The 230,374-nt window shown below is 61.6% G+C and carries 178 protein-coding genes, 2 tRNA genes, 3 pseudogenes and 1 riboswitch (1 of these 184 running past the window's edge); of the genes and pseudogenes, 107 read left to right on the top strand and 76 right to left on the bottom strand.

The features are described from left to right. Positions 1 to 45: 45 nt before the first annotated feature. The 5 genes from hslU to HX792_RS17375 form a co-directional block, all read right to left on the bottom strand. Positions 46 to 1,383, bottom strand: a complete 1,338-nt coding sequence (gene hslU / locus HX792_RS17395; protein ID WP_176997236.1) for an ATP-dependent protease ATPase subunit HslU — start codon at positions 1,381 to 1,383, stop codon at positions 46 to 48. A gap of 36 nt (positions 1,384 to 1,419) precedes the next feature. Next, entirely contained in the window at positions 1,420 to 1,950 is a 531-nt protein-coding gene (hslV, locus tag HX792_RS17390; protein WP_176997235.1) for an ATP-dependent protease subunit HslV, read from the bottom strand. Between the two features lie 257 nt (positions 1,951 to 2,207). Beyond that, complete coding sequence (locus tag HX792_RS17385) at positions 2,208 to 2,909, bottom strand: SPOR domain-containing protein (protein ID WP_016972721.1); 702 nt, start codon at positions 2,907 to 2,909, stop codon at positions 2,208 to 2,210. 1 nt (position 2,910) lies between these two features. Then, a complete protein-coding gene (argS, locus tag HX792_RS17380; protein ID WP_176997234.1) occupies positions 2,911 to 4,647 on the bottom strand; it encodes an arginine--tRNA ligase in 1,737 nt (578 codons plus the stop codon). Positions 4,648 to 4,851: 204 nt separating this feature from the next. Continuing rightward, positions 4,852 to 7,071: a primosomal protein N' gene (locus HX792_RS17375; protein ID WP_176997233.1), complete on the bottom strand. Its 2,220-nt coding sequence runs from the start codon at positions 7,069 to 7,071 to the stop codon at positions 4,852 to 4,854. A gap of 360 nt (positions 7,072 to 7,431) precedes the next feature. Here HX792_RS17375 and rpmE point away from each other — a divergent pair, with 360 nt between their 5' ends. Next, entirely contained in the window at positions 7,432 to 7,650 is a 219-nt protein-coding gene (rpmE, locus tag HX792_RS17370; RefSeq protein ID WP_010213765.1) for a 50S ribosomal protein L31, read from the top strand. Between the two features lie 293 nt (positions 7,651 to 7,943). Further along, positions 7,944 to 9,212, top strand: a complete 1,269-nt coding sequence (locus HX792_RS17365) for a malic enzyme-like NAD(P)-binding protein (protein ID WP_176997232.1) — start codon at positions 7,944 to 7,946, stop codon at positions 9,210 to 9,212. Positions 9,213 to 9,407: 195 nt separating this feature from the next. Here the strand turns inward: HX792_RS17365 and HX792_RS17360 are convergent, their stop codons facing one another. Beyond that, positions 9,408 to 11,870, bottom strand: a complete 2,463-nt coding sequence (locus tag HX792_RS17360; protein ID WP_371319365.1) for a penicillin-binding protein 1A — start codon at positions 11,868 to 11,870, stop codon at positions 9,408 to 9,410. Positions 11,871 to 12,092: 222 nt separating this feature from the next. Between HX792_RS17360 and pilM the strand changes: the two genes are divergently transcribed. From pilM to HX792_RS17300, 12 genes are all read left to right on the top strand, one after another. Next, positions 12,093 to 12,746 (top strand): type IV pilus assembly protein PilM, encoded by a 654-nt coding sequence (gene pilM, locus HX792_RS17355; protein ID WP_176997473.1) that lies wholly within the window; start codon positions 12,093 to 12,095, stop codon positions 12,744 to 12,746. Further along, positions 12,746 to 13,297, top strand: a complete 552-nt coding sequence (locus tag HX792_RS17350) for a PilN domain-containing protein (RefSeq protein ID WP_176997230.1) — start codon at positions 12,746 to 12,748, stop codon at positions 13,295 to 13,297. The genes pilM and HX792_RS17350 overlap by 1 nt, the downstream gene beginning before the upstream one ends. Continuing rightward, a complete protein-coding gene (locus HX792_RS17345; protein WP_176997229.1) occupies positions 13,294 to 14,265 on the top strand; it encodes a pilus assembly protein PilP in 972 nt (323 codons plus the stop codon). Before HX792_RS17350 ends, HX792_RS17345 begins: the two co-directional genes overlap by 4 nt. 69 nt (positions 14,266 to 14,334) lie before the next feature. Further along, positions 14,335 to 15,660 carry a type IV pilus secretin PilQ gene (locus HX792_RS17340; RefSeq protein ID WP_176997472.1) on the top strand — a complete coding sequence of 442 codons (1,326 nt, stop codon included), beginning with the start codon at positions 14,335 to 14,337 and terminating at the stop codon, positions 15,658 to 15,660. Positions 15,661 to 15,664: 4 nt separating this feature from the next. Beyond that, positions 15,665 to 16,183, top strand: coding sequence for a shikimate kinase AroK (gene aroK, locus HX792_RS17335; protein WP_017138567.1), 519 nt, complete (start codon positions 15,665 to 15,667; stop codon positions 16,181 to 16,183). Positions 16,184 to 16,307: 124 nt separating this feature from the next. Next, positions 16,308 to 17,408, top strand: a complete 1,101-nt coding sequence (aroB, locus tag HX792_RS17330) for a 3-dehydroquinate synthase (protein ID WP_176997228.1) — start codon at positions 16,308 to 16,310, stop codon at positions 17,406 to 17,408. A 10-nt stretch (positions 17,409 to 17,418) separates the two neighbouring features. After that, entirely contained in the window at positions 17,419 to 18,978 is a 1,560-nt protein-coding gene (locus tag HX792_RS17325) for an SPOR domain-containing protein (RefSeq protein WP_176997227.1), read from the top strand. Positions 18,979 to 19,327: 349 nt separating this feature from the next. Beyond that, positions 19,328 to 23,773 (top strand): glutamate synthase large subunit, encoded by a 4,446-nt coding sequence (gene gltB / locus HX792_RS17320; protein WP_176997226.1) that lies wholly within the window; start codon positions 19,328 to 19,330, stop codon positions 23,771 to 23,773. Positions 23,774 to 23,805: 32 nt separating this feature from the next. After that, complete coding sequence (locus HX792_RS17315; RefSeq protein ID WP_010213750.1) at positions 23,806 to 25,224, top strand: FAD-dependent oxidoreductase; 1,419 nt, start codon at positions 23,806 to 23,808, stop codon at positions 25,222 to 25,224. Between the two features lie 244 nt (positions 25,225 to 25,468). Further along, positions 25,469 to 26,536, top strand: coding sequence for a uroporphyrinogen decarboxylase (gene hemE, locus HX792_RS17310; RefSeq protein ID WP_176997225.1), 1,068 nt, complete (start codon positions 25,469 to 25,471; stop codon positions 26,534 to 26,536). Between the two features lie 134 nt (positions 26,537 to 26,670). Beyond that, positions 26,671 to 26,922 carry a helix-turn-helix transcriptional regulator gene (locus HX792_RS17305; protein ID WP_176997224.1) on the top strand — a complete coding sequence of 84 codons (252 nt, stop codon included), beginning with the start codon at positions 26,671 to 26,673 and terminating at the stop codon, positions 26,920 to 26,922. Further along, positions 26,915 to 28,186 (top strand): type II toxin-antitoxin system HipA family toxin, encoded by a 1,272-nt coding sequence (locus HX792_RS17300; protein WP_176997223.1) that lies wholly within the window; start codon positions 26,915 to 26,917, stop codon positions 28,184 to 28,186. Before HX792_RS17305 ends, HX792_RS17300 begins: the two co-directional genes overlap by 8 nt. Positions 28,187 to 28,210: 24 nt before the next feature. Here the strand turns inward: HX792_RS17300 and HX792_RS17295 are convergent, their stop codons facing one another. Then, positions 28,211 to 29,485 carry an MFS transporter gene (locus HX792_RS17295; protein WP_176997222.1) on the bottom strand — a complete coding sequence of 425 codons (1,275 nt, stop codon included), beginning with the start codon at positions 29,483 to 29,485 and terminating at the stop codon, positions 28,211 to 28,213. Between the two features lie 124 nt (positions 29,486 to 29,609). Between HX792_RS17295 and HX792_RS17290 the strand changes: the two genes are divergently transcribed. Further along, a complete protein-coding gene (locus HX792_RS17290; RefSeq protein WP_176997221.1) occupies positions 29,610 to 30,503 on the top strand; it encodes a LysR family transcriptional regulator in 894 nt (297 codons plus the stop codon). A 321-nt stretch (positions 30,504 to 30,824) separates the two neighbouring features. On the opposite strand, the gene HX792_RS17285 is transcribed toward HX792_RS17290, so the two are convergent. From HX792_RS17285 to HX792_RS17190, 20 genes are read right to left on the bottom strand one after another with little or no spacing between them, the layout of a single operon-like run. Further along, on the bottom strand, positions 30,825 to 31,268 hold the full coding sequence (locus HX792_RS17285; RefSeq protein WP_176997220.1) for a hypothetical protein: 444 nt from the start codon (positions 31,266 to 31,268) through the stop codon (positions 30,825 to 30,827). A 26-nt stretch (positions 31,269 to 31,294) separates the two neighbouring features. After that, positions 31,295 to 32,521 (bottom strand): beta-ketoacyl-ACP synthase, encoded by a 1,227-nt coding sequence (locus HX792_RS17280; protein ID WP_176997219.1) that lies wholly within the window; start codon positions 32,519 to 32,521, stop codon positions 31,295 to 31,297. Continuing rightward, positions 32,521 to 33,249, bottom strand: a complete 729-nt coding sequence (gene fabG / locus HX792_RS17275; RefSeq protein WP_176997218.1) for a 3-oxoacyl-ACP reductase FabG — start codon at positions 33,247 to 33,249, stop codon at positions 32,521 to 32,523. Before fabG ends, HX792_RS17280 begins: the two co-directional genes overlap by 1 nt. Further along, positions 33,246 to 33,707 carry a hotdog family protein gene (locus tag HX792_RS17270; RefSeq protein WP_176997217.1) on the bottom strand — a complete coding sequence of 154 codons (462 nt, stop codon included), beginning with the start codon at positions 33,705 to 33,707 and terminating at the stop codon, positions 33,246 to 33,248. Before HX792_RS17270 ends, fabG begins: the two co-directional genes overlap by 4 nt. After that, a complete protein-coding gene (locus HX792_RS17265) occupies positions 33,704 to 34,870 on the bottom strand; it encodes a beta-ketoacyl-[acyl-carrier-protein] synthase family protein (RefSeq protein WP_176997216.1) in 1,167 nt (388 codons plus the stop codon). Before HX792_RS17265 ends, HX792_RS17270 begins: the two co-directional genes overlap by 4 nt. Continuing rightward, a complete protein-coding gene (locus HX792_RS17260; protein WP_176997471.1) occupies positions 34,867 to 35,349 on the bottom strand; it encodes a hypothetical protein in 483 nt (160 codons plus the stop codon). The genes HX792_RS17265 and HX792_RS17260 overlap by 4 nt, the downstream gene beginning before the upstream one ends. Continuing rightward, a complete protein-coding gene (locus HX792_RS17255; protein ID WP_176997215.1) occupies positions 35,349 to 36,080 on the bottom strand; it encodes a class I SAM-dependent methyltransferase in 732 nt (243 codons plus the stop codon). Before HX792_RS17255 ends, HX792_RS17260 begins: the two co-directional genes overlap by 1 nt. Further along, positions 36,077 to 37,324 carry a tryptophan 7-halogenase gene (locus HX792_RS17250; protein ID WP_176997214.1) on the bottom strand — a complete coding sequence of 416 codons (1,248 nt, stop codon included), beginning with the start codon at positions 37,322 to 37,324 and terminating at the stop codon, positions 36,077 to 36,079. The genes HX792_RS17255 and HX792_RS17250 overlap by 4 nt, the downstream gene beginning before the upstream one ends. A gap of 33 nt (positions 37,325 to 37,357) precedes the next feature. Continuing rightward, positions 37,358 to 39,670, bottom strand: a complete 2,313-nt coding sequence (locus HX792_RS17245) for an MMPL family transporter (RefSeq protein ID WP_176997213.1) — start codon at positions 39,668 to 39,670, stop codon at positions 37,358 to 37,360. Continuing rightward, a complete protein-coding gene (locus HX792_RS17240) occupies positions 39,660 to 40,355 on the bottom strand; it encodes an outer membrane lipoprotein carrier protein LolA (protein ID WP_176997212.1) in 696 nt (231 codons plus the stop codon). Before HX792_RS17240 ends, HX792_RS17245 begins: the two co-directional genes overlap by 11 nt. After that, positions 40,352 to 40,777, bottom strand: coding sequence for a thioesterase family protein (locus HX792_RS17235; protein ID WP_176997211.1), 426 nt, complete (start codon positions 40,775 to 40,777; stop codon positions 40,352 to 40,354). The genes HX792_RS17240 and HX792_RS17235 overlap by 4 nt, the downstream gene beginning before the upstream one ends. Further along, positions 40,770 to 42,311 (bottom strand): histidine ammonia-lyase, encoded by a 1,542-nt coding sequence (gene hutH / locus HX792_RS17230; RefSeq protein WP_176997210.1) that lies wholly within the window; start codon positions 42,309 to 42,311, stop codon positions 40,770 to 40,772. Before hutH ends, HX792_RS17235 begins: the two co-directional genes overlap by 8 nt. Further along, the gene (locus tag HX792_RS17225; RefSeq protein WP_176997209.1) at positions 42,295 to 43,230 is read right to left on the bottom strand and encodes a glycosyl transferase; all 936 of its coding nucleotides are present in this window, start codon (positions 43,228 to 43,230) and stop codon (positions 42,295 to 42,297) included. The genes hutH and HX792_RS17225 overlap by 17 nt, the downstream gene beginning before the upstream one ends. Beyond that, the gene (locus HX792_RS17220; RefSeq protein ID WP_176997470.1) at positions 43,227 to 43,961 is read right to left on the bottom strand and encodes a glycosyltransferase family 2 protein; all 735 of its coding nucleotides are present in this window, start codon (positions 43,959 to 43,961) and stop codon (positions 43,227 to 43,229) included. The genes HX792_RS17225 and HX792_RS17220 overlap by 4 nt, the downstream gene beginning before the upstream one ends. Positions 43,962 to 43,980: 19 nt before the next feature. Continuing rightward, complete coding sequence (locus HX792_RS17215) at positions 43,981 to 45,651, bottom strand: acyl-CoA synthetase family protein (RefSeq protein WP_176997208.1); 1,671 nt, start codon at positions 45,649 to 45,651, stop codon at positions 43,981 to 43,983. Beyond that, on the bottom strand, positions 45,648 to 46,193 hold the full coding sequence (locus HX792_RS17210; protein ID WP_176997207.1) for a hypothetical protein: 546 nt from the start codon (positions 46,191 to 46,193) through the stop codon (positions 45,648 to 45,650). The genes HX792_RS17215 and HX792_RS17210 overlap by 4 nt, the downstream gene beginning before the upstream one ends. Further along, the gene (locus HX792_RS17205) at positions 46,190 to 46,444 is read right to left on the bottom strand and encodes an acyl carrier protein (RefSeq protein WP_003187949.1); all 255 of its coding nucleotides are present in this window, start codon (positions 46,442 to 46,444) and stop codon (positions 46,190 to 46,192) included. The genes HX792_RS17210 and HX792_RS17205 overlap by 4 nt, the downstream gene beginning before the upstream one ends. Positions 46,445 to 46,453: 9 nt before the next feature. After that, positions 46,454 to 46,723 carry a phosphopantetheine-binding protein gene (locus HX792_RS17200; protein WP_176997206.1) on the bottom strand — a complete coding sequence of 90 codons (270 nt, stop codon included), beginning with the start codon at positions 46,721 to 46,723 and terminating at the stop codon, positions 46,454 to 46,456. After that, positions 46,701 to 47,513 carry a 1-acyl-sn-glycerol-3-phosphate acyltransferase gene (locus tag HX792_RS17195; protein ID WP_176997205.1) on the bottom strand — a complete coding sequence of 271 codons (813 nt, stop codon included), beginning with the start codon at positions 47,511 to 47,513 and terminating at the stop codon, positions 46,701 to 46,703. The genes HX792_RS17200 and HX792_RS17195 overlap by 23 nt, the downstream gene beginning before the upstream one ends. Further along, on the bottom strand, positions 47,489 to 48,208 hold the full coding sequence (locus HX792_RS17190; RefSeq protein WP_176997204.1) for a beta-ketoacyl synthase chain length factor: 720 nt from the start codon (positions 48,206 to 48,208) through the stop codon (positions 47,489 to 47,491). Before HX792_RS17190 ends, HX792_RS17195 begins: the two co-directional genes overlap by 25 nt. Before the next feature lie 348 nt (positions 48,209 to 48,556). Here HX792_RS17190 and HX792_RS17185 point away from each other — a divergent pair, with 348 nt between their 5' ends. After that, complete coding sequence (locus HX792_RS17185; protein WP_028615448.1) at positions 48,557 to 49,327, top strand: ParA family protein; 771 nt, start codon at positions 48,557 to 48,559, stop codon at positions 49,325 to 49,327. Positions 49,328 to 49,425: 98 nt separating this feature from the next. Here the strand turns inward: HX792_RS17185 and trxC are convergent, their stop codons facing one another. After that, a complete protein-coding gene (gene trxC / locus HX792_RS17180) occupies positions 49,426 to 49,860 on the bottom strand; it encodes a thioredoxin TrxC (RefSeq protein WP_012721842.1) in 435 nt (144 codons plus the stop codon). 234 nt (positions 49,861 to 50,094) lie between these two features. On the opposite strand from trxC, the pseudogene HX792_RS17175 reads away from it, so the two are divergent. Together HX792_RS17175 and HX792_RS17170 are read left to right on the top strand one after the other, a co-directional pair. Continuing rightward, a pseudogene (locus tag HX792_RS17175) lies at positions 50,095 to 50,382 on the top strand (type II toxin-antitoxin system HigB family toxin). 5 nt (positions 50,383 to 50,387) lie between these two features. Further along, a complete protein-coding gene (locus HX792_RS17170) occupies positions 50,388 to 50,789 on the top strand; it encodes a transcriptional regulator (RefSeq protein WP_176997203.1) in 402 nt (133 codons plus the stop codon). A gap of 30 nt (positions 50,790 to 50,819) precedes the next feature. Here the strand turns inward: HX792_RS17170 and selO are convergent, their stop codons facing one another. The 5 genes and pseudogenes from selO to HX792_RS30650 form a co-directional block, all read right to left on the bottom strand. After that, positions 50,820 to 52,283, bottom strand: a complete 1,464-nt coding sequence (gene selO, locus HX792_RS17165; protein ID WP_176997202.1) for a protein adenylyltransferase SelO — start codon at positions 52,281 to 52,283, stop codon at positions 50,820 to 50,822. 48 nt (positions 52,284 to 52,331) lie between these two features. Continuing rightward, positions 52,332 to 55,670 carry a mechanosensitive channel MscK gene (mscK, locus tag HX792_RS17160; RefSeq protein ID WP_176997201.1) on the bottom strand — a complete coding sequence of 1,113 codons (3,339 nt, stop codon included), beginning with the start codon at positions 55,668 to 55,670 and terminating at the stop codon, positions 52,332 to 52,334. Between the two features lie 52 nt (positions 55,671 to 55,722). Further along, positions 55,723 to 57,465: a potassium/proton antiporter gene (locus HX792_RS17155; RefSeq protein ID WP_176997200.1), complete on the bottom strand. Its 1,743-nt coding sequence runs from the start codon at positions 57,463 to 57,465 to the stop codon at positions 55,723 to 55,725. Positions 57,466 to 57,709: 244 nt separating this feature from the next. Next, positions 57,710 to 58,309: pseudogene (locus HX792_RS30655) on the bottom strand (methyl-accepting chemotaxis protein); the annotation flags it as partial. 303 nt (positions 58,310 to 58,612) lie between these two features. Then, a pseudogene (locus HX792_RS30650) lies at positions 58,613 to 59,269 on the bottom strand (MCP four helix bundle domain-containing protein); the annotation flags it as partial. A gap of 343 nt (positions 59,270 to 59,612) precedes the next feature. Here HX792_RS30650 and HX792_RS17145 point away from each other — a divergent pair. Continuing rightward, entirely contained in the window at positions 59,613 to 59,843 is a 231-nt protein-coding gene (locus HX792_RS17145; RefSeq protein ID WP_176997198.1) for a hypothetical protein, read from the top strand. Next, on the top strand, positions 59,840 to 60,133 hold the full coding sequence (locus HX792_RS17140; protein WP_176997197.1) for a cell division protein ZapA: 294 nt from the start codon (positions 59,840 to 59,842) through the stop codon (positions 60,131 to 60,133). Before HX792_RS17145 ends, HX792_RS17140 begins: the two co-directional genes overlap by 4 nt. Here HX792_RS17140 and HX792_RS17135 read toward each other — a convergent pair. Next, a complete protein-coding gene (locus HX792_RS17135; RefSeq protein WP_176997196.1) occupies positions 60,130 to 61,932 on the bottom strand; it encodes an acyl-CoA dehydrogenase in 1,803 nt (600 codons plus the stop codon). The genes HX792_RS17140 and HX792_RS17135 overlap by 4 nt on opposite strands. A 227-nt stretch (positions 61,933 to 62,159) precedes the next feature. Further along, positions 62,160 to 66,113 carry a trifunctional transcriptional regulator/proline dehydrogenase/L-glutamate gamma-semialdehyde dehydrogenase gene (gene putA / locus HX792_RS17130; RefSeq protein WP_176997195.1) on the bottom strand — a complete coding sequence of 1,318 codons (3,954 nt, stop codon included), beginning with the start codon at positions 66,111 to 66,113 and terminating at the stop codon, positions 62,160 to 62,162. Between the two features lie 81 nt (positions 66,114 to 66,194). Between putA and HX792_RS17125 the strand changes: the two genes are divergently transcribed. Both HX792_RS17125 and putP read left to right on the top strand, forming a co-directional pair. Next, positions 66,195 to 66,452 carry a hypothetical protein gene (locus HX792_RS17125; protein WP_176997194.1) on the top strand — a complete coding sequence of 86 codons (258 nt, stop codon included), beginning with the start codon at positions 66,195 to 66,197 and terminating at the stop codon, positions 66,450 to 66,452. 122 nt (positions 66,453 to 66,574) lie between these two features. Further along, positions 66,575 to 68,059: a sodium/proline symporter PutP gene (gene putP, locus HX792_RS17120; protein ID WP_176997193.1), complete on the top strand. Its 1,485-nt coding sequence runs from the start codon at positions 66,575 to 66,577 to the stop codon at positions 68,057 to 68,059. Between the two features lie 77 nt (positions 68,060 to 68,136). Here the strand turns inward: putP and HX792_RS17115 are convergent, their stop codons facing one another. Beyond that, positions 68,137 to 68,625 carry a DUF2165 family protein gene (locus HX792_RS17115; protein WP_176997192.1) on the bottom strand — a complete coding sequence of 163 codons (489 nt, stop codon included), beginning with the start codon at positions 68,623 to 68,625 and terminating at the stop codon, positions 68,137 to 68,139. A gap of 187 nt (positions 68,626 to 68,812) precedes the next feature. Between HX792_RS17115 and HX792_RS17110 the strand changes: the two genes are divergently transcribed. Together HX792_RS17110 and HX792_RS17105 are read left to right on the top strand one after the other, a co-directional pair. Next, a complete protein-coding gene (locus HX792_RS17110; protein ID WP_176997191.1) occupies positions 68,813 to 70,813 on the top strand; it encodes a type VI secretion system tip protein VgrG in 2,001 nt (666 codons plus the stop codon). 38 nt (positions 70,814 to 70,851) lie between these two features. After that, the gene (locus HX792_RS17105) at positions 70,852 to 71,568 is read left to right on the top strand and encodes a DUF4123 domain-containing protein (protein ID WP_176997190.1); all 717 of its coding nucleotides are present in this window, start codon (positions 70,852 to 70,854) and stop codon (positions 71,566 to 71,568) included. Here HX792_RS17105 and HX792_RS17100 read toward each other — a convergent pair. Beyond that, on the bottom strand, positions 71,554 to 72,831 hold the full coding sequence (locus tag HX792_RS17100; RefSeq protein WP_176997189.1) for an O-acetylhomoserine aminocarboxypropyltransferase/cysteine synthase family protein: 1,278 nt from the start codon (positions 72,829 to 72,831) through the stop codon (positions 71,554 to 71,556). The two genes, HX792_RS17105 and HX792_RS17100, sit on opposite strands and share 15 nt — an antisense overlap. Before the next feature lie 249 nt (positions 72,832 to 73,080). Here HX792_RS17100 and HX792_RS17095 point away from each other — a divergent pair, with 249 nt between their 5' ends. Then, positions 73,081 to 73,917, top strand: a complete 837-nt coding sequence (locus HX792_RS17095; RefSeq protein WP_060755160.1) for a 23S rRNA (adenine(2030)-N(6))-methyltransferase RlmJ — start codon at positions 73,081 to 73,083, stop codon at positions 73,915 to 73,917. A gap of 97 nt (positions 73,918 to 74,014) precedes the next feature. On the opposite strand, the gene msrA is transcribed toward HX792_RS17095, so the two are convergent. The 4 genes from msrA to aceE all read right to left on the bottom strand — a co-directional run bounded on the left by msrA (position 74,015) and on the right by aceE (position 82,032). Beyond that, positions 74,015 to 74,662 (bottom strand): peptide-methionine (S)-S-oxide reductase MsrA, encoded by a 648-nt coding sequence (gene msrA / locus HX792_RS17090; RefSeq protein WP_176997188.1) that lies wholly within the window; start codon positions 74,660 to 74,662, stop codon positions 74,015 to 74,017. Between the two features lie 73 nt (positions 74,663 to 74,735). Next, positions 74,736 to 77,429 (bottom strand): bifunctional diguanylate cyclase/phosphodiesterase, encoded by a 2,694-nt coding sequence (locus HX792_RS17085; protein WP_176997187.1) that lies wholly within the window; start codon positions 77,427 to 77,429, stop codon positions 74,736 to 74,738. A 305-nt stretch (positions 77,430 to 77,734) separates the two neighbouring features. Continuing rightward, complete coding sequence (aceF, locus tag HX792_RS17080) at positions 77,735 to 79,375, bottom strand: dihydrolipoyllysine-residue acetyltransferase (protein WP_176997186.1); 1,641 nt, start codon at positions 79,373 to 79,375, stop codon at positions 77,735 to 77,737. 11 nt (positions 79,376 to 79,386) lie between these two features. Beyond that, a complete protein-coding gene (gene aceE / locus HX792_RS17075; protein WP_176997185.1) occupies positions 79,387 to 82,032 on the bottom strand; it encodes a pyruvate dehydrogenase (acetyl-transferring), homodimeric type in 2,646 nt (881 codons plus the stop codon). Positions 82,033 to 82,414: 382 nt separating this feature from the next. Here aceE and glnE point away from each other — a divergent pair, with 382 nt between their 5' ends. The 8 genes from glnE to HX792_RS17035 all read left to right on the top strand — a co-directional run bounded on the left by glnE (position 82,415) and on the right by HX792_RS17035 (position 92,457). Beyond that, positions 82,415 to 85,354: a bifunctional [glutamate--ammonia ligase]-adenylyl-L-tyrosine phosphorylase/[glutamate--ammonia-ligase] adenylyltransferase gene (gene glnE / locus HX792_RS17070; RefSeq protein ID WP_176997184.1), complete on the top strand. Its 2,940-nt coding sequence runs from the start codon at positions 82,415 to 82,417 to the stop codon at positions 85,352 to 85,354. 162 nt (positions 85,355 to 85,516) lie between these two features. Next, complete coding sequence (gene waaF, locus HX792_RS17065; RefSeq protein ID WP_176997183.1) at positions 85,517 to 86,551, top strand: lipopolysaccharide heptosyltransferase II; 1,035 nt, start codon at positions 85,517 to 85,519, stop codon at positions 86,549 to 86,551. A 1-nt stretch (position 86,552) separates the two neighbouring features. Continuing rightward, positions 86,553 to 87,614: a lipopolysaccharide heptosyltransferase I gene (waaC, locus tag HX792_RS17060; RefSeq protein WP_176997182.1), complete on the top strand. Its 1,062-nt coding sequence runs from the start codon at positions 86,553 to 86,555 to the stop codon at positions 87,612 to 87,614. Beyond that, the gene (locus tag HX792_RS17055) at positions 87,614 to 88,738 is read left to right on the top strand and encodes a glycosyltransferase family 4 protein (protein ID WP_176997181.1); all 1,125 of its coding nucleotides are present in this window, start codon (positions 87,614 to 87,616) and stop codon (positions 88,736 to 88,738) included. Before waaC ends, HX792_RS17055 begins: the two co-directional genes overlap by 1 nt. Beyond that, positions 88,735 to 89,541 (top strand): lipopolysaccharide core heptose(I) kinase RfaP, encoded by an 807-nt coding sequence (gene rfaP / locus HX792_RS17050; protein WP_176997180.1) that lies wholly within the window; start codon positions 88,735 to 88,737, stop codon positions 89,539 to 89,541. The genes HX792_RS17055 and rfaP overlap by 4 nt, the downstream gene beginning before the upstream one ends. Next, on the top strand, positions 89,541 to 90,275 hold the full coding sequence (locus HX792_RS17045; RefSeq protein ID WP_176997179.1) for a lipopolysaccharide kinase InaA family protein: 735 nt from the start codon (positions 89,541 to 89,543) through the stop codon (positions 90,273 to 90,275). The genes rfaP and HX792_RS17045 overlap by 1 nt, the downstream gene beginning before the upstream one ends. Further along, the gene (locus HX792_RS17040; protein WP_176997178.1) at positions 90,272 to 91,024 is read left to right on the top strand and encodes a lipopolysaccharide kinase InaA family protein; all 753 of its coding nucleotides are present in this window, start codon (positions 90,272 to 90,274) and stop codon (positions 91,022 to 91,024) included. Before HX792_RS17045 ends, HX792_RS17040 begins: the two co-directional genes overlap by 4 nt. Beyond that, positions 91,024 to 92,457, top strand: coding sequence for a lipopolysaccharide kinase InaA family protein (locus HX792_RS17035; protein WP_176997177.1), 1,434 nt, complete (start codon positions 91,024 to 91,026; stop codon positions 92,455 to 92,457). Before HX792_RS17040 ends, HX792_RS17035 begins: the two co-directional genes overlap by 1 nt. 310 nt (positions 92,458 to 92,767) lie before the next feature. Here the strand turns inward: HX792_RS17035 and HX792_RS17030 are convergent, their stop codons facing one another. Further along, complete coding sequence (locus tag HX792_RS17030; protein WP_176997176.1) at positions 92,768 to 94,852, bottom strand: TonB-dependent receptor; 2,085 nt, start codon at positions 94,850 to 94,852, stop codon at positions 92,768 to 92,770. 196 nt (positions 94,853 to 95,048) lie between these two features. Here HX792_RS17030 and HX792_RS17025 point away from each other — a divergent pair, with 196 nt between their 5' ends. The 6 genes from HX792_RS17025 to HX792_RS17000 all read left to right on the top strand — a co-directional run bounded on the left by HX792_RS17025 (position 95,049) and on the right by HX792_RS17000 (position 101,693). After that, positions 95,049 to 95,405 (top strand): YceK/YidQ family lipoprotein, encoded by a 357-nt coding sequence (locus tag HX792_RS17025; RefSeq protein WP_176997175.1) that lies wholly within the window; start codon positions 95,049 to 95,051, stop codon positions 95,403 to 95,405. 153 nt (positions 95,406 to 95,558) lie between these two features. Further along, positions 95,559 to 97,316 carry a carbamoyltransferase gene (locus tag HX792_RS17020; protein ID WP_176997174.1) on the top strand — a complete coding sequence of 586 codons (1,758 nt, stop codon included), beginning with the start codon at positions 95,559 to 95,561 and terminating at the stop codon, positions 97,314 to 97,316. Then, positions 97,317 to 98,213 carry an antimicrobial resistance protein Mig-14 gene (locus tag HX792_RS17015; RefSeq protein WP_176997173.1) on the top strand — a complete coding sequence of 299 codons (897 nt, stop codon included), beginning with the start codon at positions 97,317 to 97,319 and terminating at the stop codon, positions 98,211 to 98,213. Next, positions 98,210 to 99,610 (top strand): PIG-L deacetylase family protein, encoded by a 1,401-nt coding sequence (locus HX792_RS17010; protein WP_176997172.1) that lies wholly within the window; start codon positions 98,210 to 98,212, stop codon positions 99,608 to 99,610. The genes HX792_RS17015 and HX792_RS17010 overlap by 4 nt, the downstream gene beginning before the upstream one ends. A 56-nt stretch (positions 99,611 to 99,666) precedes the next feature. Further along, on the top strand, positions 99,667 to 100,815 hold the full coding sequence (locus HX792_RS17005; protein WP_176997171.1) for a glycosyltransferase: 1,149 nt from the start codon (positions 99,667 to 99,669) through the stop codon (positions 100,813 to 100,815). Beyond that, positions 100,812 to 101,693: a glycosyltransferase gene (locus HX792_RS17000; protein WP_176997170.1), complete on the top strand. Its 882-nt coding sequence runs from the start codon at positions 100,812 to 100,814 to the stop codon at positions 101,691 to 101,693. Before HX792_RS17005 ends, HX792_RS17000 begins: the two co-directional genes overlap by 4 nt. A gap of 56 nt (positions 101,694 to 101,749) precedes the next feature. Here the strand turns inward: HX792_RS17000 and HX792_RS16995 are convergent, their stop codons facing one another. Beyond that, on the bottom strand, positions 101,750 to 103,606 hold the full coding sequence (locus HX792_RS16995; RefSeq protein WP_176997169.1) for a bifunctional O-antigen ligase/aminoglycoside phosphotransferase family protein: 1,857 nt from the start codon (positions 103,604 to 103,606) through the stop codon (positions 101,750 to 101,752). A 158-nt stretch (positions 103,607 to 103,764) separates the two neighbouring features. On the opposite strand from HX792_RS16995, the gene msbA reads away from it, so the two are divergent. The 3 genes from msbA to HX792_RS16980 all read left to right on the top strand — a co-directional run bounded on the left by msbA (position 103,765) and on the right by HX792_RS16980 (position 108,125). Continuing rightward, positions 103,765 to 105,570, top strand: a complete 1,806-nt coding sequence (gene msbA, locus HX792_RS16990; RefSeq protein ID WP_176997168.1) for a lipid A export permease/ATP-binding protein MsbA — start codon at positions 103,765 to 103,767, stop codon at positions 105,568 to 105,570. Between the two features lie 202 nt (positions 105,571 to 105,772). Continuing rightward, on the top strand, positions 105,773 to 107,197 hold the full coding sequence (gene hldE, locus HX792_RS16985; RefSeq protein ID WP_176997167.1) for a bifunctional D-glycero-beta-D-manno-heptose-7-phosphate kinase/D-glycero-beta-D-manno-heptose 1-phosphate adenylyltransferase HldE: 1,425 nt from the start codon (positions 105,773 to 105,775) through the stop codon (positions 107,195 to 107,197). Then, entirely contained in the window at positions 107,190 to 108,125 is a 936-nt protein-coding gene (locus HX792_RS16980; RefSeq protein ID WP_176997166.1) for an NAD-dependent epimerase/dehydratase family protein, read from the top strand. The genes hldE and HX792_RS16980 overlap by 8 nt, the downstream gene beginning before the upstream one ends. Before the next feature lie 97 nt (positions 108,126 to 108,222). On the opposite strand, the gene HX792_RS16975 is transcribed toward HX792_RS16980, so the two are convergent. The 4 genes from HX792_RS16975 to HX792_RS16960 all read right to left on the bottom strand — a co-directional run bounded on the left by HX792_RS16975 (position 108,223) and on the right by HX792_RS16960 (position 111,614). Further along, on the bottom strand, positions 108,223 to 109,182 hold the full coding sequence (locus HX792_RS16975; protein ID WP_176997165.1) for a metal ABC transporter ATPase: 960 nt from the start codon (positions 109,180 to 109,182) through the stop codon (positions 108,223 to 108,225). 41 nt (positions 109,183 to 109,223) lie between these two features. Further along, the gene (locus HX792_RS16970) at positions 109,224 to 110,036 is read right to left on the bottom strand and encodes an aldo/keto reductase (protein ID WP_176997164.1); all 813 of its coding nucleotides are present in this window, start codon (positions 110,034 to 110,036) and stop codon (positions 109,224 to 109,226) included. Continuing rightward, on the bottom strand, positions 110,033 to 111,208 hold the full coding sequence (locus tag HX792_RS16965; protein WP_176997163.1) for an FAD-binding oxidoreductase: 1,176 nt from the start codon (positions 111,206 to 111,208) through the stop codon (positions 110,033 to 110,035). Before HX792_RS16965 ends, HX792_RS16970 begins: the two co-directional genes overlap by 4 nt. A 70-nt stretch (positions 111,209 to 111,278) precedes the next feature. Further along, complete coding sequence (locus HX792_RS16960) at positions 111,279 to 111,614, bottom strand: multidrug efflux SMR transporter (protein ID WP_176997162.1); 336 nt, start codon at positions 111,612 to 111,614, stop codon at positions 111,279 to 111,281. A gap of 100 nt (positions 111,615 to 111,714) precedes the next feature. Between HX792_RS16960 and HX792_RS16955 the strand changes: the two genes are divergently transcribed. Together HX792_RS16955 and waaA are read left to right on the top strand one after the other, a co-directional pair. After that, a complete protein-coding gene (locus HX792_RS16955; protein ID WP_176997161.1) occupies positions 111,715 to 112,605 on the top strand; it encodes a LysR family transcriptional regulator in 891 nt (296 codons plus the stop codon). 23 nt (positions 112,606 to 112,628) lie between these two features. Next, the gene (gene waaA, locus HX792_RS16950) at positions 112,629 to 113,906 is read left to right on the top strand and encodes a lipid IV(A) 3-deoxy-D-manno-octulosonic acid transferase (protein WP_176997160.1); all 1,278 of its coding nucleotides are present in this window, start codon (positions 112,629 to 112,631) and stop codon (positions 113,904 to 113,906) included. Between the two features lie 121 nt (positions 113,907 to 114,027). On the opposite strand, the gene HX792_RS16945 is transcribed toward waaA, so the two are convergent. Beyond that, positions 114,028 to 115,467: a TolC family outer membrane protein gene (locus tag HX792_RS16945; RefSeq protein ID WP_176997159.1), complete on the bottom strand. Its 1,440-nt coding sequence runs from the start codon at positions 115,465 to 115,467 to the stop codon at positions 114,028 to 114,030. A gap of 196 nt (positions 115,468 to 115,663) precedes the next feature. Next, positions 115,664 to 115,769: riboswitch (TPP riboswitch) on the top strand. 148 nt (positions 115,770 to 115,917) lie between these two features. On the opposite strand from HX792_RS16945, the gene thiC reads away from it, so the two are divergent. Together thiC and cytX are read left to right on the top strand one after the other, a co-directional pair. Next, entirely contained in the window at positions 115,918 to 117,807 is a 1,890-nt protein-coding gene (gene thiC / locus HX792_RS16940) for a phosphomethylpyrimidine synthase ThiC (RefSeq protein WP_176997158.1), read from the top strand. A 116-nt stretch (positions 117,808 to 117,923) separates the two neighbouring features. Beyond that, positions 117,924 to 119,213, top strand: a complete 1,290-nt coding sequence (gene cytX, locus HX792_RS16935; RefSeq protein WP_176997157.1) for a putative hydroxymethylpyrimidine transporter CytX — start codon at positions 117,924 to 117,926, stop codon at positions 119,211 to 119,213. Here cytX and HX792_RS16930 read toward each other — a convergent pair. Then, positions 119,182 to 119,928: an RsiV family protein gene (locus tag HX792_RS16930; RefSeq protein WP_176997156.1), complete on the bottom strand. Its 747-nt coding sequence runs from the start codon at positions 119,926 to 119,928 to the stop codon at positions 119,182 to 119,184. The genes cytX and HX792_RS16930 overlap by 32 nt on opposite strands. Positions 119,929 to 120,120: 192 nt before the next feature. Here HX792_RS16930 and HX792_RS16925 point away from each other — a divergent pair, with 192 nt between their 5' ends. From HX792_RS16925 to HX792_RS16890, 8 genes are all read left to right on the top strand, one after another. Further along, positions 120,121 to 120,738 (top strand): NUDIX domain-containing protein, encoded by a 618-nt coding sequence (locus HX792_RS16925; protein ID WP_176997155.1) that lies wholly within the window; start codon positions 120,121 to 120,123, stop codon positions 120,736 to 120,738. After that, positions 120,729 to 121,178, top strand: a complete 450-nt coding sequence (locus HX792_RS16920; protein WP_176997154.1) for a DUF1249 domain-containing protein — start codon at positions 120,729 to 120,731, stop codon at positions 121,176 to 121,178. The genes HX792_RS16925 and HX792_RS16920 overlap by 10 nt, the downstream gene beginning before the upstream one ends. Before the next feature lie 98 nt (positions 121,179 to 121,276). After that, positions 121,277 to 122,092 carry a 3',5'-cyclic-AMP phosphodiesterase gene (gene cpdA / locus HX792_RS16915; RefSeq protein WP_176997153.1) on the top strand — a complete coding sequence of 272 codons (816 nt, stop codon included), beginning with the start codon at positions 121,277 to 121,279 and terminating at the stop codon, positions 122,090 to 122,092. Positions 122,093 to 122,287: 195 nt separating this feature from the next. Further along, positions 122,288 to 122,896 (top strand): YqiA/YcfP family alpha/beta fold hydrolase, encoded by a 609-nt coding sequence (locus HX792_RS16910; protein WP_176997152.1) that lies wholly within the window; start codon positions 122,288 to 122,290, stop codon positions 122,894 to 122,896. Between the two features lie 45 nt (positions 122,897 to 122,941). Further along, complete coding sequence (gene parE, locus HX792_RS16905; RefSeq protein ID WP_176997151.1) at positions 122,942 to 124,849, top strand: DNA topoisomerase IV subunit B; 1,908 nt, start codon at positions 122,942 to 122,944, stop codon at positions 124,847 to 124,849. Next, positions 124,849 to 125,844: an esterase-like activity of phytase family protein gene (locus HX792_RS16900; RefSeq protein WP_176997150.1), complete on the top strand. Its 996-nt coding sequence runs from the start codon at positions 124,849 to 124,851 to the stop codon at positions 125,842 to 125,844. The genes parE and HX792_RS16900 overlap by 1 nt, the downstream gene beginning before the upstream one ends. A 70-nt stretch (positions 125,845 to 125,914) precedes the next feature. Further along, a complete protein-coding gene (parC, locus tag HX792_RS16895; RefSeq protein WP_176997149.1) occupies positions 125,915 to 128,179 on the top strand; it encodes a DNA topoisomerase IV subunit A in 2,265 nt (754 codons plus the stop codon). Between the two features lie 176 nt (positions 128,180 to 128,355). Further along, the gene (locus tag HX792_RS16890) at positions 128,356 to 129,063 is read left to right on the top strand and encodes a membrane integrity-associated transporter subunit PqiC (RefSeq protein ID WP_176997148.1); all 708 of its coding nucleotides are present in this window, start codon (positions 128,356 to 128,358) and stop codon (positions 129,061 to 129,063) included. Positions 129,064 to 129,244: 181 nt separating this feature from the next. On the opposite strand, the gene HX792_RS16885 is transcribed toward HX792_RS16890, so the two are convergent. Next, positions 129,245 to 130,774, bottom strand: a complete 1,530-nt coding sequence (locus HX792_RS16885; RefSeq protein WP_176997147.1) for an AhpA/YtjB family protein — start codon at positions 130,772 to 130,774, stop codon at positions 129,245 to 129,247. A 133-nt stretch (positions 130,775 to 130,907) separates the two neighbouring features. Between HX792_RS16885 and serB the strand changes: the two genes are divergently transcribed. Then, positions 130,908 to 132,122, top strand: coding sequence for a phosphoserine phosphatase SerB (serB, locus tag HX792_RS16880; RefSeq protein ID WP_038850738.1), 1,215 nt, complete (start codon positions 130,908 to 130,910; stop codon positions 132,120 to 132,122). 138 nt (positions 132,123 to 132,260) lie between these two features. Here the strand turns inward: serB and asd are convergent, their stop codons facing one another. The 3 genes from asd to HX792_RS16865 are packed head-to-tail and all read right to left on the bottom strand — an operon-like array spanning position 132,261 to position 135,545. Next, positions 132,261 to 133,121 carry an archaetidylserine decarboxylase gene (asd, locus tag HX792_RS16875; protein WP_176997146.1) on the bottom strand — a complete coding sequence of 287 codons (861 nt, stop codon included), beginning with the start codon at positions 133,119 to 133,121 and terminating at the stop codon, positions 132,261 to 132,263. A gap of 15 nt (positions 133,122 to 133,136) precedes the next feature. After that, positions 133,137 to 133,952, bottom strand: a complete 816-nt coding sequence (locus HX792_RS16870; protein ID WP_176997145.1) for a rhodanese-like domain-containing protein — start codon at positions 133,950 to 133,952, stop codon at positions 133,137 to 133,139. A gap of 57 nt (positions 133,953 to 134,009) precedes the next feature. Continuing rightward, positions 134,010 to 135,545 carry an HDOD domain-containing protein gene (locus tag HX792_RS16865; RefSeq protein ID WP_176997144.1) on the bottom strand — a complete coding sequence of 512 codons (1,536 nt, stop codon included), beginning with the start codon at positions 135,543 to 135,545 and terminating at the stop codon, positions 134,010 to 134,012. 166 nt (positions 135,546 to 135,711) lie between these two features. On the opposite strand from HX792_RS16865, the gene motA reads away from it, so the two are divergent. After that, positions 135,712 to 136,563: a flagellar motor stator protein MotA gene (gene motA, locus HX792_RS16860; RefSeq protein WP_176997143.1), complete on the top strand. Its 852-nt coding sequence runs from the start codon at positions 135,712 to 135,714 to the stop codon at positions 136,561 to 136,563. 3 nt (positions 136,564 to 136,566) lie between these two features. After that, entirely contained in the window at positions 136,567 to 137,583 is a 1,017-nt protein-coding gene (gene motB / locus HX792_RS16855) for a flagellar motor protein MotB (protein WP_176997142.1), read from the top strand. Between the two features lie 64 nt (positions 137,584 to 137,647). On the opposite strand, the gene rsgA is transcribed toward motB, so the two are convergent. Next, on the bottom strand, positions 137,648 to 138,679 hold the full coding sequence (rsgA, locus tag HX792_RS16850; RefSeq protein ID WP_176997141.1) for a small ribosomal subunit biogenesis GTPase RsgA: 1,032 nt from the start codon (positions 138,677 to 138,679) through the stop codon (positions 137,648 to 137,650). Between the two features lie 108 nt (positions 138,680 to 138,787). Between rsgA and orn the strand changes: the two genes are divergently transcribed. Beyond that, on the top strand, positions 138,788 to 139,330 hold the full coding sequence (gene orn / locus HX792_RS16845; RefSeq protein ID WP_010213620.1) for an oligoribonuclease: 543 nt from the start codon (positions 138,788 to 138,790) through the stop codon (positions 139,328 to 139,330). 181 nt (positions 139,331 to 139,511) lie between these two features. Next, entirely contained in the window at positions 139,512 to 140,129 is a 618-nt protein-coding gene (locus HX792_RS16840; protein WP_176997469.1) for a trimeric intracellular cation channel family protein, read from the top strand. Here HX792_RS16840 and queG read toward each other — a convergent pair. Then, positions 140,126 to 141,190: a tRNA epoxyqueuosine(34) reductase QueG gene (gene queG / locus HX792_RS16835; protein ID WP_176997140.1), complete on the bottom strand. Its 1,065-nt coding sequence runs from the start codon at positions 141,188 to 141,190 to the stop codon at positions 140,126 to 140,128. The two genes, HX792_RS16840 and queG, sit on opposite strands and share 4 nt — an antisense overlap. A gap of 63 nt (positions 141,191 to 141,253) precedes the next feature. Here queG and HX792_RS16830 point away from each other — a divergent pair, with 63 nt between their 5' ends. From HX792_RS16830 to HX792_RS16775, 12 genes are all read left to right on the top strand, one after another. Beyond that, positions 141,254 to 142,114: an NAD(P)H-hydrate dehydratase gene (locus tag HX792_RS16830; RefSeq protein ID WP_176997139.1), complete on the top strand. Its 861-nt coding sequence runs from the start codon at positions 141,254 to 141,256 to the stop codon at positions 142,112 to 142,114. Next, positions 142,102 to 142,572 carry a tRNA (adenosine(37)-N6)-threonylcarbamoyltransferase complex ATPase subunit type 1 TsaE gene (gene tsaE, locus HX792_RS16825; RefSeq protein ID WP_176997138.1) on the top strand — a complete coding sequence of 157 codons (471 nt, stop codon included), beginning with the start codon at positions 142,102 to 142,104 and terminating at the stop codon, positions 142,570 to 142,572. The genes HX792_RS16830 and tsaE overlap by 13 nt, the downstream gene beginning before the upstream one ends. Positions 142,573 to 142,587: 15 nt before the next feature. Next, positions 142,588 to 144,009, top strand: a complete 1,422-nt coding sequence (locus HX792_RS16820) for an N-acetylmuramoyl-L-alanine amidase (RefSeq protein WP_176997137.1) — start codon at positions 142,588 to 142,590, stop codon at positions 144,007 to 144,009. Further along, entirely contained in the window at positions 144,009 to 145,925 is a 1,917-nt protein-coding gene (gene mutL, locus HX792_RS16815) for a DNA mismatch repair endonuclease MutL (protein ID WP_371319361.1), read from the top strand. Before HX792_RS16820 ends, mutL begins: the two co-directional genes overlap by 1 nt. Next, positions 145,925 to 146,896 (top strand): tRNA (adenosine(37)-N6)-dimethylallyltransferase MiaA, encoded by a 972-nt coding sequence (gene miaA, locus HX792_RS16810; protein WP_176997136.1) that lies wholly within the window; start codon positions 145,925 to 145,927, stop codon positions 146,894 to 146,896. Before mutL ends, miaA begins: the two co-directional genes overlap by 1 nt. A 94-nt stretch (positions 146,897 to 146,990) precedes the next feature. After that, positions 146,991 to 147,251 (top strand): RNA chaperone Hfq, encoded by a 261-nt coding sequence (gene hfq, locus HX792_RS16805; protein WP_176997135.1) that lies wholly within the window; start codon positions 146,991 to 146,993, stop codon positions 147,249 to 147,251. A 12-nt stretch (positions 147,252 to 147,263) separates the two neighbouring features. After that, a complete protein-coding gene (gene hflX / locus HX792_RS16800) occupies positions 147,264 to 148,565 on the top strand; it encodes a ribosome rescue GTPase HflX (protein WP_176997134.1) in 1,302 nt (433 codons plus the stop codon). A 96-nt stretch (positions 148,566 to 148,661) separates the two neighbouring features. Further along, positions 148,662 to 149,837, top strand: coding sequence for an FtsH protease activity modulator HflK (gene hflK / locus HX792_RS16795; RefSeq protein ID WP_176997133.1), 1,176 nt, complete (start codon positions 148,662 to 148,664; stop codon positions 149,835 to 149,837). Further along, the gene (gene hflC, locus HX792_RS16790) at positions 149,837 to 150,703 is read left to right on the top strand and encodes a protease modulator HflC (RefSeq protein ID WP_105695167.1); all 867 of its coding nucleotides are present in this window, start codon (positions 149,837 to 149,839) and stop codon (positions 150,701 to 150,703) included. The genes hflK and hflC overlap by 1 nt, the downstream gene beginning before the upstream one ends. Before the next feature lie 304 nt (positions 150,704 to 151,007). After that, positions 151,008 to 152,195: an ATP phosphoribosyltransferase regulatory subunit gene (locus HX792_RS16785; protein ID WP_176997132.1), complete on the top strand. Its 1,188-nt coding sequence runs from the start codon at positions 151,008 to 151,010 to the stop codon at positions 152,193 to 152,195. A 54-nt stretch (positions 152,196 to 152,249) separates the two neighbouring features. Further along, positions 152,250 to 153,539, top strand: coding sequence for an adenylosuccinate synthase (locus HX792_RS16780; RefSeq protein ID WP_176997131.1), 1,290 nt, complete (start codon positions 152,250 to 152,252; stop codon positions 153,537 to 153,539). Positions 153,540 to 153,678: 139 nt separating this feature from the next. Next, positions 153,679 to 155,613 carry a methyl-accepting chemotaxis protein gene (locus HX792_RS16775; protein ID WP_176997130.1) on the top strand — a complete coding sequence of 645 codons (1,935 nt, stop codon included), beginning with the start codon at positions 153,679 to 153,681 and terminating at the stop codon, positions 155,611 to 155,613. Positions 155,614 to 155,703: 90 nt separating this feature from the next. Here the strand turns inward: HX792_RS16775 and HX792_RS16770 are convergent, their stop codons facing one another. From HX792_RS16770 to HX792_RS16755, 4 genes are all read right to left on the bottom strand, one after another. Next, positions 155,704 to 157,269, bottom strand: a complete 1,566-nt coding sequence (locus tag HX792_RS16770; protein WP_176997129.1) for an iron ABC transporter permease — start codon at positions 157,267 to 157,269, stop codon at positions 155,704 to 155,706. Next, positions 157,269 to 158,294 (bottom strand): iron ABC transporter substrate-binding protein, encoded by a 1,026-nt coding sequence (locus HX792_RS16765; RefSeq protein WP_176997128.1) that lies wholly within the window; start codon positions 158,292 to 158,294, stop codon positions 157,269 to 157,271. The genes HX792_RS16770 and HX792_RS16765 overlap by 1 nt, the downstream gene beginning before the upstream one ends. Before the next feature lie 145 nt (positions 158,295 to 158,439). Beyond that, a tRNA-Leu gene (locus HX792_RS16760) sits at positions 158,440 to 158,526 on the bottom strand. 175 nt (positions 158,527 to 158,701) lie between these two features. Continuing rightward, positions 158,702 to 158,788: transfer RNA gene (locus HX792_RS16755), tRNA-Leu, on the bottom strand. Positions 158,789 to 159,012: 224 nt separating this feature from the next. On the opposite strand from HX792_RS16755, the gene rnr reads away from it, so the two are divergent. From rnr to dnaB, 7 genes are all read left to right on the top strand, one after another. Then, positions 159,013 to 161,649: a ribonuclease R gene (gene rnr, locus HX792_RS16750; protein ID WP_176997127.1), complete on the top strand. Its 2,637-nt coding sequence runs from the start codon at positions 159,013 to 159,015 to the stop codon at positions 161,647 to 161,649. Beyond that, positions 161,646 to 162,401 (top strand): 23S rRNA (guanosine(2251)-2'-O)-methyltransferase RlmB, encoded by a 756-nt coding sequence (gene rlmB / locus HX792_RS16745; protein WP_038851248.1) that lies wholly within the window; start codon positions 161,646 to 161,648, stop codon positions 162,399 to 162,401. Before rnr ends, rlmB begins: the two co-directional genes overlap by 4 nt. A gap of 325 nt (positions 162,402 to 162,726) precedes the next feature. Beyond that, positions 162,727 to 163,149 (top strand): 30S ribosomal protein S6, encoded by a 423-nt coding sequence (gene rpsF, locus HX792_RS16740; RefSeq protein WP_008035342.1) that lies wholly within the window; start codon positions 162,727 to 162,729, stop codon positions 163,147 to 163,149. A gap of 28 nt (positions 163,150 to 163,177) precedes the next feature. Continuing rightward, on the top strand, positions 163,178 to 163,408 hold the full coding sequence (gene rpsR / locus HX792_RS16735; protein ID WP_002551829.1) for a 30S ribosomal protein S18: 231 nt from the start codon (positions 163,178 to 163,180) through the stop codon (positions 163,406 to 163,408). Positions 163,409 to 163,444: 36 nt separating this feature from the next. Further along, a complete protein-coding gene (locus HX792_RS16730; protein WP_176997126.1) occupies positions 163,445 to 164,338 on the top strand; it encodes a hypothetical protein in 894 nt (297 codons plus the stop codon). Positions 164,339 to 164,356: 18 nt separating this feature from the next. Further along, positions 164,357 to 164,803: a 50S ribosomal protein L9 gene (rplI, locus tag HX792_RS16725; protein WP_003171376.1), complete on the top strand. Its 447-nt coding sequence runs from the start codon at positions 164,357 to 164,359 to the stop codon at positions 164,801 to 164,803. Positions 164,804 to 164,913: 110 nt separating this feature from the next. Then, complete coding sequence (dnaB, locus tag HX792_RS16720) at positions 164,914 to 166,311, top strand: replicative DNA helicase (protein ID WP_016972593.1); 1,398 nt, start codon at positions 164,914 to 164,916, stop codon at positions 166,309 to 166,311. On the opposite strand, the gene HX792_RS16715 is transcribed toward dnaB, so the two are convergent. After that, entirely contained in the window at positions 166,244 to 171,490 is a 5,247-nt protein-coding gene (locus HX792_RS16715; protein ID WP_176997125.1) for a DUF6543 domain-containing protein, read from the bottom strand. The genes dnaB and HX792_RS16715 overlap by 68 nt on opposite strands. 162 nt (positions 171,491 to 171,652) lie before the next feature. Here HX792_RS16715 and HX792_RS16710 point away from each other — a divergent pair, with 162 nt between their 5' ends. The 8 genes from HX792_RS16710 to HX792_RS16675 all read left to right on the top strand — a co-directional run bounded on the left by HX792_RS16710 (position 171,653) and on the right by HX792_RS16675 (position 184,113). After that, positions 171,653 to 173,956 (top strand): YgiQ family radical SAM protein, encoded by a 2,304-nt coding sequence (locus HX792_RS16710; protein ID WP_176997124.1) that lies wholly within the window; start codon positions 171,653 to 171,655, stop codon positions 173,954 to 173,956. Positions 173,957 to 174,160: 204 nt separating this feature from the next. Then, complete coding sequence (locus tag HX792_RS16705) at positions 174,161 to 175,081, top strand: NAD synthetase (protein ID WP_176997123.1); 921 nt, start codon at positions 174,161 to 174,163, stop codon at positions 175,079 to 175,081. Beyond that, positions 175,078 to 175,527 carry a hypothetical protein gene (locus tag HX792_RS16700; RefSeq protein ID WP_176997122.1) on the top strand — a complete coding sequence of 150 codons (450 nt, stop codon included), beginning with the start codon at positions 175,078 to 175,080 and terminating at the stop codon, positions 175,525 to 175,527. The genes HX792_RS16705 and HX792_RS16700 overlap by 4 nt, the downstream gene beginning before the upstream one ends. Before the next feature lie 206 nt (positions 175,528 to 175,733). After that, on the top strand, positions 175,734 to 176,654 hold the full coding sequence (locus HX792_RS16695) for an NAD synthetase (RefSeq protein ID WP_176997121.1): 921 nt from the start codon (positions 175,734 to 175,736) through the stop codon (positions 176,652 to 176,654). Further along, positions 176,651 to 177,100, top strand: a complete 450-nt coding sequence (locus HX792_RS16690) for a hypothetical protein (protein ID WP_176997120.1) — start codon at positions 176,651 to 176,653, stop codon at positions 177,098 to 177,100. Before HX792_RS16695 ends, HX792_RS16690 begins: the two co-directional genes overlap by 4 nt. A 187-nt stretch (positions 177,101 to 177,287) precedes the next feature. Further along, positions 177,288 to 180,578 carry a transglutaminase family protein gene (locus HX792_RS16685; protein WP_176997119.1) on the top strand — a complete coding sequence of 1,097 codons (3,291 nt, stop codon included), beginning with the start codon at positions 177,288 to 177,290 and terminating at the stop codon, positions 180,576 to 180,578. Positions 180,579 to 180,736: 158 nt separating this feature from the next. Continuing rightward, positions 180,737 to 183,223, top strand: coding sequence for a circularly permuted type 2 ATP-grasp protein (locus HX792_RS16680; protein ID WP_176997118.1), 2,487 nt, complete (start codon positions 180,737 to 180,739; stop codon positions 183,221 to 183,223). After that, the gene (locus tag HX792_RS16675) at positions 183,223 to 184,113 is read left to right on the top strand and encodes a transglutaminase family protein (protein ID WP_176997117.1); all 891 of its coding nucleotides are present in this window, start codon (positions 183,223 to 183,225) and stop codon (positions 184,111 to 184,113) included. The genes HX792_RS16680 and HX792_RS16675 overlap by 1 nt, the downstream gene beginning before the upstream one ends. Positions 184,114 to 184,267: 154 nt before the next feature. Here HX792_RS16675 and HX792_RS16670 read toward each other — a convergent pair whose 3' ends face one another. Then, the gene (locus HX792_RS16670; RefSeq protein WP_176997116.1) at positions 184,268 to 184,450 is read right to left on the bottom strand and encodes a hypothetical protein; all 183 of its coding nucleotides are present in this window, start codon (positions 184,448 to 184,450) and stop codon (positions 184,268 to 184,270) included. A 332-nt stretch (positions 184,451 to 184,782) separates the two neighbouring features. Here HX792_RS16670 and azu point away from each other — a divergent pair, with 332 nt between their 5' ends. After that, positions 184,783 to 185,229: an azurin gene (gene azu, locus HX792_RS16665; protein ID WP_176997115.1), complete on the top strand. Its 447-nt coding sequence runs from the start codon at positions 184,783 to 184,785 to the stop codon at positions 185,227 to 185,229. 109 nt (positions 185,230 to 185,338) lie between these two features. Here the strand turns inward: azu and nadE are convergent, their stop codons facing one another. The 3 genes from nadE to HX792_RS16650 all read right to left on the bottom strand — a co-directional run bounded on the left by nadE (position 185,339) and on the right by HX792_RS16650 (position 188,481). Beyond that, positions 185,339 to 186,166 carry an ammonia-dependent NAD(+) synthetase gene (gene nadE / locus HX792_RS16660; protein WP_176997114.1) on the bottom strand — a complete coding sequence of 276 codons (828 nt, stop codon included), beginning with the start codon at positions 186,164 to 186,166 and terminating at the stop codon, positions 185,339 to 185,341. Positions 186,167 to 186,169: 3 nt separating this feature from the next. Continuing rightward, positions 186,170 to 187,384 carry a nicotinate phosphoribosyltransferase gene (gene pncB, locus HX792_RS16655; RefSeq protein WP_176997113.1) on the bottom strand — a complete coding sequence of 405 codons (1,215 nt, stop codon included), beginning with the start codon at positions 187,382 to 187,384 and terminating at the stop codon, positions 186,170 to 186,172. A gap of 206 nt (positions 187,385 to 187,590) precedes the next feature. Then, on the bottom strand, positions 187,591 to 188,481 hold the full coding sequence (locus tag HX792_RS16650; protein ID WP_176997112.1) for a LysR family transcriptional regulator: 891 nt from the start codon (positions 188,479 to 188,481) through the stop codon (positions 187,591 to 187,593). 153 nt (positions 188,482 to 188,634) lie between these two features. Between HX792_RS16650 and HX792_RS16645 the strand changes: the two genes are divergently transcribed. From HX792_RS16645 to HX792_RS16605, 9 genes are all read left to right on the top strand, one after another. Continuing rightward, positions 188,635 to 190,125 carry an aldehyde dehydrogenase family protein gene (locus HX792_RS16645; protein ID WP_176997111.1) on the top strand — a complete coding sequence of 497 codons (1,491 nt, stop codon included), beginning with the start codon at positions 188,635 to 188,637 and terminating at the stop codon, positions 190,123 to 190,125. Between the two features lie 154 nt (positions 190,126 to 190,279). Further along, positions 190,280 to 191,563 (top strand): FAD-binding oxidoreductase, encoded by a 1,284-nt coding sequence (locus HX792_RS16640; RefSeq protein ID WP_176997110.1) that lies wholly within the window; start codon positions 190,280 to 190,282, stop codon positions 191,561 to 191,563. A 374-nt stretch (positions 191,564 to 191,937) separates the two neighbouring features. Next, positions 191,938 to 193,074, top strand: coding sequence for a branched-chain amino acid ABC transporter substrate-binding protein (locus HX792_RS16635; RefSeq protein WP_176997109.1), 1,137 nt, complete (start codon positions 191,938 to 191,940; stop codon positions 193,072 to 193,074). A 217-nt stretch (positions 193,075 to 193,291) separates the two neighbouring features. Further along, complete coding sequence (locus tag HX792_RS16630; protein WP_016972578.1) at positions 193,292 to 194,206, top strand: branched-chain amino acid ABC transporter permease; 915 nt, start codon at positions 193,292 to 193,294, stop codon at positions 194,204 to 194,206. Between the two features lie 2 nt (positions 194,207 to 194,208). Next, the gene (gene livM / locus HX792_RS16625; protein WP_176997108.1) at positions 194,209 to 195,486 is read left to right on the top strand and encodes a high-affinity branched-chain amino acid ABC transporter permease LivM; all 1,278 of its coding nucleotides are present in this window, start codon (positions 194,209 to 194,211) and stop codon (positions 195,484 to 195,486) included. Beyond that, positions 195,483 to 196,358 (top strand): ABC transporter ATP-binding protein, encoded by an 876-nt coding sequence (locus HX792_RS16620; protein WP_176997107.1) that lies wholly within the window; start codon positions 195,483 to 195,485, stop codon positions 196,356 to 196,358. Before livM ends, HX792_RS16620 begins: the two co-directional genes overlap by 4 nt. Next, positions 196,355 to 197,071 (top strand): ABC transporter ATP-binding protein, encoded by a 717-nt coding sequence (locus tag HX792_RS16615; protein ID WP_176997106.1) that lies wholly within the window; start codon positions 196,355 to 196,357, stop codon positions 197,069 to 197,071. The genes HX792_RS16620 and HX792_RS16615 overlap by 4 nt, the downstream gene beginning before the upstream one ends. An 817-nt stretch (positions 197,072 to 197,888) precedes the next feature. Next, complete coding sequence (locus HX792_RS16610; RefSeq protein WP_176997105.1) at positions 197,889 to 198,653, top strand: SDR family oxidoreductase; 765 nt, start codon at positions 197,889 to 197,891, stop codon at positions 198,651 to 198,653. A gap of 188 nt (positions 198,654 to 198,841) precedes the next feature. Continuing rightward, on the top strand, positions 198,842 to 199,747 hold the full coding sequence (locus tag HX792_RS16605; RefSeq protein ID WP_176997104.1) for a cation diffusion facilitator family transporter: 906 nt from the start codon (positions 198,842 to 198,844) through the stop codon (positions 199,745 to 199,747). A gap of 103 nt (positions 199,748 to 199,850) precedes the next feature. On the opposite strand, the gene HX792_RS16600 is transcribed toward HX792_RS16605, so the two are convergent. The 5 genes from HX792_RS16600 to ureE form a co-directional block, all read right to left on the bottom strand. Further along, positions 199,851 to 200,960 carry an AGE family epimerase/isomerase gene (locus HX792_RS16600; protein WP_176997103.1) on the bottom strand — a complete coding sequence of 370 codons (1,110 nt, stop codon included), beginning with the start codon at positions 200,958 to 200,960 and terminating at the stop codon, positions 199,851 to 199,853. 171 nt (positions 200,961 to 201,131) lie between these two features. Next, positions 201,132 to 201,704, bottom strand: a complete 573-nt coding sequence (locus HX792_RS16595; protein WP_176997102.1) for a HupE/UreJ family protein — start codon at positions 201,702 to 201,704, stop codon at positions 201,132 to 201,134. A 24-nt stretch (positions 201,705 to 201,728) separates the two neighbouring features. Continuing rightward, positions 201,729 to 202,343, bottom strand: coding sequence for an urease accessory protein UreG (gene ureG / locus HX792_RS16590; protein WP_016972570.1), 615 nt, complete (start codon positions 202,341 to 202,343; stop codon positions 201,729 to 201,731). Between the two features lie 24 nt (positions 202,344 to 202,367). Then, positions 202,368 to 203,042 carry an urease accessory protein UreF gene (locus tag HX792_RS16585; protein WP_176997101.1) on the bottom strand — a complete coding sequence of 225 codons (675 nt, stop codon included), beginning with the start codon at positions 203,040 to 203,042 and terminating at the stop codon, positions 202,368 to 202,370. Beyond that, positions 203,039 to 203,539 carry an urease accessory protein UreE gene (ureE, locus tag HX792_RS16580; protein WP_176997100.1) on the bottom strand — a complete coding sequence of 167 codons (501 nt, stop codon included), beginning with the start codon at positions 203,537 to 203,539 and terminating at the stop codon, positions 203,039 to 203,041. The genes HX792_RS16585 and ureE overlap by 4 nt, the downstream gene beginning before the upstream one ends. Before the next feature lie 339 nt (positions 203,540 to 203,878). On the opposite strand from ureE, the gene HX792_RS16575 reads away from it, so the two are divergent. Beyond that, on the top strand, positions 203,879 to 204,385 hold the full coding sequence (locus tag HX792_RS16575; RefSeq protein ID WP_176997099.1) for a C40 family peptidase: 507 nt from the start codon (positions 203,879 to 203,881) through the stop codon (positions 204,383 to 204,385). A 5-nt stretch (positions 204,386 to 204,390) separates the two neighbouring features. On the opposite strand, the gene HX792_RS16570 is transcribed toward HX792_RS16575, so the two are convergent. After that, positions 204,391 to 205,023: a TetR family transcriptional regulator gene (locus tag HX792_RS16570; protein WP_110623849.1), complete on the bottom strand. Its 633-nt coding sequence runs from the start codon at positions 205,021 to 205,023 to the stop codon at positions 204,391 to 204,393. A gap of 150 nt (positions 205,024 to 205,173) precedes the next feature. Further along, positions 205,174 to 205,542, bottom strand: a complete 369-nt coding sequence (locus tag HX792_RS16565) for a hypothetical protein (RefSeq protein WP_176997098.1) — start codon at positions 205,540 to 205,542, stop codon at positions 205,174 to 205,176. 345 nt (positions 205,543 to 205,887) lie between these two features. Between HX792_RS16565 and HX792_RS16560 the strand changes: the two genes are divergently transcribed. After that, on the top strand, positions 205,888 to 207,957 hold the full coding sequence (locus HX792_RS16560) for an AsmA family protein (RefSeq protein WP_176997097.1): 2,070 nt from the start codon (positions 205,888 to 205,890) through the stop codon (positions 207,955 to 207,957). A gap of 134 nt (positions 207,958 to 208,091) precedes the next feature. On the opposite strand, the gene HX792_RS16555 is transcribed toward HX792_RS16560, so the two are convergent. Then, positions 208,092 to 208,622, bottom strand: a complete 531-nt coding sequence (locus HX792_RS16555; protein ID WP_176997096.1) for a bacterioferritin — start codon at positions 208,620 to 208,622, stop codon at positions 208,092 to 208,094. A gap of 98 nt (positions 208,623 to 208,720) precedes the next feature. Then, on the bottom strand, positions 208,721 to 209,620 hold the full coding sequence (locus HX792_RS16550) for a LysR substrate-binding domain-containing protein (RefSeq protein ID WP_176997095.1): 900 nt from the start codon (positions 209,618 to 209,620) through the stop codon (positions 208,721 to 208,723). A 136-nt stretch (positions 209,621 to 209,756) separates the two neighbouring features. On the opposite strand from HX792_RS16550, the gene HX792_RS16545 reads away from it, so the two are divergent. Both HX792_RS16545 and HX792_RS16540 read left to right on the top strand, forming a co-directional pair. Further along, entirely contained in the window at positions 209,757 to 210,398 is a 642-nt protein-coding gene (locus HX792_RS16545; protein ID WP_176997094.1) for an FMN-dependent NADH-azoreductase, read from the top strand. A 93-nt stretch (positions 210,399 to 210,491) separates the two neighbouring features. Then, positions 210,492 to 211,382, top strand: coding sequence for a triacylglycerol lipase (locus HX792_RS16540; protein WP_176997093.1), 891 nt, complete (start codon positions 210,492 to 210,494; stop codon positions 211,380 to 211,382). Positions 211,383 to 211,413: 31 nt separating this feature from the next. Here HX792_RS16540 and HX792_RS16535 read toward each other — a convergent pair whose 3' ends face one another. Next, positions 211,414 to 212,301 carry a DMT family transporter gene (locus tag HX792_RS16535; RefSeq protein ID WP_176997092.1) on the bottom strand — a complete coding sequence of 296 codons (888 nt, stop codon included), beginning with the start codon at positions 212,299 to 212,301 and terminating at the stop codon, positions 211,414 to 211,416. A gap of 97 nt (positions 212,302 to 212,398) precedes the next feature. Between HX792_RS16535 and HX792_RS16530 the strand changes: the two genes are divergently transcribed. The 4 genes from HX792_RS16530 (at position 212,399) to HX792_RS16515 (ending at position 215,428) form a co-directional block, all read left to right on the top strand. After that, on the top strand, positions 212,399 to 213,187 hold the full coding sequence (locus HX792_RS16530) for a helix-turn-helix transcriptional regulator (RefSeq protein ID WP_176997091.1): 789 nt from the start codon (positions 212,399 to 212,401) through the stop codon (positions 213,185 to 213,187). 72 nt (positions 213,188 to 213,259) lie between these two features. Next, positions 213,260 to 213,562, top strand: a complete 303-nt coding sequence (locus tag HX792_RS16525) for a PsiF family protein (protein WP_176997090.1) — start codon at positions 213,260 to 213,262, stop codon at positions 213,560 to 213,562. Between the two features lie 204 nt (positions 213,563 to 213,766). Beyond that, complete coding sequence (locus tag HX792_RS16520; protein WP_176997089.1) at positions 213,767 to 214,780, top strand: AI-2E family transporter; 1,014 nt, start codon at positions 213,767 to 213,769, stop codon at positions 214,778 to 214,780. Positions 214,781 to 214,840: 60 nt separating this feature from the next. Further along, positions 214,841 to 215,428 carry a hypothetical protein gene (locus HX792_RS16515; protein ID WP_176997088.1) on the top strand — a complete coding sequence of 196 codons (588 nt, stop codon included), beginning with the start codon at positions 214,841 to 214,843 and terminating at the stop codon, positions 215,426 to 215,428. A 102-nt stretch (positions 215,429 to 215,530) separates the two neighbouring features. Here the strand turns inward: HX792_RS16515 and HX792_RS16510 are convergent, their stop codons facing one another. Continuing rightward, positions 215,531 to 216,799 carry an Hsp70 family protein gene (locus HX792_RS16510; RefSeq protein ID WP_176997087.1) on the bottom strand — a complete coding sequence of 423 codons (1,269 nt, stop codon included), beginning with the start codon at positions 216,797 to 216,799 and terminating at the stop codon, positions 215,531 to 215,533. 238 nt (positions 216,800 to 217,037) lie between these two features. Here HX792_RS16510 and HX792_RS16505 point away from each other — a divergent pair, with 238 nt between their 5' ends. From HX792_RS16505 to HX792_RS16495, 3 genes are all read left to right on the top strand, one after another. Next, positions 217,038 to 217,976, top strand: a complete 939-nt coding sequence (locus tag HX792_RS16505) for a DnaJ C-terminal domain-containing protein (RefSeq protein ID WP_176997086.1) — start codon at positions 217,038 to 217,040, stop codon at positions 217,974 to 217,976. A gap of 81 nt (positions 217,977 to 218,057) precedes the next feature. Next, complete coding sequence (locus HX792_RS16500) at positions 218,058 to 224,999, top strand: NEL-type E3 ubiquitin ligase domain-containing protein (protein ID WP_176997085.1); 6,942 nt, start codon at positions 218,058 to 218,060, stop codon at positions 224,997 to 224,999. A gap of 78 nt (positions 225,000 to 225,077) precedes the next feature. Further along, positions 225,078 to 230,126 (top strand): dermonecrotic toxin domain-containing protein, encoded by a 5,049-nt coding sequence (locus tag HX792_RS16495; RefSeq protein WP_176997084.1) that lies wholly within the window; start codon positions 225,078 to 225,080, stop codon positions 230,124 to 230,126. Here the strand turns inward: HX792_RS16495 and ureC are convergent. Next, positions 230,123 to 230,374 carry the end of an urease subunit alpha gene (gene ureC, locus HX792_RS16490; RefSeq protein ID WP_176997083.1) on the bottom strand. 1,449 nt of this gene lie beyond the right edge of the window, so 252 of the gene's 1,701 nt are visible here — the last part of the coding sequence; its start codon lies off the right edge, out of view — the gene reads right to left on this strand; its stop codon occupies positions 230,123 to 230,125. The genes HX792_RS16495 and ureC overlap by 4 nt on opposite strands.

Raw genomic sequence — 230,374 nt, 5'->3', positions numbered from 1 at the left:
GGCAAGCCAGCTCCCACATTAAAGCAAAGCGGCTCTACGTGTGGCTTACAGAATGTAGCGCGACAGATCTTCGTTCTGCGCCAATTCGCCCAAGTGGCTGTTGACGTACTCAGCGTCGATCTTGATCACCTCGCCATTCTGCGCCCCAGCCAGGTCGCCGGCGCTGAAGGACACTTCCTCCAACAGACGCTCCAGCAGGGTGTGCAGGCGACGGGCCCCGATGTTCTCGGTCTTCTCGTTGACCTGCCAGGCGATCTCCGCCAGGCGCTTGATACCGTCTGCTTGGAACTCAATGCCCAGGCCTTCGGTTTTCAGCAGCTCACGGTATTGCTCGGTGAGCGACGCGTGCGGCTCGCTGAGGATGCGTTCGAAATCGCCCGGGGTCAGCGCCTTGAGTTCCACGCGGATCGGCAGGCGGCCTTGCAGCTCCGGCACCAGGTCGCTTGGCTTGCTCAGGTGGAAGGCACCCGAAGCAATAAACAGGATGTGGTCAGTCTTGACCATGCCCAGCTTGGTGTTCACGGTGCAGCCTTCGATCAGCGGCAGCAAGTCGCGCTGTACGCCTTCGCGGGACACATCGACACCACCGGAGTTGCCGCGCTTAGCCACCTTGTCGATCTCGTCGATAAACACGATGCCGTGCTGCTCGACGGCTTCCAGGGCCTTGGCCTTGAGTTCTTCCTCATTGACCAGGCGCCCAGCTTCTTCGTCGCGCACCAGTTTCAGCGCGTCCTTCACCTTGAGCTTGCGGCTTTTCTTCTTGCCCTTGCCCATGTTGCTGAACAAATTTTGCAGCTGGCTGGTCATTTCTTCCATGCCAGGCGGTGCAGAAATATCGACGCTGGAGGCTTCGGAGACTTCGATCTCGATCTCTTTGTCGTCCAACTGGCCTTCACGCAGGCGCTTGCGGAACAGCTGACGGGTGTTGGAGTCCGAGGCCGGTGCGGCGTCTTCGTTGAAGCCCATGCGTGCCGGGGGCAGTAGGGCGTCGAGGATGCGCTCCTCGGCGGCGTCTTCGGCGCGGTGGCTGACCTTGGTCACTTCCTGTTCGCGCAGCATTTTCAAGGCGGCGTCGGCCAGATCACGAATGATCGACTCGACGTCACGGCCCACGTAGCCCACTTCGGTGAACTTGGTGGCTTCGACCTTGATGAACGGCGCGTTGGCCAGCTTGGCCAGGCGACGGGCAATCTCGGTTTTACCGACGCCGGTCGGGCCGATCATCAGGATGTTCTTGGGCGTCACTTCAACGCGCAGTTCTTCGGGCAATTGCATCCGGCGCCAGCGGTTACGCAGCGCAATGGCTACGGCGCGCTTGGCATCGTCCTGGCCGATGATATGGCGATTGAGTTCATGGACGATTTCGCGGGGAGTCATGGACATAGTAGTTGGCGGCCTCAAGCCGAATAAGCCTGGGGCTTACTCAGCGAGGTCCTGCTCCTCAATGGTCAGGTTGTGGTTGGTGAACACGCAGATATCGCCAGCGATGCCCAAGGCGGTCTCGGCGATTTCACGGGCCGACAGGTCGGTTTTCTTCAGCAGCGCGCTGGCGGCTGCCTGGGCGTAGCCACCGCCGGAACCCATGGCGATCAGGCCGTGTTCGGGTTCCACCACATCGCCGTTGCCGGTGATGATCAGGGATGCGTCTTTGTTGGCGACGGCCAACATGGCTTCCAGGCGGCTGAGGGAGCGGTCGGTGCGCCATTCTTTGGCGAGTTCGACCGCGGCGCGAACGAGGTGGCCCTGGTGTTTTTCCAGCTGGCCTTCGAAACGCTCGAACAGGGTGAAGGCGTCGGCGGTGGCGCCGGCAAAGCCTGCGAGCACCTGGCCGTGGTACAGGCGACGCACTTTCTTGGCGTTGCCTTTCATCACGGTATTACCCAGGGAAACCTGGCCGTCGCCGCCCATGACGACTTTGCCGTGGCGACGTACTGAAACGATGGTGGTCAAGGGGAGAGTCTCCACGCAGCGGGGCGAAAATGCCCTGATGAAAACTCATATGGGGGTGGCGGGGGGGATTTCAACTGTAGGACATGTGTGCGGACGAGCGGTGTTTACAGGTCTTACACACTTTTGAGAACGCCCTAAACCAAATGTGGGAGCTGGCTTGCCTGCGATTACGGTGTGTCAGTCACTGAAAATATTGACTGTTACACCGTAATCGCAGGCAAGCCAGCTCCCACATTTTGTCCCGCGTTGAGCTTGTGTCAGCGGCTCTGGCGTTGTTGTAACAACAGGTTGCTAAAGCCGGCGCCTGCCAGTTGCTTCTGTGCCACGGTCAGCTGTTCACGGTTGCTGAACGGCCCTACCAGCACGCGATACCAGGTCGCATCCTTCACCGTGCCGGACTCGACCGTCACGGCCTGGCCCAACAGAATGATCTGCGCACGTACGCGGTCCGCGTCCGCCTGTTTCGGGAACGAGCCCGCCTGCAGGAAGAACTTGGTCACCGGCGCAGCCTTGGTGGTCGCCACCGGTGGCGGTGGCGGCGGGGTAATCCCGGCCAGCGCTGCCTGGGCGCGTGCGGTATCGATCTTCGCGGCTTCCGCTGGTGTTACCGGCGTGGTCGGCACTTGTGGCGTCGGCAGGGTTTTCTCCGGCACGGCGTCAGGCGGCACGATCACTTCCGATTCCGGCAGCAGCGTGTAGAAGTCGTACTTCGGCTTCACCGGTGCGGTCGGGCTTGGCGCGGTCTTGTTGGCTTCGGCGATCTTCGTGGCCTTCTGCTGCTCTTGCTTGACCCGTTTGACGTCATCGCCCTTGCCCGGCTCCAGCTTCATCAGGATCACGACAAACGCACCGACCGCCAGGCCGATGGCCATCCACAGCCAGCCTGGAATAGGCTTCTTCGCCGGGGCCTGGTAGCGGCTGGCGCCGCGCTTGGGTGCAGGTTTTTTCTTGGCAGCCAACTTACATACGCTCCAGAGTTTCCAGGCCCAACAGCTCCAGGCCTTGCTTGAGGGTCCGTCCAGCCAGTGCGGCGAGGCGCAGGCGACTTTGCTTCTGGGCTTCGTCGTCTGCGGTGAGGATCGGGCAGTTCTCGTAGAAACTGGAGAACAGGCCGGCGACTTCGTACAGGTAGGTGCACAGGATATGCGGCGTGCCTTTTTCGCCGACGCTGTTCAGCACTTCGCCGAATTGCGCCAGCTTGGCGGCCAGTTCCTGTTCGTGCGGGGCGTCCAGCACGATGTGGCCTTCCACTTCGCTGAAGTCCTTGCCCAGCTTGCGGAACACGCCGGCTACGCGGGTGTAGGCGTACAGCAGGTACGGCGCGGTGTTGCCTTCGAAGTTCAGCATCAGCTCGAAGTTGAAGCTGTAGTCGCTGGTGCGGTGCTTGGACAGGTCGGCGTATTTCACCGCGCCAATGCCCACCACGCGGGCGATGTTGCGCAGGTCGGCCTCGGCCAGCTCCGGGTTCTTTTCCTTCACCAGGTTGTAGGCGCGCTCCTGGGCTTCGGTCAGCAGGTCGATCAGCTTCACGGTGCCGCCGTCGCGGGTCTTGAACGGACGGCCGTCGGCGCCGTTCATGGTGCCGAAGCCCATGTGCTCCATGTGCATCGGGTGGGTGATGAAGCCCGCGCGACGCGCCACTTCGAACACCTGCTGGAAGTGCAGGGCCTGGCGCTGGTCGACGAAGTACAGGGCGCGGTCGGCTTTGAGTACGCCGCTGCGGTAGCGCACGGCCGCCAGGTCGGTGGTGGCGTAGAGGTAGCCGCCATCGGCCTTGACGATGATCACCGGCAGCGGCTCGCCGTCGGCGGTCTTGAATTCTTCGAGGAACACGCACTGCGCGCCGTTGCTCTCGACCAGCAGGCCCTTGGCCTTGAGGTCGTTGACCACATTGATCAGGTCATCGTTGTAGGCGCTTTCGCCCATCACGTCGGTCATGGTCAGCTTGACGTTGAGCAACTCGTAGATTTCCTGGCAGTGGGACAGGGAGATCTCACGGAAGCGGTTCCACAGTGCCAGGCACTCTTCGTCACCGGCTTGCAGCTTGACCACCAGGCCACGGGCGCGGTCGGCGAATTCTTCGGATTCGTCAAAACGCTTCTTGGCGGCGCGGTAGAAGTTCTCCAGGTCCGACAGCTCGTTGCTGGTGATCGGGTTTTCCTGCAGGTACGCCATCAGCATGCCGAACTGGGTGCCCCAGTCGCCCACGTGGTTCTGGCGGATCACGGTGTCGCCGAGAAACTCGAGCACACGGGCCACGCCGTCGCCAATGATGGTGGAGCGCAGGTGGCCCACGTGCATCTCTTTGGCCAGGTTCGGTGCCGACAGGTCAATGGCCACACGTTCCAGCGGGCCAGCCTTGCGCACGCCGATCTTGGCATCGGCCAGGGCCGCGTCCAGGCGCGAAGCCAGGGCCTGGGTGTTCTGGAAGAAGTTGATGAAGCCTGGGCCTGCGATTTCGGCCTTGGTGACGCTCTCGTCAGCCGGCAGGGCGGCGATGAGTTTTTCCGCCAGGTCACGCGGCTTCATGCCAGCCGGTTTGGCCAGCATCATCGCGATGTTGCTGGCGAAGTCACCGTGGGTCTTGTCGCGGGTGTTCTCCACCTGGATCGCCGGCGTCAGGCCTTCAGGCAACACACCTTCGTTGACGAGTTGGGTGAGGGCTTGTTGGATCAGCTGGCGAATGGTGTCTTTCATGGTGTTCTCTTTCGACCGCAAGCGGCGGCGCGCGATGCGCAGGTGGAAAAACTGGGCATTATCCGTGGCGAGGGCGGGCTTGCCAACCGTTCAGACGGGTTGACGGACCTGCGGGCCTCATCGCGGGCAAGCCCGCTCCCACATTTAACGGTGCACACATTTCAAAATGTGGGAGCTGGCTTGCCTGCGATAACGGAATTTCTATCAATACAAATCTACGGGATCGACATCCAACGACCATCGCACTTGCCGGCCGCTGGGCATTTGCTCCAGGGCAAGCAACCAGCTACTTAATAGCCGATGCAATGGCGCGCGGGACGTTGCCTGCAAGAGTAGCTGAGCACGATAGCGCCCGGCGCGGCGTTCCATGGGGGCGGGCACGGGGCCGAGCAGTTCGATGCCCGTCAGGCCTAGGTCGGCCAGCAAACCCTCGGCAGCGCTGCACGCTTCATCGAGGAAACCTTCAGCCTGCCCGGGCTTGTGCGCTTCGGCCCGCAACAGCGCCAGATGGGAAAACGGTGGCAGGCCCGCCGCACGGCGCTCACTCAACGCCTGTTCGGCGAAGGCAAAGTAGCCTTGTTCTGTCAGCTGGATCAGCAGCGGGTGGTCGGCCAGGTGCGTCTGGATAATCACCTTGCCCGGCTCTTCGGCGCGCCCGGCCCGGCCTGCGACTTGCACAATCAACTGCGCCATGCGCTCGCTGGCGCGGAAGTCGCCTGAGAACAAACCGCCATCAGCGTCCAGGATCGACACCAGGGTCACCCGTGGGAAGTGATGCCCTTTGGCAAGCATCTGCGTGCCGATCAGGATGCACGGCTGGCCTTTCTGGATGGTGGCGAACAGCTGGTTCATCGCATCTTTGCGCGAAGTGCTGTCACGGTCGACCCGCAGCACGGGATAGTCCGGGAACAGAATGCCCAGGCGCTCTTCGGCCCGCTCAGTGCCCGCGCCGACGGGTCGCAAGTCCACTTTGCCGCACTGAGGGCAGTGACGCGGCACCCGCTCCACGTGGCCGCAGTGATGGCAGCGCAACTCGCCATAACGCTGGTGCACGGTCATGCGTGCGTCACAGCGCTCACACTCGGACATCCAGCCACAGTCATGGCACAGCAGAGTCGGCGCGAAGCCGCGGCGGTTAAGGAACACCAGCACTTGCTGGCCAGCCGCGAGGGTTTGGCCGATGGCCTGTTGCATCGGCCCCGAAATGCCGCTGTCCAGCGGGCGGCTTTTGACATCCAGGCGCAGGAAGCGCGGTTGCTTGGCGCCACCGGCCCGCTCGTTGAGGCGTAGGAGCCCATAACGGCCGGTGTAGGCGTTGTGCAAACTTTCAAGGGACGGCGTGGCCGAGCCCAGCACAATCGGGATGTCTTCCTGGCGTGCGCGCACCAGGGCCAGGTCGCGGGCGTGGTAGCGCAGGCCTTCCTGCTGTTTATAGGAGCCGTCGTGCTCCTCGTCGATGATGATCAGCCCGGGGTTTTTCATCGGGGTGAACAGCGCCGAACGGGTGCCGATAATGATGTCGGCCTCGCCGTCTCGGGCCGCCAGCCACGACTCCAGGCGCTCACGGTCGTTGACCGCCGAGTGCACCAGGGCGATACGCGCATTGAAGCGCTGCTCGAAGCGCGCCAGGGTTTGCGGGCCCAGGTTGATCTCGGGGATCAGTACCAGCGCCTGCTTGCCGGCCTGCAAGGTTTCGCGGATCAGCTGCAAATACACTTCGGTCTTGCCGCTGCCGGTGACGCCGGCCAGCAGGAACGCATGGAAGCTGTCGAAGCCGGCACGAATCGCTTCATAGGCGGCGCGTTGCTCGGGGTTGAGCGGCAATTCCGGTTGAGCCAGCCAGTGATCGTGGCGCGGGTCGGGGGCGTGCTTGCGGATTTCCACCTGCACCAGGCCCTTGGCCAGCAGCAGGTCGAGGCTGTCTTTGCTCAGCATCAGCTTGCTTAGCAGTTGATGCGCCACGCCGTGCGGGTGCTGGGCCAGGGTGGCCAGGGCTTCGCGCTGGCGCGGGGCGCGGGCGATACGCGGGTCGTCGAGACGGGCGCCGGGCGCCATCGACCAGAAGCGTTCCTGGCGTGCTTCAGCCAACTCGCCCTGGCGCAGCAGCACCGGCAGCGCCCAGCTCAGGGTGTCGCCCAGGCTGTGCTGATAGTACTGGGCCGTCCACAGGCATAGCTTGAACAGGGCGGGCGGCAGCGGCGGGGTGGCATCGAGCATGGCCAGCGCGGGCTTGAGTTTCTCGGCGGGCACTTCACTGTGATCGGCGACTTCCACCAGGATGCCGATCATTTCCCGGCGCCCGAACGGCACGCGCACACGCATGCCCGGCTGCAACTGCGCCCGCGACACGCCGGCCGGAGCCCGGTAGTCAAACAGGCGGCGCAGGGGCGAGGGCAGGGCTAGGCGCAAAATGGCGTCGGGCACGCGGGGGTCTCATCTATAAAGGCAGGCAGTGGCGCAGGGGCGGGAGCCTAGCAGACCTGCGGTGGGGGTGTCCTGTCTCCGGTGCAGGAGACAGCACTTCTGTGGGAGCCGGGCTTGCCCGCGATGGCGGCGTATCAGTCGCACGATTGGCTGCCTGACGCACCGTCATCGCGGGCAAGCCCGGCTCCCACATGGAGTGTGGTGAACCGGTAGTTTTTCTGATGAAAGGGGCTTATATGTGCGGAATCGGCCGGCACCGCCGCTTGCGCGTTTAAAAAGGTCTGGTAGAATCCGCGGCCTAATTACGTGCGGTATTCGACAATAGTGTCGAGTGGCGGCACGCTAGCCCGAGGAAGTGCCATGAAAGCCGATATCCATCCAGCGTACGAAACCATCGAAGTCACCTGCAGCTGCGGCAACAAGTTCGAAACCCGTTCGAACCTGTGCAAGCCACTGGGTACTGACGTATGCAACGAGTGCCACCCGTTCTACACCGGTAAGCAGAAGACTCTGGACACCGGCGGCCGTGTACAGCGCTTTGCTGACCGTTTCGGTGCTTTCGGTGCCAAAAAGGCCTAAGGCCGATCAACCTGGAAAGCTGCGGTTTTCCATGCTGATGAAAGAGGCGCCCCTTGTGGGCGCCTTTTTTGTGCCTGTGATTTGGCGGGAAGCTCGATAAATCGGTCTTGAAGAAAAAATTGTAGACATTTTTTAAGTCGATTGTGAACAGTTGAGCCCTTGTATCCCGTGGGTCTTGGCCGAAAGTCGTAGCGCAGGGCCCTTGACACCTGTGACTGCCCAGTCTTGTGGGGACTTTGCGACACGCGTATCCTCGGCGGTCCGTCGACCAACAGTAAAAGCGGAATGCCGATATGTCTGATTTGAAAACTGCCGCTCTCGAATATCATGCCCATCCTCGTCCAGGAAAGCTGAGTGTAGAGCTCACCAAAGCCACTGCCACCGCTCGCGACCTGTCGCTGGCCTACAGCCCTGGTGTTGCCGAGCCCGTACGTGAAATCGCCCGCGACCCTGAACTGGCGTACAAGTACACCGGCAAAGGCAACCTGGTTGCAGTGATTTCCGATGGCACCGCGATTCTGGGCCTGGGCAACCTCGGCCCATTGGCTTCCAAGCCAGTCATGGAAGGTAAAGGCGTGCTGTTCAAGCGCTTTGCCGGCATCGACGTTTTCGACATCGAAGTCGACTCCGAAAGCCCGCAGGCTTTCATCGACACCGTCAAGCGCATTTCCATCACCTTCGGTGGCATCAACCTGGAAGACATCAAGGCACCTGAGTGCTTCGAGATCGAAAAGGCCCTGATCGAACAGTGCGACATCCCGGTATTCCACGATGACCAGCACGGCACCGCGATCGTCACCGCGGCCGGCATGATCAACGCCCTGGAAATCGCTGGCAAAACCCTGTCTGACGCCAAGATCGTCTGCCTGGGCGCTGGCGCTGCGGCCATCTCCTGCATGAAGTTGCTGGTGAGCATGGGTGCCAAGCTGGAAAACATCTTCATGGTCGACAGCAAGGGCGTGGTCCAGTCCGAGCGTACCGACCTGAACCAGTACAAGGCGATGTTCGCCCACGCCACCGAGAAGCGCACCCTGGCTGACGCCCTTGACGGTGCAGACGTGTTCGTTGGCCTGTCCGGCCCGAACCTGTTGAGCGCTGAAGGCCTGAAGTCCATGGCGGCCAACCCGATCGTGTTCGCCTGCTCCAACCCTGATCCAGAAATCTCTCCGGAACTGGCTCACGCCACCCGTAGCGACGTGATCATGGCAACCGGCCGTTCGGACTACCCGAACCAGGTCAACAACGTGCTGGGCTTCCCGTTCATCTTCCGTGGTGCCCTGGACGTTCGCGCCAAGCGCATCAACGAAGAAATGAAAGTAGCGGCTGCCAATGCCCTGCGTGAACTGGCCAAGCTGCCGGTTCCTCAGGAAGTGTGCGATGCCTACGGTGGTATCAAATTGGAATTCGGTCGTGAGTACATCATCCCGAAACCAATGGATAAGCGCCTGATCACCCTGATCTCCGATGCCGTGGCCAAAGCTGCCATCGAGACCGGCGTGGCTACCCTGCCGTATCCGAAGCACTACCCGCTGAAAAGCGTGGATGATGTGTTCAACGGCTAAGCCGTTGTAGCGCACCAACAAAAAGCCCCGGCTCTTGCGAGTCGGGGCTTTTTTTGTACCTGAATTTTGTTGCCTGACACGGTCCTTGTAGGAGCCGGCTTGCCGGCGATGGCGACCCCAAGGTCACCGCAGGGCTTGAAGGCCCCATCGCCGGCAAGCCGGCTCCTACAAGGTTGATCGTGCCCGCGACGGCCGTCAGAACAGGTCGATCGGCGCCGCCTCATCCGCTGGCAGCGGGCTGCCCGGTGCAACGCCATTGCCCAGCTCGTTGACCGACGGCGGCGTGTCTTCGCTCTTGAACAGTTCGAAGTACGCATTCGGCGTGCTTGGCGAGGCCGCACGGCCGCTGACCGGGTCGATCCGCAGGCTGAGAATGCCTTCCGGCTCTGGCTGGGTGTGCAGTGGCTTGTCCTTGAGGGCTGCACCCATGTAGCTCATCCAGATCGGCAGCGCCACGGTGCCACCGAACTCACGGCGGCCCAGGCTTTCCGGCTGGTCGTAGCCGGTCCAGACGGTGGTCACGTAGTCGGCGTTGTAGCCGGAGAACCAGGCATCCTTGGAATCGTTGGTCGTACCGGTCTTGCCCGCGATGTCCGCACGGCCCAAGGCCAGGGCGCGGCGGCCGGTGCCTTTCTTGATCACGTCCTCAAGGATGCTGTTGAGGATGTAGGTGGTGCGGCCATCCACCACGCGCTCGGCAACTGCGGGTGCCTGTGGGTCTGCCGGTGCAGTCGTGCCTGCGGCTGGCGCTGTGCCCGGCGTCGGTTCGATGGTGATACCGCCGTGGCTCGGCGCTGCCAGGCCATCGGTAGCGGCTACGCCGTTGACCACATCGCCTGGCACCCGTGGCGGGTTGGCGGTGAACAGGGTGTCGCCATTGCGGCTTTCGATCTTGTCGATCAGGTACGGCGAAATTTTGTAGCCACCGTTGGCAAAGGTGCTCCAGCCCGTGGCAATTTCCATGGGCGTGAGGGTCGCGGTGCCCAACGCCAGGGACAGGTTTGGCGGCAAGTCCGACTTGTTGAAGCCAAAGCGCGTGATGTAGTCGATGGTTTTGCCGACGCCCATCGCTTGCAGCAAGCGGATCGACACAAGGTTACGCGACTTGTACAGCGCCTCACGCACGCGGATCGGGCCGAGGAAGGTGTTGGTGTCGTTCTTCGGGCGCCAGACCTTGTCCAGGTACTCGTCGACGAACACGATCGGTGCATCGTTGACCAGGCTCGCGGCAGTGTAGCCGTTGTCCAGGGCGGCGCTGTAGATGAACGGCTTGAAGCTCGAACCCGGCTGGCGCTTGGCCTGGGTGGCGCGGTTGTAGTTGCTCTGCTCGAAGGCAAAACCACCGACCAGCGCGCGAATCGCACCGTTCTGCGGGTCCAGGGACACCAGCGCACCTTGGGCGAGCGGTACCTGGCTGAATTTCAGGCTGTCATCCTTCTGGCGCTGCACGCGGATCAGATCACCCACTTGCGCAACGTCAGACGGCTGCTTGGGCATCGGGCCCATGCTGTTGGTGTTCAGGAATGGGCGTGCCCACTTCATGCTGTCCCAGCTCACATGGGCTTCGCCGGTGCGGGTCAGCACTTGCACGCCATCTTTCTTCACCTGGGTGACGATGGCCGGTTCCAGCCCGCTGATCGGGCGCTGTTTGCCCAGTTCGGTGGTCCAGGCGCTCAGGGTCTTGCCCGGCAGGCGCGACTCGGGGCCACGGTAGCCGTGACGCTGGTCATAGGTGATCAACCCGGAGTGCACCGAGTTGTTGGCGATTTCCTGCAGGTCGCTCGGCACGGTCGTGGTCACGCGGAAACCTTCGGTGTAGGCGTCGCTACCATAGCGGCCGACCAATTCGGCGCGGGCCATTTCAGCGATGTACGGCGCGTTCACTTCCGGCGTCGGCACGTGGTAACTGGCGTTCAGCGGTTCGGCTACCGCGCTTTCATAGGCGGCCTGGTCGATTTTGCCCAGCTTGTACATGCGCCCCAGGATCCAGTCGCGACGCTCTTTGCTGCGCGCCGGGTTGGCCAGGGGGTTGAAGCGTGAAGGGGCTTTCGGCAGGCCGGCAATCATGGCCATCTGCGCCAGGCTGGCGTCACGTATGGACTTGCCGTAATACACCTGGGACGCGGCTTCGATCCCGTAGGCGCGGTTACCCAGGTAGATCTTGTTCACATACAGCTCAAGGATCTCGTCCTTGGTCAGCTGACGCTCGATTTGCAGGGCCAGCAGGATCTCGGTGGCCTTGCGCGAGAAGCTGCGCTCGCTGGTGAGAAAGAAGTTCTTCGCCACCTGCATGGTGATGGTGCTGCCACCGGATTGAATGTGTCCGCTTTTTACCAACTGCGTGGCTGCACGCACCAGGCTGCTGGGGTCGACGCCGTAGTGGTTGGCGAAATTATCGTCCTCGGCCGACAGCAAGGCGCTGATGAAATTAGGCGGAATATCGGCGAAACGGATCGGTGTGCGGCGCATTTCGCCGAACTCCGCGATGAGCTTTTCATCGCTGCTGTAGACCCGCAAAGGAATCTGCAACTGGATACTTCTGAGGGCCTCTACGGAGGGCAAACCCGGACTAAGGTAGAGGTAGGCACCGCTGAGCACGAGCAGCAGCCCGCAGACAATCGCGACAATGGAGTACCCGAAAAACTTCAGCAGACGAATCAAGGCTTTTGGATTTCCAGAGAAAAGAAAGAGTTACGCGTCGGGGCATGCATGGCAAACGATGGATCGACCCGAGCTGCAGATAAAAAGCGGGAAAAAACGCTGGGCATTAAAGCATTTTTCGGCTTGGGGCGTCATTCGCACCACTTAAACAAGCCGACCGAATGCAGGGCGCCCAGCGGCAATCAGGCTGGTATGACAGGCAAAGTTTTAGGGAGTTTTATGAGAAAGGGATTTTTCAGGCGAAAAAACGACAGCATCCTGGGTATCGATATCAACGATGCCGGGATCAAGCTGATTGAGCTGGGTCGTTCAGGCAGTGGGTTTACGGTGCGGGGCTATGCCACGCAGGCGTTGGCGGCCCATGCCGTGGTTGATGGCACATTGCTGGATCTTGAGGCGGTCGGGCACGCCTTGCACGAGGCTGTGTCCCGGTCGCTGGCCTCCACACGGCTGGCGGCGGTTGCCGTTGCCGGGCCTTCAGTCATTACGCGAGTGATCGAGCTGGAGGCAGGGCTCAGCGACGAAGAAATGGTCTGGCGGATCCAGATGGAAGCCGACCAGTACATTCCCTACCCGCTGGATGAGGTGGCCATCGACTTTCAGGTCAAGGGACCTTCACCCCAGGACCCTGCCCGGGTAGAGGTGCTGCTGGCTGCCTGCCTCAGGGAGCAAGTCGAAGCGCGCGCATCGGTTTTGACCCGCGCCGGCCTCGTGGCGCAGGTGGTGGACGTCGAAGGGTTTGCATTGGAGCGCGCTTGCAGTCAGGATTTCGCCAGCTTCACGCCGGGCCATCGAGTCGATGGCGCACAATGGGCCGTGGATGCCCAAGGGATGGGAATTGCTTGCGGGTTGGCCCTGAGGAGTTTTGCTTGATGACACGCATCAACCTTTTGCCTTGGCGCCAGGCGCTGGAGCAGCGCAAGCGCAAATACTTTCTGATGTTTTTGCTGGCGTTCGGCTGTGCCGCACTCGCAGCGGTGTGGCTGGCAGACCAGGTGATCGATCAGGCCATCGACCGACAAGTGGCGCGCAACAGCCATTTGAACAAGGAAGTGGCGGTTGTCGACGCGCGTATCAAGACCATCGACAGCCTGCAGGAGCAGAGCCAGCAATTGGCTGAGCGGATGAAAGTCGTGCAGGACCTGCATGATGCCCGCTCCTCCAGCACCCAGATGTTTGATCAACTGGCCCGGGCGGTGCCCGAGGGCGTGCACCTGCACGAAGTGGTGGCCAACGGCGACACGATCAGCGTCAGCGGCAGTGCCGAATCCAGCCAGGATATCGCCCAACTGATGCGGCGCCTGGAGGCTTCGCAAGGTACCCATGCCACGCAGTTGCAGCATGTGCGTGCAGAGGGCGGGCACGGAAACAACGAGTTTCAATTGATGGTGCGCCAGGGTGAGTCCACCGAGGCTCAGCCTTGAGCCTGCCCAGGCTCGACTTATCCACACTCTCTCACAACGCTACCAAATGGCCCCTGCCGGGTAAGGCCCTGTTGGGCTGCGCGCTCGCAGGCGTGGTGTTGTGGGTGGGTGATGGGTTGGTCATGGGCCCATCCCGTGAGCAGTTGAAGGCGGCTGAGGCGCGTGAAGTCGTCTTGCAGCATGAGCTTGAGCAAAAAAACGCTGTTGCTTCCAGTCTCGACAGTCGCACGCGTCAGGTTCAGGTGATGCAGGACAACGTGTCGGGGCTTTTACGGCAACTGCCCGGTGTGTCCGACATGCCTGGCTTGTTGGATGACATCACGCGACTGGCCGCGGCCAACGGTTTGGTGGTCGAGGATGTCACCGTGCTGGATGAACAGTCTGGTGCGCTTTACATCGAGGAGCCCGTGCAGCTCAGTGTGTTCGGCGGCTATCACGACTTGGCGGCTTTCGTCAGCGCCCTGGGTGGCTTGCCGCAAATCGTCACAGTGCATGATTTGGCGCTTCGCCGGGACGGCCCGATGCTGCGTCTCGATCTACTGGCAAAGGCCTATCGCAGCGCATCACCGCACGGCAAGCCTGGCTTGCCAGTCGAACCGGGGAAGCGTTTTGTCTACGCGGCGTCTTCCCTGCGTGACCCCTTTCAGTCGGCGGTGGCGCCAATCGATTATCTGCCTGGCCGGCCTGCGCACGCGCCGGATCTGACCCGGGCCCGTGGGGTGCTAGAAAGTGTGTCGGTCGACCGGTTTGAAATGGTCGGCACGCTGTCACGTGGCGGGCAAACCTTTGTCCTGCTGCGTGCTGGGGCAAAAGTGCACCGGCTCGCGGTGGGTGACTACCTGGGGCCGAACCATGGTCGGGTGACTGCCATTCAGGCCGGTCATGTGGAGCTGGCCGAGTTGTTTCCCGATGAGCGGGGTGCCTGGCTGGAGCGCTCGCGAATTCTCTTGTTAAACGTCAACTCATAACGGAATCAAACAATGAAAAGGACTTTTTCGTCCTTCGGTGTGGCGCTATGGATAGCGTTTACAGCACCGATGGCCTTCGCTGTGCCCAATCGCGTGGATCTGATCCAACTGCCACCACCTGTCAGTGCGCCTGTGAGCACCTATAGCGGCGACAAGTTGAGTCTCAACTTTCAAAACATCGAGCTGCGCACCGTGTTGCAGCAAATTGCCGACGTGGCCGGCTTGAACCTGGTGGCCAGCGATGAGGTGCAAGGCTCGATCACGTTGAGGCTCAAGGACGTGCCGTGGGATCAGGCGCTGGACCTGGTGTTGCAAAGCAAGGGTTTGGACAAACGAGTGCAAGCGGGGGTGTTGCTGGTGGCGCCTGCCGAAGAGCTCGCTGCCCGCGAACTGCTGGTGCTGGAGTCGCGCAAGCAGATAGCCGAACTGGCGCCCTTGCGTCGCGAGCTGTTGCAGGTCAACTACGCCAAGGCGGCTGACCTGGCCAAGTTGTTCCAGTCGGTGAGTGGCCTGGAAGGTGTCGCGGATGAGCGGGGCTCAGTGGCAGTCGATGATCGCACCAATAACATCATTGCCTACCAGACCGGCGAGCGACTCGACGAGTTGCGACGCATCGTGGCGCAGTTGGATGTGCCAGTGCGCCAGGTGATGATTGAGGCGCGGATTGTCGAAGCCAACGTCGATTACGACAAAAGCCTGGGCGTACGCTGGGGTGGTCGGCTAAACCGGGGCAATTGGAATGCGGGGGGGATAAACAAGCCGCTCGCCGAAGGCGCCGAATTGCCGGAAAACCCACCCAGTTCGCCGTTTGTCGACATGGGTTCGCTGGCGGGGACTTCCGGCCTCGGCCTCGCCTTTATCACCGACAACCTGTTACTGGACCTTGAGCTGACCGCCATGGAGAAAACCGGCAACGGTGAAATCGTCTCGCAGCCCAAGGTGGTCACGTCAGACAAGGAAACCGCGCGCATCCTCAAGGGCACCGAAATTCCCTACCAGGAATCCAGCTCCAGCGGCGCCACGTCGGTGTCCTTCAAGGAGGCCTCGCTGTCGCTGGAAGTAACCCCGCAGATCACCCCCGATGGCCACGTGTTCATGGAGGTCAAGGTCACCAAGGACGAGCCCGACTACCTGAACAAGCTCAACGACGTACCGCCGATCAAGAAAAACGAGGTCAACGCCAAGGTGCTGGTCAAGGATGGCGAGACCATCGTCATCGGTGGGGTTTTCTCCAATACCCAAAGCAAAGTGGTAGATAAGGTGCCATTTTTGGGCGATGTGCCGTATCTTGGCCGCCTTTTCCGGCGCGATGTGCTGGCGGAGAAAAAATCCGAGCTGCTGGTATTCCTGACTCCGCGTATTATGAATAACCAGGCGATTGCTGTGAGTCGTTGATTCTGTGCGAAATTTGATTCTTGTAGGACCGATGGGGGCTGGAAAAAGCACCATCGGCCGTTTGCTGGCCAAAGAGCTGCGCCTGCCGTTCAAAGATTCCGACAAGGAAATTGAATTGCGCACGGGTGCCAATATCCCATGGATCTTCGATAAGGAAGGCGAACTGGGCTTTCGCGACCGCGAGCAGGCGATGATTGCCGAACTGTGCGGCTGCGATGGCGTGGTATTGGCGACCGGTGGTGGCGCAGTGATGCGCGATGAAAACCGTCGCGCGCTGCATGCCGGTGGTCGGGTGGTCTATCTGCATGCGTCGGTCGAGCAGCAGGTGGGCCGCACTGCCCGCGATCGCAATCGCCCGTTGCTGCGCACGGCTGATCCTGCAAAAACCTTGCGGGATTTGCTGACGCTGCGCGACCCGCTCTATCGGGAAATCGCCGATCTGGTGGTGGAAACCGATGAGCGGCCACCCCGAATGGTCGTCCTCGACATTCTGGAGCGCTTGCAGCAGCTGCCACCCCGTTAAAGCCAGGCCCGAAATGCGCTATTCTCGGCGGCGCGCCATTGCCCTTCGGAGTGTGGCGTAGAGCCATCAGGCAACGTCAGATCCGAGCGTTGCCGATCGTAAATATATCTTCACGCGGGGACACATGCAGACACTTAAGGTCGATCTAGGCGAGCGCAGCTACCCAATCCATATTGGCGAAGGTTTGTTGGACAACCCCGACTTGCTGGCACCGCATATCGCGGGGCGGCAAGTGGCGATCATCTCCAACGAAACGGTCGCGCCGCTGTATCTTGAGCGTCTGAGCCGCAGCCTGGCGGCGTACTCGGTGATCTCGGTGATCCTGCCCGATGGCGAAGCCCACAAGAACTGGGAAACCCTGCAACTGATTTTTGATGGCCTGCTGACCGCACGCCATGATCGCCGCACCACCGTAATTGCCCTGGGCGGCGGTGTGATCGGCGACATGGCCGGCTTCGCGGCCGCCTGCTACCAGCGCGGTGTGGACTTTATCCAGGTGCCGACCACGCTGTTGTCCCAGGTCGATTCGTCGGTGGGCGGCAAGACCGGTATCAACCACCCGCTGGGCAAGAACATGGTGGGCGCGTTCTACCAGCCCAATGCCGTGCTGATCGACACTGCCACCCTCAACACCTTGCCGCCCCGCGAGCTGTCGGCGGGCCTGGCGGAAGTCATCAAGTACGGGCTGATCTGCGACGAACCGTTCCTGACCTGGCTTGAAGAGCACGTCGACGCCCTGCGCAACCTGGACCAGGTTGCACTCACCGAAGCCATTTCCCGCTCCTGCGCCGCCAAGGCGTTGGTGGTGAATGCCGATGAACGAGAGTCTGGCGTGCGGGCCACCTTGAACCTGGGCCACACCTTCGGCCATGCGATCGAAACGCACATGGGCTATGGTGTGTGGTTGCATGGAGAGGCCGTGGCGGCTGGCACAGTGATGGCGCTGGAGATGTCGCAGCGCCTGGGCTGGATCACCGCCCAGGAGCGTGATCGCGGCATTCGCCTGTTCCAGCGCGCCGGGTTGCCGGTTATCCCGCCGCAGGAGATGACCGAGGCGGATTTCCTCGAACACATGGCAATAGACAAGAAAGTGATCGACGGTCGACTGCGACTGGTGCTGCTGCGCCACATGGGTGAAGCGGTGGTGACCGACGATTATCCGAAAGAGATTTTACAGGCCACGCTGGGAGCGGATTACCGCGCCCTGGCCCAGCTTAAAGGTTAATAAGATCCCGATGACTAGTTTGCATGCCGACGAGGCGTTCCTCGGCCATTACCAGTTAAGCCACGACCCTTTTGCTCCACGGGTGCCGGGCTTCAAATTTTTCCCGGCCCAGCGCAAGCCAGTGCTCGGCCAGTTGCACCATCTGGCGCGTTACAGCCAGCTGTTGTTGGTGGTAACCGGGCCTTTGGGCAGCGGCAAGACCCTGCTGCGCCAGGCGCTGGTGGCCAGCACCAACAAGCAATCGGTACAGAGTGTGGTGGTATCGGCCCGTGGTGCCGGTGATGCGGCGGGCGTGCTGCGCCAGGTCGCCCAGGCACTGGATGTGGCCACTGCCGAGCCGAACGCGATCCTCAAGCAGGTTGTTCAGCTGGGCCTCACCGGTCAAGAAGTCTACCTGCTGGTAGATGACGCCGAGCAGCTCGACGAATCCGCCCTGGAAGCGCTGCTGGCGCTGGCAGCGGGCACGCCGGAAGGTCGTCCCCATGTATTCCTGTTCGGTGAGTCGTCGTTGATCGCCGATCTGGAGCAGATCAGTGGTGATCAAGAGCTGTTTCACGTCATCGAGCTGCAACCGTACGAAGAGGAAGAAACCCGCGAATACCTGGCTCAGCGCCTGGAAGGTGCGGGGGCGGGTATCGAACTTTTCTCCGCCCAGCAGATCTCTGATATTCACGAAAGCTCCGACGGCTGGCCTGGCACCATCAACCAGGTTGCCCGCGATGCAATGATCGAAGCCATGATTGCCAGCCGCTCTGCGGTGAAGCGTCCAAAGATGGGGTTCACTATGCCTAAGAAGCACGTATTGGCTATTTCCGCGGTTGTCGTGGTTGCTGTAGCCGCCGCCTGGTTGATCCCGGGCCGCAGCAAGGCACCGACGACTGCCGGCGCGCCAACCGAACAGGCGCAGTTGCCTCTGGGCAAACCCACGCCAAATGTCGAATTTGCCAACTCCGGCCAGCCGACCAACCTGCCGATGGTCGGCCAACCGGTCATGCGCGGCCCGTTGGCTGAAGAAGCCGGTGGTATCTCCGAAGGTGACAACGGTGTGCCGGTGGAAGGTTCCAGCGCGACGCCGCCAACCGTGACCACCACTGCACCGCCTGCAGGCGTGCCAGCGGGCCAGCCAGCGGCGGTTGCCAAGCCGACCCCTGCGCCGACCGTTGCCACCGCCAAGCCGGCGCCTGTGACCAAGCCGGTTGCCCCTGCGCCAGTCGCCAAGCCAGCTCCAGCGGCCAAGCCTGTTGAAAAACCGGCCGCCACCGTTGCCAAGGCCGGTGCCGCGGGCAGCAGCTGGTACGCCAGCCAGCCGACCGGCAACTTCGTGGTGCAGATCCTTGGCACCAGCTCCGAAGCCAACGCCCAGGCGTTCGTGAAAGAGCAGGGCGGCGAGTACCGTTATTTCAAGAAAGTGCTCAACGGCAAGCCTCTCTACGTGATCACCTACGGCAACTTCTCCAGCCGTGCAGCAGCCGATTCTGCTATCAAGGCCTTGCCAGCGAAGGTTCAGGCTGGTAAACCTTGGCCACGCACTGTTGCCAGCGTTCAACAAGAACTCGCAACAACTCGCTGAAGATCCGGCGGCCTTACCCAGGCTGCCCTCCCGGCACCTCAAAAAAACTACAACAGCGTGCAGCCCTGAAGGCCGCGCGCTTTGTGGTGTCTGCGTCACGTAGCTTTTGAGTCGTAGCGGTCCGAACTAAAAAAGTTTTGACTAGCACAGCATATCGCTTTAAACCTTTCATAAATGCGACATAGATTTGCGACATTTCGTCGCTAAATTTGTGAGCGTTCGTGTCGGTGTGTACAATGACCTCCCTTTTGCCCCCGCTAAGCCGGCGTACGTTCGGCGTGGAAGGTAACCGGTTGAATTGAAAAGAAATTTGCCTCGATATAAGAGGCAGCCTGGTGAGAAAGTGTCTATGAAAGCAGGTCTGTACCAACCCGATGAATTCAAGGATAACTGCGGTTTCGGCCTGATAGCCCACATGCAGGGCGAGCCCAGTCATACCCTTTTGCAAACGGCCATCGAGGCCCTGACCTGCATGACCCACCGCGGTGGGATCAACGCCGACGGCAAGACCGGTGACGGTTGTGGCTTGCTGATTCAAAAGCCCGACCTGTTCCTGCGTGCTGTCGCAAAAGAGCAATTTGCAGTCGACCTGCCCAAGCAATACGCCGTGGGCATGGTGTTCTTCAACCAGGACCCGGTCAAAGCCGAAGCTGCTCGCGAGAACATGAACCGCGAGATCCTGGCTGCCGGCCTGCAACTCGTCGGCTGGCGCAAAGTGCCCATCGACACCAGCGTACTCGGCCGCCTGGCCCTGGAACGCCTGCCGCAGATCGAACAAGTGTTCATCGCGGGCGACGGCCTCAGCGACCAGGACATGGCGATCAAGCTGTTCAGCTCCCGTCGCCGCTCGTCCGTGGCCAACGCCGCCGACACCGACCACTACATCTGCAGCTTTTCCCACAAGACCATCATTTATAAAGGCCTGATGATGCCGGCGGACCTCACCGCCTTCTATCCAGACCTGAGCGATGAGCGCCTGCAAACCGCGATCTGCGTGTTCCACCAGCGCTTCTCCACCAACACCCTGCCGAAATGGCCGCTGGCCCAGCCGTTCCGCTTCCTCGCCCACAACGGCGAGATCAACACCATCACCGGTAACCGCAACTGGGCCGTGGCCCGTCGCACCAAGTTCACCAACGACTTGATGGACCTGGAAGAACTCGGCCCGCTGGTCAACCGCGTGGGTTCCGACTCCTCCAGCATGGACAACATGCTCGAGCTGATGGTCACCGGCGGCATCGACCTGTTCCGTGGCGTGCGCATGATCATTCCGCCAGCGTGGCAGAACGTCGAAACCATGGACCCGGACCTGCGTGCGTTCTACGAGTACAACTCGATGCACATGGAGCCGTGGGACGGCCCGGCCGGCGTGGTCATGACCGACGGTCGCTACGCAGTGTGCCTGCTCGACCGTAACGGTCTGCGCCCGGCGCGCTGGGTCACCACCACCAACGGTTTCATCACCCTGGCGTCGGAAATCGGCGTGTGGGACTACAAGCCCGAAGACGTGATCGCCAAAGGCCGCGTAGGCCCTGGCCAGATCCTGGCCGTGGACACCGAAACCGGGCAGATCCTCGACACCGACGCCATCGACAACCGCTTGAAGTCGCGTCACCCGTACAAGCAATGGCTGCGCAAGAACGCCCTGCGCATCCAGGCAACCATGGAAGACAACGACCACGGTTCGGCTTTCTACGATGTCGACCAGCTCAAGCAGTACATGAAGATGTACCAGGTCACGTTCGAAGAGCGCGACCAGGTGCTGCGTCCGCTCGGCGAGCAAGGCTACGAAGCCGTCGGTTCCATGGGCGATGACACGCCGATGGCCGTGCTGTCGCAGCGCGTGCGCACGCCGTACGACTACTTCCGCCAGCAGTTCGCTCAGGTGACCAACCCGCCGATCGACCCGCTGCGCGAAGCCATCGTGATGTCGTTGGAAGTGTGCCTCGGTGCCGAGCGCAACATCTTCCAGGAATCCCCTGAGCATGCGTCCCGCGTGATCCTCAGCTCGCCTGTGGTGTCCCCGGCCAAATGGCGCTCGTTGATGACCCTGGATCGCCCGGGCTTCGACCGTCAGATCATCGACCTGAACTACGACGAGAGCCTCGGCCTTGAAGCCGCTGTGCGCAACGTCGCCGACCAGGCCGAAGAAGCCGTGCGCGCCGGCCGTACCCAGATCGTGTTGACCGACCGTCACATTGCCCCGGGCAAGCTGCCGATCCACGCCTCCCTGGCCACCGGCGCGGTGCACCACCGCCTGACCGAGAAAGGCCTGCGCTGCGACTCCAACATCCTCGTCGAAACTGCCACCGCCCGTGACCCGCACCACTTTGCGGTGTTGATCGGCTTTGGCGCCTCGGCGGTGTACCCGTTCCTGGCCTACGAAGTGCTGGGCGACCTGATCCGTACCGGTGAAGTACTGGGCGACCTCTACGAGGTGTTCAAGAACTACCGTAAAGGCATCACCAAGGGCCTGCTGAAGATCCTGTCGAAGATGGGCATTTCCACCGTCACGTCCTACCGTGGTGCTCAATTGTTCGAAGCCATCGGCCTGTCCGAAGAGGTCTGCGAACTGAGCTTCCGTGGCGTGCCAAGCCGCATCAAGGGCGCGCGTTTCGTCGACATCGAAGCCGAGCAGAAAGCCCTGGCAGCCGAAGCCTGGAGCGCGCGCAAGCCGATCCAGCAAGGCGGCCTGCTGAAGTTCGTGCACGGTGGCGAATACCACGCGTACAACCCGGACGTGGTCAACACCCTGCAAGCCGCTGTGCAGCAGGGCGACTATGCCAAGTTCAAGGAATACACCTCGCTGGTGGATAACCGCCCGGTGTCGATGATCCGTGACCTGTTCAAGGTGAAGACCCTGGACACAGCCATGGACATCAACGAAGTCGAGCCGCTGGAATCGATCCTCAAGCGCTTTGACTCCGCCGGTATTTCCCTGGGTGCCTTGTCGCCTGAGGCTCACGAAGCCCTGGCCGAAGCCATGAACCGCCTGGGTGCGCGTTCCAACTCCGGCGAAGGCGGTGAAGACCCGGCGCGCTACGGCACCATCAAGAGCTCGAAAATCAAGCAGGTCGCGACCGGCCGCTTTGGTGTCACCCCGGAATACCTGGTCAACGCCGAAGTGCTGCAGATCAAGGTGGCCCAGGGCGCCAAGCCCGGTGAAGGCGGCCAGCTGCCAGGCGGCAAGGTCAACGGCCTGATCGCCAAGCTGCGTTATGCCGTGCCGGGCGTGACCCTGATCTCGCCTCCACCGCACCACGACATCTACTCGATTGAAGACTTGTCGCAGCTGATTTTCGACCTGAAACAAGTCAACCCGCAGGCGCTGGTCTCGGTGAAACTGGTAGCCGAAGCCGGCGTGGGCACCATCGCTGCTGGCGTGGCCAAGGCCTATGCCGACCTGATCACCATCTCCGGCTACGACGGCGGTACCGGCGCTTCGCCGCTGACCTCCATCAAGTACGCCGGCGCACCGTGGGAACTCGGCCTGGCCGAAACCCACCAGACCCTGCGCGGCAACGACCTGCGCGGCAAGGTGCGTGTACAGACCGACGGCGGCCTGAAAACCGGCCTCGACGTGATCAAGGCTGCGATCCTCGGCGCCGAAAGCTTCGGCTTCGGGACTGCGCCAATGATCGCTCTGGGCTGCAAATACCTGCGCATCTGCCACCTGAACAACTGCGCCACCGGCGTTGCCACCCAGAACGAGAAGCTGCGCAAGGATCACTACATCGGCACCGTCGACATGGTGGTGAATTTCTTCACCTACGTCGCCGAAGAGACCCGTGAGTGGTTGGCCAAGCTGGGCGTGCGTTCCCTCGAAGAGCTGATCGGCCGTACCGATCTGCTGGAAATCCTCGAAGGCCAGACCGCCAAGCAGCACCACCTGGACCTCACGCCGTTGCTCGGCAGCGATCACATCCCGGCTGACAAACCGCAGTTCTGTGGTGTGGACCGCAACCCACCGTTCGACAAAGGCCTGCTGGCCGAGAAGATGGTGGACATCGCCGGTCGCGCAATCAGCGAAGCCAGCGGTGGCGAGTTCGAACTGGATATCTGCAACTGCGACCGTTCCATCGGCGCGCGCATCTCCGGTGAAATCGCACGCAAGCACGGCAACCAGGGCATGGCCAAGGCGCCGATCACCTTCCGCTTCAAGGGCACTGCGGGCCAAAGCTTTGGCGTGTGGAACGCCGGTGGCCTGCACATGTACCTGGAAGGCGACGCCAACGACTACGTGGGCAAGGGCATGACCGGCGGCAAGCTGGTGATCGTTCCGCCTAAAGGCAGCGTCTACAAGACCCAGGACAGTGCCATCATCGGCAACACCTGCTTGTACGGCGCCACCGGTGGCAAGCTGTTCGCAGCCGGTACTGCCGGTGAGCGTTTCGCCGTGCGCAACTCCGGTGCCCACACCGTGGTGGAAGGCACGGGCGATCACTGCTGTGAGTACATGACCGGGGGCTTTGTCGCGGTACTGGGCAAGACCGGTTACAACTTCGGTTCGGGCATGACCGGCGGTTTCGCCTACGTGCTCGACCAGGACAACACCTTCGTTGACAAGGTCAACCACGAGTTGGTCGAGATCCAGCGGATCAGCGGCGAAGCCATGGAATCCTACCGGAACCACTTGCAGCACGTGCTGGACGAGTACGTCGAGGAAACCGGCAGCGAATGGGGCCGCAACCTCGCCGAGAACCTCGATGATTACCTGCGTCGTTTCTGGCTGGTCAAGCCCAAGGCTGCCAACCTGAAGTCGTTGCTTTCCAGCATCCGTGCCAACCCGCAGTGATATGCGCCTGAAGAGTTTGATGAGGTTTTAACATGGCTGAACGTCTGAATAACGACTTCCAGTTCATCGATGTCGGGCGCAAAGATCCGAAGAAGAAACTGTTGCGTCAACGCAAGAAAGAGTTCGTGGAAATCTACGAACCCTTCAAACCCCAGCACTCGGCCGACCAGGCCCACCGCTGCCTGGGGTGCGGTAACCCGTATTGCGAATGGAAGTGCCCGGTGCACAACTTCATTCCCAACTGGCTCAAATTGGTGGCCGAGGGCAACATCCTCGCTGCCGCCGAGCTGTCGCACCAGACCAACACCCTGCCGGAAGTCTGCGGCCGGGTGTGCCCGCAAGACCGTCTGTGTGAAGGTGCCTGCACCCTCAACGACGGCTTCGGCGCGGTGACCATCGGTTCGGTGGAGAAGTACATCACCGACACCGCGTTTGCCATGGGCTGGCGCCCGGACATGTCCAAGGTCAAGCCAACCGGCAAGCGCGTCGCCATCATCGGTGCCGGTCCTGCTGGCCTGGGTTGTGCGGACGTGTTGGTACGCGGCGGCGTGACCCCGGTGGTGTTCGACAAGAACCCGGAAATCGGTGGCCTGCTGACCTTCGGCATCCCCGAGTTCAAGCTGGAAAAAACCGTACTGAGCAACCGTCGCGAAGTGTTCACCGGCATGGGCATCGAGTTCCGCCTGAACACCGAGATCGGCAAAGACGTGACCATGGAGCAACTGCTCGAAGAATACGATGCCGTGTTCATGGGCATGGGCACCTACACCTACATGAAGGGCGGCTTTGCCGGTGAGGACCTGCCAGGCGTCTACGACGCGCTGGACTTCCTGATCGCCAACGTCAACCGCAACCTGGGCTTTGAAAAGTCGCCGGAAGACTTCGTCGACATGAAGGGCAAGAAGGTTGTAGTGCTGGGCGGTGGTGACACCGCGATGGACTGCAACCGTACCTCGATCCGCCAGGGCGCCAAGTCGGTGACCTGTGCCTATCGTCGTGACGAAGCCAACATGCCGGGATCGCGCAAAGAGGTGAAGAACGCCAAGGAAGAAGGCGTGAAATTCCTCTACAACCGTCAGCCGATTGCCATTGTCGGTGAAGACCGTGTCGAAGGCGTGAAGGTGGTCGAGACCCGTCTCGGCGAGCCGGACGCCCGTGGCCGTCGCAGCCCCGAGCCGATCCCGGGCTCCGAAGAGATCATCCCGGCCGACGCCGTGGTCATCGCTTTCGGTTTCCGCCCAAGCCCGGCGCCGTGGTTCGAGCAGTTCCAGATCCAGACCGACAGCCAGGGCCGCGTCGTAGCCCCGGAACAAGGCCAGTACAAGCACCAGACCAGCAACCCGAAGATCTTTGCGGGTGGCGACATGGTGCGTGGTTCTGACCTGGTGGTGACCGCGATCTTCGAAGGCCGCAACGCCGCCGAAGGGATCCTGGATTACCTGCAAGTCTGACCCCGATCCCGAGCTGAAATGGGATCAAAAATGTGGGAGCTGGCTTGCCTGCGATAGCGATGTAACAGTCACCGGATGTATCGACTGAACCACCGCAATCGCAGGCAAGCCAGCTCCCACATTTGTTTTGCGCAGGTTCAAGTTATTGTCGTAAATCAACCCGATAGACAAAAGGCACGGCTCACTCCGTGCCTTTTGCGTCTGGCTCTGAGAAAATGCCCGCACTTTTTTTGCGGATGCCGACATGACTGCCCTCAAGAACGACCGTTTCCTTCGTGCCCTGCTCAAGCAACCCGTGGACGTCACCCCTGTGTGGATGATGCGCCAAGCCGGTCGCTACCTGCCGGAATACCGCGCCAGCCGCGCCAACGCCGGTGATTTCATGAGCCTGTGCATGAACCCGGAGTTCGCCTGCGAAGTCACGATGCAGCCTTTGGACCGCTACCCGCAACTGGACGCGGCCATCCTCTTTTCCGACATTCTCACCATCCCTGACGCCATGGGCCAAGGCCTGTACTTCGAAACCGGCGAAGGCCCGCGTTTCAAGAAAGTCGTGAGCACCCTGGCTGACATCGAAGCCCTGCCGATCCCTGATCCGCACAAAGACCTCGGTTACGTGATGGACGCCGTCAGCACCATCCGCCGCGAGCTCAACGGCCGCGTGCCGCTGATCGGCTTCTCCGGCAGTCCATGGACCCTGGCCACTTACATGGTCGAAGGCGGCTCGTCGAAAGACTTCCGCAAGACCAAGGCCATGCTCTACGACAACCCGCAAGCCATGCACCTGCTGCTGGACAAGCTGGCGCAGTCGGTCACCTCCTACCTCAACGGCCAGATCATGGCCGGCGCGCAAGCGGTGCAGATCTTCGACACGTGGGGCGGCAACCTGTCGGCGGCGGCGTATCAGGAGTTCTCCCTGGCCTACATGCGCAAGATCGTCAGCGGCCTGATCCGTGAACACGAAGGCCGCAAAGTGCCGGTCATCCTGTTCACCAAGAACGGCGGCCTGTGGCTGGAAAGCATCGCCGACGCTGGTGCCGACGCACTGGGCCTGGACTGGACCTGCGACTTGGGCGAAGCCCGCCAGCGCGTGGGCAACCGCGTCGCGCTGCAAGGCAACATGGACCCGACCGTGCTCTACGCCAAGCCGGAAGCGATCCGCACCGAAGTCGGCCGCATCCTGGCCAGCTACGGCAAAGGCACCGGGCACGTGTTCAACCTGGGCCACGGCATCACACCGGAAGTGAACCCGGAGCATGCGGGCGCGTTCCTGCGTGCGGTGCATGAGCTGTCGGCGCAGTATCACGAGTGATTACTGCCCGATGAAAACGCCCGGCTTTTGCCGGGCGTTTTTGTTTGAGGGCAACGGACGTAAGGTGCTTGTAATGTCCGCTATCTCGGACATAATTCTGATATTCGTATTGAATGTCCGTTATGGGTAACATTATGTTGCTAGTCAATCCACCAGATCTGGGTGACAGGATACGACAACTGCGTCGCGCCAAAGGCTACAGCCAGGCGCAACTGGCGGACCGGGCCAAGTGCAATCGCAAGACCATCATGGATCTGGAGGCGGGTGAAAACGTCGCGATGTACACGGTGTTCCGAGTGGTCTCTGCACTGGGGATGGCCCTGGAAGTCGTCGATAAACGTATCGATCTCAAGTCCCTGGCCGATCTGGTGGAGCACGATGAGTAGAGTCAAGCTGCTCAACGTCGTCACGCCTCAGGGGCTTTCAGGTGTGTTGTCCAAAGGCTCGCAGTTCTCGTTCGCCTATTCATCCGCTGATGCGGGGCGCGAAGCATCGTTGGTCATGCCCTACGATCCGACGCCCTCTATCAGCAACGTGCTGCATCCGATTTTCGATATGAACGTACCAGAAGGTTTTCTGGCCGATCAGATCAAACGACGGATGGCCAAGCACATGCAGGTAGACGAGATGCGCCTGCTATCAGTGATCGGCGGTAACCAGATTGGGCGGCTTACCTATGCGAATCCTGTCGAGGCGTCAGTTCCCGTGAGGGCTCAGGTAGGGCTCCAGCAAATACTGTCAGCCGATAACGCTCAAGGCGTATTCGAGTTTCTGGTGGAGACGTATTTCGAGTCGGGTATTTCTGGTGTGCAGCCCAAGGTGCTGGTGCCTGATCTGGACAAGCTGGGTGGCAATCGTAAAACCATGCTCAGTTCTGACCTGATCGTGAAGTCGGGTGCCGATGAGTACGCTTACCTGGCCCAGAACGAGTTCCTTTGTATGGAAGCTGCTCGCATCGCGGGCATGGAAACTCCGCCTTTCTGGTTGTCCGAAGGTGGAGATCTATTTGTCATGGAGCGCTTCGATTTAACCCCGGCCGGACGACTTGGCTTCGAAGACATGGCTGTTTTGTTGGGACTCCATAAAGACCCTCATGACAATTACAAATATTCCCAGAGTTACGAAACCCTGGCTGCCGTCATCAATCATGTTTGTGCAGAGTGTGAGCCGATACGTGAACTTGAACGTTTTTTCTCTTCGGTTTGCCTGTCGGTCATGGTGCGTAATGGCGATGCTCACCTGAAGAACTTTGGTGTGATCTACACCCATCCAGGCGCGCGCGAAACGGTGCAACTGGCCCCTGTGTTCGATGTCACCACCACCACGGTGTATGAGAACTACAACCCAAAGTCGGGTCGATCATTGGTTGATCGCACCCTGGCAATTAAAATGAACAAGGTGAAGGCTTACCCGGACCGTCAGCAACTGATGGAGTTTGGCCGCAAATACTGTGCAGTCGAGAAGCCTGGGATGATCATCGAGCGAGTTGCAGAGGCGATGTCCGAGGCGCTCATCGAGCATCGAGCTCGCATCGATGGCGAGCTGTTTTCGGCGATGCAAGCCGAGTGGGACGGAGGGCGTGCCATGGCGCTCCATGATTCGGTGTCCACCGGAATGAAACGAAAGCCTGTTGTGAAAAAACCGCTATGAAGCGGTTTTTTGTTCAATACGACTTCATGCCGCCGTTTGCCCCAACGGCGGCAATTTCGCCAGCTTCAACGCCACCAGCAACGCGCCAATCAACAGCGCCACGATAAACGCCCCAATCCCGTTCCATCCGGCAAAGTGCCAGAAGAACCCGCCCGCCGTCCCCGCAATACTCGACCCCACGTAGTAGCAGAACAGGTACAGCGACGACGCCTGCCCCTTGGCCTTTACTGCGCGGCGGCCGATCCAGCTACTGGCCACGGAGTGGGCGCCGAAGAAGCCGAAGGTGAAGATCAGCATGCCTGGCACCACCAGCCACAGTGGGGTGAACAGGGTGAGCGCCATGCCGGCCAGCATCAACACGATGGTGCCCCACAGCACGCGACGGCGGCCGAGGCGGTCGGCCAGGGAGCCGATTTTGGCCGAGCTGTAGATGCCCGAGAGGTACACCAGCGACAGCAGGCCCACCACGGCCTGGCTCAGGTCATAGGGATCGGCCAGCAGGCGATAGCCGATGTAGTTGAACATCGTCACGAACGCGCCCATCAGCAGGAAGGCTTCTAGAAACAGCCACGGCAGGCCGGCGTCCTTGAAGTGCATGACAAAACCATCGAGCAAGGTGCGCGGCTTGAGGCTGCTGGCGCGGAAGTTGCGCGATTCGGGGAGGATTTTCCAGAACACCGTGGCGGCGATCAGGGCCAGGGCGCCGATGATCAGCATTGCGGTGTGCCAGCTTACAAAATCGATCAGCACGCCGATGATTAGCCGCCCGCTCATGCCGCCAATGGCGTTGCCGCCGATGTAGAGCCCCATCGCCAGGCCGATGTGCTGGGGGTGGATCTCTTCGCTCAGGTAGGTCATCGCAACGGCGGCCAGGCCGCTCAGCGACAGGCCCACCAATGCGCGCATAAACAGAATGCCCTCCCAGGTCGGCATCAGGCCGCTGGCGATCGTCGCGAGTCCGGCGCAGAACAACGCAGAAACCATCACCCGTTTACGCCCCAGGGTGTCGGAGATCGGCCCGGTAATCAGCAGGCCCAGCGCCAGCATCGCGGTCGCCACCGACAGGATCAGGCTGCTTTGCGCCGCATTGATGGAAAATTCGTGGGACAGCGCCGGCATCATCGGTTGTACGCAGTACAGCAGGGCAAAAGTGGCGAAACCACCGGAGAACAGCGCCAGCACCGTGCGCATGAACATCGGCGTGCCTTTTTCGATGTACTGCTCGTTGAGCTGGGCGACGACTTCGTCCAGGGCAGTGGGTGGGGCTTCTTGAGCAAGTGGAGCGACAGCAGCTTTCACGGGGACCTCGGGGAGGAAGAGCAGGCCAGGACTGGCACTGCAAAAAAGAATATAGCTGGCTAATGATTCTTTCCAATATATTGTTCGACCTGTTTGAGAGCTTTTACGACCTAATGAGGTTTGCATGGAATTGCGTCACTTGCGGTACTTCATCGCCGTCGCCGAAGAGCTGCATTTCGGCCGCGCCGCGCAGGTGCTGGGCATCTCGCAACCGCCCCTGAGCCAGCAGATCCAGGCGCTGGAGCAGGAAGTGGGGGCGCGGTTGTTCGAGCGTACCAACCGTCGGGTCGAGCTGAGCGAGGCGGGGCGACTGTTCCTGCACGAGGCGCGATTGGTGCTGGCCCAGGTCGACAAGGCTTCCGATGTGGCGCGGCGTGCACAACTGGGGGAATTGGGTGAGCTGAAGATCGGTTTCACCTCCTCGGCACCGTTCAACGCCAGCATCCCCAAGGCGATCTTTGCGTTTCGCCAGGCGTTCCCGGCGGTGCATTTGAACCTGCAGGAAATGAGCAGCACCGAAGTGGCTGACTCGCTGGTGGATGAGTCGATTCAGGTGGGGTTGATGCGCCCGCTGCCGCTGCCGGATTCCCTGAGTGTGGTCGAACTGATGCGCGAGCCACTGGTGGCCGTATTGAGCGCCGGCCACCCACTGGTGCAAGGTAGCGAACGAGGCCTGCACCTGGCGCAGTTGGCGCAGGAGCCGTTCGTGTTTTTCCCGCGCAGTTATGGCAGTGGCCTCTACGCCCAACTGATCAACCTGGCGCGAGATGCCGGTTTCAGCCCGCACTTCGCCCAGGAAGCCGGGGAGGCCATGACCATCATCGGCCTGGTAGCGGCGGGGTTAGGCGTATCGGTGCTGCCAGCGTCTTACCAGCGCATCCGGATCGACGGGGTGGTCTATCGCACGCTGCTGGATGAGGAGGCGATGACGGCGGTGTGGCTAGTGCAGCGCAAAGGCGTGCAAACGCCGATGGCAGAGGCGTTTGTGGAGTTGTTGACGCGCAAGGCCATTCAATAAAAAACGGACTTTAAAACGAAGCAGCTCTTTGTGGGAGCTGGCTTGCCTGCGAATGTGGTGGGCCAGTTGGCAGGTGTGTCGACTGACACTCCGCATTCGCGGGCAAGCCCGCTCCCACATTTGATCGTCGGTATTTTCCAGCTGTCTTTGCTTCAGGCATACTGCCCGTGTTCCCGCAAAGGGGCTTGTGAGACTCTGAGGATCCTGGGTAACCAGCCATCGTAGAGCCAGACAGGACGCGGCGATGACAAGCCAACCTGTTTGTGAAGAGGGCGCCGAAAGGCGCCCTTTGTCGTTTCTGGAGAAACCACAACCTCAGCTTTACTGGGTGGTGCCCGTCTGCCCAAACGACTGCGCCGCCGAGCCCGCTTCATTCATGCCATTGCTACGCAGCGCCGCCATGATGTCGCGGTCGAGCATGCTCACCCAGCGGTTGTAGTTGCGATGGATCGTGCCGTCCTTGTAGCCCAAATCGCGGCTGTCGCGGTAGGTGATGGCGTAGCTGTTGCGGGTGTAGCGGATGTCGATGGCGGCATAAAACTGGTTACGCACATTGATTTCGGCCTGCACCAGCTGCGGGCTCAGGCGCTGGACCGTCCATTCGCGCTTTTGCAGGGCGTTGACGATGATCACCTTCATTTTCTCTTCACTGACCTGGGCGTTGGCCGGCAGGTCGTGCTGGGTGTTGAGGATCGGCTTGTTGGTGCAGCCGGCGGTGACCAGCAGGGCCAGGGTGATCAGGGTGGCGCGTAGCAAGGAAGACATTCCGTATTCTCCAATCGATTTAACAGTCAGGACCAGCGGCGAAAGATCAGCGACGTGTTGACGCCGCCAAAGGCAAAGTTGTTGTTCATCACGTAGTCGTGGTGCATCTCGCGAAATTCACCCTGCAGGTAATCCAGCTCGCCGCATTGCGGGTCCACCGAATCCAGGTTGAAGGTGTGCACGTACTGGTTGCGGTTCATCATCTCGATGCTGAACCACGACTCCAACGCTCCGCATGCGCCCAGGGTGTGGCCGAGAAAGCTCTTCTGCGAGCTGATGGGCATGCGGCTACCGAACAGGCTGCTGGTGGCCAGGGTCTCGGCGATGTCGCCCTGGTCGGTAGCGGTGCCGTGACCGTTGACGTAGCCGATGGCAGACGGCTCCAGCCCGGCGTCTTCCAGCGCCAGTTCCATCGCGCGGCGCATGGTTTTCTGCTCGGGGCGAGTGGTGTGCTGGCCGTCGGCGTTGCTGCCGAAACCGACCAGTTCAGCATGGATATGCGCCCCACGGGCCAACGCATGCTCCAGCTCTTCGAGGACCAGCATGCCGCCGCCTTCGCCGATCACCAGGCCATCGCGGCCGCTGTCGTAGGGGCGCGGGCTGGTTTGCGGTGCATCGTTTTTCAGGCTGGTGGCGTACAGCGCGTCGAACACCATGGCTTCGGTCGGGCACAGCTCTTCGGCGCCCCCGGCGAGCATCAACGGCAAGCGCCCGAACTTGATCGCCTCGTAGGCATACCCGATGCCTTGGCTGCCGCTGGTGCAGGCGCTGGAGGTGGGGATCAGCCGCCCGGTGAGGCCAAAGAAGATGCTGATATTCGCTGCCGTGGTGTGCGGCATCATGCGCACGTAGGAGTTGGCATTCAGCCCCTCGGCCACCGAGTTCAGCAGCATATTGCCGAACGCCTTGATCTCATCGGTGCTGCCGGTGGACGAGCCACAGGCCACGCCCATGCGCCCGTCCTTGATCGACTCGTCGCCGAGCAAACCCGCGTCCTGCAACGCCTGCTCAGCGGCCCACACGGCCAGGCGCGAAACACGGCCCATGCTACGCAGCTGCTTGCGCGTCCAGTGGGCGGGCACGACGAAGTCGTCGATCGGCCCGGCCAAGCGCGTGTTCAATTCGGTAAACCGGTCCCACTCGTCCATGCGCCGGATGCCGCTGCGGTTGGCACGAAAGTTGGCGGCGATGGTCTCCCAGTCGCCACCCAGGGAGGTCATACCGGCCATGCCGGTCACTACAACGCGCTTCATCAGCACAGGCCTCCGTTCACGGCCAGCACCTGGCGCGTGATGTAGCCGGCCTCGGCCGACATCAGGAAATTCACCGCGCCGGCCACCTCTTCCGGGGTGCCCATGCGCTGCGCGGGGATCATCTTCATCAGCTCTTCCACCGGCACGTTCTCATCGAGCATGGCGGTGTCGATCAGGCCAGGTGCCACGCAGTTGACCGTGATCTTGCGCTTGCCCAGCTCGATGGCCAGGGCCTTGGCGGCGCCGATCAAGCCGGCCTTGGACGCGCTGTAGTTGACCTGGCCACGGTTGCCGATCAAGCCGGACACCGACGTGATGCACACGATACGCCCGGCCGCGCGACGTCGGATCATCGGCATCATCACCGGGTGCAGCACGTTGTAGAAACCGTCGAGGTTGGTGCGCATCACCACGTCCCAGTCGTCTTCCGACAGGGCCGGGAACGCGCCGTCGCGGGTCAGGCCGGCGTTGAGCACCACGCCGTAGTAGGCGCCATGCTGCTCCACATCGGCTTCGAGGATTGCCTTGCACGCGGCACGGTCCGCCACATCGAACTGCAGCACCCGTGCCTTGCGGCCCAGGGCTTCGATTTCGACTTGCACCGCGTCGGCTTGGGCGCGGCCACTGCGGCAATGCAGCACGATGTCATGGCCGGCCTGGGCCAGGCGCAGGGCGATGGCGCGGCCAATGCCACGGCTGGAGCCGGTGACCAGTACGGATTCAGTCATGGCGTTACGTCCTTCGATTCATCTAAATAGTTGGCCGCCTGGGGCGGTCGGAATACGTTCAAGCGGGCGCTAGCCAAAATGCCATCACCGGTCAGGTGGCATTCGAACACACCCATGCCATTGTCGTCTTCCAGGGAACGCAGGCCGTGGATGGTCAGCTCGGCGCCGGCCGGGAAGTGTTCCACGTTGCACTCGTACTTGCGTGTGCCCAGCAAGAAGCCCAGTTCCACGGCCTCGCCTTTCTGACGCGCACGGCAACCGGCGTAAGCCGCGACGCTTTGCGCCATCAGCTCGATGCCGACCCACGCCGGCAGGCTGCCGTCGTCGCGGTTGAACAGGCCGCCAGGCTTGACGGTGACGCGGGTGTGAACCTGCTCTTCATCGAACGACAGCACCTGGTCGATCAGGATCATGTCGCCCGCGTGGGGCAGCAGTTCAGCGAGTGGCCAATCGATCATGGGGCCTCTGCGATTATCAGGCTGACGTTGTTGCCGCCGAAGGCAAACGAATTGCTCATCAGGCAGCGTTTTTTCAAGGTGTCACCGGCTTGCGCCCAGTGCAGGGCCGGCAGTGCCGGGTCGGCCTGGCCGTCCCACACATGGGGCGGCACCACACCGTGGGCCAGGCTCAACCAGCAGAACGCGGCCTCCAGTGCACCGGCGGCACCCAGGGTGTGGCCGCTCATGGGCTTGGTCGACGAACAGGCCACGCCTTGGGGGAACAGTTGGGCAACCGCCAGGCTTTCCATGGCGTCGTTGTGTTGGGTGGCTGTGCCGTGCAGGTTCAGGTAACCGATCTGCTCGGGCGCAAGTTTGGCGCTGGCCAACGCCTTGCGCATTGCTTGCAGCGCGCCCTTGCCGGTGGGCTCCGGCGCGGAAATATGGTGCGCGTCGCAGCTGGCGCCGCTGCCCAGCAGCGCGATGGGCGCAGTCTCGCGGCTCATCAGGAACAGCACCGCGGCTTCGCCGATGTTGATGCCGTTGCGGTTCACCGAGAACGGGTTGCAACGCTCGCTCGACACCGCTTCCAGCGAGGTAAAGCCGTTAAGCGTCAGCTTGCACAGGCTGTCGACGCCGCCGCAGATCACCGCATCGCACACGCCCAAGTCCAGCAGGCGCTGGGCACTCATCAACGCGCGGGCGCTGGAGGTGCAGGCGGTGGAGATCACATAGGCCGGTCCGCTCAGTTGCAACCAGTCGGCGAGGAAGTTGGCCGGAGCGCTGAGTTCCTGTTGCTGGTAGTCGTAATCACCGGGGAACTGGTTGTCGCGCAGGTAATGCGCAATGCCACGGCTCGCCTCATCGATACCCGACGTGCTGGTACCGAGCACAATGCCGACCCGCGAGGCGCCATAGGTGTCGATGGCCTGGCGGATCTGTGCCTCAATCTGCAGCGCCGCTTCCAGCAACAGCTGGTTATTCCGGCTGCTTTGCTGGTTCAGCTCCGTTGGGATGGTCGCCAGTTCACCCGGCACGCCGGCCACCGGCAGCACACGGTCCGGTACCCAGCCGCTTTCGGCGCGCATGCCCGAGCAGTCACCGGCAAACAGGCTGCGGCTGACTTCGTCCTGGCCACGGCCGAGGGCGCAGATTACGCCGAGGGCGTTGAGGTAGGCGGTCATCGTGCGGCCCCCAGCGGGCTGATGCGGTAGCTCAACGGTTGCCCGCTCATGTTCACACTGAAGACCTCAGACGACTGGTACACGATCTGCCAGTGGCCGGGCAGCGTGCGGGTAAGGTCCATGGCCTGCGCGGTGGGGTACAGCTTTCGCACATCGTCCGCCGACGTCAGGGCGAATAACAGTGCGGCGAACAAGTCCCGTGCCTGGGGGTTGGGCGGCAGCAAGCCGTCGGCTTGCCACTGACCGTCGACCAGCTTCTGCCGGGCCTGGGGAATGCCCAGCGGGTCCATCATCGACCAGCGAATCGCCGCGCCTTCGCGCTGGATCACCAGCAACCAGTCCTGGCTTTGACCGTCTGCCTGGCGCTGCACATGCAGCTGCATGGGCAGCGCCAGGGCCGGGATTTTTTCGGGCAGCGGTGGCTGGCTGGCGCAGGCGCTCAGCAGTAACAGGCAGCCCATCAACAACAGACGGATCATCATTCAGGGCTCGCCAAGGGTTTGCGCGCCACGCAGTTGACCAGGGTTTCCTCACGCTGGCCCACCGGTGGCGGGTTGCGCAGGCCCCAGCGTTCCAGCAGGCCGAAATCGCTGGAGCGGCTCCACCACAGGTACGGGTAGGAGACGTTCTGCGGGCCAAATTCGAAGCCCTGATCGCGCAGCATCTCCAGGTATTCCTCGGCGCTTTTTTGCACGTGCATGGGGTGGCGGAACAGCCAGCGAATTACCCAGGTGTCGATGTACGCCTCGGTGGATTCGGCAAACAGCAAATAACCGCCCGGCTTGAGCACGCGGTAGAACTCTTTCAGTGCGCGATGCTGCTCGACCAGGTGGTGGAAGGTCTGGTGGCAAAACAGGATGTCGACGCTTGCGTCCGGCACATCAAGGGTGGCGCAGTCGCTGCCGATCAGCTGCACATCCAGGCCCTGGCGCGCGGCTTCGGCCTTGCTCAGTTCCAGACTGTGGGGGTCGGCGTCCAGGCCGATCAGGTGGGCAGGGGCGAACACCTGCTGCAACAGCTTGAAGGATTTGCCCTGACCGCAGCCGGCGTCCAGTAGCACCGGCGCCACCGGCAGCGGCTCGCTGAACAGGCTGCGCAAGTCGTTGATCGCCACACGCAGCACATGGTGTTGCCAAGTGTGGCTGCGCAGGAACCAGAACCCGAACCTGGTTTCTTCGACGTAGTTTTTACTGAGGTATTGAGTGCTCACGCGGCATCCCCTGCACAAATCTGCGACAACATCCGTAGCCGTCGCTTGGGTTCACTGACAAACGGATTGCGCTCGTCCCACGCATAGCCGGCGAGGATCGAGCTGATCATCCGGCGAATCTCGGGCGAGCTGCCCGGGTGGAAAATCACATCCTGGAAGGTGCCGGCATACCAGCCTTCGACGTAGCAACGGAAGGTGTCGACACCGCGCTTCAATGGCTCGGCAAACTCGGTTTGCCAGTCCACCGTCTCGCCGTTCAGTTGGCGATGCAGCAGCCCTGCGGCCATGCTCGCCGAGCGCATGGCGATGGTCACGCCGGAAGAGAATACCGGGTCGAGGAACTCCGCCGCGTTGCCCAACAGGGCAAAGCCCGGGCCGTGCAGGCTTTTGACGTTGGCCGCATAACCGCCGATGGTGCGCGCCGGGGTGTCCCACACGGCGTTTTTCAGCACGCCGGACAGGCTAGGGGTTTCGTCGATGAAACCGCGCAGGCAGGCATCGAGGTCACTGTCGCGGCCGTCGAAATGCTCCTTGGCTGCGACCACCCCCACCGAGCAACGGCCGTTGCTGAACGGGATGGTCCAGAACCAGATATCGCGTTGGGTCGGGTGTGTGGTGACGAGGATCTTGGTGCGGTCGAAGCCTGGGTGTTCGATGCGGTCTTCGACGTGGGTGAACACCGCCTGGCGCACCGGGAAATCCGACGGTACATCCAGGTCCAGCAGGCGCGGCAGCACGCGGCCGTAACCGCTGGCATCCAACACGAACTTGGCCTTGAGGTGGTACTCGCTGCCGTTCTCGCGGCGCACGTGCAGGTAGCGGCAATCGCCGTTGAAGTCCACGCCGACGATGGTTTCGCCGTAGCGGATTTCCACCCCCTGCAGCGCGGCCTGGTCAGCCAGCAACTTGTCGAAGTCGCCGCGCTGCACCTGGAAGGTGGTGGGCTTGCCGTTGCTGAAGGTGTCGCTGAAATCAAACGCACTGTAGCGCTCGCCCCAGGCGAACGCGGCGCCGGTTTTCAACTGGAACCCCGCGGCCTGCACGGCGTCGAGCATGCCGGCTTCTTCGATGAAGTCGATGCAGTGGGACAGCAGGCTTTCGCCAATGGAGAAGCGTGGAAAGTGCTGGCGCTCGATGACCAGCACGTCATGCCCTTTGCGCTTGAGCAGGGCTGCCGCGATGGCGCCGGACGGCCCGGCGCCGATCACCACGACCTGGCGACGTTCCATTTCAACTGTGGGCACGAGGGCTCCTTGCCGCGTTGGCGATAATCGGGTTCATGAGGCGTGCTTCTGATGGCCGGCCCAGGGCGCCAGCATAAAGCTGAATGCCAAGCCCAGGCTGACCGACAGGCCGAAATTGCTCACCGCGGGCGTGCTGGAAATCGCCAGCAGGCCGAATGATAGCCAGGTGGTCAGCGCGGCCAGCAGCGTCCCCAGCAGGCTGACTGCTGCGCCGCCGATCTGTTCGCGCATCAGGATCGCGTAATCCACGCTGATGGCGGTGACCAGCAGCAGGCCGAACAGGCTGAACAGGGTCAGTGGCTGGCCCAGCCAGCCGAGGCTGGCCAGGCTGCACAGCGCGGCCAGCAAGGGCAGCGCGACGATGCGCAAGGCGCCGCCGAAACCGAAGGGCAGTATCAGCAGCAACACGATCAGCACGCACGACATCAACTTCAATTCGGCGGCGCTGATCTGCGTGTCGGCAAATACCCGGTTCAAGTCACCGAGGCGATCCACCAATTGCACCCCGGGCAGGTCCACCGCCTGCACCCGCAGCAGCGCCGGGTTGCTCAAGCCTTGCAGGCTGACCATGGCGGCGACACCGCCATCCACCGGCCCCAGCCACAGCGTGCGCCAGGGTTCGGCGAGCGGGCCGACCAGTGCGGCGTCGATGTCTTGGGTGGGCAGTGCTTGCAGTTGTGCGACCTCGGCTTGCAAGGCCGCAGCGGGCACGCCGAGGTCGAGCAGCGGCTGCCAGTGTTGTGGCAACGCGTTCAGCGCATCCTGCAGGCGTTGTTGTTCGGCGGGCAGGCTGACCAGTTGGTTGAGCGCCAGGTAACCCTGGAGCTTGTCCATGTTCACCAACTGATCCAGGCGCTGGCCCAGTGCGGCCTGGCGCTCCAGCAACTGCTGCTGGTTGTCGGCCCGCACCAGGAAAAACTGGCTGGTGGGCTGGAACCCGGTGATGCGCGCCACGGCCTGCGCTTCTTGCAGCAACTGCGGCGGTGCACCGATCCACTGGCGGATATCGTTCTTGCTGTTCAAGTGCCACAGGCCGCCGGCGCAAAACAGCAGCACCAGTACCAGCAACACCGGGCTTGGCACGCGCTTGAGCAACGAGGCGCGCATCAGCCACAGGCATTCGGCGATGCGCAGCGGCCATTGCGCCGGGCGCAGCTCGACGCCCTTGAGCAGGGCCGGCAACAGGCACACCGCCGACAAGTATGCGCCCACCAAGCCGGCAGCGGAGAATACGGCGATCTGGGTCAGCGCCGGGAACGGCGTCCAGGCCAGTGCCAGGTAGCCGATGCAACTGGTGGCCAGGCTCAGGCTCAGCCCCGGCAGCGTGATGCGCAGTGCCGGCCAGCTGCGCCAGGGTTGCATACTCCAGCTCTTGGACAGGTAGTGCAGCGGGTAATCCACGGCCACACCAATCAGGCTCGATCCCAGCACCAAGGTCATCACATGCATGTGGCCAAACAGCGCCACACAGGCCACCGCGCCAAACAGCATGCCCACCAGCACCGGCACAAACGCCAGCAGTACACGCCAGCGACGGAACGCCAGCAGCAGCAATAACAGAATGCCCAGGGTGGCGCCGCCGCCGACCCAGGTGATTTCCCGCGTGGCCTGCTGTTGCCCATTGGCGGCATACAACAGGCCGCTGGCAGCGAGCAGTTGCGCACCTTGCCCGCTGGCCTGTTCACGGCTGGCCTTGAGCAGGTCGGCCACCTGTATCGGCAGTTGCATGTCGAAGGCATTGCCCGTGGTGCGTGCGCGCAGCAGCACCCAGCTTTTGCCGTCGGCATCGGCAATCAGGGCACCGCTGCCGATGTCCAACTGCACCGAACCGTGCTGCGGCTGGCTGTTCTGGATGCGTCCGGTCAGGCCCAACCAGTCGTCCTGGCTCGGCACCAGGCTGAACCCGGTGAAGGGGTCGAACAGCGCTTGCACGCGCTGCTGGATAAACGCGTCGGGGTGTTCGATCAGCTGTTCGCGGTCCTTGGCCGAGAGCATCGCCAGGCGCCCGCGCAGCAATTGCTCACGCAGCGCCGGCAGGTCGGATTGCAGGTTCCACTGCACCTTTTCAAACAGCCCGCTGGCCTGCCAGCGTTCGCCCAACTGCTGCGCCACGGTCACGGCTTGTTGGCGGTCGGCGTGCCCGACCAGCACCAGCATTTCGCGGTTCAGGGGCTCCTGCATGCGCTGTTCGGCTTGCTGTTCCAAGGCGTCCGGCGTGTTGCCCGGCACCAATTCCATCAAGTTGGCCGACAACGGCGCGCCATGGCGCCACTGCCAGCCGGCCAGGGCCAGCACAGCCACCAGCAGGATCAGGAACAGGCGCGGTAGCAGGCGCTCACTGGGCAAAGTCGTGTTGCTCCGCATCGCTCAGAGGTTGGTCGGCACGGCTGTCCTGCATGCGCAGCACGGTGCTGTCGCCTTGGGTTTCCAGCAGCTCGATCTTCTGCACCAGCTCGCCACCGTCGATATTGATCTGTGTGAAGACCTGTTTTAACAGCAGCGAGCGCGGGATCAGCGTGAGTTTCCACCCGTTGGCTTCGCCTTGCAGCTGCAATTCGAAGTCGCGCTGCAAGCCACTGCTGTCACCCTGGAGCACGGCGAGGAACAGGCGGTTCTGCTCGGCGCCGGCGCTCTTGTTTGGCAGCAATTGCCAGCCATTGGCGTCACGGCGGGCAATGCCTTGGGCGCTGATGCGGTAGTCCTGTTGCAGCGGGGTCTTGAGCAGCCAGAGCAGGCCGTGGTCCTTGGCCAGCACGAAGGTGCCTTTGCTGACCAGCGGCTGGGGCAGGGCACGCAGGTGCTTTTCCTGGGTGAAGGCGCCGTGGATCACGGAGGGTTTGGCGAGTTGATCGCTGAGCTGTTGCAAGTCGAAAGCATGAGCCAGGCCTGGAATGCTCAACAACAAGATGAGCGCTATCCCTGTGGGAGCGGGCTTGCCCGCGATGAACCCGAGGACGCCGCGGAGTATCAGGCGGATTGCGTTATCGTTAACGACCTTCGCGGGCAAGCCCGCTCCCACAGGGGATCTCATTTCAGGGCTCTCTCGACGGCGTCTGTAAATATCTTGGGGGAGGCCAGCTGCATTTCACGGTTGGCGATTTCCACCGCCACCTGCACCGTGGTTGCACGGGTCAAACGCTCGCCGCTGGCCAGGTCGGTGATCAGGTAATTGACCTTCAAGCGGTTCTCCCATTCCACCAGGCTGGCGCGTACGTTGATCGTCTGGCCGAACACGGCGCCGCGCACGTAGCGCAGCTGCATGTCGATCACCGGCCACGCGTAGCCGGATTCCAGCATAGCCGTGTAGTTATGGCCGATCTTGTCCAGCAACGCGCAGCGCGCCACTTCCAGGTACTTTACGTAGTGCCCGTGCCAGACCACGTTCATGGTATCGACGTCAAAAAACGGCACGAGGATTTCAGTGTCGCAGTGCAGCACGCCCTGGCTACGCATGCAGCCTCCAATGTTGCTCGGCGATGCGTTGCAGGCACAGGCGCAGTTCGCCTTCCAGGGCGCGGTCTTCGATCACCGGCGGGAAGTCTTTGGCGAGTTCTTCATGCATGGCGGCCAGGGCCGGTGGCAATGGGCGGGCGTCTTCGGCCTGGGCGCGCAGCCACACCCCTTGGTTGGCGGCGAGCAAGGTAGCGGCGGCAACCTGTTCGGTCAGCTCCAGCACACGGATCGCATCGCGGGCGGCGATGGTGCCCATGCTCACTTTGTCCTGGTTATGGCATTCGGTGGAGCGCGAGAACACGCTGGCCGGCATGGTGTTTTTCAGGGCTTCGGCGGTCCAGGCGCTGGTGCCGATCTGCACGGCTTTGAAGCCGTGGTTGATCATCGCGCGGTCGGCTGGCGCGCCGGACAGGTTGCTCGGCAGGCCGTGGTTATAACGCACGTCCACCAGCAGCGCGAGCTGGCGGTCGAGCAGGTCGGCCACGTTGGCCACCAGGGTCTTGAGGCTGTCCATGGCGAAGGCGATGTGGCCTCCGTAGAAGTGACCGCCGTGCAGCACGCGCTCTTCTTCGGCATCGATGATCGGGTTGTCGTTGGCGCTGTTCAGTTCGGTTTCGATGAACGAACGCAGCCAGCCCAGGCTGTCGGCCAACACACCCAGCACGTGCGGTGCGCAGCGCAGCGAGTAGCGGTCTTGCAGGCGATGCAGTGGCGCGGTCGGCGCGTCGATGGCCAGGTCCTTGCGCAGCCAGGCAGCCACTTGCATCTGCCCAGGGTGCGGCTTGGCGGCGAACAGGCGCTCGTCAAAGTGTTCCGGGTTGCCTTGCAGCGCCACCACGTTCAGCGCGGTGATGCGCGTGGCTAGTTGCAGCAGGTAGTCGGCGCGGGCGAAGGCCAGGCAGGCCAGGCCAGTCATCACGGCGGTGCCGTTCATCAAGGCCAGGGCTTCCTTGGGGCGCAACACCAGCGGGTCCCAACCCAGTTCGCGGTGCACGTCGGCCGCCTGACGGCGTTCGCCACGGAACATCACTTCGCGTTCGCCGGACAAGGTCGCAGCCACGTAGGACAGTGGTGTCAGGTCACCGCTGGCGCCCACCGAGCCCTCTTCCGGGATCAGCGGCAGCACGTCGTGTTCGAGGAACGCATGCAGACGCTCCAGCAACTCCACGCGCACCCCGGACACGCCATGGCACAGTGACTGCAACCGCGCCGCCAGCACCGCACGGGTGGCTTGGGCGTCGAGCAACTTGCCCAGGCCGCAACCGTGGAAGGTGTACAGGTGACGCGGCAGCGCTTCGACGTGCTGCAACGGCACGGCCACCACGCAGGAGTCGCCGTAGCCGGTGGTCACGCCGTAGATCACGCCTTCCTTGTCCAGCAGCGAGTCGAGGAACTGCGCACCCTTGGCGATGCGCTGGCGATACGCCGCGTCGCCCTGCAATCGGGTAGGCGCCTGACGGTTGGCCAGGGCCAGCACGTCTTCAATGCGCAGGGGGCGTTCGCCAAAGGTTACCGGCTCAAGATGCGTCGTCATCGGTCTTCCAGAAAGGGTAAAAGTTGAACCATTGTTGGGGCGCTTCCAGGCAAAACTGGCCCAGGCGGGCGGCGTAGCGCTCGGTCCACTGGGCGATGACCTGCTCGCGGGTGGTGCGCTTCCATTCGATCAATTCGGCGAACGGCTCGATGGTCAGGCGATAGCGGTTGTTGTGCTTGAGGCACATCAGCAGGTTCACCGGGCATTTGAGCAACCCGGCCAGCAACCACGGGCCTTGTGGGAAGGCGGCGCTGTGACCGAGGAAATCCACGCGGACCGTGCGCCCGCCATGCAGGGGCACTCGATCGCCCGCAATGGCCAGCCATTCGCCTTCGTCCAGGCGCTGGCTGAGCAGCAGCATGGTGGCCGGGTCCAGCTCGCTGACCTGGATCAGGCGCAAATGCGTGGCCCCGGCTTCGCCCAGCAAACGGTTGAATTGTTCGGCGTGCTTGGTGTGCACCAGCACGTTCATGGTGACCTGCTCGCCAAGCTCTGCGAGGGCGCGACACACTTCGAGGTTGCCCAGGTGGGCGCCCACCAACATCTGCCCGCGTTCACCGCGCAGTTGGTTGCGCAATTGCGCCGGGTCGTTGATTTCGATCTGTTCGATGCGCAGCTTGCCGTTCCACACGTCGAGTTTGTCGAGCAAGGAATCGGCGAAGGCCATGAACTGGCCAAAGACGCTTGTGTGGGTGGGGTGCAGCGCGTCTTGCCCGCTCCAGTCGGCCAGGCGCTGCTGGTACTGCCAGGCGCTCTGGCGTGCGGTGCGACCGAACACGAAGAAGTACAGCACGATGCCGTAGAGCACCGGGCTCAGCAGGCGCCGGCCAAGCACTTTGGCGGCGAAGGCGGTGAGTTTCATCAACAGGAAACTGCCGCGCTCCTCGCGGTCAGCCCAGTGCTTGGTGCTATCGCTCATGCTTGCCACCGTCGCCACAGGATCATCGGCGCACGCACCAGCATGCCGAAGAACAGCCGGGTGTGCATGGCCGAGATGCGCACGTTGTCGCGGAACAAGCGAAAGTGCGACAAACCGTCGGCGGGGTAATGCACCCGGGTCGGCAGCCAGCGCATCGGCTGATTGCGCCAGGCCAGGCGCACCAGGATGTCCGAGTCAAAATCCATGCGCGTGCCGATGTACGCCGAGTCCATCAACGCCAGCATCGGTGCCAGCGGGTACACGCGAAAGCCGCACATCGAATCGCGGATCTGCAGCGACAGTGTGTTGATCCACACCCACACGTGGGTCAGGTAGCGCGCATACAGGCGGCCCTTGGGCACGCTGTCGTCGTATTCGGGGTAGCCGCAGATAATGGCGTCGGGGTGACGGCGCGAGGTGTCGAGGAAAGTCTCGACTTCGCGCAGATCGTGCTGGCCGTCGGCGTCCACTTGCAAGGCGTGGCTGTAGCCCAGGCGCGCGGCTTCGCGGAACCCGGCCATGACGGCGCCGCCTTTGCCCTGGTTGCTGGGCAGGGTCAGCAGGGTGACGTTATCCAGGCTTGCAAGTTGTGCCAAGACCGCCGCGCAGGCCGGGCTGCTGCCGTCGTCTACCAGCAGGCATGGCAGGCCGCTGTCCAACAGGCTGTGGACCACGGCCGGCACGGCGGCTTCGTGGTTGTAGACCGGGATCAGGGCGCAGGGATTATGCAAGCCCGCTCGCCACAGAGGCCTATTCACTTGGCATCTCCAGCACGATGCGCCCGCTGGAGCAGGCCGCAATGCCATTGCGATAGGCGAAGTACAACTTGCCGCGTTCCGGGTCGAAGCGCAGGTGCAGTTCGATCACATCGCCCGGGCGCACCAGTTGCTGGAACTTGAGCACTTCCATCCCGGCAAAGGTCGGCGGCAGACCGAGCAATTGCTGGCCCAGATTGAACGCCCATTCCACCTGCACCACGCCCGGCAACACCGGGGTGACCGGGAAGTGCCCGCTGAAATAGGCCAGGTCCGGCGGAACGCTCAGTTGCAAGGTCCATTCGCCATCGGTTTCCACCTGTTCCAGCACTTCCGGGGCTTTCGGGCGTGGCGCCAGCAACAGCGCCTCGACCTGCGCCTGGGGCAATTTGCCTTGGCTGTTCAGGGGTAACTGGCGCAGCAGACGCCAGCGACGGGGCAAGGCCAGCGCCTCGCAATGCTGGCTCAAGTGCTGGCGCAGGGTTTGAGTCAGGGCGCGACGGCCCTGATTGCGCAAGGCGTGCAGGCCATCGGCGCTGAGCACCACCAGTGCGCCGAGGGATGCGCGGTTTTCCTGGACCACACCCAAGCGGGTGTCGGCGACCCACGGGTGGGCCATCAACGCCTGCTCCAGCATGGGCAGGGAGATGCGTTTTTCTTCCAGCTTGACGATGCGGTCCAGGCGCCCGAGCAGCTCGAAACGGCCATCGGCATGAATGCGCGCCGCGTCGGCGGTCTGTTCGATATGGCCGGCAGGCAGATAAGGCGATGCGATGCGCAGGGCGCCGTCGGCATCCTGGCTCAGCACCACGTCGGCGAAGGGCTGCCAGGGCTGTGCACCCTGGCGCCAGGCGATGCCGCCGGTCTCGGAGCTGCCGAGGATTTCCGTCGGCCATTGCTGCAAGCGGTCGTAAAGCTCGCCAGCGGCCTCGACGGGCAAGGCGCCGCCCGACGAAAACACCCGGGACACCTGGCTCAGCGCCGGCCAGTCGAGGTTGTCGCCCATGCGCTTGAGCAGGGCGGGGCTGGCAACCCAGGCGAACTGCGCGTGTTCGCGGCTGGCGCGCTGCAAGTCTTCGGGGAAGGCCAGTTGCTTGCGTACAAAGGTGCGGCCGGCGCACAGCGGCCACAACACGCGAAACAGCAAGCCGTAGATGTGCTGCGTGGCGACGCTGCCGATGATGCAGGCGCGCTTGAGGTCCGGGCCCCACAGGGCTTCCAGCGCCTCGACTTCGTTGGCCAGTTGGCGCAGGGTCTTGTCGATGCGCTTGGGCTCGCCACTGGAGCCAGAGGTGCACAGGCTCAGTTGGCAGGTGTCGAGGTCGAGGGCGGCGGCGCTTAAGGGGGCCTGGTATAGCGCGTCCAGGTCGGCGGCTTCGGTCAGCCAGCTGTCGACGGCCTCGTCCCAGCGTTGGCGGGTCTGCGGTTGCAGGTCGGCAGGCAGCAGCACGCTGACCCCGGCCCGCCAGGCGCCGAGCAGGGCAATCGCCAACTGGCCGGCGTCTTCCAGGTACACGGCCAGGCGTTGGATACCGCGCGCTTGCAGGCCTGCGGCCAGGCTCAGGGCGTGCGCCCACAGCTGGGCATGATTCATGTCAGGTTCGGTGGTGACCGGACGCTGTTCCAGCGGCTCAAGCAGCAAGTGCTCAAGTTTCAATCCATTCATACGCGGCCTCGAACCCTTTGTCGTATCAGCCATTCCACGGCAAACAACAGCCCCATCAACCCGTAGGCGATCAGGCCGTTGTACAACGTCCACCAGCTCAGCGGCGCCCACAGGGTGAGGGCGGCGGCGAGCAGGCCATTACACAGAAAGAACACACTCCACACCACCGTAACCTGGCGGGTGTACACGATGGCATGGGGTGGCAGCACCGGGTCGGTCATGCGTGCCAGGCGCTCCACCATCGGCGGGCCGTATTTGAGGCTCAAGCCGAACAGCGACAACATGAACGCGCTGACCAGGCTCGGGTACCAGCGCAGCAGGTGCGGATTGTCGAACCAGGCCAGCAGCAGGCAGAACACGATGATCGCCACGGCCATCCAGCGGCCGCCGGGGCGGCGTGCGCCGGTGATCGCGCGCAACAGCCACAGGCTGCCCAGCAGCAGGCCGAATTGCCACGGCGCGAAGTGTTCGGTGCCGTAATACACCGCAAAAGGGTACAGCAGGCCCGCCAGCAGCAGGCCCAGGCCGATCAGCCGGCTCATGCGGCAGGCTGGACCAGACGGTACACCGCCTCAACCACATCGTTCACGGTGCGCACGGCCTTGAATTCTTCGGCGGCGATCTTCTTGCCGGTCTGGCGCTTGATATGGTCGATCAAGTCCACGGCATCAATGCTGTCGATTTCCAGGTCCTGGTACAGGTTGGCGTCAAGGGTGACGCGTTCCGGAGGCAGTTCAAACAGTTCCACCAAGGCATCGCGCAGGGTGTTGAAAATATCGTCACGAGTTTGCATGGTCCGGTCTCAAGCTGCCTGTCTGGCCGTGACGAATGCCGCGAGGCTGGCCACGTTGGTGAAGTGATTGCGAGTGTCCTTGGCGTCGGCATCGATCTTGATGCCGTACTTTTTCTGGATCGCCAGGCCCAACTCCAGGGCATCTACCGAATCCAGGCCCAGGCCTTCGCCGAACAGGGTCTGCTCGCTGCCGATGTCGTCGGCGCTGATGTCTTCCAGGCCCAGGGCCTCGATGATCAGCGTCTTTATGTCGTGCTCAAGGCGGTGTCTGTCGCTCATCTTCGGCGAGCTCCTTAATAAAATAGTGATGCAGGTAATCGTTGAGCTTGCGTGAAGCCTGGGGCGCGGGGCCCATTGCGGCGAACGCCTGTGGTTCTATATCGGCACCCACCCGCAAACTGAAGTGCACGCGGCATTTTGGGATGCGATACCAGGGTTCGGCCTTGGTCAGCGTGGTCGGGCTGACCTTGATCACCACGGGGGTGATGATTGTCGCACCCCGCAGCGCGATGGCGGCGCCGCCACGATGAAAGGCAGGCGCCGCGCCGGGTGTGGTGCGGGTGCCTTCGGGAAAGATGATCAGGGTCTGGCCCGTACGCAGGGCGTCGGCGGCGGCGTCAAGCATCTCGGCGCTGCCGTCGTTGCTGATGTAACCGGCTTCGCGCACGGGGCCGCGGGTAAAGGGGTTCTGCCACAGGCTCTGCTTGACCACGCAGTTGGCCTGGCGCACCAGGCCGATCAGGAACACCACATCGATCAGCGACGGGTGGTTGGCAATGATCATCTGGCCCGGACGGCCGAGGTTTTCCGCGCCTTCGACGCTGTAGGTCAACACGCCGGCGCGCTGCATCAGGCGGATGAACAGCCAGAACAGCCAACTGATCGTGTGGCGGGCGCGGCGGCGATGTTTTGCAGCGTCCCCCGGCAGGCAACTGAGCAGCGGGAACACCAGCAAACGCAGGCACAGCCCGCCGAAGCCGAACAGGAAGAAACTGGCGGCGGTGGCGAACAGGCGCCAGTAGTAGGCGTCCCGGGGTTTATCGGTCAGGGCTTGCGTTGCCAGTTCCATACGCGGTTCTTCCAGGCATGTTGGCAGGCGACCTGTTCGGTGAGCAGGGTGCGCAGCAGGTTCAGGGCGTGGGGCCACTGGGTTTGAGTGGGTTGGACAGTGCCGGTGCCGAGTTCCAGCTGCCACTCGTCGCCCGGTGTGAGCAGCAGGCCGAGGGCGTAGGGGAACGGCACGTCGTGGATCCAGCTGGCATAGGCCTTGGGCGGCTGTTCTTCGGTGATCACCAGCAAGACGGCCGGGGCGCCGTCGTTGAGCAGGGCGGCGGCCTCGAGCATGCCGTGTTCCAGGCCGTCGCCTGCGGCGGCGAGGGCGGTCATCTCGCTGGTTTCGTTGCGCAGGATCGACCACAGGCCAATCACCGCATTGTGCACCGACAGGCTGAACTGGGTCGGCGACAGCGGCTGGTCGTTGGCCAGGTCCGTGAGGATGTCGAGGGTGCGCGGGGTTTCGCCGTGACGGGAAATGAACACCAGCGGCAGGTCCTGCAGGCCGTCGGCCAGTGGCCAGCCCACGCTGAACGCCATGCGGGCCAGGCGGCTCAGGCGACGGCGCTGCATGGCCGGCAGGAATGACACGTCGGGGCAGGCTTGGTTGTCGTGCAGCAACACCGGGTTCCGGCACCAGGCATGCCAGTCGTCCGCGCTTTCGAGCCCAGGGGCCCAGGCGCGCCATTGGGCGATGTTGAAAGTGATCACTGAGAAGTTATCCCGCCCCTGCGGGCTTCCATGTGCGGCTGTTGGCCCCGAATACCGGGACAGGGAGCAATGGCCGAATGGCGCGCATTATCCCGGTGCCGTGGGGTTCTAGCAAACTTTGGTAAAGATTTGTTCACGGCTGATTACAATTTGCTTGGAAAGATTTACAGATTGTCCTTTACCAAGGGCCTGACTGGATTGTCGGACCGTTCCTTTTAATCTGTCGGTGACGTATGACAGTGGAAGCATAAAGGACCGCTGATGCAGCAGTGCATGGATGAACGAGGTAGCTAACAGGCGCTTTTGCCCTCTACACTCGGACATTCATTGATACACGGAGGTTTTTCCATGCGGCGTGTGGTGTTCAATCAGAAAGGCGGCGTTGGCAAGTCCAGCATTGCCTGCAACCTGGCGGCTGTCAGCGCCAGCGAAGGTTATCGAACCCTGTTGGTGGACCTCGATGCACAAGCCAACTCGACCCAGTACCTCACTGGCTTGACTGGCGACGATATCCCCATGGGGATTGCGGATTTTTTCAAGCAAACCCTGTCTTCCGGGCCGTTTTCCAAGAAGAACAAGGTCGACATCTACGAAACCCCGTTCGACAACCTGCACGTCATCACCGCGACCCCGGAGTTGGCAGACCTGCAGCCCAAGCTCGAGGCCAAGCACAAGATCAACAAGCTGCGAAAGCTGCTGGATGATCTGAGCGAGGATTACGACCGGATCTACCTCGACACCCCGCCGGCGCTGAACTTTTATGCGGTTTCCGCGTTAATTGCCGCTGATCGTGTGCTGATCCCCTTCGATTGCGACAGCTTCTCGCGCCAGGCGCTCTATGGCCTGCTGGCAGAAATCGAAGAATTGAAGGAAGACCACAACGAAGGCCTCGAAGTGGAAGGCATTGTGGTCAACCAGTTCCAGGCCCGGGCGAGTTTGCCGCAGCAGATGCTCGATGAGCTGATTGCAGAGGGGTTGCCGGTGCTGCCGGTGTACCTGGCCAGCTCCGTGCGCATGCGTGAGTCGCACCAGGAGAGCAAGCCGCTGATCCACCTGGACCCACGGCACAAGCTGACGCAGCAGTTTGTGGAGTTGCATAACCTGCTGGAAAACGCCTGACCTCAAAGGCAGCCCATTCCCCTGTAGGAGCCGGCTTGCCGGCGATGGCGGCCTCGAGATCGCTATCGCCGGCAAGCCGGCTCCTACAATTGATCTGTTTACACGCCTTGGCTACGCAGCCAGCTCATCAGTTGTGGCAACGGAAATGCCCCACTCTGGCGCGCCACTTCGCGGCCGTTCTTGAACAGAATCAAACTAGGGATCGAGCGAATCCCCAACTGCGCGGACAACTGCTGATTCGCCTCGCTGTCGAGCTTGGCCAGCCTGCACTTGCCCGCCAACTGGCCAGCGGCCTGCTCAAACACCGGCGCAAACGATTTACACGGCCCACACCAATCAGCCCATACATCCACCAGCAACGGCAGATCGCCCTTGATCTGGCTGGCGTAGTCGCCCTGTTTCAGCTCAAACGGCTTGTTCAATAACACCGGCTGCTTGCAGCGTCCGCACTTGGGCGCATCACCCAGGCGTTCGCCGGGGATGCGGTTGAGGCCGTTGCAATGGGGGCAGGGGATGACAAGAGGTTCGGACATGGAGGCTCCAACAAAACAGACCAGGAAGGTCTTATTTGGAGTCGTTTCCGAGCATTATCAAGTTCAGGTTGGCGTTGCATATGCTCACAGATTTTTCGGTGGCGATTGCGTCTGTCTATCTAGGCTCTGAAGGCGTGTTCGACAAAGCACCATTGGTCCGTTCGAGGCTATAGCAAATTGCGATAGTTGGCGTTCGGGATTAACCTTCATAGCAAGATGCGATAGGGATGTTGCATGCGAGTGATCAGTGCAAAGCAAATTCGAAATGCCAAGGAAAAATGGCCCTATTCGGCCAGTGCATTGGATGAGTGGTATCGGAAGGTCAAAGTCATCAGCCCTGAAGATTTTGCAGCGTTGAGATCGGTTTTCCCCGCAGTGGACAAGGTAGGCGCGTTGCACGTCTTCAATATCGGTGGCAACAAGTGACGGCTCATTGCGGTTGTGCGCTATCGAATGCAACGCCTCTATATCCGGCATGTGCTGGACCACCGGGAGTACGACAAGGGTAAATGGAAGGAGTAAGTGCAGTGACAGCATTGATCGAGCAAGTAGCTGAGCATTGGCAATATGTGGCGCCTCTGCTGCGCAAGCCTAAAACCGAGGCTGACTACGATGTTCTGGTGGCAGCGCTGGATGAGTTGTTGGATATCGTTGGCGAGGATGAAGCCCATCCGCTGATGGGGCTGGTCGATATCATCGGTGATTGGGTTGAGGCCTATGACGTGGAGCATTGGCCAATGCCCGAAGCGAGCGGTGTCGACGTATTACGGTCAATGATGCAGGAGCATGGTTTGACACAAAGTGACTTGCCTGGAGTCGGCGCTCAATCGGTTGTCTCGGAAATACTGAGTGGAAAACGCCAGCTCAACGTTCGGCAGATTCGTTGGCTGGCGGAGTTCTTCAAGGTGCCGGTGGATATGTTCATCTGACGGTGATCGAAGCGCTGGGTGAACGTCTGCTTAGGACGAACAGCTGATTTCCAGGTGTTTGCCCCAATCCGGTGGCCGTTGTGCGTATTGCTCCATCCCCGCTTGCTCCTCGAATGGCTTGGAAAGCACCTCATGCAGTCGCCGCACCTCGCTGTAATCCCCGGACTCGGCAGCCGCGATAGCGTTCTGCGCCAGGTAGTTGCGCAAGATATACAGCGGGTTCACCCCATGCATTCGCGCACGGCGCTGTTCCTCGCTGTAGTCACCATCCCGTGCAACGCGTGCCTTGTACTGCTCGGCCCAGGCGTCAAACCCGGCCAGGTCGACAAAGTCATCGCGCAATCGCGCCACGGCCAGCGCCGCCGATTCATCCCCCAGGCGCCGGAAGAACAGGGTGTAGTCCACGCCGCTGTTCTGCATCAGCTTCAATAAGCGCTCTACCAACTGCTGGTCATCCTCTTCGGCGGTGGTCAGCCCCAGCCGGCGCCGCATCAAGTCCAGGTAGTTGGCCTGGTACAGCGGCAGGTACAGCCCCAGCGCTTCTTTCAACGCATCGACGTTGATGAACGGCGTCAATGCCTGTGCGAGTGCGCTGAGGTTCCACTGCCCGATCGGCACCTGATTGCTGAAGGAATAACGCCCTTCGTGGTCCGAATGGTTACAAATGAAGTGCGCGTCGAAGTCATCCAGAAACGCAAACGGCCCGAAGTCGAAGGTGATGCCGAGGATCGACATGTTGTCGGTGTTCATCACGCCGTGGCAAAAGCCGTATGCCTGCCACTTGGCGATCAGCTCGGCATTGCGTTCGACGATTTCGCGGAACATCGCCAGGTACGGCTCGGGCTGTTCGCGGCACTCAGGGTAGTGCAAGTTCAATACGTGCTCGGCCAGACGCGCCTGCTGTTCGGGTTTCTTGGTGTAGTAGAAATATTCGAAGTGCCCGAAGCGGATATGGCTGGGCGCCATGCGCAACACCATCGCGCCGCGTTCCTGTTTTTCGCGCCATACCGGGGTGTCGGAGCCGATCACGCACAGCGCACGGCTGCTGGGGATGCCCAGCGCGTGCAGCGCTTCGGAGGCGAGGAACTCGCGGATCGAGGAGCGCAACACGGCGCGGCCATCGCCCATGCGTGAGTAAGGCGTCATGCCAGCGCCCTTGAGGTGCAGGTCCCAGTGCTCGCCGGCCGCGTTGTACACCTCGCCCAGCAACAGGCCACGGCCGTCGCCCAATTGCGGGGTGTAGCCACCGAACTGGTGCCCGGAATAGACCATCGCCCGCGGTTCCGCCTCGGCCCACAGTTTGTGGCCGCCAAACAGCTCGGCAAATACCGGTGTTTCGGCAATAGCGGGGTCAAGGTCGAGCAGGCCCATGGCAGCCTCGCTTGCCACGACCAGGCGTGGGTTATCGAGGGGTTCAGGCAATACGTGGGTCGAGAACGCATCGCCCAGGCGTGCGAAGCGGTTGTCGAAGGTCAGTTCGTCGAGGGCTTTCACCGGCCATCTCCAGCAGAATGTCCGAGCATTCTGCTGGGGATAGCGCGGTTAGTCGAGTTTGCTCGGCGGTGGTTCCTGCACGCCGCCGTCGTTGGCGGGCTTGGCCGGGGTGTCGACTTCCACCAGTTTGTATTCCTGGCCATGGAGGTTCTTGAGGTAGACCTCCATCTGGCGGAACGAAATGTTGATGTGCTCTTTCTTGAACTCGCGGTTGATAAAGCGGTTCACTTCGTCGATCACCGGGTTGCGGTCGCCCAGGTCGCGCACGTGCATGCGCAGTTCGTGGTCGAGGGTGCTTTCGCCGAAGTTGAGGAAGTACACGTGGGGTTCCGGCTCCTTGAGTACCCGTGGGTTATCGCGGGCGGCCTTGAGCAGCAGTTCCTTCACGCGGTCCAGGTCGGAGCCGTAGTCCACGCCAAGTTTCAGGGTGACGCGGGTGATGGTGTCGGTCAGCGACCAGTTGATCAGCTGCCCGGTGATGAAGGTCTTGTTCGGGACAATGATGTCCTTGCGGTCGAAGTCGGTGATGGTGGTGGCGCGGATGCGGATCTTGCTCACCGTGCCCGACAGGTTGCCGATGGTGATGGTGTCGCCAATCCGCACCGGGCGCTCGAACAGGATCATGATGCCGGAGATGAAGTTGGCGAAGATCTCCTGCATCCCGAAGCCCAACCCCACCGACAGCGCCGCCACCAGCCATTGCAACTTGTCCCAACTCACGCCGAGGGTGGACAGGGTGGACACGAAGCCCACGCCGGCAATCACATAGGACAGCAGCGTGGTGGTCGCATAGGCACTGCCCTGGGCCAGGTCCAGCTTGGACAGCACCAACACTTCCAGCAAACCGGGCAAGTTGCGCGCCAGGGCAAAGGTGATGCCGACGATGATCGACGCACCGAGCAAGTCGCCGATGCTGATCGGCACCATGCTGATGTTGGCGCCGGTGCCGCTGGTGTATTCGTAGAGGGTCACGTTGTCCAGGTAGGAGAACACGGTGATCAAGTCTTTCCACACCCAGTACAGCGCCGCGATAAAGCCGCCGAGCAAGGCCAGGCGGATCAGGCGCATGGACTGTTCGTTGACCTGCTCGATGTCCAGGGTCGGTTCTTCGATCACCGCTTCACCGTCGCCGGCTTCCTTGGCCGCCTGGCGCTTGGCCAGGGCGCGGGCATAAGCCAGGCGCCGTGCCGCAACGCCCAGGCCACGCACGAAAGTGGCTTCGATCACCAGCCAGAACATCAGCAGGTAAAGGGTGTTGATCAAGCGGTCGCTGAGCTTGAGCGCGGTGTAGTAGTAGCCGAAGCACACGGCGACAAACAGCGCGATGGGCAGGGCGGTAAACAGCAGGCCCACGGCCTTGCGGAACAACGAGGCTTTTTCGTGGGTCGGGCTGTTCAGCAGCAAGCGGCCCAGCAGCCAGGCCATCAGTGCGTAGCAGGTCAGCACCACGCCGATGCCCAGCACGTCGTCGGCCAGCGCGGCCGGTTGGTGCTCGGCGATGGCCACCACGGCCACCAGGGCCAGTACCACCAGGCCGAGCTTGCGCACCCAGCCTTGCAGGAATTCGACCTGGGGTTTTTCCCAACGGAAGTGCAGTTCGGCCACGCCGCCCGGCGCGAGGATGCGGTAGGCGGTGTAGAACACCATCCACGCCTGGGCAATCTGCAGCAGTGCCGCGCCCAGGTTGGCGTTTTGCCCACGGGCGTCGATCTGCAGCGCGTAGCCGCACAGTGCCAGGCCCAGGGCCACCGGCATGGCCAGCAAGATGTTGATCAGGATGGCCTGGGGCGTGTGCCACTGGCTGTCGCGCTTGAAGTGGCCGATGTCCTGGTGGACTTTGTTCAGGCGTTGATACAGGTTCTTGCGCCGCCACAACAATGCGCCAATCAACAGCAGCAGTGGCAGGAACAGCAGCGGGCGCTGGGTCAGGCCGTCGTACAGTTCGCTGACGCTGGAGGCCCAGGGCAGGGTGGTGACTTGTTTGCTCAGGTGCGCCGGCACGGTTTCCAGCCACTCGGTGTCCAGCGGCTTGTTGCTGGGGATCCAGAACATCTGCTCATCCAGCGTCGCCCGCAGGGTCGTGGCGGTGCTGAGCAATTGTTTCTGGTTGAGCTGCAAGGTGATGGATTCATTGAGCAGTGCGCTCAGTTCACGGCTCAGGCGCTCCAGCAGGTCGCTGCGGGTGATCGCCAGTTCCAGCAGGGTGCGGCGCAATTGCGGGGTCACGTCATCCGGTGGCTGGTTGGCCAGCAGGTTATCCACATAGGTGCTGGGCGAACTGATCAGCTCGCGTTGCTGGTTAACCTCGAACTGGTACAGGCGAATGTTGGCGATATCGTCCGCCAGGTCGCGGTCCACGGTGAGGCGCGGCAGGGCCTGCTTCTGCTTGTAGAGGATCTTGGACAGCAGCAGGCTGCCCTTGAGTACGTTGATCTGCTCGTCCAGGGCGGAATCGCTCTGGGTCACCGTGTCCAGTTGCTGCTTGGTCTGCAGGTTCTTCTGGGTCAGGTCGTTGAGGCGGTCGGTGCTTTTGAGCAGGTAGTCGGAGAGCTTCAGGTTGGCCGCGCTTTCGGTGGCCAACAAGCTGCTGCCCCCGGCCTTTTGCGCCTCGATGGACTGCTGGGTCACGGTCTGTTGGGACTGAGCCAGGCGTTTCTGGTTGATCAGGGTCTGCAGGTCCTGGATCTCTTGTTCCAGGCGTGCAGTCTTTTCCACCACCAGGTCATGCTGGCTGTTGCCCAGGTCTTGCAGTTGGCTGTTGCCGGCCAGTTCCTGGCGGCGCAGCGGGATCAGGGCGTTGAGCGCGGCGAGTTCGGCGTTGAGCTGGTTGCGCTGGTCGCCGCTGAGGGTTTTGCCGTTGTCCTTGCCAACCTTGAGGATCGAATTGATCTGCAGGATGCGGGTCTGGCTGCTGCTGATTTCGGTCTGGGCGCGTTCCGGGCGGGTCTGCGCGGCGATGGTCAGGCTGTTGGCGTCGGCCAGGTCTTTTTGCAGGTCACCTTGCTGGGTGGTGCGCTGCACCAGCAATTGCTCAAGCTGTGGCACCGGCAAGGTGGCGTAACGCTGGGCAACGGGAATGACTTTGGTGGCCTTGAGCCTTACCAGTTCCCGCTGGTTCTCGGTGGTCTGGCGCGGCGCGTCTTCCAGCTGGCGCTTGAGGTCGACCAGGCGCTGCTCGTAATCCTGCTTGTTGCCCAGGTACGTCAGGGTCTGCTGCAGGATGGTCTGCAGTGCCTTCATGTCGGCGTCGGGCAGCTTGCGGTCGGGCAGCTTGTCCAGGGTTTGCTGGATAGCGTCGGCGCTGGGCGGGTCGGCCGCGTGAACGGTGCCGACACAAAGGGTCAGGCCCAGCAGGGCAGTGGCGAGAAACGTGCGCAGGGTTGGCATAGAGACCGGTCGAGCAAAATGAAGAAAAGGGAGCGAATTGTCGCTCCGCAGTTTAGAGGAAGAGTCCGGGGCCCGGGCGACTTCCTTCGGGGAATCTGACGCCGACTTTGCCGATCTTGTTCCCGTCCATGACCGCGACGGTCCAGATGGTGTTGTTCCATTCCACCTGGTCGCCGACGATGGGCGCGCCGCCGACTTTCTGGGTAATGAAACTGCTCAATGGCATGTCCGGGTCGATGCCCTCCAGCTTCAGGCCGTACAAGGCGGAAACCGCGCCCAGCTGGGCGTCGCCTTCGAGTACGAAGTCGCCGAAGAAGCGCAGATCGAGGCCGCGTTGCGGGGCCTGGCTGAACAGTTTGCCCAGGGCCGGCAGGTTATGTTCGTGGCCGATCACGCAGAGCAGATCGCCGACTTCCAGCACGGTACTACCCGACGGGTGGAGCAGTTGCTGGCCACGGAACAGTGCCGCGATCCGCGTGCCTTCGGGCATTTTCAGCTCGCGCAGGGCTGCGCCGATGCACCATTTTTCCGCACCCAGGCGGTAGACGAACAGCTCCCACTCGCTGGTGACGTGCACTTCCAGGGCGGCGCGGGAGATCGGCGCCGGGTCTGGCGGTACGGTCACTTTCAGCAGCTTGGCCACCCACGGCAGGCTGGTGCCTTGCACCAATAGGGAGACCAGCACGATAAAGAACGCCAGGTTGAAGTACAGCTGTGCGTGGGGCAGGCCGGCCATCAGCGGGAACACCGCCAAAATGATCGGGACCGCGCCACGCAGACCGACCCAGGCGATAAAGGCTTTTTCGCGACCATGGAACGCCTTGAACGGCAGCAGGCCGACCATCACCGACAGCGGCCGCGCAAACAGAATCATCCACAGCGCCAGGCCCAGGGCCGGCAGGGCAATCGGCAGCAGGTCATGGGGCGTGACCAACAGGCCCAGCACCAAAAACATGCCGATCTGTGCCAGCCAGGCCATGCCGTCGAGCATATGCAGAATGCCGTGGCGGCTGCGCACCGGGCGGTTGCCGATCACCAGGCCGCACAGGTACACGGCGAGGAAGCCGCTGCCGTGCAGGGCGTTGGTCAGGGCGAACACCACCAGGCCGCCGGCGATCACCAGGATCGGGTACAGGCCGGTGGCCAGGTTGATCCGGTTGACCATCTGCAGCATCAGCCAGCCGCCGCCCAGGCCGACGATGCCACCGATGCCGAACTCGCGCACCAGGTGGGTCAGCAGGCTCCAGTGCAGGCCGGTCTGGCCGCTGGCGAGCATGTCGATAAGGGTGACGGTGAGGAACACCGCCATCGGGTCGTTGCTGCCGGACTCGATTTCCAGGCTGGCGGTGACCCGTTCGTTCAGGCCCTTGCCGCCGAGCAGCGAGAACACCGCCGCGGCGTCCGTGGAGCCGACGATGGCGCCGATCAGCAAGCCCTGGATGATATTGAGGTTGAACAACCAGGCGGCGGCCATGCCGGTGAGGCCGGTGGTAATCAACACCCCCACCGTGGCCAGCGACAGCGCCGGCCAGAGTGCCACGCGGAAACTCGCCACCCGGGTACGCAGGCCGCCGTCGAGCAGGATCACGGCCAGTGCGAGGTTGCCCACCAGATAGGCGGTCGGGTAGTTGTCGAAGATGATGCCGCCGCCGTCGACACCGGCGACCATGCCCACGGCCAGGATGATCACCAGGATGGGGATCCCCAGGCGGGACGAAAGAGAACTCACCAGAATGCTCGCACCCACCAGCAACGCGCCGATCAAGAACAGGCTGTTGATGGTCGTCGCATTCAAAGGCAGTACTCCATGAGCAATAAGGACGAGACGCAAACTGACCATGCAGTCTGCGTGCCAGCGATTCTAACCTGTTGAATTGCTGCGCTGTCAAAAAGCTTTTAAGGGCATACGTCGATCTAATGTGGGAGTGATCCATGTGGGAGCTGGCTTGCCTGCGATAGCGGTCTGCCAGTTAAAGAGATGCAGGCTGGCCCACCGCCATCGCAGGCAAGCCAGCTCCCACAGGGGATCGGCGTCGGTTTCAGAGGCGGAAGCGTCCGACCATCCCGTTCAGGTCCACAGCCAGGCGCGACAGCTCGCTGCTGGCTGCACTGGTCTGGCTGGCGCCGGTCGCCGACTGCACTGACAGGTCGCGGATGTTCACCAGGTTGCGGTCCACTTCCCGCGCCACTTGGGCCTGCTCTTCGGCCGCGCTGGCGATGACCAGGTTGCGTTCGTTGATCTCGACGATGGCCGTGTTGATCGTGTCCAGCGACATCCCTGCGCCTTTAGCGATATTCAACGTCGATTCCGCACGCTCGGTGCTGTTGCGCATCGAGTCCACCGCGTGTTCGGTGCCGGCCTGGATGCTGCCGATCATCCGCTCGATTTCGCTGGTGGACTGCTGGGTGCGATGGGCCAGCGCACGGACCTCGTCGGCCACTACGGCAAACCCTCGGCCGGCTTCACCGGCGCGGGCGGCTTCAATGGCGGCGTTCAGGGCCAGCAGGTTGGTCTGGTCGGCCAGGCCGCGAATCACATCCAGCACCTTGCCGATATCCCGGGACTCGTTGGCCAGGTCGCCAATCAAGGTCGCCGTGGCTTGCACGTCGCCGCTCATGCGCTCGATCGCGCTGACGGTTTCCTGCACCAGGTCGCGGCCATCACCGGCGGAGGTGGTGGCGTTGCGCGAGGCTTCGGAGGTGCTCACCGCGTTGCGTGCGACTTCTTCCACCGCGCTGGTCATCTCGTTGACAGCGGTGGCGGCTTGTTCAATTTCATTGTTCTGCTGGGTCAGGCCGCGGGCGCTTTCGTCGGTGACGGCGTTCAGTTCCTCGGCAGCAGACGCCAACTGGGTGGCGGACCCGGCGATGCGTTGCAGGGTGTCGCGCAGCTTGTCCTGCATCTTGGCCATGGCGGCCAGCAGGCGGCCGGCTTCGTCGTTGCCGTCGACCTTGATCGGGCGCGTCAGGTTGCCTTCGGCGACTTCTTCCGCCGCTTCAAGCGCCTGGGAGATGGGCTGGGTAATGCTACGGGTCAGCAGCCAGGCGAACAGCAGTGTCAGCACGGTGGCGACAACCAGCAGGCCCACGACCAGGTCAAAGGCCATGTTGTACTGGTCTTCGGCTTGCTGGTTGGTGGCGTTGGCCATCTTGTTATTGATGTCCACCAGGCGCGTCAGCACGGCGTTGACCTGTTCGGAGTTGGCCAGCAGTTCGGTGTTGAGCAAGGCGCGCAGCTCTTCAACTTGATTGGCCTGGGACAGGCTCTTCATGCGCGCTTCGATCTGATGGTACTGGCCGAGCAGGCGTACATACTCATCGTAGGTCGCGCGCTCTTCGCTGCTGTCGATCAGCTTCTCGTAGATGCCCTGGGCCGTGCGGATCTGCTGGTTGCGCACATCGAAGGCTTCGAGGGTCTTTTGCTGAACATCCGGTTCGCGGTTGGTCAGCAAGCGGTACGACAGCACCCGCAGGCGCAGGGTCAGTTGGGTGAACTCGTCGAGGGCGCGAATGCTCGGCACGCTGGTCAGGGTGATGTCTTCGGTGGCGGCGCGGATCTTGCTCATCTGGTTCAGGGCGAAAACACCGAGAAACAACATCAACGCACCAATAAACGCGAAGCCGAGGAAGGCCCTCGGGGCGATATTCATATTACGAAGTGACATGCGGGAGTCCTGGGGAGAAGCGCGATCCGTGCGGCCATGAGACGGGGTGTGCATCTCCTATCGGCCATGCGACTAAAGTCTTAAGGGGGCGCGCGCTTTTGTCGCATCTGACGAGGGGTTGGGCGGATTCAGGAACCAGATCCGGGAAATGCAGTCACTAAGGCTCGAAAGTACGGCCCGGCCCTTAAAAAACGGGCTGTGCGCCGGGGATATCCCTGGCATCCGAGGTGAATTTTCTTTATCGTCACCGCCCTTTGAAAAAGCCCGAGAAATCAAAATGTTAGAAGCATCCCTCAGCCAATTGGAACAACTGGTCAGCGACCTGGTACAGCAGAATCAGGACCTGCTGGGCAGCAACGAATCCCTCAAGGCCGAACTGGCCCGCGCCAAGGATGAAAACGACAGCCTGCAACTGAACCTGATGGAACAGGAAGAAAAACACAGCGCCACCGCCGCGCGTATCCAAGCGCTGGTTGAGCGTGTGAGTGCAGGGCCTGTCAGCGCATGAACGAAGGGATAAAGGTCGTTTCGATTCTCGGAGAGGATTACTCGATCAAGGCGCCAGCCGGGGAAGAACTGACCCTGATGCACGCCGTGACCATGCTCAAGGCCTCCCTGGCCACCACCAAGAAAAAGTACCCGACGCTGATCGGTGACAAATTACTGGTACTGGCCGCGCTGAACCTGTGCGCCGAGCAAATCGAAATGCAACAGGCTCACCAACAGGAACTCGACCGTTACCAAGAGCAAGTCAGCGCCACGGTCGATGTGATTTCCAAGGCGATCGGACAGCCTTAGAACCACTCATCCTGCATCCCCAGGCACGTATCGTCGCGTGCCTCCAGAATCGCCAGTTCATGATGGCAGCCCGGTACTTCCCAGGTCAGGAAGTACCGGGCGGCCTGGAGCTTGCCTTTATAGAAGGCCATGTCGGCCGCATTCCCTTTGGCCAGCCCTTCTTCGGCGCGGATCGCTTGCTCCAGCCAACGCCAGCCGATCACCGTGTGCCCGAATACTTTCAAGTACAACGCCGAGTTCGCCAGGCTGCTGTTGACCTTGCCTTGGGCGAGGTCCGTCAGCAGGCCGAGGGTCACGCTTTGCAGGCGGTTGACCAATTGTTCCAGTGGTTCCCTCAGCGCGGTCAGGCTCGGGTATTCCTGGGCGCGGGCGCCGGTTTCGGCGATCAGCCTGATCAGTTGTTTCAAGCCCGCGCCGCCGTTTTGCGCCAGTTTGCGCCCGAGCAAGTCCAGGGATTGAATGCCATGGGTGCCTTCATGAATCGGGTTCAGGCGGTTGTCGCGGTAGTACTGTTCCACCGGGTATTCGCGGGTGTACCCGTGGCCGCCGAGAATCTGGATCGCCAGCTCGTTGGCCTTGAGGCAGAACTCTGACGGCCAGGATTTGACGATGGGCGTGAGCAAATCCAGTAGTTCGTGGGCTTGCTTGCGTTCGGCTTCGGTCGCCAGGGTGGTGGTGTCGTCGAACAGGCGCGCGGCGTAAAGGCCTAGGTCGAACGCACCTTCGACATAGGCTTTTTGGGTCAGCAGCATGCGTTTGATGTCGGCGTGCTGAATGATCGAGACCGGCGCCGTTGTAGGGTCTTTGCTGTCAGGCAGGCGGCCTTGCGGACGTTCGCGGGCGTATTTCAGCGAATAGAGGTAGCCGGCGTAACCGAGCATCACCGCGCCCATGCCCACGCCGATGCGCGCCTCGTTCATCATCTGGAACATACAGCTCAAGCCTTGGTGCGGTTTGCCCACCAAGTAGCCAACACAGTTGCCGTTATCGCCGAAGTTCAGCGCAGTGGACGTGGTGCCGCGCCAGCCCATCTTGTGGAACAGGCCCGCCAGCAACACATCGTTGCGTGCGCCCAGGCTGCCGTCGTCGTTGACCAGGAACTTGGGCACGATAAACAGTGAGATGCCTTTTACCCCTGGCGGTGCGTCCGGCAGCTTGGCCAGCACCATGTGCACGATGTTTTCCGACAGCGGGTGGTCGCCACCCGAGATGAAGATCTTGTTGCCCTTGAGCCGGTAAGTGCCGTCGGCCGCGGGTTCTGCGCGTGTACGAATATCCGACAGTGACGAGCCCGCATGGGGTTCGGTGAGCGCCATGGTGCCGAAGAAACGGCCGTCGATCATCGGTTGCAGGAAGCGTTGTTTCTGATCGTCGGTGCCGAAGCTTTCAATCAGGTTGGCAGCGCCCATGGTCAGGAAGGGGTAGGAGGTGGACGCGGCGTTCGCTGACTGGAAATGCGCGAAGCAGGCCTGGGACAACAGCGTTGGCAACTGCATGCCACCGGCCTCGAAACTGCGGGCAGCGTTGAGGAAACCGGCTTCGAGGAAGGCATCCACGGCGGGTTTTACTTCAGGGATGAGGATTGCTTTGCCGTCCTCAAAGCGCGGTTCGTTTTCGTCATTTTTGCGGTTATGCGGCGCGAAATACTTTTCCGCAATGCTGCGCGCGGTGCTGATGGCGGCATCGAAGGTCTCGCGATTGTGCTCGGCAAACCGCTCGCGCTGGGTCAGGCCTTCGGCATCAAGGACTTCGTACAGCTCGAAAGCCAGATTGCGGGAACTGAGCAGCGTCTCGGACATGGCGGCTTACCTATGTGGGAATAGGGCCGAGTCTAAGTGCGCGAATAGAGGCTGGATAGCAAGATTGATCTGGGTGATGGAGGGGCAAAACGCGGATGGGAGGCAGGGAGCCGTAAATGTGGGAGCTCGCTTGCCTGCGATGAGGCCGCGCCAGTCGACATCTCTGTCGCTGACCCGTCGCCATCGCCGGCAAGCCGGCTCCTACAGGGTTAATCACATTCTGGCAGTTAGCCGATGGTCATCAGGCTGGCGTTACCGCCCGCTGCAGCGGTGTTGACGCTCAACGCACGCTCGATCACCAAACGCTCCAGTGCAATCGCTGTCTCGCCTTGCGACAAACCATGCACTCCGACAATCGCGCCACCACGCTGTGCCACTTGCTGGCACACCGCACGCAACTGGTCGGAATCGCCGTGGTGCAGAACCGCATCAAACACCACGTCGTCCTTGGTCCAGTCGGCCACGCGCTTGATCTTCGCCTGAATCTCTTTCGGCAGGCGTGGGAACAAGGCCTTGGTCAGGTCAGTCTCTGGCCATACCGCCGAACCACCCACGGCCAATACCGCGGCCAGTTGCGTCAGCAGATCGCCTTCCACTTCCGCCAGGCACAGCACGTGCTCGCGGGGCAGGATGGCGTAGCTGTTGCGTTCGCCGGTCGGGCCGGCCAGTTGGCGGGTGATACCGCTTTGCGACTGTGCGGCGAACTGGCTACACAGGGCGCTCAGGTCGCTGAACTTATTGCTGTCGGCCCAGGTTTTGAGCGCGGTCAGCGGTTGGCTCATGGCATCACGCAGGCGCACGTCCGGCGCGGCCAGTGCGTCGCCGCGAACGAAGGATTGCTCGATCGCATCGGTAGGACGCGTCGACAGCAGGCGGTACAGGTACAGCGGGCCACCGGCTTTCGGGCCGGTGCCCGACAGGCCTTCGCCGCCGAACGGTTGCACGCCCACCACGGCACCCACGATGTTGCGGTTCACATAGACGTTACCGGCATTGACGTTGTCGATCACCTTGGCGATGGTCTCGTCGATGCGGGTGTGCACGCCCAATGTCAGGCCGTAGCCCGACGCATTGATCTGGCCGATGAGCTGGTCGATCTCTTTGCGCTTGTAGCGCACCACGTGCAGCACCGGGCCGAAGATCTCCCGTTGCAGTTCATCGAAGCTTTCCAGTTCGATCAGGGTAGGCATCACGAAGGTGCCGCGCTTGATCTCTTCGCCGTCGGCAATCGCCACCTGATACACATTGCGGCCTTTGTCGCGCATGGCCTGGATGTGTTTCTCGATGCCGGCCTTGGCTTCGGCGTCGATCACCGGGCCGATGTCTACCGACAGGCGCTCCGGGTTGCCCAAGCGGCATTCCGCCATGGCGCCCTTGAGCATTTCGATGACACGGTCTGCCGAATCTTCCTGCAGGCACAGTACGCGCAGGGCCGAGCAACGTTGGCCGGCGCTGTCGAAGGCCGAGGACACCACGTCGATGACCACTTGTTCGGTCAGCGCGGAGGAGTCGACGATCATGGCGTTCTGGCCACCGGTCTCGGCGATCAGCGGGATCGGACGGCCCTGGGCGTCCAGGCGACCGGCGACATTGCGTTGCAGCAGGCGCGCCACTTCGGTGGAACCGGTGAACATCACGCCTTTGACGCGATCATCGCCGACCAGGCGGGCACCGACGGTTTCGCCTTGGCCCGGCAGCAGTTGCAGCACGCCTTCCGGAATGCCGGCTTCCAGCAGGATGCGCACGGCTTGTGCGGCGACCAGCGGAGTCTGTTCGGCAGGCTTGGCCAGTACCGGGTTGCCGGCGGCCAGTGCGGCCGCCACTTGACCGCTGAAAATCGCCAGCGGGAAGTTCCACGGGCTGATGCAGACCACCGGGCCCAGTGGGCGGTGGGCATCGTTGGTGAAATCGTTGCGTGCCTGTACCGCGTAGTAGCGCAGGAAGTCCACGGCTTCACGCACTTCGGCGATGGCGTTGGCGAAGGTCTTGCCAGCTTCGCGAGCCAGCAGGCCCATCAGTGGCTGGATCTCACCTTCCATCAGGTCGGCGGCGCGTTCCAGGATCGCAGCGCGCTCGGCGGGCGGGGTGGCCTGCCAGATCGGGCCGGCGCTGATGGCGCACTGGATGGCGTTGTCGACGTCTTGAACGGTGGCTTCTTGCACGTGGCCGACTACATCACGCAGGTCGGACGGGTTCAGTACCGGTGCCGCCGGTTGCTCGCTGGAGGCGCAACCGAGCATCGGCGTGGCTTTCCAGTTGTTGTGAGCGGTGGCCAGCAAGGCGCAGGACAGCGACGCCAGGCGGTGTTCGTTGGCCAGGTCGATACCGGCCGAGTTGGCGCGGTCGCTGCCATAGAGGTCACGCGGCAGTGGGATACGTGGGTGCGGCAGGCCGAAGCCGCCTTCCAGCGTAGCCATTTGCTCGATGCTGGCTACCGGGTCGGCCACCAGCTCTTGAATCGAGATGGACTGGTCGGCGATGCGGTTGACGAACGAGGTGTTCGCGCCGTTTTCCAGCAGTCGACGTACCAGGTAGGCCAGCAATGTTTCGTGGGTGCCGACCGGTGCGTACACCCGGCATGGACGGTTCAGCTTGCCGTCGGAAACCTTGCCTACCACCTGCTCGTACAGCGGTTCACCCATGCCGTGCAGGCATTGGAACTCGTACTGGCCGGGGTAATAGTTCTGACCGGCAATATGGTAGATGGCCGACAATGTATGGGCGTTATGCGTGGCGAACTGCGGGTAGATGACTTCCGGCACCGACAGCAGTTTGCGTGCGCAGGCAATGTAGGACACGTCGGTGTACACCTTGCGGGTGTACACCGGGTAGCCTTCCAGGCCTTCGACCTGGGCGCGTTTGATTTCGCTGTCCCAGTACGCGCCTTTTACCAGGCGGATCATCAGGCGGTGGCGGCTGCGGCGCGCCAGGTCGATGACGTAGTCGATCACGTATGGGCAGCGCTTCTGATAAGCCTGAATCACGAAGCCGATGCCGTTCCAACCGGTCAGTTGCGGCTCGAAGCACAGGCGCTCCAGCAGGTCCAGGGACAGCTCCAGGCGGTCGGCTTCTTCGGCATCGATGTTCAAACCTATGTCGTATTGCTTGGCCAGCAGGGTCAGGGACAGCAGGCGCGGGTACAACTCGTCCATCACGCGCTCGTACTGCGCACGGCTGTAGCGTGGGTGCAGGGCGGACAGCTTGATGGATATGCCTGGGCCTTCATAAATCCCACGGCCGTGGGAGGCTTTGCCGATGGAATGGATGGCTTGTTCGTACGAGGCCAGGTATTTCTGGGCATCGTGTTCGGTGAGGGCGGCTTCACCGAGCATGTCGTAGGAATAGCGGAAACCCTTGGCTTCGAACTTGCTCGCGTTAGCCAAGGCTTCGGCGATGGTTTCACCGGTGACGAACTGCTCGCCCATCAGGCGCATGGCCATGTCGACGCCCTTGCGGATCATCGGCTCGCCGCTCTTGCCAATGATGCGGCTCAGGGACGATGTCAGGCCGGCTTCATTGTGGGTGGCGACCAGTTTGCCGGTCAGCAGCAGGCCCCAGGTGGCGGCGTTGACGAACAGCGACGGGCTGTTGCCCAGGTGCGGCTGCCAGTTGCCGGTGCTGATCTTGTCGCGGATCAGCGCGTCGCGGGTGCCCTTGTCCGGGATGCGCAGCAGCGCCTCGGCCAGGCACATCAGCGCCACGCCTTCCTGGGACGACAGGGAAAATTCTTGCAGCAGGCCCTGAACAATACCGGCACGGCCGCCGGCACTTTTCTGGTTACGCAGTTTTTCGGCGATCGAGGCGGCCAGCTTGTTGGTGGCTTCGGCCATCGGTGCCGGCAGACGGGCCTGTTCGATCAGCATCGGCACCACTTCCGGCTCGGGGCGACGGTAAGCGGCGGTGATCGAGGCGCGCAGCACGGATTGCGGCAGGATGCTCTCGGCGAACTCAAGGAAGCACTGGTGGGCGTGGTCGGTCTGGACTTCGCCTGCGTCGTCAGCGTCCTTGGTGCTCAAGCCGTTGAGCTCGGTCAGGGTTGCACCACCCTCGAGTTTCTCCAGGTAATTGAAAATCGCCTGCTTGATCAGCCAGTGGGGCGTGCGATCAATGGAGGCCGCGGCAGCCTTCAAGCGCTCGCGGGTCGGGTCGTCGAGTTTGACCCCAAGGGTGGTTGTCGCCATTTTCTTATCCTCATGGGTGCCACTACCGAGTGGCATCTGCTGGCGGCAAGATTAGCTTTGCCCATGAAGAGGTGCAACCGGGTGCAACCCTTTTTGTTCATGAATTTTTTGATCGTGATCGGGAAAAAAATACACGGTCGACGGATTCCGCTGCCCCTTGGTGCGTTTGCTTCTGAGATCGGCTGTTCTTGCTCCGAAAAGGAGCAAAAACGCGGTGTTTTCCGTAAAACACCTTTAGGTGCAACTAATTCTCAAGAAACAGGTTGCACCTTATTTGCTTTGTTGAATAGCATTCGCGCCCTAGGTGCAACCGGCTCAACGAGCCGGTGCATCGGCTGACGGCTTTCCTGGGGAAACGTCAGTCATAAATGCGCGGCACGCCGTTTCGTCTACCCGGTTATCAACGGGTGGCCGTCTCACAGACCGCTGCTACATAAAAACAAAGCCAGGGCGTCACTCTTATGAGCGTTAGTAATCCAACCCTGATCACGTTCGTGATCTACATCGCAGCAATGGTGCTGATCGGCTTCATGGCCTATCGCTCCACCAACAACCTTTCCGATTACATCCTGGGCGGCCGCAGCCTAGGCAGCGTAGTGACAGCCTTGTCCGCCGGCGCTTCCGACATGAGCGGCTGGTTGTTGATGGGCCTGCCGGGCGCGATCTACATGTCCGGCCTGTCGGAAAGCTGGATCGCCATCGGCCTGATCGTCGGTGCCTACCTCAACTGGCTGTTTGTCGCCGGTCGCCTGCGGGTACAGACCGAGCACAACGGCGACGCCCTGACCCTGCCGGATTACTTCTCCAGCCGTTTCGAAGATAAAAGCGGCCTGCTGCGGATCATCTCCGCGGTGGTGATCCTGGTGTTCTTCACCATTTACTGCGCCTCGGGCATCGTGGCCGGTGCCCGTCTGTTCGAAAGCACCTTCGGCATGTCCTACGAAACGGCGCTGTGGGCCGGCGCTGCAGCGACAATTGCCTACACCTTCGTCGGTGGTTTCCTGGCTGTTAGCTGGACCGACACCGTACAAGCCACGCTGATGATCTTCGCGCTGATCCTCACGCCGATTATCGTGCTGCTGGCCACCGGTGGCGTCGACACCACCTTCCTGGCCATCGAAGCCAAGAACCCCGACAACTTCAACATGCTGAAGAACACCACCTTCATCGGCATCATCTCGCTGATGGGTTGGGGCCTGGGTTACTTCGGCCAGCCGCACATCCTGGCGCGTTTCATGGCGGCGGATTCGGTCAAGTCGATCGCCAATGCACGTCGCATCTCCATGACCTGGATGATCCTGTGCCTGGGCGGCACCGTGGCGGTGGGCTTCTTCGGTATCGCCTACTTCTCGGCCCATCCGGAAGTGGCGGGCCCGGTCACCGAAAACCACGAACGTGTGTTCATCGAGTTGGCCAAGCTGCTGTTCAACCCATGGATCGCCGGCGTGCTGCTGTCGGCCATCCTGGCTGCCGTGATGAGCACCTTGAGCTGCCAGCTGCTGGTGTGCTCCAGCGCCCTGACCGAAGACTTCTACAAAACCTTCCTGCGCAAGAATGCCTCCCAGCTTGAGCTGGTATGGGTTGGCCGCGCGATGGTGCTGGTGGTTGCCCTGATCGCCATCGCCATGGCTGCCAACCCGGACAACCGCGTCCTGGGCCTGGTGAGCTACGCCTGGGCCGGTTTCGGCGCGGCCTTCGGCCCTGTGGTGCTGATCTCGGTGATCTGGAAAGGCATGACCCGCAACGGCGCATTGGCCGGCATCCTGGTCGGCGCGATCACCGTGATCGTGTGGAAACACTTCAGCCTGCTGGGTCTGTACGAAATCATCCCGGGCTTCATCCTTGCCAGCCTGGCGATCTACTTCGTAAGCAAGCTGGGCGCGCCGACGGCAGGTATGGTCGAGCGTTTTGATGCTGCGGAAAAAGACTACAACCTCAACAAATGATTCGTCGGGCGCTGAGCGTCCGTTGAGTTGAAAAAAGGCCCGCATCCTACGGATGGCGGGCCTTTTTTATGGTGGGTTCAATCTGTGTCCGGCTGGTTGAGAAAGATCAACACGCCCACAATCGCCATGTAGAACTTGAAGGCCGCTTCCTGGCCATTCCATTGGTGGGACTGCCACATCAGGAACCATTCACCGCCCACCACCATGAAACCGAAAAACCACACCACAAAGCCGAGGGCGAGGCCGGTGGTGGCGCGTACCTTGGCGCGATTGAATTCAGCAGCACTGCCTTGGCGGGTGCGCCACAACGCCAGCGTGCCCCAGGCTAGCAGCAGTGCTGTGAGGGCTTCGCCGAGGATGATCAGGCCGTAGGCGCCGTGCCACAGCCAGGGCGCGTTGATAGCGCGGTACATGGCGGCGTTGCCGGGAAACGTGGTGTCCATGCTCAACACATGTTTGACGAAGGCAAAGTTGGAGCCGTAGTCGGTGATGTTGTTGAACGCCACCAGGCTGGCGAAGGCGGCAAGGGCGAGGACCAGAGTGATTTTTGCGTAGCGTGTACCCATGTTCTTTACCGGCAATTGTGCGAAGAGGGGCGGTTACGCTAGCACGGCGTCGAGGTGTCTACGACGCCTCGCACATGAAGAATCAGGCACTTCAAACGTAGGACGCGACTGATTTTCCAGCGGCCCGCCCAGGCCCGGGCAAAGCTGGTGCAGAATCGGTCGCCCACCCTTCGCAGAGAAACACCGGATGTTCGCTCCTGCCAATCAAAGTGCGTTTACCCTGACCCTCGATGGAGAGCCCAGTGAGCTCAAGGTGTTCGGTTTCACCGGCACCGAAGCCATCAGCCAGCCCTACTGTTTCGACCTGGAACTGGTCGGCGAACAGCCCGATCTTGAGCTGGAAAGCCTGCTGCATCGACAGGTGTACCTGGGTTTTGACGATAAAGGTCACGGCGTCCACGGCCAGGTCTACCGGGTGGCCCAGGGCGACTCCGGGCGTCGCCTTACGCGTTACCAGATCAGTCTTGTGCCGCAACTGGCGTATTTGGCCCACAGCAGCCACCAGCGTATTTTCCAGCACAAGACCGTGCCGCAGGTTATTGCGCAGGTATTGGCGGGGCAGGGCATTCAGAGCGACCGCTTCGAGTTCCGCTTGAGTGGCACCTACCCGGAACGTGAATATTGCGTGCAGTTCGGTGAGACCGACCTGGCGTTCATCCAACGGCTGTGCGCCGAGCAGGGCATTCACTATCACTTCCAGCATTCAGCCGAACGGCACCTGCTGGTGTTCGGTGATGACCAAACCGTTTTTGCCCAGGCCGATCACGCCACGCCCTACATGCCCGGGTCAGGGATGGTGGCCGATACACCGGCGATCAAGCGTTTTGCGGTGCAACTGCAAACCCGCACCACGGCGTTGAACCTGCGTGATTATGATTTCCGCAAGCCGCGCCTGGCGCTCGAAAGCGTCCAGGCTGGCGAGCAGCTTCCCAGCCTCGAAGCGCAAGACTATCCCGGTTATTTCAGCGATCGCGCCCATGGCAAGTACCTCGCGCAACGGGGCCTTGAGCGTCATCGCCGTGACTATCAAGTGGCCCACGGCGAGGGTGATGAACCGGCCTTGCTGTGCGGGCGTTTTCTGAAACTCACGGGTCACCCGCGTGAGACGTGGAATGACTTGTGGCTGGCGACGCAAGTCACTCACGAAGGCAAGCAGCCTCAGGTGCTGGAAGAAGCGGTGACTGAAGTAGCGGGCAGTGATTTTCGCCAGGGTTATCGCAATGAATTTGTTGTCGCGCCTTGGGATGTGATCTTTCGTCCTCCGATGCCCGAGCAACGGCGACAGGCTGTTTCCGGTTATCAAAATGCCGTGGTCACGGGCCCTGGCGACAGCGAAATCCACTGCGATGAGTTCGGCCGGGTCAAAGTGCAAATGGCTTGGGATCGCGCGGGGGAACACAACGAGCATTCCAGTTGTTGGCTGAGAGTGGCTACCGGTTGGGCGCATGACCGCTACGGCTCGGTGCTTATCCCTTGGGTCGGGATGGAAGTGCTGGTGGGCTTCGTCAATGGCGACCTGGACATGCCGGTGGTGATGGGCTGCCTGCCGAATGCGGCGACCCCGGTGCCTCTCGACCTGCCTGCGGAAAAGACCCGCAGTATCTGGCGTAGCCACAGCAGCCCCGGCGGTGGTGGCTACAACGAACTGCGCATTGAAGACCGCAAAGGCGCCGAGGAAATCTACCTGCGTGCCCAGCGGGATTGGACCCAGCATGTGCTGAATGACCAGCAGGTGCAGGTGGATAACCGGCGCCAGGTGAAGGTGGGCGGTGAGTCGCACCATGAATTGCAAGGTGAGGAACAACGCATCACCCACGGCAATCGCCTGACTGAGCTCAAGCAGGATGACCACCTGGTGGTCGGCGGTTCGCAGCAGATGCGTGCAGGGCGAACCATCCAGATCGGTGCAGGGCAAAGCGTCGTGATTGATGCGGGGGCCATCGTGACGATTCAGGCCGGTGGGCAGTCGATCACGTTGTCGGCGGCAGGGATTTTCAGCAGTGTGCCGATCATGCTGGGTGGGGTGCCTGCCGTGGGCGCTTCGCCTTTGAAGCCGGGACTCACGGAGAAATTGCTGGCGGTGATACCTGCACCGCTCAGCGCGGTACAAGTGGCCAGTCTCAAGCGCAGTGCGCCGTTTTGCGAGGAGTGCGAGCGTTGTAAGAACGGGCAGTGCGATATCCCATGACACAGCAAGCAATCCAACTCGAAAAGGAATTTACCCACATGGATCAACCGTTGGCTCCCCGCGCTTGGCTGGCACAACATCCTCTGCAGCCTGAGGAACAGCTCTTTGCAGTGCTGGGCAATGCCAGCGACGCCAAGCCTCTGGAGGCTTGGCGAACAGTGTCAGGGGGGATGGCACCAGAGTCGATCTGGGCGGGCACGGCCTATGCCGAGTGGCGTGAGGTGATGCCTTATGTCGGTATCATCGAGCCCAACAGCCCCTTCTTCGATTGGCTAGCAGCCACCGAATCAACCGACTGGGGTTGGCTGGCGGTATCGTCCTGCTCGTTGGAAACCGTGGCTGCGAATTTGCAAAGCCTTACGAAGGTCTACCTGCCCGACGGCCAAGAGGTGTTTTTGCGTTTCTGGGATGGCGCTCAGGTTCTGCCGATCCTTCAGCAGTGTGGGGCTGAAATATTGCCGGTTTTCCAGCGCTACTTGATCAATGGCCAGTCGCTGACCACTGCGGCTGGCCCGGCCACAGCTGCTAAAGCCAGCCCTTGGTGGAAAGTACCTGCACCGTTATTGGCGCACCTGGCCGAGCAATCACCGCACACCCTGATCGGAAACCTGCTGCAATGGCTCGAAGAGCAGCGCCCCGACCTCTACAGCGCCTTCACGCCGACGACCCAGCAGCACAAGGTCGCCTATTTCACGCGCACGCCGGGAATCAGCCATGAAGCGCTGGCCGACTACCTGGCTTCAGAGCTGAGTTGAAGCCAGTGCCTGTTGCAGGTCTTCGATCAAGTCTTCGATGGCTTCGATGCCCACTGACAGGCGGATCATCTCTGGCTTTACGCCGGCCTTGGCCTGCTCTTGTTCGTTCATCTGCCGATGGGTGGTGGAGGCGGGGTGGCAGGCCAGGGACTTGGCATCACCAATGTTCACCAGGCGCTTGAAGATTTGCAGTGCGTCGTAGAAGCGCACGCCGGCCTGGTAGCCTCCTCTGAGGCCGAACGAGAGGATCGCCGACGGTTTGCCTTGCAGGTATTTCTGCGCCAGTTCGTGGTGCGGGTGGTCCGGTAGGCCGGCATAGCTGACCCACTCCACGGCGGCATGGCCTTGCAGGAACTGCGCGACTTTCAGGGCGTTTTCAGTGTGGCGCTCCATGCGCAGGGCCAGGGTTTCCAGGCCTTGCAGCAACAGGAAAGCGTTCATCGGGGCCAGGGCTGCGCCGGTATTGCGCAGTGGCACGGTGCGGGCGCGGGCGATGAAGGCGGCGGGGCCGAATTTTTCGGTGTAGACCACGCCGTGATAGGCCGGCTCGGGGTTGTTGAGGCCGGGGAATTTCTCCGGGTAGTCGGTCCAGGGGAAGGTGCCGCTGTCGACGATTACACCGCCCAGGGAGTTGCCGTGGCCGCCAATGTATTTGGTGACCGAGTGCACTACGATATCGGCGCCGAACTGAATGGGCTTGCACAGGATCGGCGTGGCCACGGTGTTGTCCACGACCAAAGGCACGCCACGGGCGTGAGCCACCGTTGCCAGGGCTTCGAGGTCGATGATATTGCCAGCGGGGTTGCCGATACTTTCGCAGTACACCAGCTTGGTGTTGTCGTCGATCAACTCGGCGATGGCTTCGGCAGAATCATCGCGGGCGAAGCGCACGTCGACGCCGAAGCTGGGCAGCAAATGGGCAAACAGCGTGTAGGTGCCGCCGTACAACTGTGGCGTGGTGACAATGTTGTCGCCGGCGCGGGTGAGGGTCTGGATGGCGTAGTGGATCGCGGCACTGCCGGCTGACACCGCTAACGCTGCGATACCGCCTTCGAGGGCGGCGAGGCGCTGCTCCAGCACGTCGTTGGTGGGGTTCATGATGCGCGTGTAGATATTGCCGGGCACGTCGAGGTTGAACAGGTCGGCACCGTGCTGGGCGTTATCGAACTCGAAGGCCACGTTCTGGTAGATCGGTACGGCGACGGCCTTGGTGGTCGGGTCCGATTTGAAGCCGTGGTGCAGGGCGATGGTTGCGTCTTTCATGATGGTGACTGACCTCCTTGGATTCCATGGGCGCCGCGACACTGTAGGCGCCGGCTTGCCGGCGATAGCATCAACGCGGTGCGTTGGTAATACCCTGCCGCCCGCATCTCGGGCAAGCCCGCTCCCCCATAACCGATTAGACCGTTTTAAGCATTCCTCCTCCGTTTACGGCATATGCCCCGCCCGACACGCAGCCCTGCACCTTTGCCCCTGTAGAAGGTAAACTTCGCCCCCTGCGCAGGAGCAACCATGAATTATCGTCACGCCTTTCACGCCGGCAATCACGCCGATGTCTTCAAACACCTGACCTTGACCCGCCTCATCGCCCTGATGTCGCGCAAGGAGCAGCCGTTCGCCTACCTCGACACCCACGCTGGCATCGGCCTGTACGACCTGCAGGGTGACCAGGCCAACCGCACCGGTGAGTACCTGGAAGGCATTGCGCGCCTGTGGGGCGAAAGCGACCTGCCGCCCCTGACCGCCGACTACATGCGCGTGCTGCACGAAATGAACCCGGATGGCCAGTTACGCTACTACCCCGGTTCGCCGGAGCTTGCTCGCCGCCTGACGCGCCCCCAGGACCGCGTGCTGCTCAATGAGAAACATCCGGACGACGGCGTGTTGCTCAAGGACAACATGAAGGGTGACCGTCGCGTCAAAGTGCACCTGGGCGAAGGCTGGCATGTGCCGCGTGCCTTGCTGCCGGTGCCGGAAAAACGCGCGTTGATGCTGATCGACCCACCGTTCGAGAAACTCGACGAGATGCAGCGGTGTGCGGCATCGCTCAAGGAGGCGGTCGGTCGCATGCGCCAGACCGTCGCGGCGATCTGGTACCCGGTGAAGGACCAGCGCATGTTGCGTCGCTTCTACCAGGACCTGGCCGGCACCGGCGCGCCAAAGTTGTTGCGTGTGGAGTTGCTGGTGCATCCGCTGGACACGCCCAACACCCTGACCGGCTCGGGCCTGGCGATTGCCAACCCGCCATGGGGCCTGGAAGAGGAACTGCGCGAGCTACTGCCGTGGCTGTCCAAGAAGCTTGGCCAGACCCAGGGTGGGTGGCAGATGGATTGGCTGATCGCCGAGTAAACAGTTACCCGTCAGAAGCGCTATCGCGGGCAAGCCCGCTCCCACATTTGGAATGCATTCCAAGGTGGGAGCGGGCTTGCCCGCGATGCTTTTGGCTTCAGATCGGGCAAGTCACGCCCGTGCCGCCAATCCCGCAATAGCCCTGTGGGTTCTTCGCCAGGTACTGCTGGTGATACGCCTCGGCGAAGTACACCGTCGGCGCTTCTTCGATTTCCGTAGTGATCACACCCAAACCGGCCTTGGTCAGTTCACCCTGATACGCCTCGGCACTGACCTGCGCTGCCGCCAATTGCTCCGGCGTTGTCGCGTAGATCACCGAGCGGTACTGGCTGCCGATGTCGTTGCCCTGGCGCATGCCCTGGGTGGGGTTGTGCAGTTCCCAGAACATCTTCAGCAGGTCTTCGTATTTCACCTTGGCCTGGTCGTACACCACCAGCACCACTTCGCTGTGGCCGGTCAGGCCTGAGCAGACTTCTTCATAGGTCGGGTTCGGCGTGTAGCCACCGGCATAACCCACCACCGTGCTGACCACGCCGTCGCGCTGCCAGAACCGCCGTTCGGCGCCCCAGAAGCAGCCCAGGCCGAAGATGGCAAAGCCGACGTCATCGAGGAACGGACCGAGCAGTGGGTTGCCGTTGACGAAATGTGTCTCTGGCAGTGCCATCGGCGTTTCACGGCCAGGCAAAGCTTGTTCTTGAGTAGGCAGCACGTTTTTGTTCACCAGAATTTCCGAGCGCAAGACCATGATCAGTCCTCTCGTCAGGTTGAGTTAGCGGTAAATATTCAGACAGGCAGTGTGCCCGAGTGTTACAGCGCTGTCAGGCGATTGGCCCGCGTGGGTAGCGTTTAAGCTTCTCCAGCAGCTCCCCACCGGGGATAGGCCGGTCGAACAGGTAGCCCTGGCCCACGTCGCAACGGTGCCGGCGCAGGAACGCCAGTTGCTCGGAGGTTTCGACACCTTCGGCCACCACCTTGAGCTTGAGGTTGTGGGCCATGGCGATCACCGCTGAGGTGATTTCCATGTCGTCCTGGTTGTCCGGGATCTCGTGGATAAAGCTGCGATCGATCTTGATGATGTCGATGGGGAATTTTTTCAGGTAGCTCAGCGACGAGTAACCCGTGCCGAAGTCGTCCATGGCCAGGGTCAGGCCAAAGCTCTTCAATTGATCAAGCTGCAAGCGCGTGTCTTCGGTGGCTTCCAGCAGCAGGCCTTCGGTCAGCTCCAGCTCCAGCAGGCTGGCCGGCAGTTGTTCTTCCTTGAGGATCGTGGCGATCGAGGCCACCAGGTCAGGGTCGGAGAACTGCTTGGGCGACAGGTTGATCGCCACCTGCAGATTGCCCATGCCACCGGCGCTCAGTTGCTTGCTCATGCGGCAGGCCTGGCGCGCGATCCATTTGCCGATCGGGATAATCAACCCGGTCTCTTCAGCCACGCTGATGAACTGGTCGGGGCGGATCATGCCCTTTTCCGGATGGTTCCAGCGCAGCAGCGCTTCCATGCCCAGCAGGCGACCGCTGCGCAGGCACAGCTTGGGCTGGTAGAACACGTCCAGTTCGTTTTGCGTCAGGGCGCGTCGCAGGTTGTTTTCCACGAACAGCTTGTAGCTGGCCTCGGCGTTCAGCGCTTCGGTAAACACCTGCACTTGATGTTTGCCGTTGGCCTTGGCCTTGTGCAGGGCCAGGCCCGCGTTACGCATCAGGGTCTGCGGGTCGCGGCCATGCAGCGGTGCACAGGCCAGGCCCACGGAACCGGTGACGCTGATCAATTGATTGTCGACGAACATCGGCTTGTCGAGGGTCGTCAGCAGCTGGCTGGCGACCTGCTGGCCGCTCTCAAGGTCGGTGTCGTCCAGCAGCACGGCAAATTCATTACTGGCGAAACGCGCCAGGCTGCCGCCCGCGCTCAAGCTGTTGCGCAAGCGACGTGCCAGGCTGATCAGCAGCTTGTCGCCGGTCTGGTGGCCGAGGCTGTCGTTGATCCGCTTGAAGTTGTCGATGTCCACCAGCAGCAGGCTGATCGGGCTGTCGCTGTCGCGGGCAAAGCGTTCATCCAGGTTGCGGATGAACGCCGGGCGATTGCCCAGGTTGGTCAGGTTGTCGGTGTAGGCCAGGCGTTCGATGCGCTGTTGCGCCAGCTTGGTCTGGGTGATGTCTTCGTAGATACCGATGTAGTGGGTCAACTCGCGGTTGTCGCCATACACCTTGGAAATCGACAACTGGCCCCAGTAGGGTTCCAGGTTCTTGCGCCGGCTCTTGAACTCGCCCTGCCAGCTGTTGCTCTTGGCCAGGCTCGACGGCGCATCGAACAGCAACTCGCTAAGGTTCTCCAGCGCCGGCAGTTGCGCCAGGCGGTGGCCGTGGACTTCTTCGGCGCTGTACTGGGTGATCGCGGTAAAGCTGGGGTTGACGTACTCCACCACGCCGTCGCAGTTGACCAGCAGAAAGGCGTTGGCGCTTTGCTCCACGGCACGCTGGAACAGGTGCAGGGCGCTGGTGGCAGTGCGGCGGTTGTGGTTGTTGATCACCAGCGCAAACTGGTCGGCCAGCTCGCCGGCAAACGCGATTTCGTCCGCCTGCCAGGCGCGCGGGCTGCCGGCCTGTTCCAGGCACAACACACCGACGACTTGGCCGTCGACGCGGATACTGGCGTCGAGCATCGCGTGGATGTCGTTGTCGCGCAGGCTCTCGGCCATTTCCCGGGTGCGTGGGTCACGCAGGGCATTGGTGGCGTCGATGGCGCGGCTGGTCTGCAGGGCCTCGAGGTAATCCGGGAAGCCGCTGGCGTCGATCGCTTCGGGCAAGTGGTACTGCTGGTCGGCACGGCGATAGGCCGAGATCGGCACCAGGCGCTGGCCTTCGAGGTTCCAGATGCTGGCGCAATCGATCTCATAGATATCGCAAGCGCTGCGGGTGATCAGCTCGGCGGCTTCCTGCAGCGAATTGTTGGTGGTGTAGCGCTGGCGGGCCAGCAGCAGGATCAGCTCTTGCTGGGCGCGCACCCGCTCCAGGTGCTGCAGTTGTTCCTGTTGGGCGCGCTGGTTGAGCTCCAGGGCGATCTGCAGGCGGCTGTTCTGGTTTTCCAGGTCGGCGCTCGGGGCCACGTAGGGCATTTCGCTGAACAGGCCGTCGACCACCATCAGGTAGCCGCGCAACAGGTGACGATTGTGTTGTTTGTAGGCTTCGCCCATTTCCAGCAGGCTCAGGGGGCCGTCGCTGGTGTGCAGGGTGTAGCGCACCAGGTAATGGGGGCTCTGGGTCAGTTGTTGCTGAATGGTGTCGTGCAACTGATACCGCGCCTGAGGTTCCATCAGGCTGGCGTAAGGGGTGCCGATCAGGGCACAGAGTTCGACCGCCGGCAGGCCGAATTGGCGCTCGCAATTGGGGTCGAGGTACAGCAGGGCCCAACTCGCCTCATTAAGCCGCTCGAAACGCAGCATACCGAGGCGCGAAGGCACCGGTAACTGCGTCACGACCTCGGCCGCCATACGGGCGACATCGGGTTGGCTTTTCATGGGGGGAACTCACTTGAAATTACGCGCACGGCGCCGGGCTCACGCCCTCTTTTCTGTTGCCTGCGGCAAGGTTGCATCATGCGGCGCGGGCTGACAAGAGAGGATGAAGGCTAAGTGCTATAAGGGGGTTATCGGCTGCTCGGGGGATTTCTGCAATCGGGGTGATGGAAGGTGTACAAGCCCGGTTTTCTTGTCTAACAAACAGGCAAAAAAAGCCCCGCCAAGTGGCGGGGTTGAGGTACGAGCGTGGCGCTCGGAAATCGGTGTAACAGGGCCTCCCCGGTGAAGGGGAGGCCCGTTGTGGTTTACAGCAGGATGGTGCGGATGTCGTTGAGCAGTTGGCTCAGGCGCTGCGTGAAGCGAGCAGCAGCGGCGCCGTTGATCACACGGTGATCGTAGGACAGCGACAGTGGCAACATCAGCTTCGGCTGGAACGCTTTACCGTCCCAGACTGGCTGGATAGTAGCCTTGGACACACCCAGGATCGCCACTTCCGGCGCGTTGACGATTGGCGTGAAGCCAGTGCCGCCAATGTGACCGAGGCTGGAAATGGTGAAGCAGGCGCCCTGCATGTCGTCCGGCGTGAGCTTCTTGTCGCGGGCCTTGGCAGCCAGTGCAGCGGCCTCAGCGGCAAGTTGCAGCAGGCTCTTCTGGTCGACGTTTTTGATGACCGGTACCAGCAGGCCATCTGGAGTGTCGACGGCAAAGCCGATGTGCACGTACTTCTTGCGGATGATTGCTTTGCCGCTTGGCGCCAGCGAGGCGTTGAAGTCTGGCAGTTCCTTGAGCAGGTGCGCACAGGCCTTGAGCAGCAGAGGAAGCACGGTCAGTTTCACGCCGGCTTTTTCGGCCACGGCTTTCTGCGCAACGCGGAAAGCTTCCAGGTCGGTGATGTCGGCCTGGTCGAACTGGGTCACGTGCGGGATATTCAGCCAGCTGGCGTGCAGACCAGCCGCGCCGATTTGCATCAGGCGGGTCATCGGCACTTCTTCGATTTCGCCGAAGCGGCTGAAGTCGACGGTGCGGATCGGCGGAATGCCCGAACCACCGGTAGCGCCGCCGGCAGCCGGCGCTTCCTTGGCTTTCTGCATCATGGCTTTGACGTAAGCCTGCACGTCTTCCTTCAGCACACGGCCGTGAGGACCGCTGGCCGCGACAGCGCTCAGCTCAACGCCGAACTCGCGGGCCAACTGACGCACGGCAGGGCCGGCGTGAACCTTGGCACCGCTTGGCGCAGGTGCGGCAGCAGGGGCCGGTGCGGCTTCAGCTTTTGCAGCCGGTGCAGGTGCGGCAGCGGCCGGAGCCGCTTCAGCCTTGGCAGCAGGCGCAGCTGCCGGTGCTGGAGCCGCAGCCGGAGCGGCGCCTTGTACTTTCAGCTTGAGGATGAAGTCGCCAGTGCCGACTTCGTCTTCCAGCTTGACTGCGATGCTTTCCACCACGCCGGCAGCCGGCGAAGGGATTTCCATGGAGGCCTTGTCGGACTCCAGGGTGATCAGCGACTGGTCGGCTTCGACGGTGTCGCCGACCTTGACCAGCAGCTCGATGATCTTGGCCTTGCCCGACGAACCGATGTCCGGGACGTGAATGTCCTGGACAGAGGCTGCGGCCGGAGCAGCAGCCGGGGCCGCAGGGGCCTCGGCAGCAGCAGGCTTTTCAGCCGGCGCGGGTGCAGCAGCGGCAGCAGGAGCCGCCGCAGGGGCCGCATCAGCGGCACCTTCGATTTCCAGCTCAAGCAGTTCGTCGCCTTCTTTCAGGCGGTCGCCCAGCTTCACTTTCAAGCTCTTGACCACGCCGGCCTTGGGAGCAGGGATTTCCATGCTCGCCTTGTCCGACTCCAGGGTCAGGATGCTCTGGTCGGCTTCGACGGTGTCGCCGACCTTCACAAACAGCTCGATTACTTCACCTTCACCGCTGCCGATGTCAGGTACGCGAATGAGTTCGCTCACAAAAAGTCTCCTCAGCAGTCCAGTGGGTTGCGTTTTTCCGGGTTGATCCCGAACTTGACGATAGCGTCTGCTACCACCTTAGGTTCGATCTCACCACGGTCAGCCAAGGCTTCCAGGGCTGCCAACACCACGAAGTGACGGTCAACTTCGAAGAAGTGACGCAGCTTCTTGCGGCTGTCACTGCGGCCGAAACCGTCGGTGCCCAGGACTTTGAATTCCTTGGACGGGACCCACTGGCGAATTTGTTCAGCAAACAGTTTCATGTAGTCGGTCGAAGCGATCACCGGGCCTTTACGGCCGGTCAGGCACTCTTCAACGAAGGTGCGCTGTGGCTTCTGGCCAGGGTGCAGGCGGTTGTGACGCTCTACGGCCAGGCCATCGCGACGCAGTTCGTTGAAGCTGGTTACGCTCCACACGTCAGCGCCGACGTTGAACTCTTCACGCAGGATCTTCGCCGCTTCACGCACTTCGCGCAGGATGGTGCCGGAGCCCATCAGCTGCACGTGGTGCGCTGCTTCCTTGGTGTCTTCTTCGAGCAGGTACATGCCCTTGATGATGCCTTCTTCCACGCCAGCCGGCATTGCAGGCTGCTGGTAGGACTCGTTCATCACGGTGATGTAGTAGAAAACGTCCTGCTGCTCTTCGGTCATCTTCTTCATGCCGTCCTGGATGATCACCGCCAGCTCATAGCCGTAGGTTGGATCAAAGGTGCGGCAGTTCGGGATGGTGGCAGCCAGGATGTGGCTGTGACCGTCTTCGTGTTGCAGGCCTTCGCCGTTCAGCGTGGTACGGCCGGCGGTACCGCCGATCAGGAAGCCACGGGTACGGCTGTCGCCTGCTGCCCACGCCAGGTCGCCAATACGCTGGAAGCCGAACATCGAGTAGAAGATGTAGAACGGCAGCATCGGCTGGTTGTGGCTGGAGTACGAAGTACCGGCAGCGATGAAGGAGCTCATGGCGCCCGCTTCGTTGATGCCTTCTTCGAGGATCTGGCCCTTCTTGTCTTCCTTGTAGAACATCACCTGGTCTTTATCGACTGGCTCGTAGAGCTGGCCGACGGAGGAGTAGATGCCCAACTGACGGAACATGCCTTCCATACCGAAGGTACGGGCTTCGTCCGGGATGATCGGCACGATGCGCGGGCCGATGTCCTTGTCCTTGACCAGCTGCGCCAGGATGCGCACGAAAGCCATGGTGGTGGAGATTTCACGGTCGCCCGAGCCGTCGAGGATGGCCTTGAGGGTGCTCAGGTCTGGCGTCGGTACGCTGAAGCTGTTGGCGCGACGCTGTGGCACGAAACCACCCAGTGCGGCGCGGCGCTCGGCCAGGTAACGGGCCTCGGCGCTGTTCGGCTCTGGCTTGAAGAACGGCAGGTTCTCCAGCTCTTCGTCCTTGACCGGGATGTCGAAGCGGTCGCGGAACAACTTCAGGCTGTCGACATCGACTTTCTTGGTGTTGTGCGCTGTGTTCTTCGCTTCGCCGGCACCGGTGCCATAACCCTTGATGGTCTTGGCCAGGATGACGGTCGGTTGTTCTTTGTGGTTCACCGCTTCGTGGTACGCCGCGTAGACCTTGTACGGGTCGTGGCCGCCACGGTTGAGTTTCCAGATCTCGTCGTCGGAAAGGTCTGCAACCATCGCCTTGAGTTCAGGCGTGTTGAAGAAGTGTTCACGCACGAACGCGCCGTCTTTGGCCTTGTAGTTCTGGTACTCGCCGTCGATGACTTCGTCCATGCGACGTTGCAGGATGCCGTCGACGTCTTTGGCCAGCAGTGGGTCCCAGAAACGGCCCCAGATGACTTTGGTCACGTTCCACTGAGCACCGCGGAACACGCCTTCGAGTTCCTGGATGATCTTGCCGTTGCCGCGAACCGGGCCGTCGAGGCGCTGCAGGTTGCAGTTGATGACGAAGATCAGGTTGTCCAGCTTCTCGCGGCCAGCCAGGGAGATGGCGCCCAGGGATTCCGGCTCGTCGCACTCGCCGTCGCCCAGGAAGCACCAGACTTTCTGCTTGCCTTCAGGGATGAAGCCACGGGCTTCCAGGTACTTCATGAAGCGAGCCTGGTAGATCGCCTGGATCGGGCCCAAGCCCATGGATACAGTCGGGAACTGCCAGAAATCAGGCATCAGCCAAGGGTGCGGGTACGACGACAGGCCGTTACCGTCCACTTCCTGGCGGAAGTTGTTCATGTGTTCTTCGGTGATGCGGCCTTCCATGAACGCACGGGCGTAGACGCCTGGGGAGGTGTGGCCCTGGAAGTAGATCAGGTCGCCACCGTGTTCGTCGGTCGGGGCCTGGAAGAAGTAGTTGAAGCCGATGTCATACAGGGTTGCGCTGGAAGCGAAGCTGGAGATGTGACCGCCCAGGTCCGAATCTTTCAAGTTCGTGCGCATTACCATCGCCATGGCGTTCCAACGTACCAGCGAGCGAATGCGGCGTTCCATGAACAGGTCGCCAGGCATGCGTGCTTCGTGGGTAACGGGGATGGTGTTGCGGTATGGCGTGGTGATGGCGTAGGGCAGTTGCGAGCCGCTGCGGGTCGCGAGTTCGCCCATACGGGTCATCAGGTAGTGAGCACGGTCTTCGCCTTCTTTGTCGAGAACCGATTCCAGGGCGTCCAGCCATTCCTGGGTTTCGACGGGATCGAGGTCTTGCATGGCTTGCTCCAGGGCGGAAAGGCTACCAGAATCGGTTGCCTGAGTTTGCGACTGGCCTTGTGGGCAGACGACATAAATTCTTGGATGGCCGAAGGTTGCTTCGGCGTCCTGTAGTTTTACTACAAATCGTCGGCCATTTCAGCCTTTCGAATGTATATACGAGTAGTAAAACTACACAAGACTGAGCGTATGGCTCGGTCTGGCTGGTGAGCATAATCGTTATTGTTGATCTTTTGCGAACAAGAAAAGGTGAAAGTTTGATGCTGGCTGCCAAAATGAAATTAATTTCAGCTATTTCTCACCTTTGTTCGACAGTCCTTCACCAAGCGTGGTTCTTGCCTTCACGGCAACACGCCTTTTACGCGCCGAACAAGGATAGACCATGAGCCTTCCCACGCTGGCCGAACTGCCGGCCGTTCTCTTGCCTTTTGCCCAGCGGGCCGAGCAGTCATTTCGTGACGCAGTGGCCGCGCTGGACGACGATCATGGACTTTCTGCGTGGACGCCGCAACGGTGGGCCGACTTCGCCCGCGTGTGCGCCGCCAGTGATTTCGTCATTGAACAGAGCCTTCGTGACCCTTTGATGTTGCTCGAGCTAGTGGCCTGGGGTGAGTTGGACCGCGGCTTTGCGCCCGACGAGCTGTGCGGGCAGATCGCCGCCGCCGTGCAACAGGCCGAAACAGAAGATGAGTTGGGCCGCGTGCTGCGTCGCCAGCGCACCCGCCAGCAGGTGCGCATCATCTGGCGCGACCTGACGCGCCAGGCCGACCTGGTGCAAACCTGTCGTGACCTCTCCGACATGGCCGACGCCAGCATCGACCAGGCCTACCAATGGCTGTACCAGCGCCACTGCGTGCAGTTCGGTACACCCACCGGGCGGCGCAGCGGCGAGGCGCAGCACATGGTCATCCTCGGCATGGGCAAGCTCGGTGCTGTGGAGCTGAACCTCTCCTCCGACATCGACCTGATCTTCGCCTACCCCGAAGGCGGCGAAACCGTGGGGGTCAAGCGCGCCCTGGACAACCAGGAATTTTTCATTCGCCTGGGTCAAAAATTGATCAAAGCCCTCGACCCGATGACCGTCGACGGCTTTGTATTCCGTGTCGACATGCGCCTGCGCCCCTACGGTTCGGCCGGCGCGTTGGTGCTCAGCTTCAACGCGCTGGAGCAGTACTACCAGGACCAGGGCCGGGACTGGGAACGTTACGCCATGATCAAGGCGCGCGTAGTGGCCGGTGACCAGGTGGCCGGCGCGCAGTTGCTCGACATGCTGCGACCGTTCGTCTACCGCCGTTACCTGGACTTTTCCGCCATCGAAGCGCTGCGCACCATGAAGCAGCTGATCCAGCAGGAAGTGCGGCGCAAGGGCATGGCCGACAACATCAAGCTGGGGGCGGGCGGCATTCGCGAAGTGGAGTTCATCGCCCAAGCGTTCCAGCTGATCCACGGCGGCCGCGACCTCAGCCTGCAGCAACGACCATTGCTCAAGGTGCTCGGCACCCTGGAAGGCCAGGGCTACCTGCCGCCGGCGGTGATCGCCGAGTTGCGCAATGGCTATGAGTTCCTGCGCTACACCGAACACGCTATCCAGGCGATTGCCGACCGTCAGACCCAGATGCTCCCCGACAGTCCCGAGGACCAGGCGCGCATTGCCTTTATGCTGGGTTTTGCCGATTGGGCGAGCTTCCATGAGCGCCTGATGGACTGGCGCGGCCGCATTGACTGGCATTTCCGCCAGGTCATCGCCGACCCGGATGAAGAAGAGGGTGAAGAAAGCGAACTGGTTGTGGGCGGTGAGTGGTTGCCGCTGTGGGAAGAATCCCAAGATGAAGACGCTGCCTGTCGCCAGTTGGCCGAGGGTGGCTTTACCGACGCGCCCAAAGCCCTGAAAGCCTTGACCAGCCTGCGCAGCAGCCCGCAGCTGCGTGCCATGCAGCGCCTGGGCCGAGAGCGCCTGGATGCGTTTATCCCACGTTTATTGGCTCAGGCTGTCGAGCATGCCAACCCGGACCTGGTGTTGGAGCGTGTGCTGCCGCTGGTCGAAGCCGTCGCCCGTCGTTCCGCTTATCTGGTGCTGCTCACGGAAAACCCCGACGCCCTGCGTCGACTATTGACCCTGTGCGCCGCCAGCCCGTGGATCGCCGAACAGATCACGCGTTTCCCATTGTTGCTGGACGAATTGCTCAACGAAGGCCGCCTGTTCAAGCCGCCCTTGGCGCCGGAACTCGCCGCCGAATTGCGCGAGCGCCTCACGCGCATCCCCGAGGATGACCTTGAGCAGCAGATGGAGGCCCTGCGCCACTTCAAACTGGCCCATCGCCTGCGCGTCGCGGCGTCGGAAATCGCTGGCAGCCTGCCATTGATGAAGGTCAGCGACTACCTGACCTGGCTCGCCGAAGCCATCCTCGAACAAGTGCTGGCCCTGGCATGGCGCCAGACCGTTGCGCGTCACGGCTCGCCGCAACGGCTGGACGGTACGTTGTGCGATCCTGGGTTCATCATTGTCGGTTATGGGAAAGTCGGCGGGATCGAACTGGGGCATGGTTCGGACCTGGACCTGGTGTTTATCCATGACGGCGACCCGCAAGCTGAAACCGACGGTGCCAAGCCGATCGATGGCGCGCAATTCTTCACGCGCCTGGGTCAGCGGATCATTCATTTGCTGACGACCCAGACCAACTCCGGGCAGCTCTATGAAGTGGATATGCGCCTGCGTCCTTCCGGCGCATCCGGTTTGCTGGTGAGTTCGCTCGGTGCGTTTGACCGCTATCAACAAAATGAAGCCTGGACCTGGGAACATCAGGCCTTGATTCGCGCGAGGGTGCTGGTGGGCAGCCAGGATGTGGGCCGCGCATTCGAGCAGGTGCGGGCCAACGTGCTGGGGCGTGAGCGTGACCTGGAGAAGCTGCGCCAGGAAGTCAGTGAGATGCGTGCCAAGATGCGTGACAACCTGGGCACCAAGACCACGGCGGCCGGCACCGGCGCCAATGCCTTCGAGCCCACGGCGGTGTTCGACCTCAAGCAGGATGCCGGAGGTATCGTCGATATTGAATTTATGGTGCAATACGCGGCTTTGGCGTGGTCTGCGCAACATCCATCGTTGCTGCGCTATACCGACAATATCCGCATTCTGGAGGGCCTGGAGCAGGTCGGGCTGATGCCTGCCGCCGATGCCCACCTGCTGCGTGAGGTGTACAAGGCCTACCGTTCCGCCGCGCATCGCCAGGCCTTGCAGAACGAGGCCGGCACAGTCGCCGGGGATCAGTTTGCCGACGAACGGCGCCAGGTGATGCGGATCTGGAAAGAACTGGGGTTAAGTTGAGTCAACGGTAGGAGCCGGCTTGCCGGCGATTGAGGCCCTTGGAATCCATGGTGATCTTTCGGACGTTATCGCTGGCAAGCCAGCTCCTACAATCATTCTTCTCCTACAGAAATTATCGAGGCGGGGAGGCATTAGCCTCCCCGTATCGTTTGTGGAAACTACATGAATATTCTGATCGTTGGGCCCAGTTGGGTCGGTGACATGGTGATGGCACAGACACTGTTCCAGTGCCTGCGCCTGCGCCATCCAGACTGCCAGATCGACGTGCTCGCCCCGGAGTGGAGCCGCCCGATCCTTGAGCGCATGCCCGAAGTGCGCAAGGCCTTGAGCTTTCCGCTCGGCCATGGCGCGCTGGAGCTGGCAACCCGCCGTCGCATCGGCAAATCCCTGGCCGGCCAGTATGACCAGGCGATCCTGCTGCCCAACTCGCTCAAGTCGGCGCTGGTGCCGTATTTTGCCGGCATCCCCAAGCGCACCGGCTGGCGCGGCGAGTTTCGCTACGTGCTGCTCAACGACGTGCGCACCCTGGACAAGGCGCGCTACCCGCTGATGATCGAGCGCTTCATGGCCCTGGCCTATGAGCCGGGCGCCGAATTGCCACAGCCGTATCCACGCCCGAGCCTTGAGATCGACCCGGTCAGCCGCGATGCGGCGCTGGCCAAGTTCGGCCTGACCCTGGACCGCCCGGTGTTGGCCCTGTGCCCCGGTGCCGAGTTCGGCGAATCCAAGCGTTGGCCGTCCGAGCATTACGCCAAGGTCGCCGAGGCCAAGATCCGCGAAGGCTGGCAAGTGTGGCTGTTTGGTTCGAAGAAGGACCATCCGGTGGGCGAAGACATTCGCCAGCGCCTGATTCCCGGCCTGCGTGAAGAGGCCGTGAACCTGAGTGGCGACACGTCGCTGGCCGAGGCCATCGACCTGCTGTCCTGCGCCGATTCGGTGGTGTCCAACGATTCCGGCCTGATGCACGTGGCTGCAGCGCTGAACCGCCCGTTGGTGGCGGTGTACGGCTCTACCTCGCCGGGTTTCACCCCGCCACTGGCCGATAAGGTCGAAGTGGTGCGCCTGGGCCTGGACTGCAGCCCGTGTTTTGAACGCACTTGCCGTTTTGGCCACTACAACTGCATGCGCCAGTTGCTGCCGCAGCCGGTGAATGAAGCCTTGCAGCGGTTGCAGGGCGTTGTGGTCGAGGTCCGATAGTTTGCGCGTTCTGGTAATCAAGACCTCATCCCTGGGCGATGTGATCCACGCCTTGCCGGCGCTGACCGATGCGGCGCGGGCGATCCCCGGCATCCGTTTCGACTGGGTGGTGGAAGAAGGCTTCGCTGAGATCCCCACCTGGCACCCTGCGGTGGACAAGGTGATCCCGGTGGCGATTCGCCGCTGGCGCAAGAACATCTGGCAAACCATCAAGAGCGGCGAGTGGCGACGCTTCAAGCAGAGCGTTCAGTCGACCAAGTACGACCTGGTGATCGACGCCCAAGGCTTGTTCAAAAGCGCCTGGCTGACGCGCTACGTGCGTGCCCCGGTGGCCGGTTTCGACAAAAACTCCGCCCGCGAACCCATTGCCGCGCGCTTCTACTCGCGACGCCTGGCCGTGGCCCGTGGGCAGCATGCCGTGGAGCGTCTGCGCCAGCTGTTCGCCGTGGCCCTGGGGTATGACCTGCCTAAGGCCCTGGGCGACTACGGCCTGAGTGTCGACAAACTGCTCGGTCTGCCGCCGAAAAAACCGTTCGTGCTGCTGCTGCACGGCACCACCTGGGACACCAAGCACTGGCCCGAAGCCTACTGGCGAGAGCTGGCCGAGCGCATGGGGCGCCTGGGCGTGGACGTCAAGCTGCCGTGGGGCAACGCCGCCGAAAAAGCCCGGGCCGAACGCCTGGCCAAAGGCTTGAGCAACGCCGAAGTGTTGCCCAAGTTGAACCTCGCTGGCGTCGCTCGCGTACTGGCGGGTGCCCGTGCCTGTGTGGCGGTGGACACCGGCCTGGGTCATCTGGCTGCTGCGTTGGATGTGCCGACCATCTCCCTGTTCGGCCCGACCAACCCCGGCCTCACCGGCGCCTACGGCAAGGGCCAGATTCACCTGGCCAGCGACTTCCCCTGCGCCCCGTGCCTGCAAAAAACCTGTACCTATCAACCGACGGCCGACGACCTGCGTCGGTTCGACATCAAGCGCGAATCGCCCCTGTGCTTCACGCGCCTGAACCCTGAGCGTGTGGCAAGCCGGCTGAGCACGTTGTTACTGGCTGAGGAGCTGCACTGATGCAACTGGCTTTTGTTCTGTACAAATATTTCCCCTTCGGCGGCTTGCAGCGCGACTTCATGCGCATCGCCCTGGAGTGCCAGCAGCGCGGCCACCAGATTCGTGTGTACACGCTGATCTGGGAAGGCGATGTCCCTCCCGGCTTCGAAGTGCTGGTGGCGCCGGTCAAGGCGTTCTTCAACCATCGGCGCAACGAAAAACTCAGTGCCTGGATGGCAGCCGACCTGGCCAAACGCCCGGTGGACCGCTTGATCGGCTTCAACAAGATGCCCGGCCTGGACGTGTACTACGCCGCCGATGGCTGCTTTGAAGACAAGGCACAAAACCTGCGTCATTCGCTATATCGCTATTTTGGCCGCTACAAACACTTCGCCGAGTACGAGCGTGCGGTGTTTGCCAAGGACGCCAAGACTGAAGTCCTGATGATTTCCGAAGTGCAGCAGCCGCTGTTCATCAAACACTACGACACGCCGCTGGAGCGCTTCCACCTGCTGCCGCCGGGCATTGCCCAGGACCGTCGCGCACCGCCGAATGCGGCCGAAATCCGCGAGGGTTTCCGCAAGGAATTCAACCTGGGTGACGACGACTTGCTGCTGGTGCAGATCGGTTCGGGTTTCAAGACCAAGGGTGTCGATCGCAGCCTCAAGGCCGTGGCCGCACTGCCGGCTGAACTGAAAAAACGCACGCGCCTGTTTGTAATCGGCCAGGACGACCCCAAAGTATTCCAATTGCAAAGCGCCACACTGGGCCTGGGGGACAACGTGCAGTTCCTCAAAGGCCGCAGTGATATCCCGCGTTTCCTGCTGGGGGCCGACCTGTTGATTCACCCGGCGTATAACGAAAACACCGGCACCGTGTTGCTCGAAGCCCTGGTGGCCGGGTTGCCTGTACTGGTCTCGGCGGTGTGTGGTTATGCCCACTACATCAACGAGGCCGACAGCGGCCTGGTGTTGGATGAGCCGTTCGAACAGAACCAACTCAACCAGTACCTGGCGCACATGCTCACCGACACTGCACAGCGCGCGGCCTGGGGCCGCAATGGGTTGGCCTTCGCCGAGACGGCCGACCTCTACAGCATGCCGCAGCACGCTGCGGATGTGATTCTGGCGGAGCCGAACCGATGAAGTTGATTCTTGCCGAACCGTTCAAGACGCTATGGGCCGGGCGTGATGCCTTTGCCGAAGTCGAGAAGCTGCAAGGCGAAGTATTCCGTGAACTGGCGGCGCGCCGCACGTTGCGTACCGTGGTGGATGGCCGGCCGTATTTTGTGAAGATCCACCGTGGCATTGGCTGGGGCGAGATTTTCAAGAACCTGATCACCGCCAAACTGCCGGTGCTCGGCGCTGGCCTTGAATGGGCGGCGATTCATCGCTTGCAAGCACTCGGCGTGCCGACCATGACCGGCGTGGCCTTCGGTGAAAAAGGCAGCAACCCGGCTGACCAGCACTCGTTCATTATCACCGAAGAGCTGGCGCCGACCCTGAGCCTGGAAGACCTGACGATCAACTGGGTGGCCGAGCCGCCCGCGCCTGCGTTGCGCCATGCGCTCACCTTTGAGCTGGCGCGCATGGTCGGCGACATGCACCGTGGCGGCGTGAACCACCGTGACTGCTACCTGTGCCACTTCCTGCTGGACACCGCGCAACCTGTCGATGCGAAGCACATCAAGCTGTCGGTGATCGACCTGCACCGTGCCCAATTGCGTGCGCACCTGCCGCTGCGCTGGCGCGATAAGGACTTGTCGGCGCTGTATTACTCGGCGCTGGATATCGGCCTGACGCGCCGTGACAAGCTGCGCTTCCTGAAAGGCTACTTCCGCCAGCCGCTGCGCCAGGTCCTGGCCGAGCAATCGGCGTCCTTGAGCCTGCTGCAGCGCAAGGCCGACAAGCTCTACGCGCGCAAGCAACGCTTGGGGGATGCGATCTGATGGCGGGTTGGAATTTGGAACCGGCCTACGCTGCCCTGGCGGATGATTTTGGAACCCTTGAAGCGGTGTTTGCCCTGCAGGGCGAACAGCTGACCCGTGACCCGTTGTCGGAAGTGATCCGCGTGGAGCGGGGCGGCGTCAATTATTACGTCAAGCGCTACACCGGGGCCGGCAAGGGCCTGCGCCGTTACCTGGGCAAGCCCCGGGTGAAGTCCGAGTGGCAGAACCTCAAGCGCTTTGCCAAGTGGGGCATTCCCACCGCAGACGTGGTGGCCTGGGGCCTGGAGCGCAAGGGTTTGGCGTACGACCGTGGTGCGATGATCACCCGCGAATTGCCTAAAACCGAGGATTTGTCGGCGCTCGCCGAGCGCCGCGATGCAAGGCTCAAGGACCCCAAGTGGGTGAATGTGGTCAGTCGCCAGCTCGCTGAATACACCCGCACCATGCACGATCATCGCTTCACCCATAACGACTTGAAGTGGCGCAACCTGTTGATCGATGACCAGCAGACCCTGTACCTGATCGACTGCCCCAACGGTGATTTCTGGCGCGGTTTCTGGCTCAAGTACCGCATCACCAAAGACCTGGCTTGCCTGGACAAGGTTGCCAAGTATCACTTGTCGGCCACCCAGCGCCTGCGTTTCTACATGCAATATCGCCAACGCACGCACCTGACGGCGTCGGACAAACAGCGAATTCGCCATGTGGTGAAGTTTTTCGAGGGACGCGAATGAGTGATTTCCTGGCGGCCGAAGACCGTGCCCTGCTTGAGCGCAACGGCCTGGCAACCTTCGATGCCCTGTGGGCCAAGCAATTGGACGCAGTGGATGAGCCCAACACCAGCCGTGGCGGTTGGAGCAGCGTGTTCCGCCTGGAGCTTGAGGGGCTGGGCTACTACCTCAAGCGCCAGAGCAACTACCTGACGCGCAGCTTGCACCGCCCGTTTGGCGAGCCGAGTTTTTCCCGCGAGTTTCGCAACATCAGCCGGTACCGCTCGTTGGGCATTCCTGCCTTGCAAGCAGCGTTCTATGGAGAGCGTAAGGTCGCCGGTGAATACCGCGCAATGTTGCTGACGCGTGCGCTGGATGGTTGGAACGACTTGGATTCCCTGCTGGAACAATGGCCGCAGTTGAGCGATGCCCAGCACGGCGCGATCCTGCTGGCCTGTGGTCGGCTTGCGCGCCGACTGCACAGTGTCGGCCAGGTGCATGGTTGTTTTTATCCCAAGCATATTTTCCTGCAGGCCACCGCTGACGGTTATGCCGCGCAGTTGATCGACCTGGAGAAAACCCGCCCGCTGCTCTTTGGCTGGCGTGATCGGGTCAAGGATTTGGAACCGTTGTTGCGTCGCGCGCCACAATGGTCGGATGCGCAGGTGCGCCAGCTGTTGGCGGCGTACCTGGAGCAGCCTGCGGACAGCTCGCTGGTCGCCACGTGGTACCAGCGTTTGAGCGCCCGCCGTAGCCACAAGGAAAACCGTTGATGCGTTTGTCCGAGCTGAAAACCGCCGGTCGTACCCCGAGTTTGCCGTTGACGATTGAGCTTGCCGATGCGGCGGGTCCTGGTCAGTTGCAACTGCTCAGCCTGCTGCGCGTGCTGCCAGGCGAGCGTTACGTGGGCGCGGCCGTCTGGCGTGGCCGTGCGGTGCTGGCCAAATTGCTGGTGGGTAGCAAGGCGGCGCGGCATTTTCAGCGTGAACTCAGCGGCGTGCGTCTGCTGGCCGAACACGGCCTGACCACGCCGTTGCTGCTGGCCGATGGGTTGCAGGAAGGTGAGGGCGGTTGGCTGCTGTTCGAATTTATCGAAGGCGCCGAGAGCCTGGCTGATGCCTGGCACGCGGTAGAGCACTTGCCGCCGTTGGCTGATGAGCAAACCGCTGTGCTGGCCGAAGCGCTGGGGGCAATTGCGCAGATGCATACCCAGGGCCTGTGGCAGGAAGACCTGCACCTGGACAACCTGCTGCGCCAGGACGGCAAGCTGTATTTGATCGATGGCGCGGGGATTCGCGTCGAAGAGGCCGGCAAGCCGCTGTCGCGCAACCGTGTGCTGGAAAACCTCGGGGTGTTTTTTGCCCAGTTGCCGAAGAACCTCGAGCCATTTACCGAAGAACTGCTGGTGTATTACCTGCTGGCCAACGGCGAGCATGCCTTGCCGTTGGAGGCCTTGGAAAAACAGGTGCGCAAGGTCAGCGCCTGGCGTTTGAAGGACTTTCTGAGCAAGGTCGGCCGTGAGTGCACGCTGTTCAGTGTGGTGCGTGGGCCGTTTGCATTGCGTGCGGTCCGCCGTGAGGAAGAAGCCGCCATGCTGCCGGTGCTGGCGCAGGCTGACACGCTGCTCGACAGCGGCCACCTCTTCAAGACCGGTGGTGCCGCGACGGTGGCCAAGACCGACGTGGCGGGGCGCTCGCTGGTGATCAAGCGCTACAACATCAAAGGGTTCGTCCATTGGCTCAAGCGCTTCTGGCGCCCGAGCCGCGCCTGGCATTCCTGGCGCGAGGGCAATCGCCTGGCGTTCCTTGGCATCGCCACGCCCAAGCCGCTGGCCGTGCTGGAAAAGCGCTTCTTCTGGCTGCGCAGCCGCGCCTACCTGGTGACGGAGTTGATCGCGGGCCCGGACATCATCGAGCGTTTTGCGCCCTACGTCGAAAGCGGCGCCGCGCCGGAAAATGAACTGCTGGCCCTGGATCACTTGTTCGCCGAGCTGATCCGCGAGCGCATCAGCCATGGCGATTTCAAGGGCCATAACCTGTTCTGGGACAAGGACCGTTGGTCGCTGATCGACCTGGACGCCATGCGCCAACACAGCTCCGATACCAGCTTCGCCCCGGCGTACGCCAAGGACCGCGCGCGGTTCATGCGCAACTGGCCTGAGAGCAGCGCGTTGTACCAACTGATCGATCAACGCCTGCCCAAGTAACTCTGATTCGGCTGTACACGATCCAACGGTGGGAGCTGGCTTGTCGGATCGCCGCACCGCTGCGATAGCATCAGCTCGGTACATCTGAAACACCGAGGTGTCTGCATCGCAGGCAAGCCAGCTCCCACAGGGAGTTAGCGGTGTACCTAGCTCCCACAGGTGATTAGCGGCATGCGTAATCTCCGAGCCTGGCGCAGCTCCAAATGTGGGAGCTGGCTTGCCTGCGAAAGCGGCGGGCCAGCCAGCATTTGAGTTGACTGACACACCGCCTTCGCGGGCTGAGCCCGCACACATTTGCTTCTTAGTGACTTTAGAACTGGTATTCGGCGCCAGCGCCCGCATACCACGAACGGCCCGGCGCGGCTTCGTAATAGCGGCCATTGCCGTCGCCGACGATCACCGAGCCGACGTATTGGCGGTCCAGCAGGTTGTCCAGGCGCAACGTCTGGTGGAAGGTCCAGTGTTCGACTTTCTGCTCGAAGCGCGCACGCCAGTTGAACACGCTGTAGCCGGGTGCAGCGTGCTGCGTGTTGGTGTCTTCGACGTAGACCTTGCTGCGGTACAGGCCTTCGAGGGCGGTGCTGACCCAGTCCCGGGGCTTCCAGTTCAACTCGGCGAACAAGGTGGTCTGCGGTACGCCGGGCAGGTAGTTGCCTTTGTCGACAGTGGTAGTGCCGCCGCTGACGAAGTCACTGTCGTAGGTGGCTTGCAGGCGGGTGTAGGCGAGGTTGGTGCTCCACTGTTCACTCAACTGGCTTTCCAGGCCCAATTCAAAACCTCGACGCAGGGTACGGCCAGCGTTTTGATAGGTGGTACGCCCGCCGACGGATTGTTGCACCACCAACTCGTCCTCGGTGGTGATCTGGAACAGCGCGGCATTAATGCGCGTGTCTTGGCCGACACGGGCCTTCAAGCCGACTTCATATTGCTTGCTGACCGATGGCTTGAGCGCAAAGTTGAAGCCGTTGGCGGTGCTGGAATACGCCGACTCGGCCTGGGTCGGGGTTTCAAACCCCTTGCCCGCGCTCACATAGCCATGCAGGTCGGGGGTAAAGGCATACATGACGCTGACTGACGGTGTGTTCTTCTGGTAGGTCTTGTTGCCGCTGTCATTGCCGTCGCTGAGGAAGTGGTCATCCACGTCCATGGTCATGCTGCTGTGGCGCAGGCCGGCTTGCAGAGTCCAGTCGCCGAGCAGCCAATTGGCCTGCACGAACGGGTCGAGGCTGGTGGCGGTGTCGATTTCATCACGGCCCAGGGTGCCCTTGACGCCGTGCACACCGTTGACGGTGTTGGAATAGCCCTGGCGGTCATCCCTGCTGCGGTCGTAGTCGAGGCCGGTGATCAGGGTCAGGTCGCCGGGGGCGCTGGTGATGGGTTGCAGCCAATGGACGGAGCCGCCGTAGAACGTGCGGTCGAAGTCGACAACGCCGCCGCGCTTGTCGGCGGCGGTACCCCCTGGGATCGACAGGTACTGAATCACACTCCGTCGCCCCGTATAGGCATTCACCTGCAACGTGGCATCGCCGATGTAGCGCTCGTAATTCATGCCTATTTGCTGATGATCGATACTTTTGCGCGTGTTGTACAACAGCGCTGCCGGTGCGACCGAGCGCGGGTCTGCCTTGTAACCTGCCCAGGTTTGCCCCAGTGGGTCCTGGGTGCCGTTCTGTTCCAGGCTGCTGTAGATCAGCGCGAGCTTGCTGTCATCGTCCGGCTGGACGTTGAGCTTGGCAAAGGTCTGGTCGCGACGTGCGCTGCTGTGGTCGCGGTAGCCGTCGGTGTCCATGCGCGAAGCGTCGAGCACAAAGCCTGCGCCGTTCGTGGCGCCTTCCGCCGTCAGGTGGTTTTTGCTCAGGCCGTCACTGCCTACCAGGGTCTCGGCGCCGATACGCGGCGGGCCTTCGCCGTCACGCGAAAACATCTGGATCACCCCGCCCGCATTGCTGCCGTACAGGGTGGCGGCCGGGCCGCGCAGCACTTCGATGCGCTCGGCCGTATCAAGGTTGAACGTCGCTGCCTGGCCCTGGCCATCGGGGGTGCTGGCCGGAATGCCATCGGCGATCAGCTTGATGCCGCGCACGCCAAACGCCGAGCGGGCGCCGAAGCCACGGGAGGAAATCTGCAGGTCCTGGGCATAATTCTGGCGGTTCTGCACCACCAGGCCAGGCACGCGGGACAAGGCTTCGGAGGCGTTGATGCCCAGTTGGCCGTCGCTGATCTGCTCGTGGCTGATGCTGTTCACCGAGTAGGGCAGGTCGAAGGTCGGGCTGGCGCTGCGTGAGCCGGTGACCACGCTGGGGTCGAGGATCAGCGGCGCATCATCTGCCTGTGCGGGAGCACTCAAGGAGAGCAGGCTGGGCAGTATCAAGGTGAAGCGGGCAAGGGTTTTCATGGGGCAGCCGAAATCTGTGGCGCATAGGTCATAGACGCGCAAAAGGGCGCGAGTTTAATGGCTTGGCCGATTTTTACCATTTGAGAATCGTCCTACGCGGTCTACCCGGATTCCCGTGCTGGGTTGTGAACGCCATCGATGTTAGCGTGGTCAGCCTAGCCAATGAGCATGGCCTGTGGGTCAAAAGGAGTGGTTTGTGAGGATTGCGTCGACAGTCTGGTGGATAGCGATCTGCCTGGCGCTTGCCGGTTGCGGAACCATCAATACGGTTTTTCGCCCGGACGCCGTGGCCAGCCAGAACCTCAAGGATTCGCGCAGTCACTGTGAAAACGTACCGCGTATCTACAGCGGGGTGATCTACGGGTTTTGCACGCTCAACGGTGAACCCAGGCCTGAAAAAAGCCTGAAAGACCAGAGCGTGCTGGACAGCGCGGGCAATGCCTTCCCGGTCATCGCCATTGAAGCCGTGGCCTCGGGCGTGCTGGACACGCTGGTGCTGCCCTACACGATCTACCGCCAGAGCAAGGACGGCAGTATCGAGATCTACCGCTAGGGTGCAGTGACAACCGGTCACCACATTCCCTAGATCATCACGCGGCGTGTTTACGCTATAATCCCGCCCTTTAGCTGTTTCTCGCCCAGGCGAGAGGCACACTTTTTTCAGGCGCAACCCGCCTGCATGCAGACTAAAAGAGGCTAGACCCCTGTGGCATTGACGATTCTTGGCCTGTCCGGCGCCCTTAGCCATGATCCTTCCGCAGCCCTGTATATCGACGGCAAGCTGATCGCGGCCGCCGAAGAAGAGCGCTTCGTACGCGACAAACATGCAAAGAACCGCATGCCCTACGAATCGGCGAAGTTCTGCCTGGAACAGGCCGGCATCAAGCCTTCCGACGTTGACGTGGTCGCGATCCCGTTCGCCCCGATCAGCCTGTTCGGCGAGGCGCGCTGGCACTACGCCAAGCGTTACTGGTACGCCCCGGACCGCGCTCTCGACGCAATCCTGATGGGCAACCGCCGCTACAAGCGCTATCGCAACAAGATCGTCTGGTGCCTGGAGCAACTGGGCTTCGATCCGAAGAAAATCAAGATCGAGCCGGTTGAACACCACCTGGCCCACGCTTCCAGCGCCTACCACTGCTCCGGCTTCCAGGAGAAAACCGCGATCCTCGGCATCGACGGTAAGGGTGAGTACGCCACCACGTTCTTCGGCTACGGCGAGAACGGCAAGATCCACAAGATCAAGGAATTCTACGATCCGGACTCCCTGGGCGGCCTGTATGGCGCGATCACCGAGTTCCTCGGCTTCGAGATGCTCGACGGCGAGTTCAAGGTCATGGGCATGGCGCCGTACGGCGATGCCAGCAAATACGACTTCTCGCGCCTGGCCTCCTTTGAGAACGGCGAACTGGTGATCAACACCGAATACGCCAACGTCATCGGCCTGCGCCGTTATAAAGAGAAGGGCAAGGGCTTCTACTTCTCGCCAAAACTGATCGAGTGGCTGGGTCCGAAGCGCGAAGGCGATATCGCCGACGAGCCGTACATCCACTACGCAGCGAGCATGCAAGCGCTGTTCGAGAAGCTGGCCCTGCAGATGATCGACCACTACCTGGGCGACATCCTCAAGGACACCGGCAAGCTGGCCTTCGCGGGCGGCTGTGCGTTGAACGTGAAGCTGAACCAGAAAATCATTGCCCGTGACGACGTGAAAGAGCTGTTCGTACAGCCTGCGTCCGGCGATGCCGGCACTGCCGTTGGTGCGGCGGCCTACGTGTCCCACGCCCGTGGTGTGCCGGTGGAGAAGATGGAGCACGTCTACCTCGGCCCGTCCTACAGCAACGAAGACGTGATTGCCGCGTGCGCCAAGCACGAGAGCAAGCCGAACTGGCGCAAGATCGAGAACATGCCCCAGCGCATCGCCAAGATCATGGTCGACGGCAACCCGGTGGCCTGGTTCCAGGGCCGCATGGAGTTTGGCCCGCGCGCCCTCGGTGGCCGTTCGATCATCGGCTGCCCAAGCGCCACCGGCGTGGCCGATCGCATCAACCACCAGATCAAGTTCCGCGAGCGCTGGAGGCCTTTCTGCCCGTCGATGCTCGACACCGTGGCCCCGCAGATGATCAAGGTCGATCACCCTGCGCCGTTCATGACCTTCACCTTTGAAGTGGCGGAAGAGTGGAAGACCCGCGTGCCGGAAGTGGTCCATGAAGATGGCACCTCCCGCGCCCAGGTGCTCAAGCGCGAGTACAACCCGCGCTACTACGACATGATGAAAGAGTTGGAAGTGCTGACCGGCAACGGCGTGTCGCTGAACACCTCGCTTAACCGTCGTGGCGAGGCGATGATCTGCTCGCCGAAAGACGCGCTGGACATGTTCTTCGGTTCCGACCTGCAGTACTTGATCATGGAAGACGTTCTGGTGGTCAAGGACGGCGTGGACCCTTATGACGCTGTGGTCTAAATGCTGAACCGCTTCCAGGGCTGGCGTGAACGTGGCTGGGCGCCTGTCGAGGCCGAGGTTTACGCCCAGGCCTGGCAGCGTTTTGGCGGCAGTGTGGCCACTCATCCGCGCGTGATCGAGCGGCTGGCCAGCCTGGCGCAGATTCCCGTGCGTTACCTGGGCTGGGAGCAGGGCGGCGAGCTCAAGGGGGCGATTGCCACCTGGGGCCGCGACCTGGCCTTGTCCAAGGACGTGCTCAAGCGCAGCGGCAAGAAAGGCCTGTTCGACCTGGGCAATGCCGAGATCATCCTGCCGATTGCCGCTCAGGCGCAATTGCCGGTACGCCATCGCGGGCGCTACCTGTCGGCGCTGAACGAAGGGCGCATCAGCACCCTGAAGCCTCAGGCCGAGCAATTGGCCATGGCGCGTACTCCTGAAGACCTCTCGAAGAAGTTTCGCTACAACCAGCGCCGCGAGTTGCGCTTGCTGGAAGAAGCGGGCGGTGCGGTGCGGGCTGTCGGCGAGTTTTCCAGCACTGAACTGGCTGCGATCTATTGCGACCTGTTCCAGCGCCGCTGGGGGTTTGCAGCCACCGGCGCCGAGCGCCTGGCTGAAGTGCTGGAGCTGCTCAAGGAGTTTTTGATCGGCTCGGTGCTGTTTCTCAATGACGCCCCCATCGCCGTGCAGTTGGTGTACCGCGTCGAGGCGCCCGAGTGGGTGAGCATCGAGTACGTCAATGGCGGGGTCGACCCCGAGACCCGTGAGTTCAGCCCGGGCAGCGTGTTGAGCTTTCTCAACACACAAAGCGCCTGGGAGCAGGCGCGCGCACTGGGCAAACCGCTGCGCTTTTCCTTCGGGCGTGCCGACCGTGAATATAAAGAGCGCTGGTGCAACCCGGTGCCGGTGTTCAGCGTATGAGTCGCAAACAACAGTTGCTCAAGCGCCATCGGCGCAACAAACGCATTGCCCTATTGGTCAGCTTGCTGGTGTTGGTTGCGGCTGGCGTGCTGGTGGCCTGGTGGTTGCCGCTGATCCTGGCGGTGTTGTTGTGGGTGGCGCATGAAGCGTGGTTTGCCGACCACCTGTTCTACTCGCCCAAAGATGACTACCAGTACACCTTCGCGGCGGGCACCCAGCAGGCAGGCTTGCGTCTGGAAGCTGGCCGGCTGGTACCGGACGTGCCGTTGGGTTTGGTCGGTGATGAAACCCTGGTCGTCGAAGTGCAGCTTGAAAGCAGCTGGCTGGGACGTTTTCTCGACCCTGCGGTTGAGTTGTCGGGCGATCGCCAAGCGTTTGAGCGTGGTGTGTCCGGCAAGCGTTTTATCAACCTCACCGGTTCGGCGCAGGCGTTGGCGGCAGGCGAGTTGGGTTTGCGCGGTCGGTATTGCCGCGTCGTCGGTCAGCCCACGCTGTGGGTGTTCCGTCACCCGGACTACGCGCGTCAGCGGGTCATGGTGATCGCTCCCCATGCCGATGATGCCGAGCTGGCTGCCTTCGGCCTTTACAGCCAGGCTGATGAAAGCTGGATCGTGACCCTCACCGCTGGCGAGATCGAAGCTGAGCATTATCAACAGATGGGCCTGGCCAAAGCCGATGCGGCGCGCCTCAAGGGCCGCTTGCGCGCCTGGGACAGTATTGCCGTGCCGCGTTGGGCCGGGGTTCCCGAAGCGCAATGTGTGCAGTTGGGCTATTTTTGCCTGCAATTGCCGGCCATGCGTGCCACGCCGGATCAGCCACAGGCTTCTCGCGAGGCGCAGTTGGACGATACGCGGCTGTTCCGTCAGTTCAACGCTTTCGCATTACCGGGAGATGTGGACGGCGCGCCGACCTGGACTAACCTGATTGCTGATCTGCGCGCTGTGCTGCTCAAGGCACGTCCTGAGGTCATTGTGTTGCCGACGCCGGTACTGGATCCGCACCCGGATCACATCTGTGCGCATGCTGCGGTGATCGATGCCCTGCAAGGGTTGGAGTGGCAGCCGACGACATTGCTCGGTTATGCCAATCACCTGCATGATAATGACCGCTGGCCCATGGGCGATGCCGGTGCCGGTGTGGCGTTGCCACCACAGTTTGATGCGACTCAAATACTTGAGCCTTATTGCCGGGTGGTATCATTGGGCCATCAGCAGGACAAGGCCATGGCGTTGGGCATGATGCATGACTTGCAGCCACGTGCACCGTTCAAGCGTCGCCTGCGCCGGCTATTGCAGCAAGTCCTGGCCGGCCGTGACCCATCGCCCTATGGAGAGAATGAATTCTTCCGCAAGGCGGTGCGGCGTCACGAGTTGCTTTGGGTGCTGAAGCAGGACTGAGTCTTTATCTTTTCGTCAGGCTGCCCGCCCGCAGCTTGACTGCCCCATGGAGTGATATGAAACCTCGTTTCAAGGTTTTGCAGTTACAGCCGGACTATAACGTCAAGGTCAATGACTTCGCTGACCTCGGTGAGCAGATCGTCAAGGCGTTGCCCGCTGAGCGTTTCGAGGTCACGTCGGCGTTTCTCAGCGGGCGCCCGCAGACCGGCCAGCCCTTGAGCGTGGCGGACCACTCCAAATACTTCGAATTCCCCGAGAAAGCCCTCAAGGGCATCCGCCTGGGCGCCATGTGGGAAATCTACAAGTATTGCCGTGAACAGAAGTTCGACGTGGTCATCTGTAACCGCTTCAAGTCGGTGAACATGATGCTGTCGCTCAACCGCTGGCTGAAAATCCCATTGTGTATCGGCATCTCCCACGGGTTTGGCGAGTACGAGCGGGCCTACCGTCGGCGCCAGACGCGTCGGCTGGTCAGCCCAGCGTGGCGGTTTGTCGGGGTGTCGGCGGCGGTCAGGGATTACCTGGTCGACCTCAATTGCGGCTTCACCCGCGAGAACACGACCTTCGTCACCAACGCCATCGACATCCCCCAGGCCGAGGCCTTGCAGCTACCCCGTGAGCAAGCGCGGCAAGCCTTGGGGCTGCCCATGGATGCGCGCATCATCGGGGCCCTGGGCCGCCTGGTGCCGATCAAAGGCCACACTCATCTGCTGCAAGCTTTTGCACGCCTCAAAGACAAATACCCCAATGTTCAGGTCGGCATCATCGGTTCGGGCCGCGCCGAAGCGGACCTGCGTGCCGACATCGAACGCCTGGGCCTGACCGGTCGTGCACACTTGCTGGGCTTTCGCGAAGACGGCCTCAAGTACGTGCGCGCCTTTGATATCTGGACCATGCCGTCCTTGCTTGAAGGCCTGGGGTTGGCGTTGCTCGAAGGCATGAGTGGTCGCCTGCCGGTGATCGCCTCCAACGGCCCGGCCATGTTGCCGCTGGTTGAAGGGGCGGGTGGCTTGTCTCATGAGCCCGGCAATGTCGACCAGCTGACGGCGGCCCTGGACACTTATCTGGCGATGAGCGACGAACAATTACGCACCAAGGGTGAGCAGGTGTTCCAGTACCTGGAACAGAATCACGCCCTGGCTGAATTCCAGCAGAAATACCTGGACCTGATCGAAACCGGTTTGAAAGAAGTAGGTAGAGCATGACGACGCAACAACCCCTGGTCTCGGTGATTATCGCGTCCTATAACCACGGCCGTTACATCGAAGAAAGTATCCTCAGTGTGCTTGGCCAGACCTACCCCAATATTGAGTTGCTGGTGGTGGACGATGGCTCTACCGACGACAGTGTCGAGCGTATTCAGCGCCTGCAGGCCGAGCACGGTTTTGATTTTCAGGTGCAGAAGAACCAGGGCCTGACTGCGACGCTCAATGGTGCCATCGCGCGCGCCAAGGGCAGCCTGATCGCGTCGTTCGGTTCCGACGACATCATGTTGCCGGACCGGATCGCCATTCAGGTCGCGTATATGGACGGCAAGCCGAAGGTCGGGATGTGCGCCGGCAACATCGAATTGATCGATGGCGAAGGCAACCTGCATCCAGAGAAGAAGCAGCGTCGCGACGTGCCGTTTCGCAGCCTGGATTTTGACGACATGTTTATGGACCGCAAGCCTTTCCCGCCGGCGCCGACCATGCTGATTCGTCGCGAAGTGCTGGATGAGGTCGGTGGTTTTGATCCGGACATCCCGCTGGAAGACCTGTTGATCCAACTGAAGATCACGGCCGCCGGATACACCATCGACGCGCTTGGCGTGGTGATGGCGCGCTATCGCCAGCACGCGAACAACACCTACAAGAACCACCGCTACATGATCCAGAACATCCTCAAGAGCTATGCCAAGTTCAGCGAACACCCGGCCTATGACGCCGTGCGTTACAACTTCCTGAACTCGATGTTCCTCAAAACGGCCGACCGTGACCGGCCGTTGGCGCGGGAAATCCTCAAGCAGATCCCGTTGAAGTTCTGGGGGCGCAAGACCTTGCGTGGGCTGGTGCGGCTGTATTTGTCGCCGCTCAGAAAGTGAGGCAATGCACGATATGAAAAAGGCGACTATCAGTTTGTGATAGTCGCCTTTTTTATTCAGATGGCGGGCTTGGCCAGGCTCAGCACCTGGGCGCGGATTTTAGCCGTGGCCTCTGGGGTGGCGACCGAGGCGTATCCTTTGGCCATTTGCTCGAAGTGGGTTTCGAACAACCAACTGCGGTCCTGCGGGTAGCGCTGCATATGGTTCAGGTTGCGCTGGCGCAGAGCATTGCGCAGGGGTGATGGGTAGATGCGCAGGTCAGCCACATCGATCAGGCCGAACTCACCGTCGTCCATCAACAGCACGTTACCCAGGTGCAGCGAGCGGAAGTACACGCCACGTTCGTGAAGTACAGCGACGAAGCGGCCGAACCGTTCGATCAATGACTCACGCAGGCTACTGTCCAGGCTTTGCAAGGCTTGGCGCAGGGTCAGGCCGGGTAATGGCGAATAGACGACCGCGCTGCTGCCATCGCGCAGGGCATAAAGGTTGAGAATCTGTGGTGCAGGGATGCCCAGGTTATGCAGTTGCTCGCTGTTGCTGGCAAACCGTTCGGAGTAAGGGTTGAAACTGCCCGAGGTGTACCAGCGGCGCGGGCGGAACACCTTGAGGAAGCGGCCGTCTTCAAGGCGCAACACTTTCGGGCCAAGGCCGTCGGCTTCGATCACCTGGGCGTTGCTGCTCAGTTGCTCGAAGGCTTCGGGCTTGAGGCTCTTTACCGGCATGCGCAGCACGCTGCGGCGTCGCTGGGCGATGCTCAGGCCGGCAATGATTGCCAGCGGGATCCACAGCAGGAACCAGTGTTCCTTGGGGCGCGACAGGATCCCACCGCCTTCGGTGAGGCCGGCACCGATGCCGTAGGTCAACAGGGACGAAGCCAGGACGAACAGCGGTTGTGCACGCTGCTTGAGGCCTTTGTACAAGCCCCAGCCGAGCATGAAGATCCACGGGATGAAGCCGATGATGCCGACGTAATACAGCACGCCCAGGGCGAAGCTATGGGGTTCGCGAAGTTCGGAACCTTCTGAAATCGTCAGGTACAACTCGGAGTCATAGCTGTGGCCGATCCATGGATGTTCGGCGATGCGTTGCAGTGACATGCCCCACAGTTCGAGGCGAAATGAGCTGCCTCGTTCGGTAATGGATTCCGGATAGAGCAGCAGCAGGCCGGCAGCTCCCAGCACCATAGCCGCAATCAGCATTGCAGAGCGGTGGTTGCGACTGACAAAAGCCATCCACAGGGATGCCAAGGTCAGCGCCACCAATGGTGTTCGCGAGCCGGTGGCCAACACCGTTGCAGCCATGATGGCCAGGGCGGGTATGCTGAACCACAGCACCTGCAGGCGTTTTGTGGTCATGCATACGTATAGCCAGTAGACGCAGAAAAAGCCGAAGACATGGGAGCTCAGCAGCGGATTGTCGAGGGCGCCGCGCCCGCCAATCATGCGCATGCCAGGTGAAAAGCCTTTCACAAACGCCACAAGGCTGAACAGGCAGGACACCAATGCAATCATCGCCGCACTGAAGAAAATCGGCTTGAACAGATCATTGCGGTAATGCAGAAGCAGTCCGCAACCACCGAACAGCAGGAAAGTGTGCAGGGGGCGTTTGAACAGGTCGGTATCGGCGCTAGGTTCAGGGCTCCACAGCAAGCTGGTCAACGCCCAGGCCGAGAATACCAGGAAGCCTATGGCCAACGGCTCACGCAGCAGTTCCTTGAACTCCCGCGGGCGCAGGAGCAGGAGCAGCAAGGTCGGGGCGCTGAAGAAACCGTAGTAGAACTTGTGCAACACGTTGCGGTTGGTCACGAAGAACAGTGAACTCAGCAGCAGCAACAAGCCAATGGGCAAAATCCATAGGACCAGGAAGTCGAAAACGCGATTTGAGCCATAGAGCAGGCGCTTGGAGTGCATACAGAAAAGCCATTCCTGAAAGAGAAAGCCGACCATCTTAGAGTAGTGGCTATATAATGTCGCCGGTTGGGCCCAACCGAGTTGAGGGTCATGCAGGGTGCAAGTACAACAGAGAAGCTGTGCTAAAGTCAGCCTCCTTTTTCAAAACGCCGCGTGATATGACCGACTCCAGTCCGAGCGCAAGCCCTTCGAGCTTGAAAATATACTTCCGCCTGCTCAGTTACGTTAAGCCCTACATGGGTCTGTTCGCGTTGAGTATCGTCGGATTTCTGATTTTCGCGTCGACCCAGCCGATGCTGGGTTACATCCTCAAGTACTTTGTCGATGGCCTCTCCAACCCGGAAGCCGTGCTGTTCCCTACCGTGCCCTTTCTGCGTGACCTGCAATTGCTGCAGGCCGTGCCGCTGCTGATCATCCTGATTGCCGCCTGGCAGGGCCTGGGCTCGTTCCTGGGCAACTACCTGTTGGCCAAGGTTTCCCTGGGCCTGGTCCATGACCTGCGCGTGCAGTTGTTCAACAACTTGCTGACGTTGCCGAACCGCTACTTCGATAATCACAACTCCGGGCACCTGATCTCCCGCATCACCTTCAACGTGACCATGGTCACGGGGGCGGCGACCGATGCCATCAAGGTGGTGATCCGCGAAGGCATGACGGTGATCTTCCTGTTCGCCTCGCTGCTGTTCATGAACTGGCGCCTGACGCTGGTAATGATCGCCATTCTGCCGCTGATCGCGGTGATGGTGAGCACGGCCAGCAAGAAATTCCGCAAGCAGAGCAAGAAGATCCAGGTGGCCATGGGCGACGTGACCCACGTCGCGTCGGAAACCATCCAGGGCTACCGCGTGGTGCGCAGCTTTGGTGGCGAAGTCTACGAGGAAAAACGCTTCCTCAAGGCGAGCCAGAGCAACACTGACAAGCAACTGCGCATGACCCGCACCGGAGCGATCTACACCCCCGCGCTGCAATTGGTGATCTACACCGCCATGGCGGTGTTGATGTTCCTGGTTCTGTATCTTCGCGGCGATGCCTCGGCCGGTGACATGGTGGCCTACATCACTCTGGCTGGTTTGCTGCCCAAGCCGATCCGCCAACTCTCGGAAGTCAGTTCGACCATCCAGAAAGGCGTGGCCGGTGCCGAAAGCATTTTCGAGCAGCTGGACGAAGAGGTGGAGGTCGACCACGGCACCATCGAACGCGACAAGGTCAGCGGTCGCCTCGAAGTGCGCAACCTGAACTTCACCTACCCGGGCACCGAACGCCATGTGCTCAAGGACATCAGCTTCACCGCCGAGCCTGGGCAGATGATTGCCCTGGTGGGGCGTTCGGGCAGTGGCAAGTCGACTTTGGCCAGCCTGATCCCGCGTTTCTATCACCACGAGAGCGGTGAAATCCTGCTCGATGGCGTAGAGATTGAAGACTACAAGCTGCTCAACCTGCGCAGGCACATCGCCCAGGTGACCCAGCACGTGACCCTGTTCAGCGACACGGTGACCAACAACATCGCCTACGGCGACCTGGCCGGCGCACCGCGGGTGGACGTTGAAGCGGCGGCGCGGGATGCCAACGCCAAGGACTTCATCGACCAGTTGCCCAAGGGCTTCGACACTCAGGTTGGCGAGAATGGCGTGCTGCTGTCCGGCGGCCAACGCCAGCGCCTGGCCATTGCCCGTGCCCTGCTCAAGAACGCGCCGCTACTTATTCTCGACGAGGCCACCTCGGCCCTCGACACCGAGTCGGAGCGCCACATCCAGGCGGCGCTGGACAAGGTCATGCAAGGTCGCACCACGTTGGTGATCGCTCACCGCCTGTCCACCATCGAGAAAGCTGACCTGATCCTGGTGATGGACGACGGCCGGATTGTGGAGCGCGGTACCCACGGCGAGCTGTTGGCACAGAACGGCTACTACGCCCGCCTGCATGCCATGGGCCTGGATGCGCCTGTCTCCGCCGACATCACCTAACCCAATGGTTGCACCGACCTTTTGTGGGAGCGGGCTTGCTCGCGAATGCTGTCTGACATTCAACCGTGATGTTGACTGACACACCGCTTTCGCGAGCAAGCCCGCTCCCACATTTGTCCTTCGGCGGATTCACAGCGCCACAAGCCTCCTGTAACCCTGTGCTAATATCGCGCCCCTGTTCATTTTGTATGTGGGTTGCTCCATGAAGTTGTCCATGCCGCGATTCGATCAAGCCCCTGTCTTGGTGGTCGGCGATGTCATGCTCGACCGTTACTGGCATGGCGGTACCTCACGGATTTCCCCTGAGGCACCGGTACCGGTAGTCAAGGTCGAGCAAATCGAAGACCGTCCAGGTGGCGCTGCCAACGTTGCCCTCAATATTGCCGCGCTCGGCGCCCCGGCCTCCCTGGTGGGGGTGACCGGCGACGACGAAGCCGCCGACAGCCTGGCCAACAGCCTGCGCGGTGCCGGCGTGCGTGCGCTGTTCCAGCGCATTGCCCACCAGCCGACCATCGTCAAGCTGCGGGTGATGAGCCGTCACCAGCAATTGCTGCGTATCGATTTTGAAGAGCCCTTCTCCACCGACGCCCTGGCCCTGAGTGGCCAGGTCGACGAGTTGCTTGAAGGCATTAAAGTACTGGTGCTGTCCGACTACGGCAAAGGCGCCTTGAAGAACCACCAGGTGTTGATCCAGGCCGCCAAGGCCAAGGGCATTCCGGTGTTGGCCGACCCCAAGGGCAAGGACTTCTCGATTTATCGGGGCGCCAGCCTGATCACGCCAAACCTCAGTGAATTCGAAGCCATCGTCGGCGGCTGTGCCGATGAGCACGAGCTGGTGAGCAAAGGCGCAGCGTTGATGGCCGAGCTCGACCTCGGCGCGTTGCTGGTGACCCGTGGCGAGCACGGCATGACCTTGCTTCGCCCCAATCATCCGGCGATCCACTTGCCGGCCCGTGCCCGCGAAGTGTTCGACGTGACCGGCGCTGGCGACACCGTGATTTCCACCCTGGCCGCTTCCATCGCGGCCGGTGAAGAGCTACCCCACGCCGTGGCCCTGGCCAACCTGGCGGCGGGCATCGTGGTGGGCAAGCTGGGTACGGCGGCCATCAGTGCACCTGAGTTGCGCCGAGCGATCCAACGCTCCGAAGGTTCGGAGCGTGGCGTGCTGGGTATCGAGCAATTGCTGCTGGCGATTGACGATGCCCGCGCCCACAACGAAAGCATCGTGTTCACCAACGGCTGTTTCGACATCCTGCACGCGGGCCACGTGACTTACCTTGAGCAAGCACGTGCCCAAGGTGATCGCCTGATCGTCGCTGTCAACGACGACGCCTCGGTCAGCCGCCTGAAAGGCCCTGGCCGTCCGATCAACAGTGTTGATCGGCGCATGGCCGTGCTGGCCGGCCTGGGTGCCGTGGACTGGGTCATCAGTTTCCCTGAAGGGACGCCTGAAAACCTGCTGGCCCAGGTCAAGCCGGACGTGCTGGTCAAGGGCGGTGACTACTCCGTCGACCAAGTGGTCGGTGCCGATATCGTCAGCGCCTATGGCGGCAAGGTCAAAGTGCTGGGCTTGGTCGAGAACAGCTCGACCACGGCCATTGTCGAGAAGATCCGCAACAATGAGTAAGGCTGATAAGTGGGTCTTGATCACGGGTGGTGCGGGCTTCATCGGCTCGCACCTGGTAGATGCGTTACTCGCCAAGGGCTACGGCGTGCGGGTGCTGGACGACCTGTCCACGGGCAAGCGCAGCAACCTGCCGCTGGACAACCCACAGGTGCAACTGATCGAAGGTGATGTGGCCAATGCTGAGTTGGTGGCGCAAGCCGCTGTCGGTATGACTGCGGTGGTGCACCTGGCAGCGGTGGCGTCGGTGCAGGCGTCTGTGGATGACCCGGTCAGCACACACCAGAGCAATTTCGTCGGTACCCTGAATGTGTGCGAAGCCATGCGCAAGGCAGGTGTGAAGCGCGTGGTATTCGCTTCCAGCGCGGCGGTGTATGGCAACAACGGCGAGGGTGCTTCGATTGACGAAGAGACCACCAAGGCGCCGTTGACACCCTACGCGTCCGACAAGTTGGCGGGCGAGCACTACTTCGATTTCTACCGTCGCCAGCATGGTCTGGAGCCGGTGATTTTCCGCTTCTTCAACATCTTCGGGCCGCGTCAGGATCCGTCGTCGCCGTATTCCGGTGTGATCAGCATCTTCAGCGAGCGTGTGCAGCAGGGCCTGCCGATTGCCGTGTTCGGCGATGGCGAGCAAACCCGCGATTTCATGTACGTGGAAGACCTGGTCGATGTGCTGGTACAGGCCATCGAAGCGCCCGAAGCACCGCTGGGTGCGATCAACGTCGGTTGGAATCGCACGACGACGCTCAAGGATGTGCTGCAGGCCTTGGAAGAGATCGTCGGCACGTTGCCGGCGGTGACTTACGGGCCGGCGCGTTCCGGGGACATCCGGCATTCGCGGGCGAATAACCAGCGGTTGCTGGCGAGCTTCACCCTGCCCGAACCCACCCCATTGAAGGTTGGCCTCGCCCGCCTGCTCAACCCCTAACCTCAGTAGGAGCCGGCTTGCCGGCGATGAGGCCCTGAAGATCACCTGAAGCTTCAGGCCGCTATCGCCGGCAAGCCGGCTCCTACAGGTAATGAGATCAGCGGCTGGCTTTTTTCTTCGGCACGATCTTGCGCAACACGCGCTGCGCCAGGCGCTTGAGCTTCGACTCTTTCTCCGGCTCTGCCAGGCCTTGCTGCCTGAGCCAATCCTTCCAGCGAATCCGTTCATCACGCACCAACCAACCCTCCTGTTGGGCGAAGCTTTCTGCCAGGTATAAACCGCGTGTGCTGGCCGGGATGAGCTGGTCTTTCTTGACGGTGTATAGCTCGGCGATGGGCTGGCCATCCTTCAATGGCATCAGGTACAAATCCGGACGCTGGCGGTCAAGGCGGGCCACCAATTGGTCGCCTTCGAGGCGCTCATCCACATGGAACAGGCTCAAGGATTTGGCTTCCTTGGGCACTTCCAGGCGCAGGTCGTAGATCAGCTGCAGCGACGCCGTGGGAAGGTGCACGTAGGCCCGTGGCCGCTCGATCAACTGGGTGGTGGCGCAGCGCACCGGGCGTGCCGCGCCCGACAGGGGGCTCAGGCGAAATGGCAGGGCTTCACGGTAATGCAGTGCAGCGGAGTAGGGCGCTGGCAGCCAAGTGTCATTGAAGCGCCCGCCGAGCCAGCCTTCGGGTGTCTCCAGCAGGCATTCCTCGGCGATTTCCTGGATGGCGGTGTGCAGCGGCAGGTTCAGTTCGTGGGCGGGGACGTAGCCGGAGATCAGCTTGAGCACCACGTCGCCACGGTCCTGGCGGCGCTGGCGTACCAGCACCCAGTAATCCTTGTTTTGCCAGTGCAGGGTCAGGCGTACCGACACGCCCAGGTTGGCCAGCTCCAGGGCGAAACGCTCGGGGTCTGCCACTTCTACTGGCTTGCGCCGTTGCAGGGTCTGGGCAAAGTTGAGCGGCATGCCCACGCTCTGGTAGCTCAAGCCTTCGGGGGTGGCTTCGACGTGCAGCGGCAGTGTTTTGAAGTTACTGGGGTTTTTTCTTATGAGCGTTCGCGGCATGTCGGCTCCTTCTTGCGACGGGGTCGGCCGCGTGGGCGGCATCAGAGTTGACGAATGACCTGGGCAGCGGTCGCCACGTTATGGGCCAGGTGCAGCGGGTTGATGGTCCCGACAATAGCACTGGCGACGCCCGTTTGCGCAAACAACAACATGAAACTGGCTCGAATTGGATCCATTCCGGGTTCCAGGCAAACGTGTCCGCTGGCCAAGGCCTTTTTCACCAGGATGCCTTTGCCATGGGCGGCGGCATAATCAATGACGGCTTTTTCGGTTTGTTCGTTCAAATTGTAGGTGACCATCGCGCAATCGCCCCGTTCCAGAGCCTTCACGCCGCCTTCGACAGTTTTGCCGGAAAAGCCGAAACCACGGATCTTTCCTTCCTTTTTCAGCGCCTCGAGGGTCTGGTAAACCTCGCAGTCGTTGAGAATGTGCAGGTCATTGCCGTCGGAATGCACCAGCACCAGGTCGATAAAATCCGTTTCAAGCCGTTTCAAGCTGCGCTCGATCGACATCCGGGTATGCGCCTCGCTGAAATCGTGGCTGGACAGCCCCTCTTCGAATTCTTCGCCGACCTTGCTGACGATCACCCAGTCCTTGCGCTGGTCGCGCAGCAGCGGCCCCAGGCGCTCTTCGCTGCGGCCATAGGCCGGCGCGGTGTCGATCAGGTTGATGCCCAGTTCGCGGGCCTGGCGCAGCAACATCCGTGCCTCATCGTCGCCTGGGATCTGGAAGCCGCTGGGGTACTTCACTCCTTGGTCACGGCCCAGTTTCACGGTGCCCAGGCCCAGTGGCGATACCAGCAGGCCGGTGCTGCCCAGGGGGCGATGCAGGTCGTGCAAGGTCGGTAGGGTCATGGCAACAATTGCTCCCAGGCAGGTACGCCGATGGCGGGTTTTGGCAGCTCGGGCAGGGGTTCGCTCGCGATTGGGCGGATGCCGTCGCGTTCCAGGCTGTTGATCACTCGATCGGCAAAATCCGGCGCCAGGGCCAGCTTGGTCGGCCAGCCCACCAGCAGGCTGCCCTGCTCAGCGAGGAAGGCGTTATCGGGGCGGGTGAGGCCGGATTGCAGAGGTTCGGCGCGGTCGACGTGCAAGGTGGCCCATTGGGTCTGGCTCATGTCGATCCACGGCAGCAACTGCGCCAGTTCTTTTTGCGCAGTGGCGATTTGTTCTTCTGGCGTGCGCGCCACGCCGTCAGCCTCGGCAATATCGCCGCCCATGTACCACACCCAGTTGCCGTCGGCGGCCGGGTGGGTGGTGACGGTGATGCGCGGCTTGGTGCCGCCACCCAGGCAGTGGGCGTACAGCGGTTTCAGGCCAGGGCCCTTGGCGATGATCATGTGCAGCGGGCGCGTTTGCATGGCTGGCTGGCTCAGGCCCAGGGCCGTCAGCAGCTCTGCCGTGCCGGCACCGGCACTCAGTACGATGCGTTGCGCGCGGATCTCGCGGCCATCCACCTTCAGGCCCACCAGGGTGTCGCCTTCGAGCAGCGGTTCGATCTGTTGGCCAGCGAGCAAGCCGTCACCGGCCAGGTGCGCCAGGCGTTCGATCAGGCTGGGGACGTCGATGACCAGTTCCGCCAGGCGATAGACCTTGCCCTTGAAACGGCGGTCCTGCAGGGCTGGCGGCAGGTCGTCGCCCTTGACCTGGTCGACGCGGCCACGCACGGCCTTGCTGGCAAAGAAACTGGTGAGGTTGCCCGCGAGAGTGCCTGGGGACCACAGGTAATGCGCTTCGGAGAGCAGGCGCACGCCGCTCAGGTCCAGTTCACCATTGCCCGCCAGTGCCTCGCGCCAGCGGCGCGGCATGTCGGCGATGGCTTCGGACGCGCCGGTGAGGGCGCCGTGCAGGGCGTATTTCGCGCCGCCGTGGATGATCCCCTGGGACTTCACGCTTTGCCCGCCACCCAAGGTAGCGCTTTCCACCAGTACTGTGGAGTACCCCTGCCGGCGCAGGCGCGCATTCAGCCAGAGGCCGGCAACCCCGGCGCCGACAATCAGAACGTCGGTGGAAATAACGGATGGCATGGGCGACCTCAGTGTTCAAGACAAGAGGCGCAGTATACAGGGATCGAAATGGGTCGGTGCCCGGCGGGTATCAGTGCCCGGCGGTTTTCGAGAACAACTGGATCACCACCACGCCAAGTACGATCAGGCCCATGCCCAAGATCGCCGGCGTATCGAGCTTCTGCCCATAGATGAACAGCGCCGCGACACTGACCATCACGATCCCCATCCCCGCCCAGACCGCATAGGCCACGCCCACCGGTACGGTGCGCACCACCAGCGTCAGCATCCAGAACGCCACGCCATAACCGACGATCACCAGCAGCAAGGGGATGGGCGTGCTCCACCCCTTGATGGCTTTCATGGAAACGGTCGCGATCACTTCCGAGCAGATGGCAATGGCCAGATAGACGTAGGCGGCATTCATGTTGGTAATCCTCGGAGTGGGTTTCTACAGCGTTGGCATTTTAGGGGTTCGGCAGATGGGGTAAAGTCATTACCTATCCGAATTGAAGATGGGTTGAGCCATGAGTGTGCAATGGAACCTGGACCAGATGCGCCTGTTTGTCAGCGTCGCCGAACAGCGTTCGTTTTCGGCCGTAGCGCGCGGCCAGCGCAAGGCGCAATCGGCGGTAAGCAACGCGATTGCCCTGCTGGAGGCGGACTTGGGGCTGACCCTGTTTGAACGCAGCAGCGGGCGCCAGCCCACCTTGACCGAAGCTGGCAGCGTGCTGCTGGAAGAGGCCCGCGAGGTGTTGCGCCAGTGTGAGCGTCTCAATGGTCGGGCACTCTCTTTGACGCGTGGCGAGGAAGCGTTGCTGCGCCTGGCCCAGGATGAAGCCATGCTGTTCCAGCCGGTGCTCGACAGCCTTGAGGCGTTGGCTGGTCAATACCCTCATCTGGAAGTGCAACTGTCCAGCGCGGCTCAAGGGGACGTGGCGCGCAAATTGGTGGAGCGCAAGGCTGACCTGGGTCTGTTGTTCTATCACGACCAGATCCCCGAGGCCCTTGAGCGGCGGGTGGTGGGCAGTGTGGAAATGGTCACGGTCTGTGGCGTGAATCACCCGCTGGCGAAAGAGACCTACGTGGATTGCAAGCGCCTGGCGCAGTTCCGCCAGTTGCTGATGTCGACGCAAACCAGCGTCTACCCCGGCAGCGAGGCCGCGAGCCCCCTGGTGTGGCGTGCCGACAGCTTCTACGTACTGGCCGAATGGCTGATGAGCGGCCTGGGCTGGGCCTGGCTGCCCCGGCATATCGTGCAGTACCCGACCTACCAGCAGCAGATGGTCGAGCTGGACAGCGAGTGGACGCCGCCAGCCCTGGTGGTGGAGCTGGTGTGGCGCCGCGATGAGCACTTGGGTCCCGCTGCGCGCTTCCTGGCCAAACGTTTTGCTGAGTGCTTGCAGGCGATTGACTGAAAAAGCCGATAAACTCCGCCGCCATGAATAGAACTCTCTACAGCTGTCTGTTTTACCTGGCGCTGCCGTTGGTGGCTTTACGTCTGTGGCTGCGTGCGCGCAACGCGCCGGCCTACGCCAAGCGCGTCGGCGAGCGGTTTTCCTACGGCTTGCCGGTGATGCAGCCGGGCGGGATCTGGGTGCACGCGGTGTCGGTGGGCGAGAGCATCGCCGCTGCGCCGATGGTGCGCGAGTTGCTGCAGCGCCATCCCACGTTGCCGATCACGGTCACGTGCATGACGCCGACCGGCTCCGAGCGCATCCAGGCGATGTTTGCCAATGAACCGCGCATCCAGCACTGCTATCTGCCCTATGACGTGCCCTGTGCGGCCAAGCGTTTCCTTGATCGTGTGCAGCCGAAACTGGCGGTCATCGTGGAAACCGAACTGTGGCCCAACCACATCCACGCCTGTGCCCAGCGCGGGATTCCGGTGGCGCTGGCCAATGCGCGGTTGTCAGCGCGTTCGGCCAAGGGCTATGGCCGTTTCGCCAAGCTGACCGCGCCGATGCTGGCCGAGATGAGTTTGCTGGCGGTGCAGACGCGCACCGAAGCCGAGCGTTTCCTCAGCCTTGGCGCGCGCCCGGAAACGGTCGAGGTGACCGGTTCGATCAAGTTCGACCTGACCATCGACCCGCAATTGCCGGTGCGTGCGGCAGCGTTGCGCGAACAGTGGGGCGCCAGCGAGCGCCCGGTGTGGATCGCCGCCAGTACCCACGAAGGTGAAGACGAGGTAGTGCTGGCTGCCCACCGCCAATTGCTCGACAGCTACCCGAATGCGCTGCTGATTCTGGTGCCGCGCCATCAGGAACGTTTCGGCCCGATGTTCGAGCTGTGCCAGCAGCAAGGTTTTGCCACGGTGCGTCGTTCCAGTGGCGAACCGGTCACGCCGCAGACTTCGGTGTTGCTCGGCGACACCATGGGCGAGTTGCTGTTTCTGTATGCGTTGGCCGACAGCGCCTTTGTCGGCGGCAGTCTGGTGGCTACCGGCGGGCACAACCCGTTGGAACCAGCGGCGCTGGCGTTGCCGGTGATCATGGGGCCGCACGTGTTCAACTTTCTCGAAATCACCGCAATGATGCGCGAAGCGGGAGCGTTGCGTGAGGTGGATGACGCGCAAGGATTGGCTGAGGCGGTGCGCCAGTTGTTCGAACTGCCGCAGGATGCGCGCAAGATGGGGCAGGCGGGGCTTGCGGTGATGCAGGCCAACCAGGGCGCGTTAAAGCGCTTGCTGGACGGCCTCGATCGACTCATCACCTACTGAAACAACACCGATAAAACTGTGGGAGCTGGCTTGGCTGCGATTGCATCACCTCGGTACTTCAGCTGCACCGAGGTGTCTGCATCGCAGGCAAGCCAGCTCCCACAGTGGTTTTGGGGTGGGCTTAATTACCCGGGCGGGCCTTGAGCTGCTCGGCCGCGGCTTTGGCCAGGTCGGGCGGCAGAAAGTCCTTGTCAGGGTTGTAGTCAGCCTTGAGGTAACGCGTCAGGTCCTGCAGATCCCCCGGGTTCAGGGTGCCCGCTGCTTGCTTCAGGCGCAGGTTGTCGAGGATGTAGTCGTAGCGGCTGTTGTTGTAGTTGCGCACCGACGAATACAACTGGCGCTGTGAGTCCAGCACGTCGACGATGTTGCGTGTCCCCACCTGGTAACCGATCTCCGTGGCTTCCACCGCGCTCTGGTTCGAGATGATCGACTGGCGGCGTGCCTGCACCTGTTCCACGTCGGTATTTACCGCGCGGTGCAGGTTACGCGTGTTTTCCACCACCTGGCGGCGCAGGCCTTCACGTTGCTGTTCGGTCTGGTCCAGGCGCGAATAGGATTCGCGCACTTGCGAACTGGTCAGGCCGCCGCTGTAGATCGGGATGTTCAAGCGCAGGCCGATAGTGCGCTGGGACACATCGCCCCCGTAGGGCACCGGCAACTGGTTCGGGTTGCTGAAGCCCAGCGCGTCGTTGTCGCCTTTTTCATACTGCGCCACGGCGTCGAGGGTCGGAGCATGACCGGCCTTGCGCTGCTTGAGGGTCTCTTCGGCGGCAGTGACGGCGTAGTTGCTGGCGAGGAGGTTCAGGTTCTGGCGGCCGGCCGTTTCAACCCAGGCCTTGGCGTCGTTCGGCGCCGGTGGCAGCACCGGCAGCGTGTGGACAATGCCCTGGATCGAGTTGTACTGACGATTGGTCAGGGTGATCAGCGCCTCGAAGGCGTCATCCACCTGGCGTTGGGCGACGATGCGGTTGGCGCGCGCTGTGTCGTAGCTGGCTTGGGATTGCAGCACGTCGGTTTTGTCCGACAGGCCGACATCAAAGCGTTCGTTGGACTGATCGAGCTGGCGCTTGAAGGCGTTTTCTTCGGCCTTGGTCGAAGCCAGATTGTCCTGGGCGCGCAGCACGGCGAAGTAGTTTTCAGCGCTTTGCAGGATCAGGTTTTGCTCGGTGGCCGAAAGTTGCAGCGAGGCCTGCTCGTTGACGGCTTCGGCAGCTTGCAACTGGAACCAGCGATCGGCACGAAACAGCGGCTGGCTGAGGGTGGCCCGCCAGGAATGCGCATCACGGTTGACGGTGGCGGCGGGCTGGTCGATCTGGGTGCGCACGTTGTTGCTGTCGGCGCCGGCCGACAGGTTCGGCAGCAACCCGGCGCGGGCCTGGGGCACCACTTCTTTCTGCGCGCCGTATTGGGCGCGGGCAGCGGCCAGGTCGGCGTTGTTGTTCACCGCCTCCTGGTAGACGCTGACCAGGTCGGTTTTGGCGGACAAGGGCGCTTCTGCTGCCCAGACCATTCCGTTGGTCGCACAAGACACGGCGAGAGCCAGTGAGAGTTTGCGCAGCATGAGGCGATCCCTAGAGTGAATATTACGGCGATAATTTAGCGCCCAAGGCTAAGGCTGGCCATTCCTGGCGTCAAGCCTTGAGGCGGCTCCCGAGTGTAGTGGCCAGATCACGGCACAACAATCCTGCAATCACGCCATTCATCACGCTGAATGCACCGCCATTGGCAATTTGCCCACGGCATGGTCTAGACTGGCCGCGTTCTTGTCGGGGTGCCTTGTTGGAAGGCTGAGATCGGTAAATACCGGATCCCGTTGAACCTGATCAGGTTAGCGCCTGCGTAGGGAACAAGATTTCTCGTCACCCGGCGAGTCCTCTTGTGCTTCGTCCGGGATGCTGTTCATTTATTGAGCAGCCCTCGTGCACCAAGCACAGCACTGGTTTCAGTGCGTCCATCCGTCCCAGGTTCGCTCCGACAAAAATCCACCGCCTGGATAGTTGGAGAGCCCGTGATGACTACAAAATTAAAAAATACCGTGCACCTGAGTGAATCGGCCCAAGTCGACTCCGGCTCCGTGCAGCCGTTTACCCGCTCGCAAAAAATCTACGTACAAGGCACCCGCCCGGACATTCGCGTGCCGATGCGCGAAATCAGCCTGGACGTGACCCCCACCGATTTCGGCGGTGAAATCAACGCGCCTGTCACTGTGTACGACACCTCCGGCCCCTACACCGACCCCAACGTGATCATCGACGTGCGCAAAGGCCTGGCCGACGTGCGCTCGCCGTGGATCGAAGTGCGCAACGACACCGAGCGCCTGCCAGGCCTCACCTCGCACTTCGGCCAGCAGCGTCTCAGCGATGCCGAGCTGACCGCCCTGCGCTTCGCCCACGTGAAGAACCCACGCCGCGCCAAGGCCGGTGCCAACGTCACGCAGATGCACTACGCGCGCAAAGGCATCATCACCGCCGAGATGGAATACGTCGCCATCCGCGAAAACATGAAGCTGGAAGAGGCCCGTGCCACCGGCCTGCTCGACCAGCAGCATGCCGGCCACAGCTTCGGCGCCAGCGTGCCGAAGATCATCACCCCCGAATTTGTACGCGAAGAAATCGCCCGCGGCCGCGCGATCATCCCGGCCAACATCAACCACACCGAACTGGAACCGATGATCATCGGCCGTAACTTCCTGGTGAAGATCAACGGCAACATCGGCAACAGCGCCCTGGGTTCGTCCATCGAAGAAGAAGTGGCGAAACTGACCTGGGGCATTCGCTGGGGCTCGGACACCGTGATGGACTTGTCCACCGGCAAGCACATTCACGAAACCCGCGAGTGGATCATCCGCAACTCGCCGGTACCGATCGGTACGGTGCCGATCTACCAGGCCCTGGAAAAAGTCGGCGGCGCCGCCGAAGACCTGACCTGGGAGCTGTTCCGCGACACCCTGATCGAACAGGCCGAGCAGGGCGTCGACTACTTCACCATTCACGCCGGTGTGCTGCTGCGCTATGTGCCGCTGACCGCCAAGCGCGTGACCGGCATCGTGTCCCGTGGCGGCTCGATCATGGCCAAGTGGTGCCTGGCGCACCACAAAGAGAACTTCACCTACACGCATTTCGACGAAATCTGCGAAATCATGAAGGCCTACGACGTCAGCTTCTCCCTTGGCGATGGCCTGCGCCCGGGCTCGATTGCCGACGCCAACGACGCCGCGCAATTCGGCGAGTTGGAAACCCTCGGCGAATTGACCAAGACCGCCTGGAAGCACGACGTGCAAACCATGATCGAAGGCCCTGGCCACGTGCCGATGCAGTTGATCAAGGAGAACATGGACAAGCAACTGGAGTGCTGTGACGAGGCGCCGTTCTACACCCTCGGTCCGCTGACCACCGACATTGCGCCGGGCTACGACCACATCACCTCGGGTATTGGCGCCGCGATGATCGGCTGGTTCGGTTGCGCCATGCTTTGCTATGTCACGCCCAAGGAACACCTGGGCTTGCCGAACAAGGATGACGTGAAGACCGGGATCATCACCTACAAGATCGCTGCACACGCGGCAGACCTGGCCAAGGGGCACCCGGGCGCGCAGATTCGCGACAACGCCTTGAGCAAGGCGCGCTTTGAATTCCGTTGGGAAGACCAGTTCAACCTCGGCCTGGACCCGGACACCGCACGCTCCTACCACGACGAAACCCTGCCGAAGGACTCGGCCAAGGTCGCGCATTTCTGCTCGATGTGCGGGCCGAAGTTCTGCTCGATGAAAATCACCCAGGAAGTGCGTGAGTACGCCGCCAACCAGCGCATCGAAGCGGTGGACGTGGATGTGGCCAAGGGCTTGGCGGAGCAGGCGGAGCGGTTCAAGCAGGAAGGCAGTCAGCTCTACAAGAAGGTCTGATGGCCTCACCACAATCCCTGTAGGAGCCCGGCTTGCCGGCGATGGCGATCTCACCGGCACCATCGTCGGCAAGCCGGGCTCCCACAGGGGATTAATGTTCCTCAGAGATAACACCCTTGAGCATTCAATCCAGTACTTATTCCCCCGACATCGCGGTGCCTGCTGACAAACGCGTCTTCGGCGCCCGCGACCTGTTCTCCCTGTGGTTCTCCCTCGGCATCGGCCTGATGGTCCTGCAAACCGGCGCGCTGCTGGCGCCGGGCCTGGGCTTGTCCGGCTCCTTGCTGGCCATCTTCCTCGGCACGCTGGTAGGCGTGCTGTTGCTGGCCGCCGTCGGCGTGATCGGCAGCGACACCGGCCTGTCCGCCATGGCCGCGCTCAAACTCAGCCTCGGTGCCAAAGGCGCCAGCCTGCCGGCGCTGTTGAACCTGTTGCAACTGGTTGGCTGGGGTTCGTTCGAGATCATCGTGATGCGCGACGCCGCCAGCCTGCTGGGCGCCCGAGCCTTCAGCGACGGCAGCCTGTTGGCCAGCCCGTTGCTGTGGACCCTGTTTTTCGGTGGTTTGGCGACGCTGCTCGCAGTGAGTGGCCCGTTGACGTTTGTGCGCCAGATCCTGCGCAAGTGGGGTATCTGGCTGCTGCTCGCCGCCTGCCTGTGGTTGACCTGGAACTTGTTCGCCAAGGCCGACCTTGCCGCGCTGTGGGCCAAATCCGGTGACGGCTCCATGCCGTTTGCCGTGGGCTTTGATATCGCGATCGCCATGCCGCTGTCGTGGCTGCCGTTGATTGCCGATTACTCGCGCTTCGGCCAGCGTGCAAAAAGCGTGTTTGGCGGCACGGCCCTGGGCTTCTTTATTGGTAACTTCTGGCTGATGAGCCTGGGCGTGGCCTACACCCTGGCGTTTGCGCCAAGCGGTGAAGTGAATGCGCTATTGCTGGCGCTGGCTGGCGCAGGCCTGGGGATTCCGCTGCTGCTGATCCTGTTGGACGAGTCGGAAAACGCCTTTGCCGATATCCACTCGGCGGCGGTGTCCAGCGGCATGCTGTTGCGCTTGAAAGTTGAACACCTGGCCCTGGCCATCGGTGTGATCTGCACCCTGATCGCCTGCTTTGCGCCGTTGGCGCAGTACCAGAACTTCCTGTTGTTGATCGGCTCGGTGTTTGCGCCGTTGTTTGGCGTGGTGCTGGTGGATCACTTCATCCTGCGCCGTCGTGGCGAGGGCGTGGTTGCCAGCCTGCGTTGGCCGTCACTGCTGGCCTGGTTGGGTGGCATTGCGACTTACCACCTGCTGGCCAACTTGTATCCGGATGTCGGTGCGACCCTGCCAGCACTGGTGCTGGCAGGGCTGTTACAGCTGGTGCTGGGCCGCGCCGTTAGTGGCGTGCGGGCATCAGCTCAGGCTTGAGTACGCCGGTGAGGCGCGCGTAGGGGATGGTCATTTCGATCAGCCCCAACGCATACGGGCCAATGGTGGCCACGTTGTACTTGAGCACCACGCCGTTGCTGGTCAGGGCCACGTTCGGGGTTTTCTGGAACGGCCAGTTCTTCACGAACTCCGGGTCACGGTCCATCTGCGAGTTGATCAGCCAGCTGTTGTGGGCGACTTTGGCCGTGTTCCAGAACGCCTGTTCCTGGCCCGGCAGCAACATGTCGGTCAGGCTCAGCTCTTTGTGCAGGATGCGTGAATAGTTGATGAATCCACGGCCGGGCTCGCCGTGGGCGGCGCCAGTGTCCAGGTAGCTGGAGACTTCGATGATCACCAGTCCGTCATGCTGCTCACGTACCTTGGCTTGCAAGTACATGCTGTTGCGGTCGGCGGACTCACGCAGGAACTTGTCCCGGTAGGCATTCAAGGTAGGCGGCACGCTGGCGCCCGGCGTGGTACGGGTCATTTGCAGCAGGCGCTGTTCCACCAGGGAGTCCAGTTGCGGCTCGGTGGGGAAGTGCACGGTATCGATGTTCACCAGCGGGCAATCCGGGCTGTCGCAGCCGGGCTTGATCTGTTCCGAGGCGTCCGGCTTGGTGTCCAGCGGCTTGAGGTAGCTGGGTTGGAACAGGCTCTGGCAGGCGCCCAGGGTCAGCGCGATACAGGCCACAGAGGCGATTTTCAAAAGCGACATGGAAGTCCTTCGTCTAACGATAAGAGCGAAATTTGTGGAGCTTCGACTACCGACAAAGCAGTCAGTTCGCCACTAAGCTGATTAGAGTGAGTTTGACGCCCGCCGTCTATCCCGGCAACTGGAAAGGGGCTGCACCAAGTGGTGGGAGCGCGTTAGGATGGCGCCCATTGCACCGGCACTACGAGGAAGGATATGACGGATATTGCGAAATCGGCGCCGAGCAAGATCGAGATTGTTCAGCGTGACAATGCCTACCAGGGCTTCTACAAGCTTGATCGCGTGCAGCTGCGTCACGAGAAGTTCGACGGCGGCATGAGCCGGGTGATCAACCGTGAAGTCTTTGTGCGTCATGACGCCGTGTGCGTATTGCCTTACGACCCGCAGCGCGATGAAGTGGTGTTGATCGAGCAGTTTCGCGTCGGCGCCATGGGCCGTACCGACAACCCCTGGCTGGTGGAAATGGTTGCCGGCCTGATCGACAAGGACGAAGAACCTGAGGAGGTTGCACACCGCGAAGCCGAGGAGGAAGCTGGGCTGACGTTCTCCGCGTTGTGGCCGATCACCAAATATTTCCCTTCGCCCGGCGGCAGTACCGAGTTTGTCCACCTGTACCTCGGCCGTTGCGACAGCGCAGGCGCAGGTGGCGTCCATGGATTGGAAGAAGAAGCTGAAGATATCCGCGTCACCACCTGGGCGTTCGAGGATGCCCTGCAAGCGGTGCGCGACGGCAGAATTTCCAACGCAGCCAGCATTATCGCCCTGCAATGGCTTGCGCTTAATCGCGCGGAAGTGAGGGGGTTATGGCAGTAAAGGCACGGGAACGATATCGAGTTGACCTGGTGGGCCTGCAAGCGGCCTGCGAGGCCAACTATGCGCGGCTGATGCGCCTGCTTCCCGACATGCGCCACACGCCTGAGGCACGGCGCATTGCCGTGACCCACGGCGACCAGATGCTCGGCGTGCTGACCCTGGAGGTCATGCTCACCTGCCCGTACACCACCACTTTGCGGGTGCGCCAGGAGCACAGCCTACCCTGGCTGCCGGTGCCGCAGTTGGAAGTGCAGGTGTACCACGACGCGCGGATGGCCGAAGTGATCAGCGCCGAACATGCACGACGCTTTCGCAGCATCTATCCTTACCCCAACGTGTTCATGCACCAGCCCGATGAGAAAGCACAGCTCAATGTGTTCCTCGGCGAATGGCTGAGCCACTGCCTGGCTCTGGGCCACGAATTTGAAGTCGTGCGGTAGATGTGAACTGCATCTGATTCCTTGTATTTCCTCTTTGGTGTCCTGCCCAGCATAATCACGCCAACCCTCCATTCCTGTGATTGCCTTGGGAGAGCGCCTTGCCGAGCGTATCCACCGTGAGCCCCGACGCTTCGCCGTTGCTGGTGCAACTGTCCGACAGCCACCTGTTTGCCGAGGCCGACGGCACGCTGCTGGGCATGAACACCCGTGAAAGCCTGCAACGGGTGATCGACCTGGTGCGCGGGCAGCAGCCGCAGATCGACCTGATGCTGGCCACGGGAGACCTTTCCCAGGACGGCACGCTGGAGTCGTACCAGCAGTTTCGCGAGATGACCCGGGCCATCAACGCTCCGGCGCGCTGGATTCCGGGCAACCACGACGAGCCGCAGATCATGGCGCACGCCGCCGTGCACAGCGATTTGCTGGAGCCGGTGGTCGACATCGGCAATTGGCGCGTCACCTTGCTGGACTCCGCCGTACCGGGCTCTGTGCCGGGTTATCTGCAGGACCAACAATTGCAATTGCTCGCCCAGGCCTTGAGCGAGGCGCCGAACAGGCATCATCTGGTGTGCTTCCATCACCATCCGGTGCCGATCGGCAGCGCGTGGATGGAGCCCATCGGCCTGCGCAACCCTGACGCGCTGTTTGCCGTGCTTGATCGCTTCCCGCAGGTCAAGGCGGTGCTCTGGGGCCATGTGCACCAGGAAGTCGACCGCCAGCGCAATGGCGTGCGGCTGCTGGCTTCGCCGTCCACCTGTATCCAGTTCGCGCCGGGCAGCGAGGACTTCAACGTCAGCGAGCAGGCGCCGGGTTACCGCTGGCTGCGCCTGCACCCCGACGGACGGTTGGACACAGGCGTTGAACGGGTGCAAGGCTTCGCCTTTACCGTGGATTACGGCAGCAATGGCTACTGACACCCATCGCCCCTGTAGGAGCCGGCTTGCCGGCGATAGCGCTCTGCCAGCCAAGAAATAGGTGGCTGATTCACCGCCATCGCCGGCAAGCCGGCTCCTACAAGGGTTCTTCTGTGTCCTTTGGGCCGGGGTCATCACACGGGGCATCGATCCCTGTAAACTGCGCCTCTTTGGCTGATGCACGGAGAGCCCGGCATGTCTGCTTCGATCCTCTATATCCACGGTTTCAACAGTGCGCCGGCGTCCAACAAGGCCACTCAGTTGATCACCGTGATGGGCGCACTCGGCCTGGCCGATCAACTGCGTGTGCCGGCTTTGCATCACCATCCCCGTCGGGCGATTCCCCAGTTGGAAGCGGCGATTGCCGAACTGGGGCGGCCACTGCTGGTCGGCAGCTCACTCGGCGGCTACTATGCAACCCATCTTGCCGAACGCCATGGCCTCAAGGCGCTGCTGGTCAACCCGGCCGTGAGCCCGCATCGGATGTTCGACGGTTACCTGGGCACCCAGAAGAACCTCTACACCGATGAAACCTGGGAACTGACCCACGATCACGTCACGGCCCTGGCCGAGCTGGAAGTGCCGGCGCCCCAGGATGCCGCGCGTTATCAGGTGTGGTTGCAGACCGGGGATGAAACCCTGGATTATCGCCTCGCCCAGCAGTATTACCGGGCCTGTGCCTTGCGCATCCAGGCGGGCGGCGACCATGGTTACCAGGGGTTTGCCCGGCAGTTACCGGCCATGCTGAGTTTTGCCGGCATTGGTCCTGATCACTATCAATCCTTCGATTTCGCAGCTCTTTGAAAATCGCAGGTCATTTTTTAATCGAACGACTCACGACGAGACCCTATGGCCACTCCCAGCGCTAGCTCCTATAACGCCGACGCCATCGAAGTCCTCTCGGGCCTCGACCCGGTGCGCAAACGCCCCGGCATGTACACCGACACCAGTCGGCCGAACCACCTTGCCCAGGAAGTCATCGACAACAGTGTCGACGAAGCCCTGGCCGGCCACGCCAAGTCGGTGCATGTCATTCTTCACGCTGACCATTCCCTGGAAGTGTCCGACGATGGTCGCGGCATGCCGGTGGACATCCACCCGGAAGAGGGTGTGCCTGGCGTCGAACTGATCCTCACCAAGCTCCATGCGGGGGGCAAGTTCTCCAACAAGAACTACCAGTTCTCCGGTGGCTTGCACGGTGTGGGTATTTCGGTGGTCAACGCCCTGTCCACACTGGTGCGGGTGCGGGTCAAGCGCGACGGCAACGAATACGAGATGACCTTCGCCGATGGCTACAAAGCCACCGACCTGGCTGTGGTCGGCACCGTTGGCAAGCGCAACACCGGCACCAGCGTGTACTTCGCGCCGGACCCGAAATACTTCGATTCGCCCAAATTCTCCATCAGCCGCCTCAAGCACGTGCTCAAGGCCAAGGCTGTGCTGTGTCCGGGCTTGCTGGTGACCTTTGAAGACAAAGGTACCGGTGAAAAGGTCGAGTGGCACTACGAAGACGGCCTGCGCTCCTACCTCGAAGATTCCGTCAGCGAGTTCGAGCGCCTGCCCAACGAGCCGTTCTGCGGCAGCCTGGCCGGTAATAAAGAAGCGGTCGACTGGGCGCTGCTGTGGTTGCCCGAGGGCGGCGACAGCGTGCAGGAAAGCTACGTCAACCTGATCCCGACGGCCCAGGGTGGTACTCACGTCAACGGTTTGCGCCAGGGCCTGCTGGATGCCATGCGCGAATTCTGCGAATACCGCAGCCTGCTGCCACGTGGCGTGAAGCTGGCGCCGGAAGACGTGTGGGAGCGCATCGCGTTCGTGCTGTCGATGAAGATGCAGGAGCCGCAATTCTCCGGCCAGACCAAAGAGCGCCTGTCGTCCCGCGAGGCGGCGGCGTTTGTCTCCGGTGTGGTCAAGGACGCCTTCAGCCTGTGGCTCAACGAGCACCCTGAGCTGGGCCTGGCCCTGGCCGAATTGGCGATCAACAACGCCGGCCGCCGTCTGAAAGCCAGCAAGAAGGTCGAGCGCAAGCGCATCACCCAGGGCCCGGCATTGCCCGGCAAGCTGGCTGATTGCGCCGGGCAAGACCCGATGCGCTCTGAACTGTTCCTGGTGGAGGGTGACTCCGCCGGTGGCTCCGCCAAGCAAGCGCGGGACAAGGAGTTCCAGGCGATCCTGCCGTTGCGCGGCAAGATCCTCAACACCTGGGAGGTCGATGGCAGTGAAGTCTTGGCCAGCCAGGAAGTGCACAACATCGCCGTGGCCATCGGTGTTGACCCGGGCGCAGCGGACATGAGCCAGCTGCGCTACGGCAAGATCTGCATCCTCGCCGACGCCGACTCCGACGGTCTGCATATTGCGACCTTGCTGTGCGCACTGTTCGTGCAGCACTTTCGCCCGTTGGTCGACGCCGGCCACGTCTATGTCGCCATGCCGCCGCTGTACCGCATCGACCTGGGCAAGGAGATTTTCTACGCCCTGGACGAGGCCGAACGCGATGGCATCCTCGACCGCCTGGTGGCCGAGAAGAAACGCGGCAAACCGCAGGTCACGCGATTCAAAGGCCTGGGCGAGATGAACCCGCCGCAACTGCGCGAAACCACCATGGACCCGAACACGCGGCGCCTGGTGCAGTTGACGCTGGGCGAAGACTTTGCCGAAACCTCGGAAATGATGGACATGCTGCTGGCGAAGAAACGCGCGCCGGACCGCAAGTCGTGGCTGGAATCCAAGGGTAACCTCGCCGAGGTTCTGGGCTGATGCGCACAGGTTTCGCCCTGGCGATCCTGATGTTGAGCGGTTTGGCGGCCACCCAGGTGGCTGCCGCTTCCGTTGCAGAACTCAAGTTGGTGTCCGAGCATCCGGTCGACGGCATGCGTGGCGGCAACCTCTCTGGCCTGGCCCTGTGTGGCAAGGACCTGTGGACGGTTTCCGATCGTGATGATGACCAGATCTATCGCCTGGATATCAGTGCGCCGACCTGGCAAGCCGAAACGGTCAAGATCGACGTGCCACCGGTGCCCGAGTCCGGGTTGCCGTGGGGCCTGCGTTCGCGCACCAAGGCCGCTTCGTTCATTCGTGGCGGTGATCTGGATTTCGAAGGCATCACCTGCGATGCGGCGGGCAATCGCTATATTGTCAGCGAGGCCCACGCGGCGGTGCTGCAAGTGCCGGTCAGCGGTGAATCGCAGTGGTTGAAGGTCGCCCCGGGCATGGTGCGTGAAGCGCGAGCCAGTGGCATGTTGCTGCACTTCAATGCGCTGTTTGAAGGCCTGGCGATCAACCCCGAAGGCAATCAGCTCTGGCTGGCGGCCGAACGTGAGCGGCGCGGCCTGATCTCGATCAAACGTGCGCAAAGCGTGTGGGACTGTGATGGACCCTGCGTGTTGCTGAGCGAGGCTGGCCAGGAAGTACAGCCGGCGCAGTTCACCAACGCCAAGGCGGTGTCCAAGGACTTTGCCGACCTGGCGTTGTTCAATGGCAAGCTGTTTACCCTGGAGCGCAATGCGTTCCAGATTTGCCGGCGTGATCTGGTCACGGCCAGGGTTGAGCGGTGCTGGTCGTTTGCCGACGAAACCCTGACGCCCGAGCGCCGCTACGCCCAGCCGTATGGCCTGGCCGAAGCGTTGGTGGTGGATGCTGACGGTGCCTGGCTGGGCATCGACAATAACTTCGGCCCGCGCGCCGATGGTGAAAAACGCCCGGTGGTCTATCGTTTCGCCGCCCCGGCCGGGGGCTGGAGTGCCCAGCCATGAACGTGAATTTTCTTGAATTGACCCGACGTTGCGACATTTTCGCTGCGTCTTACCAAATGATGAGGCCCGCATGAGTGACATCCTCGCAGACAGCTTAGATGGCGTAGAACGCCGGTCGCTGGCTGACTTCACCGAAAATGCCTACCTCAACTACTCCATGTACGTGATCATGGACCGTGCCTTGCCGCACATCGGCGACGGCCTGAAGCCCGTGCAACGGCGCATCATCTACGCCATGAGTGAGTTGGGCCTGGACGCCGATTCCAAGCACAAGAAATCGGCGCGTACCGTCGGTGACGTGCTCGGCAAGTTCCACCCCCACGGCGACTCCGCCTGCTACGAAGCCATGGTGCTGATGGCCCAGCCGTTCAGCTACCGCTACACGCTGGTGGACGGCCAGGGCAACTGGGGTGCACCGGATGATCCCAAGTCTTTCGCCGCCATGCGGTACACCGAAGCGCGGTTGTCGCGTTACTCGGAAGTGCTGCTGAGCGAGTTGGGGCAGGGCACCGCTGACTGGGGCCCGAACTTCGACGGTACCCTCGACGAACCCCTGGTGTTGCCAGCACGTTTACCGAATATCCTGCTCAATGGCACCACCGGTATTGCCGTGGGCATGGCCACCGACGTGCCGCCGCACAACCTGCGCGAAGTCGCCACGGCCTGCGTGCGCTTGCTCGATGAGCCCAAGGCCACGGTGGAGCAGCTCTGCGAGCACATCCAGGGCCCGGACTACCCGACCGAGGCGGAAATCATCACGCCGCGCGCCGACCTGCTGAAAATGTACGAAACCGGCAAGGGTTCGGTGCGCATGCGCGCCGTCTACCACGTCGAAGACGGCGACATCATCGTCACCGCGCTGCCGCACCAGGTGTCCGGCGCCAAGGTACTGGAACAGATCGCTGCGCTGATGCAGGCCAAACCGTCGAAGTTGCCGCAGGTTGCCGACCTGCGTGACGAGTCCGACCACGAGAACCCGTGCCGCATCGTGATCATCCCGACCAACAGCCGGGTCGACCACGAAGTGCTGATGCAGCACCTGTTTGCCAGCACCGACCTTGAGTCCAGCTATCGGGTCAACGTCAACATCATTGGCCTGGACGGCAAGCCGCAGCTGAAGAACCTGCGCAACCTGCTGGTGGAGTGGCTGGAGTTCCGCATACAGACCGTGCGTCGCCGCCTGCAATTCCGCCTCGACAAGGTTGAGCGTCGCCTGCACCTGTTGGACGGCTTGCTGATCGCCTATCTCAACCTGGACAGAGTGATCCACATCATCCGCACGGCCGAGCACCCGAAGGCCGAGCTGATCGCCGAGTTCCAGCTGAGCGAGATCCAGGCCGACTACATCCTCGACACCCGTTTGCGCCAGTTGGCGCGACTGGAAGAAATGAAGCTGCGCGACGAGCAGGATGCGTTGCTCAAGGAACAAGCCAAGCTGCAGGCCCTGCTGGGCAGCGAAGCCAAGCTCAAGAAGCTGGTGCGCAGCGAGCTGATCAAAGACGCCGAAACCTATGGTGATGACCGTCGCTCGCCGATCGTCCAGCGCGCTGAAGCGAAAGCGCTGACAGAAACCGAGCTGCTGCCAAACGAGAAAATTACCGTCGTTCTGTCGGAAAAGGGTTGGGTTCGTTCAGCCAAAGGGCATGATATTGACGCCACTGGCTTGTCGTACAAGGCGGGCGATGGGTTCAAGACCGCCGCCGCCGGGCGTTCCAACCAGTTTGCGGTGTTTATCGATTCGACCGGGCGCAGCTATTCGGTGCCGGCCCATACGTTGCCATCCGCGCGGGGGCAGGGCGAGCCACTTACCGGGCGCCTCACGCCGCCACCGGGGGCAAACTTTGAGTGTGTGCTGCTGCCCGACGATGACGCGCTGTATGTGATCGCTTCCGACGCCGGGTATGGCTTTGTCGTCAAAGGCGAAGACCTGCAGGCCAAGAACAAGGCGGGCAAGGCACTGTTGAGCCTGCCGAACAACGCCAAGGTGATCCTGCCGCGTCCGGTGGATGACCGTGATAGCAATTGGCTGGCGTCGGTGACCACCGAAGGCCGCTTGCTGGTCTTCAAGATCAGCGACCTGCCCCAGTTGGGCAAAGGCAAAGGCAACAAGATCATCGGTATCCCGGGGGAGCGCGTGGCCAGTCGCGAAGAGTACGTGACCGACATCGCGGTGATCCCGGAAGGCGCAACCCTGGTGCTTCAAGCCGGCAAGCGCACGTTGTCGCTGCGCCCTGACGACCTTGAGCACTACAAGGGCGAGCGGGGCCGGCGTGGTAACAAACTGCCGCGTGGCTTCCAGCGAGTGGATGCTTTGTTGGTGGAAACGCCTGTTTAAGGCGAATTAGAGCCCCCGATCTACGATTTAACGCGTAGATCGGCGCTTTGGCGCTGGAGTCATGGCGCATATTCACGGATGATATGGCCTTTCCAGCGCCGGCGTGGCCGAGCGTGTTTAGGTTATTTTTAGTATTACATTGTGGTTCGCCTTGTGGCAGCCACCTGGATGGGATGATGACTGCTCCACGCCTTCCTTTAATTTTGATGCTCGCTGGCCTTCTGGGGCTGGCGGGTTGCAGCACACACCAGCCTGTGTCGCTGTACCAGCTGGACAGCGGAAGTCCGGCTCAGCCAGCTCAAACCGCTGGCATGGCCGTATTGCTGGGCCCGGTAGTCGTTGCGGACTACCTGCAACGCGAAACCCTGCTGCAACGTCAGAACGATGGCAGCCTGCAAGGTTCCACTGACGGTCGTTGGGCGGGCAGTTTGTCCTCCGACATCAACCAGCTGATGCTGCGCCAGGTGGCGGGACAGTTGGACAGCCAGCGTGTGGTGCTGGCGCCTGCGCCAACCGGCTTCACCCCGGATGTGCAGGTGCTGCTGACCATCACGCGGCTCGACTCGGGCGCTTCGCAACCGGCGATCCTGGATGCGCAGTGGCGTTTGATCGACCGTCGCGGGCAAGTGCGGGACAACCGTATCGTGCACCTGCAGGAAGAACATACCGGCACCACCGCGTCCCAGGTCCAGGCCCAGGGCGTGTTGTTGCAGCACTTGGCGCAGCAGTTGTCGGTGGCCCTCAAGCCATTGGCCAACCAGCCGCCGATTGCCGAGGCACCGCGCAAGCAGGCCCCGGCCCCGGCCAAGCCTGCTGAGCCGCAGAAACCGAAGATGCCGATGGCCACGCCGATCCGCACGGACATGGAAGTGTTCAGGTTCTAAGCGCAATTGCAGATACAAAAAAAGGCCCGCTGATTCAGCGGGCCTTTTTGTTTGTGCGTGCTTAGGTGCTGGAACCCCGCCCCTTGTAGGAGCCGGCTTGCCGGCGATGGCGGCCTCAAGACCGCTATCGCCGGCAAGCCGGCTCCTACAGGGGGGCATTCCCATGCAGGGAACGATCACATCAACCTTTGGTGCGGGTTTCGTGCATCCGCGCCAACTGTCGCTCAAGCATCGACGGGTACGGTTCCATCAACCGCTCCACGCAGCTTGCACCCTCAGGGCTGGCAATCGGGCGGATGCGGGCGCGCTGGCGGATCAGCGTGTCTTCGCTGATCTTGCGCTCCACCAGCAGCAGGTTGCGGCTGTGCTGGGACAAGGCCAGTGCGTCCTGGGCGATTTCGGTGAGCAGCAGGTCGATCTGGCTGATGCCGAACAGGTCATCGCCCACCGTCAGGCCCAGTTGCAGTTGCAGGGTAATGCCGCTGTCGGCCACTTCGATCTGCAGGGCATGGCCCAGGGCACGCAGCAACTCGCCGCAGCAGATGGCGTTGGTCAGGTAGTCTTCGCCGCTGTCTTCACTGTGGAACAGCATCAGCGTGCTGCCATCGTTCAGGGTGTGCAGTTCGCTCTGGTACAGCGAGGCCGCCTGGTCGAGACAGTCGCGGTAGCGCTCCAGCAGCTCGGTCAGGCGTGCGCGCGGCAGGCGGCGCAGTTGGTCCTGGGCACCCAATTGCACAGCCAGTACGGCGCTGTGCTGAGGCTCGGCGTTCTTCACCGGCACGGGCTTGGGCGCTGCAACAGGGGCCGAGGAGTTGTCGCGCAAGTCGGCGAACGGGTCTTCGTCGTCCAGTTCGTCTTCTTCAGCCTTGATCACCTGGCGGGTGGCCGGTTTGAGGCCGGCCACCGGCGGGCTTTCGTCAAAGCCCGGGTCGCGCAGGTTGCGCACTTCAAACTCGGGCTCATCGTCGTAATCGGTGTCGTCGAACTCAGGCTCTGGTTCTGGCTCGCGCACGGCGGGTTCCGGGGCGAAACTGGCGTGCAGTTGGCGAGCGAGGTCGCCGATTTCATCCTGGCGATCAGTGGCCGGGGTGTGTTCGTCGATATCGCGCAGCCAGATGCGCAGTTGCATCAGGGGCGTAGAGATGTGCCGGCCCAGGCGCAGGCTTAAGGCCAGGGCCAATGCCAGCAGGATCGCGCTCAAGATGCCCATGCTTTGCAGGCTGATGGTCATCGGCTGCTGGAACTGCTGCATGTCGAGGCTGATGCGCAGTTGGCCGGCCTTCACGTCCTGGAACGTGATGTTGCTGGAGTACAGACCTTCGGCTTCACCCAACAGGCCGTTTTTCGGGCGCTGCCCGGCTTCGGCCATGATCCGGTTGTCCACGCTGTAGATGGCGGCATGGGCCACCAGCGGGTTCTTGGTCAGGTTGTTGAGCAGCACGTTGAGGCTGAGGATGTCGTTGGACACCAGCAGCTCAGTCGCCGAGGTGGCGGTCTGGGTAGTCAAGCTTTCGCCCAGGGCGTCGGCTTGCTCGTGCATGGCCTGCTTGAACTGCAATCCCATCACGCAGGCGTAGATCACCAGGGCCAGGGCGACCAGGATCACGTTATGGCTGGCGATGCGTAATGCGATCGGTACACGGCGGTGGCGCAGTGCCCGGAAGATCAGCAGGAAGAAATTATCGGTTTTTACTGGCGTGGGCCGGTTCACTTGCGCTCGGCTCTTGGTCCGTGAAGTTGACGCGCAGTATAGCGACAGCCCTAGAACCGGCAAAGCGCTGGCTGTGCCCGATGGTCACTGAAAGTGGGTAGAATGCGGTTTTTTTCCAGCCTGGGGGTGCGCCTTGCGCGAAATTGTCCTGATTAACATCACCGGTGAAGACCGTCCGGGTCTTACTGCGGCTATTACCGGCGTTCTGGCCCAGGGTGGTGTGAACATTCTCGACATCGGCCAGGCAGTGATCCACGACACCCTGTCGTTCGGCATCCTGGTCGAGATCCCGAGCACTGAACAGGCGTCTTCGGTCCTCAAGGACATCCTGTTTACCGCGTACAAGCTGGATCAGCAGGTGCGTTTCACGCCAGTGTCCGAAGAGGACTACCAGCACTGGGTGGCCGGTCAGGGCAAGAAACGCCACATCGTGACGTTGCTGACCCGCAAGGTAACCGCCGAACAATTGCAGCGCGTGAGCTCCATCACCGCGCAATACGGCCTGAATATCGACCATATCGACCGTCTGTCGGGTCGCATGCCATTGGACACCCCGGCCGACAAAGGCAAGGGCTGCATCGAGTTCTCCGTGCGCGGCGAACCGGCTGATCCGCAAGCCCTGCGCGCCGAGTTCCTCAGCGTGGCCCAGGAGTTGAATGTCGACATCGCTTTCCAGGAAGACTCGCTGTTCCGTCGCAACCGTCGCCTGGCGGTGTTCGACATGGACTCCACGTTGATCGAGGCCGAAGTCATCGACGAACTGGCCAAGGCGGCCGGTGTGGGCGAGCAGGTTTCCGAAATTACCGAACGCGCCATGGCTGGCGAGTTGGACTTCCGTGCGAGCTTCAAGGAGCGCCTGGCGCTGCTCAAAGGGCTGGACGTCAGCGTGCTGGACTCCATCGGCGCCTCCCTGCGCCTGACCGAAGGCGCCGAAACCCTGTTCGCCGAACTCAAGCGCCTGGGCTACAAGACTGCGATTCTGTCGGGTGGCTTCACTTACTTCGCCAAGCAATTGCAGGCCAAGCTGGGCATCGACTACGTATTCGCCAACGAGCTGGAAGTGGTGGATGGCAAAGTCACTGGCGTGGCGGTAGAGCCAATTGTGGATGCGCAGCGCAAGGCGGATCTGCTGAAGGAATTGGCCCACAAGGAAGGCTTGCGTCTGGAGCAAACCATTGCAGTCGGCGACGGAGCGAATGACTTGCCGATGCTGGCGATCGCCGGGTTGGGTGTGGCGTTCCGCGCCAAGCCGCTGGTGAAGCAGTCGGCCAAGCAGGCGATTTCGACGTTGGGGCTGGATGGCGTGCTGTATCTGCTGGGCTTCCGCGACCGCGACGGCCAGCTCTAACTCCGCGATCCCCCTGTCGGAATGGGATCAAAATGTGGGAGCTGGCTTGCCTGCGATAGCGATGGTGAATCCAACACCGCTATCGCAGGCAAGCCAGCTCCCACATTGATTGGGTTCCAGCTTTGAATCTGGTGTGGATCAGGCTTTCGGCAGTGCGATGCCTTGGCCCATCTGTACCGGCGTACCGGCTACCAGCTCTTCAGCCCACTTCACCTGGTCCGGCCCGAACAGCACGATCGCGGTCGAACCCAGCTTGAAGCGACCCAGCTCCGCACCTTTTTCCAGATGAATCGGCGCACGCGCGGCTTCGTCGTAACGGAAGGTTTTCAGCTCGCGTTTCGGCGGCGTTACCAGGCCAGCCCATACGGTTTCAATCGACGCCACAATCATCGCGCCCACCAACACCACGGCCATCGGGCCGCGTTCGGTGTCGAAGATGCAGGCTACGCGTTCGTTACGGGCAAACAGCTCAGGCACGTTTTCGGCGGTGGTCTGGTTCACCGAGAAGATGCGGCCCGGGATGTAGATCATCTCGCGCAGGGTGCCGGCCAATGGCATGTGCACGCGGTGATAGTCTTTCGGCGACAGGTAAACCGTCGCGAAATCGCCGCCCATGAACGGTGCAGCCACGGCAGAGTCACCGCCCAGCAGTTCCAGCACGCTGAAGCTGTGGCCCTTGGCCTGGAACACGCGACCGTGTTCGATCGGGCCCAATTGGCTGACGGCGCCGTCGGCCGGGCTCAGCACTGCGCCTGGGGTCTGGTCCAGCGGGCGGGCGCCGTCTTTCAAGGCGCGGGTGAAGAAGGCGTTGAAGTGCTCGTAGGCGGTCACGTCTTCAACCAAGGCCTGGGACATGTCCACTTGGTAGCGCTTGGCGAACCAGCTGGTGAAGGCATTCTTGAACCAGCGCACGCGGCATTCGGCGACGCAGCCAGCCAGGCGCGACAGCAAGTGGTGCGGCAGCAAGTATTGGCTGAGGATAAACAACTGCTTTTTCATAACTGTCCTTAAACCTTAAATCTCGACGGGGGTGTCGGGGTGGTTGCCCCATTCGCCCCAGGAACCGGCATAACCTTTGACTCGCGGATAACCGAGCGCCTTGGCCACCAGGTAGGTGAAGCCAGAGCGGTGGTGAGTCTGGCAGTGGGTGATGATTTCTTTGTCGCGGGTCAGCCCGAGGTCTTCGAGGATCTGCGGCATGTCGCGGCGGATGCGCAGGTTGCGCGCCTTGTCCATACCTGCGGTCCATTCGAAGTTCACCGCGCCAGGGATGTGGCCACCCTTGGCGGCGAGCACTTTTTCGCCGGAGTATTCCAGTGGGCCGCGTGCATCCCAGATGCCCAGGTCGGCAGCACCGAGGCGGCTTTGCAGGTACTCGCGGGTGGCCGTGGGGCCATCATGCAACGTGAGGCTGACCGGGCCGCCGACAGGTGCGGGCACGTCGGTGGTTACCGGGTGCTGGCCTTCGAGCCACGCCAGCAGGCCGCCGTCCAGGTAGTGGTATTTCTGGTGGCCGATCACGTCGAGCATCCAGATGAAGCGCCCGGCCCAGCCGCCGCCTTCGTCGTCATAGACCACGTAGGTCGCGTCCGGGGTGTGGCCCAGTTCGCCGAAGAGTTTTTCCAGGTCGGCCTTGTGCGGCAGCAGGCCAGGGGCGGGTGGCTGGCCCAGTTGGGTGCGCTTGGGGTCAACGAAATGCGCGCCGGGGATATGCCCTTCGGCGTAGCGGGCGGCACTGGTGAGGTCCACCAGAATCAGGTGTTCGGCATCAAGGCGACCTTGCAGGTCGCTGGTCTCGATCACCAGCGGCAAGCCAGAGAAGTCAGGCATGTGAGGTCTCCTGGGCACAAATGTTGGCGATAAAAGAGGGCGATTGTAGCGCAAGCATCAGGCGCTGCGGTTGGTAAAGCTGTGCAGGGCTTTCTCGATGCACTGGGCGGTTTTGCCGAACGCCTGCACGGTGGTTTCCGAGAACGGCCCGCCACCCTGATCGGCCACCATCAACATCACCACGCGGCCATTGCAGCTCAGGGAGCGCAGCAGCAAATGCTCGCCGGTGAACAGGCGACGCAGGATCGGCGGTAACAGCGCCGAAAACTGCGCATGGTTCTCGGGGTTGAGGCGTACCTGGGCGGACTTCTCCAGCAAGCGTTGCAGCAGCGTGCTGTTGACCACGTCCAGGCTCAGATTCGCGGCGTCTTTGGGCAAGCCGTCAGCCTGGTGCACGCGCAGCGTGCTCAGGGCGCGATCGGCCATGAACAGCAGGACCCGTTGCATGCCGCTGGCCACGAGGGCCTCTTTGGCGCAGGTGGTCAGGTGCATGGCGTTGGCAAAGCGGCTTGGCTCCACCAGCAATTCGGTGCAGCGCTTGCGCCACACCGCCAGGGACTCAGCCGTGGGTGGCGGCGCCGGCAGCAGGCCTCGATGGATCTTCTGCACATGCCACGGCCAGATCAGCGACAGCGCCGGGTGCCACAAGTCGGGCATCAGGGTCGCACGCGCGCTGGTCACCGCTTGCTGGTGAACTTGTTGCTGCACATCGCCAAGGGGCGCTTGCAGGTAGAGCGCAGTGAGGTATTGCCAGCGTTCGGTGTGCGGGCAGGTCCAGGATTCCTGGGCCGACATCGCCAGGCCATTGGCCAAAAGCACGGTGTTGGCCGGCTGATTCAGCCAGCGACGCAAATTGGGTTCGGCATCGAGCAGTTGCTGGTGGCGCAGCGGGTCATCTTCACGGGCGATGTGCAGGGCCTTGACCAGCAGGCGTTGCTCGGTCAGCAAGAGCGTATAGCCCTGGGAGACCCAGATCGGCAGGTGCCAGGTTTCGGTCAGGCCGATGCACAGGTCCAGCAGGCGCACACCGAACAATTCCTGCTCGACCTGGCGCGCGGACTGGCCCTTGTGGATCACCCGCAGTTCCCATTCTTCCAGGAGTTTGGGGTACGCCACGGCCATTGGCCACAACGGCGACAGGAACAACAGGCTGCCCCAGTGGATGTCTTGCCACAGCCGCGCCAGGCGGCTGGCGAACAGGCCGTTGGCTTGCTGTGATGCATGCTGGCTCACCAGCAGCAGTTGGCGCAGCGCCACGGGAATTTCGTTGGCTGGCACTGAAGGCAAGCGTGCCAGCAGCTCTTCGGCGCGCTTGAGACCGAGGCGGTTAAGCGCCACTTCAAGGTTTTCGGCCGGTTCCGCCAGGCTGCCGTGGGTATGGCTGTTGGCTTCGCGCATCACGCTGAGCACCAGCGCGGGGCTGTTCTGCATCAGTTCGGCAATGTCTCGCAATGAACTGCGGCTGTCGCGGATGGCTTTGCACACGCGCTCGTGGCTGGCCTGTGGGACGGGCAGCAGCACATCGTCCAGGCGCTTGATCCAAGCGGCGAGGGTGGTGGGTCTTGAACTTGGGACTGTCGTTTCATTAGCCATGATTGGGGCGCGATCATCACTTGCATTCAACACGCCCGGAACGGGCCGAATTGGCTTTTCGCCTTAACGGGCTATAGTCTGGCGCAGTTTTGCCGATAAGTAGAACAAGAGTTTTCGGCTACACCCAATATGTCCATGAACCCGACGGCGCAAGTACAGATCCCCTATGGCTAAAATTATCGGCATCATCGTCGTCATCGCAAGCGTGCTCGGTGGGTACGTCCTGTCCCACGGTAAAATTGCTGCACTGATCCAGCCTTTCGAAGTGCTGATTATCGGTGGTGCCGCGTTTGGTGCATTCCTGCAGGCCAACCCTGGCTACATGACCATGCACGTGATCAAGAAGTCGCTGGGCATGTTCAGCTCGCGCTTCTCCCACACCTTCTACCTGGATGTGCTGGGGCTGATCTACGAGATCCTCAACAAGAGCCGCCGCGAAGGCATGATGGCCATCGAAGCCGACATCGAAGATGCCGCGGCCAGCCCGATTTTCGCCAAGTACCCGGCCGTGCTCAAAGATGAGCGCATGACCGCTTACATCTGTGATTACCTGCGCATCATGTCCTCCGGCAACATGGCTCCCCATGAGCTGGAAGGCCTGTTCGACATGGAACTGTTCAGCCTCAAGGAAGAGCTGGAGCATCCCTCCCATGCGGTGACCGGCATCGCCGACGGCATGCCCGGTTTCGGTATCGTCGCGGCGGTACTGGGTATCGTGGTCACCATGGCGTCCCTGGGCGAAGGCGACCAAAAGGCTATCGGCATGCACGTAGGTGCGGCACTGGTGGGTACCTTCTTCGGTATTCTCGCGGCCTATGGTTTCTTCGGCCCGCTGGCCACCTCCCTGGCCCACGACGCCAAGGAAGAAGTGAACCTCTATGAAGCGATCAAGGCGTGCCTGGTGGCTTCCGCCTCTGGCATGCCGCCATCGCTGGCGGTGGAGTTCGGGCGCAAGGTGCTGTACCCGAAACACCGCCCAAGTTTTGCCGAGCTGGAACAAGCGGTTCGCGGTCGCTAAGTCATGGAAAACAACCAGCCGATAATCATCAAGCGCGTCAAGCGCTTCGCTGCGGGGCACCATGGCGGCGCCTGGAAAATCGCCTTCGCCGACTTTGCGACGGCGATGATGGCGTTCTTTTTGGTGCTGTGGTTGATGTCTACCGCCACGCCGGAACAAAAGATCGCCATCGCCGGTTACTTCAAAGACCCGATTGGCTTCTCGGAAAGCGGTACGCCCTTTGTGATTGACCTGGGCGGCTCGCCACAGCTGGCGCCCGAGCGCACCATCAACCCTGAGGTCAAGACCGAGACGCCGCAGCAGAACATTCCTATCGAGCGCGAAACCGTCGAGTCCATGGCGGAGCAGGTCGAGAAGGAGCGCCTGGAGTTGTTGCTGCAGGAACTGCAGACCAAGGTCGAGGAAAACCCGCAGTTGCTCAAGTTCAAGGACCAGATTTCTTTCGAAATCACGCCTGAAGGCTTGCGCATCCAGATCACAGACGCCGCCAACCGACCGATGTTCGACTCCGGCAGCGCCCGACTGAAGCCGTACTTTGAAGACATCCTGCTGGCCATGGCCGACACCATCAAAGCGGTGCCGAACAAGATCAGCATCAGCGGCCACACCGATGCCAAGCCGTATGCCGGCCAGGGCGATTTCGGTAACTGGGAGTTGTCGGCCAACCGTGCCAACGCCGCTCGCCGTGCGCTGGTGGCGGGCAGTTACCCCGACCCGCAAGTGGCGCGCGTGGTGGGCTTTGCGTCCTCGCAGCTGTTTGATCATGAAGACCCGTTCAACCCGGTCAACCGCAGGATCGACATCGTGGTGCTGACCAAAAAGGCTCAGCGTGCGATTGAAGGTGACCAGCCGCCACCTGCGCCGACCCCAGGCGCCGGCGCCCCGGGCGAGGTTCCGGCCGACCCGAACGCGATCCCGCCAGGGCAGGAACCGTTGCCGGCTCATGAACTGCGTCAGAAGCTGAATCTGTTTGATGATGGTGGGGTGAAGGATCCTACGGTTCCCAAGGCAGGTTCCTAAGCCGCACATACAACAAGGCCGCGATAATCGCGGCCTTGTTGTTTCTGCCTTGTAGGGGGTGCGGTCAGTAACTGCTTTCCGGCAAGCTCGCAATGATCGACCGATAGCTGTTCATCCGTTGCTGCTGCACGCGGCCGTCTTCCAGCGCCTTGAGCAATGCACAGCCCGGCTCGCGGTCGTGCTTGCAGTCGCGGAAGCGGCAGGTGCCGATCAGGTCGTTGAACTCGATGAAACCGGCTTCCACGTCGCTGCGGCTGACGTGGCCGAGGCCGAATTCGCGGATGCCTGGGGAGTCGATCAGCTCACCGCCGCCCGGGAAGTGGAACAACCGCGCCGTCGTGGTGGTGTGGGTGCCTTGGCCGGACAGCTCGGACAGCGGGCCCACGCGGGTTTCGACTTCCGGCAGCAGGCTGTTGACCAGCGACGACTTGCCCACGCCCGATTGGCCGACAAACACGCTGATGCGCCCGTCCAACTGCTGTTGCAGTTGCTCCATGCCGTTGCCGTGATGGGCCGACACTTCCAGCACCGGGTAGCCCAAGGTGCGGTACACCGCCAGCAATGCATTGAGCGCCGGGGCGTTCTGCTCGTCGATCAGGTCGTACTTGTTGAGCAGTAACAGCGGGCGGATGCCGGCATGTTCAGCCGCGACCAGGTAACGGTCGATCAGGTTGGCATGGGGCTCGGGCAGTGGCGCGAACACGATCACGATCATGTCGACGTTGGCCGCCACCGGCTTGAGCTGGCCACGGCTGTCCGGGCGACGCAGCTCGGTGGTGCGCGGCAACTGGGCGACGATCACGCCGATACCCTGGTTGCCGGCACGCCAGACCACCTGGTCGCCAGTCACCAGCGCTGGCAGGTTGGCGCGCAAATGGCAGCGGAACACCTGGCCGGCGAGTTCGCCTTCCAGCGCCTCCACTTCGACCTGCACACCAAAGTGCGCGATCACCAGGCCCGTTTGTTCAGGGCCCAGGTCGCCGCCCTCAAGCGCTTCCACGGCGGAGGATTCACGTTTGGCGGCGCGAGCGGCGCGTTCACCTTGAATCTTTTCGATGCGCCAGTTTTGGCGACGATTGAGCTGGCGTTTGGCCATGGGTGTTCCGTGTCGATAATGCAAAGGTTGGGTAAAACGGTCGCGAGTCTAGCACGGCCCCGCCTGCTAAACTGCGCAGCTAAGCCAAGGTGCCAAGAGAATAGAGCCATGCAAAACCCACAGAACCTGATTTGGATCGATCTGGAAATGACCGGTCTGAACCCTGACACCGACGTCATCATCGAGATGGCCACCATTGTCACCGACAGCAACCTCAACACCTTGGCCGAAGGTCCGGTGATCGCCATCCATCACAGCGACGCCGTACTCGCCACCATGGACGAGTGGAACACCCGCACCCATGGCAACTCCGGCCTGACCCAGCGCGTGCGCGACAGCCGCATCAGCATGGCTGAGGCCGAGGCCGAAACCATCGCCTTCCTGGAAAAATGGGTGCCCAAGGGCAAGTCGCCGATCTGCGGCAACAGCATCTGCCAGGATCGCCGCTTCCTCTATACCCACATGAAGGCGCTGGAAAGCTACTTCCACTACCGCAACCTGGATGTGTCCACGTTGAAAGAGCTGGCCGCGCGCTGGGCGCCGGAAGTCAAAGACAGCTTCCATAAAGGCAGCACGCATCTGGCGCTGGATGATATTCGCGAGTCGATTGCCGAGCTGCAGCATTACCGCAAGCATTTCATCAAGGCCTGATTAAGCGGCGCTTGAACCGGCACCATCGTAGGCAAGCCAGCTCCCACATTTGATTGCATTCACACATCAAACTGTGGGAGCTGGCTTGCCTACGATGAGGGCAGCGCGGTCTTTCGCCAAGCGCCCCCTTTTGGTGCCATCACCAAATGATTAGACTGCGCGCCTCTTTGCAAGGATCGCCATCATGCTGTTGATGCTCTACCTCATCGCCATCACCGCCGAAGCCATGACGGGCGCCCTGTCCGCCGGGCGGCGCGGCATGGACTGGTTCGGTGTGGTGTTGATCGCCTGTGTGACAGCGTTGGGCGGCGGTTCCGTGCGTGACGTGCTGCTGGGGCATTACCCGCTGACGTGGGTCAAGCACCCTGAATACCTGGTGCTGACCTCCATCGCCGCGCTGGTGACCATCTTCATCGCGCCACTGATGCGACGCCTGCGCTCGTTATTTTTGGCGCTGGACGCCCTGGGCCTGGTGGCCTTCACCCTGATTGGCTGCATGACCGCGCTGGAAATGGGCCACGGCATGCTCGTGGCGTCGGTCAGCGGCGTGATCACCGGTGTGTTCGGCGGCATCCTGCGGGACATCTTCTGCAACGACATCCCGCTGATCTTCCGCCGTGAGCTGTACGCCAGCGTGTCGTTCCTCGCCGCCTGGTTCTACATGCTGTGTCTCTACCTGGAATTGCCCAGCGAGCAAGCGATCCTGCTGACCCTGTTCAGCGGCTTTTTACTGCGACTGTTGGCGATCCGTTTTCACTGGGAAATGCCCAAGTTCGTCTACAACGACGACGTGCATTAACGGCTGGCGTGCTGGGCCAGCGCCCATTCCACGTGTTCGCGTACCAGCTCCGACGGGTAATCCCGGCGGGCCTTCAGGGCTTCCAGCACGGGAATGCTCGACGGCGCATTGCCCAGGCCCACGGCCAGGTTGCGCAGCCAGCGCTCGTAACCGGCGCGGCGTAGCGGCGAGCCCTCGGTACTGCTGAGGAATTTATCCTCGTCCCACATAAACAGTTCCGCCAGCTCGGCGTTGTCCAGGTTGTGCCGTGGCTTGAAGTCACCTTCGGCGGTTGAGCGGGCGAAGCGATTCCATGGGCACACGATCTGGCAGTCGTCGCAGCCGAACACGCGATTGCCGATCAACGGCCGCAGGTCTTCGGGGATCGCGTTCTTCAGCTCGATGGTCAGGTAAGAAATGCAACGTCGCGCATCCAGCACATAGGGGCCGACGAAGGCGTTGGTGGGGCAGATATCCAGGCACGCCGTGCAGCGGCCGCAGTGTTCGGTGCTATGGGGTTCGTCTACCGGCAGCGGCAGGTCGACAAACAGCTCGCTCAGGAAAAAGTAGCTGCCGGCTTTGCGGTTGAGCACCAGGGTGTTCTTGCCGATCCAACCCAGCCCGGCTTTTTCCGCGATGGCCTTTTCCAGCACGGGGGCGCTGTCGACAAAGGCGCGAAAGCCAAACGGGCCAATTTGCGCCTGAATGCGGTCGGCCAGTTGCTGCACGCGCTTGCGGATCAGCTTGTGGTAGTCGCGGCCCAGGGCGTAGCGCGAGATATAGGCTTTTTCCGGCTTGGCCAGCAGTTGCGCCATTTGTGTGTCGCCCGGCAGGTAATCCATGCGCAGCGACACCACACGCAACGTGCCCGGCACCAGCTCATCCGGGTGCGAGCGTTTGCTGCCGTGGGCGCCCATGTACTCCATCTCGCCGTGGTAGCCCGCGTCGAGCCAGCGTTGCAGGTGCTGTTCATGCTCGCCCAGGTCCAGGCCGCTGATGCCGACTTGTTGAAAGCCCAGCTCGCGGCCCCAGTCTTTGATCGATTGGGCGAGGGCAGGCAGATCGGAGGTAATGGCAGGCATGAGACACAGGAAACCGCAGGTTAGATGCGTATAATTCTGCCAGACATCGGAGCTCGAAGACGCATGCCGCAGACAAAACACGAAATAACCGACGTTCAGCCCCTGTTGCACGGCCATTTGCCGCAACTGGCTGCGCGTTCACCCGACGCCCATAAGGGCCAGTTCGGGCACTTGCTGGTCATCGGGGGTGACCGCGGCTTTGGCGGCGCGGCCTTGCTGAGCGCCGAAAGCGCCTTGCGCAGTGGCGCGGGCATGGTATCCCTGGGCACGCGCGCCGAGCATGTGCCCGCAGCACTGGCGCGGTTGCCGGAGGTCATGACCGTGGGCGTCAGCTCGGCGAACCAGTTGATGGGCTTGCTGGAAAAAATCTCGGTCATCGTCATTGGCCCGGGCCTTGGTGAGGCCGCGTGGGGCAAAAGCCTGCTGTCAGTTGCCGCCAATGCTAAACAGGCGCAGGTCTGGGACGCCGATGCCTTGAATCAACTGGCCAAGGGCGGCGTGCAGCTACCGGCCAACTGCGTGATCACGCCGCATCCGGGTGAGGCGGCACGTTTGCTGGGCCTGTCGACAGACGAGGTTCAGGCCGATCGCCTTAAGGTGGTGCGCGCGCTGAGTCAGAAATTCAAAGCAGTGGCTATCCTCAAGGGGGCTGGCAGTTTGATTGCCAGCCCGGACGGACGTGTTTCGCGCTGCGACCAGGGCCATCCGGCGATGGCCACGGCGGGGCTTGGCGACGTGCTGGCCGGCCTGGTGGGCGCGCTGCTCGCCCAAGGCATGCCGGCTTATGAGGCCAGTTGCCTGGCCGTGTGGTTGCACGCCACGGCGGGGGATCGCCAGGGCACCTTTGGTCGCGGCTTGGCTGCCAGCGACTTGATACCTGCCATTCGTCAATTGCTGGAGGAGCAATCGCCGTGTCTGAAGTAATCCTTTTCCTGGCCGATGAAGACGCCATGGTGGCGTTCGGTAATCGCATTGCCCAGGTGACAACGGGGGCGGGGCTGATCTTTCTTGAGGGTGACCTGGGCGCGGGCAAGACCACCTTGTCGCGAGGGATTATCCGAGGGTTGGGCCATACAGGGGCAGTAAAAAGCCCTACGTTCACCCTGGTAGAACCCTACGAAATCGGTGCCGTACGGGCCTTCCACTTCGACCTTTATCGCCTGGTAGACCCCGAAGAGCTGGAATACATGGGCATTCGCGACTATTTCGATGAAGACGCGCTGTGCCTGATCGAGTGGCCAGATAAAGGCACAGGCTTTTTGCCAAAGCCGGACCTGACCATTACCATTACGCCGCATGAGCACGGACGTCAGCTGAAGTTGTTGCCCCAGAGCGCGCGCGGCCAGTCGTGGTGCGCCGCTTTGGCATTGGAATTCAAATAATTGGTGGGGTTAGGTATGCGCTTTCGCGCGTTGGTTGCTGTCGTAGGGGTGTTGCTTGCGGCAATGACTGTCAATGCTCTGGCTGCTTCACAGGTGAAAAGTGTTCGCCTGTGGCGAGCGCCGGATAACACGCGACTGGTGTTCGACCTGTCTGGCCCGGTCCAGCACAGTGTCTTTACCCTGACGGCACCTGATCGCCTGGTGATCGACATCAACGGTGCGACCCTGGCCGCGCCGTTGAAAGTCTCCACCGCCAACACCCCGATTACTGCCATGCGTTCGGCCCAGCGCACGCCGACCGATCTGCGTGTGGTTATCGACCTGAAAAAGGCCGTGACCCCCAAAAGCTTTGTGCTGGCGCCCAACGCGCAATATGGCAACCGGCTGGTGGTCGACCTGTTCGACAACGCCGCCGATGCCAACCCGCCACCCGCTCCGCCACCGAGCGTAGCGACCGTACCTGCCGTGCCGGTCAACCCGTCGCAGCCGCAGGTGAAATTGCCGCCGCCGCCACCGGCACCGGCCGGTAAGCGCGACATTATCGTGGTGATCGACGCCGGCCACGGCGGTGAAGACCCGGGCGCTTCCGGTTCCCGCGGCCAGCATGAAAAAGACGTGGTACTGGCCATCGCCCGTGAGCTGCAACGCCAGGTCAACGCGATGAAAGGCTACCGTGCCGAGTTGACGCGTACCGGTGACTATTTCATTCCGTTGCGCGGCCGTACCGAGATCGCGCGCAAGAAAGGCGCCGACCTGTTTGTGTCGATCCACGCTGACGCCGCCCCTTCGGCTGCCGCCTTCGGCGCCTCGGTGTTTGCCTTGTCGGATCGCGGTGCTACGTCCGAGACCGCCCGTTGGCTGGCCGACAGCGAAAACCGTTCCGACTTGATCGGCGGGGCCGGCAACGTGTCCCTGGACGACAAGGACAAGATGCTCGCCGGCGTGCTGCTCGACCTGTCCATGACCGCGTCGCTGACCTCCAGCCTGAACGTCGGTCAGAAGGTTTTGAGCAACATCGGTCGCGTGACCTCGCTGCATAAACAGCGCGTGGAGCAGGCCGGGTTCATGGTGTTGAAGTCGCCGGACATCCCGTCGATCCTCGTGGAGACCGGGTTTATTTCCAACTCCAACGAGGCGTCCAAGCTGGCCAGCGCAAGCCACCAGCAGGCGTTGGCGCGTTCGATCAGCGCGGGTATCCGCCAGTTCTTCCAGCAAAACCCGCCACCGGGCACCTACATCGCCTGGCTGCGTGATTCCGGGAAGATCGCCCAGGGCCCGCGTGACCATCGCGTGCAGCCCGGCGACACCCTGGCCATGTTGGCGGTGCGTTTCCAGGTCTCACCTGCGACGTTGCGCAGTGCGAACAACCTGAAAACCGATGAGTTGAAAGTCGGCCAGGTGTTGACCATCCCCGGCACTGAATTGGCGGCGCAGTAATGAGCGAATCAGTCTTGAACAACGGCTCGCGCATCGAGCTGCTCAGCCCGCGTCTTGCCAACCAGATTGCCGCAGGCGAGGTGGTTGAGCGCCCGGCATCGGTGATCAAGGAGCTGTTGGAAAACAGCATCGACTCCGGCGCCAAGCGTATTGATGTGGATGTGGAGCAGGGCGGCGTCAAGCTGCTGCGCGTGCGCGATGATGGCAGCGGCATCTCCTCCGATGACTTGCCGCTGGCCTTGGCCCGACACGCCACCAGCAAGATTCGCGATCTGGAAGACCTTGAACGCGTGATGAGCCTGGGTTTTCGTGGTGAGGCGTTGGCGTCCATCAGTTCCGTGGCCCGCCTGACGCTGACCTCGCGTACCCGCAGCGCCGATCAGGCCTGGCAGGTGGAAACCGAGGGGCGTGACATGGCGCCGCGGGTCCAGCCGGCTGCCCACCCGGTGGGTACCTCGGTGGAAGTGCGCGACCTGTTCTTCAATACCCCCGCACGCCGCAAATTCCTCAAGGCTGAAAAGACCGAATTCGATCACTTGCAAGAAGTCATCAAGCGCCTGGCCTTGGCGCGTTTTGACGTGGCGTTTCACCTGCGTCACAACGGCAAGACCATCCTCAGCCTGCACGAAGCCCATGACGATGCCGCGCGTGCGCGCCGGGTGTCGGCGATTTGTGGCTCGGGCTTCTTGGAGCAGGCGCTGCCGATTGAAATCGAGCGCAATGGCCTGCGCCTGTGGGGGTGGGTCGGTTTGCCGACGTTCTCCCGCAGCCAGGCGGACTTGCAGTACTTCTTCGTGAACGGCCGTGCAGTGCGCGACAAACTGGTGGCCCACGCGGTGCGCCAGGCCTATCGCGACGTGCTGTTCAACGGGCGGCACCCGACGTTTGTGCTGTTTTTTGAGGTCGACCCTTCGGTGGTCGACGTCAACGTGCACCCGACCAAGCACGAAGTACGCTTCCGTGATGGGCGCATGGTGCATGACTTCCTCTACGGCACCTTGCACCGCGCCTTGGGTGATGTGCGCCCGGATGACCAGCTGTCTGCGCCGATTGTAACGGCGGTGGTGCGGCCAAGCGGCCCGGAAGCCGGCGAGTTCGGGCCCCAAGGTGAGATGAGCCTGGCGGGCAACTTGCTGCAGTCGCCTGCGCCACAGCCGTCGTATAGCGCGCCAGGTTCTGGCTCGGGTGCGGGCTATCAGTACCAATACACCCCGCGTCCGCAGTCGACGGTGCCGGTGGCGGAGGCCCAGGCGGCGTACCGCGAGTTTTTCGCACCGCTGCCCGGTGCCGAGTCGGGCGCGCCTGTTGCCTTGCCAGAAGGTGGCGGGGATATTCCGCCGCTGGGTTACGCGCTGGCGCAGCTCAAGGGCATCTACATCCTGGCGGAAAACGCCCATGGGCTGGTGCTGGTGGACATGCACGCCGCCCACGAGCGGATCATGTACGAGCGCCTGAAGATCGCCATGGCCAGCGAAGGCCTCAGCGGCCAGCCGCTGTTGGTGCCCGAATCCCTGGCCGTGAGCCAGCGTGAGGCCGATTGCGCCGAAGAACATGCCAGCGTGTTCCAGAGCCTGGGCTTTGAACTGCAACGCCTGGGCCCGGAAACCCTGGCGATCCGCCAGATTCCCGCGCTGCTCAAGCAGGCTGAGGCCAACCGCCTGGTCGCCGACGTGCTGGCGGACCTGATGGAGTACGGCACCAGTGACCGCATCCAGGCCCACATCAACGAATTGCTCGGCACCATGGCCTGCCACGGCGCCATCCGTGCCAATCGCCGCCTGGCACTGCCGGAAATGAACGGCTTGCTGCGCGATATGGAAAACACCGAGCGCAGCGGGCAATGCAACCATGGCCGACCGACCTGGACCCAGATGGGCCTGGACGATCTGGACAAACTGTTCCTGCGCGGTCGCTGATGAGTGCCTTGCCCCCCGCCATCTTCCTGATGGGCCCCACGGCCGCCGGCAAGACCGACCTGGCGATCGAGCTGACCAAGGTGCTGCCGTGCGAGCTGATCAGTGTCGACTCTGCCCTGGTTTACCGGGACATGGACATTGGCACGGCCAAGCCGTCCAAAGCGCTGCTGGCCCAGTATCCGCACAAGCTGATCGACATCATCGACCCGTCCGAGAGCTATTCGGCGGCGGATTTTCGTACCGATGCCCTGGCGGCCATGGCCGAGATCACCGCGCGCGGCAATATCCCGCTGCTGGTGGGCGGCACGATGCTCTACTACAAGGCTTTGCAGGAAGGGTTGGCCGATATGCCGCCCGCCGACGCCCAAGTGCGCGCCGAGCTTGAAGAAGAGGCTGCACGACTTGGCTGGCAGGCCCTGCACGATCAGTTGGCTGCGGTAGATCCGGTGTCCGCTGCCCGTATTCACCCCAATGACCCCCAGCGCCTGACGCGCGCCCTGGAAGTCTGGCGGGTGAGCGGGCAGACCATGACTGAACATCGGCTGAAACAAAGTGCGCAAAGTGCTGATGTAGCCGCATCTGGCGCGTCACAATTGCCCTATACTGTGGCGAATCTGGCCATCGCTCCGGCAGATCGCCAGGTGCTGCATGAACGAATTGCACAAAGATTCACAATTATGTTGGAACAGGGGTTTGTGGACGAGGTCGTAGCTCTGCGTTCCAGAGGTGACCTGCATCCAGGGTTACCTTCGATACGTGCTGTAGGCTACCGCCAAGTCTGGGATCATCTGGATGGCAAGCTGACGTCAGCCGAAATGCAGGAGCGCGGCATCATTGCCACGCGCCAATTGGCGAAACGCCAGTTCACCTGGTTGCGCAGCTGGAGCGATTTGCACTGGCTGGACAGCCTGGACAGCGACAATCTGTCACGCGCCTTGAAATACTTGGGAACGGTCTCCATATTGAGCTGAGTCCTTGCAATTGCCGTCTATCCTTGGGGGTGTGACGGCCATAAGCTATCTATTTTCCGATTTTTTATTATTGATCCTTAAAGGAGTGCGGCACATGTCAAAAGGGCATTCGCTACAAGACCCTTACTTGAATACTTTACGTAAAGAGAAAGTGGGGGTTTCCATCTATCTGGTCAACGGTATCAAGCTGCAAGGCACGATCGAGTCGTTCGACCAGTTCGTGATTCTGCTGAAGAACACCGTCAGCCAGATGGTTTACAAGCACGCTATCTCGACAGTCGTTCCAGTCCGTCCAATCCGTCTGCCTAGCGCTACCGGTGATGATGCAGCTGACGCTGAGCCAGGTAACGCCTGATAGGAGTCTCCTTTGTTCTTTGAGCGCCACGGTGGTGGTGAGCGAGTCATCCTCGTTCACTTGGATGGACAGGACCCTGAGGCGCGCGAAGATCCGCAGGAGTTTCAGGAGTTGGCAAATTCGGCCGGCGCCGAGACCGTTGCGTTTTTTAACGTACCGCGTCATCGGCCAACCGCCAAATTCCTGATTGGCAGCGGCAAGGTCGAGGAACTGCGCGACCTGGTTCATGCCGAAGAAGCCGATCTGGTGATCTTCAATCACACCCTCACGCCCAGTCAGGAACGTAACCTCGAACGTGTTTTCGAGTGTCGCGTGATCGACCGTACCGGCCTGATCCTCGATATTTTCGCCCAACGCGCCCGTACTCACGAAGGCAAGCTCCAGGTAGAACTGGCCCAGCTTGACCACATGAGCACCCGGCTGGTTCGTGGCTGGACTCACCTTGAGCGTCAAGGTGGCGGTATCGGCATGCGCGGTCCGGGTGAAACCCAGTTGGAAACCGACCGTCGACTGCTGCGGGTTCGCCTGCGCCAGATCAAGGGCCGCCTGGAGAAAGTGCGCAGCCAGCGCGAGCAATCGCGCCGCGGCCGTTCCCGCGCGGATATCCCGACCGTTTCCCTGGTGGGCTATACCAACGCCGGCAAATCCACGCTGTTCAACAACGTGACCAAGTCCGACGTGTATGCGGCCGACCAACTCTTCGCCACCCTTGATCCGACCTTGCGCCGTCTGGACCTGGCTGACCTTGGGCCGATTGTCCTGGCGGACACGGTGGGTTTCATCCGTCACTTGCCCCACAAGCTGGTCGAGGCATTTCGGTCTACGCTCGAAGAGTCGAGCAATTCCGACCTGCTGTTGCACGTGATCGATGCGGCCGAACCGGATCGCATGTTGCAGATCGAGCAGGTGATGCTGGTATTGGGTGAGATTGGGGCCCAGGACTTGCCGATCCTCGAGGTCTATAACAAACTCGATTTGCTTGAAGGCGTTGAGCCACAAATCCAGCGCGACGAAAGCGGCAAGCCCCAACGGGTCTGGCTGTCGGCGCGTGATGGCAGTGGTTTGGAGCTGCTCGAACAAGCGATTGCCGAACTGCTCGGCAGTGATTTGTTCGTCGGCACCTTGCGCTTGCCCCAGCGTTTTGCTCGACTGCGTGCACAGTTTTTCGAGTTGGGCGCGGTACAGAAAGAAGAACACGACGAAGAAGGTGTCAGCTTGCTGGCCGTTCGATTGCCGCGCTCGGAGCTGAATCGGCTGGTCAGCCGTGAAGGCGTGGTGCCGACAGAGTTCATCGAACAACACACTTTGCAATAAAAGCCTCCGAAAGCGGTTGTGCCGCAGTAGCAGGCATTCTGTAGCATTGGTCGGCGCGCCGTGGGTGCGTCTTTGCTTTATCAGATGGAGAGCGCTATGGCTTGGAATGAGCCGGGTGGCAACTCGAATAATCAGGATCCTTGGGGTGGTAAACGCCGCAATAATGGCGACCGCAAGGGGCCACCAGATCTCGACGAGGCCTTCCGAAAGCTGCAGGAAAGCCTGAATGGGTTGTTCGGTGGTGGAAAAAAACGTGGTGGTGACGACGGCGGTCGCACAGGCAAGGGCGGTGGCTATGGCCTGTTGGGCCTGGGCCTTGTCGTGCTGGCGGCCGTTTGGCTATACAGCGCCGTGTACGTCGTGGACGAGCAGGAGCAAGCCGTGGTGCTGCGCTTCGGCAAGTACTATGAGACGGTCGGGCCGGGCCTGAACATCTATTTCCCGCCGATCGACAAGAAGTACATGGAGAACGTCACGCGTGAGCGTGCCTACACCAAGCAGGGCCAGATGCTGACCGAAGACGAGAACATCGTCGAAGTGCCGCTGACCGTGCAGTACAAGATCAGCAACCTGCAGGACTTCGTGCTGAACGTTGATCAGCCGGAAATCAGCCTGCAACACGCTACCGAAAGCGCCCTGCGCCATGTCGTCGGTTCTACCGCGATGGACCAGGTGCTGACGGAAGGTCGTGAATTGATGGCCAGCGAAATCAAGGAGCGCCTGCAACGGTTCCTCGATACCTACCGCACCGGCATCACCGTTACCCAGGTGAACGTACAGAGCGCAGCGGCACCGCGTGAAGTGCAGGAAGCCTTCGATGATGTGATCCGCGCCCGTGAAGACGAGCAGCGTTCGCGCAACCAGGCTGAAACCTACGCCAACGGCGTCGTGCCGGAAGCCCGTGGTCAGGCCCAGCGTATCCTCGAGGATGCCAACGGTTACCGCGACGAAGTGGTCTCCCGCGCCAAGGGTGAGGCGGATCGCTTCACCAAGCTGGTCGCCGAGTACCGCAAGGCACCTGAAGTGACCCGTGAGCGTCTGTACCTGGACACCATGCAGGAAGTCTTCAGCAACACCAGCAAGGTTCTCGTGACCGGCAGCAAGGGTGGGCAGAACAACCTGCTGTACCTGCCGCTGGACAAGATGATCGAAGGGGGCCGTAGCGGTACCAGCGCGCCGTCCACCAGTTCGAATGCCGCTGCCAATGAAGCGAGCGCCCGTGCGGCCGCTGACTTGCTGCAACAGCAAACACGTACCAGGGAGAGTCGTTGATGAGCAATAAATCGCTGACAGCCCTGATTGTGGGTGTCGTCGTGGTCATCGCTGCCTGGAACTGCTTCTACATCGTGTCTCAGACCGAGCGCGCGGTGTTGCTGCAATTCGGTCGTGTGGTGCAGGCGGATGTCCAGCCAGGTTTGCATGTGAAGGTCCCTTACGTTAACCAGGTGCGCAAGTTCGACGGCCGCCTGATGACGCTGGATGCACCGACACAACGCTTCCTGACCCTGGAAAAGAAAGCCGTGATGGTTGACGCTTACGCCAAGTGGCGCGTCAAGGACGCCGAGCGTTTCTACACCGCGACTTCCGGCCTCAAGCAGATTGCCGACGAGCGTCTGTCGCGCCGTCTGGAATCGGGCCTGCGTGACCAGTTTGGTAAGCGCACCCTGCACGAGGTGGTCTCCGGTGAACGTGACGCGCTGATGGCTGACATCACGCGTTCGCTGAACACCATGGCGGAAAAAGAGCTGGGCATCGAAGTGATCGATGTCCGGGTCAAGGCCATCGACCTGCCGAAAGAAGTGAACCGCAGCGTGTTCGAGCGTATGAGCACCGAGCGTGAGCGTGAGGCCCGTGAGCACCGCGCCAAGGGTAACGAACTGGCTGAAGGTATCCGTGCGGATGCCGACCGTCAGCGCCGTGTACTGCTGGCCGAAGCCTATCGCGAGTCTGAAGAGGCCCGTGGTGATGGCGATGCTCAAGCCGCGGCGATCTACGCCAAGGCCTACGGCCAGGACCAGGAGTTCTACGCGTTCTACCGTAGCCTGCGTGCCTACCGTGAAAGCTTCGCGAACAAAACCGACGTCATGGTGCTGGACCCAAGTAGTGATTTCTTCCGCTACCTGGAAAAAGCCAAGTAATCAGCTCGTCACTGTGTAGGACCCACTCCGTCGGGCGGCTAAAACGCCTGGCGGGGTGATCCTTTCAGAAAACGGGTGTATGATGCGGCAGCCGGGAAATTCCCGGCTTTTTTGCGTCTGCATGTTTGATTGTTGTTTGGCCGCGCAGACGCCACAGGTTTTTCGAGGAAAGTGCCCGACGAGGCCGCTAGCAGGCCATTCGTCACGTCGTTCTTGCGCGTTGTTTATGCAGGGGCCGGGCATTTTCTGCTTCACTCAAGGCTCGGCCGAGGGCTGGCCGCCCGGATCATAGGGGAATGGCGTAATGGCAACGGTAGACCGCTGGCTGCTGCCAGATGGCATCGAAGAAGTACTGCCACCGGAAGCTGCGCGCATCGAAGTAGCGCGTCGGCAGGTGTTGGATCTGTTCCAGAGCTGGGGTTACGAGTTTGTCGTGACCCCCCATATCGAGTACCTGGAATCCCTGCTGACCGGCGCGGGCCAGGACCTGGATCTGCGCACCTTCAAGGTCATCGACCCGCAATCGGGCCGGCAAATGGGCTTCCGTGCCGACATCACCCCGCAAGTGGCGCGCATCGATGCGCACACCCTGCGTCGTGAAGGCCCGAGCCGCCTGTGCTATGCCGGCAGTGTGCTGCATGCACAGCCGCGTGCCTTGTCGTCGTCCCGCAGCCCGATCCAGTTGGGCGCCGAGTTGTACGGCGACGCCAGCCCGAGCAGCGACGTTGAAGTGATCAGCTTGATGCTGGCCATGCTGCAACTGGCCGACGTGCCGGATGTGCACATGGACCTGGGCCACGTCGGTATCTACCGTGGCCTGGCCCGTGCGGCCGGTTTGTCCGGTGAAGTGGAGCAACAGTTGTTCGATGCCCTGCAACGCAAGGCCATCGATGAAGTGATCGCCCTGACCGCTGGCGTGCCTGCCGACTTGGCTGACATGCTGCGTGCGCTGGTGAACCTGTGCGGTGGCCGTGAAGTGCTGGTCGCCGCCCGCGAGCGTCTGGCCAATGCGCCGGCGCCGGTATTGGCTGCGCTGGACGACGTGCTGGCGATTGCCGAGCAGTTGTCGGCGCGGTTCCCGGACTTGCCGCTGTACTTTGACCTGGGTGAGTTGCGCGGTTACCACTACCACACCGGTGTGGTGTTCGCTGTGTTTGTGCCGGGTGTTGGCCAAGCCATCGCCCAAGGCGGTCGTTACGACGATATCGGCGCTGACTTCGGTCGCGCGCGTCCTGCGACTGGCTTTTCTACCGATTTGAAAACCCTGGTGACCCTGGGGCGTGCTGAGGTCGAGCTACCGTCTGGTGGCATCTGGATGCCCGACAGTACGGACGCAGCACTCTGGCAGCGGGTTTGCCAGTTGCGCAGTGAGGGTCAGCGTGTCGTCCAGGCGTTGCCTGGGCAGCCATTGGCCGCCGCCCGTGAAGCGGACTGCGACCAGCAATTGATTCTGCAGAACGGGCTTTGGCAAGTATCGCCACTGGCTTCTTGAGTTTTCCTGCCGGCCATCGCCGGCACCAAGTTTGCGCGAATGAGGACAAGTGTTATGGGTAAGAATGTCGTAGTCCTGGGCACCCAATGGGGTGATGAGGGCAAAGGCAAGATCGTTGATCTGCTGACCGAACATGCTGCCGCCGTAGTGCGCTACCAAGGTGGCCACAACGCTGGCCACACCCTGGTCATCGATGGCGAAAAAACCGTCTTGCACCTGATCCCGTCGGGTGTACTGCGCGAAGGCGTGCAGTGCCTGATCGGCAACGGCGTGGTGGTTGCACCTGACGCCCTGCTGCGCGAGATCACCAAGCTGGAAGAGAAAGGCGTACCGGTGCGCGAGCGCCTGCGTATCAGCCCGTCCTGCCCGCTGATCCTGTCCTTCCACGTTGCGCTGGACCAGGCCCGTGAAAAGGCCCGTGGCGAGCTGAAGATCGGCACTACCGGTCGTGGTATCGGCCCGGCCTACGAAGACAAGGTTGCACGTCGTGGCCTGCGTGTAGGCGACCTGCTTAACATGCCGCGCTTTGAAGACAAGCTGCGTGAACTGGTGGATTACCACAACTTCATGCTGGTGGGTTACTACAAAGAGCCGGCCATCGAGTTCGAAAAGACCCTGGCCGAGTGCAAGGAATACGCCGAGCTGCTCAAGCCGCTGATGCTGGACGTGACTGCTGAGCTGCACGACCTGCGTCGTGCTGGCAAGGACATCATGTTCGAAGGCGCCCAAGGCTCCCTGCTGGATATCGACCACGGCACCTACCCGTACGTGACCAGCTCCAACACCACTGCTGGCGGCGTTGCCACCGGTTCGGGTGTAGGCCCGATGTTCCTGGACTACATCCTGGGCATCACCAAGGCTTACACCACACGCGTAGGCTCCGGTCCGTTCCCGACTGAGCTGTTCGACGAAGTCGGTGCGCACCTGGCCAAGCAAGGTCACGAGTTCGGCGCCACCACTGGCCGCGCACGTCGTTGCGGCTGGTTCGACGCGGTTATCCTGCGTCGCGCTATCGATGTGAACAGCATCTCGGGCATCTGCCTGACCAAGTTGGACGTACTCGACGGCCTGGAAACCATCAACATCTGCACCGGCTACAAAGATGCGCAAGGTAAAGATGTGGCCCCGACCGACGCTGACAGCTACGTAGGCCTGCAGCCTGTGTACGAAGAAGTGCCGGGCTGGACCGAATCGACCGTGGGCGCCAAAACCCTGGAAGAGCTGCCAGCTAACGCTCGCGCTTACATCAAACGTGTGGAAGAGCTGATCGGCGCGCCAATCGACATTATTTCGACGGGCCCGGACCGCAACGAGACCATCGTTCTGCGTCACCCGTTCGCTTAATAAGCTGTTGATGTAGAAAGCAAAGGGCTCCTTCGGGAGCCCTTTGTCGTTTCTGGCTGGCAAACGGCACGACCCTTGCTATGGTTCTTTCTTTCGCGGTGCTATCAAATTAATGGCACCCGTGGTGGAGGGATTCCCTGTGTCTGCCGTTCTCTCATTGTTACAAAGCCGGCTATTGCGGCCGGTGTTCGTTACCCTAGGTATCGCTCTTTTGGTGCAAGTGCTGGTGGCCGTCGCCCTGACGCGGAGCACCGTCACTGCGTTGGAAGCGGATTTGGGCAATCGCCTGGGTATCGACAGCCAGAAACTCTCTGGCGAGCTGGCGCAAGCCGGCAAGGAAGTGACGTCCAGCCTGGACAGCCTGTCGACCAGCACACGTCAGCGCCTGACTGCGGGGCTTTCGACTCGCCTGCAGGAAGAGCAGAAGCAACTGCGTGCGACCCTGGAAAAAGACCTGAAAGACTCTGCCAATGACATGGCACAGCTGCTGGCCTCGGTGGCACCCCGCGCCATGTGGGACAGCGACGTGCCGACGTTGTCGGAGTTTGCCCGGCGTGCGCAGCGCAATCCCAACGTGCTGTTCGTGGTCTATGACGACGCGGCGGGTGAGCATCTGACCCGCTACCTCAACCGTGAAAACCCCATCAACCAGGCGCTGCTGGAGAAGGGCAAGGGCGACCGAGCTCTGGATAAAGTGCTGGATGCGGCGAAAGATGACCCTTCCGTGTTCTACGTCGAAGCGTCCATCAGCCCCAACGGCGTGGAGATCGGCAAGGTGCGCATGGGTGTTTCCACTGCGGCGGTGGAAGCTGATCTGGCTGCGCTGGACAAGCGTTTTACTGCGCTGATCGCCAGTGGTGATCAATTGGTTGGCGATAGCCTCAAGGGCGCAGCGGCCGACAGTGCTGCGGCCATGGGCGCGCGCCTGCAGTCCGCGCAAGCCACCGCCACCCAGATGACCGCCAACACCACCAGCGCCGTGCAGGACGCCGCGGGCACCTTGCGCTGGCGCATCGGCATGGGCTTGGCGTTGGTGGGTTTTGGTGTGTTGCTGCTGATCGCCATCGTGCTGGGGCGTCGTGTGGTCAATCGTTTGAAACTGCTCATCGCGGCCATGGACGACTTGGCGGCGGGCGAGGGCGATCTTACCAAGCGTGTGCAGATCAGCAGCAAAGACGAAATCGGTGACATGGCATCGGCCGTCAATCGCTTTGTGGATAAGTTGCAGCCGATCGTGCGTGAGGCGGGCGATGTGGCCCAGCGTACCGGCGTGGAAATCGGCGCGATGACCCTGCGCAATGCTGGGGCCGATGCGGCGGCGGGTTTGCAGCGTGATGAAGTGGCCGAGAGCCTGCGCGCGCTGTCGCAGATGGCCGATGAGGCCCAGGCCGAAAGCCACGCCATGCAGGCGGCGTTGCAGCAGGTGGTGGATATTCGCCAGGCCACGGATGAGAACTCACGCACTTCGGCGGAAGTCGGCAGCTTGATCGAAGCGTTAGCGGGGCAGGTGCAGGCCGGGTCCACAGTGATCGAGCGGCTCGCGCAGCAAAGCGAGCAGATTGAAGTGGTGTTGACGGTGATCCATGGCATCGCCGAGCAGACCAATCTGCTGGCCCTCAATGCGGCAATCGAGGCGGCGCGTGCCGGTGAGACCGGGCGCGGTTTTGCGGTGGTGGCGGACGAAGTGCGTGCGCTGGCGAGCAAGACCCAGAGTTCGACCGGCGACATCCAGGCGCATATCGTGGCGTTGCAGCAAGGTGCGCGTGAGGCGGTGGAAACCATCGGCAAGGCCGGGCGCCAGGCCAGCGAAGGGTTGCTGGTGCTGCGTGACAGCGTGCGCCTGCAGCAGACGGTGCAGGCTTCGGTGGAGCAGGTGCATGCGGCGATTGGTTTGGCGACGCGTGCGGCCGAGCATCAGGCTCAGGGCGCCCATGCGGTGCGTGGTCGGGTCGAGGTGATTCATGCCCAGGCCGAGCGTGCGGCGCAGGCGGTCGTGGAGACCACGGCCAGTGGCAAGGTGCTGGATGGGTTAGCGGCGCAGTTGAAGGCGAGTCTGGGGCAGTTCAGGGCGTAGCGTTGCCTGGTCTGGCCTCATCGCCGGCAAGCCGGCTCCTACAAGGATTGCGCATAACCTGTAGGAGCCGGCTTGCCGGCGATGGCGGTATCAGCGGCTCAAATACATCCGCGTCGTCAGCAGATACACCGGCAACCCCGACACCACTATCAACAACGCCGCATAAGGCGCCGCCGCCGCGAACTCCACATTCGAGGTATGCGCCCACACCGCTGTCGCCAGGGTATTGAGGCCCGTCGGACTCAGCAGCAAGGTGGCAGTCAATTCCTTCATCGCATCCAGAAACACCAGTGCAAATGCAGCGCCCAGCGCCGGGAAGATAATCGGCAGCGTCACCCGGCAAAACGCACTGAATGACGATGCGCCCAGTGTGCGTGCCGCTTCTTCCAGTTGTGGCGCGGCCTTGTTCAGTGCCGTGCGAATCGGCGCCTGGGCCAGCGGCAAAAACAGCAGCGCATACGCGATCAATAGTAGTGCCGACGTCTGATACAGCGCCGGCACATAATGCAGGGCGAAATACACCAGCGTCAGTGCAATCACCAAGCCGGGCAGGGCGTGCAACAGGTAAGGCAGGCGTTCAGCCCAGATCGCCAGTTGGCCTTTATAGCGCACCACCAACAACCCGACGGGCACCGCCAGCACCAGGCACAACGCCGCGCCACCCAGGGACAGCGCCAGTGACGACAGCAGCGCCTCACCAATCTCGGCAACCGGAAACGCCGCCGACGAACCCACGGCCAGCCAGTACCCGAGCATCCCCAGCGGTATGCCGCTGCCGATGATCGCCAGCACCAGACAATAGAGTTGCCCCAGTGGTGCCCACTTGCCCAGCCGTACTTGTTCGGCGTGCCGCGCCGCGCCTTGGCCAATGCGCACGTGTCGGCCTTTGCCGCGCACGCGCAGCTCCAGCCACAGCAGGGTCAGGCACATCACCAGCAGCACCGCCGACAGCATCGCGGCGTTGGCATTGCTGAATTCCAGTTCGAATTGCTGGTAGATCGCCGTGGTGAAGGTCTGCAGGCCGATGATCGACAGGGCGCCGAATTCCACCAGCATGTGCAGCGCGATCAACAGTGCTCCGGCCAGAAGCGAAGGCCATAGCAATGGCAGGGTAATGCGGAAAAACACGCCCCAGCGATTCAGCCCCAAAGTGCGGGCCGATTCTTCCAGGGAGGGGTCAAGATTGCGCAATGTCGCTGCCACCGGCAGAAACACCAGCGGGTATTTGGACAGGCTCATCACCAGGATCGCGCCGCACAGGCCTTCAAAGCTGGCGCTGAGCGACACCCAGGTAAAGCTGCTGACAAACGCCGGCACCGCAAACGGCAGGCACAGAATCACACCCCAGATGCGTCGCCCCGGCAGGTTGCTGCGCTCCAGCAGCCAGGCCAGCGACAGCCCGATCACGCCGCATGTGATCGTGACCCCGACCATCAGCGCCAAGGTGTTGCGCAGCAGCCCGAAGACATACGGCCGCCACAGCAGGTGCAGCGCCTGCGTCCAGCCGGCTTGCCATGCCTTGAGTCCGACATACACCAGCGGCAGCAGGCTAAGGCCTACCAGCAACAGTACTGGCAGCAGCAGCCAGATCGACGGGCGTTTGCGCCTGGGGTTCAAGCCACCACGCAGGGTGGGGGCGGTCAACGATGGGTTCATCAGTTCAAGCCAACGTCACGTTCCAGGTCCAGGGCCTCTTCAGCGTTGCCTAGGTCCGCCGGGGTGACTTTCGGCGGTTGCAATTCGCTGAATGGCTTGAGGCCACGGTTGGATTCCATGCCCTTGCGCAAAGGGTATTCGGCCGAGGTATTGGTGATCACGCGCTGGCCTTCTTCACTGGCCATGAACGCCAGTAATTGCTGGGCTTCCTTGGGGTGCTTGCTGGATTTGAGCGCGGCAGCGGACGACACGGTGATCAGGCCGCCGACATCGCCGTCGGTGAAGTAGTGCAGTTGGGAGTCCAGGTTGGTTTTTTCTTTCTTGAGGGCGAACCAGTAATAGTTGTTCACCAGCACGGTGGCCACTTCGCCATTTTCCACGGCTTTGAGGGCAACCATGTTATTGCTGTACACCTTGCCGAATGCACGCAGGCCGGTCAGCCATTCTTCGGCAGCTTCGCGGCCGTGCAGCTTGATGATGGCCACCGCTTGTTCCTGGAAGGCGCCACTGGTGGGCACGAAGCCGACCTTGCCTTGCCACTCGGGGCCGGCGAAATCCATTACGGACTTGGGCAGGTCTTTTTCAGCGATCAGTTTCGGGTTGAAGGCCACGACGCGGGTGCGTGCGGTCACGCCCATCCAGTCGCCGTTGGCACCTACGTAATCCTTGGGCAGTACATCGAGGGTGCTGGCGTCGATCTTGGCCAGCAGGCCTTGTTCGCCGAGTTTGTTCAGAGGCGGTGATTCTTCGGTGTAGATCACGTCGGCAGGGGAGCGGTCGCCTTCTTCAACGACTTGGCTGGCCAGCTGGTTGCTGCTGCCTTTGCGCACGTTGACGTGAATGCCGGTCTTGGCTTCGAAGGCCTTGGCGAGCTCGTCGCCGACTTCTTTATGCTGGCCGTTGTACAAGGTCAGGGAGACTTTGTCGGCGGAGTGGGCGGTAGGAGAGAGCAGGGTCAGGCCGAGCAGAGTGATGGTCAGGCCACGCAGAAGGGATGTCTTGAGACGGGTATCGCGGATCATCATCCGGGGTTTTCCTCACTTGAGTGCAACAAATCGTTGCAAGGATAAACGATAAAGTTTCTCAGGTGCGGACGAGGAGGGAGTCGGGGGAGTAAGTTTTCAAACCCCGGAAACGAAAAAACCCGCTTTCGCGGGTTTGATCTGAATTTGGTGCCCAGGAGAAGACTCGAACTTCCACGACCGTAAGGTCACCAGCACCTGAAGCTGGCGTGTCTACCAATTTCACCACCTGGGCTTATCAACAACGCTTGCGCTGTTGATGGAGCGAACTATACGGAGGGCTTTTTGATCTGTAAACCCCTGATTCGAAAATATAAATCAAAAATCTCGTTAAGAATCAAAGGCATGAAACGCAAAAACCCGCTTTCGCGGGTTTTTGGAGACTCAAGGCATAACCTTGAGTTTGAAATTGGTGCCCAGGAGAAGACTCGAACTTCCACGACCTTGCGATCACCAGCACCTGAAGCTGGCGTGTCTACCAATTTCACCACCTGGGCAGCATCAACAACGTTGCCGTCGTCGATGGCGCGCACTATACGGAGGGGATTTTGAGCTGTAAACCCCTGCCATGAAAAAAGCCTGGAATTTTTCGCCAGTGGTCATGCAAGGTGCACTGCGGGGGCTGGAAAGGGCTTTTAAACGCTTGTTGATGCCTGAAATTTCCCGTTTCAATACGCGTATGCCAAACTAACCCGCATATAGACAAGGTGAAAACTCTCTAATGGCCGATTGGCAGTCCCTCGATCCCGAGGCCGCTCGTGAAGCGGAAAAATATGAAAACCCTATTCCTAGCCGCGAACTGATCCTGGCGCATCTCGCCGATCGGGGTTCGCCTGCTAGCCGCGAGCAGCTGGTTGAAGAATTCGGTCTGACCACCGAAGACCAACTCGAAGCGCTGCGCCGCCGCCTGCGCGCCATGGAGCGCGATGCACAACTGATCTACACCCGCCGTGGCACTTACGCGCCCGTGGACAAGCTCGACCTGATCCTGGGCCGCATCGCCGGTCACCGTGACGGCTTCGGCTTCCTGATCCCGGACGATGGCAGCGACGATCTGTTCATGAGCCCTGCGCAAATGCGCCTGGTGTTCGACGGTGACCGCGCCCTGGCACGCGTGTCCGGTCTCGACCGTCGCGGTCGCCGTGAAGGCGTGATCGTCGAAGTGGTGTCCCGTGGTCACGAGACCATCGTCGGTCGTTACTTCGAAGAAGGTGGCATTGGTTTTGTCGTGCCGGATAACCCCAAGGTGCAGCAGGAAGTGCTGATCACCCCGGGCCGCAACGCCAACGCCAAGATCGGTCAGTTCGTCGAGGTGAAAATCACCCATTGGCCAACCCCGCGCTTCCAGCCGCAGGGTGACGTGATCGAAGTGGTCGGCAACTACATGGCGCCAGGCATGGAAATCGATGTGGCGCTGCGCACCTACGATATCCCCCACGTCTGGCCTGAAGCTGTCGTCAAAGAAGCACGCAAGCTCAAGCCGGAAGTGGAAGAGAAGGACAAAGAGAAGCGCATCGACCTGCGCCATCTGCCGTTCGTCACCATCGACGGTGAAGACGCCCGCGACTTCGACGACGCCGTTTACTGCGAAGCCAAGCCAGGCAAGCTGCGCCTGTTCTCCGGTGGCTGGAAGTTGTACGTGGCGATTGCCGACGTCTCCAGCTATGTGAAGATCGGTTCAGCGCTGGATGCCGAGGCTCAGGTGCGTGGCAACTCGGTGTACTTCCCCGAGCGCGTGATTCCGATGCTGCCAGAGGAATTGTCCAACGGCCTGTGCTCCCTGAACCCGAAAGTCGACCGCTTGGCCATGGTGTGCGAGATGACCATCTCGAAAACCGGCGAAATGACCGACTACCAGTTCTACGAGGCGGTGATTCACTCCCAGGCGCGCCTGACCTACAACAAGGTCAGCACCATCCTGGAAACGCCGAAGACCAGCGAAGCCAAGGCTTTGCGTGGCGAATACGCCGGCGTGGTGCCGCACCTCAAGCAGCTGTATGCGCTGTACAAGGTGTTGCTGGGCGCCCGTCACACCCGTGGCGCGATCGATTTTGAAACCCAGGAAACCCGGATCGTCTTCGGTTCCGAGCGCAAGATCGCCGCGATCACCCCGACTACGCGCAACGACGCGCACAAGCTGATCGAGGAATGCATGCTGGCCGCCAACGTGGCCACTGCTGAATTCCTGAAAAAGCACGAGATTCCTGCGTTGTACCGCGTGCACGACGGCCCGCCGCCGGAGCGCCTGGAAAAACTGCGTGCGTTCCTCGGCGAGCTCGGCCTGTCCCTGCACAAAGGCAAGGACGGCCCGACGCCGAAGGATTACCAGGCTCTGCTGGCCAGCATCAAGGACCGTCCGGATTACCACGTGATCCAGACCGTCATGCTGCGCTCCCTGAGCCAGGCGGTGTACAGCGCGGATAACCAGGGCCACTTCGGCCTGAATTACGAGGCGTATACTCACTTCACCTCGCCGATCCGCCGTTACCCGGACCTGCTCACGCACCGCGCCATCCGCAGTGTGATCCACTCCAAGCAGAACACCCCGCACGTCAAGCGCGCCGGTGCCATGACTATTCCGAAGGCGCGGATCTATCCGTACGACGAAGCGGCCCTGGAGCAGTTGGGCGAGCAGTGCTCGATGAGCGAGCGCCGCGCCGACGAAGCCACCCGCGACGTGGTGAACTGGCTCAAATGCGAGTTCATGAAAGACCGCGTGGGCGAGTCGTTCCCGGGCGTGATCACGGCCGTGACCGGCTTTGGTCTGTTCGTCGAATTGACCGATATCTACGTCGAAGGCCTGGTGCACGTCACCGCCTTGCCGGGTGACTACTACCACTTCGACCCTGTGCATCACCGCCTGGCGGGCGAGCGTACTGGTCGCAGCTTCCGTTTGGGCGACACGGTGGAAGTACAGGTCATGCGCGTCGACCTCGACGAGCGCAAGATCGACTTCGGTATGTCCGACAAGCCGGCCGAATTGCCTGGCAACCGTAAAAACCGCGGCAGCAAAACCGCGACGCCGGCCGCCAAAGGCAAAGACGCTCCTGTGAAAGCAGCAGCCACCGAGCCTGCGCCAACCAAGCCGGCTCGCCGTTCTTCTGCCAAGGACAAGGCCCCCGAAGCCTACCGCCCAAGCGACGCTGCGGCAAAAAATGCCGAAGTGCGCAAGAGCCGCGAGTTGAAGCAGCAGTTGCTCAACGAAGCCAAAAGCGGTGGTAAAGCGGCGTCTGGGGGAAAGTCCCACGGGTCGGAAAAACCGTCGAGCAAGCCAAGTAAACACCGTAAAGGCCCGCCCAAAGCGGGTTCGGCCCCTGCCAAGAGCGGCGGGTCGCGCAAACCTAAGGCCAAGTCATGAGTCTGGAAAAAATCTACGGCGTCCACGCCGTAGAAGCACTGCTGCGTCACCACCCTAAGCGCGTCAAGCAGGTGTGGTTGGCAGAAGGTCGCAGCGAGCCGCGCGTACAGGCGCTGGTCGAGTTGGCCACCCAAAACAAGGTTGCCATCGGCCAGGCCGAGCGCCGCGAGATGGATGTGTGGGTCGAAGGCGTCCACCAGGGCGTGGTGGCGGATGTCAGCCCGAGCCAGGTCTGGGGCGAGGCGATGCTCGACGAGCTGCTCGACCGTACCGAAGGCGCGCCGCTGCTGCTGGTGCTGGACGGTGTGACCGACCCGCACAACCTCGGCGCCTGCCTGCGTTCGGCGGATGCTGCTGGTGCGCTGGCGGTCATCGTGCCAAAAGACAAGTCTGCCACGCTGACGCCCGTGGTGCGTAAAGTGGCCTGTGGCGCGGCGGAGGTGATTCCGCTGGTGGCCGTGACCAACCTGGCGCGCACCCTGGAAAAACTCCAGCAGCGCGGCCTGTGGGTTGTGGGCACGGCGGGGGAGGCTGAGGTCAGCATTTATGACCAGGACCTCACCGGCCCAACCATCCTGATCATGGGTGCCGAAGGCAAAGGCATGCGCCGCCTGACCCGTGAGCATTGTGACTACCTGGTGCACCTGCCGATGGCCGGTAGCGTCAGCAGCCTCAACGTGTCGGTCGCCACCGGCGTGTGCCTGTTCGAAGCCCAGCGCCAGCGTGGCGCCAAGGCCAAGCCGAAGAAATAACTGCCTCACCCTGTAGAAGCCGGCTTGTGTGGGAGCTGGCTTGCCTGCGATAGCATCACCTCAGTATTGCTGAAAGACCGAGGTGCCTGCATCGCGGGCAAGCCCGGCTCCCACAAAGGCCGGCTCCTGCAATGGTTTTTGGTGTTTAGGTGATTGTTCAAATAATCACCAATCACCTTGCGCCCTTTCTCCCCCTTCTCTACAATTGCGCCCCTTGCCTTCCTGGCAGGCGCCTATGTGCCTCCCCGCGGCAAGATCCATAAGTGTCATTCACTCCTTGTCTGACCGTTTTTGAGCGGCAGGCTACAACCCGTAAGGAGCATTCATGCGTCATTACGAAATCATCTTTTTGGTCCACCCGGATCAAAGCGAGCAAGTCGGCGGCATGGTTGAGCGTTACACCAAGCTGATCGAAGAAGACGGCGGCAAAATCCACCGTCTGGAAGATTGGGGCCGTCGTCAACTGGCCTACGCAATCAACAATGTTCACAAGGCTCACTACGTGATGCTGAACGTTGAGTGCACTGGCAAGGCCCTGGCCGAGCTGGAAGACAACTTCCGCTACAACGATGCAGTGATCCGTAACCTGGTCATCCGTCGCGAAGAAGCCGTTACCGGCCAATCCGAGATGCTCAAGGCTGAAGAAAACCGCAGTGAGCGCCGTGAGCGTCGCGACCGTCCTGAGCACTCCGACGCCGAAGGCGTTGATGGTGATGACAGCGACAACAGCGATAACGCTGACGAGTAATCCACGGACCTTTTAAGGAGCCTATCAAATGGCACGTTTCTTCCGTCGTCGTAAATTCTGCCGCTTCACCGCTGAAGACGTGAAAGAGATCGATTACAAAGATCTCAACACTCTGAAAGCCTACGTATCCGAGACCGGCAAAATCGTTCCAAGCCGCATCACCGGTACCAAAGCTCGTTATCAGCGTCAGCTGGCCACCGCTATCAAGCGCGCCCGCTTCCTGGCCCTGCTGGCCTACACCGACAGCCACGGCCGCTGAGACCGGGCAGTCGACAAGTAGTAAGGGATTGAATGCATGCGCGCCTTAGCTGAGTTCATCATGCGCGGTCGCGTGCAGGCCACTCTGGTAGTGGCCGGATGTGCGGCATTGCCGTTGCTTTATTGGTTGGGTGCTGCCGCAGGTTGCCTTGTGCTGCTGCGGCGCGGTTTGAAGGACGCCCTTGGCGTTCTTGCCCTGGGATTGTTGCCGGCCTTGATCTGGTGGCTGCAATTTGGTGATCCACGGGTACTTCTGGTACTGCTGGGGTCATCGAGCCTTGCGTTGGTTTTACGCGCAAGTGAGTCCTGGGTCCGTACGCTGCTGGTCAGCGTGGCATTGGGTTTGGTGTATTCAGTGATGCTTGGCGCGGCTTTCCGCCCGCAAATCGAGGTGCTGGCACAGGAGATCGTCAAGATCCTGCCGCTGGCCCTCGGGGATCTCTACCAGCAATTGGAGGTAGATGAGCGAGCGCAACTTGCGTCACTGATTGCACCGGTCCTGACCGGCCTGATTGCGGCATTGTTGCAGGTCGTCAGCGTGCTGAGCCTGATTCTTGGGCGTTATTGGCAGGCGTTGTTGTACAACCCGGGTGGTTTTGGTCGCGAGTTTCGCGATATCAGAATCCCCGCGGGGCCGGCGATGTTGCTGCTGGCGTGCATGGTTGTCGGGCCGAAGTTAGGTCCACAGATGGCCTTGTTGGCGCCGATTTGCAGCGTACCGCTGGTGTTTGCCGGGCTGGCCCTGATTCATGGGCTCGTTGCGCGAAAGCGCCTGGCCAAGTTCTGGCTGGTGGGGTTGTACGTCACGCTGTTGCTGTTCATGCAGCTGATCTATCCGTTACTCGTGGTCTTGGCCATTGTCGACGGCCTGATTGATTTTCGCGGTCGTCTGGCGTCGAAAGACGCCGATAACGCGAACGGTGAAGGTTAAAAGTTAGAGGATTTTCACATGCAACTGATCCTTCTGGAAAAAGTCGCCAACCTGGGCAACCTGGGCGACAAAGTGAACGTTAAGGCCGGCTACGGTCGTAACTACCTGCTGCCATACGGCAAAGCCACCGCTGCAACCGCTGCCAACCTGGCTGCGTTTGAAGAGCGTCGTGCTGAGCTGGAAAAAGCAGCAGCAGACAAAAAAGCTTCGGCCGAAACTCGCGCTGCCCAACTGGCTGAGCTGGAAGTGACTATCACTGCCACCGCTGGTGACGAAGGCAAGCTGTTCGGTTCGATCGGCACCCACGACATCGCTGATGCACTGACCGCCTCCGGCGTTGAAGTGCAGAAGAGCGAAGTTCGTCTGCCGAACGGCACCATCCGCAACGTAGGCGAATTCGACGTAGCCGTGCACCTGCACGCCGAAGTTGAAGCCACCGTACGCGTTGTCGTGGTAGCAGCTTAAGCCGCACCTAACTGACTGGCACCTCGCGTGCCAGGCGGTTAACATCGGGCACGATCCTGTTTACAGGTCGTGCCTTTTGTTTTTCTACAAACCCCAAATTCCAAGTGGCCATGAACGATATTTCAGCTCCTGAGCAATACGATCTGCAAACCGCTGCCCTGAAGGTGCCGCCGCATTCCATCGAGGCCGAACAGGCCGTGCTCGGTGGCTTGATGCTGGACAACAACGCCTGGGAGCGCGTGCTGGATCAAGTCTCGGACGGTGATTTCTATCGCCATGACCACCGCCTGATCTTCCGCGCCATCGCCAAGCTGGCCGACCAGAACTCACCCATCGACGTGGTGACCCTGGCCGAACAGCTGGACAAGGAAGGCCAGACCTCCCAGGTCGGCGGCCTGGGCTACCTCGGCGAGCTGGCGAAAAACACGCCGTCCGTCGCCAACATCAAGGCCTATGCCCAGATCGTGCGCCAGCGGGCCACGCTGCGCCAGCTGATCGGCATCAGCACCGAGATCGCCGACAGTGCCTTCAACCCGGAAGGGCGCACCGCCGAAGAGATCCTCGACGAAGCCGAGCGCCAGATCTTCCAGATCGCCGAAGCCCGCCCGAAAACCGGCGGCCCGGTGGGCGTCAACGAGCTGTTGACCAAGGCCATCGACCGCATTGACACGCTGTTTAACACCGACGCGGCCATCACCGGTATTTCCACCGGCTACACCGACCTCGACGAGAAGACCAGCGGCCTGCAACCCGCCGACTTGATCATCGTCGCCGGCCGTCCGTCCATGGGTAAGACCACCTTTGCGATGAACCTGGTGGAAAACGCCGTGTTGCGCAGCGACAAGGCCGTGCTGGTGTACTCCCTGGAGATGCCAGGTGAATCGCTGATCATGCGGATGCTGTCGTCCCTGGGCCGTATCGACCAGACCAAGGTCCGTTCCGGCCAACTGGAAGATGACGACTGGCCGCGCCTGACCTCGGCGGTCAACCTGCTCAACGACCGCAAGCTATTTATCGATGACACAGCGGGCATCAGCCCCTCCGAGATGCGCGCGCGTACCCGCCGCCTGGTGCGTGAACACGGCGACATCGCGCTGATCATGATCGACTACCTGCAGTTGATGCAGATCCCCGGCTCCAGCGGCGACAACCGCACCAACGAAATTTCCGAGATTTCCCGGTCCCTCAAGGCCCTGGCCAAGGAATTCAACTGCCCGGTGGTGGCGCTGTCCCAGCTCAACCGCTCCCTGGAGCAACGCCCCAACAAACGCCCGGTGAACTCCGACTTGCGGGAATCGGGTGCGATCGAGCAGGACGCCGACGTCATCATGTTCGTGTACCGCGACGAGGTGTACCACCCCGAAACGGAACACAAAGGCATTGCCGAGATCATCATCGGCAAGCAGCGGAACGGCCCGATCGGCTTTATCCGGCTGGCGTTCATCGGCAAGTACACCCGCTTCGAAAACCTCGCGCCGGGCAGTTACAACTTCGACGATGACGAATAAGCGTCCCGCCTACTGCGCGATCAAACAGCTTTTGTGCAACTTTCAGGCTGATGGCTTCTCGCCAGATAGCCTGATGCGCGCGCCCCGCCTGTTCCTCTCGTTGCTGGAAAGCGCTGCCCTGGCGACTTTGCGCTAGGGTTTTCAGGTGGCCGCCTTTGATCATGTAGTCCAGCGGCGGGCGATCAATGCGGTCGTAATGGAAGTGCGCTTCCCACAGCGGCGTATTGTCAGCGGCGTCGTTGATCCCATACACATCCAAATACGAGCGTTCTTTACCTTTGCCCTGGGGCTTGCGGTCGAGTGTCCTGACGATGCTGAGTTGGGCATTGTCGAGCAGGTAGTCCAGGCGCTGTACGTTGAGCACATCTTTGTTCTTGTACATGCGGATCAGCAGGTTGCGGCCTTCTGTCATCAATCGATTACTGCCCGCCTTCAGGCGCGCCACCGTATCGCCGTCTGAAGCTGAGCCTTCGAGCCTTTGCGCCAGTTCTTCGAGTCGATTGGCCTTGCTGCCCAGAAACTCGTAGATATTGGTCGGATAGTGCTTTTTACCTTCGTTGGCGCGTGCCAGTGCCAGGTGCTCGTCGATTTTGGCCAGCAGGGCGTCGGCTTGCCCAAGCAACAAGGGTTTGGCGGGTGGGCTGAGGGCCACGCCGACGGGATGCCATTCGCCAGCCCTTTTCTCATAGCGGCGCGCGGTGCCCAGTTTGAACGGGTCGTCGACCTTTACCGTCACGCTGCCGTCCGGCGCTGTTTCCTTGATGCCAACCATGATTTTGTAACCACCGTTGCGCGGTGTACGGAACATCTTCCGTGGTTGGGCGGGCTCGGTCGCTCCAGCCGGTTGCGTGGGAACAAAGTCGAAGTCGATGTCCTGATCGTAGGCCGGCAGCTCCTGGTTGCTCGCCAGTTTTTCGTGCAGCTGGGTAATGCGGTTTTCCAGCTGGGTTTCATAGGTGTCGATGATTGCCAGAATGCCGTTTACCGAGGCAACCCGTTCCGGGGAAACGGTGCCCGCCAGCGCGACATAGTCGGGTTTCTCCACCGCGATCTGCTCCAGCGCCAGGCGCAATGCCACAGGTTGGGAGGGTTCGGGGATACTCGGCAGGTCGTCCGTCACCCAGTGAATGGCCATGGCGGTATCCCGACCGATAGACGGCGGGTCGTTCGGGTTATCGGTGAGCAGGCGGTTCAGCACGTTGAAACGCGTGACCTGAACCTTGTTTTCATCGGGCAGCTCGCCATTGATGCGGTCCATCTCCTCGGCATCGCTGCGTGACAGCTTGCGGATCTGTTCGACCACCTCTTTGCGCTTGTGCAGGATCTCGAGCTTTTTGTTCATGTGCGCGAGGATCTTTTTGCACGTTTCAATCGTGATCTCCTGCTCGGCAATCTGGCGACCGCGCAGGTCCATGATGCCCATGAGCTTGTTCAGGAAGTCGACGCGGATGCTGAGCTGCTGCACCAGTTCGATCTTGTAGAGGCCGCCCGCCTTGAGCAGTACCAGCCAGCTCTTGTTGTCAATCAACGAGGTGGCATAGCTCTCCTGCAGGCGTATGTGCTTGAGGGTGTGAACCTCCAGCGCCACCAGCGCTGCTGTTTTGTCTTCGCTCTTGTCAGGATGGGTTTGCGCCTGCACCAACAGCTCGTCATACCGGGCACCGGAAGTGACCAGCTCATTGAAAGCCGCCTGGATGGGCTCCAAGCGCTGCATCAGGAACGCTTGCGTGTTATGCAGTTGCGCGGTGCGGCGCATTCCGCCAAGGGCTCCGATCTGGGCGGTTACCCATAAGTTGGCGGCATTGCGGCTGATGGCACGGCTCTCGCCGCTGCGGCTGGCGTGATAAATATTCTCGGCATCCGCTGCCACCGGGTCCTTCGGATTAACGATGCGCCAGACGTTGCCGTCGGCTGTCTGGGCGTCACGGTCGAGCATCACTTGGTAAGCGGTCTGATCGATATTGACGTACTTGCGCCCGGCGATGGCGTAAATGCCATCGGCATCCGGCCGGGACGAGACTTGGCGCATGTCGAAGGCGCCCCAGCCGGCCAGCGTCTGGCTGGAGAGCGGCAACAACCGGTTGGGCGGTAGAAGTCCCGGCAGATAGGCACGGTGCATGCGCGCTTGCTGCATCACATCCGCGACCAGCCCGTCTCGATCATAAATGCCACGGCCCAGGCTATTGCGCTGCGTATCGGTGAGGGTGCGCAAGGTGGCGCTGATCAGGCTGTTTTCAGCGCGGGGAGGCAGTTGCACGTCGCCGCTGTCTTGCAGGTAACCGGCGTATTTGTGCTCACCTTTGACCAGCATGACAAAGGTGTCGGCGTCCGGGCGGCCGTATGTGTCCAGCAAGGTGCTGCGCCCGATCATGTAGCCGGCGTGATCATAGGTCGCCTGGTATACCTGAATCGCGAGGTTGGTTGGCCAATCCGGCAGCAGCGGCAGCAGGTGGCAGAACAAGGCTTCGCTGTGTTGATCCAGGCCAATGCCTGTCGGATCGCTCAAGGCGCCGAGCGCCAGCAACACGCGGCTCTCCTCCAGGTGTGCCTGTATCGCCGCGCGGGCGGGCGCGTCAATTGGCGAATAGTCCCCGGTGGCCAAAGAAGGATGCAGGCGCGCCAACTCATCCGCTGCGCTGCGAGACAGCGCAGGGAAACGACGCCGCAAGGTGCTGCTCACCGACAGTTCGGCTGGTTTGTCTGTCGGGGCGAACCGACGAGCGCCATTGTTTGCGGCCAGTTGCGCGCGGGTGCGGTCGCTCCACAGTGCGTGAAACGCCTCATCGAGATGCCGACCTAGGTGCTGGCCTAGGGTTTTGCGTGTTTCCAGCAGGCGGTTGGCCAAGTGCTGGTCCTGGGCGTTCATCCCGGTTTTACCCAAGGTGCCGTTGGGGTTCAGTCGTTCATATTCTTGCAGTGCCACGTGCAGCAGCGTTTCGGGTGCGGATGCCAGTGCCCGCGTGCGATAGCGGCCGTCGCCGGTCTGCAACAGCTCGATGACGGGGGCCGCCCGCTCGTTGGTGGCGAGCACCGGCGAATGTCGCGTCACCAACCGGGTGCCGTCCGGTTGATAGACCGTGAGGCTGCAGCGGCTGACGTCAGCCAGCAAGGCCGGCAGCAACTGCTCGGCAATTGCCGGCAGGCGCGCCGCGGGTTGTTGGAGTTCGCTGCGCAGCAACCTGATCTGCTCGCGCAAATACTGTTCCTCGATGGCTTGGGTGAACGTCCAGCGGGGTGTTTCATGGCCGGCCCAGGCATTCAGCAATTGCCGGCGATCAATGCCTGCCACGTCCAGTGCCCTGCGACAGCCGTCCAGTGACAGCGCCTGTTCGGTTGGGGCCAGTATCCGTTGCAGGAGCTGATGGTCGCTGAGTGGCTGCGTGTCGATAGGGTCCAGCGTCCAGCGTTTGTGCTGTGGGTGGTAAGTGACAAGCGGCTCGAAAGCGGCGGTCTGATGGGTCAGGCGATAGCGTCCTGAGACACTGTCCCGTGCAACCCTGGCCACCTTGTCCTGGCCTTCGACACTGATTTTGATGAAGTGCTGGCCGGCGCGCTCGAACAGCCCTTGCTCGTTCGCTTCGAGACCCTCCAGGGTTTTGGGATCAACCTGGGTATAGGCCTGCATGAACCACAACCCCGGGCTGCCAGCACCCTGCATGCCTGCTTTGGGCGAACCCAGAGTGTGCATCAACTGCCGGGTCCGGTGTTGTGACACACGAGCGCCCACACCTTGAAGGCGTGCGCTGACCACCAGATCGAAGATATCGCTTACCGCCTGGATCAGCTCGGCCTGGCGCCCCTGGCGCAAGGCGCTCACTGCCTCTACGGTCTGGGCTGTCAATGTACCAAGGGTGGCGAACAGCATGACCCTGCTCAAGCCTGTCACGCCGCCGGGTACCGGGATCAGCAGCATCGACAAGGTTTCGCTGACCACATATTTGAGTAAGCCCAGTGCAGCCTCGCGATCGGCCAGGCGCGTGTTGCGGGCCAGGCGTACAAGGTCGGACTGGATTGGCCACGACAGGCTGATCGCCAGCGTGTGCATCAATGAGTGCGGGGCCACACCGTAGGGTTCGATCAGCAATTTTTCCCGGTTTGGGGTTTTGCTGGTGAACAGGTCGTAGAAAAGGCGTGCGTGCCAGTAAAGCTTATCGCGGTTGACGGTGAGCGGCTTGATGAACGTTCTGAGCTTTTCCTGGTTGTTCAGCGAAAGGGTTTTGATAAACCAATTGAACGTTTCCAGGTTCACGTCATTGCGCAATTGCAGCTGCAAGCCTTCCACGGCGTCGGCCACGGAAAAATGACGACGAAACGCGCCGTTTGGGCGGTCGGGGAAATAGCTGTAAACCCGTGTGCCCTGGGGGGTCTCAAAGCGTCGGGTAAAGAACGGCAGGGTGATTTTTTCACCGCCTGCATCGATCTGGTAGGTACTCCAGTTGAAGGTGTTATCGGACAGGTGCCGATTGAGGCGGTTGAATTCCTGCGCGTCGATGCCCCATGGCTGCGTTGTGCGGCAGGCGTCATGCAGGGCCAGCGACAGTTTGGTGGCGTGCAAGGAGAACAGCGGGGCAGATAACCGTGCTGTGTAGTTCTGTTCAATGAAATCGGTGACTTGTCTGCCCAGGTCGGTTTGCCGCGCAACCTCAACAAATTCGGACACGTTAAGGCTATTGTCGCTGATGTAGCTGGCGTTCTGTTCTTCTGTCGAAAAGTAAGCGGTAAAGCCGAAGTTGCGCTGTGCCGCTTCCAGCAACGTCATGGACCTTTCGTACTCACGAACGGCGAGGTCTTCTTTGAACATCTGAACGTGCTGGCTCAACGCGTCGTTGTCGTCAATCTCCGGTAAATCGCTTGCAGGAATTGGCAGTTGCCGAACACGTGTTTTCAGATAAGTGGTACGCGCGTTTATCGTTTTGCCGGTCTTGAGCCGGAGTGCGGTTTCCAGTGACTCCAGCATTTGTCGGTTGAGGTCACTATAGAAACTGTTGATTGCCAGGCTCAGGGTTGTTTCATGCCTGATGTGTTCCTTGCATAGACGCAGGTAGTCTTGTTGCTGTGCCGGGGTGAGTTTGCCCATGAAGGTGTTCAGGTTACCTTCAATGACATTCAGGGCCTGAAGCTCGCTCCAGTATTCACTGGACGGTATAACGCTGGGGGCGTGGGTGGCAGGAGTCGCCATGGTCGTCGCTCGAAAAAAGAATCGAGCGACTCTAGGCATTGGGAGACCCGTTCAGGCGGTACTTATTATTGTCTTTAAAAGCCGACCATTGCCGTCGGAATTGGTCAAAATTTGTGCTATATTCCGCGCCCGCGATTTTTCATCTCAACACCGGTCACCGTCATGCAAACAGCCAAGCCGTTATTTGACTATCCCAAGTACTGGGCCGAATGTTTCGGTCCCGCGCCATTCCTGCCCATGAGCAGGGAGGAGATGGATCAGCTTGGCTGGGATTCCTGCGACATCATCATCGTCACCGGTGATGCCTACGTTGACCATCCCTCGTTCGGCATGGCGATCATCGGCCGGCTGCTGGAGTCCCAGGGCTTCCGCGTCGGGATCATCGCCCAGCCGAACTGGCAGTCCAAAGACGACTTCATGAAGCTCGGCGAGCCGAACCTGTTCTTCGGCGTCGCGGCCGGCAACATGGACTCGATGATCAACCGCTACACCGCCGACAAGAAAATCCGTTCCGACGACGCCTACACCCCTGGCGGCATGGCCGGCAAACGCCCGGACCGCGCCAGCCTGGTGTACAGCCAGCGTTGCAAGGAAGCTTACAAGAACGTGCCGATCGTACTCGGCGGCATCGAAGCCTCCCTGCGCCGCATCGCTCACTACGACTACTGGCAGGACCGCGTGCGCAACTCGATCCTGATCGACGCCACCGCCGACATCCTGCTGTACGGCAACGCCGAGCGCGCGATTGTCGAAGTTGCCCAGCGCCTGTCATGGGGCCACAAGATCGAAGACATCACCGACGTGCGCGGCACCGCGTTTATCCGCCGTGACACGCCGGTGGGCTGGTACGAAGTGGACTCCACCCGTATCGATCGTCCGGGCAAGATCGACAAGATCATCAACCCGTACGTGAACACCCAGGACACCCAGGCCTGTGCCATCGAGCAGGAAAAAGGTCCGCAGGACGATCCGGAAGAAGCCAAGGTCGTGCAGATCCTGGCCAGCCCGAAGATGACCCGCGACAAGACCGTGATCCGTCTGCCGTCGGTCGAGAAAGTGCGCAACGACGCGGTGCTTTATGCCCACGCCAACCGCGTGCTGCACCTGGAAACCAACCCGGGCAACGCCCGCGCCCTGGTGCAGAAGCACGGAGAGGTGGATGTGTGGTTCAACCCGCCGCCCATTCCTATGACCACTGAAGAAATGGACTACGTGTTCGGCATGCCTTACGCCCGTGTTCCGCACCCGGCGTACGGCAAGGAGAAGATCCCGGCCTACGACATGATCCGCTTCTCGGTGAACATCATGCGTGGCTGCTTCGGCGGCTGCACCTTCTGCTCGATCACCGAGCACGAAGGCCGCATCATCCAGAACCGTTCCGAAGAGTCGATCATTCGCGAGATCGAGGAGATCCGCGACAAGGTCCCGGGCTTCACCGGCGTGATCTCCGACCTCGGCGGCCCGACCGCGAACATGTACCGCATCGCCTGCAAGAGTCCGGAAATCGAATCGGCGTGCCGCAAGCCGTCGTGCGTGTTCCCGAGCATCTGCCCGAACCTGAACACCGACCATTCGTCGTTGATTCAGCTGTACCGCAGCGCCCGTGCGTTGCCGGGTGTGAAGAAGATTCTGATCGCCTCCGGCCTGCGCTACGACCTCGCCGTGGAGTCGCCGGAGTACGTGAAAGAGCTGGTCACCCACCACGTCGGTGGCTACCTCAAGATCGCCCCGGAACACACCGAGGAAGGTCCGCTCAACCAGATGATGAAGCCGGGCATTGGCAGCTATGACAAGTTCAAGCGCATGTTCGAGAAGTACACCAAGGAAGCGGGCAAGGAGCAGTACCTGATCCCGTACTTCATCGCGGCCCACCCGGGCACCACCGACGAAGACATGATGAACCTGGCGCTATGGCTCAAGGGCAACGGCTTCCGTGCCGACCAGGTGCAGGCGTTCTACCCGTCGCCGATGGCCACCGCCACCGCGATGTACCACTCGGGCAAGAACCCGCTGCGCAAGGTCACGTACAAGAGCGATGCGGTGACCATCGTCAAGAGCGAGGAGCAGCGCCGCCTGCACAAGGCGTTCCTGCGCTACCACGATCCGAAAGGCTGGCCGATGCTGCGTGAAGCGCTGACCCGCATGGGCCGCGCCGACCTGATCGGGCCGGGCAAGGACCAGTTGATCCCGCTGCACCAGCCGAGCACCGACAGCTACCAGAGCGCCCGTCGCAAGAACTCGACGCCGGCTGGCAGCCACAAGGTCGCCAAGGAAACCACCACCAAAATCCTCACCCAGCACACCGGCCTGCCGCCGCGTGGCAGTGATGGCAGCAACCCGTGGGACAAGCGCGAACAAGCCAAGGCTGCGGCCCAGGCACGCAACAAGCAGGCCGCCAAGGAGCGCAGCGATGCCGCGAAGGGCAAGGGCGGCAAGCCTGCGCGCAAGCCCGTCGTGCCGCGTTGAGCGCAGCCTGAATAAACAAAACGCCAGCCTCGTGCTGGCGTTTTGCTTTCTATTCGCTGGCGAGCCTGTTTGTTAAGGTGGCGCCCATTGAATCGCCATCGTCGGCAAGCCCGCTCCCACCGTTTGGAATGCGTTCCCCTGTAGGAGCCGGCTTGCCGGCGATGAGGCCAGCACGGCCACCAACACCGTCAAGGAAGAACACTCATGGGCAACCCCCTGGCCTCCATCGGCATGGACTCCAACCGCTCCCAATTCATGGCGCGCCAGCGCATTGAAAGTCAGATCAACCTGCCGCGCCTGTTCGCGGCCATTGATGCCGACCCTGGTATCGTTGGCGCGGGAGTGGTGTATATCGACGCCGATTTCAACGTCGTTACCCTGCGTGAATTCAAGCCCATTTGCAGCATTAAGCCCAAGCGCATCATTTTGCGCGAGGCACAGAAGTACATCGCCCCGACGCAGTTTGCTGAGCATGTGGTGAGTAACCCTCGCGAATCTCGCCTCATCGGTGAAGCCGTGAATACCGGAGTCTCCTGCCTGGGCGCTGTCATCAGTTGGGCGGCGATCGCCAGTGGAACAATCCTGGTGCCTTTCAGTGCTGGCGCCAGTTCCGTCATCGTGGTGGTGGGGTATGCAGCTGCCGGCGCCAGTACGCTCCAATGTTTCAATGGTATTGCCCGCACAGCGCTGGAAGTTGCCAAGCCAGAGGTAAACGATTGGCTCGACAGCGAAGGCTGGTACCAAAATGCTTCCATTGTGCTGGACGCTGCTTCGCTGGCAGGCGTTGGCGCTTCGGCCCTCACGACGGTCAAGCTGGTCAAGGTCGCCAAGGCCTCGACGGGCAAGAGCCTGCGGGAGGTGCTTCGCGGTTTGAATCGCCAGGAAAGGGCCAAACTGACGAAAGAACTGCTGAGCATCAATGATCCCAGTTTGACCTCGAAGTTGCTCAAGCTCAGGCAGGCATCGGGTGAACTCACCAAGCGTTTCACCCCTACGCAGCTCAAGCACAGTACGACCACCCAAATCAAAGACGTCTTGGGCGCAACGATAGGGTTTGGTGGAAGCGCCTATTCCGGAAACATCAATACCATCGCGATCGGGTTGTACGAGGAGGTCAACGAATGAGCGAATTGATCACGCTGCGCGACTTTTTCAGACAATACTTTCTGACGTTTATGGGCGGCGTATTTGCCGCATGTTTTTCGTTGGCATTGGCTGTGGCGTTGGCTTTCATTACCTATTTTCGTGATGCGCCCCTTGCTCAAGTGGGGCTCAAGATCATGTCTGTCGGGGCGCTGCCGGTTCTGTTGACGGTCCACAGCAACTTTATGATTTTGCGAGGCCGACCCTCCTGGGTGTGGGTGATGGTGGGAATCTACGTCGGCTGCCTTCTGTTCGTGTTTCCAATGGTTCAATACCAGCCTCAAAAGGTTCTCTTTGGGTTGGCTCTGGTATTCCCATTGCTCGGATTATTGACACTTAACAGCAAGGTTCAACGAGAGATGCGCCAAAAACTGCTGGAGATCCGCTATCTGCGCCAGAGCGCTATAGCGGCGGAGAAAAAGCGTTAGTTTTACCGGTTTGTACCAAAGCACCAGCCCCGTGGTGGTTTTTTACGTTGTATTCAGTGGTGAGTCTGAACGTTAAGGCTGTGCCCATTAAACTGCCTTCGCAGGCGAGCCATGCACATTTGATCGGATTCACACGGTTACTGTAGGAGCCGGCTTGCCGGCGATGAGGCCATCACGGCCAACACCATCATCAAGGAAGAACACTCATGGGCAACCCCCTGGCCTCCATCGGCATGGACTCCAACCGCTCCCAATTCATGGCGCGCCAGCGCATTGAAAGTCAGATCAACCTGCCGCGCCTGTTTGCGGCCATTGATGCCGATCCCGCCATCGTCGGCGCGGGTGTCGTGTACATCGACGCCGATTTCAACGTGGTTACCCTGCGCGAATTTCAACCCATCTGCAGCATCGCGCCCAAGCGGTTGATTCTGCGTGAGGCGCAGAAGTACATCGCACCGACGCAATTCGCTCAGCAGGTGCAAGACAACCCACGCGAATCGCGATTAGTGGGCGAAGCGGTCAATACCACCTTGTCGTGTGCAGGAGCGGTGATCGGATGGATTGTGGTGCTCAGTGGTTCCGTCGCGGTTCCGTTTTCGGCGGGGGCCAGTTCGGTGGTCGTGGCACTCGGCTACACCGCCGCCGCAGCCAGCTCAGTGCAGTGTTTTGCCAGCGGCTATCGCACTGTCAATGAAATCCGCAACCCTGCCAAGAATGATCAGCTCGACAGCGAAGAGTGGTACCAATACACCATGATTGCGCTGGATGCCGCCTCGTTGGTCGGGGTGGGTGCATCGTCGCTGACGACGCTCAAACTGGTCCGGCTGAACAAGGCGACTACCGGGAAAAGTGTGAGAGAGGTGCTGCGTGGCTTGAACCGCCAGGAGCGTGCCAAACTCACGAAGGAGTTATTGAGCATCAACGATCCACGCCTGACGTCGAAGATGATCAAGTTGAAGCAACTATCGGGCGAGCTGCCAAAACGGTTCACACCCACCGAGGTCAAGCACGCGACTGTGACGCAAATCAAGGATGCCTTGGGCGCTGCCATCGGGTTCACCGGTAGCGCGGTATCAGGGAACGTGCGCACGATTGCCGTGGGGTTGTATGAGGAAGCTGATCAATGAGTGAATTTCCCAGTATTCGCAGCTTTCTATCGACCTATTTCCCGGTCTTCATGGGGGCGATATTTGCCTCCATTTTTACCTTGGTGTTTGCGGTGCCGCAGTTTTTCGACAGTTATTTACCCGGCCTTTCCATGGAGGAGAACGCCAAGTATTCCTTCCTGGGGGGCATAGCACTCACCTTGGTCATTGTGCATTGCAACTTCATGATTGCCCGTGGACGTCCGCAGTGGGTATGGCCGCTGGTGGGGCTACTGGGGCTCTGCTTTCTGGGTGTATTGCCAACCTTTAGTGATCAACCGCACCGGCTCATGTTTGGCTTGGGCTTGCTGTTCCCGTTACTCGGGCTGCTACTGCTCAACAGCCAGCGCCATCGCGAAATGCGTCAGAAGCTGCGCGAAGTGCGTCACCTGCGTGAAGCCGTGATTGCCCGCCAAAAATCCCTGTGATTGGGTAGATTCCCCACTCTCCTTCACACCCGCGCCACAAATATGTGCGTCACTCGCACCATGGCACCCCCGTCGGCGCCGTTTTGGTGCTGTACTGCACCGGGTCTTACGATAAAGCGCAATGACGGCCGCTATGGCATAAGTCTTGCGCGCTTTGTTCCCATGCCCTGGCTCGCAGGAGGCCGCCGTGTCGATTCATGTCGCGTTGCACCACGTTACGCATTACCGCTATGACCGCGCTGTCGAACTCGGCCCACAGATCGTGCGGTTGCGCCCGGCTGCCCATAGCCGCACGCGGATTCTGTCCTACGCATTGAAAGTGCTGCCCGAGCAGCATTTCATCAATTGGCAGCAAGACCCCCAGGGCAACTACCTGGCGCGCCTGGTGTTCCCGGAAAAGACTGATGAGCTGCGCATCGAAGTCGACCTGGTCGCCGAGATGGCGGTGTTCAACCCGTTCGACTTTTTCCTGGAACCCTACGCCGAAAAAATCCCTTTCAGCTACGCCGCCGATGAACAACGTGAGTTGGCGCCGTACCTGGAAACCCTGCCGCTGACGCCGAAGTTCGCCGCCTACCTGGCCGGTATCGACCGCACGCCCTTGCCGGCGGTGGATTTCCTGGTGGGCCTCAACCAGCGCCTGGCCGCCGACATTGGCTACCTGATCCGCATGGAACCGGGCGTGCAAACCCCGGAATTCACCCTGGAGAACGCCTCCGGTTCCTGCCGTGATTCGGCGTGGCTGCTGGTGCAGATCCTGCGCAACCTGGGGCTGGCGGCGCGGTTTGTCTCGGGTTACCTGATTCAGCTCACCGCCGATGTCAAAGCCCTCGATGGCCCTTCCGGCACCGAAGTGGACTTCACCGACCTGCACGCCTGGTGCGAGGTGTACCTGCCCGGCGCTGGCTGGATCGGCCTGGATGCCACCTCCGGGCTGTTCGCCGGTGAAGGGCATATCCCGTTGGCCTGTAGTCCTGATCCGTCGTCTGCCGCGCCGATCAGTGGGTTGGTGGAACCTTGCGAGTGCGAATTCACCCACGAGATGTCGGTTGAGCGGATTTGGGAGGCGCCGCGCGTCACCAAGCCCTACACCGAAGAACAATGGCTGGCGATCCAGGCGCTGGGTCGGCAGATCGACGGCGACCTGCTCAAGGACGATGTGCGCCTGACCATGGGCGGCGAGCCGACCTTCGTGTCCATTGATGACCCCGACGGCGCCGAGTGGAACACCGCCGCCCTTGGGCCAGACAAGCGACGCTTGTCTGCCGAGTTGTTCCAACGCATGCGCAAGCATTACGCACCCAAGGGCCTGGTGCACTTTGGCCAGGGCAAGTGGTACCCCGGCGAGCAATTGCCGCGCTGGTCGCTCAACTGCTACTGGCGCCGTGACGGTGTGCCGATCTGGCACAACAGTGCGCTGATTGCCGATGAACAAGAGGACTACGGTGCCGATGGCGAGATGGCCGGACGCTTCCTGGCCAGCGTCGCCGAGCGCCTTAAACTGCCGGCGCGGTTTGTGTTTCCGGCCTATGAAGACAATTTCTACTACCTGTGGCGCGAAGGCGCGTTGCCGCAAAACGTCACCGCCCAGGACCCACGCCTGAGCGACGAACTTGAGCGTGAACGCCTGCGCAACGTGTTCAGCCAGGGCCTGGATAAAGTCATCGGCCAAGTGCTGCCGCTGGCGCGCACGGCAGCCAACGACCGCTGGCAGAGTGGTCGCTGGTACCTGCGGGACAATCACTGCCGCCTGGTGCCAGGTGACTCGCCGCTGGGCTATCGCCTGCCGTTGGCCTCGCAGCCGTGGGTGACGGCGGCCGAATACCCGTTCGTGCATCCCACCGATCCCAATCAGGATCTGCCGGAACTGCCGACCACGGCCCAACTGCAAGCGCACGACGAGTCCGCGCCGAGTGATGAGCGCGTGCCGAAGGTGGACCAGTCCGCCGACTGGCTGACCCGCACCGCGCTATGCGCCGAAGCCCGGGCAGGGCGCTTGTACCTGTTCATGCCGCCCCTGGAGCGCGTCGAGGATTACCTTGAGCTGGTGGCCGCCATCGAGGCCACGGCCGAAGAGCTGCATTGCCCTGTGCTGCTGGAGGGCTACGAGCCGCCGGCCGATACGCGCCTGAGCAACTTCCGTGTGACCCCGGACCCGGGTGTGATCGAAGTAAACGTGCAGCCCTCCGCGACGTGGGACGAGTTGGTGGAACGCACCGAATTCCTCTACGAAGAAGCGCGGCAAACCCGCCTCACCACGGAAAAGTTCATGATTGACGGGCGCCACACCGGCACCGGTGGCGGCAACCACTTCGTGCTGGGCGGCGCCACGCCCAAGGATTCACCGTTTTTGCGTCGGCCCGATCTGCTGCGCAGCTTGATCAGTTATTGGCATAACCATCCGTCTTTGTCATACCTGTTTTCCGGCCTGTTTATCGGCCCGACGTCCCAGGCGCCCCGGGTGGATGAAGCCCGTAACGATGCCCTGTATGAGCTGGAGATCGCCTTCGCGCAAATGCCTGCGCCCGGTGAGGACTGCCCGCCGTGGTTGGTGGACCGCCTGCTGCGCAACCTGCTGATCGACGTGACGGGCAACACCCACCGCGCCGAATTCTGCATCGACAAACTCTATTCCCCGGATGGCGCCACCGGCCGCCTGGGCCTGCTGGAATTGCGCGCTTTTGAAATGCCGCCCCATGCGCGCATGAGCCTGACCCAGCAGTTGCTGCTGCGTGCCTTGGTCGCACGTTTCTGGCGCGAACCCTATGCACCGCCGAAGCTGGCGCGCTGGGGCACAGAGCTGCATGACCGTTTCCTGCTGCCGCATTTTATCGAACAAGACTTTGCCGACGTGATCGTCGAACTCAACGCTGCCGGTTACCCACTGCGTGCCGAATGGTTTGCGGCGCACCTGGAGTTCCGCTTTCCCAAGGTCGGCGACTATGCCGTCAGCGGGATCGAACTGGAGCTGCGCCAGGCCCTGGAACCCTGGCATGTGCTGGGTGAGGAGGGTGCGGTGGGTGGCACGGTGCGCTACGTGGATTCATCCCTGGAGCGCCTTCAAGTCAAGCTCACCGGGCTGGCGCCGCAACGTTACCTGCTGACCTGCAACGGCATCCCGGTGCCGCTGCACGCCACTGGCCGGGTGGGTGAGTTCGTCGCTGGCGTACGCTATCGCGCCTGGCAACCGGCCAACTGCCTGCAACCGACTATCCCGGTGCATGCGCCGTTGGTGTTCGACGTGCTCGATACCTGGATGCAACGTTCGCTGGGGGGCTGCCAGTATCACGTGGCGCATCCGGGTGGGCGCAATTACGACAGCCTGCCGGTGAATGCCAACGAAGCGGAGAGCCGACGCATGGCACGGTTTTTCCGCTTGGGGCACACCCCCGGGAAACTCCCCGTGCCTCCTTTGGTGATTAATGATGAGCTACCAATGACCCTGGATCTGCGGCGTTTCCCCAATAAAAATGGCTAAACCCAATCCCCCTGTAGGAGCCGGCTTGCCGGCGATGGCGGTGCATCAGCCACCAGAAATGTGGCCTGAACCAACGCGATCGCCGGCAAGCCGGCTCCTACGGTAGATTGCGCTGGATTTGAATTAAACTGAGCCCCCTTGCCTCTGCCGAGCGTTCCATGTCTGACTTGCTCGACCGTTACCCGCTGACCGCGGGCACTTATCACGAACTGCTGGATGACAGTGGCCAGGTGCGCGCTCATTGGCAGCGCCTGCTCGACCACCTGCAACGCAGCACGCCCGCGCAGTTGGCCCAGCGCCAGGCGCTGCTGACCCGGCAGATCCAGGAAAACGGCGTGACCTACAACGTCTACGCCGACCCCAAGGGCGCCGATCGCCCCTGGGAGCTGGACTTGTTGCCCCATGTGCTGGCCGCCGATGAATGGCAGCAGCTGTCGGCCGGCATCGCCCAGCGTGCGCGCCTGCTCAATGCGGTGCTGGCCGACCTGTATGGCCCGCAACGCCTGATCAAGGAAGGCCTGCTGCCCGCCGAGCTGGTGTTCGGGCACAACAACTTCCTGTGGCCGTGCCAGGGCATCCAGCCCCCCGACGGCGCGTTCCTGCACCTGTACGCAGTGGACCTGGCGCGCACGCCCGACGGTCGTTGGTGGGTCACGGCCGACCGTACCCAGGCGCCGTCGGGCGCCGGGTATGCGCTGGAAAACCGCACCATCGTGTCCCGCGCGTTCCCGGACCTCTACCGCGACTTGCAGGTGCAACACCTCACCGGTTTCTTCCGTACCCTGCAGGAAACCCTGGCCCGCCAGGCGCCCGGTGATGACCAGCCGCCGCTGATCGTGCTGCTCACGCCGGGGCGGTTCAACGAAAGCTATTTCGAACACCTCTACCTCGCCCGGCAGCTCGGCTACCCGCTGGTGGAGGGCGGCGACCTCACCGTGCGCGACAGTACCGTGTTCCTCAAGACCCTCAGCGGCCTGCGCCGGGTGCACGCGATCATGCGGCGCCTGGACGACGATTTCTGCGACCCGCTGGAACTGCGCACCGACTCGGCCCTGGGCGTGCCCGGCCTGCTCGACGCGGTGCGCCAGGGCAACGTGTTGGTGGCCAACGCCTTGGGCAGCGGCGTGCTGGAGTCCCCCGGCCTGCTGGGCTTCCTGCCGAAGATCAACCACTACCTGTTTGGCGAAGAGCTGATCCTGCCGTCCATCGCCACCTGGTGGTGCGGCGAAGCGCCGGTGCTGGCCGAAGCGCTGGAAAAGCTGCCGGAGTTGCTGATCAAGCCGGCCTTTCCGTCGCAAAGCTTTGCACCGGTGTTTGGTCGTGACTTGAACGACGAACAGCGCCAGGCCCTGGCCGATCGCATGCGGGCGCGGCCTTATGCGTATGTCGCCCAGGAACTGGCGCAGCTGTCCCAGGCGCCGGTGTGGCACACCGTGGATGACCACCTGCAACACCGCGCCATCGGCATGCGCGTGTACGCCGTGGCCAGCGACGAGGGTTACCGGGTGCTGCCCGGTGGCCTGACCCGTGTGGCCGCCGAGGCCGACGCCGAAGTGGTGTCGATGCAGCGCGGTGGCGCCAGCAAGGACACCTGGGTGCTCGGCGAACGGGCCGCCGGTGGCGAGCACTGGCGTGCCCAGCGCGCCATCGGTGCCCATGACCTGGTGCGCCGCGACCCCTATCTGCCGTCGCGAGTGGTGGAAAACCTGTTCTGGTTTGGCCGCTATTGCGAGCGTTGCGATGACAGCGCGCGCTGGCTGCGAATCGTGCTGGCGCGCTATGTGGACGGCGATGATCCACTGGCGTTGCAGGCGGCGGTGGAGTTGGGCGAGACCCTGCGCCTGCTGCCGGACGAGGGCGAGTTGCCCGAGCGCCTGCAGGCGGCCTTGCTCGGTGATGACTGGCCGTCGAGCCTGCGCGCCAACTTGCAGCGTTTGCAGTGGGCGGCGTCCCAGGTGCGCGGCAAGCTGTCCCGGGAGAACTGGCAGGCGTTGGTGGAGCTGCAGCGCGAAGCGCTGGAGCTGGAAAGCGACACCCCGGATTTTGGCGAGTTGCTGGATTTCCTCAATCGTCTGGTGATGTCCCTGGCAGCGCTGTCCGGATTTGCCCTGGACGACATGACCCGTGACGAAGGCTGGCGCTTCCTGATGATGGGCCGGCGCATCGAGCGCCTGCAATTTTTGAGCAGCAGCCTCGCCGCGTTCCTGCGCGGCGTGGCGGTGTTTGATCAAGCGGGCCTTGAGTGGTTGCTGGAACTGGGCAACAGCAGCATCACTTACCGCTCACGCTACCTGGCGGTGCCGCAGTTGATCCCGGTGCTCGACCTGTTGCTGCTGGACGAGCAGAACCCTCATGCGGTGTTGTTCCAGCTCAAGTTGGTCAGCCGCACGTTGCGGCGGCTCAATGATGATTTCGGCGTGCCCCGGGAAACCGGTCTGGGGCCGTTGGTGGAGCGCCTGGCGCGTTTCGACCTGGGCTGCCTGGAGAACCCGTTGTTTGGCGAGTCCAGCGTGCGTGCCGCACTGGACGGCCTGGCCGACCTGCTGCAAGCGGTGGCCGATGAGAGTGGGCAAGTGTCGGATCGTTTGGCGTTGCGCCATTTTGCCCATGTGGATGATGTCAGCCAGCAAACGGTGTCGGTGTGATGAGTGCGCGCTACCAGATTTTCCACGATACCCACTACCACTACGACAGCCCGGTGTCCCTGGCCCAGCAGTTGGCGCACCTCTGGCCTCGGCCCTGTGCCTGGCAGCGTTGCAACGCGCAACAGCTGGACATCAGCCCGCAGCCGTCGTCGCGTCGTGATGAGCTGGATGTGTTTGGCAACCCGATCACCCGCCTGGCGTTCGAACGGCCCCATGATGAATTGCTGGTCAACGCCGGCTTGACCGTGGAAGTGCTGGCGCGGCCGGCGTTGGACTTCCAGTTGTCGCCGGCCTGGGAACAGACCCGCGACAGCCTCACCTACGGCAGCCAGCCGATGTCCGAGGCGTTGATCGAAGCGTGCCGTTTTCGCTTCGAGTCGCCCTACGTGCACCTGAAAAAGAACTTCGTCGAATTCTCCGAGAGCTGCTTCCCGGCCGGCCGCCCGCTGTTGCTGGGCGTGCAGGCGCTGATGGAAAAGATCTTCGGCGAATTCACCTTTGATGCCGAAGCGACCCAGGTCGCCACGCCGCTGGTGGAAGTGCTGGAGCGCCGGCGTGGTGTGTGCCAGGACTTTGCCCACCTGATGCTCGCGTGCCTGCGTTCACGGGGCCTGGCGGCGCGTTATATCAGTGGTTACCTGCTCACCCAGCCACCGCCCGGCCAGCCACGGCTGATCGGCGCCGATGCGTCCCACGCGTGGGTCTCGGTGTATTGCCCGGTGTCAGGCTGGGTGGATTTTGATCCGACGAACAACGTTCAGCCGGCGCTGGAACACATCACCCTGGCCTGGGGCCGGGATTTCTCGGATGTGTCGCCGTTGCGCGGGGTGATTCTGGGGGGAGGGAACCATGACCCCGAAGTACGGGTGACGGTGATGCCGCTTTTGTAGTGAGCGGGCTCGCCCCGCGCGGCGCCCTGCCTGACACACTGCCGGCGCGGGGCCCTACCTGACAAACTGCGGTGCTTGATACACCGCCGGCGCGGGGCAAGCCCGCTCACTACAGGTCTGTTGTGATCGGTTTTGCCGAGCCTGCAGCAATCGGTTATTCGGCAGGATCTTTTGGTGTTTCGGTCTCGTCGTTCGTTTCTTCGCTATCGACGTCGGCGGTCAGACCATTGGCCTCTTCTTCTGCAGCGGCTTTCTTGCGTTGCAGTTTTTCCTCTTTCTTCTGCTCCTTGGCCAAGTCTCTCTGACGTTTGGCGAAGGAGTAATTAGGTTTGGCCATGGGCGATCCTCTAGGGTCGAAGGTGAGGGTGGCGGCGCGCAGCTGCCTTGGGCTGCCATGGTAGCAGCTTAGCAGCGCGCTTGGCCTTCACTTACCGCAGGCGTAGGCGGCCAGCAGGCCGTTGAACAGTTGGTTGAGGTGCATGGCTCGGGCTCCAGTGGGTGATGGCCCGATCATAGGCAGGTCGTTGCACTTTGGCTGGTAGATTGTGTTGATCAGTCTGATAGCCTAAAGTTGTATACAATCTGTTGATGCAGATCATAAGAATTCCCGCCTGCTTCAGGCACCCTTGTCGCAATACGCGTTTTTTAAACCCTGCCTTGGAGATTCACATGTTTGCCAAACTCGTTGCTGTTTCCCTGCTGACTCTGGCGAGCGGCCAGTTGCTTGCTGCAGAGTGCGCGGTCACCGTCGACTCCACCGACCAGATGTCCTTCAACACCAAAGAAATCACCATCGACAAGAGCTGCAAGACCTTCACCGTGAACCTGGAGCACTCGGGCAGCTTGCCGAAAAACGTCATGGGCCATAACTGGGTACTGACCTCCGCCGCCGACATGCAGCCGGTAGCCACCGACGGCATGGCCGCAGGCATCGACAAGAACTACCTGAAAGAAGGCGACGCACGCATCATCGCCCACACCAAGATCATCGGTGCTGGCGAGAAAGATTCGGTGAGCTTTGATGTGTCCAAGCTGAAGGCGGGCACTGACTACGCGTTCTTCTGCTCGTTCCCGGGCCACATCTCCATGATGAAAGGCACGGTGGTGGTTAAGTAAGACCGCGTCATCGTTCATCGCAGGCAAGCCAGCTCCCACATTCAACCGCATTCCAACATAAGAATGCGGTCAACTGTGGGAGCTGGCTTGCCTGCGATAGCGGTCTACCTCACGGTGCAAACGGCATGACCCGCTTGTGCTCCGTCTTGCGGTAGGTATCGCAGATAATCTTGAACGCTTCCTCACGCACTGGCTCACCGTGCAGGAACGCGTCGATCTCGGCGTAGGTCACGCCATGTGACGCTTCGTCCGGCTTGCCCGGCGACAGGTCTTCCAAATCCGCCGTCGGCACTTTCTCGACCAGTGATTCCGGCGCGCCAAAATGCCGTGCAATCGCTCGCACCTGGTTCTTCACCAACCCGCTCAACGGCGCCAGGTCGCACGCGCCATCACCGAACTTGGTGAAAAAGCCCATCACCGCTTCCGCCGCATGGTCGGTACCAATCACCAACCCACCCGCTGCACCTGCGATGGTGTACTGCGCCACCATGCGCATGCGCGCCTTGGTGTTGCCCAGCACGAAATCACGGGACACCGCCGCCTTGCCTTCAAACGCCGCCACTTCATTGGCCAGGGCTTTCACCGCCGGGCCGATGTTCACGGTGTGGCGTTCGTCGGGCTCGATAAAGTCCACTGAAGCCGTGGCATCGATTTCATCGAACTGGGTTTCGTAAGGCAGGCGCACCGCGATAAAGCGGTAGGCCGCATCGCCGGTGCTTTCGCGCAGTTCTTTCATCGCGCGCTGGGCCAACAGGCCCGCGGTCAGGGAATCCACGCCGCCGCTGATGCCCAGCACCAGGGTCTTGAGCCCGGAATTGCGCAGGCAATCCTGGATGAAGGTGATGCGGCGGGAAACCTCAGCCTCAAGGGCGGCCTGGTCGTTGAACGGTGCTTGAACCTTGAGCTGCTGCGCAATCTCACGCTGTACGGCTTGCATGATTCACTCCTTGCTGGAAAGGGCAGGTACTTTGAAAACGTGCCGCAAATAGGCGACAAAATTCGGATCGGTGCAGTGGGTCTTGCCCGCCTCATCGGAGATCTTCGCGACGGGCTGGCCATTGCAGGCGGTCATTTTAAGCACGATGCTCATCGGCTCCACACCCGGGATGTCGCAGGTCAGGTTGGTGCCGATGCCGAAGCTCACATTGATGCGACCGCGCAGCGCCCGGAATATTTCCAGAGCCTTGGGCAGCGACAGGCTGTCGGAGAACACAAGGGTCTTGCTCATCGGCTCGATGCCGAGCTTGTGGTAATGGGCGATGGCTTTTTCGGCCCATTGCACCGGGTCGCCGGAGTCGTGGCGCAGGCCGTCGAACAGCTTGGCGAAGTACAGATCGAAATCGCCCAGGAAGGCGTCGGTGGTGATGCAATCGGTCAGCGCGATACCCAGCAGGCCACGGTATTCACGCACCCAGCAATCAAGGGCGGCGATCTGGCTGTCGATCAGTCGCGGGCCGAGTTGCTGGTGGGCCATGATCCACTCGTGGGCCATGGTGCCCAGGGGTTTCATGTTGAGCTCGCGGGCCAGGTGCACGTTGCTGGTGCCGACGAAACGCCCGGGGAAGTCATGCTTGAGCACATTGACCACTTCTTCTTGCACGCGGTACGAGAAGCGGCGGCGGGTGCCGAAGTCGGCCACTTGCAGCTCGGACAGCTCTTCGCTGCTGGCATTGGCGGTAAGCCAATCGAACTTGCGATACAGCTGCTCGCGGGCCTGTTCAAGGATCACGGTCTGGTAGCGGTAGCGGTTACGCACTTCGCTGACGATGGCCAGCATCGGCACTTCAAACAGGATCACATGCAGCCATGGCCCGCGCAGGCGAATGAATAATTCGCCGTTCTCGATGCCGGTCTGCACGTAACGCAGGTTGAAGCGGAACAGCCCGAGAAAACGCAAAAAATCCGGCTTCATGAAGCTGATGCGTTCCAGGAAACCCAACTGGTCGGGGCTCAGGCTCAACTCGGCGAGGCGCTCGATCTGGTAGCGGATCTCCGCCAGGTACGGGCGCAGGTCTTCACTGTTACGGCAACGAAACTCCCATTCAACTTCCACGTTCGGGTAGTTGTGCAGCACCGCCTGCATCATGGTCAGCTTGTAGAAGTCGGTGTCGAGCAGGTTCTGCACGATGCGATCGGCAAACACACTCTCGCTCATAACGGGAATCTCCAGACGGGTCGGCGATGGGCGCCGGCCTTTACGCACAATTAAGGAATGGCGCTAGTGGCGCATAGACCTGTGGGGTTTTGCCAGTGATTTTTTCAGGGCAGCCACTGGCCTCATCGCAGGCAAGCCAGCTCCCACAGGGGAAATGCATTCCAAATGTGGGAGCTGGGTTGCCTGCGATGGCGATATTCCAGGCACTAAATCACCTGCTCCATCATCCACTTCACAAATTCGCGCACCTTCGGCACCTCCGCCGAATGCTCCGGGTACGCCAGGTAATACGCATCCTGGCTCGGCATTGCATGCTGCCAGGGAATCACCAACTTGCCGTCCGCCAGTTCCTCCTCCACCAGAAACCGCGGTAACAACGCCACGCCACAACCCACCTGCGCCGCCCGAATGCACATATAAAAGGTGTCGAAACGCGGCCCGTGGTAGCTGTGCTCGGTCTGGTAGCCCTGGCTGGCGAACCAGTCGTGCCAGCCCTGTGGCCGCGAGGCATTTTGCAGCAGCACCAGATCACTCAATTGCGTGGGGTCAGTAAAAGGCCGCGTCGGCAGGCTTTCTGGTGCGCACACCGGCACCAGCTCTTCGCTGAACAGCTTCAGGCTCTCGGTGCCGGGCCGTGAACCCTGGCCAAAGTAGAAGGCCATGTCGGCCTTGCCTTGCAGCAGCTCATCGGGCTCCTGCTCGTTGCACAGGTCCAGGTGGATCTGCGGGTGGCGCAGCCGCCAGCCCTTGAGGCGCGGCACCAGCCAGCGTGCGCCGAAGGTGTAGGGCGTGGACACCCGCAGCACTTCGGTCTCACCACCATAAGAGCGCAGGTAGTGAGTGGACATCTCCACCTGCGTCAGAATCTTACGCACTTCCACCAGGTACAGGTCACCCGCCGGGGTCATCTGCAGGCGCCGGCGCACGCGGCGGAACAGCAGGTGCTGCAAGAGTTCTTCAAGCTGCGCCACTTGCTTGCTCACCGCGCTCTGAGTGAGGTTCAGCTCCTCGGCGGCGCGGGTGAAGCTCAAGTGGCGGGTGGCGGCTTCGAAGCACTGCAGGGCGGTGATCGAGGGCAAATGTCTTTTGTTCAGCACGGCGTGCCTCTTTTTATGCTTTGCATGAATAAACGGAATGATATCTCGCCTAATCGTCGTTTGTTGGCAAGTCTTGGGCCAGCTACAAATAAGGTCTGGATCGCCGTGTGTGCCGCGGCGCGAATTTTCTGTTTGAGATTGAAGGAGTGACCCATGGTTGCCGCATTGCTTGATCGTCTCGGGGTGAACCCGGCGCTGTACCAGGCGGGTAAACAGCCCGTGCATTCGCCGATTGATGGCAGCCGCATCGGCAGCGTGCACTGGGAAGGTGCCGCCGAGGTGGAGCAGCAGGTCAGTCGCGCCGAGCATGCATTCGAGGCCTGGCGCAAAGTGCCAGCACCGCGTCGCGGCGAACTGGTGCGTCAGTTCGGTGACGTGTTGCGCGAGTACAAGGCCGACCTGGGCGAGTTGGTGTCTTGGGAAGCCGGCAAGATCACCCAGGAAGGCCTGGGTGAAGTGCAGGAAATGATCGACATCTGCGACTTCGCCGTCGGCCTGTCGCGTCAGCTGTACGGCTTGACCATCGCCTCCGAACGCCCGGGCCACCACATGCGTGAAACCTGGCACCCGCTGGGTGTGGTCGGTGTGATCAGTGCGTTCAACTTCCCGGTGGCAGTGTGGGCATGGAACACCACCCTGGCCCTGGTCTGCGGCAACGCGGTGATCTGGAAACCCTCGGAAAAGACCCCGCTCACCGCCCTGGCCTGCCAGGCGCTGTTCGAGCGCGTGCTGAAGAATTTCAACGATGCCCCGCAGTACCTCAGCCAAGTCATCATCGGCGGCCGCGACGCTGGCGCCGCGCTGGTGGATGACCCGCGCGTCGCGCTGATCAGCGCCACCGGCAGCACCCGCATGGGCCGCGAAGTGGCCCCCAAAGTCGCCGCGCGCTTTGCTCGCAGCATCCTTGAGCTGGGCGGCAACAACGCCATGATCCTCGGCCCAAGCGCCGACCTGGACATGGCCGTGCGCGCCATCCTGTTCAGCGCCGTCGGTACGGCTGGCCAGCGCTGCACCACCCTGCGTCGCCTGATCGCCCATGAGTCGGTGAAAGAAGAGATCGTTACCCGCCTCAAGGCCGCTTATTCCAAAGTGCGCATCGGCCACCCACTGGAAGGCAACCTGATCGGCCCGCTGATCGACAAGCACGGCTTCGACAACATGCAGGACGCCCTGGAACAGGCCTTGAGCGAAGGCGGCAAGGTGTTTGGCGGCAAGCGCCAACTGGAAGACAAATTCCCCAACGCCTACTACGTGTCGCCGGCCATCGTGGAAATGCCCGAGCAAAGCGACGTGGTGTGCACCGAGACGTTCGCGCCAATCCTCTATGTGATCGGCTACAAGGATTTCCCTGAAGCCCTGCGCTTGAACAACGCCGTGCCCCAAGGCCTGTCGTCGTGCATCTTCACCACCGACGTGCGCGAGGCCGAGCAGTTCATGTCGGCGGTGGGCAGCGACTGCGGCATCGCCAACGTCAACATCGGCCCGAGCGGCGCGGAAATCGGCGGCGCGTTTGGGGGTGAGAAAGAAACCGGTGGCGGGCGTGAATCGGGTTCGGATGCATGGCGCGGCTACATGCGTCGCCAGACCAACACCGTGAACTACTCGCTGGAGTTGCCGCTGGCACAGGGCATCACTTTCGACTGATCCACTGTCGAAACGCGGTTAAAAATGTGGGAGCTGGCTTGCCTGCGATAGCGGTGTATCAGTCGCCGCCATCGCAGGCAAGCCAGCTCCCACAGTTGATTGGGTTTGCAATTCAGAATAATGGTTGTTTGTTGGGTCTCATCGGAGTCTGGCAATGGCATTACGCGAAACATGCTTGTGGGAACAACTCACCCCTGGCCGGCCGGATCGCGCCGCGCTCAAGGGCGAAGTCAAGGTGGATGTGTGCGTGATCGGCGCCGGCATCACCGGCTTGTCGGCGGCCATTCACTTGCTTGAACAAGGCAAAAGCGTCGCCGTGCTTGAGGCTCATCGCACCGGCCACGGCGGCTCTGGGCGTAACGTCGGGCTGGTCAACGCCGGCCTGTGGATCCCGCCAGACGAGATCGAAGCCGGTTTCGGCGAAGCGGTCGGCAGCCAGCTCAACCGCATGCTCGGCGCGGCACCGTCCCTGGTGTTCAGCCTCATCGATAAGTACAACATTGATTGCCAGCTGCGCCGCGAAGGCACCTTGCACATGGCGCACAACGCCCGGGGCGAGGCGGACCTGCGCAGCCGTGAAGAACAATGGAAGCGCCGTGGCGCGCCGGTGGAATTGCTCACCGGCCAGGCCTGCGAGCAGGCCACCGGCACCAAAAAAATCGCCGCTGCCCTGTTGGATCGGCGTGCCGGCACTCTTAACCCGATGGCTTACACCACCGGTCTGGCGAATGCGGCGGCCGGGCTGGGCGGGCAGTTGTTCGACCATTCCCCGGTCACCCAGCTTGAGCGCCAAGGCGCGCACTGGTCGGTGCAGACCGCCCAGGGTTCGGTGCAGGCGGCGCAGGTGGTGATCGCCTCCAATGCCTACACCGAAGGCGAATGGACCGAGTTGCGGCGCAATTTCTTCCCCGGCTATTACTACCAGGTGGCGTCAGCCCCGCTCACGGATGACGCGGCCCAGCAGATCCTGCCCGGTGGCCAGGGCTCGTGGGACACACGCCAGGTGCTCAGCAGCATCCGCCGCGATGCCGACGGGCGCCTATTGCTCGGCAGCCTGGGTAACGGCAATCAGAAACCGGCGTGGTTTCTCAAGGCGTGGGCCGATCGGGTGCAGCAGCATTACTTTCCGTACCTCAAATCGGTGCAGTGGGAGTGCACTTGGACCGGCTGCATTGCCTTCACGCCGGACCACCTGATGCGGCTGTTCGAGCCTGCGCCGGGCCTGGTGGCAGTAACGGGCTATAACGGGCGTGGCGTGACCACCGGCAGCGTGGTCGGCAAGGCGTTTGCCGATTACCTGTGTCACCAGAATCCCCAGGCCTTGCCGATTCCCTTCGCACCGATGCAGCCGCTGGCCGGGGTGGGCCTGCGCAGTTGCCTGTATGAAGCGGGATTCTCGCTGTATCACGCCGGGCAATGCCTGCGGATCGTGATCTGATCAGCGAAATACCGCCCAGAAGCCTGCATTTTCTTAGCAGGCTACTAATCTGTATTGGTGCAAGTCGTAGCAATCGCGCACTGTAAATGTGCAGTTCCGTTACGCACATTGTTACAGGTGCAGGAACTGTCGTTTATACGCTTGGTTGCAGGTGCGACCTGCCAGGGTTGTACTTTTTGGATCCATTGGTTGCACCTCTTGGCGCTAGACGGTTGCACGTCCTGGCAAAAGGAGTCGAAACGCCTGTAATAACAATGACACCGTGTCTTTTTGATTAATAAAAACGTAATGGCACGCGCCTTGCTCTGGGCTTTCTCGTGAAAGTTTGCAGTGAACTCGTAGTGCCAATAAACAAAAACCTCGGAGCACCACTCATGTCCCAGACGTTTTACAAGAAAGGTTTTCTGGCCCTCGCCGTGACAGCGGCACTGGGTGTTTCTACGTTTGTTCAAGCTGATGTGAAGATTGGCGTAGCGGGCCCGATGACGGGCGCCAACGCAGCTTTCGGTGAGCAGTACATGAAGGGTGCCCAAGCGGCAGCCGATGTGATCAACAAGGCCGGCGGTATCAACGGCGAGCAGATCAAGCTGGTGGCCGGTGACGACGCCTGCGAACCCAAGCAGGCCGTGGCCGTGGCCAACCGCCTGGCCGATCAGGACAAAGTGATCGGCGTGGTCGGGCACTTCTGCTCCTCCAACACCATCCCGGCGTCCGAGGTCTACGACGAAGCGGGCATCATCATGATCACCCCGGGCTCCACCAACCCACAGGTGACCGAGCGTGGCCTGGGCGCCGTGTTCCGTATGTGCGGGCGTGACGACCAGCAAGGCATCGTGGCCGGCGACTACATCGTCGACGTGCTCAAGGGCAAGAAAGTCGCAGTCATCAACGACAAAGACACCTACGGCAAAGGCCTGGCTGACGCCACCGCTGCCCAGTTGACCAAGCGCGGCGTGAAACCTGTGCTGGAAGAAGGCCTGACCCGTGGCGAGAAAGACTTCAGCGCCCTGGTCACCAAGATCCGCTCCACCGGTGCTGACGTCGTGTACTTCGGCGGCCTGCACCCTGAAGCCGGTCCTCTGGTTCGCCAGATCCGTGAAGCCGGCCTCAAAGACGTCAAGTTCATGTCCGATGACGGTGTCGTGACCGACGAACTGGTGGCCACCGCTGGCGGCGCGCAATACGTAGACGGCGTGTACATGACTTTCGGCGCCGACCCGCGCCTGCTGCCCGACAGCAAGGCCGTTGTGGAGCAATTCCGCAAAGCCGGCGTAGAACCTGAAGGCTACACCCTGTACGCCTACGCCTCGATCCAGGCCCTGGCCGCCGGCTTCAATGGCGCCAAGTCCAACAAGGGCGAAGACGCGGCCAAGTGGCTCAAGGCTCACCCAGTCCAGACCGTCATGGGCAAGAAAGAGTGGGACGGCAAGGGCGACCTGAAAATCTCCGACTACGTGGTTTACCAGTGGGATAAAGACGGCAAATACCACCAGCTGGAAAAACAGAAGTAATCAACGCGACAGCTTGAACACCCTTCATCCCTGTGGGAGCTGGCTTGCCTGCGATTGCATCACAGCAGTACACCTGAAGCACCGCGGTGTCTGCATCGCAGGCAAGCCAGCTCCCACATGGGCTGTGGTTGTTTGAGCCCGGCCACAAATCTGTCTTTTCCTCCAGAAGCGCCGCACACCCACCGGTGTGCAGGTGCTCACCGCGTGAGATTGCGTTATGGATGGTATTTTCCTGCAGCAACTGGTCAACGGCCTGACCCTCGGGTCGGTCTATGGCCTGATCGCCATCGGCTACACAATGGTCTATGGCATCATTGGCATGATCAACTTCGCCCATGGCGAGGTTTATATGATTTCCGCTTACCTCGCGGCGATCAGTCTGGCACTGCTGGCTTACTTCGGCATCGAATCCTTCCCGCTGCTCATTCTCGGCACCTTGATCTTCACCGTCGTCGTCACCGGCGTATACGGTTGGGTCATCGAGCGTGTCGCCTACAAACCGCTGCGCAACTCCACCCGACTGGCACCGCTGATCAGCGCCATCGGCATCTCCCTGATCCTGCAGAACTACGCCCAGATCGCCCAGGGCGCCAAGCAACAAGGTATTCCCACCCTGCTGGCCGGGGCCTGGCGTGTCGACTTCGGCACAGGCTTCGTGCAGTTGACGTACACCAAGGTCTTCATCCTGGTCGCAGCCTTCGCGGGCATGGCCCTGCTGACCTACATCATCAAATACACCAAGCTCGGCCGCATGTGCCGCGCCACCCAGCAAGACCGCAAGATGGCGTCCATCCTCGGCATCAACACCGACCGCGTGATCTCCTACGTGTTTGTCATCGGTGCCGCCATGGCCGCTCTGGCCGGTGTGTTGATCACCTTGAACTACGGCACCTTCGACTTCTATGCCGGCTTCATCATCGGCATCAAGGCATTTACCGCAGCGGTACTCGGCGGCATCGGCTCCCTGCCTGGGGCCATGCTCGGCGGGATCATCCTGGGTATTTCCGAGTCGCTGTTCTCGGGGTTGATCAACTCTGACTACAAAGACGTGTTCAGTTTCTCCCTGCTGGTGGTGATTCTGATTTTCCGTCCCCAGGGCCTGCTCGGTCGCCCACTCGTGGCGAAGGTGTAAACATGTCTGCTGCCAAATCGATTGATATCAAGAAAAGTGTGGTCGACACGATCCTCGCCGGGCTGATTTCGCTGATTGTGTTCGGCCCGATCGTCGGCGTGGTCCTCGACGGCTACAGCTTCAACCTGGAACCGGCCCGCGTGGCCTCGCTGGTCGCCATCGTGATGGCTGGCCGCTTCGCCATGAGCCTGTTCCTGCAAACCCCCAAGGGCCTGAAGATTCTTCAAGGCTTCGAGAGCAGTGGCTCCGGCGTGCATGTGTTGCCACCGGACTACAAGTCACGCCTGCGCTGGATCATCCCGGCACTGATCGTGATCGCGATCGTGTTCCCGATCTTCGCCAACAAGTACCTGCTGACCGTGGTGATCCTCGGGCTGATCTACGTGTTGCTGGGCCTGGGCCTGAACATCGTGGTCGGCCTGGCCGGCTTGCTCGACCTGGGTTACGTGGCGTTCTACGCCATCGGTGCCTACGGCCTGGCGCTGGGTTATCAATACCTCGGCCTGGGTTTCTGGACGGTGCTGCCGCTGGCGGCAATCTGCGCGGCGCTGGCGGGGTGCATACTCGGCTTCCCGGTGTTGCGCATGCACGGTGACTACCTGGCAATCGTGACCCTGGGCTTCGGTGAAATCATCCGCCTGGTGCTCAACAACTGGCTGTCGTTTACCGGTGGCCCGAACGGCATGCCGGTGCCGTCGCCGACTTTCCTGGGCCTGGAGTTCGGGCGCAAGGCGAAGGACGGTGGGATTCCGTTCCACGAGTTCTTCGGCATCGATTACAACCCCAACATCAAGTTCATGTTCATCTACATCGTGCTGTTTTTGGTGGTGCTGGCCGTGCTGTACATCAAGCACCGCCTGACCCGCATGCCGGTGGGCCGCGCCTGGGAAGCCTTGCGCGAAGATGAAATCGCCTGCCGTTCCATGGGCCTGAACCACGTGCTGGTCAAGCTCTCGGCGTTCACCATCGGTGCGTCTACAGCCGGTTTGGCCGGGGTGTTCTTTGCCAGCTACCAGGGCTTCGTCAACCCGTCGTCCTTCACCTTTTTCGAGTCGGCGCTGATCCTGGCCATCGTGGTGTTGGGCGGCATGGGGTCGACGGTGGGCGTGGTGATCGCGGCGTTCGTCTTGACCGTCGCGCCGGAACTGCTGCGCAGCTTCTCCGAATACCGCGTGCTGCTGTTTGGCGTGTTGATGGTGGTGATGATGATCTGGCGACCGCGCGGCTTGATCCGCATCAGCCGTACCGGTGTGACCCCACGTAAAGGAGTGGCGCCATGAGCAAGGAAGTCGTCCTTTCCGTTGAACATTTGATGATGCACTTCGGTGGCATCAAAGCCTTGAGCGATGTGAGCCTCAAGGTCGAGCGCAACTCGATCTTCGCCCTGATCGGCCCCAACGGCGCCGGCAAGACCACGGTGTTCAACTGCCTCACCGGCTTCTACAAAGCCAGCGGCGGCAAGATCGAACTCAACGTGCGCGGCAAGCAAACCAACGTGATCCAGCTGCTCGGTGAGCGTTTCCAGCCCATCGACTTTGTTTCGCCGAAAAGCTTCCTCAGCCGCGTCTACTACAAGATGTTCGGCGGCACCCACTTGGTGAACCGCGCGGGCCTGGCCCGGACCTTCCAGAACATTCGCCTGTTCAAGGAAATGTCGGTGCTGGAAAACCTGCTGGTGGCCCAGCACATGTGGGTCAACCGCAACATGCTGGCCGGCATCCTCAACACCAAGGGCTACCGCAAAGCCGAAAGCGACGCCCTCGACCACGCCTTCTACTGGCTGGAAGTGGTGGACCTGGTGGACTGCGCCAACCGCCTGGCCGGTGAGCTTTCCTACGGCCAGCAGCGCCGCCTGGAAATCGCCCGCGCCATGTGCACCCGGCCGCAGATCATCTGCCTGGACGAACCGGCAGCGGGCCTCAACCCTCAGGAAACCGAAGCCCTCAGCGCGATGATTCGCCTGTTGCGCGACGAACACGACCTCACGGTGGTGCTGATCGAACACGACATGGGCATGGTGATGAGTATTTCCGACCACATCGTGGTGCTGGACCACGGCAACGTGATCGCCGAAGGCGGGCCGGACGCGATCCGCAACGACCCGAAAGTGATTGCGGCCTACCTGGGCGCCGACGAAGAGGAGCTGGTATGAGTGCACCTATCCTCGAAATGAAGGACCTGGACGTGTTCTACGGCCCGATCCAGGCCCTGAAAAAAGTCTCGCTGCACATCAATGAGGGCGAGACCGTCAGCCTGATCGGCTCCAACGGCGCGGGTAAATCCACGCTGCTGATGTCGATCTTCGGCCAGCCACGGGCCGAGTCGGGGCAGATCATCTACAACGGTGTCGACATCACCCACAAGTCGTCCCACTACATCGCCTCCAACGGCATTGCGCAGTCGCCGGAAGGGCGGCGGGTGTTCCCCGACATGACCGTCGAGGAAAACCTGCTGATGGGCACTATCCCCATTGGTGACAAGTTCGCCCAAGAAGACATGCAGCGCATGTTCGAGCTGTTCCCACGGCTCAAGGAGCGCCGTAACCAGCGGGCCATGACCATGTCCGGTGGCGAGCAGCAAATGCTCGCCATCGCCCGTGCGCTGATGAGCCGGCCCAAGCTGCTGTTGCTGGACGAACCGAGCCTGGGCCTGGCGCCGATTGTAGTGAAGCAGATCTTCGCCACCCTGCGCGAGCTGGCGGCCACCGGCATGACCATCTTCCTGGTGGAGCAGAACGCCAACCACGCGCTGCGCCTGTCGGACCGGGCGTATGTAATGGTCAACGGGGAGATCCGCCTGACGGGCACCGGTAAAGAACTGCTGGTGAACGAGGAAGTGCGCAACGCCTACCTCGGCGGGCACTGATCTAACCAACAACGCGGACCCTGTAGGAGCCGGCTTTGTGTGGGAGCTGGCTTGCCTGCGATGCAGACACCTCGGTTTGTCAGGGACACCGAGGCGATGCCATCGCAGGCAAGCCAGCTCCCACATGAGGCGGTTCCCACATTCTTTTTTGTGCTATCCACAGACCGTTCTGGAAATTGTGGAAAACAAATCTGGCTCCCCTCCAAAGCGCGACATATAGCCGCCGCAAATCCCTGTTTTGTCACAGTTTTGACTTGTCCCCATCCGCTGTGGAACCGGCTGTGGGTAACGTGGGAGTAGCTGGCTGAAAGCCAATGAATACGTGGCCTGCAGCGTGACGGTTGTTTTTTGATCAGCGGTTTTTTCGTGACCTGCCGAGGGCTTTGTCAACCTGTTTAAAGACACAGGTATATGACCGATTTATGTCCACTCAGCTTGTGGATAAGTCTGTGATTAAACTCTGGAAAGACCTCCGCAGAGGCCGGAATGACTGGCCTGGAGCCATCGCTCGGTTTTCCTCTCGCTCGATGGGCCTACATACGGCCCCGCCCAGGTCAAGCAAAAAACTTTCTAAAACCGCCTGCAAGCCCCGCATACAGGGGCTTCGGGCTTTTTGCACTTGCCCCCAAAGACTGTGGGCGCAGTTGTGGATAACCTGCGTGCATATGGCTGCAGGTCACGTTTTATAAGGCTTTGCGCGGAGTGGTTAATAAATGATCAGGTTTGCATGAAGTTATGCGCATAGCGGTTGCCGCAACGGCGGCGTACGGGCATTCTGCTGGCTGCTTTTTTTCCCGATGCCCGCAAGGAGAACACCATGTCCGACACGCTGTTTATTACTGGCGCAACTTCCGGTTTTGGCGAGGCCTGCGCCCGCCGTTTTGCCGAAGCCGGCTGGAAACTGGTGCTCACTGGCCGTCGTGCCGACCGCCTCAATGCGCTGGTCGAAGAGCTTTCCAGGCAAACCGAAGTCCACGGCCTGGTGGTGGACGTGCGTGACCGCAAGGGCATGGAAGACGCCATCGCCAACCTGCCGCCGTCGTTCGCCAAGCTTCGCGGGCTGATCAACAACGCCGGCCTGGCCGTGGGCACCGACCCTGCGCCCAAGTGCAACCTCGACGATTGGGAAACCATGGTCGACACCAACATCAAGGGCCTGCTGACCACCACCAACCTGTTGCTGCCACGCCTGATCGCGCACGGCCGTGGCGCGGGCATCATCAACCTGGGTTCCATCGCCGGTAACTACCCGTACCCGGGCAGCCACGTGTATGGCGGCTCCAAGGCGTTCGTGAAGCAGTTCTCGCTGAACCTGCGCTGCGACCTGCAGGGTACCGGCGTGCGTGTGACCAATATCGAGCCAGGCTTGTGTGAGAGCGAGTTCTCGCTGGTGCGCTTTGGCGGTGACCAGGCGCGTTACGACGCGACTTATGCGGGTGCCGAGCCGATCCAGCCGCAGGACATTGCCGACACGATCTTCTGGGTCATGAACACCCCGGCGCATGTGAACATCAACCGCCTGGAGTTGATGCCGGTGAGCCAGACCTGGGCGGGGTTTGCGATTGAGCGTGGGGCCAAGTAAGGCTTTAGACCGCGCCGCGCCCATCGCAGGCAAGCCAGCTCCCACACTTGGATGTGTGAATACATTCAAATGTGGGAGCTGGCTTGCCTGCGATGGCGTCATATCGGTCAAAAACAGGCCATAAGGTACACTCCCCTCCTGAAAGCCCCTCCGCACTGTGCGGATTTAAGGTTTTGACGGGAGGAAATGTGAGTAACCGAGGTGAGCAGGCACTGCTCAAACAATCAACGATTCTGATGTTCGCCGTCGCGATCGCCGGGATTGTCACGGGTGTGGTATCTGGCGCCCAATCCATTCTGTTCGACGGCTTTTTCTCGCTGATCGCCACCGCCATCAAGGTATTGATGCTGATCACGGCCAAGCTGATCGCCAAGAAAAGCAACGAGCGCTTCCAGTTCGGCTATTGGCACCTGGAACCCATGGTGCTGCTGATCGAAGGCAGTTTCCTGTTGCTGATCGCCATCTACGCGTTCCTCAACGGTGTGTTCGGCATTATCAATGGCGGGCGCGACATCGAGTTGGGGCTGGTGATCATTTATGCGGCGGTGTTCACCGTTGTGGAGTTCGCCTACTTCTTCTACGTGCGTTATCGCAATCGCACGCTCAAGTCGTCGCTGATCCAGTTCGACAACATCAGCTGGCTGGTGGACGCGATGCTGTCGATCGGCTTGCTGATCAGCTTCCTGGCGGCACTGTTGCTCAAGTCCCAGGGCTATGGCGAGTGGGCGGTGTATGTCGACCCATTGATCCTGATCCTGCTGGCCCTGAGCATGCTGGCGCCAGCGCTGAAGATCCTGCGCCCGGCCTTGCGCGAGGTGCTGGGGATTGCCCCGGACCAGTTGGACGACAAGGTGCGCGAAGTGATGGAAGCAGCCCAGGCCAAGCATGGTTTCGACGACTACGTGTCCTACGTGCAAAAGCACGGGCGGGCGCGGTTTATCGAGATTCATGTGGTGTTGCCGGCGGATTACCCGGTGGACAACGTCGCGACCCTGGACGGGTTGCGCGAAGAGATATCCACAGGGCTGGGGAAACCGGATGCGGCGCGCTGGTTGACGATCAGCTTTACCGGGGATCGCAAGTGGATTGCGTGATCGGCAGTTAGACCGAGGTGAGGCCATCGCCGGCAAGCCGGCTCCTACAGAGGAATGCGATCAACCTGTAGGAGCCGGCTTGCCGGCGATAGGGCCCTTAAGCTCAGCCCAAATGCTGGATCAACCCCTGATAACAGGTCGCCAAATGATAAGGCGTGGTCGACGGCATATCCCGCCGGCTGACAAGCCCCTGATCATTCAGGCACTCATTCCAACCCTTCTCATGCAAGAACCGCAGTTGCAGCGCCCGTAGCTGGCGCTGCAAGACCGCTTCGCTGTTCGGCCGCAAGGTGAGTGCCCGCAGATATTCCGCCTGTGCCCAGATACGCTGTGTGCCATCGCGCACGGTGCCGTCCAGGGCCAGCATGCCGCTGACCGCCCCCGTTACGTTATCCACACCCTTCTGCTCGGCGTAGGCAAACGCGCGGGTCAGTGACGCATGCAGCGGCGTGCCGCGCAGCACATCCGACGATTCCAGCAAAAAAAACCACTCGAACTGGTGGCCCGGTTCAAACCAGTTATCCACAGCGCCCAGCGGTTTCTCCATCATCACGCCATGCTGGCGGTCGATGAAGCGCTGCTGCATGGCCGTCGCCAAGGCCAGCAGGGCCGCTTGTACGTCGGCATCGTCGCGCACCGCGAGGGTGGCGAGGAAACCTTCGGCCAAGTGCATCAACGGGTTCTGCAACGGGCCGGACTTGAGGGATGACCAATTGCGTTCCAGCACCGCTTCGTACAGGCCGTCGCCGGTGGCAAAGCGCTGGGCAACCACTTCCAGGGCGGCGTTGAGCACCGATTCCACCAGCGGCTCGCGCACTTTGGCCCAGTAGTGGGCGCAGGCGAAGATGATGAAGGCGTGGGTGTAGAGGTCTTTGCGCTTGTCCAGCGGCTTGCCGGCCGGGTCGATGCTGTAGAACCAGCCGCCGTGCTCGGCATCGTGGAAATGCCGTTGCAAGGAGCGGAACAGCGCAGCGGCGCGTTCCTCGGCAAACGCGGCGCCGGGTTCGCCGATCAGACTGGCGAACAGGTACAACTGCCGGGCGCAGGCCATGGCGCGATAGCGTTGCGGGGGCAGCGGCTGATGGTCGGCGTCCAGTGCTTCATAGGGCAAGGCCAGGTCGGCATTCCAGCCCGGGCCCTGCCAGAGCGGCACGATCAGGCTGTGGAAGTGCGTGAGCACGGCGTTCAAGGCGGAGTGTGGAGCGGTGGGCATTGGCTGGCGTCGTCACGGCAGGGGTGTAGGCGCGCATGGTAGCAGGGTTGGGTTCTGTGGTGTCTGTGGGACCGCTATCGCAGGCAAGCCAGCTCCCACATTTGATTGGGTTCGCAGATCAAAATGTGGGAGCTGGCTTGCCTGCGATGAGGCCCTGACAGGCGCCGCAAATCAGCCCGCGAGCAACCAAACCCCAGTCGCCGCCGAAGCCGCCCCGGCAATCCGAACCAACGGCGCCGCCGCAGCCGGCAGGAAACGCACCACCGCATAACCCGCCGCGTGCAACACCGCCGTCGCCCCGACAAAACCAGCCGCATACGCCCACGGGCTAGACATGTCCGGCAGCTCCAAACCATGGGCCACGCCGTGGAACAAGGCAAACAATGCAGTCGCCCCGACGGCCACGAACAACGGCGGGCGAACGGCCAAGGCCACCGCCAGGCCCAGTGCGAGCACCGAGGCGGCAATCCCGCTTTCCAGCGCCGGCAGTTCCAGGCCTTCAAAGCCCAGCAGGCCGCCGATCAGCATGGTGCCGACGAACGCACACGGCAGCGCCCAGCGCGCGTTGCCTTTTTGCTGCGCGGCCCACAGGCCGACAGCGACCATGGCCAGCAAGTGATCGATACCGCCCAGAGGGTGGCTGATGCCGGCCACCAGCCCGTTATCGCCATGCCCGGGGTGAGCAAAGGCGAGGGCGGGGGCGAGCAGCAGGGCGGCGGTGGCGAGAAGTTTGTTGAGACCCATGAGCAGGCTCCTTTCAGGGTGGGATCAGGCCGCAGTCAGCAGGCCCTGACGTTCGATAAAGGCGACGATGTCATCCAGGCCGACACCGGTTTTCTGGTTGCTGAACACAAAGGGTTTGCCGTTGCGCATGCGTGTGGTGTCGCTGTTCATCAGCTCCAGCGATGCACCGACCAACGGCGCCAGGTCGATCTTGTTGATCACCAGCAAGTCGGATTTACAGATACCCGGGCCGCCCTTGCGTGGCAGCTTGTCGCCGGCCGACACATCGATCACGTAGATGGTCAGGTCCGACAGCTCCGGGCTGAAGGTCGCCGACAGGTTGTCGCCACCGGACTCCACCAGGATCAGATCCAGGCCGGGAAAGCGCCGGTTGAGCTGGTCCACGGCTTCCAGGTTGATCGATGCATCCTCGCGGATCGCGGTGTGCGGGCAGCCACCGGTTTCCACGCCGATGATGCGCTCGGGCGCCAGGGCCTGGTTGCGCACCAAAAAGTCGGCGTCTTCACGGGTATAGATGTCGTTGGTGACCACGGCCAGGTTGTAGCGGTCACGCAGGGCCAGGCACAGCGCCAGGGTCAGCGCGGTTTTGCCGGAGCCCACCGGGCCGCCGATGCCGACGCGCAGGGGTTGTGTGTTCATGTGCTTCTCCAAGGTAATGGGGCTCTAGGAACGAAACAGGCGGCTGTACTGGCGCTCATGGGCCATGCACGCCAGGGACAGGCCGAATGCAGCACTGCCGATGTGGTTGAGATCGATGCGGCTGGCGTCCTGCTGGGCTTGCTGCAGCAAGGGCAGCAGCTCACTGGTCAGGCGCTGCGCCGCTTGTTGGCCCAGGGGCAGGGTTTTCATCAATACGGCCAACTGGTTTTCCAGCCAGCTCCACAGCCACGCGGCCAGGGCGTCATCGGGGCTGATGTGCCAGGCACGGGCGGCCAGGGCCCAGCCGAGCGCCAGGTGCGGTTCGGCCTGTTGTTCAAGAAGGTGGCGAGCGGCGGCGTCGAGTTCGGGCAAGCCGTTCAACAACTGCTGCAGGGAGTAGCCCATTTGGCGACTCTCTTGATACAGCTCGCGGGTCTCACGGCTGGCGCGGTGTTCTTCGTATAACTGCGTCAGGCGCGGCCAGTCCTGCTCGGCGGCGGCACGGCAATGGGCGAGCAGCAGCGGCGCTTCGAAACGGGCCAGGTTGAGCAGCAATTGGTCGCTGATCCAGCGCCGGGCGCTGGCTGCGTCATTGACGCGGCCGTTCTCCACGGCCATCTCCAGGCCCTGGGAATAGCTGTAGCCGCCAATCGGCAGTTGCGGGCTGGCCAGGCGCAGTAGCGCCCATGCTGGGTTCATAGGCGTACGCCGAACTGGTGCAGCTTGGGCGGGTAGTTGAAGTCTTCATCGCCATGGCGCGAATGGTGGTGGCCGCCCCCATAGGCGCCGTGTTCCGGCTGGAACGGTGCCTCGATGGTTTCAGTGGTGGCGCCCAGTTGTTCGAGCATGGCCTTGAGTACGTAATCATCGAGCAGGCGCAGCCAGCCGTCGCCGACTTGCAGGGCCACATGCCGGTTGCCGAGGTGATAGGCGGCGCGGGTCAGTTCAAAGGCGCTGCTGCAGGTGACGTGCAGCAGTTGTTCAGGGCGTGCGCACACGCGTACGACACGTCCGTCTTCTGCTTGTAGGAACTCGCCATCGTGCAGCGGCGGTTGGCCGCGCTCCAGGAACAGGCCGACGTCTTCGCCTTCGGCACTGAAACAGCGCAGGCGGCTTTTGCTGCGGGCTTCGAAATTCAGCAGCAGTTCGGCGGCCCAGAGGGCTTGGGGGGCGATTCGGCGGTGGATCACCAGCATCAGGAAGCTTCCAGCTAAGAGCGATGAAAGAGCTAGAGCAAGGGCCTTGCCAATCACGCCGGGGAGTGGGAATTCCCTGTAGGCAGGCACGGACGTGCCACCCAATAGGGCGTCGAACCATTGGGTGAGTGTTTCAAAATGGTGCGTGCCTGGATTTATAGCACCGGATCCGGGCGTTTTGCGTTGAGAACGGCTCTGCGCTGCATGAAGTTTCTTTCATCTATTTCGCGCTGGTGTTTTTTCGGATTTGTCCTACGCAGTATGTGGATTTGCCGTTCGTGCCGTTACGCGGGGGTTCTTTAGGCTTTGCGCCGTGTTTAATCCACTGCGACGTTCATCATGTTTCGATCAATTTTGTGTTTAGTCATTGTCAGTCTGTCTTTCTTCACGGCCTCGGCCTCGGCCAATGTTCAACCCCGTGCCGCGTTCGGCGCTTCACTGCAGGGCATAAAGCCCACCTCCATCGACGACGTCATTGATCGTGCCCACGAGTTGTTGGGTACGCCGTATAAATGGGGCGGGACGTCGGCGGAGCAGGGTTTCGATTGCAGCAGCCTGCTGGTCTATCTGTTCAAGACTGAAGCCAATATCCAGATCCCGCGCACGACGGCGGCCATGCACCGTTCAACGGCGCAGACCATCAAGCGTGAGGCGCTCAAGCCCGGGGACGCGGTGTTCTTCAAGGGCAACGGGCGTGGCCAGGTCAGCCATGTTGGCCTTTATATCGGGGCGGGCAAGTTCATTCATTCGCCGCGCACGGGCAAAAACGTGCGTATCGATTCGTTAAGCAATAGTTACTGGAACAAGCACTACACCACCGCCAAACGCTTTCACACGTCGGGATGACCTTTTTACTCGGTGCTGCCCAGGCCTTGCCAATGCTTGAGGCCGATAAAGATAAAGCGCAGTTGCTGGGTGATTTTCGCCTGGGGCGTGAGGTGGGCCGGCAGGGCCTGGGCCGGAGGGTCGATGATGTCCGGCAGGGTGGCGAACACACTCTTGACGATCAAGTCGGCCATCACATGCAAGCCTTCGGCATCCAGGTGCTGGAGTTTGGGCATCAACGTGAGGTCGGCCGCCAGGTCGCGGGTGATGTCTTCACGCAACGCACCGATGGCCTGACGCACGGCCAGGCAGCCACCGTATTGCTCGCGGGCGAGGAACAAAAATTGGGAGCGGTTGGCCGAGACCACGTCGAGGAAGATCCGCACGGACGCATCGATGATCCCGCCCATCACGAATTCGTTATGACGCACCAGGCGAATGGTTGCGCGGAAGGTCTGGCCGACTTCACTGACCAGCACAAGCCCGAGTTGGTCCATGTCGTCAAAGTGGCGGTAGAACCCGGTGGGCACGATGCCCGCGGTCTTTGCTACTTCACGCAGGCTCAAACTGCCAAACCCACGGCCACACTCCATCAGATGGCGGGCTGCGTCCATCAAGGCGAGGCGGGTCTGTTGCTTCTGTTCGGCGCGGGGCAGCATGGCGAGCGGGCTTTGTCGGCAAGTACAGCGACGCACTCTAGCAAAACCGCTTTGCCGGCGTCGAACTTGGCGAGGGTGGTGCGAGGCGTGATCTATAGAAAAGCAAAAGCCCGATCGGCAGATCGGGCTTTTTTCTGGGCCACCACGGGCTTAGCTCTGAGCTTGATGCAGTTCTTGCAGACGGTCCGCACCACCTTCGGCAACGCCATCGGTGTAAGCGCGTTTGTTGGCTTGTTCAGCACCGCCTTCAACCAGACCTTTCTGTTCCAGGCGATCACGGCCACCTTCAGCAACACCTTCGGTGTAGGCGCGTTTGTTGGCGTGTTCCGAACCGTTTTCAGCAACACCTTTGGCGTAGTCGCGGTTCTCTTCTTCTTGCGAACCGCTGCGAGCCAGGGTCTGGCTGGACTGAACGGCTTGCGCTTTGTTCTGTGGGGTGGCCTGTTCGGCGGCTGGCAGGGCAAAGGCACTGGAGGCCAGGACAGACAGCAGGACGGTAGCGAGTACTTGGCGTTTCATGATGGTTGCTCCTTGGGAGGGCGATAAAGTGGGTACAGGGCTAATGCTACTCTCGATAAGTCGATATAAAAGTTCATAAACACAATGGTAATAATCAACAGAATTGATTGTTCCCGGCAGAGGCTCTAGAACGCGCCTCTCAAGCCCGCGGTTTTGCACCGTGGTGGGTATTTTCGACACGACCCTGGGTAACAATGGTGCGCCGTCGATGCTGGAAACTGTCCGTTCGATCAGAAAACTGGCTTTTTGCGACTAAAACGGTGATCCGGTTAAACCCCCGCGCCGTTTGCCAGTCGTAGCCTTATGAGCTGTAGTTCAGCTAGTCGTATTCAGGAGTCATGTGCAATGACGCGCACTCGTAAAATCGTTGTCTGGAGCTGCGCCAGCTTCGCTCTGTTAATCGCTGCGCTGGTGTTGGTCCTGGTGTTTTTCGATTGGAACCGCATCAAGCCGCCGCTCAATGCCAAAGTCTCCGAAGAGCTGCATCGACCGTTTGCCATCAATGGCAACCTGGCGGTGGTGTGGGCGCGTGAGCCGGATCAAGGCGGCTGGCGTGCCTGGGTGCCGTGGCCCCATGTGATTGCCGAAGACCTGACCCTGGGCAACCCCGACTGGTCGAAGAAACCGCAGATGGTCACCCTCAAGCGTGTGGAATTGCGCATCTCGCCGCTGGCGTTATTGGCCCAGCGTGTAGTGATCCCGCGCATCGACCTCACTGAGCCGAGCGCCGACCTGCAACGCTTGGCCGATGGCCGTGCCAACTGGACCTTCACGTTCGACCCCAAGGACCCGAATGCCGAACCGTCGAGTTGGGTAGTGGATATCGGTGCCATCGGCTTCGATAAAGGTCATGTGACCCTCGACGACCAGACCCTCAAGACGCAGTTGGATGTGACTATCGATCTGCTGGGCAAACCGATTCCCTTTGGTGAAATCGTCGGCGCCGCCGATGCCAAGAAGGCCCAGGAAAAAGGATCAAACCCCCAGGACTATGCGTTCGGCCTCAAGGTAAAAGGCCAATACCACGGCCAGAAGCTCGACGGCACTGGCAAGATCGGTGGCCTGCTCGCCTTGCAGGACGCGGCCAAGCCGTTCCCGTTGCAGGCTCAGGTGAAAATCGCCGACACCAGCATCGCCCTGGCCGGTACGTTGACCGACCCCCTCAACCTTGGCGCCCTCGACCTGCGCCTGAAACTGTCCGGTAGCAGCCTGGGCAACCTTTACCCGCTCACCGGCGTCACCTTGCCGGATTCGCCGGCGTATTCCACCGACGGCCACTTGATTGCCAAGCTACATGAAGCCAACGGCGCCTCGTTCACCTACGAGAACTTCAACGGCAAGATCGGCAACAGCGATATCCATGGCAACCTCGGCTACCTCGCCAGCCAGCCACGGCCCAAGCTCACGGGCTCGCTGGTGTCCAACCAACTGTTGATGACCGACCTGGCTCCGCTGATCGGCGCCGATTCCAACGCCAAGCAAAAGGCCCGTGGTGGCGAAAGCAAACAACCCGCGACCAAAGTGCTGCCGGTGGAAGAATTCCGTACCGAGCGCTGGCGCGACATGGATGCCGATGTGGAATTCACCGGCAAGCGCATCGTGCAGAGCGCCGAATTGCCGTTCACTGACCTCTATACGCACCTGGTGCTCAACGATGGTGAACTGAGCCTTGAGCCCCTGCGCTTTGGCGTGGCCGGTGGAAAGCTGGATGCGCAAATTCGCTTGAACGGCCGCACCACGCCGATGGAAGGTCGCGCCAAACTCACCGCGCGCAACTTCAAGCTCAAGCAACTGTTCCCGACGTTTGAGCCGATGAAAACCAGCTTTGGTGAGCTCAATGGCGACGCGGACATTGCCGGGCGTGGCAACTCCGTTGCAGCGCTGCTGGGCAGCTCCGACGGCAACCTCAAGATGCTGATCAATGACGGCGCCATCAGCCGTGGCCTGATGGAAATTGCCGGGCTCAACGTGGGCAACTACGTGGTCGGTCGCCTGTTTGGTGACAAGGAAGTGAAGATCAACTGCGCAGCGGCGGACTTCGGCATCAAGACCGGCCTGGCGACCACTCGCCTGTTTGTGTTCGATACCGAGAACGCGATCATCTACATCGATGGCACCGCGAACATGGCCACCGAGCAACTGGACCTGACCATCACGCCGGAGTCCAAGGGCTTTCGCATGTTCTCGTTGCGTTCGCCGCTGTACGTCAACGGGCCGTTCATCAAGCCCAATGCTGGCGTGAAAGCCGTACCGCTGATGCTGCGTGGCGCGGGGATGGTGGCGCTGGGTGTGATCGTCGGGCCTGCGGCCGGGCTGCTGGCGCTGGTGGCGCCGAGTGGTGATGTGCCCAATCAGTGCGCGCCGCTGTTGCAGCAGATGAAGGAAGGCAAGGCGCCGAAAACGGTGAAGGGCTAACTGACGAAACCGGAACCAAAAATGTGGGAACTGGCTTGCCTGCGATAGCGCTGTAACAGTCAACAGATGCGTTGACGGTTGGATAGCTATCGCGGGCAAGCCCGCTCCCACATTGGGTTCAGAGGTGTTGCGGTTTACAGGTCTTGCAGAATGTCCGCCATGTCGTCGGCGTGCTCTTCTTCCTGGGCCAGGATTTCTTCGAACAGGCGGCGGGTGGTTGGGTCTTTGTCGCCGATGTATTGGATGATCTCGCGGTAGCTGTCCACCGCGATGCGCTCAGCCACCAGGTCTTCGTAGACCATTTCCTTGAGGTTCTTGCCCGCGACGTACTGCGCGTGGGAGTGCTTGGACAGCAGGTCAGGGTTGAACTCCGGCTCACCGCCTAGTTGCACGATGCGTTCGGCCAGTTTGTCGGCATGCTCGGCTTCCTGGGTAGCGTGCTCCAGGAACTCGCTGGCGGCCACGCTGGCCTTGAGGCCGTTGGCCATGAAGTAGTGGCGCTTGTAGCGCAGTACGCAGACCAACTCTGTGGCCAGCGACTCGTTGAGCAAGCGGATGATTTCTTCGCGGTCGGCGTCGTAGCCTTCAGTGACGGCGCCATTTTCGACGTTTTGGCGGGCGCGGCTGCGCAGGGTGGCAACGTCGGTCAAGTGTGCTTCAGTCATCTCAATCTCCTGGTGCTAATCCGGTTTTACGCCACGCTCTGTTGGCGTGATCGCTCCAAGTTGTGAGTGTTGGCTGAAGCAAAAAGTTTTATCGGATTTCAAAGGGCATGGCCGGATAGCTTTGCCTCCTCCTGCACCCACTGGAAAAACGCACGCACCGGCGGATGACGCTCACGCCCCGGCACGCACAGGGCGCTGTAACCGGCGCCGTCGACGTGGACCTGCGGCTTGTAGGGCACCAGCAAACCGGTGGCAACACTCTCCGACACCAGGATGTTGCTCGCCAGCACCAACCCTTGGCCGGCAATGGCCGCCTGCAACGCGTAGTGCTCTTCGTCGTATTCGCGCAGCAGGGCCGTGTGAGCCAGCCATGTCTCGCCTGATTTCTCACACCAAGCCTGCCACCCCAAGGCGTACAGCTCGGAGTTGTGCCAGCGCACGCTGATTAGCGTCGGCACCTGGCTGCTCGCTCGTGCGATCTGTTCGGGAGAGCCGTACACCGCAAAGCGCTCATCGAACAGGCACTCGCCGTACAGGTGCGGGTAGTCGCCGAGGCTGTAGCGAATCACGAGGTCGACGCTGGCGTCCTGTTGCAGGTCAACCACGTCACACTGGGTATCCAGGCGCAGGCTGATGTCGGGGTGGGCTGCATAAAAACGCCCCAGCCGCGGCACCAGCCACAACGCGGCAAACGCCGGGGTGGTGGAGACGGTGAGCTGCCCGGCGCTGCGTTGCGGGCGCAACGTGTCGAGGCTATGGGCGACGTCCAGCAGGGCGCCGTGCACGCTGCGAAACAGTCGCTCACCGCCTTCGGTGAGGCGCACCTGGCGCGGCAGGCGCTCGAACAACGGCACGCCCAGCCAGGTTTCCAGGCTGCGTATCTGGTGGGACACCGCCGTAGGCGTCACCGACAGCTCCAGGGCGGCCGCCTTGAAGCTCAATAGTCGCGCTGCCGATTCAAAGGTGCGCAGGGCGGTGAGGGGGAGGGAGGCAAACATTGGGGCTCCATGGATGAAATAAACTCATCCGGATTAACTATTGCTCATTTGTCGGGCCGTGCGCTTATCACTAGATTTGCGAGCAATAGCGGTGGCCAGTCAGGTCACCAGAGTCTAACTCGTGAAGGTGATACAGATGAAAAAAATGCTAGTAATTCACGCCAGCCCGCGTGGCGAACGTTCCCATTCCCGACGCTTGGCCGAATCATTTCTCGATGCCTGGCAGGCTGGCAACCCGGGTTCACAAGTGACCCGTCGCGAAGTCGGCCGGGCGTTTATCCCCCATGTGACCGAGGCCTTCGTGGCGGCCAATTTCTATCCCGAACCGCAGGCGTTGCCGAAGGTAATGAAGGCCGACCTGCAGTTGAGTGACGAACTGGTGGGCGAGTTGATCGAGCACGAACTGCTGGTGATTTCGATGCCCCTCTACAACTTCGGCGTGCCCAGTGGCCTCAAGGCCTGGATCGATCAGATCGTGCGCATGGGCTTGACCTTCAACATCACCCAGGACAGCAACGGTATCGCCCAGTATGAAGGGCTGTTGAAGGGTAAAAAGGCGCTGATCATCACCAGTCGCGGTGGCAGCGGGTTCGGCCCGGGTGGCGAGTTCGAGTGGATGAACCATGCCGACCCGCACCTGCGTACCGCGTTGGGCTATATCGGTATCGACGATATCAGCGTGATTGCCGCCGAGGGTGAAGAGTCGGACAAAAGTGTATTCAAGCGCTCATACGATGAAGCCGAGCGCCAATTGCACGATTTTGCCGGGCGCTTTTAAGGTGTCATGAGTCTGTCACCGGGTGGTCATGTCGATTTATGAAACGCTGGTCTAGGATGGGTTCATCGCCTTTCCTATCAGGACCCCTGTGCCATGCCGCACTCCCTTGCCACGCGTTATCCCCTAGTGCTGGTGCCCGGCATGCTGGGGTTCGTGCGCCTGGGGTGGTTTCCCTACTGGTATGGCATCGTCCCTGCGCTGCGCAACGGTGGCGCACAGGTCTTCCCGGTGCAGGTGGCGCCGCTGGATTCCAGTGAGGTGCGTGGCGAGCAATTGCTGGTGCAGATCGAGCGGATCCGCCGCGAAACCGGTGCCGACAAGGTCAACCTGATTGGCCACAGCCAGGGCTCGCTCACCGCCCGTTACGCGGCGGCCAAGCGCCCGGAATGGGTGGCGTCGGTCACCTCGGTGGCGGGGCCCAACCATGGGTCGGAACTGGCAGACCATATCCACACCCATTACCCCGCCGACAGCGTGAAAGGGCGCCTCATGAGTGCGCTGTTTCACTTGGTGGCCGGGGTGATGAGCCTGTTGGAAACCGGTTATCGGGGGCCGCGTTTCAAGGCCGACTTGCACGCCTCCCACCTGTCCCTGACCAGCGCGGGTGTGGCGCTGTTCAACCGCCAGTACCCACAAGGTTTGCCGCAGACCTGGGGCGGGCAGGGCGCAGAAGAGGTCAATGGCGTTCGCTACTACTCGTGGTCTGGCACCTTGCAGCCGGGCAAGACCGATCGCGGGCGCAACCTGCTGGACGGCACGAACCGCAGCTGCCGCTTGTTTGCCCGAAGCTTTGTGCGGGAAAAGGGCCAGTGCGATGGCATGGTGGGACGCTACAGCTCACACCTGGGCGCGGTGATTGGCGACGACTACGCGCTGGACCACTTCGACATCGTCAACCAATCGATGGGCTTGGTTGGGAAGGGGGCTGAGCCGATTCGGTTGTTTGTCGAGCATGCACAGCGGTTGAAAGCCGCGGGGGTCTAGCCAAGAGACCGCGTTATCGTTCATCGCCGGATCAGGCAACACCAACCTCGCGGCGCACCGGCGTCGTCCAACGCTCCGACAAAATCACCCCACCCAAGGTCAGCAAACCGCCGACCAAGTGATACATCGCCAATTGCTCCTTCAACACCACCGCCGCAATCAACGCGGTGATCAGCGGCAGCAGGTTGAAAAACAGCGTGGTACGGCTCGGCCCGAGCGTCTTCACCGAGTGCATCCACGCCAGCGGCGCCAACATCGAGGCGAGCAAGCAGGCGTACAGCACCAGCGGGATGTTCGCCCAGCCCAGGCCCGCTTTTGTCGAGAACAGGAACAGCGGAAACAACACCACCACGGCCACCAGGATCTGCAAGTACAGCAGCACCAGGGGCGGCAGGCGCAGGTGCCACTTTTTCAGCAAGGTGCTGTAGACCGCGTAGGCCAGGGTGGCGACCAACATCATCGCGTCCCCCAGGTTGACCCCGTGTTGCAACAGCGCGCCCAGGCTACCGGCCGAGACCACCACCACCACGCCGGCGAAGGACAGCACGGCACCGGTCAGCGCGCCAAAGGTGAGGCGCTGGCCGAGGCTGATGATCGCGGCCGTCAGCGCCATCAACGGCATCAGCGACAGGATGATGCCCATGTTGGTCGCCGTGGTGACCGTCGCCGCGTAGTACGCCAGGCTTTGGTACACCGCCATGCCGAGTACGCCGAGGATGAAAATCTTGCCCAGGTTCGGGCGGATCTGCGCCCAGTTGGCGATCACCGGCTTGAGCATGAACGGCGTGAACAGCAGCGCCGCCAGCAGCCAGCGGTAAAAGCCGATCTCGGCGGGGAAAATCGAGCCCACGGCGAGTTTGTTGACCACGGTGTTGCCGGCCCAGATAAAGATGGCCAGCAGGGGATACGCGTATTGCATCGAAAGAAACCAGATAGGTTGGTGAGGCAGGATTATCCCTTGTCTGGATCGCAGCCTATACTGCGAACCAGCCAACCGACCTCTGTATCCAGACAACATGCCCAGACACACCGTCCGCCTCGCGGATTTCCCCAGCCTGCCGAGTCCGGTCTACTTCCGCTATTCCGAGTTTGCCCCCGACACCGAGTGCACCCCGCACCGGCATTTCTGGGGTTCGCTGGACTATTCGGCCAGCGGCGTGATGCGCATGGAGGTGGCGGGCAGCCGGTTTATGTCGCCGCCGCAGTACGCCGTGTGGATCCCGCCGGATACCGAACACAGCTCCTACAACGCCCAGGCGATTGTCTACCGCTCCGTGGGCCTGGCGCCGGAGCTGTGCGAGCACCTGCCACAGGTGCCCTGCACCCTGGCCGTCAGTGAGATCCTCAAGGCCATCCTCAGTGACTTTGCCCGGCGCGACGTCAACATCCCGCGGACCGATGCTGATATTCGCCTGGCCCAGGTGCTGGTGGACCAGCTCAAGCAGGCGCCGGTCCACGATTGCTTCCTGCCCTACGCCCGCCACCCTGGAGTCTTGGGTGTGCTGGAGGGCATGCAGGCCGATCCGGGTGACAACCGCCCCCTGGCGCAATGGGCCGAGCAGGTGCACGTGAGCGAGCGCACCCTGGCCCGGCAATTTGTGCGGGAGGTGGGCATGAGTTTTGGCGAGTGGCGCCAGCGCCTGCGTTACCTGGCAGCGATTGACGCGCTGGGCAGCGAACGCAGCGTGCAGCATGTGGCGTTTGACCTGGGCTACAGCACCGCGTCGGCGTTTATTGCGATGTTCCAGCGCCACGCCGGTTGCACCCCCGAGCAGTACCGTCGGTCGAATATCCGCGCCCGCTGAAGATGTAACAGGCTTTGACTACACTGCTGGGTAGGCCGCGCCCCTTCGGTGCGGTAACAGGGAGAAAACTCCATGAAGATGCTGCGTATTCCGCTGTTGATGATGGGCCTGCTGCTGTGTTCCCAGGGTTTTGCCGCGACCGCCCAGCAAAATAAGATGACCACCTGCAACGCCGACGCCACCACCAAGGCCTTGAAAGGCGATGAGCGCAAAGCCTTCATGAGCACCTGCCTGAAGGCGGCCCCGGCCGCCAACGACGCCAAGACCCTGACGCCGCAACAGCAGAAGATGAAAGACTGCAATGCGTCGGCGAAAACCAAGGCGCTGACTGGCGATGCGCGCAAGACATTTATGAGTACGTGTCTAAAAGGCTGATTAAATTTGCCCAGGCGCTGGCGTTCAATGTGGGAGCTGGCTTGCCTGCGATAGCCTCGCCTCGGTCTGACTGAGGCACCGAGTTGCCTGCATCGCAGGCAAGCCAGCTCCCACACTTGATCGCATTCGCAACCAACCCACTCGCTTGATTCCTTCAAGGCTGGCAGACTGCCAATCCTTTAAAGCCGTTCGTTTTGAGGCTGTATGCCAACGTTTTCTCAGCGTCACGTGATATTGCTGGCCAGCTACATCATCATTTTCGGCGGACTGCTGCTGGTACTGCCGCTCAAGTTGCTGCCCAGCCTGCTGGCCGGCCTGCTGGTTTTTGAACTGGTCAATATGCTCACCCCCCAACTGCAACGGCTGATCGAAGGCCGGCGTGCGCGTTGGCTGGCGGTGGCCTTGCTCGGCACCTTGATCGTCAGCGTGCTGACCCTGATCTTTGCCGGCGCCATCAGCTTCTTGCTCCACGAAGCGGAAAATCCCGGGGCCTCCCTCGACAAATTCATGGGCGTGGTCGACCGCGCGCGCGGCCAGCTGCCGCCGTTCCTCGACGCCTACCTGCCGGCCAGCGCTGCTGAGTTCCGCGTGGCCATTGGCGATTGGCTGAGCAAGCACCTGAGCGAGCTGCAACTGGTGGGCAAAGATGCCGCCCACATGTTCGTCACCCTGCTGATCGGCATGGTGCTCGGCGCGATCATCGCCCTGCAGCGTGTGCCCGACCTGACCAAGCGCAAACCCCTGGCCGCCGCACTGTTCGACCGCCTGCACCTGCTGGTCCAGGCCTTTCGCAACATTGTCTTCGCCCAGATCAAGATCGCCGCGCTGAACACCGCCTTCACCGCGATCTTCCTCGCGGTGGTGCTGCCGTTGTGCGGAATCCACTTGCCGCTGACCAAGACCCTGATCGTACTGACCTTCCTGCTCGGCCTGCTGCCGGTGATCGGCAACCTGATGTCCAACACACTGATCACCATCGTCGCGCTGTCGCTGTCGATCTGGGTGGCGGTGGCGGCGTTGGGCTATTTGATCGTGATCCACAAGATCGAGTACTTCCTCAACGCGCGCATCGTAGGCGGGCAGATCAGTGCCAAATCGTGGGAATTGCTGCTGGCGATGCTCGTATTCGAGGCGGCATTCGGCCTGCCTGGCGTAGTGGCGGGGCCGATTTATTATGCGTATCTCAAGAGCGAGCTGAAGCTCGGCGGGATGGTTTGACGCGATAACGGAAGCGCTTTTGCTTCGTGGACTTTAAAGGGACTTAGAGGGAAGTAGACAGTGAGCGACAACATCTACGCGCCGCCAACGGCGCAGTTGAGCGATAGGGTAAAGGCATCGCCTGAGTTTTACGTCATCTCCAAAAAGAAGCTGCTGATTCTCAGCCTGCTCAGTTTTGGGCTGTACACCTATATCTGGTCGTATAAAAACTGGCGCCTGTACAAGGACTTCCACCAGGTGGAGATCTGGCCGCTGGCCCGGGCCATTTTCTTTTTTTTCTTCATGCATCAGTTGTATCGACGGGCCGATGATCGCGTGGCCCGCAGCGGTCGCAAATTCGATTTTGACTTCGAACAATGGGCGACCGTGTTCGTGGTGGTCACCTTAGGTTCCAGGTTTTTCGGAGCGGCCGCGAGGCGGATCGATCGCTGGGAGGCCTACGAGCCCCTGACGATTCTGGCGGTGCCGCTGTGTGCCTATATCCTCCAGCAAGCCCAAGGCCTGATCAATTTCGCGGCGGATGATCCAGAAGGCTTGAGCAACGACCGTTTCACGCTGTGGAACTACCTGGTGATCGTGCCGGGCGTGGTCATGTGGTGCCTGACGTTGGTTGGGCTTTGGGCCATCTACTTTGAGGGGAAGGTCTGAGGCTGGACGACCGCCATCGCCGGCAAGCCGGCTCCTACAGGTTTACGCAAACCCTTGTAGGAGCCGGCTTGCCGGCGATCACGATTTCACTGGCGCGAAGCCTCAGTAGCCGTACCGCTTACTGGCCTCAATCGCCAGACCACTGCCGATACTGCCAAAGATATTGCCTTCCACATGCCGCGCATTCGGCAGCATTGCCGAGATGCTGTGGCGCAGCGCCGGGATCCCGCTGGAACCGCCGGTAAAGAACACCGTGTCCACCTGCGCCACGCTCACCGAAGCGTCGTTGAGCAATTGCGTCACGCTGCCCCGCACGCGCTCCAGCAGGCCGTCGATGGACGACTCGAATAACGCCCGGCTCAAGTCCACGCTCAAGCCCGCTTCGATACGGTCCAACGCCACGTGGCGGTTTTCTTCGTGGGTCAGCTGGATCTTGGTCTCTTCCACTTCCATCGCCAGCCAGTGCCCGGCGCGCTGTTCGATCAACTTGAACAGGCGGTCGATGCCACCGGTGTCTTCGATGTCGTAGCGCATGCTGCCCAGGGCCAGCTGGGATTTCTGCGAGTACACCGAGTTGATGGTGTGCCAGGTGGCCAGGTTCATGTGGTGGCTGGTGGGCATGTAGGCGCCACTCTTCATGCGGCTGCCGTAGCCGAACAGCGGCATCATGCCGTTGAGCGAGAGCTGCTTGTCGAAGTCGGTCCCGCCGATGTGCACACCGCCGGTGGCGAGGATGTCGTCGTGGCGGTTGTCGTTATGGCGACGGTCCGGCGACAGGCGCACCAGGGAGAAGTCCGACGTGCCGCCGCCGATGTCGACGATCAGCACCAGCTCTTCTTTCTCGATGGTGGACTCGTAGTCGAATGCGGCCGCGATCGGTTCGTACTGGAACGAGATGTCCTTGAAACCGATCTTGCGCGCCACGTCCACAAGGGTGTTCTCGGCTTCCTGGTCGGCCAGCGGGTCGTCATCGACGAAAAACACCGGGCGGCCCAGCACCACTTCTTCGAACTCGCGGCCGGCGGTGGCTTCGGCACGGCTCTTGAGTTGGCCGATAAACAGCGCCAGCAGGTCGGTAAATGGCATCGCTGTGCCCAGTACGCTGGTGTCGTGCTTGATCAGCTTGGAACCCAGCAGGCTCTTGAGCGAGCGCATCAAGCGGCCTTCGTAGTTTTCCAGGTACTCGTGCAGTGCCAGGCGACCGTACACCGGGCGACGCTCTTCGAAGTTGAAGAACACCACCGACGGCAAGGTGATCTTGTCGTCCTCCAGCGCCAGGAGTGTTTCCATGCCGGGGCGGATCCAGCCGACGGTGGAGTTGGACGTGCCAAAGTCGATACCGCAGGCACGGGCTGGGGATGGGTTTTCCATGACAATCAGGTTCCGGTTGAAAAACGGCCGCGCAGTGTATGCCAGTCGAAGGCGGATGCGTAGGCCGACCATCCGTTAAATCACGCTTGAAACTGCACGATTCGCCCCCACATCGGGTACATACGGCAAGCGCCGATAACACTTTGACGCACCCCCAGGCCACATCACTCAACAGGTGCAATGCAGCGCACGTTGTGCCCCGGGCTGTGCGATCTCGATTAAGGATGGTGAACCGCCGATGGATTTCAAAGACTACTACAAGATTCTGGGTGTCGAGCCGACGGCTGACGACAAGGAAATCAAGGCCGCGTACCGCAAGCTCGCGCGCAAATACCACCCGGATGTGAGCAAGGAAAAAGACGCCGAAGCCAAGTTCAAGGACGCGTCCGAAGCCTACGAAGCGCTCAAGAGCGCCGACAAGCGCGCCGAGTACGACGAGCTGCGCAAATACGGCCAGCATGGCCAGCCGTTCCAGGGGCCGCCGGGCTGGCAGAGCCGTGGTGGTTTTGGCGGCGGTGGCGGCGGAGAGGACTTCTCGGACTTCTTCAGTTCGATCTTCGGCTCCCGTGGCGACGGCTTCGGTGGCGGCCAACGTCGCCCGGCCGGGCGCAAGGGCCAGGACGTGGAGATGCAACTGACCGTGTCCCTTGAGGAGACGCTGTCGGCCGAGTCCAAGCAAATCAGCTTCCAGGTGCCGCAGTACGACGCCTCGGGCCGGCATGTGACCAACACCACCAAGAGCCTGAACGTGAAGATCCCCGCCGGCGTGGCCGACGGTGAGCGCATCCGCCTCAAGGCACAGGGCGCGCCAGGTATTGGTGGCGGCGCCAATGGCGACCTGTACCTGATCATCAAGTTTGCGCCGCATTCGAAGTTCGACGTCGAAGGCGAAAATCTGGTGATCACCCTGCCGCTGGCGCCGTGGGAACTGGCGCTGGGGGCCGAAGTGGCGGTGCCGACCCTGACCGGCAAGATCAACCTCAAGGTGCCTGCCGGCAGCCAGAACGGCCAGCGCATGCGCGCCAAGGGCCATGGTTTGCTGAACAAGGCCGGGGAGCGTGGTTTCCTCTACGTGCAACTCAAGGCGGTCATGCCCAAGCAGGCCGATGACGAGACCATTGCGCTGTGGCAGGAACTGGCGAAAAAGGCTGCGTTCAACCCTCGGGAAAACTTTTGATCACACGGCTCGGTAACTAACTACCGCTGAGCGCTCTCGCGGGCATGGTGTGCTGACTCTCCATTTCACAGGAGAGGCACCATGCCCGTTACCCCAGAACTCCCCCCCGCGTCCCTCAGCCTGCATGCTCCGCTGATCGAACAATCCCTGCCCGGCTGGGTCACCCAGGCCACGCCGCAACGACGTGAGGCGCTCAAGCAAAGTCCAGCGTCCGTTCCCGACTGGTATCGCCAAGCCTCCCCGGCGCAACGTCAGGCGCTCAATGATGCCGCCGTCGCCAGTTTCACTGCCCAGACCCAACTGGATCAGGCCGTGGCGACCCTGCAAGACATCGACAGCTTCGCCGAGCCCTTGCTGGTCAAGGCATTGCAAGACCAGTTCAACGTGCAGCTGGATGTGCACAAGACGCTGCTGCGGCTGGTCAAACCGGTGGCGCTCGGCGTATTCAACATCGAGATTTCCAGCTTTGAGGCACTGCGCCTTCCTCTGCTGCAAGCGGCACTGCATAACTTCGAAGCCGCCGAAGCCGAATCGGATGCTTTCCATCATACCTCCGGGTTTATCGGCCAGGACTCACAAGGCGGGCAGGCTGCTATCAACACCCCATTAAGCGTGGCGCAGTTCATTGGGCTGTGTCGCTCGTTGGATATTGGCGCGAAATATCAGGCGTACCTGAAAGCGTTTTTCTATCCGGACGATGCCCCGGCGCTGGCAACGCTGCGCTCGACCTTCACGAACGCACAAAAAGGAGCCCTGGGTGCCGCCGCTCAGTTGGCGCTGCTGAACAAAGACATTGAGCAGGCCGACTACCGCATGATCCGATCCGTCATCGACGGTGAGATCGCCCCCCGGATTGGCGGCAAGCCGGTCTGGTTTCGCGACCTCGCGTTGATGAACCACCGCATGACCGGCTGCATCGTGTTTGTTATCTGCGAGAAATACCGCTACAGCGACGAGCTGATTCTCTACATTCCCAACGACCCCTTCGCGCCGCTCAAACGCCACACTTGGACCAGCCTGCAGACACGGTTCAAACAGCGCTTTACCACGCGTGACGTGCCCGAGCCTGGGAATGGCCGTCCCAGCGTTTACCAGCGTTTTTTCAGCCAGTTCGTTGCCTATGCCGACCGGCCGGATTACTTCAGCCAGTTCACCCAGGACGCGTCAGGTACGGTCATTGATGACGTGCTGGCGCCCTTTGCCGCCTTGCTTAAGCAAATATGCGAGGGCACCAACCCGTTCAGGCTGTTCACCGAGATCAAGGGGGCTCCACCCATGCGGGCAACCCCTCAAGTGCCCAATGACGATCCCTATCTGGCCCCCGCCGCCCGGTCGCGCCCCGGTCACGGTATGTGGTCGGAAAACATCGATCTATGGGGTTACCTGTTCGACCGTCATCGCGAACAACTGATCGCTGACGCGCGCAGCCATGCTGTTCCGACGGCCGATGTGGATGCCCGGGTGCGTTCGGAGAAGTTCGCTCGCCTGCTCAATATCGGCATGCTGGTGTTCAATGCGGTGGCGATGCTAGTGCCCGTGCTGGGCGAAGCGATGATGGTGGTGATGGCGGGCCAGTTGCTGTACGAAACCTTCGACGGCGCCATTGAGTGGAGCGAAGGCAACCGCAGGGCCGCCAAGGCACACTTGCTCGATGTAGCAGAAAATATCGCCCTGCTTGCGGTCATGGCGGGGGCGGGCAAGGGCCTGGCCAAGCTGGCGGCGGTCAAGCCAGAGCCTGTGATCGAAGCGCTGGAACCCGTGGTATCGGCAGACGGTAAAGCGCGGTTATGGAGGCCCGACCTCAGCGCTTATGAAAGCCCCGTCACGCTGCCTGAAGGCGCCCGGCCCAATGCCTTGGGGCAATTCCAGGTCAACGGCAAAACCTATATTCGCCAGGCCGGCAAAGTCTATGAACAAACCTTTGACGAAGCGGCGCAGCGCTGGCGTATCCAGCACCCTACCGATAGCCGCGCGTATGCGCCGCCTCTCAGTCACAACCGTGCCGGTGCCTGGCGACACACACTTGAGCGTCCGCAAACCTGGGACCGTCTCACTTTGTTGCGGCGCATGGGGCACGTCACTGAGGCTTTTAACGACGAGCAATTGTTAAGCATCGCCGACATCAGCGGTATCGGTGATGCGCAATTGCGCAAGATGCACCTGGACAACGCGCCGCCGCCAGCGGCCCTTGCAGACACCCTGCGCCTGTTCGAAGCGGATCAGGGGGTGACGCGGGTGATCGAACAGGTCGAGACCGGCCAGGCCGTGGACGAGCATTACCTCTACGTGTTGCCCCTGGTGACCGAGATGCCGCGCTGGCCCCTGGGCCGTGTGCTGCAAGTGTTCGACGGGCCGCAACTGTCAGGGGCATCGATCAAGTATGGCGCTGAGCGGCTCTATCCGGGAGCGCCGTATAAACCGCCCATCCGCATCACCCGTGCGGACGTGCTGGGCAGCCAATTGCCGGATCGGATCCTGGCAGCGCTGGATGAATCCGAAGTCACCCAACTGTTGGGCGGCGAGCCGGCCCGGGTGAGGGAAAATCGTGTCCAGGAATTCAGAAAGCAGATCGCCGACCATGCGCGCACGCGTCAGCCGGCGTTGTTTGAAAGTCTTTGTCGGGGCAATGCCAGCAAAGACCCGCTGGTGACAAAGCTGCAGCGGCTGTATCCAGGGCTTGGCGAGTCGGGCGCCGAGGCGGTGCTGGCCGACGCTGACGCGCAGCAACGGGCTGACCTGCGTGCCACCGGTCGCGTACCGCTGCGCCTGCAGGAGCAGGCACGCTGGTACGTGCAGCAGAATCAGCTGGGGCATGCCATTGCCGGTTTACATATGGAAAATCTGGCCTCAGCCGCCAGCAAACGCTTGGCCCTGCACACCCTCGCCAGGCTGCCGGGTTGGTCCGACGCTGTGCGTCTGGAGCTGCGTGAGGAGCACATTGGTGGCCGTTTGCTGGAGGCTATCGGCAGCGACTCCGCTACCCAGCGCAAATATGTGGTCAAGAGTGGCCCGATGTTCCAGGCATTCAACGAGCGTGGCGAGGCACTCAACAGCCTGCCGCGCCAGGGTGACAACTTTTACGCATCGATCATGCACGCACTGCCCGATCAGTCGCGTCAGGCTCTCGGTATGCCGCAGGTGGCGCAGAGCGCGCAATTGCGCAGGGCAATCATTGACCAGGCGGTACGCCAGCGGCCTGAATCCCGAGCCATTGTCAACGGCGGCGCGGTAACAAAACGCTGGTTCAAGCCCCCGCAACGCATTTCTGCACAGTTGATCGGTTACCCCGCCAGTGGCCGCGGTCAATTGCACGCACCTCTGCTGGAAAGCCGGGTGCGTGACGTTTACCCGCAACTCACCGACGATCAGGTCAATGGTTTTATCTTTCAGCGGATGGTGGCCGGTGACAGCGAGCAGGAGATTTTTAACCTGCTCGGCAACCGCCTGCGCGAGTGGCAAAGCCTTGAGGCAGCCCTTGATCAATGGGTGCTTGAGCAGCCCCCGCAGCTACGCCGCGATGCGGTTTCCGAATTGAGCGGACGGCGGCAAGCGGCACAGGCCATCAAAGACTGCTGGAGGGCATCGCCCTTGGCGGAGTTGCCACGCTTTGGGAACCTGAATCTGTTCCTGGACGAACCACTACCCCCGCTGGACGCGGTTTTTTCCCATGTGCACAGCCTGAATATCGGCGGGCGCGGCATCAGCGACACCAACATCGAACAGGTGCTCGGTTATTTTCCCGAGGTGCAGAAGCTGACCGTGATCGTCACTCACCCTCAGTTGCGGACCGTGCCTGCTGCGCTTGCCAGGGTGCCGGGGGTGTCACGGTTGCATATCGTTTCCCACGTCGACTTCGACACCGAGCAAATAGCACGGCTGTCAACGCTCACCGGGCTGACTGAGCTGCACTTGGAGGGTGTCGTGCCCCCAGGGCATGCATTGGATGTCAGCCAGATGCCGCAACTGCGCGATTTGAAGATAAACCGAAGCTTTCAGGCAGGACTGCCCACCGGGGTTCTGGACCTGCCGCTGCTGGAACGTCTGGACCTCAAAGGTACCGCCATCAGCCGTTTGCCGGCGCGTCTATACGAACCGGGGCACGAGCGCCTGTGGTCAGGCTTGTCCCTGGACTGGTCATGGTTTGCGCGGGAAGACTTCCGCCAAGCCTATGACTATGTCCGCAGTCAGCCTATGCATCTGCTGGACCAGGAAGAAATGGTCAGTGGCTATTGCAAGGGCCAGTTGCAGCGCCTGGCCCGACTGGACAGCAGTGGTGCTTATTTCCCGCCGGCGCCTGGCCAGGCCGGAGAGTTGCAGCCGCTGTTCCTCCAGCTTTGGCCCGATGCCCCGGCGCGCTGGTCGGCGATTGAGGCGTTGACGGCGCAGCACGATCTTTTTGTGCAACCCCTGGAAGCCTGGGTTACCAACGGCGTATCCATGGAAGTCATACAGCGCAATAACATGGCAGGCGGTCTCAAACGCAGTTGGTACCAGGGTTTGCTCAAGCGCTATGGCGCGCGGCAGTATTCGGCAGACCTGGAGCTGCCCCGCGTGCGAATCAGCGAGTTTCCCCCGATGCCTCAACAGGGTTTCGAGCATGTGCAATCGCTGAACTTCAAAGGTGCCCGTTTGCCCGCGCAGACGCTGCCGGGTTTTGTGAGTGGTTTCAGCGGCCTGCGCGCTCTGAACCTGGGGGATTGCAGCCTCGCCGACCTGCCTTTGGGTACAGGTGATTGGGCGGGGCTGGAACATCTGGACCTGAGCCACAATCCGCTTGAAGGCCTGGATGTCGGCGCGATGGTCCACCTGCGTACGCTGGGGTTGAGCCACACCAGCCTGTCGGCTTGGCCATTGGGTTGGGAGAATTTGCCTGCACTGGAATGGCTAGATTTGCGCGGCAGCTACATCACCCAAGTGCCGCAGGGGGTGCTGGCTGATGACGCGGCCGTCCTGAGCACCAACCTGCTTGGCACACCGCTGACCGAGGCAGCCAGCTCGCACTGGGCTGCGGCCATGCAGCGGGTGGAACTGAACCAGGGGCTGTCGGCAGGCACCCTGGAGCGTTTTGGCCTGGAGCCCGTTCCCGAGCGGTTTCCACCTCAGGAAACCGGCCGTTCGTTGACCCATCACTTATTGCCCTTGCCCGCTCCGGAAGCGGCGAACAGCTCGCCGCAGCAACGCGTGTTGCGCCTATGGCCTGAGCTTCAGGCTGACGAGCTGCAGCGCTGGGCCACACGGATGGCCGACGAAGGGGTGAGCGAGCAACAGTTGCATACCCGGCTCGATGGGTGGAGTGGCCAGTTCGAGGCACTGGTGCGCCAGCTCAATGGCTGGCTATTCACCCGTGAAGCCCGTGGTTCAACGTGGACGGTGAGCGCCCAGATCCGCCGGCAGGCGGCTCTGCGGATCGTTGACGCCTGGCGCGAGGGACTGCGCGTGCGCGCTGTCGAACCGCTACGAAGCCTTGAACTGGAAGGCTTGCAATTGGGCGATCTGCCCCGGCTTCCCGACGCATTCGAGCACATTGAAACCTTGAACGCCGCGGGTGTGCTGCTTTCCGAGGCGGGCTCCGAAGGTTTCTTCGAAGCGTTTCCCCGTGTCCGCACGCTCGTACTCAATAACAATGCGTTGAGCGAACTGCCCCACGGGATTGCAGGCATGGCGCACCTGGAACGCCTGGAGCTGGCGGGGAACCTGCTCGCCGAGGGTGACGGGTTGTGTGCCACCCTGGCGCGATACCCCAACCTGCAGTGGCTGGACGTGAGCCAGAATCAGCTGGATGTATTCAGCGTCGACGGTCTACCACGCCTGCAAACCCTGCATATCAGCAGCAACCGCTTGGAGGAGTGGCCCGACGCAGTGTTGCAGTCGAGCGCCCTGCATACCCTGGACCTGCGCAACAACAATATCGAGTCCATACCCGCCGGGGCCCTCGACGGAACTCATGATCAATTGATGGAGGGCGTCGACCTGTCCGACAACATTGAATTGTCACGCGACAGCCTGGAGCGCTTACAGGGGTACGCTGCTGATACGGAGCGTTCCGCGGCGCTAGGACTGAGCCGTCGTGAGATCGAGGAGTTGTTGGGCGACAACCCGCAAAGTGACGGCGAGGCAGTGGAATCCGATGAGGAATTGCCTGAACCGCCGCCGGTGGATGAACAGGTGGGTGGTTGGTTGGGTAGCGTGCCGGTCGATGAGCAGAATCTGCGTCGTGAACGGTGGGCGCAATTGCTGAGCGAACCGGGCAATGCGGCATTCTTCCACCTGCTCGAACGCTTGCAAGACACCGAGGAGTACCGACTGGCGCGTGCCGATCTGACTCACCGGGTCTGGAGGGTGATGGACGCCGTCAACGATGATGCCGAGTTGCGCGGCACCGTGTTTGCCATGTCCAGCACCCACGGCACCTGCGTAGACGGGCGCATGCTCACCTTCAGTAACCTGGAGATCAAGGTTTTCGAGCATGATGCCTTACAAAGCATCGACCCCACGCGCTTGGATCAGAAAGGCCCGGCCCTGTTGAAGCTGGCGCGTCAGTTATTCCGCCTCGACAAGGTTGAAACCTTGGCCAATCAGGAAGCCAGGCCGGGCATGGACGCGGCCGAAGTGCGCCTGGAATACCGTATCGGCCTGCGTGATGCGCTGGACTTGCCAGGGCAGCCGACATACATGAGGTTCGGCAGGCCCCTGCGCGGCGCGGCGCAGAGCCGGGCGCTGGAGGCCGTGCGTGCGGCGGAAAGCTCCGAGGCGTTTTATGAGTACTTGATTAACGTCGATTACTGGGCTGCTTATCTTGAGGAAAAGTACCCCGCCGAGTTCGCTGAACTGGAACGCGTCAAATCGCAAAAGCGTGAGGCGTTGGAAATCGCCCATCCGCAGATCGACCAGCAATACGCCGAAGCCGCGACCATGCTGGATATCGAGTTGTCCACGGCGCGCAATGAAAAACTGATCGCCCTGTCACGTCGGGAAGTCGCCGAGCAGTCTGCCCAGCCCGGCCCTTCCAGAGACATTGCCTGAGGCACAACAGTAACTATCTAGGCTTTGACTGCGGGGGGCATCCGATAGGCTGGTTTTTTCAGTCAAGCGGAGTTCCCCATGTCAGAAAACCCTGTGCCCGTTTCCTCTCCCGAAGGAACGTTAAACGTTGACCCTCGAGGTGTTCACTACGACTTTCTCAAGTCGCGCATACCCCGCTGGTTCATGCAGGCCGCACCTGATCGCCAGCGGGCTTTGGCCGATCACCCATTGAGCTTGCCCGCGTGGTATTCCACGGCGCCTGCTGTCGCCAGGCAGGCGCTGGCGGGCGGGCAGACCCGGTTCCAGGAGCGGCTCAACGAGGTCGATGTCTGGTTTGGCCGCATCGAAGCCATTGCGGCATTCGCCGAGCCCAGGCTCAAGGCGGCCATCAAGCAACAATTCAACCTCGATCTGGATGTGCGCAATGTGTATTTTGCGCGCAAATACGGCTTCCAGAAGCGAGATGACCTGTATGGCTTTTTTGTGTTTGACGTTAGCCGTGATTCCGCCCTCGATTACCGCTATCGAGGGGTAACGTTGCTGGAGGCGGCCCTGGCCAATTTCACGCCGCAGGAAGAAGAGCCTATTTCCTGTGATGATTGCCAGATCATCACCCACTGGGGCGACTTCGACGGTGATGTCATCCCCTCGTTTGCCGTGCTGGCCGAGTACGCCGTGCCCATCACGCCTCACGCCTTTGCCAAGCTGTGCCGCACACTGGATCTTGGGGCGCTCTACCAGGCGCATATAAAAGCTGTCGTGCAGCCGGAAAATACCTCGGAAAAAACCAGGCTTGAACAGCAGCTTGAACAGTTCCTGTGCGAACAGTTCGGGCTGTGCCTGGAGGTGGCCCACATGCAGGGCGCCATCAGTGTGTCGGCTTACCCAATGCTGGCCAGGATACTCGCCGGGCAGCCAGGTACGTGGGGCGCTAACAAGCCTGTGAGCTCCGCCGCCCTGCAAGTGTTTGACAGCGTGCTGGTCGGGCCTCTGCTGATCGGACCGGAGCGCCTGGACAGTGGTACGAGCGAGCGTCTGGTGGTCTACCTGCCCGATGACCCGCAACAACCGCTCAAGGAATACGCCAACAGCGGCGAGTTCATGGCGGACCTGCGAGCGCGTTTGCACAGCACCAGTTATAGACGCTTTTTCAGCCGATATATCCCTGCCCGCGAGCAGGGTCTGTTTTTCCAGCGTTTCGATACGCTGTATCAGCCCGCCGGTGAGAAAAAACCCAACCAGGACTATCCGCTCAGAGGGCACCTGCCGCGCCTGCCCATGAACGAAGTCGCGATCACCGGAGCACTGTGGGAACGCGTGCGCCAGGCCTATGTGCGCAAGCAGTTTGCCGATGCCGCCGCGGTGGCTGTGCCGACCGGGGTAGAAGACCAGGTTGCACGTATGGCGCGGCTGGACAGCTACCTGGAGGCCGTAGTGAACGTGCTTAACCTGGCAGCCTTCGTAGTGCCCGGGCTTGGTCCCATCATGCTGACGGTGGGGGCTGCGCAGATGATGTCGGATGTTTTCGAAGGGGTGCATGCCTATGAGGAAGGCGATCTCGAGGGCATGTGGGCACATTTCTCGTCGGTGGCACTCAATACGGCGTTCATCGCCGCTGGCGCCAGCGTATTGCCGCACATCCAGCTAAGCGGCGCGGTCGATCATTTGAAACGTGTGACATTGGCCTCAGGCGAGCAACGTCTCTGGAACCCGGACCTTACAGCCTATGAGTCGGTGAATGGGAAGCCGCAAACCCAACCAGATGCCCACGGCCTGTATGTCGACAACGACGCCACGACCCTGACGATTCAGGATCGTTACTACCGTGTCGAAGCGGACCCGGACAGCGGCGCCTATCGCATCAGCCATCCGAGCCGTCCCGATGCCTACCAGCCGCGCGTGAGGCATAACGGTCAGGGCGCCTGGTTACACGAAGCCGATTTGCCCCAGACCTGGAGCGGTACACAGTTGATGCGGCGCCTGGGTCCGGTCACGGATGGCTTTACCGACAGCGAGCTGGAACAGATTCGCCAGGTCAGCGGTGTCGAAGAGTCACAATTGCGCCGCATGCACACCGAGGGCGAGCCGACACCTGCCGTACTGCTCGATACCGCACACCGGTTTCGCGCCTATGGCGACGCCATCAAAGTCAGCCAGCAGATACACGCCGGCACCCCATCCGATGAGCTGTGCGGGTTTGCCGCCGCGCTGAGTGTTGAGCTGCCTGGCTGGCCGGTGGGCAAGGCCATTGAGGTGCAGGGCGATGTAGAAGGCGCCGCCCTGCGTTATGGCGTCGCGATGCCAACTGATGACGTGGTGCGTATCCGGCGCAGTGAGTTGATTCAGGGCCAACTGCCTGCTCGTATCGTCGACAGCCTGACCTCAGAGCAACTCCAGCAGATCCTGGGCCAGCACCTGCCTGCCACAAAACCCCAGCGTGCTCTGTTACTGGCCCAGCGCTTGAGTACCCATGGGATAAAAAATCGCGCAAGACTGTTTCAGAGTATCTATAGCGAGCGACTGCCTGCGGGTAATCCGGCGGTGCGCCTCATGCAGCGAGACTTTAAGCATTTGCCGACCTTGATGGTGCAGGAACTGTTGGACAGTGCGTCTGCCGACGAATTGGCGATGGTCAATAGCCGCAATCGCATTCCCCTGCGGCTGGCGGAGGCGGCGCGCAAACTCCAGGCCCGTATGCGCCTGGCGCATGCCTACGAAGGCCTTTACCTGCGCGACCTGGCCAACGTCGATACCGAAGCGCTGGTACTCAATACCTTGGAGAAATTGCCGGGCTGGCATAACGCTCTACGCCTGGAAGTGCGCGACGCTTCATTCAGTGGAACGCTGCGTGCCGAGTTTGGCCCCACTGGCGCTGACAGCCGTAAGGTGCTGGTACGGATGGGCGATGGGCGCTACCAGCCCTTCGATGAGCAGGGCCAGGAGCTGCATGGCATCAATGGCTTATACGGTGCGCTGCAACGCGCGCTGCCCGACAGCCACCGCAAGGTGATCGGTCTGCCCCATGTGGGTCAGGGGGAGCAACTGGAAGGGTTGGTTATTGACAAAGCGTTGAATCGTGATCAATTGCGTCAGGTGCTGCGCATGCAGCCCGAGCGAAAACCCGCCTGGCGGCAGCCACGGCGGCTGACGGATAACCGCTTGGGCTATCCGCTCAGCGGACGGGGGGCGGGACGCCCGGTGACCGTTCGGGAGCGTGTACGCATGCTTTACCCCACCATCAACGACCTGCAACTCACTGAATTCCTGCGAGGGCATGTTGCCTCGGATGACGCTTGGCTTCGCGCCCTTGAGAACGAGTTTGAGCAACTGGACAACACCCTCAATCGCTGGTTGGCAACCGGGCCAAGGGATGTGCCGAACTTGAGGGTTCGTCGCAAGATCCGTGACGTGATTCGAAGCGCCTGGCAAAAAAGCTGTGAGTGGGACGTGGATACCCACGACAACTATCAGGGCCAACGTATTCGCCTGGAAAACAGAGGTGTGGGCGCGCAACTGGCCACCTTGCCGGCGTTACCGGGCAACTTCGACCACGTTTCGAGTTTGCATCTGCCGGGGTGCGGGTTGACCGACCAGAGCAATGGCTTTCTTTCATCATTCCGCGCGCTGCGCATTCTGAACCTGGAGCGTAATAACCTGACACGGTTGCCGGACGTGTGCGCAGGCATGCCTCGGTTGGAAGGGCTGGACCTCTCCGATAACCGGATCGTATTGACCGAACAGACAGCCTCGCACATTCGCGGGATGCCCCAGCTCATTTGGCTGGCATTGGAGGGCAACCCGCTGGGACGCTCGGTGGATATCAGCCGTATACCTCAGCTCAAATGGCTGTACCTGGCCGGATGTGGCCTGCAGGAATGGCCGCCAGGGCTGTTTGGCGCGCCGCGGCCGCGGGACTTTTTGCTGGATCTGAGCGGTAACCACCTCAATGCAATCCCCAACGTGGCGCCCGGCTCCGAACGCGCAAGGATCATTGCACGAAGCGTCGTGACCCGGGACTGGCTGTCACCTGCCGTGCTCGAAACCTTCAACCTGTATACGGAGTCTGTCGGCATGGACCCCTCCCGTCGGTTCCCACCCAGGGGCACCCAGGACAGCGCGCACTGGATGAGCGGCATGACCCGCCAGAACTGGATGAACAAACAACCGGTGTGGGATGACCTTGAAGAGGCGCCAGGCAGCGAGCCGTTTTTTGATGAGATTCGCAAACTGAGCGAGCACTTGAGCAAGCGCAGCGAGGCCTACAGGGACGACTTGACAGCCAAGGTCTGGCGCATGCTTGAGGCCATGGCGCGCGACAGTGCGTTGCGCGAGCGTTTGTTCGAGATGGCGCTGGCACCCACCACCTGTGTGGATGCGGGCGCGCAGCTGTTCAATGCCATGGGGGTCGAGGTGTTGCTGCATGAAGCACTGGAGCTAACCGACCCGGGCCTGATGCGCCTTGAACTGCTGGACCTCGCCAAAGGCAAGGCGCGCCTCGACGAGCTGGGGCGCATCGCCCATGCGCGGGTAGCCGAGTTGCTGGATAACGGTCGCCACTTTCCTGAGTACGACAGCGACGGCGGCTTGATCCAGCGCTCCGACGCCGCAGGCAACCCGGTTGCCAGCATTGACGAGGTGGAAATTCACCTGGCATACGTCACGCGCCTGGCGGATCGCCTGGACCTGCCCTGGCAGTCGGCCATGTTTTACACCGAGCCTGATGTCACCCCTGCCATGATCGAGCAGGCCTACACCCGCGTCCGCGAGCTGGAGAGCGGCGACCTGTTGCGCGATGGCATCATCGAGCAGCCGTTCTGGGCTAATTACGTGCAAACAACCTTCGCGGCAGACTTCGCACCGGTCAGCGCGAAGAGCGACGCCTTGATCGACCTGAATACCGCCCAGCAGGAATGGCTCGACGATGGCTCGCTATCCGCAGAGCGCAAGGTTGACCTGCGCAAGACTATCGATGCGTCGGCGCAGGTGTTGGGTAAGTCGGCGTCACAGGTCAGTCCGGGCCAGGTGATGAGCGACGACGAATACTATGCCGAGATGACACGCCTGGGCGATGAGCGCAAAAACATCCTGCGTACCTTGACCGACCGGATCATGGGCCGTGCGTCTTAGAACAGGAAATACCGCTGGGCCATCGGCAGCACCTCCGCCGGTTCGCACCACAGCAATACGCCGTCGGCCTTGACCTGATAGGTTTGTGGGTCAACCTCGATATCCGGCAGGTAGTCGTTGTGGATCAAGTCGGTTTTCTGCACTTCGCGGCATCCCTTGACCACCGCGATCTGCTTCTTCAAACCCAGGGCTTGCGGCACTCCCGCCGCCTGCGCTGCCTGGCTGATAAAGGTCAGGCTGGTGGCGTG

Source organism: Pseudomonas sp. B6002 (assembly GCF_013385985.1).
In the GTDB taxonomy this organism is placed as follows: domain Bacteria; phylum Pseudomonadota; class Gammaproteobacteria; order Pseudomonadales; family Pseudomonadaceae; genus Aquipseudomonas.
This window is presented reverse-complemented; position numbering and strand designations above follow the sequence as displayed.

What these genes read in the sequence shown, in the direction of transcription:
- pilM (WP_176997473.1), top strand. Translation starts at nt 12,093, where the DNA reads ATGAGAAAGGGATTTTTCAGGCGAAAAAACGACAGCATCCTGGGTATC.
- HX792_RS17085 (WP_176997187.1), bottom strand. Translation starts at nt 77,429, where the DNA reads ATGAAAAGCCAACCCGATGTCGCCCGTATGGCGGCCGAGGTCGTGACG.
- hflK (WP_176997133.1), top strand. Translation starts at nt 148,662, where the DNA reads ATGGCTTGGAATGAGCCGGGTGGCAACTCGAATAATCAGGATCCTTGG.
- HX792_RS16535 (WP_176997092.1), bottom strand. Translation starts at nt 212,301, where the DNA reads ATGCAATACGCGTATCCCCTGCTGGCCATCTTTATCTGGGCCGGCAAC.
- waaA (WP_176997160.1), top strand. Translation starts at nt 112,629, where the DNA reads ATGAATAGAACTCTCTACAGCTGTCTGTTTTACCTGGCGCTGCCGTTG.
- HX792_RS16510 (WP_176997087.1), bottom strand. Translation starts at nt 216,799, where the DNA reads ATGGAAAACCCATCCCCAGCCCGTGCCTGCGGTATCGACTTTGGCACG.
- HX792_RS17300 (WP_176997223.1), top strand. Translation starts at nt 26,915, where the DNA reads ATGAGTAGAGTCAAGCTGCTCAACGTCGTCACGCCTCAGGGGCTTTCA.
- HX792_RS16945 (WP_176997159.1), bottom strand. Translation starts at nt 115,467, where the DNA reads ATGCTGCGCAAACTCTCACTGGCTCTCGCCGTGTCTTGTGCGACCAAC.
- HX792_RS17215 (WP_176997208.1), bottom strand. Translation starts at nt 45,651, where the DNA reads ATGAATGGATTGAAACTTGAGCACTTGCTGCTTGAGCCGCTGGAACAG.
- HX792_RS16890 (WP_176997148.1), top strand. Translation starts at nt 128,356, where the DNA reads ATGACTGCTCCACGCCTTCCTTTAATTTTGATGCTCGCTGGCCTTCTG.
- HX792_RS16930 (WP_176997156.1), bottom strand. Translation starts at nt 119,928, where the DNA reads ATGTCGCTTTTGAAAATCGCCTCTGTGGCCTGTATCGCGCTGACCCTG.
- livM (WP_176997108.1), top strand. Translation starts at nt 194,209, where the DNA reads ATGTCTGCTGCCAAATCGATTGATATCAAGAAAAGTGTGGTCGACACG.
- HX792_RS16550 (WP_176997095.1), bottom strand. Translation starts at nt 209,620, where the DNA reads ATGTTTGCCTCCCTCCCCCTCACCGCCCTGCGCACCTTTGAATCGGCA.
- HX792_RS17185 (WP_028615448.1), top strand. Translation starts at nt 48,557, where the DNA reads ATGCGGCGTGTGGTGTTCAATCAGAAAGGCGGCGTTGGCAAGTCCAGC.
- gltB (WP_176997226.1), top strand. Translation starts at nt 19,328, where the DNA reads ATGAAAGCAGGTCTGTACCAACCCGATGAATTCAAGGATAACTGCGGT.
- HX792_RS16710 (WP_176997124.1), top strand. Translation starts at nt 171,653, where the DNA reads ATGCAAACAGCCAAGCCGTTATTTGACTATCCCAAGTACTGGGCCGAA.
- HX792_RS17030 (WP_176997176.1), bottom strand. Translation starts at nt 94,852, where the DNA reads ATGAAAACCCTTGCCCGCTTCACCTTGATACTGCCCAGCCTGCTCTCC.
- HX792_RS17015 (WP_176997173.1), top strand. Translation starts at nt 97,317, where the DNA reads ATGCTGAACCGCTTCCAGGGCTGGCGTGAACGTGGCTGGGCGCCTGTC.
- HX792_RS16765 (WP_176997128.1), bottom strand. Translation starts at nt 158,294, where the DNA reads ATGATGATCCGCGATACCCGTCTCAAGACATCCCTTCTGCGTGGCCTG.
- HX792_RS16980 (WP_176997166.1), top strand. Translation starts at nt 107,190, where the DNA reads ATGAGTAAGGCTGATAAGTGGGTCTTGATCACGGGTGGTGCGGGCTTC.
- rplI (WP_003171376.1), top strand. Translation starts at nt 164,357, where the DNA reads ATGCAACTGATCCTTCTGGAAAAAGTCGCCAACCTGGGCAACCTGGGC.
- HX792_RS17270 (WP_176997217.1), bottom strand. Translation starts at nt 33,707, where the DNA reads ATGATCGATTGGCCACTCGCTGAACTGCTGCCCCACGCGGGCGACATG.
- argS (WP_176997234.1), bottom strand. Translation starts at nt 4,647, where the DNA reads ATGAAAGACACCATTCGCCAGCTGATCCAACAAGCCCTCACCCAACTC.
- queG (WP_176997140.1), bottom strand. Translation starts at nt 141,190, where the DNA reads ATGCCTGCCATTACCTCCGATCTGCCTGCCCTCGCCCAATCGATCAAA.
- asd (WP_176997146.1), bottom strand. Translation starts at nt 133,121, where the DNA reads ATGAAAAAGCAGTTGTTTATCCTCAGCCAATACTTGCTGCCGCACCAC.
- fabG (WP_176997218.1), bottom strand. Translation starts at nt 33,249, where the DNA reads ATGACTGAATCCGTACTGGTCACCGGCTCCAGCCGTGGCATTGGCCGC.
- aroB (WP_176997228.1), top strand. Translation starts at nt 16,308, where the DNA reads ATGCAGACACTTAAGGTCGATCTAGGCGAGCGCAGCTACCCAATCCAT.
- HX792_RS17340 (WP_176997472.1), top strand. Translation starts at nt 14,335, where the DNA reads ATGGCCTTCGCTGTGCCCAATCGCGTGGATCTGATCCAACTGCCACCA.
- HX792_RS16500 (WP_176997085.1), top strand. Translation starts at nt 218,058, where the DNA reads ATGCCCGTTACCCCAGAACTCCCCCCCGCGTCCCTCAGCCTGCATGCT.
- parC (WP_176997149.1), top strand. Translation starts at nt 125,915, where the DNA reads ATGAGTGACATCCTCGCAGACAGCTTAGATGGCGTAGAACGCCGGTCG.
- HX792_RS17225 (WP_176997209.1), bottom strand. Translation starts at nt 43,230, where the DNA reads ATGAGCGATAGCACCAAGCACTGGGCTGACCGCGAGGAGCGCGGCAGT.
- HX792_RS17240 (WP_176997212.1), bottom strand. Translation starts at nt 40,355, where the DNA reads ATGAGATCCCCTGTGGGAGCGGGCTTGCCCGCGAAGGTCGTTAACGAT.
- HX792_RS16645 (WP_176997111.1), top strand. Translation starts at nt 188,635, where the DNA reads ATGGTTGCCGCATTGCTTGATCGTCTCGGGGTGAACCCGGCGCTGTAC.
- HX792_RS16995 (WP_176997169.1), bottom strand. Translation starts at nt 103,606, where the DNA reads ATGCACTCCAAGCGCCTGCTCTATGGCTCAAATCGCGTTTTCGACTTC.
- putA (WP_176997195.1), bottom strand. Translation starts at nt 66,113, where the DNA reads ATGGCGACAACCACCCTTGGGGTCAAACTCGACGACCCGACCCGCGAG.
- HX792_RS17105 (WP_176997190.1), top strand. Translation starts at nt 70,852, where the DNA reads ATGGATCAACCGTTGGCTCCCCGCGCTTGGCTGGCACAACATCCTCTG.
- HX792_RS16560 (WP_176997097.1), top strand. Translation starts at nt 205,888, where the DNA reads ATGACGCGCACTCGTAAAATCGTTGTCTGGAGCTGCGCCAGCTTCGCT.
- HX792_RS16770 (WP_176997129.1), bottom strand. Translation starts at nt 157,269, where the DNA reads ATGAACCCATCGTTGACCGCCCCCACCCTGCGTGGTGGCTTGAACCCC.
- rpsR (WP_002551829.1), top strand. Translation starts at nt 163,178, where the DNA reads ATGGCACGTTTCTTCCGTCGTCGTAAATTCTGCCGCTTCACCGCTGAA.
- thiC (WP_176997158.1), top strand. Translation starts at nt 115,918, where the DNA reads ATGACTACAAAATTAAAAAATACCGTGCACCTGAGTGAATCGGCCCAA.
- HX792_RS16965 (WP_176997163.1), bottom strand. Translation starts at nt 111,208, where the DNA reads ATGCCATCCGTTATTTCCACCGACGTTCTGATTGTCGGCGCCGGGGTT.
- azu (WP_176997115.1), top strand. Translation starts at nt 184,783, where the DNA reads ATGTTTGCCAAACTCGTTGCTGTTTCCCTGCTGACTCTGGCGAGCGGC.
- rlmB (WP_038851248.1), top strand. Translation starts at nt 161,646, where the DNA reads ATGAGTCTGGAAAAAATCTACGGCGTCCACGCCGTAGAAGCACTGCTG.
- nadE (WP_176997114.1), bottom strand. Translation starts at nt 186,166, where the DNA reads ATGCAAGCCGTACAGCGTGAGATTGCGCAGCAGCTCAAGGTTCAAGCA.
- HX792_RS17280 (WP_176997219.1), bottom strand. Translation starts at nt 32,521, where the DNA reads ATGAAGCGCGTTGTAGTGACCGGCATGGCCGGTATGACCTCCCTGGGT.
- HX792_RS16970 (WP_176997164.1), bottom strand. Translation starts at nt 110,036, where the DNA reads ATGACCCTACCGACCTTGCACGACCTGCATCGCCCCCTGGGCAGCACC.
- HX792_RS17095 (WP_060755160.1), top strand. Translation starts at nt 73,081, where the DNA reads ATGAATTATCGTCACGCCTTTCACGCCGGCAATCACGCCGATGTCTTC.
- parE (WP_176997151.1), top strand. Translation starts at nt 122,942, where the DNA reads ATGGCCACTCCCAGCGCTAGCTCCTATAACGCCGACGCCATCGAAGTC.
- HX792_RS16900 (WP_176997150.1), top strand. Translation starts at nt 124,849, where the DNA reads ATGCGCACAGGTTTCGCCCTGGCGATCCTGATGTTGAGCGGTTTGGCG.
- HX792_RS16520 (WP_176997089.1), top strand. Translation starts at nt 213,767, where the DNA reads ATGCCAACGTTTTCTCAGCGTCACGTGATATTGCTGGCCAGCTACATC.
- HX792_RS16705 (WP_176997123.1), top strand. Translation starts at nt 174,161, where the DNA reads ATGGGCAACCCCCTGGCCTCCATCGGCATGGACTCCAACCGCTCCCAA.
- HX792_RS16600 (WP_176997103.1), bottom strand. Translation starts at nt 200,960, where the DNA reads ATGCCCACCGCTCCACACTCCGCCTTGAACGCCGTGCTCACGCACTTC.
- HX792_RS17305 (WP_176997224.1), top strand. Translation starts at nt 26,671, where the DNA reads ATGTTGCTAGTCAATCCACCAGATCTGGGTGACAGGATACGACAACTG.
- hutH (WP_176997210.1), bottom strand. Translation starts at nt 42,311, where the DNA reads ATGACGACGCATCTTGAGCCGGTAACCTTTGGCGAACGCCCCCTGCGC.
- motB (WP_176997142.1), top strand. Translation starts at nt 136,567, where the DNA reads ATGGAAAACAACCAGCCGATAATCATCAAGCGCGTCAAGCGCTTCGCT.
- HX792_RS17350 (WP_176997230.1), top strand. Translation starts at nt 12,746, where the DNA reads ATGACACGCATCAACCTTTTGCCTTGGCGCCAGGCGCTGGAGCAGCGC.
- ureE (WP_176997100.1), bottom strand. Translation starts at nt 203,539, where the DNA reads ATGCTGGTGATCCACCGCCGAATCGCCCCCCAAGCCCTCTGGGCCGCC.
- HX792_RS16695 (WP_176997121.1), top strand. Translation starts at nt 175,734, where the DNA reads ATGGGCAACCCCCTGGCCTCCATCGGCATGGACTCCAACCGCTCCCAA.
- HX792_RS17235 (WP_176997211.1), bottom strand. Translation starts at nt 40,777, where the DNA reads ATGCGTAGCCAGGGCGTGCTGCACTGCGACACTGAAATCCTCGTGCCG.
- HX792_RS16785 (WP_176997132.1), top strand. Translation starts at nt 151,008, where the DNA reads ATGGCAACGGTAGACCGCTGGCTGCTGCCAGATGGCATCGAAGAAGTA.
- hemE (WP_176997225.1), top strand. Translation starts at nt 25,469, where the DNA reads ATGACTGCCCTCAAGAACGACCGTTTCCTTCGTGCCCTGCTCAAGCAA.
- HX792_RS17205 (WP_003187949.1), bottom strand. Translation starts at nt 46,444, where the DNA reads ATGCAAACTCGTGACGATATTTTCAACACCCTGCGCGATGCCTTGGTG.
- HX792_RS16555 (WP_176997096.1), bottom strand. Translation starts at nt 208,622, where the DNA reads ATGACTGAAGCACACTTGACCGACGTTGCCACCCTGCGCAGCCGCGCC.
- HX792_RS16690 (WP_176997120.1), top strand. Translation starts at nt 176,651, where the DNA reads ATGAGTGAATTTCCCAGTATTCGCAGCTTTCTATCGACCTATTTCCCG.
- HX792_RS16715 (WP_176997125.1), bottom strand. Translation starts at nt 171,490, where the DNA reads ATGGCGACTCCTGCCACCCACGCCCCCAGCGTTATACCGTCCAGTGAA.
- mutL (WP_371319361.1), top strand. Translation starts at nt 144,009, where the DNA reads ATGAGCGAATCAGTCTTGAACAACGGCTCGCGCATCGAGCTGCTCAGC.
- HX792_RS17055 (WP_176997181.1), top strand. Translation starts at nt 87,614, where the DNA reads ATGCAACTGGCTTTTGTTCTGTACAAATATTTCCCCTTCGGCGGCTTG.
- HX792_RS16570 (WP_110623849.1), bottom strand. Translation starts at nt 205,023, where the DNA reads ATGCTGCCCCGCGCCGAACAGAAGCAACAGACCCGCCTCGCCTTGATG.
- ureG (WP_016972570.1), bottom strand. Translation starts at nt 202,343, where the DNA reads ATGAACACACAACCCCTGCGCGTCGGCATCGGCGGCCCGGTGGGCTCC.
- HX792_RS16540 (WP_176997093.1), top strand. Translation starts at nt 210,492, where the DNA reads ATGCCGCACTCCCTTGCCACGCGTTATCCCCTAGTGCTGGTGCCCGGC.
- glnE (WP_176997184.1), top strand. Translation starts at nt 82,415, where the DNA reads ATGAGCCTTCCCACGCTGGCCGAACTGCCGGCCGTTCTCTTGCCTTTT.
- aceE (WP_176997185.1), bottom strand. Translation starts at nt 82,032, where the DNA reads ATGCAAGACCTCGATCCCGTCGAAACCCAGGAATGGCTGGACGCCCTG.
- HX792_RS17145 (WP_176997198.1), top strand. Translation starts at nt 59,613, where the DNA reads ATGTTAGAAGCATCCCTCAGCCAATTGGAACAACTGGTCAGCGACCTG.
- HX792_RS16730 (WP_176997126.1), top strand. Translation starts at nt 163,445, where the DNA reads ATGCGCGCCTTAGCTGAGTTCATCATGCGCGGTCGCGTGCAGGCCACT.
- HX792_RS17115 (WP_176997192.1), bottom strand. Translation starts at nt 68,625, where the DNA reads ATGGGTACACGCTACGCAAAAATCACTCTGGTCCTCGCCCTTGCCGCC.
- HX792_RS16865 (WP_176997144.1), bottom strand. Translation starts at nt 135,545, where the DNA reads ATGGCTAATGAAACGACAGTCCCAAGTTCAAGACCCACCACCCTCGCC.
- trxC (WP_012721842.1), bottom strand. Translation starts at nt 49,860, where the DNA reads ATGTCCGAACCTCTTGTCATCCCCTGCCCCCATTGCAACGGCCTCAAC.
- HX792_RS16830 (WP_176997139.1), top strand. Translation starts at nt 141,254, where the DNA reads ATGCCGCAGACAAAACACGAAATAACCGACGTTCAGCCCCTGTTGCAC.
- msrA (WP_176997188.1), bottom strand. Translation starts at nt 74,662, where the DNA reads ATGGTCTTGCGCTCGGAAATTCTGGTGAACAAAAACGTGCTGCCTACT.
- HX792_RS16975 (WP_176997165.1), bottom strand. Translation starts at nt 109,182, where the DNA reads ATGCCGCGAACGCTCATAAGAAAAAACCCCAGTAACTTCAAAACACTG.
- orn (WP_010213620.1), top strand. Translation starts at nt 138,788, where the DNA reads ATGCAAAACCCACAGAACCTGATTTGGATCGATCTGGAAATGACCGGT.
- HX792_RS17100 (WP_176997189.1), bottom strand. Translation starts at nt 72,831, where the DNA reads ATGAAAGACGCAACCATCGCCCTGCACCACGGCTTCAAATCGGACCCG.
- HX792_RS17290 (WP_176997221.1), top strand. Translation starts at nt 29,610, where the DNA reads ATGGAATTGCGTCACTTGCGGTACTTCATCGCCGTCGCCGAAGAGCTG.
- HX792_RS16610 (WP_176997105.1), top strand. Translation starts at nt 197,889, where the DNA reads ATGTCCGACACGCTGTTTATTACTGGCGCAACTTCCGGTTTTGGCGAG.
- hslU (WP_176997236.1), bottom strand. Translation starts at nt 1,383, where the DNA reads ATGTCCATGACTCCCCGCGAAATCGTCCATGAACTCAATCGCCATATC.
- HX792_RS17110 (WP_176997191.1), top strand. Translation starts at nt 68,813, where the DNA reads ATGTTCGCTCCTGCCAATCAAAGTGCGTTTACCCTGACCCTCGATGGA.
- HX792_RS16870 (WP_176997145.1), bottom strand. Translation starts at nt 133,952, where the DNA reads ATGCCTGACTTCTCTGGCTTGCCGCTGGTGATCGAGACCAGCGACCTG.
- HX792_RS16630 (WP_016972578.1), top strand. Translation starts at nt 193,292, where the DNA reads ATGGATGGTATTTTCCTGCAGCAACTGGTCAACGGCCTGACCCTCGGG.
- HX792_RS17135 (WP_176997196.1), bottom strand. Translation starts at nt 61,932, where the DNA reads ATGTCCGAGACGCTGCTCAGTTCCCGCAATCTGGCTTTCGAGCTGTAC.
- HX792_RS16925 (WP_176997155.1), top strand. Translation starts at nt 120,121, where the DNA reads ATGACGGATATTGCGAAATCGGCGCCGAGCAAGATCGAGATTGTTCAG.
- msbA (WP_176997168.1), top strand. Translation starts at nt 103,765, where the DNA reads ATGACCGACTCCAGTCCGAGCGCAAGCCCTTCGAGCTTGAAAATATAC.
- HX792_RS17200 (WP_176997206.1), bottom strand. Translation starts at nt 46,723, where the DNA reads ATGAGCGACAGACACCGCCTTGAGCACGACATAAAGACGCTGATCATC.
- HX792_RS16920 (WP_176997154.1), top strand. Translation starts at nt 120,729, where the DNA reads ATGGCAGTAAAGGCACGGGAACGATATCGAGTTGACCTGGTGGGCCTG.
- HX792_RS17210 (WP_176997207.1), bottom strand. Translation starts at nt 46,193, where the DNA reads ATGAGCCGGCTGATCGGCCTGGGCCTGCTGCTGGCGGGCCTGCTGTAC.
- hfq (WP_176997135.1), top strand. Translation starts at nt 146,991, where the DNA reads ATGTCAAAAGGGCATTCGCTACAAGACCCTTACTTGAATACTTTACGT.
- HX792_RS16820 (WP_176997137.1), top strand. Translation starts at nt 142,588, where the DNA reads ATGCGCTTTCGCGCGTTGGTTGCTGTCGTAGGGGTGTTGCTTGCGGCA.
- HX792_RS16780 (WP_176997131.1), top strand. Translation starts at nt 152,250, where the DNA reads ATGGGTAAGAATGTCGTAGTCCTGGGCACCCAATGGGGTGATGAGGGC.
- HX792_RS17140 (WP_176997197.1), top strand. Translation starts at nt 59,840, where the DNA reads ATGAACGAAGGGATAAAGGTCGTTTCGATTCTCGGAGAGGATTACTCG.
- putP (WP_176997193.1), top strand. Translation starts at nt 66,575, where the DNA reads ATGAGCGTTAGTAATCCAACCCTGATCACGTTCGTGATCTACATCGCA.
- dnaB (WP_016972593.1), top strand. Translation starts at nt 164,914, where the DNA reads ATGAACGATATTTCAGCTCCTGAGCAATACGATCTGCAAACCGCTGCC.
- HX792_RS16585 (WP_176997101.1), bottom strand. Translation starts at nt 203,042, where the DNA reads ATGAACCCAGCATGGGCGCTACTGCGCCTGGCCAGCCCGCAACTGCCG.
- HX792_RS16635 (WP_176997109.1), top strand. Translation starts at nt 191,938, where the DNA reads ATGTCCCAGACGTTTTACAAGAAAGGTTTTCTGGCCCTCGCCGTGACA.
- HX792_RS17005 (WP_176997171.1), top strand. Translation starts at nt 99,667, where the DNA reads ATGAAACCTCGTTTCAAGGTTTTGCAGTTACAGCCGGACTATAACGTC.
- HX792_RS17325 (WP_176997227.1), top strand. Translation starts at nt 17,419, where the DNA reads ATGACTAGTTTGCATGCCGACGAGGCGTTCCTCGGCCATTACCAGTTA.
- motA (WP_176997143.1), top strand. Translation starts at nt 135,712, where the DNA reads ATGGCTAAAATTATCGGCATCATCGTCGTCATCGCAAGCGTGCTCGGT.
- rnr (WP_176997127.1), top strand. Translation starts at nt 159,013, where the DNA reads ATGGCCGATTGGCAGTCCCTCGATCCCGAGGCCGCTCGTGAAGCGGAA.
- HX792_RS17045 (WP_176997179.1), top strand. Translation starts at nt 89,541, where the DNA reads ATGGCGGGTTGGAATTTGGAACCGGCCTACGCTGCCCTGGCGGATGAT.
- HX792_RS16530 (WP_176997091.1), top strand. Translation starts at nt 212,399, where the DNA reads ATGCCCAGACACACCGTCCGCCTCGCGGATTTCCCCAGCCTGCCGAGT.
- HX792_RS16525 (WP_176997090.1), top strand. Translation starts at nt 213,260, where the DNA reads ATGAAGATGCTGCGTATTCCGCTGTTGATGATGGGCCTGCTGCTGTGT.
- pncB (WP_176997113.1), bottom strand. Translation starts at nt 187,384, where the DNA reads ATGAGCGAGAGTGTGTTTGCCGATCGCATCGTGCAGAACCTGCTCGAC.
- HX792_RS17035 (WP_176997177.1), top strand. Translation starts at nt 91,024, where the DNA reads ATGCGTTTGTCCGAGCTGAAAACCGCCGGTCGTACCCCGAGTTTGCCG.
- HX792_RS16675 (WP_176997117.1), top strand. Translation starts at nt 183,223, where the DNA reads ATGAGTGCGCGCTACCAGATTTTCCACGATACCCACTACCACTACGAC.
- HX792_RS16620 (WP_176997107.1), top strand. Translation starts at nt 195,483, where the DNA reads ATGAGCAAGGAAGTCGTCCTTTCCGTTGAACATTTGATGATGCACTTC.
- HX792_RS16615 (WP_176997106.1), top strand. Translation starts at nt 196,355, where the DNA reads ATGAGTGCACCTATCCTCGAAATGAAGGACCTGGACGTGTTCTACGGC.
- HX792_RS16575 (WP_176997099.1), top strand. Translation starts at nt 203,879, where the DNA reads ATGTTTCGATCAATTTTGTGTTTAGTCATTGTCAGTCTGTCTTTCTTC.
- rpmE (WP_010213765.1), top strand. Translation starts at nt 7,432, where the DNA reads ATGAAAGCCGATATCCATCCAGCGTACGAAACCATCGAAGTCACCTGC.
- HX792_RS16545 (WP_176997094.1), top strand. Translation starts at nt 209,757, where the DNA reads ATGAAAAAAATGCTAGTAATTCACGCCAGCCCGCGTGGCGAACGTTCC.
- rpsF (WP_008035342.1), top strand. Translation starts at nt 162,727, where the DNA reads ATGCGTCATTACGAAATCATCTTTTTGGTCCACCCGGATCAAAGCGAG.
- HX792_RS16680 (WP_176997118.1), top strand. Translation starts at nt 180,737, where the DNA reads ATGTCTGACTTGCTCGACCGTTACCCGCTGACCGCGGGCACTTATCAC.
- waaF (WP_176997183.1), top strand. Translation starts at nt 85,517, where the DNA reads ATGAATATTCTGATCGTTGGGCCCAGTTGGGTCGGTGACATGGTGATG.
- HX792_RS16595 (WP_176997102.1), bottom strand. Translation starts at nt 201,704, where the DNA reads ATGGGTCTCAACAAACTTCTCGCCACCGCCGCCCTGCTGCTCGCCCCC.
- rsgA (WP_176997141.1), bottom strand. Translation starts at nt 138,679, where the DNA reads ATGGCCAAACGCCAGCTCAATCGTCGCCAAAACTGGCGCATCGAAAAG.
- HX792_RS16495 (WP_176997084.1), top strand. Translation starts at nt 225,078, where the DNA reads ATGTCAGAAAACCCTGTGCCCGTTTCCTCTCCCGAAGGAACGTTAAAC.
- HX792_RS16565 (WP_176997098.1), bottom strand. Translation starts at nt 205,542, where the DNA reads ATGAAACGCCAAGTACTCGCTACCGTCCTGCTGTCTGTCCTGGCCTCC.
- HX792_RS17040 (WP_176997178.1), top strand. Translation starts at nt 90,272, where the DNA reads ATGAGTGATTTCCTGGCGGCCGAAGACCGTGCCCTGCTTGAGCGCAAC.
- HX792_RS17195 (WP_176997205.1), bottom strand. Translation starts at nt 47,513, where the DNA reads ATGGAACTGGCAACGCAAGCCCTGACCGATAAACCCCGGGACGCCTAC.
- HX792_RS16670 (WP_176997116.1), bottom strand. Translation starts at nt 184,450, where the DNA reads ATGGCCAAACCTAATTACTCCTTCGCCAAACGTCAGAGAGACTTGGCC.
- HX792_RS17315 (WP_010213750.1), top strand. Translation starts at nt 23,806, where the DNA reads ATGGCTGAACGTCTGAATAACGACTTCCAGTTCATCGATGTCGGGCGC.
- HX792_RS16640 (WP_176997110.1), top strand. Translation starts at nt 190,280, where the DNA reads ATGGCATTACGCGAAACATGCTTGTGGGAACAACTCACCCCTGGCCGG.
- HX792_RS16505 (WP_176997086.1), top strand. Translation starts at nt 217,038, where the DNA reads ATGGATTTCAAAGACTACTACAAGATTCTGGGTGTCGAGCCGACGGCT.
- HX792_RS17000 (WP_176997170.1), top strand. Translation starts at nt 100,812, where the DNA reads ATGACGACGCAACAACCCCTGGTCTCGGTGATTATCGCGTCCTATAAC.
- HX792_RS17365 (WP_176997232.1), top strand. Translation starts at nt 7,944, where the DNA reads ATGTCTGATTTGAAAACTGCCGCTCTCGAATATCATGCCCATCCTCGT.
- HX792_RS17265 (WP_176997216.1), bottom strand. Translation starts at nt 34,870, where the DNA reads ATGACCGCCTACCTCAACGCCCTCGGCGTAATCTGCGCCCTCGGCCGT.
- HX792_RS17010 (WP_176997172.1), top strand. Translation starts at nt 98,210, where the DNA reads ATGAGTCGCAAACAACAGTTGCTCAAGCGCCATCGGCGCAACAAACGC.
- hflC (WP_105695167.1), top strand. Translation starts at nt 149,837, where the DNA reads ATGAGCAATAAATCGCTGACAGCCCTGATTGTGGGTGTCGTCGTGGTC.
- hldE (WP_176997167.1), top strand. Translation starts at nt 105,773, where the DNA reads ATGAAGTTGTCCATGCCGCGATTCGATCAAGCCCCTGTCTTGGTGGTC.
- rfaP (WP_176997180.1), top strand. Translation starts at nt 88,735, where the DNA reads ATGAAGTTGATTCTTGCCGAACCGTTCAAGACGCTATGGGCCGGGCGT.
- HX792_RS16910 (WP_176997152.1), top strand. Translation starts at nt 122,288, where the DNA reads ATGTCTGCTTCGATCCTCTATATCCACGGTTTCAACAGTGCGCCGGCG.
- mscK (WP_176997201.1), bottom strand. Translation starts at nt 55,670, where the DNA reads ATGCCAACCCTGCGCACGTTTCTCGCCACTGCCCTGCTGGGCCTGACC.
- HX792_RS17285 (WP_176997220.1), bottom strand. Translation starts at nt 31,268, where the DNA reads ATGTCTTCCTTGCTACGCGCCACCCTGATCACCCTGGCCCTGCTGGTC.
- HX792_RS16955 (WP_176997161.1), top strand. Translation starts at nt 111,715, where the DNA reads ATGAGTGTGCAATGGAACCTGGACCAGATGCGCCTGTTTGTCAGCGTC.
- HX792_RS16960 (WP_176997162.1), bottom strand. Translation starts at nt 111,614, where the DNA reads ATGAATGCCGCCTACGTCTATCTGGCCATTGCCATCTGCTCGGAAGTG.
- miaA (WP_176997136.1), top strand. Translation starts at nt 145,925, where the DNA reads ATGAGTGCCTTGCCCCCCGCCATCTTCCTGATGGGCCCCACGGCCGCC.
- HX792_RS16700 (WP_176997122.1), top strand. Translation starts at nt 175,078, where the DNA reads ATGAGCGAATTGATCACGCTGCGCGACTTTTTCAGACAATACTTTCTG.
- HX792_RS17260 (WP_176997471.1), bottom strand. Translation starts at nt 35,349, where the DNA reads ATGATCCGTCTGTTGTTGATGGGCTGCCTGTTACTGCTGAGCGCCTGC.